This window comes from Streptomyces sp. NPDC006435 (genome assembly GCF_040612315.1).
GTDB lineage: Bacteria > Actinomycetota > Actinomycetes > Streptomycetales > Streptomycetaceae > Streptomyces.
Window position 1 is genome coordinate 54,777 of record NZ_JBEXPY010000002.1, and the last position, 221,018, is coordinate 275,794.

Consider the following 221,018-nt stretch of genomic DNA (forward strand, 5'->3'; position numbering starts at 1 on the left):
AGAGCAGGCCGGTCAGGATCATCGCGCCGCCGATCAGGAGCAGCGCGTCGTTGCCCATGGTGTCGGCGAGCGCCGGGTCGACCCGGGTGACCGAGCCGTCGATCACCTGGGCGATGCGCGCGTACGAGACGGAGCCCGCGTACCCGTAGAGCAGGGCGATCCCGAAGAGCAGGAACGCCGAGGAGAACGCGCCGAGCAGGAAGTACTTCACCGCGGCCTCCTGCGACATCAGCCGCTTGCGGCGGGCGACGGCGCACAGGAGGTAGAGCGGAAGGGAGAAGACCTCCAGGGCCACGAAGAGCGTCAGCAGGTCGTTGGCCGCCGGGAAGACCAGCATGCCGGCCACCGAGAACAGGACCAGCGGGAAGACCTCGGTGGTGGTGAATCCGGCCTTGACCGCGGCCTTCTCGCTGTCGCTGCCGGGGACCGAGGCGGCCTGGGCGGCGAAGGAGTCCACCCGGTTGCCGTGCGCGGCCGGGTCGAGGCGGCGCTCGGCGAAGGTGAAGACGGCGACCAGCGACGTCAGCAGGATGGTGCCCTGCAGGAACAGCGTCGGCCCGTCGATCGCGATGGCGCCCATCGCGGCGATGTGGGCCTTCGTCGTGGCGTATCCCCCGGCGGCCAGGCCGACGACCGCGGCGAACGCGGCGGCCAGGGCGACGACCGTCAGGAAGACCTGGGTGTAGTGGCGGGCCCGGCGCGGCACGAAGGCCTCGACGAGCACGCCCAGGACGGCCACACCGATCACGATGAGGACCGGCATCAGCTGGGTGTACTCGATGACCGGCGCCTCGAACTTCTCGCCCGGGGCCGCCGTCGTCACCCCTCCCGCCGTCGTCCACAGGTTGTGGACAGCTGTTGCGCTCACTTGGCGGCCTCCACCTCGGGCTGGGGGTCCTTCTTCTGGACGTCCGACATGGTGTGCTGCACCGCCGGGTTGACGATCTCGGTCAGCGGCTTCGGGTAGACGCCCAGGAAGAGCAGCAGCCCGATCAGCGGGACGACCACGGTCAGTTCCCTGACCTTGAGGTCCGCCATGCCCCGGACCTCTTCCTTCACCGGGCCCGTCATCGTCCGCTGGTAGAGGACGAGGACGTAGAGCGCGGCGAGGACGATGCCGGTCGTGGCGACGATGCCCGCCGCCGGGTAGGCGCTGAACGCGCCGACCAGGACCAGGAACTCACTGACGAACGGGGCGAGTCCGGGCAGCGACAGGGTGGCCAGACCGCCGATCAGGAAGGTGCCGGCCAGGATCGGCGCCACCTTCTGCACCCCGCCGTAGTCGGCGATGAGCCGCGACCCGCGCCGGGTGATCAGGAAGCCCGCCACCAGCATCAGCGCCGCGGTCGAGATGCCGTGGTTGACCATGTAGAGCGTGGCGCCGGACTGGCCCTGGCTGGTCATCGCGAAGATGCCCAGGATGATGAAGCCGAAGTGCGAGATCGACGCGTAGGCGATCAGGCGCTTGATGTCGCGCTGGCCGACGGCGAGCAGCGCTCCGTACACGATGCTGACCAGTGCCAGGACGACGATCACCGGGGTCGCCCACTTGCTGGCCTCCGGGAAGAGCTGGAGGCAGAAGCGGAGCATCGCGAACGTGCCGACCTTGTCGACGACCGCGGTGATCAGGACGGCGACCGGGGAGGTCGCCTCGCCCATGGCGTTGGGCAGCCAGGTGTGCAGCGGCCACAGCGGGGCCTTCACCGCGAAGGCGAAGAAGAACCCGAGGAACAGCCAGCGCTCGGTGCCGGTCGCCATGGACAGCGAGCCGTCGGCGCGGGCCGCGGCGATCTCGGAGAGCGAGAACGTCCCCGCGACCACGTACAGCCCGATCACGGCGGCCAGCATGATGAGCCCGCCGGCCAGGTTGTAGAGGAGGAACTTGACCGCGGCGTACGAGCGCTGGGCCGCCGCGTTCTCGTCGCTGCCGCTGTGCGCCCGGTCCCCGAAGCCGCCGATGAGGAAGTACATCGGGATGAGCATGGCTTCGAAGAGGATGTAGAAGAGGAAGACGTCGGTGGCCTCGAAGGAGAGGATCACCATCGCCTCGACCATCAGGATCAGGGCGAAGAAGCCCTGGGTCGGGCGCCATCGATACGGCTTGGTCTCGATGGGGCGTCCCCTGCTCGAACGGAGTTGAGAGCTCGGGGAAGGGTCGGCGTCGTGCCAGCCGGCCAGGATGACGAAGGGGATCAGCAGCGCGGTGAGCGCCATGAGCGCCACCCCGATGCCGTCCACGCCCAGCTCGTAGCGGACGCCGAAGTCCTTGATCCAGGCGTGCGATTCGGTGAGCTGGTAGCGGTCGCCGCCGGGCTCGAAGCGGGCGAGCGCGACGCCCGCCAGGACGAGCGTGGCCAGCGAGAACACCAGCGCCGTCCATTTGGCGGCGGTGCGCCTGGCGGCCGGGACGGCGGCGGTGGCGACCGCACCGATCGCCGGGAGTGCCGCCGTCGCTGTCAGGAGGGGAAAGGACATGGTGATCAGACCGCCCTCATCAGCAGGGTCGCGGCGATGACGATCGCCGTACCGCCGAACATCGAGACCGCGTAGGAGCGGGCGTAGCCGTTCTGCAGCTTGCGCAGCCGGCCGGAGAGCCCGCCCATCGAGGCGGCCGTGCCGTTGACGACACCGTCGACCAGGGTGTGGTCGACGTACACCAGGGAGCGGGTGAGGTGCTCGCCGCCGCGGACCAGGACCACGTGGTTGAAGTCGTCCTGGAGGAGATCGCGGCGGGCGGCCCGGGTGAGCAGCGAGCCGCGCGGGGCGACGACCGGCACGGGCTTGCGTCCGTACATCGCCCAGGCGATGGCGACGCCGACGACGAGCACCACCATCGTGGCGGCGGTGACCGTGGTGGCGCTGACCGGCGCGTGTCCGTGGCTGTGGCCGGTGACCGGCTCCAGCCAGTTCAGGAAGCGGTCGCCGATGGAGAAGAAGCCTCCGGCGAGGACCGAGCCGACCGCGAGGACGATCATGGGGATGGTCATCGACTTCGGGGACTCGTGCGGGTGGGGCTCGTTGCCCTCCGCGTCGGGCTGCCAGCGCTTCTCGCCGAAGAACGTCATCAGCATCACGCGCGTCATGTAGAACGCGGTGATCGCGGCGCCCAGCAGGGCCACCGAGCCGAGGATCCAGCCCTCGGTGCCGCCCTTGGCGAAGGCCGCCTCGATGATCTTGTCCTTGGAGAAGAAGCCGGACAGGCCGGGGAAGCCGATGATCGCCAGGTAGCCGAGACCGAAGGTGACGAAGGTGACCGGCATGTACTTGCGCAGGCCGCCGAACTTCCGCATGTCCACCTCGTCGTTCATGCCGTGCATGACCGAGCCGGCGCCGAGGAAGAGCCCGGCCTTGAAGAAGCCGTGCGTCACCAGGTGCATGATCGCGAAGACGTAGCCGATCGGGCCGAGCCCGGCGGCCAGGATCATGTAGCCGATCTGCGACATCGTCGACCCGGCGAGGGCCTTCTTGATGTCGTCCTTCGCGCAACCGACGATCGCACCGAAGAGCAGCGTGACGGCTCCGACGATCACGACGACCAGCTGTGCGTCCGGCGCGGCGTTGAAGATCGCGCCGGACCTGACGATCAGGTACACGCCCGCGGTCACCATCGTCGCGGCGTGGATGAGGGCCGAGACCGGGGTCGGGCCCTCCATCGCGTCACCGAGCCAGGACTGCAGCGGCACCTGGGCCGACTTGCCGCAGGCCGCGAGCAGCAGCATCAGGCCGATCGCCGTCAGCTTGCCCTCGCCCGTCTCCCCCGTCGCCTCCAGCACGGGGCCGAAGGCGAAGGTGCCGAAGGTGGTGAACATCAGCATGATCGCGATCGACAGGCCCATGTCGCCGACGCGGTTGACCAGGAACGCCTTCTTGGCGGCCGTGGCCGCGCTGGGCTTGTGCTGCCAGAAGCCGATCAGCAGGTACGACGCCAGACCGACGCCCTCCCATCCGGCGTACAGCAGCAGGTAGTTGTCGGCGAGGACCAGCAGCAGCATCGCCGCGAGGAACAGGTTCAGATAGCCGAAGAAGCGGCGACGGCGCTCGTCGTGCTCCATGTAGCCGATCGAGTAGATGTGGATCAGGGTGCCCACACCGGTGATCAGCAGCACGAAAGTCATCGACAGCTGGTCGAGCTGGAAGGCCACGTCGGCCTGGAAGCCCTCGACCGGAACCCAGCTGAACAGCTTCTGGTGCAGCGTCCGGTCCTCGGCGCCCTTCCCCAGCAGGTCGAGGAAGAGCACGACGCCGATGACGAACGAGGCGGCGGCGAGCAGGGTGCCGAGCCAGTGTCCGGCGCGGTCCAGCCGTCGGCCGCCGCAGAGCAGGACCGCCGCTCCGAGCAGAGGCGCCGCGACGAGCAGCGCAATCAGATTCTCCACGATTCAACGTCCCCTTACAGCTTCATCAGGCTGGCGTCGTCGACCGAGGCCGAGTGGCGGGAACGGAACACCGACACGATGATCGCGAGCCCCACCACGACCTCCGCGGCGGCGACGACCATCGTGAAGAAGGCGATGATCTGGCCGTCGAGGTTGCCGTGCATCCGGGAGAAGGTCACGAGTGCGAGGTTGCAGGCGTTGAGCATCAGCTCCACGCACATGAACAGCACGATCGCGTTCCGTCGGATCAGCACCCCGGACGCACCGATGGTGAACAGCAGGGCGGCGAGATAGAGGTAGTTGACCGGATTCACTTGGCGACCTCCTCTTCGTCGGCCCGGTCGGATTCACCGGTGCGGCCGGGCTCGGCGGCCCGGCCGAGCCGCTCGCCGGAGCGCTGCTCCAGCGCCTTGAGCCGGTCCAGCGACTCGTGCGACACATCGCGGATCTGACCGCGGTCGCGCAGCGTCCGCATGACGGTGAGATCGGACGGGGTGCCGTCCGGGAGCAGCCCCGGGATGTCCACGGCGTTGTGCCGGGCGTACACGCCGGGCGCGGGCAGCGGCGGCAGCTGCGTGCCGCGCACCCGCTCCTCGGACAGCTCCCGCTGGGTCCTGGCCCGCTCGGTGCGCTCCCGGTGGGTGAGCACCATCGCGCCGACCGTGGCCGTGATCAGCAGGGCGCCGGTGATCTCGAAGGCGAAGACGTACTTGGTGAAGATGAGGCTGGCCAGCCCCTCCACGTTCCCGCCGTGTGCGGTGTTGGCGGTGCCCAGCCCGTTGAAGCTGTTCAGCGAGGCGTTGCCGATGCCGGCGATCAGCAGGACGCCGAAGCCGAGGCCGCAGCCCGCGGCCAGCCAGCGCTGCCCCTTGAGGGTCTCCTTCAGCGAGTCGGCCGCGGTGACGCCGACGAGCATGACCACGAAGAGGAACAGCATCATGATCGCGCCGGTGTAGACGACGATCTGGACGATGCCCAGGAAGTACGCGCCGTTGGCCAGGTAGAACACCGCCAGGACGATCATGGTCCCGGCGAGGCTCAGCGCGCTGTGCACGGCCTTCTTCATCAGTACGGTGGACAGCGCCCCGATCACGGCGACGACGCCCAGCACCCAGAACTGGACGGCCTCGCCGGTCGAGGCCGCGGCGGCCAGGGCGGTCATGCGTCCACCCCCCGCGCCGAGCCGTTGCTCTCGTGGGCGTCGTCCGAGGGCTTCTCGCCCTTGGAGACCGCGGTCTGACGCTCCGTGCCGGGGGCGGCGCCGGAGACCAGGCCCCGGTAGTAGTCCTGCTCGTCCATCCCCGGGTAGATCGCGTGCGGGGTGTCGACCATGCCCTCCTCCAGGCCCGCGAGGAGCTCGTCCTTGGTGTAGATGAGGCTCTCGCGGGTGGTGTTGGCGAGCTCGAACTCGTTGGTCATCGTGAGCGCCCGGGTGGGGCACGCCTCGATGCACAGCCCGCAGAGAATGCAGCGCGCGTAGTTGATCTGGTAGACGCGTCCGTAGCGCTCGCCCGGGGAGTAGCGCTCCTCGTCGGTGTTGTCCGCGCCCTCCACGTAGATCGCGTCCGCCGGGCAGGCCCAGGCGCACAGCTCGCAGCCGACGCACTTCTCCAGGCCGTCCGGGTGGCGGTTGAGCTGGTGCCGGCCGTGGAAGCGCGGCGCCGTCACCTTCGGCGTCTCCGGGTACTGCTCGGTCAGCCGCTTCTTGAACATGGCCTTGAAGGTCACGCCGAAGCCGGCGACGGGGTTCTGGAACTTCTCCGAGGATTCCGAGGATTTCGAAGACCCCGAGGACTCTGACGAATCAGACACCGTCCGTCTCCTTTCCGTCACTCGCGTGCTCGTCACTCTGAGTATCCGACCCGCCACTGACAACGAGCTCCCGCTCGCCCCGCGGCCTGCGGCGCGGCACCGGCGGCAGGGTCTGGCCCGGCAGCGGCGGTACGGGGAATCCGCCCGCCATCGGATCGAACTCCGGCTCCGGGCCCGCCTTCTCGGCCTCCACCCGGACCTTCCTGTCGCGGAAGACGTCGACGACGAAGGAGATCAGCAGGATCGCGAGCACGGTGCCCGCCACGTACAGCACGATCCGGGAGAAGTCGTAGCCCTCGTTGCTCAGCGCCCGCACGGTGGCGACCATCATCAGCCAGAGCACTGAGACCGGGATCAGGACCTTCCAGCCGAGCTTCATCAGCTGGTCGTAGCGGACGCGGGGCAGCGTGCCGCGCAGCCAGATGAAGAAGAACAGCAGCAGCTGGACCTTGATGACGAACCAGAGCATCGGCCACCAGCCGTGGTTCGCGCCCTCCCAGAAGGTGCTGATCGGGTACGGGGCCCGCCAGCCGCCCAGGAAGAGGGTCACCGACACCGCGGAGACCGTCACCATGTTCACGTACTCGGCGAGCATGAACATCGCGAACTTGATCGACGAGTACTCGGTGTTGAAGCCGCCGACCAGGTCGCCCTCGGACTCCGGCATGTCGAACGGGGCCCGGTTGGTCTCGCCGACCATCGTGACGATGTAGATGATGAAGGAGACCGGCAGCAGCAGGATGAACCAGCGGTCCTCCTGCGCCTCCACGATCTTCGAGGTCGACATCGACCCGGAGTAGAGGAAGACCGAGGCGAACGCGGCCCCCATCGCGATCTCGTAGCTGATCATCTGCGCGCAGGAGCGCAGACCGCCCAGGAGCGGGTACGTCGATCCGGACGACCAGCCCGCCAGCACGATGCCGTAGATCCCGACCGAGGCGACCGCGAGGATGTAGAGCATCGCGATCGGCAGGTCGGTGAGCTGCATCGTCGTGCGGTGTCCGAAGATCGAGACCTCGTTGCCGGACGGGCCGAACGGGATCACGGCGATCGCCATGAACGCCGGGATGGCGGCGACGATCGGCGCGAGCACGTACACGACCTTGTCGGCGCGCTTGACGATGACGTCTTCCTTCAGCATCAGCTTCACGCCGTCGGCCAGCGACTGGAGCAGGCCCCAGGGCCCGTTCCGGTTGGGGCCGATGCGCAGCTGCATCCAGGCGACGACCTTGCGCTCCCACACGATGGAGAAGAGCACCGTCACCATCAGGAACGCGAAGCAGAACACGGCCTTGATGCCGACGAGCCACCACGGGTCGGTGCCGAACATCGACAGGTCCTCGGCGGCGAGCACGGCACCGTGCGGCGCCGCGGCCAGTTCAGCGAAGGCACTCACGCCCCCACCTCCGATGCGGTGTCGTGGGAGCCCGGTGCGGCGGGGCCGATCCGGACCAGGCCGCCGGGCCGGGCGCCGGTGTCGGCCGGGACGCCCCGCCCGACGGAGTTCAGCGGCACCCAGACCACCCGGTCCGGCATGTCGGTGACCTTCAGCGGGAGTTCGACGGCGCCCGCGGGGCCGGTGACGGCCAGCAGGTCGCCGTCCTTCACTCCCGTCTCGGCCGCGGTGGCGGCGGAGAGCCGGGCGACCGCGGCGTGCCGGGTGCCGGCCAGCGCCTCGTCGCCCTCCTGGAGGCGGCCCAGGTCGAGCAGCATCCGGTGGCCCGCGAGGACCGCCTCGCCGGTGCCGGGCCTGGGCAGCGGCCGCGCCGTCTCGTTCGGGTCGTCGGCGTGCGCACCGGTCCAGCCGCCGAGCCGGTCCAGCTCGCGGCGCACGGACCGCAGGTCCGGCAGCGCGAAGCGGGCCGGTCCCTCGGCGTCCGTGACCCCGGCCAGTGCGTCGGCCAGCATGTGCAGCACCCGGGCGTCGGTCGGCGCGAGGGTGCGCGTCATCTGCTCGGGCTTCAGCGCCGCCTCGAACATCCGCGCCCGGCCCTCCCAGTTGAGGAAGGTGCCGGACTTCTCGGCCACCGCGGCGACCGGGAGGACCACGTCGGCGCGTTCGGTGACCTCGCCCGGCCGCTGCTCCAGCGAGACCAGGAAGCCGACCTCGTCGAGCGCCTCCAGGGCGCGGGCCGGGTCCGGCAGGTCCCTCGGCTCGACCCCGGCGACGAGCAGCGCGCCCAGTTCGCCGGTGGCCGCGGCCTCCACGATCTGGTCGGTGTCGCGTCCGAAGCGGGACGGGAGTTCGCCCACGCCCCAGACGGCCGCCACCTCGTCCCTGGCCCGCGGGTCGGTCGCCGGCCGGCCGCCGGGCAGCAGCGACGGCAGCGCGCCCGCCTCCACGGCACCGCGTTCACCGGCCCGGCGCGGGATCCACACCAGCGCGGCCCCGGTCGCGGTGGCGGTCCGCACCGCGGCGGTCAGGGCGCCGGGCACCGCGGCGAGCCGCTCGCCGACCACGATCAGGGAGCCCTCGCCGCGCAGCGCCTCGGCCGCCACGGCTCCGTCGCCGTCGAGGCCGACGCCGCCCGCGATCGCGTCCAGCCACTCGGTCTCGGTGCCGGGGGCGGCGGGGAGCAGCGTGCCGCCCGCCTTCTCCAGGCCCCGGGTGGCGTGCGAGGCGATGGCGAAGGTGCGCTGTCCGTGCTTGCGCATCGCCTTGCGCAGCCGCAGGAAGACGCCGGGCGCCTCCTCCTCCGACTCGAACCCGGCCAGCAGCACCGTCGGGGCCTTCTCCAGCGAGGTGTACGTGACCCCCGTGCCGTCCAGGTCCCGGCCGCGTCCGGCGACGCGGGCGGCCAGGAAGTCGGCCTCCTCGTTGCTGTGCGCGCGGGCCCGGAAGTCGACGTCGTTGGTGTCCAGCACGACCCGGGCGAACTTGCCGTACGCGTAGGCGTCCTCGACGGTCAGTCGGCCGCCGGTGAGCACCCCCGTCCGGCCGCGCGCGGCGGCCAGTCCGGTGGCGGCGGCGGCCAGCGCCTCGGGCCAGCTCGCCGGTTCCAGGACCCCGTCCGCGTTGCGCACCAGCGGGGTGGTGAGCCGGTCGCGCTGCTGGGCGTAGCGGAAGGCGAAGCGGCCCTTGTCGCAGACCCACTCCTCGTTGACCTCGGGGTCGTCGGCGGCGAGCCGCCGCATGACCTTGCCGCGCCGGTGGTCGGTGCGGGTGGCGCAGCCGCCCGCGCAGTGCTCGCACACCGACGGCGAGGACACCAGGTCGAAGGGGCGGGAACGGAACCGGTACGCCGCCGAGGTCAGCGCCCCGACCGGGCAGATCTGGATGGTGTTCCCGGAGAAGTACGACTGGAACGGGTCGCCCTCGCCGGTGCCGACCTGCTGGAGCGCGCCGCGCTCGATCAGCTCGATCATCGGGTCGCCCGCCACCTGGTTGGAGAACCGGGTGCAGCGCGCGCAGAGCACGCAGCGCTCGCGGTCCAGCAGCACCTGGGTGGAGATCGGGACGGGCTTCTCGTAGGTGCGCTTCTTCCCCTCGAAGCGGGAGTCCGCGTCGCCGTGCGACATCGCCTGGTTCTGCAGCGGGCACTCGCCGCCCTTGTCGCAGACCGGGCAGTCCAGCGGGTGGTTGATGAGCAGCAGCTCCATCACACCCTTCTGCGCCTTCTCGGCGACGGGCGAGGTCAGCTGCGACCTCACCACCATGCCGTCGGTGCAGGTGATGGTGCAGGACGCCATCGGCTTGCGCTGGCCCTCGACCTCGACGATGCACTGGCGGCAGGCACCGGCCGGGTCGAGGAGCGGGTGGTCGCAGAAGCGCGGGATCTCGATGCCGAGGAGTTCGGCGGCCCGGATGACCAGGGTGCCCTTGGGCACGCTGATCTCGATGCCGTCGATGGTCAGCGTGACCAGGTCCTCGGGCGGGATGGCCGCCTCGCCGCCCCCGGAGGGCGCACTCGTGGTGACTGTCATGCGTTCACCCCCTGGTGAGCGTTCTTGTCGTCGGCCCACGCGGTGGACCTGGCGGGATCGAAGGGGCAGCCCTTGCCCGTGATGTGCTGCTCGTACTCCTCGCGGAAGTACTTCAGCGAGGAGAAGATCGGCGAGGCGGCACCGTCACCGAGGGCGCAGAAGGACTTGCCGTTGATGTTGTCGGCGATGTCGTTCAGCTTGTCGAGGTCGCCCATCCGGCCCTTGCCCGCCTCGATGTCGCGGAGCAGCTGGACGAGCCAGTACGTGCCCTCGCGGCAGGGTGTGCACTTGCCGCAGGACTCGTGGGCGTAGAACTCGGTCCAGCGGGTGACGGCGCGCACGACGCAGGTGGTCTCGTCGAAGCACTGGAGCGCCTTGGTGCCGAGCATGGAGCCGGCGGCGCCGACGCCCTCGTAGTCGAGGGGGACGTCGAGGTGTTCGTCGGTGAACATCGGGGTGGACGAGCCGCCCGGGGTCCAGAACTTCAGCCGGTGCCCGGGGCGCATGCCGCCGCTCATGTCGAGCAGCTGGCGCAGCGTGATGCCGAGCGGGGCCTCGTACTGGCCGGGGCTCGCGACGTGCCCGCTGAGCGAGTACAGCGTGAAGCCGGGGGACTTCTCGCTGCCCATCGACTTGAACCAGTCCTTGCCCTTGTTCAGGATCGCGGGAACCGAGGCGATGGATTCGACGTTGTTCACCACTGTGGGGCAGGCGTACAGACCGGCGACCGCGGGGAAGGGGGGTCGCAGCCGGGGCTGGCCGCGGCGCCCTTCGAGCGAGTCGAGCAGTGCGGTCTCCTCACCGCAGATGTACGCGCCGGCGCCCGCGTGCACGGTGAGTTCCAGGTCGAGCCCGGAGCCCAGGATGTCCTTCCCGAGGAAGCCCGCCTCGTACGCCTCGCGCACGGCCTCGTGCAGTCGTCGCAGTACGGGGACGACCTCGCCGCGCAGGTAGATGAAGGCGTGCGAGGAGCGGATCGCGTAGCAGGCGATCACGATGCCCTCGATGAGGCTGTGCGGGTTGGCGAACAGGAGGGGGATGTCCTTGCAGGTGCCCGGTTCCGACTCGTCGGCGTTGACCACCAGGTAGTGGGGCTTGCCGTCGCCCTGCGGGATGAACTGCCACTTCATCCCGGTGGGGAAGCCCGCGCCGCCGCGGCCGCGCAGGCCGGAGTCCTTGACGTAGGCGATGAGGTCGTCCGGTGCCATGGCGAGGGCCTTGCGCAGTCCCTCGTACCCCTCGTGGCGCCGGTAGGTCTCCAGGGTCCAGGACCCGGGTTCGTCCCAGAAGGCGGAGAGGACGGGGGCGAGGAGCTTCTCCGGGCTGCCCCCGTTGCCGCTTCCGTTGTCGTTGATCTCGGTCGCCAACGTCATCACTCCCCCTCCTCGGCGATCGGGCCGGCCGGGTGGTCCGGGTCGGAGGCCGAGGTCTGCTGCGGTGCGTCGTGCGAGCTGAGGTGCTCGGACGGCGACGGGTCGTGGGGCCGGGCGCCGGTGGGGCGTTCGCCGCGCGGGGCGACGACGCGCGGGTGCGGCTCCTCGCCCCTGGCGAGCCGGAGGCCGATCAGCGAGGCGGGACCCGCGCCGCCGGACGCCTCGACGGCGCCGGGGCGCTCGTCGGGGAAGCCGGCCAGGATGCGGGCGGTCTCCTTGTAGGAGCACAGCGGGGCGCCGCGGGTGGGTTCGACGGTGCGCCCGGCGATCAGGTCGTCGACCAGGCGGGTCGCGCTCTGGGGCGTCTGGTTGTCGAAGAACTCCCAGTTGACCATCACCACGGGGGCGAAGTCGCAGGCCGCGTTGCACTCGATGTGTTCAAGGGTAATCTTCCCGTCCTCGGTGGTCTCGTCGTTGCCGACGCCGAGGTGTTCCTTGAGCCGGTCGAAGATGGCGTCGCCGCCCATCACCGCGCACAGGGTGTTGGTGCAGACACCGACCTGGTAGTCGCCACTGGGCCTGCGCCGGTACATCGTGTAGAAGGTGGCGACGGCGGTGACCTCGGCGGTGGTGAGGCCGAGCACGTCCGCGCAGAACGCCATGCCGGTGCGGGACACGTAGCCCTCCTCGGACTGCACCAGGTGCAGCAGGGGCAGCAGGGCGGAGCGGCTGTCGGGGTAGCGGGCGATCACCTCCTCCGCGTCCGCTTCGAGCCTGGCGCGCACCTCGGCCGGGTAGGCGGGGGCGGGGAGCTGCGGCATCCCCAGACTGACTTCCTGACGTGCTTCGGTCACCGGTCGACGCCTCCCATCACGGGGTCGATGGACGCGACGGCGACGATGACGTCGGCGACCTGGCCGCCCTCGCACATCGCCGCCATGGCCTGGAGGTTGGTGAAGGACGGGTCGCGGAAGTGGACCCGGTAGGGGCGGGTGCCCCCGTCCGAGACGACGTGCACGCCGAGCTCGCCCTTGGGGGACTCGACGGCGGTGTACGCCTGCCCGGCCGGGACCCGGAAGCCCTCGGTCACCAGCTTGAAGTGGTGGATCAGGGCCTCCATGGAGGTGCCCATGATCTTCTTGATGTGGTCGAGCGAGTTGCCCAGGCCGTCCGGGCCGAGCGCGAGCTGCGCCGGCCAGGCGATCTTCTTGTCGGCGACCATCACCGGTCCGGGGGCGAGCCGGTCGATGCACTGCTCGACGATCCGCAGCGACTGGCGCATCTCCTCCAGGCGGATGAGGAAGCGGCCGTAGGCGTCGCAGCTGTCGGCGGTGGGGACGTCGAACTCGTAGTTCTCGTACCCGCAGTAGGGGTCGGTCTTGCGCAGGTCGTGCGGGAGTCCGGCGGAGCGCAGCATCGGGCCGGTGACGCCGAGCGCCATGCAGCCGGTCAGGTCGAGGTAGCCGACGTCCTGCATGCGGGCCTTGAAGATGGGGTTGCCGGTGGCGAGCTTGTCGTACTCCGGCAGGTTCTTCTTCATGGTCTTCACGAACTCGCGCAGCTGGTCGATCGCGCCGGGCGGCAGGTCCTGGGCGAGTCCGCCGGGCCGGATGAACGCGTGGTTCATGCGCAGGCCGGTGATCAGCTCGAAGAGGTCGAGAACGAGTTCACGATCGCGGAAGCCGTAGATCATGATCGTGGTGGCGCCGAGCTCCATGCCGCCGGTGGCGATGCACACCAGGTGCGAGGAGATCCGGTTGAGCTCCATCAGCAGCACGCGCAGGACGCTGGCCCGGTCGGGGATCTGGTCCTCGATGCCGAGGAGCTTCTCGACCCCCAGGCAGTACGCCGCCTCGTTGTAGAACGGCGTCAGGTAGTCCATGCGCGTGACGAAGGTGGTGCCCTGGGTCCAGTTCCGGAATTCGAGGTTCTTCTCGATGCCGGTGTGGAGGTAGCCGATGCCGCAGCGGGCCTCGGTGACGGTCTCGCCGTCGATCTCCAGGATCAGCCGCAGCACCCCGTGCGTGGACGGGTGCTGGGGACCCATGTTGACGATGATGCGCTCGTCGTCGGACTTGGCCGCGGACTGGACGACCTCGTCCCAGTCGCCGCCGGTGACTGTATATACAGTCCCCTCGGTCGTGTCGCGGGCATCCGAGAGGGGCGTCCCGGAGGGCTCCGACGCGGTGCGGTGGGGGTGTGGAGTAGACATCAGGAGTACGACCTCCGCTGGTCCGGAGCCGGGATCTGGGCGCCCTTGTACTCGACGGCGATGCCGCCGAGCGGGTAGTCCTTGCGCTGCGGGAAGCCCTGCCAGTCGTCCGGCATCATGATCCGGGTGAGGGCGGGATGCCCGTCGAAGACGAGCCCGAAGAAGTCGTAGGTCTCGCGCTCGTGCCAGTCGTTGGTCGGGTAGACCGGCACCAGGGACGGGACGTGCGGGTCGCTGTCCGGGGCCGACACCTCCAGCCGGATCAGCCGGCCGTGCGTGATCGAGCGCAGGTGGTAGACGACGTGCAGCTCCCGGCCCTTGTCGCCTGGGTAGTGGACACCGCTCACCCCCGTGCAGAGCTCGAAGCGCAGTGCCGGGTCGTCGCGCAGGGTGCGGGCGACCGGGACGAGGTGTTCGCGGGCGATGTGGAAGGTGAGCTCGCCGCGGTCGACGACGGCCTTCTCGATGGCGTTGGCGGGCAGCAGGTCCTGCTCCTCCAGGGCCCCTTCGAGCTCGTCCGCGACCTCGTCGAACCAGCCGCCGTACGGCCGGGAGGCGGCGCCCGGCAGGGCCACGGTGCGGACGAGGCCGCCGTAGCCGGAGGTGTCGCCGCCGTTGTTGGCGCCGAACATGCCCCTGCGTACGCCGATGACCTCGCCGCCCTCGTCGCGCGGGGCGGGCACGCCGTTGCCGTCGCGCTCCTCGTGGTTGTGGCTCTCGCTCATCGCAGCAGCCCCTTCATGTCGATCAGGGGCAGCGCCTTGAGTGCCGCTTCCTCCGCCTCGTGGGCGGCCTCCTGCGCGTTGACCCCGAGCTTGGAGCCCTGGATCTTCTGGTGGAGCTTGAGGATCGCGTCCATCAGCATCTCGGGTCGCGGCGGACAACCCGGCAAATAGATGTCAACCGGAACAATATGATCAACACCCTGAACAATGGCGTAATTGTTGAACATTCCGCCCGACGATGCGCAAACCCCCATGGAGATCACCCACTTGGGGTTGGGCATCTGGTCGTAGACCTGCCGCAGGACGGGAGCCATCTTCTGGCTGACCCGTCCTGCCACGATCATCAGATCCGCCTGACGCGGCGATCCGCGGAAGACCTCCATCCCGAAACGGGCCAGGTCGTAACGCCCGGCTCCGGTCGTCATCATCTCGATGGCGCAGCAGGCGAGGCCGAAGGTGGCGGGGAAGACGGAGGACTTCCGTACCCAGCCGGCGGCCTGCTCGACAGTGGTCAGCACGAAGCCGCTGGGCAGCTTCTCTTCGAGTCCCATGGTGTGCCCCTCAGCCCCTCAGTCCCATTCCAGGCCGCCGCGACGCCATACGTACGCGTAGGCGACGAAGACGGTGAGCACGAAGAGCAGCATCTCCACGAGCCCGAAGATCCCCAGGGCGTCGAAGGTGACCGCCCAGGGATAGAGGAAGACGATCTCGATGTCGAAGACGATGAAGAGCATCGCCGTCAGGTAGTACTTGATGGGGAAGCGGCCGCCTCCGGCCGGCGTGGGAGTGGGTTCGATGCCGCACTCGTACGCTTCGAGCTTCGCCCGGTTGTACCGCTTGGGGCCGATAAGCGTGGCCATGACCACGGAGAAGATCGCAAACCCTGCCCCGAGGGCGCCGAGCACGAGGATGGGCGCGTAGGCATTCACGCTCCTCGCTCCTTCCAGTCGTCCTTGACCGTTGGACCGCATCGGGCGACCGGCTCACCACCCCAGCAAGATCGTGCACATGTGAGGCAGTTCACAAGCCCGACTGCCCCGCATCCTATGCCCGTCATCCTGTGATCTGCGACACGGGGTACAGCAACGTCTTTGTGATCTCCACCACCTGACGAAGGATCATGAAGTCGGATGAGCGGTGATCTTCACACGTGAAGCGGTCGAGTGATCACGAGACGTGACATCCGGTGCTGTTACCGCTGGTCAAACAGGTGTCGCACTATCAAGAGATGGCCCTGCCAAGCAAATTGGAGATGGACGGCCAGGAGTGATAGAGGAGTCCGACGATCCACGACCCCGATCCGACCCCGCGGCCCCGATCCGGCACCCCGGAGCCACCGCCCTCCATCCGAGGAACCCGACCCCACCCGAGCGAGGGACCGGAAAGGCGCGAAGTGGACACATGCGAGCATGTGCGATTTTCGGAGCGAACAGGACATCACCCGCCACCCGGCGCCGCCCTGAGGGTCCGTCGCACGCGCGGGGGCCGCACCGCGACGGACATGTGACCTGCATCACACCGTCAGGGCCCCGACAAAAGCGGGCTTGGCCATCGGTACGAACGGATGGTAGGTGGCGGGCAATTCGGGCGTATTGCCGAAAGTCCGTGTTCACAGCCGTGATCACCCATGCCCGTTTTGACCGTTACGGCGTCAATAAGAGCCACCGGAAAGCGGATTCACAGATTCCGTACGTAACTGTGTCGCAACACACGTTTCTTGATGGGAGCCCCGTGGCCTGATAGCGCTAGTACTCATGTCCCACACCGCTCACATACCCAGCCACCGGAAGCCCCGCCGAAACGCCCCGAAGACGGCGCTGCGGGCCGGAGTTGCCGGTGGCGTCCTCAGCACCATCGCGGTCGCAGGCGCTGCCGGTCCGGCCCAGGCCGAGCCGGTGACCCAGACCATCGAGATGCCCACCATCACCTCCGGGCTCTCCACCGCCGTGGCCGCGTCCGCCCAGGCCACGCAGCAGGTCGCCCAGGACCTGCAGACGCAGGCCCAGCAGGACGCCGCGGCCGCCAGCGCGGCCAAGGACGCCAAGAAGGCCAAGGCCGAGGCGGTCCGCAAGGCGGAGGCGAAGAAGAAGGCCGAGGCCGCCGCCAAGGCCAAGGCGGAGGCCGCCGAGCGCGCCTCCCGCACCGCCGAGCGCACGACGCTCAGCGCGAGCTCCGGCTCCTCCTCCACCCCGTCCTACTCGTCGTCGAACGCGACCGGCTCCGCAGCGGCCGTCATCGCCTTCGCGAAGGCGCAGCTCGGTGACGCGTACGTGCTGGGCAGCACCGGCCCCAGCTCGTGGGACTGCTCCAGCCTCGTCCAGGCCGCGTTCCGTTCGGTCAACATCGACCTGCCGCGCGTCTCGCAGTCCCAGTCCGTCTCCGGCACCCAGGTCTCCCTGAGCAACCTCCAGCCCGGCGACATCCTGTACTGGGGCGGCGCGGGCAGCGCGTACCACGTCGGGATCTATGTGGGCGGCGGCGAGTTCGTCGGTGCGCAGAACTCCAGCACCGGTGTGGTGCAGCGCCCGCTGTCCTACGACCCGCCGTCGGGCGCGGTCCGCGTTCTCTGATTCACAAGCGCCCTCGCGGCGCGGTCGGAACGCGCGTGGAACAGCACGCACGAAGACGGTGAAGGGCCGTCGCTCCCCCGCTCGGGAGCGACGGCCCTCAGCCGTTCCCGACCCCCTTCGCCGTTCCCGACCCCCTCAGCCGTTCCCGACCTCCTTCGCCGTTCCCGACCCCCTCAGCCGTTCCCGGCTCTTCGGTCTCCTGTGGGTGCTCCGGCGGGTACGCGACATCACCCCCGCCGGCGGCGTCGACGTCGCGTACTCGCCGGACACCGTCCACCGCCGCTTGTGAACTGGGGCGAACAGCCCTCGCGTCACCGAGCACAGGACGGCACCGCCATGACCGGAACCACGGCCACCACCCCCGCCGAGCGCACCGCACCGTCTCCCGGCACTCCTTCCCGCACCCCTTTACGCGGTCGGCTCGCCGTCGTCTCCGTCATGCTGGGCATCTTCTCGATCGTCACCACCGAGATCCTGCCCATCGGCCTGCTCACCTCGATCGGGTCCGACTTCGCCGTCTCGGACGGCACGGCGGGTCTGATGATGACCATGCCCGGACTCCTCGCGGCCGTCTCCGCCCCCCTGGTCACGGTGGCCACGGCGCGGGTCGACCGGCGCGTGATGCTCTGCGCCTTCATGCTCCTGCTGGCCCTGGCCGACTTCCTCGTCGCCGCCGCGACCGACTACCGACTCGTCCTGGTCTCCCGGGTGATGGTCGGGATCACCATCGGCGGCTTCTGGTCCATCGGCGCCGGACTGGCGGGCCGGCTGGTCCGCCCGGCGTCGGTCGGCCGGGCGACGGCGGTGATCTTCTCGGCCGTCCCGCTGGGCTCCGTGCTCGGCGTCCCCGCCGGTACGTTCATCGGCGACCTGGCCGGCTGGCGGACGGCGTTCGTGGTCATGGGGGCGCTGAGCGTGGGCGTACTGGCCCTGATGCTCCTGGTGGTCCCGCCCCTGCCGCCCACACAGGTCACCCGCGCGCGACTGCTGGGCACGGTGCTGGCCCGGCCCGGCACCCGGTTCGCCCTCCTCCTCACCTTCCTCGTCGTCCTGGCCCACTTCGCGACGTACACCTACGTCACCCCCTTCCTGGAACAGGTCACGCACACCGGGCCGAAAGCGGTCACGGCGTTCCTGCTGATCTACGGAGCCGCCGGGATCGTCGGCAACTTCGTCGGCGGCGCGCTGGTGGCGCGCCGCCCGCGCCTCGCGGTCTCCCTCGCCGCGGGCCTGATCGCCGCCTCGACCGCCCTGCTCCCGGTCCTGGGCGGACGGGAGCCCGGAGCCGTCGCGTTGCTGGTCGTCTGGGGAGTGGCCTACGGTGCGGTGCCGGTCTGCTCGCAGACCTGGTTCGCCAGGGCCGCGCCCGAGGCGCCCGAGGCCGCGTCCGTCCTGTTCACCGCGTCCTTCCAGGCGACCCTCGCCCTCGGCGCCCTGGCGGGCGGGGCCGTGCTGGACCGCGTGTCCGTGTCCGCGGTCATGGCGCTCGGCGGCGCGACCGCGGCCCTCGCGGTGGTCGCGGCGGTCGCCGGGAACCCCGGTGTCCGGGGGCGGCGGGGGTGAACCGCACCGCCCCGGGCACGGGAGCAGGGCCCCGTACGTGGTGGGGAGAACCCCACCACGGCCCGCGGTGCTGGCACCCCGATGAATCCGGGGGACCGCTTTACTGCCCGATTCGTCTGCCGACAGCACGATGTTTCCATGCAGCGGAAGCAGGCTCATTCACCCGGTCGCGGTCGTGATCCATTCATAGATGTCATCAGGGCACTGTGCGTGCTGGCAGTGATTTCCCAGCACTGGCTCATGCCCGTACTCGCCTACGAGAACGGGCACTTGAGCACCGGAAATGCGCTCGCGAGCCCCGGCTGGTGGATCGTCACCTGGCTGACGCAGGTCATGCCGATGGTTTTCTTCGCCGGCGGCGCCGCCAATTTCTTCTCTTTCCGTCCGACGAAATCGACGCGTACCTGGCTCCGGAGCAGAATCGCGCGCCTCCTGGTGCCGGTCGTGCCCCTGGCAGCCGTGTGGCTGCTGCTGCCCCACGTGCTGATCGGCGCGGGAGTGCCGGAACAACCGGTGCTGCTGGCGGGCAGGATCGCCGGCCAACTGCTCTGGTTCCTCGCCGTCTACGTCCTCGTGGTCGCGCTCACCCCGGTGATGTACGGGTGGTACCGCCGGTACGGGTGGCGCGTGGTCGGCGTGCTCGCCGCCTGCGCCGTGGTCGTCGACGTGCTGCGCTTCGAGGCCGGCCCCGCGATCGGTTTCGTGAACGCCCTGTTCGTCTGGCTGGCAGTCCACCAGATCGGCTTCCACTACGCCGACGGCGGCCTGCGCGTACGGAGCGGATGGGCATCGGCGGGGCTGTCCGCGGCCGGTTTCGGGCTCACCGCGGCCGCCGTGTTCTTCGGGCCCTACCCGGCGTCGATGATCGGGATGCCCGGCGCCCCGGTCTCCAACATGAGCCCTCCGACCGCGCTGATGCTGTCGCTGACGGTCGGCCAGCTCGGACTCTGGCTGGCGTTCAGGCCCGTCATCACCCGGATCGCCGAACGCCCGTCGGCCACCGCCGTTCTGCGGTGGTGCGGAACCCGGTTCATGACCCTGTATCTCTGGCACATGCCCGCGCTCGTGATGACCGCGGGAATCGCGGTCGTCGGACTCGGATTCTCGACACCGGCCCCCGGCAGTCCGATGTGGTTCGCGGTGGCACCGTTGTGGGTCGGCGTCTCGGGAGTTTTCCTGGTGTGCTTCACCAGGGTGTTCGGCCGGTTCGAATTCCGCCGCGGCTCCGGTACGGCCTCGGAAATGGGCCTCGGGAAGATCGTTCTCGCCGCGGTCCTCTCCGCCGGTGGCCTTCTCGGGCTCGCCGCCCAGGGATTCGTCTCCCCCGGAAATCCGCTCGCTCCGGTGCTCTGGGTGGCACTGGTGCTGACGGGGCTGCTCGTCGTACGGGAGCGGACCGCGCCGAAGACCGCGGTCGTACGGGGCTCTCGCATCGTGCCCGTTCAACTGGACGTGCACCAGGAGGGCACCCGGGGCGAGAGCGCTACGAGCGAGAGCGCTACGAGCGAGGACGCCCGGGCCGAGGACGTCGGGACCGAGGACGCCCGGACCCAAGACGTCGGGACCGAGGACGCCCGGGTTCTCGCCCGGCACGGCAGCGGCTGAGCATCCCGTACCCCCGGTGCGGGGGCCTGGCGACGGGGAACCGCCGCCGGGCCCCTGCACTTCCGCGTCTCACGCCCCGTCGGCCGCGAGCTGCTGCCGGACCAGACCGACCAGGCCGTCGATGAGGGGACCGGGCTCGACGGACGGGTCGAGCGAGCGCTGGAGCAGGTAGCCGTCGATCGCCGCCGTGAGGGTGACCGCGACGGTGAGCGGGTGCGCGACACCCCGGGCCCCGAACCAGTCGCACAGCCGCTGCCGCAACTCGGCCAGCAGGGCGGCGATCTCGGCGCGCAGCTCGTCGTCCCGGCTCGCGGCGACGAGGGACTCGTACAGCAGCAGCAGTTCCGGATCGCGCGGATCGTTGGCGGACAGCGCCCGGAGCATGGTCTCCACGGCCTCGGCCGGATCCGCCAGCGACAGGGCCCCGTCGATCCGGTCGAGGAAGAACGTCCGGATCCTCCGCACCGCGGCGATGCGCCGGAGTTCGCCGATGCTCCCCACGTGGTAGTGGATCACCCCGGTGTTCACGCCCGCGCGCTCCGCCACCCGCCGGCTGCTCACGTCGCCCCAGCCCAGCTCGGGGATGAGGGAGGCGGCGGCTTCGATGATCTTCTCGCGCGTTTCCGTCCCGCGCGAGGGGTTCGTGGACCCGTTGCTCACAGCCGTACCCCCTGGATCGCGATCACGGCGAGCACCCCGGCCGAGGCCAGCGCGATCGCTTCGAGAACGAGCAGCTGCACCGGCAGGGGGTCGGGCACGACGGGGAAGACCGCGCCGAGGTCGGCCGCGAAGACCGCGATGTAGCCGAGGCTCAGCACCAGTGCCGCCACGAAGGCCCAGTGCTGCCCGGCCATGGCGAACCCGGCCACCACGAAGCTGGCGAGCCCGAGGGAGGTCAGGTACACGTTGAAGCTGTTGTACTGCCACCGGGGAAGCGGGGAGAAGTCCCTCGTGTCGATCAGCTTCCCCGGGACCATGGGAATCAGCAGCAGCGCCTCCCAGACCAGGAGTGCCGCGGTCACGGTCGCCAATGTGGATTGATTCATCACGCTCTCCGTTACGTGTGCGTGTGGAGTCGTCCGTCTTTTTGGACGATAGTCCTGGACGGTCGTCCAAATCAAGCGGAGGAGGAATCACGCCGCCCTCGGGTGCGGGGTGGCGGACCGCCGGAGCGGGGCCGCCGAACGGGCACGGATGCCCTCCGCCCCGTAACGGCGGGCCCGACCGGACCGGCTGTCCGCCCACTGACGTACGTATCGCCCGGCACCCACCCACCGGAGCCCCGCACCCCCTTGCCCCCAACCGCACGGAAATCCGTATGAGCTAGGCTCGCCGGGGTGCAGTGAGGGGCCTCGAACAGGGTCCGGGTCACCCGTGCCGCCGGATCGGAACCACCACCGGCCCCGTCCCGCCCTGAGCAGCAGCCCCGGAGAACCGGAAGAAACTGTTCAGGTATCGGCCCCGTGGGCCGGGATGTGAGGCCGCCCGTGCGGGACTACTTGCTCATGCTGCTCATCACGGCCGCGGTGACCCTTCTCCTGACCGGCCCCGTCCGGAAGTTCGCCATCTCGATCGGGGCGATGCCGGAGATCCGGGCCCGCGACGTCCACCGCGAACCCACCCCGCGCCTGGGTGGCGTGGCCATGTTCGGCGGGCTGCTCGCCGGATACCTCGTGGCCTCGCACCTGCCCCACCTCGAAGAGATCTTCGCCCAGAGCTCTACGCCACGGGCCCTGCTGTCCGGGGCGGCCCTGATCTGGCTCCTGGGGGTGCTCGACGACAAATGGGGCGTCGACTCGCTGATCAAGCTCGGCGGCCAGGTGATCGCCGCCGGGGTGATGGCGTTCCAGGGCCTGACCATCCTCTGGCTCCCCGTGCCGGGCACCGACGGGATCTACCTCTCCGACGGCCAGGGCACCCTGCTGACCGTGGCGCTGATCGTGGTCACCATCAACGCGGTCAACTTCGTCGACGGACTGGACGGACTGGCCGCCGGGACGGTGGGCATCGCGGCGACGGCGTTCTTCCTGTACGGCTACCGGCTCTGGTACGGCTACGGAATCGAGGCCGCGGCGTCCACCACGCTGTTCTCCGCGATCCTGGCCGGCATGTGCCTCGGCTTCCTGGTCCACAACTCGCACCCGGCCCGGATCTTCATGGGCGACTCCGGCTCGATGCTGCTGGGGCTGCTCATCGCCGGATGCGCGGTCTCCGTCACCGGCGAGGTGGACCCCAGCCTCCTCAAGCAGTCGGTCGACGGCACGTCCGGCTCGGCCGCGATGGTGCCGGTCTACATCCCGCTGCTGCTGCCGCTGTCCGTCATCGCGCTGCCGGTCGCGGACCTGGTGCTCGCCGTCGTCCGGCGCACCTGGAACGGGATGTCCCCCTTCGCCGCCGACAAGGGCCACCTCCACCACCGCCTGCTCCAGCTCGGCCACTCGCACCGCCGGGCCGTGCTGCTCATGTACTTCTGGTCGGCGCTGTTCTCGTTCGGGATCGTGGCCTTCTCGGCACGCGGCGCCAAGTCCTGGATCCTGTACGGCGTCGCGGCCGTCTGCGGAGTGGGCCTGCTCCTGCTGCTCCAGCCCCGCTACGGATCCGGCCTCGCCCTCCGCCGGAAGCGGCCCGAACCCCCGACGACGAAAACCCCCGAAACCCCCGACCGACGCATCCCCGCGAGCGCGGGCCACCGAAACGGCTGAGGGTCCGGCCCGCCCGGACGGCTCCCTCTCTCAGCCTCTGCTCGGCGAGCCCGTGGGAATCGGTTCGTTCGACGACCAGAAGGAATCGTTCACGTTGGGCCGCGGAACGGGGTAGTCGTAGTCGGGCCCGTTCGGAGAGGCGGAGGGCGCTGCCACTTCCGACTTCTCGACGCAGGGGGAGTCGGCGGAAAAGGTGAACTGCCCCTCCCCTCCCACGCTCACGGAGATCCCGAAGCCGTCATCCGTCGCCGCGAAGATCGCAGGAAATTCGCGGCTCCTGTTGACGGACTTGATTGCGTATCCACGCTTCTCCCACGAGCGCTGCACCATGCCGAGCAGGTTTCCGCGCCGTTCCTCGGAGACGACCGTCATCACCACCCGGCGTCTGGTCACATCGCACTTTCCCGTCGTGGTCGCACCATGTGTCCAGCGCAGGCCAGGCGTGATCGCGCTCATCGTCGCGTCCAGCATGCCGTCCTGGCGCTGCGCGGCTTCCTGCATGGTCATCCCCATGGCCTTCTCGTGCCCCCCTGTCGTGTCCCCGGAAGTGTCCCCATCCGCACTGCACGCCGAAGCCGCCAGACAGGCGGCAGCAGCTACCAGAGCGGCCCTGCGAATCCTCGTCACCGCGGCTGCTCCCTGCTGATTTCGCTCGAATTACCGGACACGATCAACGAAATATTTCTCTCCGACTCGGACGGCCGCCTGACGCCCGCTCCGTCATCGACGTCGAAGTAGTCGGAGTGGGCAGGAGTCGCGCCCTCGCCGCCGACGAATGGCACTGGACCGTCATCCACCGCAAAACGTGTCGCACCGAAGTTGCGGTGGGACGGATCGGTCCCGAACCACACCTGGCTACCGGAAGGGTCCGCAAGCGCGGCAGGAATGACCCCGCTCACGAGCCCTGCGGCCTGCGTCTTCGATGGAAGCTTGGTCACCAGGTCGTTGTCGGCCGCACCGACAAAAACATGGCTCTTGTCCACGTTCAGTTCCTGAGCATGACTGGCACCCGTGCCGGGGCTGCCCACCAGGACGATGTCGTCGGCGCCGGGAATCCCACCGTCCCGTTGTGCAGCCTGGCCGACAGTGAAGGATCCGTACGAATGACCAATTGCTGTGATGTGCGGGTCGGCATGGTCGTTCGTTGCGGAGATTCCTGCCATGAACTCGTTGTAGGACGTGGCTCCGGCGCTCGCCTTCTCCGTACCCATGACATCAAGGTTTCGAATGTTTTGCGGCAAGTTGCTGTCGAAGCCGATCTGCGGGGCGTCGTAGCCGAGCCAGGCGATCGAAGCACTCGATGTGTCGAACGACTGCGCGTCGATGGCGATGTCACTGGCCCGCTTGAGATCGCCCCCTGCAAAATCTGCATCGAGTGACGTACCCAGACCGGGAACGTAAGCAGAGACATTCCTCGCCGTGTCGGGGTTCCCGTAGGCGACGACGGCCCTGCCGTTCCCTTCTGCACCGATCCCCAGCAGGTACATGGGAGGAGCTTTCGGATCCTGGTGCAGCAGCTTGCGCTGGATCTCTTTCAGTCCCTCCGCCATGTTCTGGGACTTCGTGTCCTGCCGGCCCTCCAGTTGGGCGATGAGCAACTGAATGTTCTCGCGGTTCGCCTGGTCCCGTGCCAGTGCGGGGATACCGTCCAGGTTCCCGATCACACCGGGAAACGCGGCGATGTACTCCTCGCGCTTCTCTTCGGTGAGGTGGTCCCACCACTTCTTGCGGTCCGCAGGCGACTCGTCGAAGGGAATCTTCTTCCCCAGATACTCCCTCGCGGCCCCGCTCACCGCATCGGCGTCCGATGCCGTGTCCGCCCATGTCCGGCTGTCGACCGCGAGGCCCGGGGCGGCCCTGAGTCTGTTGAGTGCGGAGCTGTAACGCTCGTCGATCTCGTGCGCCTCACGCAGGGCGTGGGCGATGCGGTCGGCGATGTCCTGGGCCTTGGTGTGGTGCGGGTTGGGGTTCTTCAGGGCGGGGGTGCCCGGGCCCTTGGCCGGGTCGTACATCCCGTTGGCGTCGTAGTACAGGCCCGGGTTTCCGGCGCCGATGAGGCCGTTGTCGCCCATCACCGAGCCGCCGGGCAGCGTGTCGCCGGTCAGTTCGTTCCTGCCGCCGGCCGGGTAGTCGACGCCGCCGTTGTCGTCGACGGCGTACCCGAGGGAAGCGGCGTCGGCGAGGGCGGTGCGCAACTTGCGTTGCGGGGCGGCCAGTTCGTCGGCGAATCCGGCGAGGGTGCCTCGGATCAGGCCGGTCTCGGTGTGGATGTAGCGGTAGTTCTCGCTCAGTCGCCTCAGCCGTCGCACGGCCGACCGGGCGGACTCGCTGTCCTGGGTCCTGGTGAGCCTGCCGCTCATGTCGCCGTCGACGCGTTCGCGGGCGGCGTCGGCGAACGCGGAGGCGGCGCGCCAGCCGTCGGCCGCCTCGGTCAGTTCCGCCGGCTTGAGGTCGCGAAGGCGCTGCCAGGTCAGTCCGGGTGCCGCGCCCACGGTCTACTCACCCCGCCGGGTGCCGGGCACCGCGACCGACCTGGCGCTGTTCCCCACCTCGGCGTCCGCTTCGCCCAGAATCACGGCCGCCTGCCGCAACTTCGGCTCCAGGGAACCGCATTCGTCGCGGACCCTGCCGAGGCGTTCGTCCCACGAGGTGAGTACGGACCTGAGCGCTCCGAGGCCGGCCAGCCCGGTCAGCCCGTCGGCGGTGCCGTCGTGGGCCCTGCGCAGGTCGGTCCTCGCGGTGGCCGTACCGGTTTGGAGGTCGCCCGCGGTGCCGGCCGCCCGCGTCCACGGGCCGCCCTTGTGCCTGAGTGTTCCGGCGCCGCCCCCACCGGACGGAGCGACCGGACCGCTCTCCCCCGGCAGGCCGTCGAGCCGTAATCGCGTGGTGTGCTGCCCGGCGGCCTGCTCCTTGAGCCGTTCCCACTCGTCCCACGCCATGCGCGCGTCCTCCCGTGCCCGAGCACTCCGCCCGTAACGGCCGTGCTCGCCGTGACTGTCGTCACAGACGTTACGGACGGTGGCACGGAGGCTCGGCGTCGCGTCCGCACGCTCACTCGTACGAGGTATGAGCCCATCCGTACCTGCCCGCCGGGGCCGGGAACGTGCGCGGCCGGTCAGGCCTTCGGGGCCACCTTGGAGAGGCCGTTGATGATGCGGTCCATCGCGTCGCCGCCCGTCGGGTCGGTGAGGTTGGCGAGCATCTTCAGCGTGAACTTCATCAGCAGCGGGTGGGTCAGGCCGCGCTGGGTGGCGATCTTCATGACCTTCGGGTTGCCGATCAGCTTCACGAAGGCGCGGCCCATCGTGTAGTAGCCGCCGTAGGTCTCCTTGAGCACCTTCGGGTAGTTGTTCAGCGCCAGTTCGCGCTGCGCTGGGGTGGTACGGGCGTGGGCCTGGACGATGACGTCGGCGGCGATCTGGCCCGACTCCATGGCGTACGCGATGCCTTCGCCGTTGAACGGGTTGACCATGCCGCCCGCGTCGCCGACGAGCAGCAGGCCCTTGGTGTAGTGCGGCTGGCGGTTGAAGGCCATCGGGAGGGCGGCGCCGCGGATCGGCCCCGTCATGTTCTCCGGGGTGTAGCCCCAGTCCTCCGGCATCGAGGCGCACCACGCCTTGAGGACCTCGCGCCAGTCCAGTTCCTTGAAGGCGGAGGAGGAGTTGAGGATGCCGAGGCCGACGTTGGACGTGCCGTCGCCCATGCCGAAGATCCAGCCGTAGCCGGGCAGCAGCCGGTCCTGGGGGCCGCGGCGGTCCCACAGCTCCAGCCAGGACTCCAGGTAGTCGTCGTCGTGGCGGGGCGAGGTGAAGTACGTGCGCACGGCGACGCCCATCGGGCGGTCCTCGCGGCGGTGCAGGCCCATGGCGAGCGACAGCCGGGTGGAGTTGCCGTCGGCGGCGACGACCAGCGGGGCGTGGAAGGTGACCGGGGTCTTCTCCTCGCCGAGCTTGGCGGTGACGCCGGTGATGCGGCCGGTGCGGTCGTCGACGACCGGGGCGCCGACGTTGCAGCGCTCGTACAGCCTCGCGCCGGCCTTCTGCGCCTGGCGGGCCAGCTGCTCGTCGAAGTCGTCACGCTTGCGGACCAGTCCGTAGTTCGGGTACGCGGCGAGGTCCGGCCAGTCCAGCTGGAGGCGGACGCCGCCGCCGATGATCCGCAGGCCCTTGTTGCGCAGCCAGCCGGCCTCTTCGGAGATGTCGATGCCCATGGCGACGAGCTGCTTGGTGGCACGCGGGGTGAGACCGTCGCCGCAGACCTTCTCACGAGGGAAGGCCGTCTTCTCCAGGAGCAGGACGTCCAGTCCGGCCTTGGCGAGGTAGTACGCGGTCGTGGATCCGGCCGGGCCTGCCCCGACGACGATCACATCCGCGCTGTGCTCGGAGAGGAGCTGCTCGGTCACGGTCGGATCTCCCGAAGACTCGAAATCGCGTGCCGCGCGGCACCTGTCCCATGCAGTCTATGGGGGTCTGCTGATCAACTTCCGAAGGGCTCCCAGATGTCGACCGAGCATTCCGGCGTTCCCTCTGCTCCCTCCCTGCGGCTGCGCGTCCCGACCGACGAGGACGCGCTCTCCTGGCACCGCGCCTTCGACGACCCCGAGGTGATGGAGTTCTTCGGCGGGGTGTCGGAGGAGCTCTCCCTGTACGAGGAGTGGACCGCCCGTCAGCGCAAGCTCGACGCGGAACGCGGCTACTGCCTCTGGACGGTGCTCGACGAGGACGGCGAGGTGGTCGGCTTCACCGGCGCCCAGCCCTGGCCGCGGACCGAGTACGGCCCGGTGGGCGAGATCGAGATCGGCTGGCGGCTGGCCCGGACGGCCTGGGGCCGCGGATACGCCACCACCGCCGCGCGCATCACGCTGGAGCGGCTGCGCGCGGCCGGGGTGGAGCGGGTGGTCGCGCTGATCGACGCGGGCAACGAACGGTCGATCGCCGTGGCCCGGCGGCTGGGCATGGAACGGGCGGAGAGCTTCACCGACCCGGGGACGGGACGGCGGGTGGACTGTTTCCGGCCGACGTCGTGACCGGGTCGTCGGCAGTGTCGTGAAGGGGCCGCCGCCGGTGCCGACCCGGCGGCGGCCGTGACCGTGGCCCCGGCGGCGGCCGTGACCGTGGCCCCGGCGGCGGCCGTGCCGGTGGCCTCGGCGGCGGCCCTCAGCCGTCCATGAGGAACAGCACGCCCGCGGTGACGCCGCCGCCGACGAGCAGCGCCGCGAGGAGCGTGCCGGTCCAGACGAGCACGGTGCGCCTGCGGGAACCGGCCGCCGGGGCGGGCCGGGACGCGGTCGACGTCCCGGGCGCGGCGGACAGTTGCGCGGTCTGCGCGTCGTACGGGCCGGGGGCCTGGGCCTGGGCCGAGTACTCGGGAGCCTGGCCCGCCGGGGCCCGGGGCGGTGCGGGGTGTGCCGGGGTTCCCGGGGCCGTGCCCGGTTGCGCCGGTACGACCGGGGCCGCGCCCGGGTACGCCGGAGTCGCGCCCGGGGGCATCGGGGTGGGCGGGGCTGGCGGTGTGCCCCGGCCCGTCATGCGCAGCAGGTACGGCGCCACGAACACCGCACCGCCCACCCACAGCAGTCCGAACAGCAGCGCGTCCGGCACGCTCGGCGCGAACTCCGCCGTGCCCTGCCTGACCATCTCCGAGAAGCCGCCCGACAGTTCCGTGGACACCCCGGCGATCCCGCACAGCACCAGGAACATCGCGAGGAACAGGGCGCCCGCGGCGGCCTGTTCGCGCCGGTCCGCCGAGCGCCGCGCGGCCGTGATGCCCACCGCGAGCGCGCACACCACACCGGTCGCCACCGCGCAGATCACCGCCCAGCCGCCGACCTCGTCGCCCAGTTCGGAGAGCCCGAAGCCGCCGTGCTCCACCCCCGAGCCGAAGTAGCCGAGTTGGCCCCGCACGTCGTACTCGACCGGGGCGCCCCAGCTCACGCCGAGCACCGCGAGCCCGATGTTCGGCAGCAGCGGCAGCGCGATCAGCATCGCCTCGCCGTCCACGTCGTCGATGTTGGCGTAGGAGACGAACCCGATCAGGGAGCAGAGCAGGAGCACCGCGCCGAGCGCCCGTATCGCCGTCCCGGCCACCCGGAGCGCGGCGTGCGCGGCGGGCCGTTGCGTCCGCCACCGGCCCGACTCGTCGCGGTACAGCGCCCCTGCGGTGACGAGCAGCGACAGCACCAGCGCCCCGAGCGTGGCGAGCAGCGGCGCGGACGAGACCGAGACCCCTGCGATCTCGGGCTGGGAGAACAGCCCGAGCACCAGCACGACGGCCGAGGCGACGAGGCTGATCCGGACCGCGGACTCCATGCCGTCGCCCCGCTTGCGGGCCGCCCCGGCGGCCAGGAACAGCGCCCCCAGCCACAGCACGGTGACGGTCAGCGGGATGACGGAGAGCACGGCGCCCTGCGTCATGTCCCCGTCCATGCCGTAGCCGTCGGAGTCGTAACCGCCTCCGTAGTCGTTTCCGTAGTCGTCCCCGTAGCCCTCCCCGTAACGGCCGGCCGGGCCCACGGCCCGCAGTTCGAAGTTGCCGCCGAATGCCTGGAGCAGCATCGCCAGCGCGATCCGCAGCCGGTCGGTCCATCCGACGACGACCGTGTCGTCCTGCCCGTACGTGGGAATGGCGAGCGCCACCGCGAGGGCGATCAGCAGTCCGCTGGGCCAGGCCGCCGCCTTCGCCGCACCGGCCCAGCCGCCGCGGAGGACACGGCCGAAGAACTCCCCGACGGGCGACGGCCCGGCAGGGGCCGCCGGCGGCGGGGCCATCGGCGGGGCCGCCGGCATCGGCGCGTACCCGGGCGCGGGAACGCCGGACGCGGGGGCCCCGGGCGCGGGGCCGGCGGGTGCGGGGCCGGCGGGCGGTGGTTGGAGCGGCGGTGGCTGGAGCGGCGGTGGCTGGAGCGGCGGGGCCGGGGACACCGGAGGTCGGGACGGGGGCTGCGGGGGCGCCGCGTCCGGCGCCGTCGTCGGCGCGGCGGCCTCCGCCGGGGGTGTGTCCGGACGCTCGCGCCCGCACTTCATGCAGAAGCGGGCCTCGTCCGGGGCCGGAGTTCCGCAGAAGGGGCAGTACGACGACATGAGGGCTCCGACGGCAGATACGGAAACGGGAACAGGGCGTGGGAAGACGTGACCTGTCAGGGACACATCTTCACCGACGCCCGGTTCCCGTCGGCGAAAGTCATCGGAGCGTTACGTGGCGGGCCCGCGCCCACCGCCGTTCACCCGCGCCCACCGCGGTTCAGGGGCGCACGCCCCGGTGCAGCGCCACCACGCCGCCGGTGAGGTTGCGCCAGGCGACCTTCGACCAGCCGGCCCGCTGGAGCGCGGCCGCGAGGCCGGGCTGGTCGGGCCAGTCGCGGATGGACTCGGCGAGGTAGACGTACGCCTCGGGGTTGGACGAGACGGCACGCGCGACCGGCGGCAGCGCCCGCATCAGGTACTCGGTGTAGACCGTGCGGAACGGCTCCCAGGTCGGCTGGGAGAACTCGCAGATCACCACCCGTCCGCCGGGCCTCGTCACCCGGTACAGCTCGCGCAGCGCGGCGTCCGTGTCCTGGACGTTGCGCAGCCCGAAGGAGATCGTCACCGCGTCGAAGGTCTCGTCGCGGAACGGCAGCCGGGTGGCGTCGCCCGCGGTGAAGGGCAGCCAGGAGTGGCGCTTCTTGCCCTCCTCCAGCATGCCGAGGGAGAAGTCGCACGGCACGACGTACGCGCCCGTCGCGGCGAAGGGCAGCGACGACGTCGCCGTGCCCGCCGCCAGGTCGAGGATCTTCTCCGCGGGCCGGGCGTGCACCGCCTTCGCGACCTCCTTCCGCCACAGTCTGGCCTGGCCGAGGGACAGCACGTCGTTGGTGAGGTCGTAGTTCGCCGCCACCTTGTCGAACATCGTGGCGACTTCGTACGGCTGCTTGTCCAGGGAGGCTCGGGTCACCCGTCCATTCAAGCAGCCCGGCCCGCGGCGCCACGCGTCGGCCGGGAGTCACCGGCGAGTGGACTGAACCAACCGGGTCCGTCGGCGGTCAGTACAGAAGGGGGCACCGGGCCGCCCGGGGCCGGGGAGGCACGGATGTCGGTACGGAACACGCGTCGGCGGGGGCGGCCGGAGCGGGGCCGCGGCCGGCTGTGGGTCGCGGTCCTCGTACCGGCGGCGCTGGTCGGTGCCGTCGTCGTGGCGGGGCCGCCCCGGCTCGCCGGGGACGGGGAGAAGCCGGACGTGCCCGCCGCGTCCGGGACGTCGTCGGCCGGCACCGGCGCGTTCGCCGTCGCCCGCGCCGAGCCCGGGGACGGCGGGAAGCGGGGCGGCAAGCCGTACCGGGTCGAGGTGGAGAAGGGGACGGGCGTCGACCCGGACCGGGCCGCCGCCGAGATCGCCCGCGTCCTGGCCTCGCCGCGCGGCTGGTCGCACCGCGGCGAACACGTCTTCCGCCGGGTCTCCGAGGGACCGGCCGGCCTGGTGATCCGGATCGCCACGCCCGCGACCACCGACACCGTCTGCGGCCGGAGCGGCCTCGACACGCACGGCGAGGTCAACTGCCGGGTCGGCGCCGACGTCATGGTCAACCTCAAGCGCTGGCAGCAGGGGTCGCCCGAGTTCCGCGGCCCGCTCGCCGAGTACCGGGCCCTGATCATCAACCACGAGGTGGGCCACTGGCTGGGCCGGGGCCACGAGACCTGTCCGGGCAGGGGCCGCCCCGCCCCCGCGATGATGCAGCAGATATACGGGCTGAAGGGCTGCGTCTCCAACGCCTGGCCGTACGACGCCGAGGGGCGCTACCTGGGCGGCCCCGCGGTGCCGTGAGGAGCGTCCTCACAAACCGCCCGCCGGGCTCTCAGCGCCGCCGGAAGACCAGCCGTCCGTCGAGCACCGTCGCGGTGCAGCACCCGGCGCCCTCGGCGAGCAGCGCCGCCAGGTCCGGTACGTCGAACACCGCCAGGTCCGCCGGGCCGCCGATGTCGAGGGTCGTCGCGAACGCCCCGGCCGGTCCCGGACCGGCGGCCAGCGGGTCCAGGGAGGCCGGTCCCGCCGCCGGTCCGGCGGGGGCGTGGACCCGCAGGCCCGAGCGGGCGACGGCCGTGCGCACGGCGGGCCGGGCGAAGGGGCCCCGGACGGCGGTCGTGCCGTGCCGCAGCATCCGTTGCAGTCCGCGCCGGGCGCTGGCGCCCCAGCGGGCGTCGTCCATGCCGAGCGCGGCGAGCGCGTCGCCGGTGAGCGGCCGGTCGCCGAGCTCGTCCGCCTCGCGCGGGTCCGGGTGGTAGGCGGCCTCCAGCAGTTGTGGGGCGCCCGTGTTCAGCAGCCCCGGGGCGATCAGGCCGGACCACCGCCGGGTCCGGGCCGACGGCAGGGCGGCGGCCAGTTCCGCGCGCGGTCCGACGGCGACGACCACGGCACCGTCCACGGCCACGGCGTCGGCCCCGTCCGGTCCCCCGTGCACCGCGTCGGCGACGTGGATCGTCAGCAAGGCGGCCTCAGTTGGTGCTCAGGAGCTTCAGTTCGGGGTGTGCCGTGCCGCCCTCGATCGCCGTGGACGAGATGTGCGAGACCACGCGGTCGTCGACCGGGTCGTTCGCCGGGTCGTCGTGGACGACGAGGTGCTCGTACGTGGTGGCGCGCTGCGCCGGTACCCGGCCCGCCTTGCGGATCAGGTCGATGATCTCCATCCGGTTGGAGCGGTGCTTGGCACCGGCCGAGGAGACCACGTTCTCCTCCAGCATGATCGAGCCGAGGTCGTCGGCGCCGTAGTGCAGGGTCAGCTGGCCGACCTCCTTGCCGGTGGTCAGCCAGGAGCCCTGGATGTGCGCGACGTTGTCGAGGAAGAGCCGGGCGATGGCGATCATCCGCAGGTACTCGAAGAGCGTCGCCTGCGTCCGGCCCTTCAGGTGGTTGTTCTCCGGCTGGTACGTGTACGGGATGAACGCCCGGAAGCCGCCCGTCCGGTCCTGGACGTCGCGGATCATCCGCAGGTGCTCGATGCGCTCGGCGTTGGTCTCGCCGGTGCCCATGAGCATGGTGGAGGTGGACTCGACGCCGAGGCCGTGCGCGATCTCCATGATCTCCAGCCAGCGTTCGCCGGACTCCTTGAGCGGGGCGATCGCCTTGCGCGGCCTGGCCGGCAACAGCTCGGCACCGGCGCCCGCGAAGGAGTCGAGACCGGCGGCGTGGATGCGCCGGATGGCCTCCTCGACGGAGACCCCGGAGATCCGGGCCATGTGCTCGACCTCGGAGGCGCCCAGCGAGTGGATGACCAGCTGCGGGAACGCCTTCTTGATCGCGGAGAAGTGCTCCTCGTAGTACTCGACGCCGTAGTCCGGGTGGTGGCCGCCCTGGAACATGATCTGGGTGCCGCCGAGTTCGACGGTCTCCGCGCAGCGGCGCAGGATGTCGTCGAGGTCGCGGGTCCAGCCCTTGGCGGTGTCCTTCGGCGCGGCGTAGAAGGCGCAGAACTTGCAGGCCGTGACGCACACGTTCGTGTAGTTGATGTTGCGCTCGATGATGTACGTCGCGATGTGCTCCGTACCGGCGTAACGGCGTCGGCGAGCGGCGTCGGCCGCCGCGCCCAGTGCGTGCAGCGGTGCCGAGCGGTAGAGGTCGAGCGCCTCTTCCGCGGAGATCCGACCGCCTTCGGCGGCTCGGTCGAGGATGGGCTGAAGGTCGGCCTTCTCGGTCACCGGGCTGTCACCTTTCGGCGGTTTTTCAACGATCTACGGACCGGTTCAGCGTACGCCAGCCCCTGTCGGGGTCAGCCGCCGGACCGGGTCAGCGTGCCGTACGGAAGCCCCGCGCCCCGTTCCTCGGACCGGAACTCCAGGGTGCCGTCGGTGGTGCGGGTGAAGTGGACGACCGAGGTGGTGGAGGTGCACAGGCCGGGGGTGCTGGGGCGGTCCGGGTCGGTGCGTTCCTCCAGCGTCAGTTCCTTGCCCTCGACGGAGGTGAGGGCGGCGACGCTGTTGCAGCTGACGGTGATGCCGAGACGGGTCAGCTCGGTGTTCATGCGGACCACGTCCGCGCCCTTCTTCCCCGCGGTGAAGACGGCCGTGAGCGTTCCATGGGGTTCTCCGGTGGTCTTCTCGGTGACCGGACCCTGCCACGTACCGACGAACTCCTTCGGGAGCGCGGCGACCTCGCTCGATCCGCCCGTACCCGATTCGGTGGGCTTCGAAGGGCTGGACTGGGAGGCGCCCGGCTCGGGGCGCTCGTTGCCGTGCCCGGCGTCGGCATGGGTGTTGCCGCCCGGCATCAGGTCGAGGAGGAACGCGCCGCCCACGGTCACGGCGGCGAGCGCGCCCGCCACGGCGAGCGCGACGGTGCAGCTCAGCCTCCGGCCGCGGTTCGCGTCCGGCCGGGCCGGGGTGGCGTCCGCGCTGACGGTGACGGAGAAACGGGGGTCGGCGGTCCGCTGACCGGGCAGCCCGGACATGTCGGAGCGCCCGTACGGCCCGGACGTCCCCGACGCCCCGACCGGCTCGGCCGCACCGGACGCCGTGGGCCACGAAGGCAGTATGCCCGGATGGGACAGCCGGGTCGGGTCGTGCGTGGGGAAGGGCTCGACCGGCGGCCCGAACCCGCCGCCCACGCTGCCGAACCCGCCCGCGCTCCCGCCCCCGTTCGCCCCGTTGCCCCCGTGGGCGCCGCTGCCGCCGTTCCCGCCGTCGGCACCGCCCGCGCCCCACGCCGCACTGCTGAACGGCACCGGCCCCGACTGCACCGGCGCGTCCTGCGGCTCCAGGTCCAGCAGCGCGACCGCCGCCCGGCTGACCTCGCGCACCAGCGGTCCGGGCAGCCAGCCGGCCGCCACCAGCGCGGCGGCCCCGTCCGGCGCCAGCCGCCGGGCCAGCTCCAGGGGCGTGGGCCGGTCCCGGGGATCCTTCATCAGGCAACCGGCGACGATCTCCCGCAGGTCCCCCTCCAGCTCACCCAGCTCGGGCTCCTCGTGCACCACCTTGTAGAGGAGCACGGCCGAGGAGTCGCCGAGGAAGGGGGCGGTCCCGGTCGCCGCGTACGCGAGCACCGCGCCGAGCGAGAAGACGTCGGCCGCGCCCGAGACGTCGACGCCCCGGATCTGCTCGGGCGCCATGTAACCGGGCGAGCCGACCGACACCCCGCTGGAGGTGAGCGAGGCGGTGGCGCCGAGGGCACGGGCGATCCCGAAGTCGATCAGGCGGGGGCCGTCGAGGGCCAGCAGCACGTTGGACGGCTTCACGTCGCGGTGGATGAGGTCCTGCGCGTGCACGGCGGCCAGCGCCTCCCCGAGCCCGGCGCCCAGCGTCCGCACCGCGTTCTCGGGCAGCGGCCCGTGCTCGGCGACCGCGGCGGAGAGCGGCGGCCCGGCCACGTAGCCGGTGGCGACCCACGGGATGGGCGCGTCCGGGTCGGCGTCCAGCACCGGCGCCGTCCACTGCGCGCCGATCCGCCGCGCCGCGTCCACCTCGCGCCGGAAGCGGGCGCGGAACTGCTCGTCGAGGGCGAAGTGGGGGTGCACGACCTTGACCGCCACGGTGCGCCCTCCGGCGCTGCGCCCCAGATAGACCCGGCCCATGCCGCCCGCACCGAGCCTGCCGAGCAATCGGTAGGCGCCGATGCTCAACGGTTCGCCGGCTTCCAGCGGCTGCATATGGACTCCCCCTGTGTACCGGCCCGACCTCCGACCGAAGCCTAGGGGGCGAAGGTCATCGGGTCACAGAGGAAACCATCCGCCTATTTCGCCCCCTAGGGAACGAACAACAACTTTCGGCACAACAAAAGGCGTGAATGAGTCGTTCACCCGAGCGATTGCGGTGTGCGATCCGACTTGCCGCATCCCACCTTCGGACAATCGGTTATTCGACGCGTATTGCCCCGAATCGATGGCCGGACGGACCGGGAACGGAGCGAAGGGAACGGAAGGGGTGCGGGAAGAGGACGGGAAGAGAGGGCGGGAGCGGATAGGCACCCCGGAAAGTACAGGATTCACCTATGTCCGGCGCATTCCCCCACCGACCCGATCCGCGCATTCACCCGGCGGCCCGATCCGCGCATCCGCTTCCCGTGCCCGCGCCCCGTGCATCCGTATCCCGTGCCCCGTATCCCGTACCCCCTGCCCCTGCCCCTGCCCCCTCGCACGGTCAGCCGCCGAGCAGCTCGACCTTCACGTCCGCCGGGAAGCCGGTCGTCGGGCCGACCCGGCGCGCGAACTCCGCCACGCCCGCCAGCTGGTCCGGGCCGAAGCGGAAGTCCAGGGTCGTGAAGTACCGCTCCAGCACCTCCGAGTCGAAGGCCTCCCAGCGCGCCGCCTGTTCCGCGACCTTGGCGACCTCCTCCAGGGAGAGGTCCCGCGAGGCCAGGAACGCCTCGTGCACCTTGCCCACCCGGTCGGGCTCGGCCGCCAGGTAGTCCTTGCGGGCCGCCCAGACCGCGAAGACGAACGGCAGCCCGGTCCATTCCTTCCACATCCGCCCGAGGTCGTGGACCTGGAGGCCGAGCCGGGGCGCGTCGTGCAGGTTGGCGCGCAGCGCGGCGTCGCCGATCAGCACGGCCGCCTCCGCCTCCTGCATCATCAGACCCAGGTCCGGCGGGCAGGTGTAGTAGTCCGGGCTCACCCCGTACCGCTCGGCGAGCAGCAGCTGCGCCAGCCGCACGGAGGTGCGCGAGGTCGAGCCGAGCGCCACCCGGGCCCGGTCCAGCTGTTCCAGCGGGACCTGCGACACGATCACGCACGACATGACGGGGCCGTCGCAGCCCACCGCGATGTCGGGGAAGGCGACCAGGTCGTCGGCGTTGCGCAGGAACTCCACCAGCGTGACGGGGCCGATGTCCAGATCGCCCCCGATCAGCTGCTCGCTGAGCCTTTCCGGGGTGTCCTTCGAGAGCTCCAGGTCGAGCAGGGTCCCGGTGCGCGCCAGCCCCCAGTACAGCGGCAGGCAGTTGAGGAACTGGATGTGGCCGACGCGCGGCCGGTTGCGGCGGCCGTCGCCCGCGACGGTTGAAACGGTTGAATTGTCCACATCGCGAGGCTAGACCCGCGGCACCGTCCGTACGGCACCGGGGGCGCGGGGCGTTCCCGATGCCACTCCCCGGAGTACTCCCGCCCCACTTCCCGGGGTACTCCCACCCCCCACTTCCCGGAGTGCCCGCGTCCGGTTCCCGGCGGCATCCGCGCCGCGTTCCGGAAGTGCCGCGAGGACCCCTTCCGTACTCCCCGAAGACCCCTCCGCGACACCCTCCGGTGCATCCACTTCGTGTGGTCATCAGCACGGCAATCAAACATCCGAGTGAAGTGATCTTTCCCTCTACCCCTCGATACACGCTGCGTGCTAGGCTCGACGCAAGTTGCAGTTTGGTTTCCCTTGCAGTACAGAGCCTGCGGAGCATGTAACCCGCAGGCTTTTGTAGTTTTCAGACTTCTATGCAGGTTCTGGAGCAGGGCAACCCTTTGGCCCAAGGAGGGCTTATGGCTACCGGAACCGTCAAGTGGTTCAACGCTGAAAAGGGCTTCGGCTTCATCGCCCAGGACGGCGGCGGCCCGGATGTCTTCGTCCACTACTCCGCGATCAACGCGTCCGGGTTCCGCTCCCTCGAGGAGAACCAGGTCGTGAACTTCGACGTCACTCAGGGCCCCAAGGGTCCGCAGGCTGAGAACGTCACCCCGGCCTAGTTGCCCGGGTCGGCCGATCGCGGCCGGCTAGTAGTACCCAAGGAGCCCCGCTCCTCCGCCTCGGCGGGGAACGGGGCTCCTGCCTTTCCCGCCTCCCGCCCGCCCCCTCCGTTTCCCTCTCCCCCGCTCTCCTCCGCGGGGTTTTGCCGCCCGCGCGGGAGTACCGGCGACGGAACGCAATTCCTTCCCGTCGACCGTTCCCCGCCCTCTCCCCCGCCCCCTTCCCCGGCCCTTCCCCGGCCCGTTCCTTTTCCGCTTCCGCGGCTTTCCGTACGACGGCGCTTGACCTTGACACCGTGTGAAGCCGTGGAGTGAAGACATCATGTTCACCATCGGAGACTTCGCCAGGTACGGGCGGGTGTCGGCCCGGATGCTGCGCCACTACGACGCCATCGGGCTGCTGCACCCCGACCGCACCGACCCCGCCACCGGTTACCGCTTCTACGGTGCCGCCCAGCTCGCCCGGCTCAACCGCATCATCGCCCTCAAGGATCTCGGCTTCACGCTCCAGCAGGTGCAGGCCATCCTCGACGAGCAGGTGGGGCCGGAGGAGCTGCGCGGAATGCTGCGGCTGCGCCGGGCGGAACTGGAGGAGGCCATGCGGGCCGCCGCGGCGCGGCTGGCGCAGGTCGAGGCGAGGCTCCGGTCGATCGAGAGCGAGGGACACATGTCCACGAACGATGTCGTCGTCAAGAAGGTCGCGGCGGTACGGGTCGCCGAGCTGACCGGCACCGCGGCGAGCTACGGGCCGGAGCACATCTCCCCCGTGATCGGCCCGCTGTACGAACGGTTGTTCCCCCTGCTGGAGGCGTCGGGCACCGTGCCGAGCGGGCCGGGGATCGCGTACTACGAGGACGCCCCGGAGGGCGGTGCGGTCGTCGTCCACGCCGGGGTCACGGTCTCCGCCCCGGTGGGTCCGGTCGGCGACACCGGGATCACGGTGGTCGAGCTGCCGGCGTTCGAGGCCGCGACGATCGTGCACCGGGGGTCGATGGACGGCGTGCTGCCGACGTCCCAGACCCTGGCCCGCTGGATCGACGCCCACGGTTACCGGTCCGCGGGGTACGCCCGCGAGATCAGCCTGGAGTGCCCCGAGGACCGGGACCAGTGGGTGACGGAGCTCCAGGAGCCGATCGCCCGGGGCTGACCCCGGACCTGATCGCACCCTTCTGCGGCCGGGGCCCCGGCCGCAGAAGGGTGCGGCGTCCCCCTACCGTCCCGCCCCGCTTCCCGCCCACAGTCCGTCGTCCGTCAGTCCCAGCAGGTCGATCGCGTTGCGGCGCACGATCCGGTCCACCACGTCGGCGTCCAGATGCCCCATCTGCGCCTCGCCGACCTCGCGCGACTTGGGCCAGGTGGAGTCCGAGTGCGGGTAGTCCGTCTCGTACAGGACGTTCCCCACCCCGATCGCGTCCAGGTTCCTCAGACCGAAGGCGTCGTCGAAGAAGCAGCCGTACACGTGCTCGGCGAACAGCTCCGACGGCGGGCGGTGGACCTTGTCGGCGACGCCGCCCCAGGCCCGGTTCTCCTCCCAGACCACGTCGGCGCGTTCCAGGACGTACGGGATCCAGCCGATCTGGCCCTCCGCGTACATGATCCGCAGGTTCGGGAAGCGTTCGAACTTGCCGCTCATCAGCCAGTCGACCATGGAGAAGCAGCAGTTGGCGAAGGTGATGGTGGAACCGACGGCGGGCGGGGCGTCGGCCGAGGTGGACGGCATCCTCGAGGACGAGCCGATGTGCATCGCGATCACCGTCCCCGTCTCGTCGCAGGCCCGCAGGAACGGATCCCACTCGTCCGTGTGAATGGACGGCAGACCGAGATGCGGGGGTATCTCGGAGAACGCCACCGCGCGCACGCCGCGCGCCGCGTTGCGCCGGACCTCCTCGGCGGCCAGGTGCGCGTCCCAGAGCGGGATCAGGGTGAGCGGGATGAGCCGGCCCCGCGCCTCGGGGCCGCACCACTCCTCCACCATCCAGTCGTTGTAGGCGCGCACCCCGAGCAGCCCCAGCTCGCGGTCGTTCGCCTCGGTGAAGGTCTGGCCGCAGAAGCGGGGGAAGGTGGGGAAGCAGAGGGCGGACTGGACGTGGTTGGCGTCCATGTCGGCGAGCCGCTCGGGCACCGAGAACGAACCCGGACGCATCTGCTCGTACGTGATGATCTCCAGCTTGATCTCGTCCCGGTCGTAGCCGACCGCGGTGTCGAGCCGGGTGAGCGGCCGGTGCAGGTCCTCGTACACCCACCAGTCGCCGATCGGTCCGTCGTCGCCCCGCTCACCCATCACGGGTGCGAACCTGCCGCCCAGGAACGTCATCTCCTTGAGCGGTGCGCGGACGATCCGCGGGCCCCGGTCGAGGTACTTGGACGGGAGCCGGTCCCGCCAGACATGAGGGGGCTCCACCGTGTGGTCGTCCACCGAGATGATCTTCGGGAAGGTCTCCATGCCCACCACGGTAGCGCTGATCTGACGAACCGTCAGCTATCCGTGCGGCCACCCTTTCCGAAATCGTTGTCGAGGGCTTGTGCAGAGCGTCACCCACCGCTGTCGTGCCCGCCCAAGACAAGGCAGACTGTTGAGCGCGATACCAGCGGTACCGAGCAATCCGGATCCACCCGACCCGGACCGGTACAGGGACGGGTAATCCGGACGGGCGGCACCGGCACGACCGGCGGCACCGGCGGGGCGAGCAGGACAGGAGGCAGCAATGGACCGTGACCACGGGCCGCGCGCGCGTGTTCCGGAGCAGCGTGCTCCGCAGCAGAGGCCGGCACCCGGTGCCGATCTGCGCTTCTCCGTGCTCGGTCCGGTGCGGTCGTGGCGCAACGGCGAGGCGTTGCCGTCCGGTTCACCGCAGCAGCGCGCCCTGCTGACCGCGCTGCTGCTGCGCGACGGCCGCACGGCAACCGCCGCCGAACTCATCGACGCCATCTGGGGCGACGAGCCGCCCTCGCAGGCGCTCGCCGCCATACGTACGTACGCCTCCCGGCTCCGCAAGGTGCTGGGTCAGAAGACGCTGGTCAGCGATGCCGGCGGGTACGCGATCCGGGCCGACCGGGACGCCCTCGACGTGAACGTGGTCCGGGACCTGGCGGCCGAGGCGGAGAAGGCCCGGGCCGGTGGCGACCGCGCCCAGGCCCGCGCCCTCCTCGGCAAGGCGCTCGGACTGTGGGACGGCGAGGCGCTGGCCTCCGTGCCCGGCCCGTACGCCGAGAACCAGCGGACCCGGCTGGAGGAGTGGCGGCTCCAGCTCACCGAGACCCGGCTGGACCTGGACCTGGAGGTCGGCAGCCACGCGGAGGCGGTCTCCGAACTGACCGCGCTCACCGCCGCGCACCCGCTGCGCGAGCGGCTGCGCGAGCTGCTCATGATCGCCCTGTACCGCAGCGGCCGGCAGGCCGAGGCGCTCGCGGTGTACGCCGACACCCGCCGGCTGCTCGCCGACGAACTGGGCGTCGACCCGCGCCCCGAGCTGTCCCAGCTCCAGCAGCGCATCCTCCAGGCCGACGAGGAACTGGCCCGCCCGACGGACGAACCGGCCCCGGCCCCCGCGCCGGTGCGCCCCGCCCAGCTCCCGGCCACCGTGCCGGACTTCACCGGCCGCTCCTCCTTCGTGCGCGAGCTCGGCGACCGGCTGGCGACCGCCGAGGGGTCCGTCATGGCCGTCTCGGCCCTGGCCGGCATCGGCGGCGTCGGCAAGACCACCCTCGCCGTGCACGTCGCCCACCAGGCGCGCCAGCACTTCCCGGACGGCCAGCTGTACGTGGACCTCCAGGGCGCGGGGTCGCGGGCCGCCGAACCGGAGACGGTCCTCGGCGCGTTCCTGCGCGCCCTGGGCACGGCGGACTCGGCGATCCCCGACTCCCTGGACGAGCGCGCCGCGCTGTACCGGTCCACCCTGGACGGCCGCCGCATCCTGGTCCTCCTCGACAACGCCCACGACGCGGCCCAGATCCGTCCCCTCCTGCCCGGCACCGCGGGCTGCGCGGCCCTGGTCACCAGCCGCGTCCGCATGGTCGACCTGGCCGGGGCCCACCTCGTCGACCTGGACGTGATGTCGCCCGAGGAGGCGCTCCAGCTGTTCACCCGGATCGTGGGCGAGGAGCGGATCAACTCCGAGCGCGAGGCGGCCCTCGACGTGGTCGCCGCCTGCGGTTTCCTCCCCCTGGCCATCCGCATCGCCGCCTCCCGCCTGGCCGCCCGCCGCACCTGGACGGTCTCCGTCCTCGCCGCCAAGCTCGCGGACGAGCGCCGCCGCCTGGACGAGCTCCAGGCCGGCGACCTCGCGGTGAAGGCCACCTTCGAACTCGGCTACGGCCAGCTCGAACCCGCCCAGGCCCGCGCCTTCCGCCTGCTCGGCCTGGCCGACGGCCCCGACATCTCCCTCGCCGCGGCGGCCGCCCTGCTCGACCTGGACGCGCACGTGGCGGAGGACCTCCTGGAGGCCCTGGTCGACACCAGCCTCGTGGAGTCGGCGGCCCCGGGCCGGTACCGCTACCACGACCTGGTGCGCCTCTACGCCCGCTCCTGCGCGGAGCGGGGCGAGGAGCCCCCGGAGGAACGCGAGTCGGCCCTCTCCCGCCTGCTGGACTTCTATCTGGCGACGGCGGCGGGGGTGTACGCGCTGGAGCGGCCGGGGGACCGTGCCGTCGCCCATCTGGTGGGCACCGAGCACCCCGGGCTCGAATTCGCCAACGGGCACGAAGCGGTGGACTGGCTGTACAGCGAAGCCGATTCGCTGCTCGCCTGCGCCCATCAGAGCGCGTCGAACGGAATGCTGCAGCGTGCCGTCGACCTGCTCTGCGCGGCGAAGGACCTCGCCGAATCGGGGGCGAATTCCCGCCAGTACGAAATCACCGGTGCGGCCCTGCGCGATGCCGCGAGGGCTGCCGCCGACCCCCGTTCCGAGGCGCGGGCCCGCGCCTCGCTGTCCACCGTCTACCTCGTCTCCGGCCGTTTCGCGCTGGCCGACGAGGAGGCCGGGCACGCGATGGAGCTGGCCAGGAGCACCAAGGACCCGATCCCCGCGTGCTGGGCGCCCAACGACCGCGGCATCATCGCGTTCTACCAGGGGCGGCACGAGGAGGGCGAGGAGTTCCTGCAGGAGGCGATAGACCGCTACCGGGCGGACGGAAACCTGGTCGGCGAGGCCTCCGCGCTGTGCAACCTCTCCCGCATCCACGTGAACATGGACCGCACGGCCAGCGCGGTCGAGCTCGCCCGGCAGGGCACGGCCATCTTCGACGGGATGGGGCTCAGCCTCCGTACCGCCAACGGCCGCTTCGCGCTGGGCATCGCACTCACCCAGGCCGGAAGGCCGACCGAGGCGCTGGAGGAGCTCGACGAGGCCCTGCGCGTGTTCCAGAACAACCGCCAGCGGCTCTGGGAGGGGTCGACCCACTTCCGGATGGCGGAGGCGCACCTGGCCGACGCACGCCCCGCGCGGGCGGCCCAGCACGCGGAACAGGCACTGGCCCTGCGCGTCATCGGGGGCGAGTGGATGCGGGGCAATGTCCTGATCACTCTGGGACACGCCCTCGAACGCCTCGGTCAGATCGACCGGGCACATGCATGCTGGACCGAAGCCCTGGCCATCCACGAACAGTTCGGGGCCGCGGAGGCCGACAAGGTCCGGGCCCTGCTCACTCCGGTCGACACCGTCCGAGGCGCCTGAGCCGGAAGAGAACCGTCGGCGTTCATCGAACGTTTATCGCCACTCGGCAGTCTTAGGTCCATCGATCCGCCGTGTCGGGGGGCAGACGGATCGCAGGGGGGACCACACCGCTAGGGTGAACGGCCCTGACGTGCCCGTCCAGCAGTCCACGGGGGAACAGCTGGACGGGCATCGCCGACCGAGCAAGCAAGATCTCTGGGGAGTTGACAGGCATGAGCGACGCACTGAAGCCGAAGACCGGTGCCGCGATCACACAGGAGAACCACGCCGGCAGCCCGGGCAACGGGGGAACCGTCAAGCCGCTGGAGAACCACGCCGGCAGCGTCGGCGAAGACATCACCACCCTGGAGAACCACGCCGGCAGCACGCCGAAGGACCTCCTCAAGACGCAGGAGAACCACGCGGGTTCCGAGAAGGCCTGAAGCCTCACTCGACGGGGGAGCGGCCGCGGCGGCGCGGAGGGGGAGCCGTCGCGGCCGCCGCATGTCCGCGGACGCGGGCACACAGCGGTGAAGGGGCACGAGCCGGTCGGCTCGTGCCCCTTCTTCGTGTCCGCCCCTACAGCCCCCGGACCAGCACCTTCGGGTCGCACAGCTTCCCCGGGGCTCCGAGTGCGGCCCGCGAAAGCGCCTCGCGGGCCAGCACGTAGCAGACGGCCGCCATCAGGAAGCGTCCCTGTGCGCCTTCACGTCCGCCTCCCGGGCGTCGAACCAGCGCTCGATCTCACGACGTTCGGCCTCCGCCGCCGCCAGTTCCTCCTCCGTGGGCGGCCCGCCCTTCTCCTGCGTCCACGCCACCAGCTCCCCCAGCCGGTCGTGCTCGCGCCGGCGCTCCATGGCACGGGTGACCGTGTACTTCTTGGTTGCCATACCAGTCACCATGCCCTCGGGCGGATCCGGCCGACGACCCCGCTCGCTCCATGGCCCTGCGCTCGCATAGCTACGGCGAAGTGACAAGTAGCTCTCTGCAGCCGATGTGACGGCGTGTTGTCCCGGGTTTCGGTGTTCCCGTCCCGGCCCGGTCGGTCGTCGGCATCTTGATCACGTCGGATTGGTCGATGCAGAAGGGAAGGGCCCTGGTCGTGCGGCAGGAGTGGGAGCCGGAGGAGCTGATCTCCGTCTGGACGCTGCTTGAAGAGGACATGGGGCGGCTGCGGAACAAGTCCGGGGCGAACCGCCTCGGGTTCGCGCTGCTGCTGAAGTTCTTCGAGGTGGAGGCACGGTTCCCGGAGGGGCCCGGGGAGGTGCCGGACGCGGTGGTCGGGTACGTGGCCCAGCAGGTGAAGGTGCCGGCTGGGGAGTGGAACTCCTACGAGTGGGACGGCCGGTCGATCAAGCGGCACCGGGTGGAGATCCGGTCCGTCTACAGGTTCCGCGAGACCACCGAGGACGACCAGGCAAAGCCGGCCGGGTGGCTGGCCACGGAACTGTGCCCGGTGGAGCTGTCGCGCGATCGGCTGGCGGAGGCGGTGGTGGTGGCGCGTTGCCGCAACGAGCGGATCGAGCCGCCGGCGCCGGGGCAGGTGCGCCGGCTGGTGGCGAGCGCGGTGAAGGAGGCTGACGGTGGCGGGGTCCAGGCCGGTGGGGTCGGTGCAGGTGTTGGAATCCATGCCGAGGCCGTGGGCGGTCCGGTTCATCTCCGTGATGAAGGCTTCCGGGTGCCGGAGCACCAGCGGGCGACCTCGTCGGCGATGTTGTTCGCGGAGATCGCGAGCATGGCCTGAAGAGCCTGGCGTTCGGTGAAGCGCTGGCCCGCGGTGACGGGGGTCAGGCTCTCTCCGTTCGCGACCCGGGCAGGGTAGCGGGCCGCCTCCTCGGCCGAGACGGTGAAGGAGGGGCCCTGCTCGCCGGCCCGGAGCGGGTGGTGGCGCAGGAAGAGGAAGGCCGTCATGATCTTCGCGGTGCTGGCCGTGGGCACATGCCTCTGCCCCGGGGAGGACTCGGTGCCGTAGCCGTCGACCATCACCGACACCCGCCCCGTGCCCGGCCACGGCACGTCCGGCGCCGTACCAGGCAGGACCCGCTCCAGGGACAACGGACCGGTGACCGTAGGCACCGGCAGACCCCGCAGTGCCTGGAAGCCCGCGAGCGCTCCCAGGCAGAGCAGGACCGCGACGACCACCGACACACAGCGCAGCGCGCTGCGCCCGGACCTCTCTGCGCGTCGATGACGGGTCACGGCGCCCGGCCCGGCGGGTTGCGGCCGGTCGGTTGTGCGGTTCGGAAGGAGCGTCACGTGAGTGTTCCCGGGCAGGTCTGTGGTCTGTTGAGGAAGAACCGGTCCCGGTGTCGAAGGTCAGGTGGCTGTACCAGGAGAAGGCTTCTGGCCGGCCTTGTCGACGACGGCGCGTTCGGTCACGGCGGTGCTGACGAGGATGCGTCCGGCTTTGCCACCGGCGCTGTCGTCGTTGATGAGGACGGTCCGCTCGCCGAGGTAGGTGAGCTTGTCCTTGTCGAAGATCCATTCGGTGCGCTGGTTGCCGTGGTCCTGGCTGACGGCCACGCCGTGCCGGCCGGACGCGTCCACGGCGTCGTCCACGACGTTCACCCCGGGGATCTTGGCCGCGGCCTTGTAGAGTGCCGCCCCGATCTGCGGGGGCATCAGGGACTCGCGCAGCGCGTCGCCGATCGTCTGGAACGCTTCCTGGTCGGGGTTGAGGTTCTTGTCCACGCCGATGTTCTGGGCGTAGACGGCTGTCAGCAGGGCGTCGGGGTCGGTGGGCAGGGAGGCCAGGTACGTGTAGGTGGGCAGCTGGAGGGAGGGCTCGGTGTTCTTGCCGAGGTTGACGCCTTCCTCACCGGGCCGGAAGCCCGTGCTGAGGGGCTCGGTGAGGAGACCGTCGCGGCTGCCGTTGACGGAGAACCATGCCTGTCGGGGGTGGGTGGTCCCGGTGCCGTCGTCGTTGTACTGGGCCTTGGCGCCGTCGCCGTCGGCGCCGATCTTCTTGCTCGCGCCGTAGACCTGGCTGGCGATGTAGATGTACTGGTCGTCACGGACCTGGGGGGCAGAGGCGCTGGCGGCGACGGCGGCGATGCGGGTCAACAGCTGGACGGCCTGGGGTGACGCGCCGCCGGGCCCGCGCTCGCTGACCGAGCCGCCCGGAGTACTGGCCGCATGAGGGACCGTGGTCGGGGCATTGGAACCGACGGCGGTCACCGCGATGACCGCAGCCATCGCCCCCGCGGCCAGCGACGCCCCGAGGACCAGTCGGCGCCGGGGACGGCCGGGGGCGGCCGCGTCGACCAAGCGCCGGCGCAGTCCGCCTGGCTGGTGGGAGGTGTGGGTGGTGTCCTGGTCGATCTGTCGCATGAGGAGTTCCTTGTGGTGGAGGTGGCGGCCCGGCGGCAGGTCCCGTTCGGCCGGGGCCGGCAGCAGCCGGGCCGTCTCCTCGCGCTCGGCCTGTGCGGGCCGGTACGGGGTGGCGTTCACCGGGTTCCCTCCTGGACGGACAGGGCCGCGAACGCGGCCTCACTCTCTACCTCTCCGCGCCCCGGGCGCGGTTCCCGCTTTTCTTCGGCCAGTTGCCGGTCGGTCAGGTCCCGCAGCCTGACCCGGGCGCGCGACAGGCGTGAGCGCACAGTGCCCACCGGTACCCCCAGCGCGTCAGCGGCCTGCTGGTAGTCCAACCCCGACCACACGCACAGCGCCAGCACCTCCCTCTCCTGACGGCGCAGGCCCCGCACCGCCCGGTGAACCGCGTCCAGGCGACGGGCGTCGTCGATCCGCCCGGCCGCCTCGTCCGCGAAGTCCTCCACCGGCTCCGGGGCGGGCACCCGGGCCAGGAAGGCGAAACGCCGACGGACACCGCGTCTGGCGTTGTGCGCCTTGTTCGTCGCGATCCCCAGCAGCCACGGCCGCAGCGATCCCCCCTCCTCTCCGACCTTCTCCCTCGTCCGCCAGGCGTCCAGGAACGTCGCCGACATGACGTCCTCGGCCACCGACCAGTCGCCGGTCAGCCGGAAGGCATGGTTGTACACCGCCTTCGCATACTGCTCATAGAGCTCGCCGAACGCCTCGCGATCGCCCGCGCGTATCCGCTCCCGCATCCCATCTCCTCACTCACGCCCGCACCGGGCCGCATCACCTTCTCTCTCCGCACACCCAGCAAGGTTCCCGGAACGGCACCAAGAAGCTGAGAAGCTATAGAAAAAAGCCCATAGCGCAGCACGATCGGGCACCTGCCCGCAGCACCCCGCGCGGGGCTCCCGCCGTTCCCCACGCACGCGAGACGGACTGGGACACCAGAAGCGCGGGCATCGGTCTGATCATCTCGGCGGCGCCGGGAAGGGCCCATGCCGAAGAATCTTCAACAAAAAACCAACGTTTACCGAAGATCGCCTGATCAAGATCAAAAAAAAGACCCCCAGGACCTTCAAGAACCCATTCAACAACCGAGGGCATTCAACAACCTCGAACCACCGTTTCCTGACAGAATTCCGGGCATGAGCGTGCCGCTTGAACCCGACCCGTTCGAACTCCTGACCGCCGAGCCCGCGATGCGGACCGAGATCCTCATCGGCTACGCCCGGGTCTCCACCGGCGGACAGAAGCTCGACCGCCAGATCGACGCCCTCACCGCCACCGGCTGCCGGCGCATCTTCGCCGACAAGAAGTCCGGCAAGGACGACCTGCGCCCCGAGCTCAAGGCCTGCCACGCCTTCCTGCAGCGCGGCGACACCCTGGTGGTGCCCGCACTCGACCGCTACGGCCGCTCACTGAAGGACCTGGTCAACATGGTCGGCGAACTCCGCCGGCGCGAGATCGGCTTCTCCTCGCTCCACGAGCGCCTGGACACCACCACCCCGGGCGGCCGGCTCGTCTTCCACGTCTTCGCCGCCCTCGCCGAGTTCATCCGCGAGCTGATCGTCTCCGGCACCCGCGAAGGCCTGGACGCCGCCCGCGCCCGCGGCAACGTCGGCGGCCGGCCCACCGTCGCCACCCCCGAGATCATCCGGGCCGCCCGCACCCTGTTGCCCAATCCCGAGCAGTCGATCACCTCGATCGCCAAGCTCCTCAACGTCAGCCCCGGCACCCTCTACAACCACATCCCCGACCTTCAGGAGTTGCGGGCGGCCGGCCGCGCCGCCATCCCCGCCCAGGCCGAGACGGGGAGCGAGCGGTGATCCCCTCCGACTGACGGCGCAAGGGCGGCGCGCTGCTGCTCGGCGCCCAGCACGGCGAGCCGGGCCCCTTCGGCACCTTCGCCGAAGACGACGACCATGAGCACGGCGTCCATGAGGACGAGGACGGCGTCCCGTATTGCTGACCGGCCGGCCGACCCGCGCACTCAGCAGGTTGCAGAAGGTCACATCGGCCACAGAGAGCTACTTGTCACTTCGCCGTAGCCATGCGAGCTCAGGGCCTCCATGGGGTGAGCGCGCGGCCCCATGGGGTGACCGCCCTGTCAGCCTCCCGCCCGCCCCCGCAGCTCCCCCTTCAGCACCTTGCCGCTCGCGTTGCGCGGGAGGCCGGGGACGAACTCGACCGTGCGGGGGACCTTGTAGTTCGCCATCTCGCGTCTCGACCAGGCGATCAGGTCGTCGGCGGTCGTCGTCGCGCCCGGCCTGCGGACCACGTACGCCTTGCCGACCTCGCCGAGCCGGGGGTCCGGGACGCCGATCACCGCCACGTCGGCCACGTCCGGGTGCAGGCCGAGGAGCTGTTCTATCTCGGCCGGGTACGCGTTGAAGCCGCCGACGATGAACATGTCCTTGATCCGGTCGGTGATCCGGAGGTTGCCCGCCCCGTCGAGGACGCCCACGTCGCCGGTGCGGAGCCAGCCGTCCGGGGTGATCGCGCCGGCCGTGGTCCCGGGGTCCTCGAAGTAGCCCGCCATCACGTTGAAGCCGCGGACCAGGATCTCACCGGGCTCACCGGGCTCGGCCAGGACGCGGACCTCCGTGCCCGGGATCGCCCGGCCCGAGGTGGTGGCGATGGTCTCCGCCGGGTCGCCGCGGCGGCACATCGTGACGATGCCGCTCGCCTCGGAGAGGCCGTACGCGGTGAGGACCGTCGCGATGCCGAGCTCCGTGCGCAGGCGTTCCACCAGTTTCAGGGGGACGGCCGCCGCGCCCGTCACGACCAGGCGCAGGGCGGAGAGGTCGTGGGCGGAGCGTGCCGGGTGGTCCAGGAGGGACTGGTGGAGGGTGGGCGGTCCGGGCAGGACCGAGATGCGTTCGGCGGCGATGTTGGCCAGGGCCGTGTCCACGTCGAACACCGGCTGCGGGACCATCGTCGCGCCCCGCATCAGACACGCGATGACGCCCGCCTTGTAGCCGAAGGTGTGGAAGAAGGGGTTCACGATCAGATAGCGGTCGCCCTCGCGCAGACCGGCCAGTTCGCTCCAGATCGCGTAGCAGCGCAGGGTCTGGGCGTGGGTGATCACCGCGCCCTTGGGCCGGCCCGTGGTGCCCGAGGTGTAGATGATGTCGGAGGGGTCCGAGGGGGCGATCGCGTCGGCGCGGGCGCGCACCTCGGCCCCGGGCACCTCCTCCCCCGCCGCCAGGAAGTCCTTCCAGGTGACGTAGTCGTCGGGGGCGGAGTCGGCGAGCACCACCACCTGTTCCAGGTGCGGGAGCGGCACCCCGGCCCGGCGCAGGGACGCCACGTAGGAGGTGCCGAGGAAGGTGCCCGTCACGAACAGGAGCCTCGCCCGGCTGCGGTCCAGGACGTACGCCGCCTCCGCGCCCTTGAAGCGGGTGTTGAGGGGGACGAGGACCGCGCCCGCCGTGACGGCGCCGAGCGCGGAGACGATCCAGTCCAGGCTGTTCGGGGCCCAGATCGCGACCCGGTCCCCCGGTTCCACACCCGAGGCCAGGCACGCGGCGGCGGCCCGTTCGACCCGTTCGCCGAGTTCGGCGTACGAGATCCGGGTCCGGCCCTCGACGACCGCCTCCCGGTCCCCGTACCGCCGTGCCGCCGCCCGTACCAGCCCCGGGACGCTGCCCCACTCCTCGTCGCCGCGCATCGCTCGCCCTCCTGACGCAATAGCTGACTATCCGTCAGATTAGCTGTAGCCTCAGCCGCTGTCAGCAGTCATGACTGCCTGGGAGGTGGCGGTGACGGCGCTCAAGGACGCGACGGCGATAGCCGGCATAGGACAGACGGCCTTCGCGAAACGACTCCCCGAATCCGAGAAGACCCTGGCCTGCCGGGCCATCGTCGCGGCGCTCGACGACGCGGGCATCGCCGCGTCGGAGGTGGACGCGTTCGCCTCGTACACGATGGAGGAGACCGACGAGGTCGAGATCGCCAAGTCCATCGGGGCGGGCGATGTCACCTTCTTCAGCAAGGTGGGGTACGGGGGCGGCGGCTCCTGCGCGACGATCGCGCACCTCGCCGCCGCCGTGGCGACCGGACAGGCGGGCGTCGGCGTCGCCTGGCGGTCCCGGAAGCGGGGTTCGGGGCCCCGGCCCTGGAAGAACACGGCGGTGCAGCTGCCCACCCCCGGCCAGTGGACCCGCCCGTACGGGCTGCTGCGGCCGGCCGACGAGATCGGGATGCTGGCCCGGCGGTACATGCACGAGTACGGGGCGACCCGCGACCATCTCTTCAACGTCGCCCTCGCCTGCCGCAACCGCGCCAACCAGAACCCGGACGCGATGATGTACGAGCGGCCGCTGACCCGCGACATGTATATGACCTCGCGCTGGATCAGCGAACCGCTCTGTCTCTTCGACAACTGCCTGGAGACGGACGGGGCGCTGGCCTGCGTGATCGTGTCGGCGGAACGGGCCCGCGACTGCCGGCGCAAGCCCGTCTACATCCACTCCGTCGCCCAGGGCCTGCCCGCCCAGCACCACGGGATGGTCAACTACTGGAACGACGATCCGCTCTCCGGACCCGCGTGGACGGCCGCCCGGCAGCTGTGGAAGCAGGCCGACTTCGGCCCGGACGACGTCCATGTGGCGCAGATCTACGACGCGTTCACCCCGCTCATCCCGCTCTCCCTGGAGGGCTACGGCTTCTGCGGGCGCGGCGAGGGTGCCGCGTTCACCGAGGGCGGGGCGCTGGAGAGCGGCGGGCGGCTGCCCATCAACACCGGGGGCGGCGGGCTGAGCGAGGGCTACGTGCACGGCTTCAACCTGATCACCGAGGGCGTGAAGCAGCTGCGGGGCGATTCCACCGCCCAGGTCCCGGACGCCGCCACGTGCCTGGTCACCGCGGGCGAGGGCGTGCCCACATCCGCCGTACTGCTGAGGAGTTGACCGCAATGGACGGAATGTTGCTGCCCGTCGTGGACGAGGACGGCGCCCCGTTCTGGGAGTACGCGGCCCGGGGCGAGCTGCGGGTGCAGGCGTGCGCCGCCGAGGGGTGCGGGAAGCTGCGTTTCCCGCCGCGGCCGTGCTGCCCGCACTGCCGGTCCTTCGACAGCGAGTGGCGGCCGACGAGCGGGCGCGGGCGCATCTGGTCGTACGTGCTGCCGCACCCGCCGCTGCTGCCGGCGTACGCCGCGCAGGCCCCGTACAACGCCGTGGTGGTCGAACTGGCCGACGCGCCGGGCATCCGGCTGGTCGGGAACGTGGTGAGCGGGCCGGACGCCCCGCTGGACTCGGTCGATCCGGCGCGGCTGCGGATCGGCGCGCCGGTGCGGGCGGTGTTCTGCCCGGCCGGGTCCGGGGTGACGCTGGTGCGCTGGCTGCTGGAGAGGTGAGCGGCGGTGGCGCTGCGCACGGAGACGGACGAGGGGACCGGGGTCGCGCTCGTCACCCTCGACCGGCCCGGGAGGCTCAACGCGATCGACCTGGCGACGGCGGACGAACTGGCCGCCGTCTGGCGGGCGTTCCGCTTCGACGACGGGGTGCGGGCGGTCGTGGTCACGGGGGCGGGCGGCCGTGCCTTCTGCACCGGGATCGACCGGGGGGTGGAGGTGCCTCAGCCCTCGTCCCCGTACGCGATCGACGATCCGCTGATCGCGATCGGGCCGAAGGCGAACGACCTGTGGAAGCCGGTGGTCGCGGCCGTCGAGGGGATGGCCTGCGGCGGGGCGTTCTACCTGCTGGGCGAGGCGGAGTTCGTGATCGCCTCCGAGGGGGCGACGTTCTTCGACCCGCACACGACGTACGGCATGGTCAGCGCGTACGAGGCGATCTCCATGGCGCAGCGGATGCCGTTCGGCGAGGTGGCCCGGATGTCCCTGATGGGGACGGCCGAACGGGTCTCGGCCCGTCGCGCGTACGAGATCGGGCTGGTCAGCGAGGTGACGGAGGCCGGTGGCGCGGTCGCGGCGGCGCTGCGGGCCGCGGAGGTCATCGCCTCGTACCCGACGGCGGCGGTGCAGGGGACGGTACGGGCGGTGTGGTCCGCGAAGGAGGCGGCCAGGGCGCAGGCCATGGCCCACGCCCCGCACCTGATCGCACTGGGGAACCTGCCGCCGGAGCAGCAGGCCGAGCTGTTCAGGGGCCGGGGCGGCGGGGGCGGGAGCGGGGGCCGGGACGGGTTCCGGACCCGGTGAGGACGGGAGGCCGGCCCCGGCCCGGTGGGGGCGGAGGGACGGCCTCCCGGCCCGGTGGGGTCAGTAACTCAGCTCGGCCTCGCCCCGGCACCCCTTCACCTGGGAGACCTTGCGCGGGCTGTCCATCCGCACGTTGACGGTCTTGGTCTCGCCGTCCTCGGCGGTCACGGTGGCGTGCCCGAGGTCGATGGTGTTGCCGGCCGAGTTGAAGAACTCCACCTCGACCTCGTAGGTGTGCGATCCGGTGGCGTTGGCCGTGAGCCGGACGGTGGAGGTGGTGACGGCCTTGCGCTTGCCCTTGCGGGGCTGGGCGCAGCGGATGACCTGGACGCCGGGCTCGTCCGAGGCGGTGGGGGCCGGGGTGGCGTAGTCCGTGCCGCCCGAGGAGGAAGAGGAACTCGACGAGTCGCCGTAGTCGTAGTCGTCGTTGCTGTCGTAGTCGCTGCTGCTGCCGTTGCTCTTCTTGGAATTGGAGCAGCCCCCGCCGCTGCTGCTGCTCGACCCCTTGCTCTTGCCGCTGCGGCCGCCGGAGGAGGAGGTGGAGAAACCGGTGAGAGCGAGTACCACCACGACCAGTACCGCAGAAAGCTTGATGTGCTGCCGCATCATCGATGCAGCCCCCCTTGTGTTGTTGTCCGTTTCTTCTTGTTGTCGAACGACCGCGCGACACGCTAGCGCACGGTGGCGGGGGCGAGGAGGCGGGCGTAGCGTCGGGGCCGAGAGCGGTGCAGAAGCGGTGCAGAGCTGTGATGCCTGCCCGTACACCGCAGGAGGCCGGTGATGATCCGCAACGTCCTCGGTTCGGTTCTCGCTCTCGCCGGAGCGGCGGCCGCCGTGCTGAGCCCCTTCCGTGACTGGTACGACGGCCGCCCCGGGCCGGGGTGGGGTCTGGCCCAGGCCGCCGCTGGCGGGGTGCTGCTGCTGGCGGGCGTGGTGGTGTTGTCGGGGTGGCCCGGCCGCGGGGCGCGCGACCGGCCGTACACGGCGCCCGGTTCGGAACATCCGGACACCTGGCCGCCGACGCAGGAACCGGGGCCGTCCGTCCAGACGAGCACGCTTCCGGAGCCCGAACCGGAGCTGTACACGGGGCCGCCCCCGGAGCACCGCCCGGCACACCACGAGAAAGCGGACGAGGACGGGGACGAGGACGAGGACGAGGACGAGGGGCCGGGCACCGGTCGCCCGCCGCCGCGCCGCTGAGCCCCGCGGGCGCACGGGCCCCGGGGCGGGCGCGTCACGCCCGTGCCCGTCCTCCCGTGCCCGTGCCCTTCAGCGCGTCCAGCGCGTACACGCAGCGGTCCTTGCTGCACGCGTACACGACACCGCCCTGCGCCACGGGCGAGCCCGTGATCTCGCCGCCCGTCGCCAGCTTCCAGCGGAGCTGTCCGCCCGCCGCGTCCAGGGTGTACAGGACGTGGTCGGCGGAGCCGAAGTGGACCCGTCCGTCGGCCACCACCGGGGAGCCCACCACCTCGCCGCCGGCCGCGAACCGCCACTTCGGGGTGCCGGTGACCGCGTCGAGCGTGTACAGGGCGCTGCCGCTGCCGACGTGCACGTTCCCGGCCGTGACCAGGACCGGTTCGATCGACTGGCGGGCCTCCGTGGCGATGCGCCAGCGGTCCTTGCCGGTCGAGGCGTCGATCGCGTAGACCGTGCCGAGGTAGTCGGCGAGGTACACGCCGCCGCCGGTGACGGCCGGACCCGGGGCGAAGGCGGGCGGGGAGAGGAAGACCGAAGGCGACTCGAAGTGCCAGCGGACGTGGCCGGACATGGTCTCGACGGCCAGGACCCGGGCCCCCGCGCTGACGTAGACGTAGCCGTCCGGGGCGGCCGTCACCCGGACCGGCACGCCGCCGCAGGAGGCCGCGTCGCCGATGGGGTAGGACCAGCGCTCGATGCCGGTGCGGGCGTCCACGGCGCGCAGCCGGGCGTCCTGCCAGAGGTAGACCGTGCCGTCGTGGATCACCGGCCCGGCCTCGGCCGTCTCGAAGTCGGTCTGCAGGCCGCTGCTCTCCCACAGCTTCTCGCCCGAGGACGCCTCCCACGCCTGGACGCCGCCGCCGCGGGTGCCGGTGACGACGGTGCCGCGCCCGGCCTTGAGGGAGTACACCCAGGCGTCCGTCTGCAGCCGCCACTGCTCGGCGCCGGTCACCGCGTCCAGGGCGTACAGGGACGGGCCGTCGGAGGCGTGGATCCTGCCGCCCTCGACGGCCATCACCCAGGCCACGTCGCGGGTCTTGAACTGGCGCCGCCCGTTGCCGACGTCCAGGGCGTGCACCTCGAACGACGTGACGTAGAGCAGGTCCCCGGCGACGACGGGCGTCCCCCACACGTCGTTGGACATCCGGAACCGCCAGGGCCGCCAGCGGTCCGGCTCGGGCGGGGGGTCGGCGGGCTGCGCGGGGCCGGGCACGGGGGCGGGGGTGGTCCGGGTGGAGCCGTTCACCCCGGCGGGCGGGCGCACCCAGCCGGTCGCGGGGCCCGCGTCCGCGGCGGCCGGGCCCCCCGAGCGCACGTCCTGGGCCCTCGGGCCGGGGCCGATCGGCACCTTCGCCCCGGGCAGCCGCACCGGGCCGCCCGGGTCGGAGGCGTGCGCCGGCAGGGAGGCCGAGGAGCGCGGATCGGGGGCGGGGCGCCGTCCGCCGTCGGGGGCGCCGGGCGGCGGTCCGGGCGGCGGGGGCGGCGCGGTGACCGGAGGGGCGGGCGCGGGCCGCCGTCCGCCGCGGCGCTGCTCGATCATCGTGGTGGCGGAGGCCGGCAGCCAGGCCGAGGCCGTACCGCTGTCGTCGCCGCCGGAGGCGAACAGGTGCGGGGCGAGCTGGGCCTGGAGGTCGGCGGGGGTGGGCCGCAGCCCGGCGTCCATCTGCATGCAGGACTCGATCAGCGGACGCAGCTCGCCGGGCAGTCCCTCCAGGTCCGGTCCCTCGCGCAGCAGCATGAAGACGGTCTCGACGGGGTTGGCGCCGTGGAACGGGGCGTGACCGGTGGCGGCGAAGACCAGGGTGGAGCCGAGCGAGAAGATGTCGCTGGCACCGGTGACGCTGCGCGAGTCCCTGGCCTGCTCGGGCGACATGTAGGCGGGGGTGCCGACGGCGACGTTCGTCATGGTCAGCCGGGTGTTGGAGACCCCGGACGCGATGCCGAAGTCGATCACCCGGGGGCCGTCCTCGACGACGAGCACGTTCGACGGCTTCATGTCGCGGTGGACGAGCCCCGCGCCGTGGATGGACTGCAGAGCCTCGGCGATCCCGGCGGCCAGCCAGCGCACCGCCTGGACGGGCATGGGCCCGCACTCGGTCACTATCTCTTCCAGCGAGGGGGCCGGTACGTAGGCGGTGGCCAGCCACGGCACGGCGGCCCGCGGGTCGGCGTCCACCACCGCGGCCGTGTAGAAGCCGCTGACGGCTCTGGCCGCCTCCACCTCGCGCGTGAAGCGGACCCGGAACAGCTGATCCTCGGCGAGCTCCGTGCGCACGGTCTTGATCGCCACCCGTCGGCCCGAAGCCGAACGGGCGAGGTAGACGAGCCCCATGCCGCCGGCACCGAGCCGGCCCAGCACCTCGAACGGGCCGATCCGCCTCGGGTCGTGCTGCGTCAGCTGCTCCACCACTTGCCCTGCCACCTCCCCGTACGGGCCTCAGGAACAGAAGCCCGCGAAAACCCGCCCTGTACGGCGTCTCACCACTGGGCACCACCCGGCGGTGCGCACCCCCGATTCTTCCTGGCTGAGGCCCCGGTTGCGAACCCGGGGGCGGATCGGGGTGTCACAGCTCACTCCGCCCTCATCCCGGACACAGGGGGACGGAACGCACCGAACGTGACACCGCGACCACCTCGCCGGAGCGGCGCCCCGGCCGTCGCACCGCGGTTCGCAATAGCACTTTTGCCGCACTCCCGCCGCATCCCGGACACGAAACGATCGCGCCATGTCCGCACTCCGACCGCAATCGCCCACCACTGCACCGGAAACGGTGCACACCCCACCCGCACTGACCCCGCAGCCCATTTCGGTGACGCTCATCACAGTCGCGGCGGCAACAGGCGATGCGGGACGCTCACCGACCCGACAAAAGCGAACAAACTTTCGATAGAAAAGTTCCATACTCACGGCGTCACGGAAAGTTATCCACGGAAGTTATCCACAGGCTGTTGATACGACTTACCGCTGAGCGGTGCGCATCCGTCGAAATCCGGCCACTCCCCCCACCGTTCCTGCGGGGCTCCCCATTTGCACTCGGCCGAATCGCGCTCCGATCACCCCTCGGTAAGCTGACGGCATGACAGGACAAGTACGCACCGTCGACGGCCGCGTGGCCGGTCGACGCGGACAGGCGACGCGGCAGAAGCTGCTCGACTGCCTCAGCGAGATGCTCAGCTCCTCGCCGTACCGGGACGTCAAAGTCATCGACGTCGCCCGGAAGGCGGGGACTTCCCCCGCGACCTTCTACCAATACTTCCCCGACGTCGAGGGCGCCGTCCTCGAAATCGCCGAGGAAATGGCGAAGGAGGGCGCCGGGTTGACCGAACTGGTCGCCGGACGCTCCTGGGTCGGCAAGGCCGGCTGGCAGACGGCCGAGGAGCTCGTCGAGGGCTTCCTCGACTTCTGGCGGCACCACGACGCGATCCTGCGCGTGGTCGACCTCGGTGCGGCCGAGGGCGACAAGCGCTTCTACAAGATCCGCATGAAGATCCTGAACTCGGTCACCAACTCCCTCACCGAATCGGTGAAGGAGCTCCAGGCCAAGGGCAAGGTCGACAAGGAAGTCAGCGCCGCCGCGATGGCGGGCTCGCTGGTCGCGATGCTGGCCGCGGTCGCCTCGCACCAGAAGGGCTTCACGACCTGGGGCGTTAAGCAGGCCGAACTCAAGCCGAACCTCGCCCTGTTGGTACATCTGGGCATCACCGGCAGGAAACCGACGAAGTAGTACCGGCGCCAACGCCCCATCCCCCACTGGGCATCGCGCGGCAGTTCCGGGCGCCCCAGGTCCTGTCTCACCGACGGCGGACCACTCAGGTGGTCCGCCGTCGGTGTACCCGGACCGTTTTCACGCACACGGCGCACACTCCCGTACGCGTTCGCACGTCCCCGTATGCGCCCGCACATTCCTGCACGTGCCCGCACGCCCCCGTATGCGTCGATGCACCAGGACTCAGGGCTCCGAGTCGTCCCGCCGTTCCAGCCTGAACAGCCTGATCTCCCGCTCGACCCGCGCCTGGTAGGCCGCGTACGGCGGCCAGAACTCCAGCGCCCTGCGCCACACCGCCTCCCGTTCCGCGCCCTCCAGCAGCACGGCCCGTACCGGGACGTCCCGGCCCCTGCGGTTGACGACGGCCTTGTCGGGGCCGGCCAGCAGGTTCGCGGTCCAGGCCGGATGCCCCGGACGGCCGAAGTTGCTGCCGATCAGGATCCAGCCCGTCTCCGCCCCGCCCCCGCCCCCGCCCCCGCCCTCGCCGCCGTCCCCGTACTCCGGCATGCAGGCCAGCGGGGTGACCCTGGGCCGCCCGCTCCGCGCCCCCGGCACCGTCAGGACCAGCCCCGGCAGCATCCGCGCGCTGAGCAGCACCTTGCCGCGCGTGAGCCGGTGCACCGTACGGTCCATGGCGGGGACGACGTGCGGGGCGATCCGCGCGAACGTGCGGGTGGCGGAGACCTTGCGGACCAGCCGGACGCCGGGAGTCATCGGACCATCACCCGTTCGGCCGATCCCGCACCGGTGGCCGGGGAGCCGGTGGCCGGCAGCCCCGCGTCCGACGGGCCGGCGTCCGACGGACCGGCGTCCGACGGACCGGCGTCCGACGGGGCGAACAGTCCGGCCTGCCGGGCCGCGTGGTCGCGGAGCGCGTGCACCGGGCCGAGGAGCAGTTCGGCGGCCGCGGCCCGCTTGAAGTACAGGTGCGCCTCGTGTTCCCAGGTGAAGCCGATCCCGCCGTGCAGCTGGACGGCCTCGGCGGCGGTCAGCCGCAGCGCCTCCAGGGCCTGGGCGAGGGCGAGCCCGCCGGACGCCGGGTCCCAGGCCGCGTAGTACGCGGCGGAACGGGCCGCCCGCACCTGTACGTACAGGTCCGCCAGGCGGTGCTTCACGGCCTGGAACGAGCCGATCGGCCGGCCGAACTGTTCACGCGCCTTCACATGTTCGACGGTACGTTCCAGCGCGCCCGCCGCCGATCCCACCGCCTCCGCGGCGAGCAGCGCGGCGGCCGGTCCGCCCACCCCGGCGAGTGCGCCGGTGACGTCCCGCGTGTCGTCCGCTCCGAGGAGTTCGGCCTCGGTGTCGCGGAGTTCGACGCGGGCCGAGGGGCGGGTCCCGTCCAGGGTGGTGTGCCGGGTGCGGACGAGACCGGCCGCGGTGTCGGGGCGGACCAGGAAGAGGAGTGTGCGGCTGCGCGGGAAGCCGCCGGTGTGGGCCGCGACCAGGAGGAGGTCCGCGCTGTGCCCGTCGAGGACCTGGTCCACCTCCCCGTAAAGCCGCCGGGTCGTCGCACCGTCGGCGGCCTTCGTGCCGTCGTCGGCCTTCGTGTTGTCGGCGGCCGAGGTCGCCTGTACGCCGCCCGCCCGGCCGCCGCCCGCCCAGGTGCCGCCGGTGGGGTCGGCGGCGAGGCCGAGCGCGGCGGTGAGCGCGGCGCCGGGTACGGCCAGGGCGGCGGTCAGTTCACCGGCCGCGATGCGCGGCAGCAGGTCGGCGCGCTGGGCGGCGGTGCCGAGCGCGGCGATCAGGGGTGCGGCGAGGGCGGCGGTGGCGATCAGCGGGGAGGGCAGCAGGGCCCGGCCGGTCTCCTCGCAGGCGACGGCCAGCTCGGCGAGGCCGCAGCCGACGCCCCCGTACTCCTCCGGCAGGGCGAGTCCGGGCAGCCCGAGGTCGCGGGCGAGCCGTCGCCACAGGGTGGTGTCGTACCCGTCGTCGGTGAGCGCGGCGCCCCTGACTTCGTCGGGCGTGCCGTGCCTGGTCAGCAGTGTGCGCAGGGTGCGTCGGATCTCGTCCTGTTCCGCGCTGAAGGCGGCGTCCATCGGCGGGCTCCTTCCCCCGGGGCTTCCGTTTCCCCGCGGGGGCCTTCAGCCCCCGATCTGACGGGCCGTCATATTAGGGGTGAATCCACGAGATGCCCAGAGCCGCGCGCGGACACCTCCTCCACGCCCCCGCCCCATGAACGCCGCCCCGCCGGGGAGGTCCCCCCGACCCGTATCTGATGTACCGTCAGATCCATGCCTTCTTCCCACCGCAAGGTCGCTGTCGTCGGCATATCCCTCGCCGACTGCGGGCGCGTCGAGACGGCCACGCCGTACGCCCTGCACGCCCAGGCCGCCCGCCGGGCGCTGGCCGATTCGGGACTGGACCGGTCCGTGGTCGACGGTTTCGCCTCCGCCGGGCTCGGCACGCTCGCCCCGGTCGAGGTCGCCGAGTACCTGGGGCTGAAACCCACCTGGGTGGACTCCACCTCGGTCGGCGGCTCGACCTGGGAGGTGATGGCGGCCCACGCGGCGGACGCCATCGCGGCGGGGCACGCCGATGCCGTACTGCTGGTGTACGGGTCGACGGCCCGGTCGGACGTGAAGGCGGGCCGCCGCACCTCCAACCTCTCCTTCGGCGCGCGCGGCCCGCTCCAGTTCGAGGTGCCGTACGGGCACTCGCTGATCGCCAAGTACGCGATGGCCGCCCGCCGCCACATGCACGAGTACGGGACGACCCCGGAGCAGCTCGCCGAGGTGGCGGTCCGGGCGCGGGCGAACGCCGCGGCCAACCCGGACGCCATGTTCCGGGACCCGATCACCGTGGACGACGTGCTGTCGGGGCCGATGATCGCGGACCCGTTCACCAAGCTGCACTGCTGCATCCGCAGCGACGGCGGCTGCGCGGTGCTGCTGGCCGCCGAGGAGTACGTGGCGGACACCGCGAAGGCTCCGGTGTGGGTGCTCGGCACGGGGGAGCACGTCTCGCACTCCGCCATGTCCGAGTGGGAGGACTTCACGGTCTCCCCCGCGGCGGTCTCGGGCCGCCTGGCGTTCGAACGGGCCGGGGTGCGGCCCGCGGACGTCGACCTCGCCGAGATCTACGACGCGTTCACCTACATGACCCTGGTGACGCTGGAGGACCTGGGTTTCTGCGCGAAGGGCGAGGGCGGCCCGTTCGTGGAGAAGGGCCGGACGGGGCTGACCGGCGAGCTTCCGGTGAACACCGACGGCGGCGGCCTGTCCGCCTGCCACCCCGGGATGCGCGGGCTGTTCCTGCTGGTGGAGGCGGTACGGCAACTGCGCGGCGAGGCGGGCGACCGCCAGGTGCGCCGGGCCGGCGGCCGGCTCCCGGAACTGGCGGTGGCCTCGGGCACGGGCGGCTGGTTCTGCTCGTCGGGCACGGTGGTGCTGGGCCGGGGGTGAGGAACGGGCGGGACCCGCGACCGGCCGGTCACACCGGGACGACGGTGAGCGCCCCCTCCAGCCCCTTGAAGTCGTCCGCGTTGCGCGTGTAGAGCGGCAGGCCCCTGACCGATGCGATGGCCGCGATCATCAGGTCCATGCGGCGGGGCCGGGGATCGCTCCGGGCGACGATCGCCAGGGTCACCAGGGTCCCGTAACGGGTGGCGGCGCCCGCGTCGAAGGGAAGCGGCTCGAAGTCGGCCACGGCCGCGCCGAGCTTCTCCATCCGGGCTGCCCGCACGCCCGGGTCCCGGGCCATCGCCACGCCCTGTTGGAGCTCGGCCATCGTCACGGCGGTGAGTGCCGGGAGGGCGGGCAGATCCTCCGCGCGCAGCAGATCGAGATCGATGTACGTGCAGGTGTCGAGCACTCCCTCGGCATGCCGCTCAGCCACGCCCGCGCTCCCACGGGTCGTCGTCGCCGATCCGGTCCTCGGCCCCGAAGAGCGCATCGGCCTCGCCGCGCATCAGCGCCGCGTCCACACGAGGCAGTCGGCGGTGCCTGGCCACCAGCTCCTCCGAGCTCAACGGCCGCTTCCGGGCGAGCGGCCGCAGTTCGGCGACCTCTATGCCATTGCGGGTGATGCGAAAGACCTCGCCCGCCTCCACGGCGTTCATGACTTCGGCGGAGTTGTTCCGGAACTCGCGCTGGGTGATGGTCCTCATGCAGACGAGTGTGGCCAGCCGTGTCCCGTTGCGCTACAGACGTGCCCTGCCCGCCGCGCCGTGCGCTGCAATGGGGGCATGAGCGACGTACAGAAGAAGACCGGTGCGGCGGCCACCGGCGCGCACCGGGAGTTCCTGGAGCTGCTGCACGCCCAGCGGGTCTGGGACGTCGGACTTCCCGCCTTCGATCCGGCCGCCGCGCCCGCCGCCCCGCTGCCCCTGTTCCACGCCTGGTTCGCCGGGGCCGTGGCCGCCGGGCAGGTGGAGCCGCACACGATGTCGCTGGCCACCGCGGACGAGGCGGGGCGGCCCGACGTGCGGACGGTGATGCTGCACGACGCGGACGAGCGGGGCTGGCACTTCGCCACGCACCGCACCAGCGCGAAGGGCCGCCAGCTCACCGCCCGGCCGCACGCGGCCCTCGGCTTCTACTGGCCCGCGCAGGGCCGGCAGGTACGGGTACGGGGCCGGGTCACGGCCTGCACGCCCGCCGAGAGCAGCGCCGATCTGCACGCCCGCTCCACCGGGGCCCTGGCGTCGGCGCTGGTCGGACGGCAGAGCGAGGTGCTCGGCTCGTACGAGGAGCTGGGCCGCGCCTCGGACGCGGCCTGGCAACGGGCGCGGGCGGAACCGGACGCGGAGGTCGCGAGCTGGACCAGGTACGTGGTCGAGCCGCAGGAGGTCGAGTTCTTCCAGGGCGACGCCGGACGCCGGCACGTCCGGCTGCGCTACCTCAGACGGACGGACGGCACGGACGGCAAGGACAGCGCGGGCGGTACGGGCGGCTGGGAGCGGGAGCTGCTCTGGCCCTGACGTACGAGCGGGGCGGCGGCACCGGACCGTTGCCGTACCGGCGCCGCCGCCCCGCCCCCCGTCAGTCGAGAGTGATCGCCTGCACGGGGCAGGCGCGGACGGCCTCCTTGACGAGGGGGCCTTCGAGGGCCGCCTCGTGATCGGGCAGCAGCTCGCTGAATCCGTCGTCGTCCTGGGTGAACACCTCCGGCGCGGTGAGCACGCACTGCCCCGCGCCGATGCACCGGTCCCTGTCGATAGCGATACGCATCCCGGTAATCCTTTCCGGTCCGATTCCGGTCGCCGCGGTCATCGTTTCCACTGCTGCCGCCGCTTCCATCGGGTGACGGGAATTGTTCACCATGTCACGGGCATTTCGATCAGCCCCTGAATGGTGTCCCCGGGTTTGAACGGGACTTCCTCCGCGGGCACCGCGAGCCGCAGCCCCGGAAGGCGTCGGCAGAGCGTGCGCAGTGCGATCTCCATCTCGGCGCGGGCCAGGTTCTGGCCCAGGCACTGGTGGACCCCGAAGCCGAAGGCGACGTGGCTCCGGGCGTCCCGGCCGACGTCCAGCTCGTCCGGCGACTCGTACGCGGTCCCGTCCCGGTTGATCGCCGACGTGGACAGGACGACGCCGTCGCCCTTCCTGATGGTCACGCCGCCCGCCTCGATGTCCTCGACGGCCACCCGGGAGATCCCGTCGGCGATGGACAGGAAGCGCAACAGCTCCTCGACCGCGGAGGGCATCAGGTCGTCCGAGTCCCGCATCCGGGCCAGCTGGTCGGGGTGCTGGAGCAGCGTGAACGTGCCGAGCGAGATCATGTTCGCGGTCGTCTCGTGACCGGCCACGAGCAGGATCTCCGCCAGCCGCACGAGCTGCTCGCGGTCCACCGCCCCGGTCTCCAGCTGCTTCTCGACGAGCTCGTCGAGCAGCCCCTCGCCGGGGGCGGCCCGCTTCCGGTCGATCAGTACGCGGAAGTAGTCGTCCAGGGCCTCCCGCGCGGCCTCCACGTCGGCGGCGGCCGGGCCGCGGAGCAGCCTGCGCGACTGCGCCTCGAAGAACTCGTGGTCGGCGTAGGGCACCCCGAGGAGCGCGCAGATGACCATGGAGGGCACCGGCAGCGCGAAGGCACTGACCAGGTCGGCCGGCGGCCCCTGCTCGATCATCCGGTCCAGCAGCCCGTCCACGGTCCGCTGGATCTGCGGCCGCAGGGCCGCGGTCCGCCTCACGGTGAAGCTCGGGATCAGCATCCGGCGCTGGACGTTGTGCTCGGGGTCGTCGACGCCGAGCAGCTCCACGCGCCGCAGGTTCGACGAGGCCAGCCGCTCGGCGAACAGCGGGAAGTCCGGGTTCTCCCGGTCGGACGAGAGCCTGGGGTCCACCAGGAGGGAGCGCGCCTCGGCGTGTCCGGTGACCAGCCACACCACCCGGCCGTCGAAGAGCCGGGCGGACGACACCGGCTGCCGGTCGCCGGGGGTGCCGCGGTACTGCGCCGGCGGCTGGTAGGGGCAGGTGCGGTTCTGCGGGAACGGAATGGTGTCGGCGTCTGCCATGTCGGAGCCTCGCAATGGGGGAGGGAGTCCTACCGATCTCCGCCCACTAGATGCCTGGGGCACCTAACGGGTCCAGGTAATGTTCGGCCAAATATCCTCCGGTGCCCGATCGGGCACCCCCCTGATCTTTTTCACCTCTGTCCTGCCATATTCCCGCAGCTTCTCCGGGCATGCTTTCGAGCCAGCTCCAAAAATCCGATTCCCCCTGCGAAAGGGGCAATATGGAAAGCGTCGGGGGGACTGGAGGCGACAATGAGCCGAACCCGCTCCCGCTACGCCCCGGACCGCGGGCTGACCACGCGCATGGTCGGCACCATGTTCCTGATCGGCCTGCTGTACGTGGTCCTGGTCGGGGTGCTGCTCGCCGTGCTGCGCGGTGCCTGGCCGATCATCCTGCTCCTCGTCGGCGGCATGTTCGTCGCGCAGTTCTGGTTCAGCGACCGCATCGCGGCGTTCGGCTTGGGGGCCCGCGAGGTCACTCCGGAGGAGGCCCCCGAGCTGCATGGCGCCGTCGACCGGATCTGCGCTCTTGCCGATATGCCGAAACCGCGCGTGGCCATCGCGCGGAGCGATGTGCCGAACGCCTTCGCGACCGGCCGGAACGAACGGACCGCCCTCGTCTGCGCCACCACCGGGCTGCTGCGCAGACTGGATCCCCCGGAACTGGAGGGGGTGCTCGCGCACGAGATGTCGCACGTCGCCCACCGCGACGTGGCCGTCATGACGATCGCCTCGTTCCTCGGCGTGCTCGCCGGCATCATCACCCGGGTCGCCCTGTGGGGCGGACTCTCCCGCAACAGCCGCGGCAGCGACCCCATAGGCATCGCGATCCTGCTGATCCCGCTGGTCAGCGCGGTCGTGTACGCCTTGGGCTTCCTGCTGACCCGGCTGCTCTCGCGCTACCGCGAGCTCTCCGCCGACCGCACCGCCGCCCTGCTCACCGGACGCCCCTCCGCGCTCGCCTCCGCCCTCACGAAGGTGAGCGGCCAGATGGCCCGCATCCCGACGGAGGACCTGCGGAAGGCGGAGCCGTACAACGCCTTCTACTTCGTTCCCGCGTTCTCGTCCAAGGAGAGCCTGGGCCGGCTGCTCTCCTCGCACCCGACCCTCGAACAGCGCCTCGACCAGCTGGCCCGCATCTCCGCCGACCTCGCCCGCCCGTGAAACCCGCCCGTGAACCCCGCCCGTGAAACCCGCCTGTGAACCCCGCCCGCGGAGCCCATCCATGCGAAGCCCGCACGTGAGGCCCGCGTGAACCGCCACAGCCCGCTCCCCCGTCCGGAGGTACGTCCATGGGCCTTCTCGACACCATCCTCGGCCGCAGCAAGCCGGTCCGACCCGACCTCGACCAGCTCTTCGCCGTGCCGTCGGCGGCGCTCACCCTCCAGGCGGGTGCCGGGTTCGCCCCGACCGGCCTCGGGTCGGTCTGCTTCGCGGGCGTCGAGGGCGGCGCCTTCACCCGGCTCCAGCAGGACGTACGCGAACTGCTCGACGCCGACACCGGCCGCGGCGGCGTCCCGGTGCGGTTCAGCCAGGACGCTTACGGCTACACCTGGCTGCTGGCCGAGCACTCCCCCGACGACACGGCCGGCCTGGTCAACGACCTGCACGCGGTCAACACCCTGCTCCAGGACGGCGGGTTCGGCCCGCACCTGCTCTGCTCGCTGATCGGCTTCCGGGACGAGCGGGACCGTCCGCTGGCGCTGGTCTACCTCTACAAGCGCGGCACGTTCTACCCGTTCGCGCCCCTGCCCGGCGGTACGGAGCGGCGCGACAACCAGCTGGAGCTGGAGGTCAGAGCGGTGCTCGGGGACGACCTCCGCGTCGAGCGGGACCTGGCCCGGTGGTTCCCGGTGTGGGGCGCGCCGGGACTGTGACGCGAGGGGCCGTACCGGGGACGCCGTACCGAAGACCCCGGTACGGCCCATGCACATCTACGTATCATCGCCCCCATGACTGCCGATCCCTCGCCTTCCACCGGCCGTATGCGCGCTTCCGACGCCGATCGGGAGGCGGTGGTCGAGCAGTTGCGGGAGGCGGCTGCCGACGGCCGCATCGACATGGAGGAGCTGGACACCCGGCTCGGGCAGGCGCTGTCCGCCAGGACCCACGCGGAGCTGGCTCCCCTCACCGAGGATCTCGGGCCCGTCGTGACGGCCGAGCCGCTGGTGCTCAAGGGGGGCATGCACGGGGCGAGCCGTTCGGGCCGCTGGAAGGTGCCCCCGGTGATCCGCGCCCACGCGGGGATGGGGAGCGTCAAGCTCGACTTCACCCTCGCCGAGTGCCGGCCGCGCGAGGTCGAGCTGGAGGTGCACGGCGAGATGGGCGGGATCATGATCGTGGTCCCGCAGGGCTGGACCGTGCGGGCCGACGAGCTGGAACTCTCCATCGGCGGCCTGAAGGACCGGACCGAGGGCACGGGCGCACCCGGCTCCCCGGTGCTCCGGCTGACGGGCTCCTGCGACATGGGCGGCGTGACCGTCCGCCACCCCAACTTCCGCGAACGCCGCAAGCTGCGCGACGCCAAGTAGCGCCCCGGGGACCCGTGTCGCGCCCCGGGGACCCGCGCCGTGCACCGTCCACCGCCCGGGACCCGCCCCGGCCCCGCTCAGGGCCGGAAGACCGGTACGGCCTCCTGCCCCTCCTCCCGTCTGAAGGTCACCCGCAGCGCCATGCCGACGGCGAGGGCGGACTCCGGGCACTCCACGATCTCCGTCATCATCCGCGGCCCCTCGGCCAGGTCGACGACGGCGGCCACGTACGGGACCCGGACGCCGAACGGCGGCAGGTCGTTGCGGTGGACGACGGACCAGGTGTAGAGCGTGGCCCGCCCGCTCGCCGGCTGCCAGACGACGTCCTCGCTCCAGCAGTGCGGGCAGAACTCGCGGGGGTAGTGGTGGGTCCGCCCGCAGGTGCGGCAGCGGCGCAGCAGCAACTGCCCCCGGGCCGCGGCGTCCCAGTAGGGCCGGGTGAAGGCGTCGGGCTCGGGCAGGTCGAAACGTGCCGCCGCCCCGGTCACAGGAAGAGTCCGATCGCCGCGTCGAGGGACCAGGTCTGCCAGGCCATCGCGAACAGCGCGACGAGCGAGATCAGCGCCATCATCGCGTTCTGCCCCTGCTCCGCCCAGTCGTGGATCATCAGCACCAGGTAGAGCAGGTTGAGCAGCAGCCCGGCGACCAGGGCCACAGGGGTCAGGAACCCCGTCACCAGGCCCAGCCCCAGGGCGAGTTCCGCGTACACGACGACATGGGCCATGACCTTGGGGCGCGGCGCGACGATCCGGTCGAAGCCCTTCCGCACCACCGGCCACCGGTGCCTGCCCGCCACTTCGGCGGCCCAGGCAATGCCCGTACCGCGTTCGAACCAGCCCTTCCTGTCCTTGTGCCGCCAGCTCTCCAGCCACCACAGGCCGAGCCCCACCCGGAGGACGGCCAGCCATTCCGCTCCGCTGAGCCAGATCGTCTGCACGGTGCCTCCCAAAGAATCTGACGGTACGTCAGTTCACCTGATGACGGCCGCCGTACGCAAGGGTCGTGCCACAGGTGACCGGTGGACGGACCGGACCCGGGCGACAGGCGTGACCAATTCGCAATCGATTCCGGTCTTGACCGAGACCCATCAACCGGGTGCGCGATTACGCTCCGATTCATGTCCGACAGCGCACGTACCGCCGGTGGTTCCGTCCCGGCCCCCCTCGGTCTCACCGAGGACCGGCCCGTCTACGTCGTCGGCGGCGGTCCGGGCGGCCTCGCCGTCGCCGCGTCCCTGCGCGAGCGGGGCGTACGGGCGGTGGTGCTGGAGAAGTCCGGGGACGTGGGCGCCTCCTGGCGCCGCCACTACGACCGGCTGCACCTGCACACCACCCGCCGCTGGTCCGCGCTGCCGGGCCTGGCGCTGCCGCGCCGGTTCGGGCGCTGGGTGGCCAGGGACGACATGGTGCGCTACCTGGAGAAGTACGTCGAGCACCACGAGCTGGAGGTGGTGACGGGCGTCGAGGTGTCCCGGATCGACCGCGCCCCCGACAGCACCGGCTGGCAGCTGACCGCGAGCGGCGGCCGGGTGCTGACCGGCCGGGCCGTCGTCGTCGCCACCGGCTTCAACCACACCCCGCGGCTGCCCGACTGGTCCGGCCGCGACGGCTTCACCGGTGATCTGGTGCACGCCGCCGAGTACCGCGACGCCGCCCCCTACGCGGGCAGGGACGTCCTCGTCGTCGGCATCGGCAACACGGGGGCGGAGATCGCCGTCGACCTGGTGGAGGGCGGGGCGTCCCGGGTACGGATCGCGGTGCGCACCGCGCCCCACATCGTGCGCCGCTCGACGGCGGGCTGGCCCGCCCAGGCGAACGGCGTCCTGGCCCGCCGGCTGCCGGTCCGGCTGGTGGACCGGGCGGCGGGCGCCATGACCCGGTTCGCCGTGCCCGACCTCACCGGGCACGGGCTGCCGCGCCCGGACACCGGCCTGTACACCCGGGCCAGGCAGGGCGCCATCCCGGTGCAGGACGTGGGACTGATCGACGCGGTGAAGCGCGGCCGGGTGGTGCCGGTCGCGGCCGTCGAGTCGTTCGACGGGGACGCGGTGGTGCTGGCCGGCGGGGAGCGGATCACCCCGGACGCGGTGATCGCGGCGACCGGCTACCGGCAGGCCCTGGAGGGGCTGGTCGGCCACCTCGACGTGCTGGACGCCCGGGGCCGCCCGGTGGTGCACGGCGCCCGCACCCCCCGGCAGGCCCCCGGCCTGTACTTCACCGGCTTCACCAACCCGATCAGCGGCATGCTGCGCGAACTGGCCCTGGACGCCGGGAAGATAGCGAAGAAGCTGGCGCACGAGGGCTGAGGAGCCCCCCGAGCCCGAGCCCGAGCCCGACCGGAAGCCCTCGGGGGCCGTACCCGCCAGGGGCTCGTCAGGAGCTCGTGAGGACGACGAGCTGCCGGGTCGCCCGGGTCATCGCGACGTAGCGGTCGACCGCCCCCTCGACGCCCTCGCCGAACGACTCCGGGTCGACGAGGACGACCAGGTCGAATTCGAGCCCCTTGGACAGCTCCGGGGTCAGCGACCGGACCCGGGGCGTCGCCCGGAACGCGGGGTCGCCGATGACGCAGGCGGTGCCCTCGTCGTGGGCGGCGAGCCAGGCGTCGAGGACCGGGCGCAGCTCCGAGACCGGTCCGTGCACAACGGGTACGCCACCGGCCCGGATGGAGGTCGGCACATTGGCGTCCGGGAGCGCGGCCCGGATCACCGGCTCGGCCTCCGTCATGATCTCCTCCGGCGTCCGGTAGTTGATGCTCAGGGAGGCCAGGTCGATCCGGTCGATCCCGACCCGCTCCAGCCGCTCCTGCCACGACTCCGTGAACCCGTGCCGGGCCTGGGCCCGGTCCCCGACGACGGTGAAGCTCCGGGACGGGCAGCGCAGCAGCAGCATCTGCCACTCCGCGTCGGTCAGTTCCTGTGCCTCGTCCACGACGACGTGCGCGAACGGACCGGCGAGCAGGTCCGGTTCGGTGCCGGACACCTCGCTCCCGTCGACCAGGGTGTCCTTCATGTCCTGGCCGTGCAGCATCGTCATCACGCCCTCGCCGTCCGGGTCGGCCGCGATCAGGGAATCGACGACCTTCGCCATCTGCTCGCGCTCGGCGGCCACGGACGCCTTGTGCCGCCGCTTGCGCCGCGCCGCCTCCGGGTCGCCGATCCGTTGCCGCGCCGCGTCCAGGAACGGCAGGTCGGACACCGTCCAGGCCCGGACGTCCGCCCGCTGCAGCAGCCGGACCTCGTCGGGGCCGAGCCAGGGCGCGCACCTGCGCAGGTACGCGGGGACCGACCACAGGTCCCCGACGACGTCGGCCGCCTCCAGCAGCGGCCACGCGCGGTTGAAGGCCGCGAGCAGTTCCCGGTTCCGCGTCAGCGACCTGCGCAGCAGCACGTCCGGGGCGTCGCCGTCGTGCTTGTCCATCAGGATCGTGAGCAGCTCCTCCCAGACCTGCTCACGCGCCTCGTTGTGCGGGGTGCCGGGGTCCGCCGCCTCGAAGGCCACGGCCCAGTCCTCGGCGGTCAGCCCGATGTCGGACCAGTGGGTCGTGACCGTCATGCCCCGGGTGGGCGGCTCCTCGTAGAACCGGACGGCCGCCTCGACCGCCCGCACCAGCCGTGCGGACGACTTCAGCCGGGCCACGTCCGGGTCGGTCTCGGCCGTCGCCCCGGCCCCCTCGGCGACGAGGTCCCGCAGGGTGCAGGTCTGTACGCCCTCCTCGCCGAGACTGGGCAGGACGTCGGCGACGTACCCCAGGTAGGGCTCGTGCGGGCCGACGAACAGCACCCCGCCACGCCGGTGCCCGAGGCGGGGGTCGGCGTGCAGCAGGTAGGCGGAACGGTGCAGAGCGACGACGGTCTTGCCCGTGCCCGGCCCGCCGTCGACGACGAGGGCCCCGCGGGACCCCGCCCGGATGATGGCGTCCTGGTCGGCCTGGATGGTGCCGAGCACGTCCCGCATCCGCTCCGAACGGTTGCTGCCGAGACTGGCGATGAAGGCGGACTGGTCGTCGAGCGCGGCGTGCCCGGCGAACGCGTCCGGGGTGAACACCTCGTCCCAGTAGTCGCTGATCCTCCCCCGGGTCCAGCGGTACCTGCGGCGGCTCGCCAGGCCCATCGGGGTGGCGTGGGTGGCCCCGAAGAACGGCTCGGCGGCGGGGGAACGCCAGTCGATCAGCAGCCGGCGCCCCGTGCTGTCGGTGAGGCCGAGCCGCCCGACATACAGGGGCTCGGAACCGTCCGCGCCGACCATGTGCCCGAGGCACAGGTCCAGGCCGAAACGGCGCAGCGCGCGCAGCCGGGAGGACAGCCGGTGGATCTCCGTGTCCCGGTCCATCGCCTGCCGCCCCGCACCACCGGGCGCCCTGCGCTCGGCGTCGAGCCGGTCGGACAGCTCGGCGATCGTCTCGTCGAGACACCGCGCGATGGCCGCGAAGTGTTCCTCGTCGCGGGCGATCAGCGCCGGGTCGGCCTTGGCCGCGAGACGCTCGGGAAGGTCGAAAGCACTGGTGGCGAGGGGGTTCACAGCGTCTGCTCCGATTCCGGGTCCACTGCGGGACCACTTGAGAACGGAGATTCTGCGCCATCCCCGGGGCCTTGCCGCAAGCCCCCCGGTGCGCTATAGCTTAAGAGTGGCGGGGAGTGGATTGTCCTCCCGCCCTTCCCGTACGCCGGAACCGGCACCGGAGCCCGATCCCGTACACCCCCTCGTTCCCGGCCCCGTACGGCCGCCGGAGCCGCACCTACACTGACCCGCATGACACGGGGAACGCCGTGAAGCGGCGATGGGTGTGGATGCTGGTCCTCAGCATCCCTTCGTTCGTGGCCTCGGGACTCGCCGTCGCGGCGTTCGCACGGTTCGTCGCCGACGGCTCGGCGGCCGAGTTCTGGCTTCCCGGCCGGGGCACGGACAACATGGCGACGGCTTGGGGCGCGTCCATCGCCTACGGCCTCCTGGCGGCTCTCGGCTTCTCGATGGCATGGTCGCTGTCGCAGAACGCCGACCGCCCCGACGCGACGGACGACGAAGATCCCTCTCGGGAATCCGAAAATCCCTGAGCCGTCCGCCCCCGTACGCGACACCAGGGGTGTCCCGCCATGCGCTCGAACTCGCACGACGGGGCCCTCGGATCACACGCGCCGCACCTGCCGGTGTCAGACGCCGCCGAACCCTCCGGCCTTGACACCCGCCACGAAGGACGCGAACGAAGCGGCGGGAAAGTCCAGCACCGGACCGTTCAGATCCTTCGAGTCACGGACGGGAACGACACCGAGCGAGGCGACGAGATTGGCAGCGACCTCGATGCAGTCGCCGCCGTTGTTGCTGTACGAGGACTTGAACCAGCGGGGGGAATCGGTCGTGGCCATCACGGGGCTCCCTTTTCGAGGTCGTGTCGCGCTCCAGATGCCCTCCGGTCCGACCAGGCAAACCGGCGCCAGACCCCCGGCCCACGACAACAAGAAGCCCCGCCACGCGCTCGAACTCGCACGACGGGGCACTCTCGCATCACATGCGCTGAACCATCTGCCGACGTCAGACCGCGCCGAACTCTCCGGCCTTGACACCCGCCACGAAGGACGCGAACGAAGCGGCGGGAAAGTCCAGCACCGGACCGTTCAGATCCTTCGAGTCACGGACGGGAACGACACCGAGCGGAGCGACGAGATTGGCAGCGACCTCGACGCAGTCGCCGCCGTTGTTGCTGTACGAGGACTTGAACCAGCGGGGGGAATCGGTCGTCACGGGGTGCCCTTTCGCAACTGGCTGATCATGGCCATGGACGCTGCCGGAGACAGCGCTTCGCCCTGCAGTTGATGGTAGGCCGTCAACATGGGCAACACAGAAGCGCTCTCGCGGTCGAGATGCCCTTGGGCTTGGGACTCGGCGTAGCAGATCACAGACCGATCGGGCATTGTCAGGAGATTGACAGGCAGGTCGAACGTGCGCCGCTCACCTATCTCGTACGGTGCCACCTGGAGCAGGGTGTTCGGCAGCTCGGCGAACTCTTGCAGGTGCGCCAGCTGGGCGTCCATGACGGCATCCCCGCCGATGGGCCGACGGATGCAGCTCTCGTCCATGGTCACAAACAGCATGGGAGGCTGAGGTCGTTTCAGCGCCGCTTGTCGTTCGGCCAGGAACGCAACTCGTTCGGCAGCCTGTTCAGCCGTGATCGCCCCTCGCCGTACGGCGCTGTCCGCCAGCACCCTTGCGTACTCCGGCGTCTGGAGAAGCCCCGGAATGATCCCGACGTTGTAGAGGCGAATCTCCACCGCCCGGCCTTCGTAACCCACGTACTCGGGGAAGCCCTGCAGAAGCACCCCGTGCCGGATCTCGCGCCACTCACGCTCGAACGAATCGGCAGAACCGGCGGTGCCGAAGGCGACGTCGAGCTTGGACGAGAACGGAAGGGTTGGTGACTTCCGAGCAGTTTCAACGGCCGAAATATGCTGGCTGGAACAGCCCACCCGTCCGGACAGGCACTCCTGGCTCCAGCCACGGCCTTCCCTCAGCCTGCGCATACGAGCCCCATAGGCCGCTTCCGGGCTTGCTTCAGGGTCTAACTGCTTGCGATTGACCATGCCCCCACGCGTCCCTTCCTTCGATTTCGGTTACTTGAAGGGTTCCTGACTCCAGGCCACTCTGATTCCCCTTGGTAGCGAAACAGCTACGGAGAGGAGTCGATGATGCCTGAAGAGAATACTGCCGCGAGTCGTCAGGAACCCCCACAAGTCCCGCTTCTCGGCACGCTGTTGGTGGATACCGGCCACCGTGACCGGGTGGGTGAGTTCCGTGGGGTGTCCGGGCCGTACTGGTCGTTGCGGCCGGTGTGCGGCGGTACGGAGTGGGAGGCGGAGCCGGCGGAGGTGCGGGTTCCGGAGCCCATGGAGCGGCTGCGGGCCGAGACCGCCCGGTGCAATGCCCGTAGCGCGGGGCGGATTCTGTGAACGAGCAGTCGGCCACCGGGCATGCGGATGGACAGTCCGGCGCGAACGGGCCCCGGCAGCCCGGTGGTTACCTGTGCGAGGCAGTGGTCGAGGGGCCGGTGTACGGCACCGGGGACACCGCGCGGTACGTGCTGGGCACCTTCCGGACCATCTCGCCCGTACTCGCCCTGCGCTGGCTGGGCGGGCAGGCGTTGCGGATCGTGGACCGGCTCGACCCCGACCCCCGCCACTCCGCCTGGGTGACGCCCTCCATGCGCCTGCCCGGAGCACCCGGGCCGGACCACTCCGCCGAGCTGCGCGCCTGGTACCAGGACCGCAACGGCCAGCGCGCCGCCCACGCCCACCTCAAGAACGGCAACCCGCTCCTCGTCGTCGTCCCCGACGCAGGCTGCACATACACCCTCTCCGTACGGCCCGACCGGGGACGCGACGAACGGCTTTGGGGCGAAGGCCGGCCGCCCCGGTCACTTCCTACGGCTGCGACGGAGCTTCCTGCTCACGGGACTTGATCCATTCCCGCGCGAGGAGTCCGTGGATGACGTCGTCGTCGCGTTCCCCGTTGGGGAAGATCACCGCTTCGCGCAGCAGGCCCTCCTCGGTGAATCCCAGGCGGCGGGCCATACTGCGGCTGCGCACGTTGTCGGTACCGGTCCGCAGTTCGACACGGTCCAGACCCATGGGGCCGAACGCCTCGTCCAGGACCTTGGTGGCGGCCCTGGTGACCAGCCCCCGGCCTTCGAACGCGGCGTCGATCCAGTAGCCGATCTCACCGGTCTTCATGGCCATGTCGCAGTTCAAGGTGACCGCCCCGACCAGTTGCCAGTCCCGGCCCGCCCGCACTGCGATGTCGAAGGGCAGCTTCGTTCCCTCGACCCATGCGCGGCCCTGGCGCTCCAGGTTCGAGCGCGTCTCGTCGAGCGTCGGCGGGTTCTCGACGTCGTAGTCCGGGTCCCCCTGCGCGAGGCGCTCGTAGTTGGCCATCAACAGGGTCTGATGGGCCTCCGCGATCGCGGCCGTTCGCGGAATCAGCGCCGCGTCGTCGCCGAGCGGGCACGTGAACATGGCAGAGATAACCGTCGACACTCGTTCCCCCGGGCCGGTGGTGGTGGCACACCAGCCTCGGTGGCCACCATGGGCCGGTCAACCAGTTTTCTGCGCAGTGCGGTCACCCGCCTGCCGCTTGAGCCCGCCATCGCCCGGCGGAGGAGAACACCGCCGGATTCGTCCGTGCCGGGCACGGCCCCGGTCCGAGTGGACGCCGCCGCGCCCGAAGTTTCGAGAAGGTCCGCAACGTTCGCAGGAACGAAGCAGAGCGGCTGATCGGGAAGTTGAAGGTCAACCGGGCGGTTGCCACGAGGTTCGAAAAGCGAGCCCATGCCTTCTGTCGAAGTTGTCCAGCCGTGCCGGGGGGGGGGAGCGCTCGGTGTGCGACACGAAGCCGTACCAGGGGCCAGCCGCACACCGGTTTTTTGAGCGTGTTCAAATGGGTTGTGGGGTGGCAATCCCGCTGCCTGATCCGGGGGGAGAAGCGTGTGGACACGCAGGTTGGCACAAAGGCGGCACGAGGGATGGGGAGGGGCGGCTTCGTCGCTGTGCTGGTCGCGCTGATGACGGTCCTCGTGTCGGGGTGTATGGGTCTGGGCCCGGTCCATGTCGACCCGGGCGACCTGCCCGGGGTGTACCGGAATGACGACACGGGTGCGGAGATCCGCTTGGACGTGGGCGGTCGGTTCTCCGCCGTCGGCTTCTCCCAGGCCGATGTGGAGCTCGATGGGAGGGACGTCCCTCTCGGCGACTTCGGCGGCACCTGGGATCCCACCCCCTCGAACTTCGTGTATCTGGAACCCGACAAGATCGATGGTCGGCAGGTCATGAGCGACATCCAGCTCTGGACGGTGAGTTCGAAGGAGGTGTACCTGCACCCGGACGTGGACGGGCCAATCGCCCTGACACTGGTCAAGGTCGAGGGCTCCTGATTCCTGGAGAACGGTCGGCGGCAGGGTGCGGGCCGCACATGGACGCGGGCCGGTCAGATGTGAGGTGGACGGTTGAGTGCGCATGTGGAACGGAGAGCTGAGCCGTCCGGCGGACAGCACGGCCCCGGGCCGGTCGCGGTCGGTGTGCGCCTCACCGGTGCGCTGACCGCGCTGCTCGCCGCGCTCCCCTCCCTCGTGCGCGAGGAGGAGCGCTGGACGACCGATGAAACCGATCCGCGCTGCGTCCACGCGGTCGACCTCACCGCCTGGTGAGAAGAGGTGCCCGGCGGCGTGGCCCCGCCGCCGGCGGATCCGGCCCCGGGCGGTCCCTGGAGTGACCGGCATGCCGATACCCGTACACGCCCTCGCCCACAGCCCGTTGACCGCCGAGGCCCTCGACGAGTTCCTCGCGCTGCCGACCGCGCCGCACGTCCCCGACGGCTCCGACGCCCTCGATGCGGAGGTCCAAAGGCGTGGCTGGGCCTGGGAGGACCTGGTGCAGGACTCCTTCCGCACCGGGTACGGGCATGTGCTGTGCACCGACGGCCTCACTCCGTTCGGGGTCCCGGACGCCCGGAGCTTCCTGGTATTCGGCGAGGTGTATCCCGTCGACCCGGAGGACGAGGAGGTGACTCCACCCACGTGTAAACGCGCGGGCTTCCTGTTGTCGGTGGCTAGGCCACGTCGCAGAGGACCAGCCCGGCCCTGTTGAGGACGTTCGTCGCGCCGACGTGGTCCGCGTTCGCCGCGAACCCGCACGCCGTGCACTGGAACTTCGCTTGAGTGATGCGGTTCTCCTTCGCGACGTGCCCGCACTCCGGGCACGTGCGGGAAGTGCTGCGCGCGTCCACCGGGATCACGAGGCGACCGGCACTCCCAGCCTTGTTCGCCAGGATTCCGAGGAACTGCGCCCAGCCCGCGTCGAGGATGCTGCGGTTGAGCCCGGCCTTCGCGGCAGCGCCGTTGGGCAGGAAGCCGCCAGGCTGCTCGGGGTCGGGCCTGGGGGCGGGGCTCTTGGTCATGCCCGCCGTGTTCAGCCGTTCGTGCGCGATCACGTCGTGGTCGGTGATGAGCGCGCGGGCGGTCTTGTGGTGGAAGTCGGCGCGCTGACGGCGGATCCTGCCGTGCAGCTTGGCGACCCTCCGGGCCGCCGCGCGGTGGCGTTTGGTGCGCTGCCGGGTCCGTTTGGGGAACGTCGCGAGGTGCCGCTGCGCTTCGGCGAGTTCGTCGGACATCGCCTGGAGGAAGCGCGAGTTGGCGACGTGTTCGCCGTCCGAGGTGGTCAGGAAGTGGGCGACGCCCATGTCGATGCCGACGACTGCCCCGGTGGGCGGCAGCGGCTCGGCGGGGACCTCGTCGCAGGAGAGGACGACATACCAGCGGGTTCCCGCACGCTTCACGCTGATCGTCTTGACACGGCCCTGTACGGGGCGGTGCTGGTGCACACGGACGTGCCCGACGCCCTGGAGGCGGACGCGGGTCTGGCGGTCGTGAGGGGTGGAGTCCCAGCGGCAGCCGTCGCCGTCCTTCGGGAAGGTCACGGTGTCGAAGTGCCCGGCGCCCTTGAAGCGCGGGTAGCCCGGCGTCTGCCCGGTCCTGACCCGACGGAAGAACGCCTGGAAGGCCTTGTCGAGGCGGCGCAGGGTGGCCTGCTGCGAGCTGAACGACCAGCGGCCCTGGCGCTCCGGGTCGAACGCGCGGATCTCCTTGAGCTGCGCGGACTGGTCCCCGTACTTGATGTTCGTCTTCGTGCTGTGCCGGTAGGCGTCCCGGCGCTCCTGAAGCGCGCCGTTGTAGAGGGTGCAGTGGTCCCGCAGCATGTCGGTGAGTGCCGCCGCCTGCCCCTTGGTGGGACGAAGGAGGAACTTGTAGGCGCGGATCAAGAGCCGTCCCCCTTCTTCCACGGGCGTTCCCACTGGGTGTTGATGTACTTCTCGATCGTTGTCGCCGACACGGCACCGACCGATGCCGCGAAGTACGACGACGACCACAGCGTGGGCATCCGCGACTTCAGGTGCGGGAACTCCTCGCGCAGGACGCGGGAGGTGAAGCCCTTGAACTGATTGGCCACGTACGAGGCTGACGACTTCGGGTCGTGCTTCACGAAGAGGTGGACGTAGTCGGGCATCACCTCAAGGGCGATGATCCCCCAGCCGCGTTCGTCAGCCTTCTGCCGGATCAGTTCGTCCAGCCGTTCCGCGACCCTGCCGCCGAGAACCGGACGGCGGTACTTCGGGCACCACACGATGTGGAGTCCGAGGTCATACACGCCGCCGGAGAACCGACGAACCTTCCTGGTCACGGCCATACAATCACTATACACACGCCACAGGTCTAATGCGGCAGCGGAGTGGCACAGATGAACAGTGCAGATCCATGCACCCAGTTGACGTCAGAGCAGCCCAGAGAAGCCATTCCCCACCCCGCTAAAGCAGGGCGTCCCCTGGCTAGGTCGTGATGAACAACAGGACGTGGCTGTACGGCATCGTGGACGACTGGCGGAAACTGCCCGGCTGGAGCGGTCGCAGGCCGTGCACCGACCAGGACTGCGAGGCGGTCCTCGAACAGGCTGCGCGGACCATGACCGATCGCCTCGGCCGGGGGCCCGAGCGGACGGCGCCGTCGTCCGCGGCCATCGTCACCGGGCCCGCGCTGACCCACCGCGTCTGGCGCACCCCGACCCACGCCCTGGTCCTCGGCCCGGCGTCCGACAACGGCCCCTACGGCTACCTCACCCATCTGCAGCTGTCGTGCACGCCCCTGAGCTGCGCCCCCGACCTGCCGCCCGCGGACGACGCCGACGGCCTGGACCGGTGGATCGACGCCCACGTCGACTGGTGATCCGGGAGCGCGGACGGTGTGGCCGACGGTGCCGGGGCGTGGCCGGCGGTGTCCGGGTGCCCCGGGGCGACCGGAACGGCAGAGACACCTGGGAGCCGGAAAACCCGGTTGATCCGGAGCCCGGCATCGGAATACTGGCCGTCGTCCCAGTCGATCCGGACTGCCTCCTTCGTTTCGGACCGGACCAGTGGAAGGGCCTGCCAGATTGACCATGCACGATGACCAAGTGCACGTGACCACCGACGTCGTCGCGACCTTGATCAAGGAACAGTTCCCCCAGTGGAGCGGCAAGGCGGTCCGGCACCTGTCGTCGACCGGTACGGTCAACGCCGTCTTCCGCATCGGGGACGACCTCTCCGCGCGTTTCCCGCTGCGCCCGACCGATGCCGCGGAGGCGCTGGCGGTCCTGGAACGGGAAGCCCGGGCGAGCGCGGAACTGGCACGGGTGTCCCGGTTCCCCGTTCCGGAACCCGTCGCCCTGGGAAAGCCCGGAGCGGGTTACCCCATGCCGTGGTCGGTCCAGACATGGCTGTCGGGAACGGTCGCCCTCGATGCCGACCCGAGTGGGTCGGACGCTTTCGCCGAGGATCTCGCGGCCTTCATCGCGGCCCTGCGGGATGCCGGGACGCGGGGTCGGCGTTTCAGCGGCGAGAACCGTGGCGGCGTTCTCGCCCACCACGACGACTGGGTGGCGAAGTGCTTCGAGGAGAGCGAGGGGCTGCTCGACGTGCCCCGGCTGCGCGAACTGTGGAGCCACTTCCGGGAGTTGCCGCGCACGGCTGCCGACGTGATGAGCCATGGTGACCTGATTCCCGGCAACGTACTGGTCACGGGAGACCGGCTCAGCGGCGTGCTCGACACCGGCGGCTTCGGCCCGGCCGACCCCGCGCTGGATCTGGTCGGCGCCTGGCACCTGTTGGAGTCGGGGCCCCGGCAAGTGCTCCGGCAGGCACTGGCCTGCGACGATCTGGAGTGGGAGCGCGGCAGGGCATGGGCCTTCGAGCAGGCGATGGGGCTCGTCTGGTACTACGTCGAGAGCAATCCGACGATGAGCGGCATGGGGCGCCGGACACTCGACCGCATTCTGGAGTCGACGAAGTGATGCCGCCCCGTCCGTACGGGACGGGACGGGCGGTCGTCAACCACTGACGCAGGTCACCCGGGGCTGTCGGCGGCGCCCAGGAACTGTCAGTGGCGCCCCGGAACTGTCGGTGGCATCCCTGGAACTGTCAGTGCCACGGGCGAGGATGACCGTGCACGGCCCCGGCGGTCCGGGAGGCCCCTTCTCCCGTACCGCGCCCGGCCCCAGGACGGGCATCGGCCCGACGTCCCCGAAGGAAACCCGTGACGGCAACGCTTCCGGAGATCATCGCCCTGCTGGGCGAGCCCCGTTTCAACTGGACCGATCCGGCCCCGTGGACCGAGCTGGAGCAGGAACTCGGGGTCGGATTCCCCGCGGACTTCCGCGAGATCGTGGACGCCTACGGTTCGGTCCAGGTCAACAACCAGCTGTATCTGACACATCCCGCCGGTCATCTCCTGCACAGCCTGGGCAAGAACATCAGGGGCGATCTGGAACTCTGGCGCGACGAGGACATGGTGGAGTTCCTGCCGAGTCCGGTGGGGTCGGAGCCCGGGGAGCTGATACCGGTGGCGTCGGCCACGACGGGCGAGGCGGTCTTCCTGCGGATTCCCGACGGGCCCTCGGCGCCCTGGCGCGTGGTGGTCCAGGAGTTCGACAGCCCGGCCTGGACCCTCTACGAGATGACGTTCGGCGAGTGGCTGCTGGCCTACCTCAAGGGCCGGGACGTCACGCTGTGTTCCCGCAACTTCGCGCCCGACGGGCCGTTCCACGAGTTCCTGCCCTGAGCCGCGGGGCCCATCACGGGCACGGGGAAACAGTGCGGGGCGCGGCCGGAGCACCGGTCGCGCCCCGCACCGGGTCGGGGAGAGGGGATCAGGCGGTGGGCGTGGCGTTCACCACGAGCTGTGCGGTGTTGTTGCCGGTCTGCGGGTCGAACGGGAAGGTCGCGGGGCTGGAGCCGCCGGTGGTGAGCATGACCCGGCCGGTCGCGTCGGGGACCACCTGGTCGATGCGCAGCCCGAAGGGAAGGGACCGCGTGGTGTCGGGCAGCGCCCAGTACGGCATCTCGCAGCTGTAGCGCGGGGCGCCGGTCGCCTGCGGGTAGTAGCCGCCGCTCAGGGTCCGCGGTTCGCAGCCGGCGGGGGCGGAGGTGACGGTGACGCCGGCGGGGACGGTGAAGTCGACGGCCGCGACCGAGTCGCCGGAGCCGAGGTTGCCGATCCAGGCCGGACCGTTGTTGCGGAAGCCGAGTTCGGCGGTGACGGTCTCGCCGACGGCGCCGGTGACGTTCGCGCCCCGGGCCTCGAAGTCCGCCGTGTTGACCGCGGTGAAGCGGGCCATGCCGTAGTTGTCCTCGTCCGAGAGGTCGGTGGCGCCGTTGCCGGGCTCGACGGTGATGTCCAGCCGCTCGCCGTACGCGTGCGCGGAAAGGGCCACCTGGAGCGGTGCGGGCAGCGCGAAGGAGCCGCCGGGCTCGATCACCTGGTCGAAGGAGCAGGTGGCCTCGGTCATCGGGACGTAGTCGTCGCCGCCGCCGATCGTCGCGTACGTGCACTCGGCGTACCGGTTGAGGAACTCCAGGCCGTACGAGGCGGTGAACCTGGCGGTGAGGCCCTCGGAGCGCTCGCCGCCCTTGTTCGTCACCGCGAACGGAACGGTCCGGACGTCGCCCGGCAGGAGTCCGCTCACCGGGCTGATCGGCCCGAGGGACAGGTCGGGGCCCGAACCGACCGTGACCGTGGTGTCGAACGAGTCGAGCGGGGCCTCCAGCGTGCCGTCGGGGCCGCCGGTGGCCGTGGCGGCGTAGGTGATCCGGCCCTGGGCGCCGAGCGCGGCGCCGTCGGCGGCGCGGACCGTGAGGTGGACCTGCGGGCTGTAGGTGTCGCCCATGACGGGCACATCGGAGACGGTGCACACGGCCGTGGTCCCGGTCGGCGCGCAGTTGTCGGGCCAGGTCACCTCGGCGACTCCGGCGACACCGGAGATGTCGACCGTGAGACGGCCGTCGGTGACGGTGAAGTTGTCGTTGTCGTGGTACAGCCCGATGTCCAGCGGGCTGCCCTGGGACGGGTCGCCGACGGACGTCACCTTCTGCTCGCCGGGCGCCTGTATCCAGAGCTGGTCGGACTGCTTCTTCGCCGCGAACGCGGGAGTGGCGAGCCCTGCGGTCAGCAGTCCGGCGGCCGCGGCGGCGCAGAAGCCGAGACGCACGGTGCGTCGGGTGGAGACGGGTCTCATGTTTCTCCCCATGGGGATGCGCCAGGAGTGGCGGACGACGGCCGGTGAGTCCGGCCCGCACGTTGGACAACCAAGATCACCAGGAGGTTGTACGAATCCGGCCAACCGGCTCCGGCCACGCGACCCCGTCCCCGCCCCTGCCCCCGCCTCCTCCAGCCTTTGCCTGCACACCCATTCCTGACGAGGCGTCAGTTCAGTAACCTGACAGAGTGTCAGCTATGGGCCGACCGGACACGGTCACCCGACGGACCCCGAGCAGAAGTGGGCGGAACGATGCTTGGATCGACTCACGGCACCCTCACCACCGACTTCCGCGCCCGGGTGGTGGCCTGCGGCGAGGAACCGCACGCCGCCGTCCACAGCACGACGGCCGCCGCGGAGGGCGTCCTCGACGTCAGCGGCCGGCCGCTGCACGCGGCCGTGCCGGACCTGGACCGGTTCTTCCGGCCGGAGTCCGTGGCCGTCGTCGGCGCGTCCGACGCCGAGGGGCGGCCCAACACCGGAATCACCCGGCAGCTGATCGACTGGGCCGAGCGGGTCGGGGCGCGGCTGTATCCCGTGCACCCCACGCGGGAGTCCGTGTTCGGGCGGCCCTGCTCCCCCTCCGTCGCGAAGCTGCCGGAACGGGTCGACCTGGCGGTGCTGCTGGTCGGTGACCCGCTCCCGGTGATCGAGGAACTCGCGCAGGCCGAGGTGCGGTTCGCCGTCGCCTTCGCCTCCGGGTTCGCCGAGACCGGCGAGGAGGGCGCCGCCGCCCAGGAGCGGCTGGCCGAGGCGGTGGCCCGGTCCGGGCTGCGGCTGCTCGGGCCGAACACCAACCTCAACGCCTTCGAGCGGTTCCGGGACGACCTCGACGGACCGGCGATCGCGCTGATCACCCAGTCCGGCCACCAGGGCCGCCCCGTCTTCACCCTCCAGGAACTGGGCGTGCGGCTCTCGCACTGGGCGCCCACGGGCAACGAGGCGGACCTGGAGACCGCCGACTTCATCTCGTACTTCTCGCAGCGCCCGGAGGTCGGGGCCATCGCCTGTTACGTGGAGGGGCTCAAGGACGGGCGCTCCTTCCTGCTGGCCGCGGACCGGGCGGCACGGGCCGGGGTTCCGGTCGTGGCGGTCAAGGTGGGGCGTACGGAGGCGGGGGCCAGGACCGCCGCGTCGCACACCGGCAAGCTGACCGGCGCCGACCAGGTGGTGGACGCGGCGATGCGGCAGTTCGGCGTGATCCGGGTGGACGGGCTCGACGAGCTCCAGGACACCTCGGCCCTGCTCGCCCGCGCGCGCAGGCCGCAGGCCGAGGGGGTCGTGGTGTACTCGATCTCGGGCGGCACGGGCGCGCACTTCGCGGACCTGGCGACCGGGGCCGGGCTGAGCCTGCCCACCCTGTCCGAGGCCAAGCAGCGCGAACTGCACGAGTGGATCCCCGACTACCTGAACGTGGCGAACCCGGTCGACAACGGCGGCCATCCGGTGGGCGACTGGCGCGGCCGGAAGATCATCGACGCGATCCTCGCCGACCCCGGTGTCGGGGTGCTGATCTGTCCGATCACCGGCCCCTTCCCACCGATGAGCGACCGGCTCGCGCAGGACCTGGTGGACGCCGCGGAGAGCACGGACAAGCTGGTGTGCGTGGTGTGGGGGTCGCCCGTCGGCACGGAGGAGGCGTACCGCACGACGCTGCTCGGCTCCTCCCGCGTCGCCACCTTCCGCACCTTCGGCAACTGCATCACCGCCGTACGGGCCTATCTGGAGCACCACCGCTTCGCGGCCTCCTACCGCTCCCCCTTCGACGAGGCGCCCCGCACGCCCTCGCCCTCGTTCCGCAAGGCGCAGGCGCTGATGCGGCCGGGCCGCCAGCTGAGCGAGCACGCGGCGAAGCAGCTGCTGCGGGCGTACGGGATACGGGTGCCGCGCGAGCAGTTGGTGACCAGCGCCGCGGCGTCCGTCCGGGCCGCGGGGCTGGTCGGCTACCCGGTCGTCATGAAGGCGTCCGGCGCCCGGCTCGCCCACAAGACCGAGCTGGGCCTGGTCAAGGTCGGGCTCACCTCCGCGAGCCAGGTCCGCGACGCGTACCGCGAACTGACCGACATCGCGCGCTTCGAGAACATCGAGCTGGACGGGATCCTGGTCTGCCAGATGGTCGAACGGGGCGTCGAGATGATGGTCGGCGTCACGCACGACGCGCTGTTCGGGCCGACGGTGACGGTCGGGCTCGGCGGTGTACTGGTCGAGGTGCTGCACGACGCGGCGGTGCGGGTGCCGCCGTTCGGCGAGGACCAGGCGCGGTCGATGCTGGCCGAACTGCGCGGCCGGGCCCTGCTGGAGGGCGTGCGCGGCGGGCCCCCGGCGGACGTGGACGCACTCGTCGAGGTCGTGCTGCGGGTGCAGCGGATGGCGTTGGAGCTGGGCGACGACCTCGCCGAGCTGGACATCAACCCGCTGATGGTGCTGGGGCGCGGTCAGGGCGCGGTGGCGCTGGACGCGCTCGCCGTCTGCCGCTGACCGGCCCCACCGCCGCCACCGAACGCCCCGACCGAAACCGTCCCGTCCGTCCCGTCGTCCGTCCAGGAGCTGCCCCATGCCGTCCTCCCCCGAAGACACCACCGAGTCCGCCGGGTCCCCCGACCCGCTCGACCCATTGGTACTCCACGCCACTGACAACGGCGTCCTCCTGATCACGCTCAATCGCCCCGAAGCGATGAACGCCATAACCCCTGACCAGCGGGAACGCGTCATCTCGCTGCTTTTTGAGGCGTCCGCGGACCCGGCGGTCCGGGCCGTCGTCCTCACCGCCACCGGCCGCGGCTTCTGCGCGGGCGCCGACCTGCGCGGCGCCGCGACGACCGGGGAGCGGGTGCCGGGCGACGTGGCCCGTACGATCCGGCTCGGCGCGCAGCGGCTGATCGCGGCGGTGCTGGACTGCGAGAAGCCGGTCGTCGCGGCCGTCAACGGCACCGCGGCCGGGCTCGGCGCCCATCTCGCGTTCGCCTGCGACCTGGTGCTGGCCGCCGAGTCGGCGAAGTTCATCGAGGTGTTCGTGCGCCGCGGCCTGGTGCCGGACGCCGGCGGCGCGTATCTGCTGCCCCGGCTGATCGGCCCGCAGCGCGCCAAGGAGCTGATGTTCTTCGGCGATTCGCTGCCGGCGGCGGAGGCGGAACGGCTGGGCCTGGTCAACCGGGTCGTGCCGGACGGGGAGTTGGCGAAGACCGCCCAGGCGTGGGCCCGGCGGCTGGCCGACGGCCCGACCCGGGCCATCGCCCTCGCCAAGCAGCTCGTCAACGCCTCCCTGGACGCCGACCGCACGACGGCGTTCGCCGCCGAGGCCATGGCCCAGGAGATCAACATGACGACACGGGACGCCAACGAGGGCGTGGCGGCCTTCGTGGAACGCCGGGCCCCGGAGTACCGGGGGCTCTGAGACGTACGGGGCGTACGGGGCGTGCTCGCGGCGCCCCGCGGCTCACACGGGCGACAGCCCGCCGGTGTCCAGGTCCAGGTTGCCCGAGCCCTCGGCACAGCCGAGTTCGTCGACCCGGTCCTCGATCTGCCGGCGGACGACCCGGGCCGCCCGTTCGTGGTCCCGGGTCGGTGTCACGGGCTCGATGATCCCCTCGATGACCTGGACCCGGTCCCCGCGGATCCGCTGCACCGCGAACTTCGGAGCGCGTTCGGAATCGATGCCCCGGCTGCAGTCGGGCGCACTGGTCATCCGGTGTCTCCTCCCGTTCATTGGCTCGATCGACTCAGCGTAGCGGTCCGCGACGGGGCGTGTTCGCGGTGTGCGGGCTCAGCCCGAGGCCGTGCGGCTGAGGGTTTCCCAGGCGAGGTACTGCTCGGTGCGGGACCGGTCCATCTCCTGGACCATGTCGAAGGACCGGCTGCCGAGGATCAGGCGGAGCGGCGGGTCCGGCAGGGCGGCCAGTTCCAGGAGTGCGGGGGCCGCCTCCCTCGGGTCGGGTCCCGCGTCGTCGCCCCACATCTCCGCCAGGCGGGCGCGCAACTCCTCGTAGGCGGGGTCGGGTTCGGTCGTCGTGGTGCCCCTCGTGAAGAGCCCCGTGGCATAGCCGCCCATCTGGACGACGGTGACCTTGATGCCGAACTGCTCGACCTCCATAGCCAGCGCCTCGCTGACCGAGCCGAGCGCCGCCTTGCCGGCGCCGTAGAACCCGACCGAGGCCATGCCGCCGCCGCTGCCCATCGACGTGATCTGCAGGAGGCGGCCGGAGCCCCGTGCCCGCAGGTGCGGGACCACGGCCTGGGCGACCCAGACCGCGCCGAAGAAGTTGACGTCGAGGTGGTCCCGGATCTGCTGCTCGGTGGCCTCCTCCACCATGCCGTACAGCATTCCGCCGGCGTTGTTGACCACCACGTCGAGGCCGCCGAAGGCCGCCGCCGCGCGGTCCACGGTCTCGAACACGGCCCGGCGGTCGGAGACGTCGAGGGACAGCGCGAGGAAGTCGTCCGGGTGCTTCTCCGCGAGGTCGGCGAGCGGGCCGATGTCGCGCGCGGCGGCCACGACCCGGTCCCCGGCGGACAGGGCGGCCTCGGTGAAGGCGCGCCCCAGGCCGCGGGAGGCGCCGGTGATGAACCACGTCCTGGTGTTCGGCACGGGGCCGCTCCTTCGTCCGTGACCGGCACCGCGTTCCGTTTCCGGTGTTCCGCGGCGTCCGGCCCTGAGCATTAACGAGACGGAACGTTCCGTCTCGTTTAGGACCTTACCCCATCCCCGCACCCCGCGCCGGCCCGCTCCGGACCGGGCCCGGTCCGGGAACCGTGACTTTCGGCAGTGCCGGGACGCCCCCGGTCTGCGTACCGTCGTCCGGGTGGACAGAACGACGATCATCGGCGCGGCCGGGCGGGCCGCCACCCGGGGCGGTCTGCTGACCGTCGCGGCGGCGGCCTGTGTCGGGCTGAGCGCCGTCAGCCCGTGGTGGGCGCTGCCCGCCGCCGTGGCCGCCCTCCTCGCCGGGCGGGAGCCGGGCAGGACCGGGTCCGCGCTGCTCGCGCTGGTCGCGCTCCTCGCGGGCGGGGTGGTGGCGGTGGCCCTGGTGCCCTCCTGGCTGCTGATGGCGGGGCGGTTCGTCGCCGTGGTGGCGGTGGCCGCGGTGCTGCCGTGGTTCGTGGGGCGCTTCTGGCGCCAGTACCAGGAACTCGCCCGGGCGGGCTGGGAGCGGGCCGCCCGGCTGGAGCGCGAACAGCAGCTGGTCGCCGAGCAGGCGCGGTCCCGGGAGCGGGCCCGGATCGCCCGGGACATGCACGACGTCCTCGGGCACGACCTCAGCCTCATCGCGCTGTCGGCCGGGGCCCTCAAGCTGGCCCCCGGGCTCGACGACGCGCACCGGACGGCGGCCGGGGAGATCCGGTCCCGCGCCGCCTCGTCGGTGGAGCGGCTCGGCGAGGTGATCGGGCTGCTGCGCGAGGAGGCCGACGACGAACCGCCGGGCCCGCCCGGCACCGGCATCCCCCGGCTGGTCGAGGAGGCCGCGGCGGCAGGTCTCGCGGTGGACCTGCGGGTGGAGGGGGACGCGGACGCCGCGCCCCCGACCGCCGCGCGGGCCGCCCACCGGGTCGTCCAGGAGGCCCTGACCAACGCGGCCAAGCACGCGCCGGGGGCCCGGGTGGAGGTGCGGGTGGCGCACACCGCCGGGGGGACGACGGTCCGGGTGGAGAACGGGCCCCCGCCCGTCCCGGTCCGCGCCGGGGACGCCCCCGGCACCGGGCGGGGGCTGATCGGGCTCGACGAGCGGGTGCGGCTGGCGGGCGGCACGTTCGGGCACGGCCCGTACGGGGGCGGCTTCGCGGTCACCGCGCGGATTCCGCACACCCCGCCCGCCCACCGGCCGCCCGCCGCGTCCCCGGTCCCGTCGTCGGCCGCCGCCCCGGTCCTGTCGCCGGAGCACCGGTACGCCCGCAGCCGGGTCCGCCGGGCGCTGGTCCTCGCGGTCGTGCTGCCCCTGGTGGTGTGGGGGGTGCTGAGCGCCGCGCTGATGGCCTGGGACGTCCACTCGGCCCGGCAGTCCGTGCTGAACCCGGGGGACTACGCACGGCTGCGGGTGGGACAGGATCGGGAGGCGGTCCGGCGGCTGCTGCCCGACCGGGAGACCAGGCAGCGGCCGGTGGCCGGGGAACCGAAGGGAAAGGGCATCACATGCGCGTACTACGCGATGACGGCGGACCGTTTCGACGACCGGTCGGGGGACTCCTACCGGCTCTGTTTCCGGGACGGCCGGCTGATGTCCAAGGAGGCCCTGGCCCCATGAGCCCGACCCGCGTTCCGGGGAGCGGCCGGTGATCCGGGTGCTGATCGCCGACGACGAGCCGATGATCCGCGCCGGGGTGCGCGCCGTGCTGTCCACCGACCCCGGCATCGAGGTCGTCGCCGAGGCCGCCGACGGGCGGGAGGCCGTGGAACTGGTGCATGCGCACCACCCGGCCGTCGCCGTGCTCGACATCCGGATGCCCCGGACGAACGGCATCGAGGCCGCGGCCGAGATCCGGCGCACCGCCCCGGGGACGGGGGTCGTGATGCTCACGACGTTCGGCGAGGACGACTACATCCTCCGGGCCCTGGGGGGCGGCGCCGCCGGCTTCCTGATCAAGTCGGGCGAGCCCGAGGAACTGATCGCGGGGGTGCGCGCGGTGGCCGACGGCGCCGCCTATCTGTCACCGAAGGTCGCGGCGCGGGTCGTCGCCCACCTCTCGGCCACCGGCGCGGGCACCCTGGCCGACCGCCGCACCGCCGCCCGGGAACGGGTCGCCGCGCTCACCGCCCGGGAACGCGACGTACTGGCCTTCCTCGGCAGCGGGCTGTCCAACGGGCAGATCGCCCGGCGGCTCCACGTGGTGGAGGGGACGGTCAAGGCGCATGTGAGTTCCATCCTGGCCCGGCTGGGCGTGGACAACCGGGCCGCCGCTGCGGTCGTCGCCCACGAGGCCGGAATCGTCGCGCCCGCGCAGCCGCCGTCCGATCGCTGACGCCGCCGTCCGGGCGAGCGGCAGGAACGCGAGCAGCACGGCCGCGACCACCGACGCCCCGAGGACCGCTCCGGCCAGCACGTCGTGCGGGTAGTGCGCCCCGACCATGACCCGCAGCAGCGCCGCCGCCGCGCCCACCGGCAGGGTGACGGCGGCCAGGCGCGGCCGCAGCACGGCCAGGCCCACCGCGAGGCCGACGGCCAGGGTGGCGTGGTTGCTCGGGAAGGACCAGTCGCCGGGCGGCGGGCACTCGGCGGCCGTCTCCGCGATGCGGTCGAGGGCCCGGCAGGGGCGTTCCTCGTCCACCGCCAGTTTCACGGCCTCGCTGACGGCGTACGCCAGCACGGTGCCGATGCCGGTGAGGACCGTACCGGCGGACACCCGGTCGTCCCGCCGTCGCACGGCGCTCCACCACACCCACACCAGCAGCAGGCCGAGGACCACCAGGGTGCCCTCGGTGGCCGCCTCCAGCACCGGCCCCGTCCAGGACGGGGCGTCGGCCACCGCCCCGGTGACCGAGCGGTACGCGGACGCCGAGGCGCCGCCCGTCACCTCCACGGCGCGGTCCGTGCCCAGGCCCCCGGGGGCGAGGCCCACGACGGCCGCCGCGCCCGCGCCCAGGACGGCGCAGGCGAGCAGGGGCCGGCCGGCGCGGTCGCCGGTCCCGGTACTGGTCCTGCTTCCGGTTTCTCGTCTCACTCGTCTCATGGGACGCGAACCTAGGAGCGGCGGGCGCGGGGCACCCGGGCCGAACGGCAGGTCCGACCCCTGACGAACGTCGGGGGTCCGGCCGGGAACCGGCCGCCGACGGCCGCCGGGGTCCGGTCACCGCCGGGTGAGCGCGTACCAGTCCGGCGCGTCCAATTCGCCGTACTCGCTGCCGAGTTCGAGCCGGTCCGGCGTACCGCCGATCCGCCACCCGTCGGGATGGTCCAAGCCGGGGCAGCCCTCGATCCGGATGCGGACGCGCTGGTCCCACGTCGTCGAATCGCCTGCCCCGTAGCTCCAGGTGCCCCGCCCCGAGCAGCGGTACTTCGCGGCGGTGGGCTCCGCGTCGTCCGCATCGGCCGAGTGGTGGTCCGTCAGCCCGTCGGCGTGTGCCGTGCCGTCGGCGGCCAGCCGCAACATACCGCCCTCGCCGTCGGCCCAGCTCCCGGACAGCACCGCCGTGTCGACCCGCGGCGGCCGGTACTCCGTGGCCAGCCCGGTGGCGAACGCTCCCGCACCGATCGCGAACACGGCCACCGCGACCACCGTGCCCCAGCCGAGGACGTGCCGGATCCTGCCCCCGCGCAGTGCGGTGCGGCGGGCCACGAGAGCGGCGGCCGTGAGCAGCACCGCGGCCACCAGCCAGCCCAGGGCCGACGGGCCGGGGCCGAGGTGCCGGGACGCGCCGAGGGCAGCGGCGCCCGCCGCGGCCACGACCGACGCGATCACCGGCACCCACCACCACACGTCACGGCCGGTGAACCGGGCCCCCGCCCAACGCGCCGCCGAGAGGGTGGGAAGCACCAGGAGCAGGCTCGCCACCAGGGCGAACGGGCCCCCGAAGCAGATCAGGAACGGCATGATCAACAGCACCGCCCCGGGGCCGTCCGGCGGACCGAAGGCCGGGGCGGCGAGCTCCACGAACCCGTTGATCTCCACACCGAGCACGGCCGCCATGTACAGCGTGCACGCGGACGCCAGGATCGGCCGCGCGGCCCACACCGTCGGCGCGTCACCGGACCCGGACGCGGGCGGGGACGTGGGCGCAGGAGCGGACTCGGGCGCAGACGCGGGTACGGGCGCAGACGCGGGTACGGACTCGGACACGGGACCGGGCTCGGACACGGGCTCGGGCGCGGGTGCCGTGGCGCCTTTCACCGGCCCGGTGCTTCCCGTCGGATCGGCGTCCTCCGTCGGCCCCGTGGTACCTCTCGGCCCGGCGCCCTCCGCCTCTGACATCGACATGCGCCTTCCCCCGTCCCTATCCCCGGCACTGCCTCCGGGCCGAGGATAGCCAGGCCCCCGAGCCCGGCATCCACCACCACCCCCTTCCAATCTGATGACCCGTCAGCTCTAATCGAGGGATGATGGGACACGCAGGCATGGCCGCCACCGCCCTCCGGTATCTCAGGTCCGTCGGCGCCGCCACCGGTACGGGACCGGCACCCGTCGACCCGCTGCCGCGCCCGGAGCTGCGGGCGGTCGCCGACGACGAGCACCCTCCCGTCGACCCGGCCGAATTCCGCCGCGTACTGGGCCACTTCGCCAGCGGGGTCACCGTCGTCACCGCACCCGCCCCGGACCGCGAGGAGGACCCGACGGGTTACGCCGGCGGGGTCACCGTCGTCACCGCGCCCGCCCCGGACGGCGAGGAGGGGCCGGCGGGCTTCGCCTGCCAGTCCTTCGCCTCGCTCTCCCTCGATCCGCCACTGGTCGCCTTCATGGTCGCCCGCACCTCGACGACCTGGCCGCGCATCGCCCGCGCCGGGGTCTTCTGCGTCAACGTCCTCGGAGCGAACCAGGGCGAGTTGTGCCGGGGCTTCGCGGTGAGCGGGGCGGACAAGTTCGCGGGGGTGGCGTACGGGGCCGCGCCGGTGACCGGGTCGCCGCTGCTGGATTCCGTACCGGCCTGGATCGACTGCCGCATCCACGCCGTCCACACCGGGGGCGACCACCTGATCGTCGTCGGCCGGGTGGAGGCGCTGGGGACGGCGGACGGGACGGGGCCGGAGGGGGACGGGCCGCTGCTGTTCCACCGGGGGACGTTCGGACGGTTCGGACCGCTCGGCGACTGAGCGCCCCGCCCCGGCGGACGGCCGCCCGACCCGCCGTCGCGGCCCCGGCGGACGGTCGTTCACCCCGCGGCCCCGTGCAGCAGCTCCCGCAGTCCCAGTGCCGCCGGAAGCGGGGCGGCGGGCAGCGCGACGTGCACGGTGCGGCACGGCGCGAGGTCGCCGAGCCGGCAGACGGAGAGTTCGGCGGGGACCGCCCATACGGCCAGCGAGGGGACCAGCGCGACTCCCAGCCCGGCGGCCGCGAAGCCGAACTTTCCGGTCCACTCGGCGATCCTGATCGTCCTCCTCGGCCTGAAACCGGCTCGGGCACACACCTCGGCGAGCAATGTGTGCCGGTCGGCGGACACGTCCTGGAGCCAGGTCTCGTCGCGCAGTTCGCGCAGGTCGACCGTCCCGGCCCCGGCCAGGCGGTGCGTGCGGGAAAGCACGACGAACAGTTCGTCCTCCAGCAGGACCTCGGTCGTGACGCCGTCGAAGGACGGCAGGCCGGCCGGGTAGTCGCTCACCACGGCCAGGTCGAGCGCCCCCTCCGCGAGGCCCCTCATCAGCGCACCGCTCCGCCCCTCGGTCGCGATGACCTCGACGTCCGGCGCGGACCGCGAGAACGCCCGCAACGCACCGGGGACCAAGGAGACGTTGGCCGTGGCGAACGCCCCCACCCGCAGCGTCCCGCCCCGCCCCGCGTGGATCGCGGCCATCTCGTGTTCCGCCCTCGACAGGCGGTCGAGCACCTCCACCGCGTGCCGGTGAAGCGCGTGCCCGGCCGGGGTCAACCGCACGCCCCGGGCGAGCCGTTCGAAGAGCGGGCCGCCCGCGCGTTTCTCCAGCGAGGCGATGCGCCGGGACACCGCGGACTGTGTATAGGCGAGTCGGGACGCGGCCTTCGTGAAGGACCCGGTCCCGGCCACGGTCACCAGCAGACGCAGCGCGTCGATCTCGAACACATTCCATCCAAGCATGGCTCGTATGCGATCCAGTCGCTGGTGGGATGCCCGGGGTCGCCCTAGCGTCGGGGAACGGGATCGGACGCCGCCGCCGGCCCCGTTCCGCCGGCATCCGACACCCCCGCGCACCCGAGGAAGAAACCCATGGCAGCAGCACCGAAACCCTTGTCGCCCGAAACCGTCGAACTGGCCTCCGCCCACCGACTCGGCGCCCTTGAGGCCACGTTCGTCCCCAAGCGCCTGAACAGACTGCTCTTCGCCCTCTACGTCTTCACGACGCTCAACCTCCTGGTGATGTTCGTGATACCCGGACTGCTGTTCCTCTGGTGGCTGCGCCGGACACCGGACTTCAGCCGGAAGCAGGCCGCCAAGCGTCTCCACCTGTTCGAGAACGGGCTGATCGTGAACCCGCAGTCCGGCGACGGCACGGTCGTCATCCGCTGGGACTCCGTGCGGCTCTACCAGGACATCACCCAGAAGATCGTCAACGGCATCCCGGGCCCCACCGAGTACGTCTACTCCGCGGTGGGCCGGGGCCTCGACAACGCGAGCATCACACACTTCTACGAAGGCCCCGAGATCTGGGGACCCCACATGCAGCAGTGCGTCCTGCGCGCCCAGGGTCCGATGGCCCTGCAATCGGCCCTGGAGGGCGGGACGGTCGACTTCGGGTACTTCTCGCTCTCCCGTACCGGCATCACCGCCAGGACGACGGGGCGCCTCCCCTGGTCCGAGGTCCGGGAGATCCGGATCGCGTCGGGCAGGGTCCTCGTCACGAGGACCGGCGGACCCACCGGATCCGGTGTCTGGTGCAACGCCGCGGTCAGCGACGTCGTGAACCTCCACGTCTTCCTGGCCGTCGCCGGGGAACTCTCCGCCGACGGCCGGGCGGCCTGAGACGCGGACCGCCCCGCCCGCCGTTCAGCCCGCGGCCGCGACCGCGTCCTCCGGTTCGCGGGACCGCCGGATCACCAGGGCCATCAGCGCCGCCGTCGCGCACAGCGCCCCCGACGCGTACCAGACCACGTCGTACGAGCCGAACGCGTCCCGCGCGACCCCGCCCAGGAACGCCACCAGCGCCGCGCCCACCTGGTGGGAGGCGAGGACCCAGCCGAAGACGATGGCGCTGTCCTTGCCGTACTGCTCCCGGCACAGGGCCAGCGTCGGCGGGACGGTGGCGACCCAGTCCAGGCCGTAGAAGACGATGAAGAACACCATCGGCGGCTGCACCGTCGGCGCCATCAGCATCGGCAGGAAGAGCAGCGAGATCCCGCGCAGCGCGTAGTAGACGGCGAGCAACCTGCGGGCGTCGAAGCGGTCGGTGAGCCAGCCGGAGAAGATCGTGCCGATGACGTCGAAGATCCCGATGACGGCGAGCAGCGAGGCCGCGGCGGTGATCGGCATGCCGTGGTCGTGGGCCGAGGGCACGAAGTGCGTACGGATCAGGCCGTTGGTGGAGGCGCCGCAGATCGCGAACGTCCCGGCCAGCAGCCAGAACGGTCCGGTGCGCGCCGCGTCGACCAGGACGCGCACGGCCCGTCCCGCCGCGCCCCGTTCGGGCGCGGGCTTCTCCACGTACACACCGCCGTACGGGGCGAGGCCCACGTCGGCCGGGTGGTCGCGCAGCAGGAGCCAGACGAACGGGACGACGACCAGGGCCGCGAGCCCCACGGTCACCGAGGCCGGGCGCCAGCCGTGCTCGGAGACGATCCAGGCGCACAGCGGCAGGAAGACCAGCTGGCCGGAGGCACCCGCGGCGGTGAGGATGCCGGTGACCAGGCCGCGCCGGGCCACGAACCAGCGGTTGGTCACGGTGGCGGAGAACGCCAGCGCCATGGAGCCGGTGCCGAGGCCGACGAGCAGGCCCCAGTAGATCATCAGCTGCCAGGAGGCGGTCATCCAGACACTGGCCAGCGCCCCGGCCGCCACCGCGCCGAGCGCGACGACGACCACCCTGCGGATGCCGAAGCGGTCCATCAGCGCGGCGGCGAACGGCGCGGTCAGCCCGTACAGCGCCATGTCGATGGAGACGGCGAGCCCGATCTCCCCCCGCGACCAGCCGAATTCCGTGTGGAGCGGGTCGATGAGGAGGCCGGGCAGGGAGTTGAAGGCGGCGCCGCCGATGATCGTCACGAAGGTGACGACGGCGACGATCCAGGCGCGGTGGACACGCCGGCGGGCGGGGCGGCGGGGAGCGTCGAGGGCCGTCCGCCGGTCACCGTTCCGGTCGTCGTCCCGGTCGTCGTCCCGCCCGTGGTGCCGGGTGCCGTCCCTGGTGCCGTCCCGGTCGGCGGGGCTTTCCGTTGTCTGGGTCACGTCACCCAGCATCCGGTCGGGCGCGCACCGCCACGAGTGGCCGGAGGGACATGGTTCGCAGGAATCGGGCCACGAGATCGTCGCCTTCCCGGCCGACGGGGTGGGCCGGTGGGGCGGGGCCGTGTGCGCGTACGATCGCCAGTCGGCCGACGAGCCGGGCCCGCCGGCCTCGTCGCGCGCCGATCCGGGGGATTCCATGCAGTGGGCGGCACGTCAGCACTTCCATCACCGTTCCGCACTGATGCAGGCCTGGGGCTGTGCACTGCTGCTCGCCGCCTGTGTCCTGTGGGTCTGGCTGGGCTTCCTGCTGGCGGACTCGGAGGGCGCGTACTGCTACGGGGGCATGTCGGTGTGCAGGGTGGAGAGCGACGTACCGAAGCAGCTGACCCTGCTGGGGATCTCCGCGCCCCTGTCCGTCCTCGGTGCGGGGCTGCTGGTCGCCGGCAGTGTGCGCAGGCAGACCAGCGCCCATGTCTTCGAGGTCATCGAGATGCAGAAGTCCGAGGAGCGCAGCCGGGAGAAGGGGAAGTAGCCAGGGCCGTCACCGCCCAGGCGAACCCCGCCCCCACCGCGTACCAGAACAGGTCGGGCGCGTTGAAGGTCGAGCCGAGCACCAGCCGCGCCACCGCGCTGTGGCGGGCGAGGTCCGCCGGTGCCCCGGTCAGCTGCAGCAGCTCCACCGCCCAGCTGAACGCCAGGGCCGCCCCTGCCCGGACGACCGGCCGTGCGCCGGGCGCGATCACGGCGACCAGGGCGCAGATCAGCACGGTGTAGAGCGCGTCCCCGGCGTACTTGGCGAAGTCGCCGTCCGCGAACGCCCTGACCCCCAGCCCGGCGAGGACGGTCAGCCCCGCACCCCCGGCCGCGACCGCGCGGGCGCGTGCGCGCCGAGCCGTGCGGGGCTCCCCCGCCACCGTGTCCTCGTGCATCTTCCCGCTCCCCTTCCGTCCCACCGCGGCGTGCCCTCGGCAGACCTCGGCGCACATGCTTCCGGTTCCGTCCCCGGGAACGTGACGAGGGGGGTGCACGGGAACGTCGCGCCGGGAATGCACGGGTGCGCCGTCGGCCTTGTCTTCCCGTGAGTGACGCACAACGGCTTGTGGTCTATACCAAGTAGGTCTATACCAGCTAGGACGAGGTGAAGGGAGCCCGCCCATGCCGCCCATGCCACCCACGCCGCACCGGATCGCCGTCCTGGCCCTCGACGGGCTGCTCCCCTTCGAGCTGGGCATCCCGCAGCGGATCTTCGGCCGCTCGTTCGGCCTCGAAGCCCACGACAAGGGCCGCAGCCTGTACGAGGTCGTGACCTGCTCCGCACGCGCGCCGGGCCCGATCCGTACCGACGCGGACTTCACGATCACCGTCGAGCACGGCCCGGAGGCCCTGGCCACCGCCGACACGGTCGTGATCCCCGCCAGTTACGAACTCGGCCCCGTCTACACGGAGGGCCGGCTCACCGACGAGCTCGCCGCCGCGCTCGCGCACGTCCGGCCGGGCACCCGGATGGTCTCCATCTGCACGGGCGGCTACGTGCTGGCCGCCGCCGGGTACCTCGACGGGCGGCCCGCCACCACCCACTGGTGGCACGCCGACCACTTCCAGCAGCTCTTCCCGAAGGTGCGGGTCGATCCGGACGTCCTGTTCATCGACGACGGGGACGTCCTGACCTCCGCCGGGGTCGCCGCCGGGATCGACCTCTGCCTGCACATCGTGCGCCGCGACCACGGCACCGCCGTCGCCAACGACGTCGCCCGCCGCACGGTCGTGCCCCCGCACCGGGACGGCGGGCAGGCGCAGTACATCCGGCGCCCCGTGCCCGACGACCGGTTCGCGACCACGACCACCGCGCGCACCTGGGCGCTCGGGCGGCTGGAGCGGCCGATCATGCTGCGCGACATGGCGCAGCAGGAGTCGATGAGCGTGCGGACGTTCACCCGCCGGTTCCGGGAGGAGGTCGGGGTCAGCCCCGTCCAGTGGCTGACCCGGCAGCGGGTCGAACGGGCCCGGCAGCTGCTGGAGTCGACGGACCTGTCGATCGACCAGGTGGCGCGGGACGCGGGCTTCGGCACGTCCACGTCGCTGCGCCAGCACCTCCAGGCGGCGCTGGGGGTGTCCCCGACGGTGTACCGGCGCACGTTCCGGGCCGGACGGGTCTGAGGTCCGAAAGCTCCGGACCGTACGGGTCCGAGGACCGGACGCCCCGGACCGTACGGGTACGAGGACCGGCGGGGGCCTTCGACGAGTTCCGGGCCTTCGTTCCGGGCCTTCGTTCCAAGCCTTCGGAAGGTCCCCGCGAGCGGTCAGAACACCAGCACGCCCCGTGCCACCCGGCCGTTGCGCGCGTCGTCCGCCGCCCCGGCGAAGTCCTCCACCGGGTAGGTGCGGGTGACGAGTTCGTCCAGGAGCAGCCTGCCCTCCCGGTACAGGTCCGCGTAGAGCGCGATGTCCCGTTGCGGGCGCGAGGAGCCGTACCGGCAGCCCAGGATCGACTTGTCCAGGTACATCGACGAGACGAGGAACGAGGCCTCGGCCGTCGCGGCCGGGACGCCCAGCAGGACCGCCTGGCCGTGCCGGTCCAGCAGGTCGACGGCGGCCCGGATCAGTTCCGTGCGGCCGACGCACTCGAAGGCGTGGTCGGCGCCGTGGGGCAGGATCTCCCGCACCCCGTCGGCCGACGTCAGGAAGTGGGTGGCGCCGAACCGCCGGGCGGTCTCCTCCTTCTCCGGGTTGCTGTCGACGGCGACGATCGTCAGGGCGCCCGCGATCCGGGCGCCCTGGATCACGTTGAGCCCGATGCCGCCGGTGCCGATCACCACGACCGTGTCGCCCCGGTCCACCTTCGCCCGGTTGAGCACGGCGCCGACCCCCGTCAGCACCCCGCAGCCGATCAGGGCCGCGGAGGCGAGCGGCAGGTCCTTCGGGATCCTCACCGCCTGCACGGCCCTGACCAGGGTCCGTTCGGCGAAGGCCGAGTTGGAGGCGAACTGGTACAGCGGCTTCCCGTGCCGGGAGAAAGGCTGCCCCGGCATCCCGATCGCCTTGCGGCACATGGTCGGCCTGCCCCGGTCGCACTGGGCGCAGGCCCCGCAGTTGGCGAGCGTGGACAGCGACACGTGGTCGCCGGGCGCCACGTGGGAGACGCCCGCGCCGACCGCCTCGACCACGCCCGCGCCCTCGTGCCCGAGCACCACCGGCGCCGGGAACGGGATCGTCCCGTCGATCACGGACAGGTCGCTGTGGCACAGTCCGGCCGCGGCCACCGCCACCAGCACCTCGCCGGGGCCCGGCCCGCGTATCTCCAGGTCGTCGACGACCTCGGTCCGGATGCCGTCGAAGACGACGCCTCTCATCCCGTCTCCCTCGGTAGGCCGAGCACCCGCTCGGCGATGATGTTCCGCTGGATCTCGTCCGAGCCGCCGTAGATGGTGTCGGACCGGCTGAACAGGAACAGCCGCTGCGCCTCGTCGAGTTCGTACGGCGCCTTCGCCGACCAGTCGGCCGGACCGACGGCGCCCGCCGCACCCCTGACCGCCACGGCCAGTTCGCCCAGGCGCCTGTGCCAGCCGCCCCACAGCAGCTTCGCCACGCTGGGCGCGCCGGGGCCGTCCGCGGTGCCCAGGGTGCACAGGGCGTTCCAGCGCATGGCCCTGAGCTCCGCCCACTGGCGGACGAGGCGTTCGCGCAGCACCGGGTCGGTGACGGCGCCGTTGCCGACGGCGGCCCGGACCACCCGGTCGAGCTCGGCGGCGAACCCGATCTGCTGGACGAGCGTGGAGACGCCGCGTTCCAGGGCGAGCAGCCCCATGGCGACCCGCCAGCCGTTGCCCTCGCCGCCGACGCACTCCTCGGCGTGCGCCCCGTCGAAGAAGACCTCGTTGAACTCGCTGGTCCCGGACATCTGCCGGATCGGCCGCACCTCGATCCGGCCCGGCTGGTCCATCGGCACGAGCAGGAACGACAGTCCGTGGTGGCGCCGCGAGCCGGGGGTGGTGCGGGCCAGCACGAAGCACCAGTCGGCCTCCCGCGCCAGCGACGTCCAGATCTTCTGCCCGGTGACGCGGTGGCCGCCGGCGGCGGTGTCGGGCACCGCGACGGTCCGCACCGCGGCGAGGTCCGAGCCGGCGCCCGGTTCGCTGTATCCCTGGCACCAGAGCTGCTCGCCCCGGGCGACGGCGGGCAGGAAGCGGCTCCGCTGCTCCGGGCTGCCGTGCGCGATCAGGGTCGGGGCGAGGAGGTTCTCGCCGATGTGGCCGACCCGGGCGGGGGCGGCGGCGCGGGCGTACTCCTCGGCCCAGACGACCTGCTGGGTGAGGGTGGCGTGCCGGTTGCCGTGGCCGGTGGCGCGGTCGTCCCAGCCGAGGCCGATCCAGCCGGCCCGGCCCAGCTCGCGCTCCCAGGCCCGGCGGACCGCGAAGCCCTCGTGCTCGCTGCCGGGGCCGCCGGTGCCGGCCGCCGCCGCGTACTCGCCGACCAGGTGCGCCGCCAGCCAGCCGCGGGCCTCCTCGCGGAACGCGGTGTCCTCGGGGCCGAAGTCGAAGTCCACGGTGCCTCCCTGCCGTTGCCGCCGGTACCGCCGTTGTCACCGGTGCCGGTTCCGCTGCTGCCGCCGGTACTGCTTTTGCCGCCGTCACCGCGACCGTCGTTGCCGCCGATACCGCTGCCGCGAGCGTCGTTGTCGCCGGTTCCGCTGCCACGAACGCCGTTGTCGCCGGTACCACTGCCGCCTCCGTCGCTGTTCGGGGAGCGGGCCGTCAGGCGTTCGGCCTCGTCCCGGCCTTCGCCGCGGCGGCCATCTCCTCCAGTCGCGCCAGCATCGGCATCGGGTCCGTGCCCACCGTCCCCGGCAGGAAGTCCGCGATCCGTTCCGGGGTCCACGCCCCCTCCACGTAACCCGCCCGCAGCTCCCGCGGCTGGGCCCAGACCGCGATCTTCGGGCCCGCGACCGTGTACACCTGGCCGGTGATGCCCTCCTTGCGGGCCCGGTCGCCGAGCAGGTAGACGACGAACGCGGCCACGTCCTCCGGCTCGCCGATCTCCTTGAGCTCCATGGGCACGCCGGCGGACATCCGGGTCCGGGCGACCGGGGCGACGGCGTTGGCCGTGACGCCGTACTTGTGCAGGCCGAGCGCCGCGCTGCGCACCAGCGAGATGATCCCGCCCTTCGCGGCGCTGTAGTTCGCCTGGGCGACGCTGCCCTGGTGGTTGCCGCTGGTGAAGCCGATCAGCGTGCCGCCGCCCTCCTGCTTCCGCATCACCGCCGAGGCGGCCCGGAAGACGGTGAAGGTGCCCTTGAGGTGGGTGGCGACCACCGGGTCCCACTCCTCCTCGGACATGTTGAACAGCATCCGCTCCCGCAGGATGCCGGCCACGCACACGACCCCGTCGACGCGCCCGTACCGGGTGAGCGCCGTGTCCACGACCCGCTGCCCGCCCGCCATCGTGGAGATGTCGTCGGCCACGGCCACCGCCTCGCCGCCCGCCGCCACGATCTCCTCGACGACGGACTCGGCCACCTCGCTGCTCGGCTCGCCGCCCCCGACGGACACCCCGTAGTCGTTGACGACGACCCGCGCCCCGTCGGCCGCCGCCGCGAGCGCGACCGCCCGCCCGATGCCGCGCCCGGCCCCCGTCACGGCGACCACCTTGCCTGCCAAGAAGTTCCCCACGCCCGGCCCCTTCCCGCGGTTTCTGACGGACCGTTAGATTTTATGGGCCATCAGGTCCACGAGCACAAGCCCCGGGAGGCACCGTGTCACTGCCGGCCGAGTTCCACGAGATCGCCGGGCGGGTCAACAACTGGGGCCGCTGGGGCGCCGACGACGAGATCGGGACGCTCAACCTGATCACCGACGCCGTCGTGCGCGAGGCGGCCGCCACCGTCCGCAGCGGGCTGCGCGTCCCGCTCGCCCTCCCCCTCGGGCAGGACGGCGTGCAGAGCGGACTGGTCCCCGGGCGGATCAACCCGGTGCACACCATGGTCCAGATCAACCAGGAGCTCTTCGGCCCCGGCACCGTCGCCACCAGCGACGACATGGCGGTCCTGAGCCTGCAGACGGCCACCCACTGGGACGCCCTGACCCACGCCTCGCACTCGGGGAGGATCTACAACGGCCGCCCGGCCGACACGATCACCCCGCACGAGGGCGCCCGGTTCGGCGGGATCGACAAGGCGGCGCACGTCGTCTCGCGCGGGGTGCTGCTCGACGTGGCCCGCGCGCACGGCACGGACCGGCTGCCCGGCGACCACGCCGTCACCCCGGAGGACCTGGAGGCGGCGGAGGAACTGGCGGGCGTCCGGGTCCGGGCGGGCGACATCGTGCTCGTACGGACCGGGCAGATGCAGGTCCTCCTGACGGGCGACCGGGGCGCGTACGCCTACCCGTCGCCCGGCCTCTCGGTCCGTACGCCCGAGTGGTTCCACGCGCGCGACGTCGCGGCCGTCGCCAACGACACCCTGACCTTCGAGATCTTCCCCCCGGAGATCGACGACCTGTGGCTGGGGGTGCACGCGCTGGACCTGGTCGAGATGGGCATGATCCAGGGCCAGAACTGGAACCTGGAGGAGTTGTCCACAGCCTGTGCGCAGGAGCGGCGGTACGCCTTCCTGCTCTCCGCGATGCCGGAACCGTTCACGGGCGCGACCGGCACCCCGGTCGCGCCCGTCGCCGTCCTCTGAACGGCACGCCCCACGGGCGGCCACGCGCTCCGGGCCGCACCGGTCCGCACGGAGGGGCCGTCACCGCGCGGACTGCCCGCCCCCGGGGCCGCGCTCCTGGACGAGGATCGCGGCCTGCACCCGGGAGCGCAGCCCCAACTTGGCCAGGATGTGCGAGACATGGGACTTCACGGTCGTCTCGCCGATGTAGAGCCGTCGGGCGATCTGCTGGTTCGACAGCCCCTCGCCCAGGCACTCGAACACGTCCCGCTCGCGGTCGGTGAGCTGCTCCAGCCCTTCGGGCCGGGGCTGCACGGGAGCGGCGGAACCGGCGAACCTCGAAATCACCCGCCGGGTGATCTGCGGCGCCAGCACGCCGTCGCCCCGCGCCACCAGCCGCACCGCCTCCACCAGCCGCAGGGCCTCCACGGACTTGATCAGGAAGCCCGCGGCCCCGGCCCGCAGCGCGGCGTAGACGTACTCGTCGAGGTCGAAGGTGGTCAGGACGAGCACCTGGCAGACGCCCTCCGAGACCAGGACGCGGGTGGCCTCGATGCCGCCGCCGGGCATGCGGATGTCCATCAGCACCACGTCGGGCCGCAGCTCCCGCGCCATCCGCACCGCGCCGTTGCCGTCGGCGGCCTCGCCGACCACCTCGATGCCGTCGGCCCGGCCCAGTACGAGCACCAGACCCGACCGCACCGCCGCGTGGTCGTCGGCGACCAGAACCCTCACACTCATGTTCCCTCTCCTCCCAGCGGGAGTACGGCGTGGACCCGCCAGCGATCGCCGACCGGTTCCGCCGAGACCGTTCCCCCGATCGCCACCGCGCGCTCGTGCATGTTGAGCAGGCCGATGCCGGCACCGGGCAGGCCGGACATCCCCTCACCCGCCAGCTCGTTGACGATCTCCACGTACAGGTCGCCGCCCTCGGGGCGCACGGTGACCCAGGCACGGGCCCCCGCCGCGTGCTTGGCCGCGTTGGTCAGCGCCTCCTGCACGATCCGGTAGGCGGCCAGGTCCACGGAGGCGGGCAGCCCGTGCAGCGGGCCGTCCCCCGGGCCGCCCGCCGGACCGTCCTGCGCCCCGGCGGTCACGGTGACGTCCAGCCCGGCGGCACGCGCCGATTCGAGCAGGGCGTCCAGTTCGGCCAGGCGGGCGGGCGCGGTGCGGGAGGCCCGCTCCCCCTCGGTGTCCTGGCCCCGGAGCAGCTCGATCATGGCCCGCATCTCGCGCAGCGCGTCCACGCTGTTCTTCCGGATGGTGCGGAGCACCTCGTCGACGGCCGCCCGGTCCTCGCCCATCGTCCCCACCGCGTCCGACTGGATGGCGATGGCGGAGAGGTGACCGGCGATCACGTCGTGCAGCTCCCGCGCCATCCGGGCCCGCTCCTCCGCCACGGCAGTGCGCCGGTCGAGCTCGGCGATGGTGGCCTGCTGCTCCGCCCGGGACCGCTCCGCCTCCGCCACGTCCCGCTCCTGACGCACCGTCATCGCCCACCAGACCGGGACGAACACGATGGTGAGCATCAGCATGACCAGCAGCACGACGACCTGCCAGTCGCGCACCACCGACAGCAGGGCCGTCGTGAACGCCACCATCAGCGCGATGACGGTGCGCACGAGCATCCGGGAGGCGTACCGGGAGGCGTGCAGGGTGGCGCTGTAGAGCAGCTCCGACAGCACCAGCAGCATGGAGATGCTGAAGCCCATCAGCACGTCGATCGCGCCGAGGAACAGACCGGCGCCGAGCGCGGACATCGGCAGCCGCCTGCGGACCAGCACGGCGACGCAGGCACCGCCGAGCGGGATCAGCCGCCAGCCGACGGGCACGTCCCACGGGGCGAGGGTGTGCACGTCGCGGAAGAACGGATACCAGCCGACGGCGTAGAGGGCGGCGCCCACCACGAACAGTCCGACGGCGGGCAGGACGTCCTTCCGCCCGAAGCGGGAAATCCTGTTCCGCGAGACGCCGGGAGCTGTCATGCGGTCATGAAATCACAAGGACCGGTGGGGAGTTCGGGCCGGAAACGAGAGCCGTTCCACCATCGGCGCCGGGCGTGCAATGACAGGACGACCCTCATCTCCGGACAGCTCCCTTGTAAAGCCCGTACAGCACCTCCAGCACACCCAGCGCCATCAATACGACACCGAGCTTGGTCAGGGTGACGACGGGCGTCTCTATTTCTCCGGTGAACTGCCAGAGCACCAGTCCGACGACGAAGGTGACACCGCCGCCGACCAGCGCCTTCATGGTTGGATTCATCTCATACCCCTCTGCCCCTCGATGGCCGAATTCCCTTTTCGCGCCTCGTCCTCGAACGCGGCAGGAAATGGTTCCTCAACCGCTCCGGGACGCACGACCGCCCCCGCACCCGACAGGCGGGGAGTCTTCCCTTTCTTTCCTCGCTCCGATTTGCCCGGCGTGAATCCCTTCCAGCCCCTCCGCAGGACACCCGCATGGCGACGTCGCAGGAAATGGCCGGGCCGAGCGGTACCGGGGCGCGGGCCGGCACTGCGGCCACGACAACCGGTTCGGGATCACCCGGCAGGACGACGTGAACGCCTTCGCCGGCCGCACCCGTGACCGGCAGGAGATCCATGTGGGCCCCGTCCGCGCCACGGACGGGGCGTACGGGCCCCGCTGCCCCGCCGCCCCCGATCGACGGTTCGATCCTTCCATCGGCGGACGCGTACGGCACCCTACGAAAGGAGGAGACCCCCTCACCGGGCGGAACGCACGTCGGGACGGGGGTACGCGGACGTTCTCCGCAGGCCGGGGCCAGGACCGGGGCCGGGGCCAGGACCGGGGCCAGGGCCGCGGCCCGGCGCGGCCCCTCGCCGCAGCCGCCGCGGCCCCGTGGGCCGGGTTCCCGCAGCGGCGGCCGCCGTTCGACAACGGCACACGGCCCCGCCCCGGGACACTGCTTTAACCTTTATGCACCTCGGGTGACGGTGCGCGGGGGCTGATACGCCGAGCGGTCCGCGCCGCCCGCTTCCTGGGCCCCGTGCGCGCCCAGCGCGCCGTGGGCACCCGGCGCGTTCTGGAATCCCGCGTTCGCGGGCGCGCCCTGTGCGGTCCTCGTGGACGGGCCGCCCGGTCCGGCCCGGTGCACCGGCACGACCTGGATCACCGGAGCGCCGCGGTCCACCTCGCACCAGATGCGCTTGCCCGCGCCCTCCGGCTGCCAGCCCCAGCGGTCGGCGAGGCCGTCGACCAGCTCCAGGCCCCGGCCGTTGGTGTCCTCGCCCTCGGCGTGCCGCTGCTGCGGCGGACGGCAGCTGGCGTCGGCCACCTCGACCCGCACGGTCCCGGACCCGCCCGCCGAACCGAACAGCATGCGCAGCACGGCCGGGCACCCGGTGTGGACCACCGCGTTGGTGACCAGCTCCGAGATCAGCAGGATGAGCGTCTCCGCCAGCGGCTCGTCGTCCCGTATCCCGGACCCGATCAGCCTCGACCGCGCCCATCTACGGGCCCGCCCGACCTCCGCGGGATCCGGCCCGACTTCCAGCTGAACCTGAAGCACCTGCACCGCTCACACCATCCGAACCGGCGGACACATCGCCTCGCGCCTCCTCGGGGTCACGGAACGTGACTCCCCTACGAGACAGCATGGTTGACGTACAGTCACCGCAACAAGCGCTTCGGGCATATTCCAGCGCGAAGGAGTACGCGTGGTGCATACTGTGCGACGCACGTTGCGGGGAGTCGAACAAAAGCCTGAGCGGGGTGCCGGAATCGCCTTCCGGGCAGGCCCCGAGCCTCTGTGCGAAATACGAGCAGCGCACCGGAGGCGGACCGGGGCCGCCGCACGGGCCGCCCCCGGATCACCCGGTTCCAGTTGCTGTCGCATCCATCGGAGCGTACCCGAGCACGGCGCCGACTCCGTCCCGTGACGAATCATGGAGGGGGCACGCATCCGGGCCCGCGCCCGTCGACTGCGCTGCGTGACTCCGCAGCGTGAAGCTCGCACCCCGGCCTGCCGGGCCCGTGCGGCCCGCGGCCACCCGCGCCGGGACCGCGCGGGAACCGCCCGGCCTCAGCGCAGATCCGCCGCGAGAACCTCCTCGGCCGCCTCCGCCGTCATCCACTGCCCGGCCCGCAGCCAGGCCCGTTTGAGATGGAGATGGACGTCGGACTCCCAGGTGAAGCCCATGCCGCCGTGCACCTGGAGGCAGTCGCGGGCGTTGCGGACCGCGGCCTCGTCGGCGAGCAGCTTGGCTCCCGCGATCTCCACCGGGTCCGCCGTCACGGCCGCCGCGTACACGGCGGAACGGGCGAGCTCGGCGCGGACCAGCATCTCCGCGCACAGGTGTTTGACCGCCTGGAAGGACCCGATCGGCGAACCGAACTGCTCGCGCTCACCGGCGTGTTGAACGGCCATGTCGGTCGTGCGCGCGGCGCTTCCGAGCTGTTCGGCAGCAGCCAGGAGCGCCCCCTCCGCCCGTAACCGCCCCCCGTCCGACAACTGTTCCCCGGTCTCCGGAGGATTCGTCACCCGCCGCAGCGGTGTGAACGGATCGAGCGACCGTACGGGAACGGCGGACTCCCGCACCCGGCCGACGTCCCGCAGCACGCCCGCCCCCTCGCTCCCCAGTACGAGCAGCGCGTCGGCCCCGTCCAGGTGTGCCACCGGCAGGCCCGGTTCCCGCACCGTCACCACCGCCTCGCCCTCCGCCGCGCCCTTCACCGCGCCGGCCGCGAGCTGGGTGGCGATCAGGGGCCCCGGCAGCAGCGCGGCCCCCGCCTCCTCGAAGAGGAGGACCGATTCCGGCAGCCCGAGCCCGACGCCCCCCTCCGCCTCCGGCAGCCGCAGCGCGAAGAACCCCGCCCGCGCGAGCTCCCGCCACAGCGTCCGGTCGAGTCCCGCACCGGCGTCGAGGGCGGCCCGCATCCGGTCCCTGCCGAAGCGTCCGGCGAGCAGTTCCCGCACCCCCGCCCGCAGGGCCCGCTGGTCGTCCGAGAGCTGGAAGTCCATGCCGCGTCAGCGCCCCTTCGGCAGGCCGAGCAGCCGCTCGGCGACGATGTTCCGCTGGATCTGCGAGGTGCCCGCGGCGATGGTGTACGAGAGCGAGGACAGCCGGTCCAGGACCCATTCCCGGTCCAGGTCCGTGCCGTCCGCGCCGAGCACCTCGGCGGCCGCCTCGTACAGCTCCTGGCGGGCCTGCGAGTAGCGCAGTTTGAAGACCGAGCCGCCGGTGCCCACGGCGCCGCCCCGCCCGGCCTCGCTGACGTTCCACTGGGTGAGCCGCCACAGCGCCCGGAACTCGGCGTTCAGCCGGCCCAGCCGGCGGCGCAGCACCGGGTCGTCCCAGCGGCCGTTGGCCCGTGCCTCGCCGGCCAGGGCGTCCAGGGTGCGGCGGCAGGCGACGACCTCGCCGACGAACGCCGTGCCGCGCTCGAAGGAGAGCGTGACCATGGTGACCCGCCAGCCGTCGTTCTCCGCGCCGACCCGGTCGGCGACCGGCACCCGCACCTCGTCGAGGAACATCTCGGCGAACTCGGTGGAGCCGGCGAGGGTGCGCAGCGGGCGGACGGTGACCCCGGGGGCGTCCATCGGCATCGCGAGCCAGGTGATGCCCCGGTGCCGGGGGGCCGCCGGGTCGGTGCGGACCAGCAGCTCGCACCAGTCGGCGACCTCGGCGTGCGAGGTCCAGATCTTGCTGCCGCTCACCACGTAGTGGTCGCCGTCGCGCACCGCCCGGGTCCGCAGCGCGGCGAGGTCCGAACCGGCGTCGGGCTCGCTGAACCCCTGGCACCAGATCTCGTCGCCGCGCAGCACCGGGGGCAGCCAGCGGGCCCGTTGCTCCGCGGTGCCCTCGGCGGCGATCGTCGGGCCGGCGTGCAGCAGCCCGACGAAGTTCGCGCCGACGTACGGGGCCCCGGCCCGCTCCGTCTCCTCCAGGAAGATCAGGTGCTGGGTCGGGGTGGCGCCCCGGCCGCCCGCGTCGACGGGCCAGTGCAGACCGGCGTACCCGGCGTCGTACAGCATCCGCTGCCAGGCGGTGTCGTACGCGCGGCGCCCCGGCCAGTCGTCGGGGTGCGGCCTCGTCGGCAGCGAGGGGAGCATGGTGGCCAGCCACTCGCGCAGCCGCGCCCGGAACTCCTCCTCCTCCGGCGTGTACGAGAGGTCCATGCCCGCCTACTTGTCCAGGTCCAGGTCGAGCATCCGGATCGCGTTGCCGCGCATCAGCTTGTAGACGGTCTCGTCGTCCAGGCCCTCGACGTGGTCCAGGGCGACCTGCCTGGTGTGCGGGAAGGTCGAGTCGACGTGCGGGTAGTCGGTCTCGAAGGTGGCGTTGTCGCGTCCGACGACGTCGAGCGAGGCGATGCCGTGCTTGTCGCGGAAGAAGCAGCAGAAGATCTGCCGGTAGTAGTACGTGGACGGCGGCTCGGGGATCAGATCGCGCACCCCGCCCCACGCCCGGTGCTCCTCCCAGACGTCGTCGGCGCGTTCCAGGGCGTACGGGATCCAGCCCATCTGGCCCTCGCTGTAGGCGAGCTTCAGCCGGGGGAAGCGCACCAGGACCCCGCTGAACAGGAAGTCCATCATCGAGGCCATGGCGTTGTTGAAGGAGAGGCTGGCCTGCACGGCGGGCGGGGCGTCCGGCGAGGCGGCGGGCATCTGCGAGCTGGACCCGATGTGCATGTTGACGACCGTGCCGGTCTCCTCGCAGACGGCGAAGAACGGGTCCCAGTAGCCGGTGTGGATCGAGGGCAGCCCGAGGTGGGTGGGGATCTCGGAGAAGGTCACCGCCCGCACCCCTCGCGCCGCGTTGCGCCGGATCTCGGCGACGGCCAGGTCGATGTCCCAGAGCGGGATGATGCAGAGCGGGATGAGCCGGCCGCCGCTGTCGCCGCACCACTCCTCGACCATCCAGTCGTTGTAGGCGCGCACGCAGGCGAGCGCCACTTCTTTGTCCTGGGCCTCCGCGAAGGTCTGGCCGCAGAAGCGCGGGAAGGTCGGGAAGCAGAGGCTGGCCTCGACGTGGTTGAGGTCCATGTCCTTCAGCCGCTCGGCCGGGTCCCAGCAGCCGGGCCGCATCTCCGCCCGGGTGATCCCCTCCAGCGTCATGTCGTCGCGGTCGAAGCCGACGGCGGCGATGTTGCGCTTGTACGGGAACTTCAGGTCCTCGTAGATCCACCAGTCGGTGGGCGGCCCGTCCGGGTCCATCGTGATGACGTACTTGCCGCCGGTGTACGCCAGCTCGCCGATGCCCGCGGTGAGCGGCTGCGGACCGCGCTCGCGGTACTTGGCGGGCAGCCAGGTCGAGAAGAGGTGCGGCGGCTCGATCACATGGTCGTCGACGCTGACGATCCGAGGCAGTTCCGTCATGGTGTCCCCTTCGGCGAACGCATTTCTGATGACCCGTCAGATCGATGTCGCACTCAGGCTAGCCCCGCACCCCTGGACCGACAAGGCGCGGCGCTCTACGCTCTCCGCACGATCTGACTACCCGTCAGCATTTGAGAGGGGTCGGCCGTGACCGAGACCGCACACGCCCTGAGCACGTCGGGCACCTTCTGGGAACTCGTCGAACGCCGGGCCGCCCTGACCCCGGACCGCCCGTTCCTGATCCAGGGCGACCGCACGCTGACCTTCGGCGGGCTGCGCGAGCGCGGCGAACGGGTCGCGGCCGGACTGTGGGGGCTGGGCGTGCGCCCCGGCGGCGTGGTGGCCTGGCAGCTGCCGACCCGGATCGAGACGGTGCTGCTGTCCTTCGCGCTGACCCGGATCGGGGCGGTGCAGTCGCCGGTCATCCCCTTCTACCGGGACCGCGAGGTGGGGTTCGCGCTGCGCGAGTCCGAGGCGGAGTTCTTCGCCGTACCGGGCACCTGGCGCGGCTTCGACCACACGGCGATGGCCGACCGCCTGGCGGCGAAAGAGGGGCCGGTGGTGTTCGAGGCGTACGACTCGCTGCCGGACGGCGATCCGTCGGTGCTCCCGCCGCCGCCCGACGACGGCACGGCGGTGCGCTGGATCTACTGGACCTCGGGCACCACCTCCGACCCGAAGGGCGTGCTGCACACCGACCGCAGCCTGATCGCGGGCGGCTCCTGCCTGGCCCACGCGCTGCGGCCGGCGCCGGACGACGTCGGCTCGATGGCCTTCCCGTTCGCCCATGTCGCCGGGCCGGACTACTCGGTGATGCTGCTGCTGTACGGGTTCCCCGCGGTGCTGTTCGAGCACTTCGCCATGCCGGACGCCCTGCCGGAGTACCGGCGGCACGGGGTGACGGTCGCGGGCGGGTCCACCGCGTTCTACTCGATGTTCCTGACCGAGCAGCGCAAGGACCCGGGCGAAAGGCCCGTGCCAACCCTGCGGCTGCTGGCGGGCGGCGGCGCCCCCAAGCCGCCGGAGATCTACCACGCGGTGGTGCGCGAGATGGGCGTCCGGCTCACCCACGGCTACGGCATGACCGAGGTCCCCATGATCACGATGGGCGACCCGGAGGACACCGCGGAACACCTCGCCGAGACGGAGGGCCGCCCGCCGGCCGGCATGGAGATCCGGATCACCGACGAGCACGGCACCCCGCTGCCGCCCGGCACGGACGGCGAGGTGCGGCTGCGCGGGGAGGCCGTCTGCCGGGGCTACCTGGACCCGGGGGCGTCCGCCGCGGCGTTCGACGCGGAGGGCTTCCTGATCACCGGCGACGTCGGCCACCTCCGGGAGAGCGGCCACCTGGTGCTCACCGGCCGGCTGAAGGACATCATCATCCGCAAGGGCGAGAACATCTCCGCCAAGGAGATAGAGGACCTGCTGCACCGGCACCCCGCCGTCGGCGACGCCGCGGTGATCGGCCTGCCCGACCCGGCCCGCGGCGAACTCGTCTGCGCGGTGGTCGAACAGCCCCCCGGCACCCCGCCGCTGACCCTGCCCGAACTCACCGACCACCTGCGGACGGCCGGTCTCGCCGTGCACAAACTGCCCGAACGGCTGGAGGTGGTGACGGAGCTGCCCCGGAACGAGACCCTGCGCAAGGTACTGAAGTACCGCCTGCGGGAACGGTTCGCCTGAGAACCCGCGGCACGGGCGGGAACGGTGCCATCATCTGCGACGGACGACAGCGAAGGAGCCCGATCTCCGTGGCAGATCTCAGAGTCACCTACGACAGCACCGCGAACGCGGCGTACGTGTACTTCACCGAACCGCGGACCCCCGTGCGGTCGGCGCACATGTACGCCTGCGATCCGGTCGACGTCGACGGCATGATCAACCTCGACTTCGACGAACAGGGCCGCCTCCTCGGCATCGAGGTGCTGGCTGCCCGTTCGAAGCTGCCCGAGTACCTGCTCCGGTCCGCGGAACGGCTGGACCCCGGGAACGGGTGAGCGGGGCCGGGCGACGCGCCCGGCCCCGTACCCGAAAGGGCGAAGGCCCTACGCGTCCGGGGCGATCACCGTGAAGTACGCGGCGAAGGCCGCCACCGCGTCCTGCTCCGCGACCCGGCCGTCCCCGTCCGCGTCCAGGCCCCGGGCCGCGAGTTCCGCCGTGCCGTCGCCGGCGCCCAGCACCGCGAGCGCCCGTTCCACGGCGGGCACGGACGCGGAGCCCGTGCCGTCCCCGTCCGCCACGGCGATCGCGGCGCGCAGGAACGGGCGGGCGATCTCCGCGAAGCGCTCCGGGTTGTCGCGCAGCCGCTTCACGGCCCCGCCGACGAACTCCTCGCGGGTGACCCGCTGGTCCCCGTCCACGTCGGCGATGCCCGCCATGCCCTGCCAGAACGCCTCGGCCCCCGTGTAGAGCGCCTGGCCCTTGTCGCAGCGGGCCGTCGTGCCGAACTCGGCTAGCAGCCGGGCCGCGGCGGCGTTGAAATCGGCACGATCGATGTACCCGTTGCCGTCCTGGTCGAAGGCGGCGAAGCGGTGAGCGATCTTGCGCTCGTACTCTGCGCTGTCCATGCGTGGAGCGTACGGTGTCGGCGGGCTCCACGTGTCACCCGCGCGCCCCGTGGTCGTCACGACCCGGTCATCGAACACGGCCGCCCGGCCGGGGACCGCCCGGCGGGACTCAGGCCGAGAGCGGTCGGGCCCGGCCGTCGACGGCGGCGTCCCGGTCGGGGTAGACGTCGAAGAGCCGGCGCACGCCCAGCGCGGCGAGCACCCGGTTGAGGTGGGAACCCTCCTCCGCGCCCCGGTCCGGCAGGATCAGCCGCAGTCGGCCGCCGCAGGAACGCATCAGCCGGCGGGAGGCGATCAGCACGCCGACGCCGCTGGAGTCGCAGAACAGGACCTCGGAGAGGTCGAGCACCACGTCGTGGCGGCCGACGGCGACCGCGTCGTGGACGGACTGCCGCACGACGGGCGACGACACCAGGTCCAGTTCGCCGCGCACCCGCAGCACGGTCCACCCGCCCCGCTCGGTCCCGACGACCTCCAGCGGCTCCCGGGAGTGTTCCTGGGCGGGCCGGGCGGCGTGGGCCGCCACCGGCGCCGGGCGGTTTCCGGTGGGGCGGTGACTCCTCACGTGACGGGGCCTCTCGTTCCGGGGAATTCCGACGATCCGGAAGTTTCCGTTCCTTCTCGCGGGTGCCCCGGTCGTACGCCGATGAAACACCGGGGCGCATCACGGGGCGCAACCGCGTCCAAACAGAAATGATCGTTTCGGACCCGATTCCGGCACCGCAGGGCGACGCATTCCCTACCATCCCGGGCCGCTTCAGGGGCGTACTTGCCGCAAAAAGACGTGCCCGATCGGCGTGTCCGACTACATTCGGTGTGACGAGGGGAACAGGGCTGGGAGTTCGCATGGCGAAAAACGCACCACCCCGCTGGGACCGCAAGATGCAGCAGCGGCTGGCACGCGGTGAGGCGGCGGCCCTCGGCGAGCTCTACGACCGGTTCGCCTCGCTCGTGCACAGCCAGGCCCACCGGATGCTCGACGACGAGACCGCCGCCGACCTGGTGACCCGCGAGGTCTTCGGCTACGTCTGGGAGAACCCGGACGCGTACGACCCGAAGCAGGGCTCGATGCGCTCCTGGGTGGCCCGGCTCACGCACCGCCAGTCCGTGCGGCGGCTGCGCGAGGAGGCCGATCTCCAGGACGGCACGGACGAGGAGATCGAGAAGGACCTGGAGGAGCGGGTGCGCCTGGCCACGGCCGCGGCCCGCGCCGACTACATCGTCTCCTCCATGCCCGCCCCGCTGCGGGCCGCGCTGGAGCTCGCGTACATCCAGCGCAGGGACTACCGGCAGACCGCGTCCGACCTCGGGGTCAGCGAGGACGAGGCCCGCCGCCGGCTGCGGCTCGGGCTGCAGCTGCTCTCCACCGCCCGCGCCCGTCCGCTGGAGGGGATGTCGCCGCCCGGATACGGACAGCCCCTGTGAACGGTGACGAGGCCGACGGCCGTACGGGCGACGACGGCCGCGACGACGAGGTGCGGGGCGCCCGGCGCATACCGGCACCGCGGGGCGCCGCGGACGACCTCGCCCTCGGCACCGTTCCCCCGCCGCCGGTCCCCGGGGCCGTGCGGCCGACTTCCCAGCCGACGACACCGGAACCGGAAACCACCGTGGCACCACCGGACCGATCGGACCCGCCCGCCCCGGTGCCGACGCTTTCGCATCACGTCCTCAAGGCCCTCCTCGGCGCCTGGGCCCTGGCCGCCTGCTCGGCCGAGGAGTCCGATGCCGTCGAGGCGCACCTGACCGAGTGCGCGGCCTGCGCGGACGAGGCCCTGCGGCTGCGCGACGCGGTCGGCCTGCTGCACACCGACCGCAGCCTGGACCTCGATCCGACCCTGCGCAACCGGGTGATCGACTCCTGTCTGACCCGCCGCCCGCCCGGCATCCCGGTGCCGGACTGGGCCGCCCCGTACGACGCGGAGACCGCGCGGCTGGACGCGCTGCTCCGCGACATCGGCGACTCGGAGTGGCACGCCCCGGTGCGCCTGAAGTGGTTCGAGGACGAGCAGCAGGCCCGGCGCCGGACGACGGTCGCGGGCGTCATCGGCCACCTCATGACCGTCGACGGGCTGGTCGCCACCGCCCTCGGCCTCGACGTCCCCCTCGGCGACGGCACCACGGGCCGGGGCGACGACTGGCCGCTGTCGCCCGCCCCGCGCACGGAGAAGTACTGGTCCGCCGCCCGGCTGCCGCCCACCCGCGCCGTCCGCGAGCCGTGGCGCGCCCAGAGCCACGCCCTCATCCGCACGGTGTCCTTCGCCGGCCGCGGGGTCTCCGAACTGTCCGTCTCGTACGGGGACTTCGCCCTGCCGATGCACGACGCCCTGCTGGACCGGGCCTTCGAGTGCTGGGTGCACGGCGGCGACATCGCGGACGCGGTGGACTATCCGTACGAGGCGCCGTCCGCCGTCCATCTCAACCGGATGATCGACCTGGCGGCCCGGCTGATCCCGGCCGCGCTCGCCGGGCGGCGCAGGTCCGGGCTGGCCGGACCGGCCCGCCATCTGGTGACGGCCGGTTCGCCGGGCCGTTCGCTGCATCTGGAGATCGAGGGCTCGGGCGGTGGTGACTGGTACATCCCGCTGGACTCCCCGGCCGCGCTCGGCTCGCCCGAGCACACGGTGGCACAGGTCGCGCTGGACGGGGTGGAGTTCTGCCAGCTGGTCGCCGGGCACGTGCCGCCGGTGGACGCGGCGGCCGGGCAGCAGGGGGACCGCGAGGCAATCCGCGACGTACTGTTCGCCGCGGCCTCGCTGAGCCGGCTGTAGGACCGGCCACCGCGGGGCCGGGTGCCGTGTTTCGGCCGCCGCGGGCCGGGTGCCGCAGGGCCGTCGGGTGCTACGAGAAGATCACCGTGCGGCGGCCGTTGAGCAGGATGCGGCGCTCCGCGTGCCACTTCACCGCCCGCGCCAGCGCCTGGCACTCCACGTCGCGCCCGATGGCCACCAGCTGGTCCGGCGTGACGCCGTGGCCCACCCGCTCGACCTCCTGCTCGATGATCGGGCCCTCGTCGAGGTCGGCGGTCACGTAGTGCGCCGTGGCGCCGATCAGCTTCACCCCTCGGGCGTGCGCCTGGTGGTACGGCTTCGCGCCCTTGAAGCTCGGCAGGAAGGAGTGGTGGATGTTGATGATCCGGCCGCTCAGCTGCTTGCAGAGGTCGTCCGAGAGCACCTGCATGTAGCGGGCGAGGACGACCAGCTCGACGTTCTCCTCGCGGACCAGCTCCAGCAGCTGCGCCTCCGCGGCGGCCTTGGTCTCCCTGGTCACCGGGATGTGCCGGAAGGGGATGTCGTACGAGGCGACGAGCTCCGCGAAGTCCGTGTGGTTGGAGACGACGGCCGCGATGTCGATCGGCAGCGCGCCGATCCGGTACCGGAACAGCAGGTCGTTGAGGCAGTGCCCGAACTTGCTGACCATCAGCACGACCCGCATCCGCTCCGAGGCGCGGTGGATCTGCCACTCCATCCGGAAGGAGTCGCCGATCGCCGCGAAGCTCGCCCGCAGCTTCTCGACGGTCACCGGGCTCTCCGCCGAGAAGTGGACGCGCATGAAGAACAGGCCCGTGTCGTGGTCGCCGAACTGCTGGCTGTCCTCGATGTTGCAGCCGGTCATGAAGAGATAGCTCGACACGGCGTGCACGATGCCCTGCTTGTCGGGGCAGGAGAGGATGAGGACGTACTGGTCCGCAGCGGTGTCGGCAGGCTTGGGCTCGGTCATTCCCGTAGCGTGCCACATCGGCCCGGTGTCAGGCCGATCTGGTCAGAATGCGGAGCACGTCCAGGGAGCGCGGGGGCGTGTCGGGGTCCTCGCCGTCGTTGCCGGCGAGCAGCACATGGGCCTCGCGGGCGGCCCGTACCGCCTCCGGCCAGCCGTGGTGCTCCATGTACGCCGAGACCGGGGCGTCCGCTCCGACCTGGTGCATGATGCGCAGCACCCGGAGCACGGCGACGTCGACGAGGGCGGCCTCGCCGGCGTCGCGGAATATCGTCCCGACGTACTTCTCGGCGGACCAGTTGTCCAGCCAGGTGTCCTCGACCAGGCGGTACACGGCGTCGGTGACGTCGCCGTACCCCTCCCGGCCGGCCAGCCAGCACTCGTGGTGGAAGACGGGGTCGGAGAGCATGTGCAGCGCCGAGCGCACGTTGCTGCGCCAGCGCCACCAAGGCATGTCATTCAGCGGCATGCCGCCCATGGTGGAGGAGCGACGGCCACGACGTGAAGTGTTCTCCGAACCTTGCTGCACGGTCATCGATCGTACGTTCCCTTTTTCGCCTCCCGCACGGACCCCCGCAATTCACCCGGACGTCACCGAGCGTTGACCGGGGCACACTGCGGCGTTACCCGGGGGCGGGAATTGTACGTATCCATGACCGGACGGCGACGCCCCACCTCCCCCCGCCCCTACAAGTTCTTCACGAGTACGGCGGCGGTCGGGGCGTTGCTGGTCACCGGCTGCGGCGTACTCCCTGGGGCCACGGGGGGCTCCAGGGAGCCCGTCACCGTCATGACCTGGGCGCCGTCCGGGGGCGGGCCGGACACGCTCGACATGGCGGGCGTCACCGCCATGGCCCGTACCTACGCCGACTGGGCCAACGGGAACGGCGGGCTGGACGGCCACGAGCTGCGCGTCCTCACCTGCGACGAGAAGGACACCTCGATCGGCGCGGCCAACTGCGCCCGGAAGGCCATCGAGGAGAAGGTCGTGGCAGTCGTCGGCTCGTACAGTCGGCACGGGACGGCCTTCATGGCACCGCTGGAGACCGCCCAGATCCCCTACATCGGCGGATACGGCGCCTCCGACGAGGAGTTCAGCAGCTACAACTCGTACCCCGTCAACGGCGGCCAGGCCGCCCTGCTCGCGGGCAACGCCCGTCAGCTGGGCCGCGACTGCGAGCGGGTGGCCGTGGTGCGCCCCGACACCCTGGGCGGCGACGGCCAGGCCTGGCTGCTCAGGACCGGCCTCACCGAGACCGGCCGGTCCGTGCCCGCCGACGTCAAGGCGCTGGAGTCGGCCACCTCCTACGACGGGGCCGCCGAGTCGGCGCTCCGGGCGGCGGGGACGTCCGGCGGCTGCGTCACGGCCGTGCTCGGGAAGAGCACGGAGACCTTCTTCGACTCCTTCCGGCGGCTGGAACCGTCGTACGGGAAGGTCCGGACCTCCTCCGTGCTCGGCAGCGTCGACCAGCCGCTGATCGACAGCACCGGCGGCCGGAACAGCCCGTTCGAGGGCGCCTACGTCACCGGCTGGTACCCGGACTCGGGCGACGACCGCTGGGACGGGATGCGGAAGGTGATCCGCGAGCACGCCTTCGGCGACAACCGGATCGACCCGGACGACACGGGCGTCCAGACCACGTGGATCGCGTACACGGTGCTGAACGAGATCGTGAAGGCGGCCGACGCCTCGAAGATCACCTCCTGGAAGCTCGCCTCCACCCTCGACCGGGGCACCCCGGTCGGGACCGGCGGCCTCACCCCGGCACTGCGCTGGAACCTGGAGGACATGCTCGGCTCGTCCGCGTACCCGCGGATCGTCAACACCAAGGTGACGTTCCAGGTGGTGCGCGACGGGCGGCTCGTCGCGGACAAGCAGGGCTTCGTGGACGTCGCGAAGACGCTGTCGGACGCGAGCGCCAGGAACTGACTCCCGGGGCGGGCGGCCGTCCGCCGGACGGGCGGGGCGGGCGGGCCGTCCCGCTTCCGCGCCCGGACCGCCCGCCCCGCTCCCCGCCCCGTCGGGGCCGCGCCTCAGAGCTGCGTCGCCGCCCGCTTGGTCAGCCCGTACTTCGACGCGATCGAGTTCCACAGCCCGGCCGCCTCGCGCTTGGCCCGGCTCGCCTCGCCGCTCTGCACGGTGGCCTTCTGCGTCTCGGACGTCGTGCGCGCCTTCCCGTGCTTGCACACCTTCTTGCCGTTCTTGGCCTGCGCGGCCCACGCGGCGTAGTGGTCGTCGGCGGAGGCGGACGCCTGCCACGCCTTGGTGAGGGAGGCGGTCAGCCGGGCGTTGTTCGGCAGCTTGTCGACGCTCAGCTCCTGGAGCCGGGTCACCAGATCGCGGCGCTGCTGGGCGGCGTCCTTGAGATCGGCCACGGCCTGGTCCAGGTCCGTGCAGTTCTTGGTCTTCTCGACCGCCCCGATGACCGCGGCACGGCTGTTGTTGCTGTCGGCCAGCAGCTTGTCGAGCGCCTCGGCCTGCGGCTTCGCCGGATCGGCCTCGGCCTCGGGCGAGGAGGACTGCTGGACGGCGGGCGTGCTCGCCGAGCCGACCGGCTCCTTGCCCTCGTCGCCCTTGTCGTCGCCGCCGCTCAGCAGCGCGCCCGCGCCGAGACCGACGACGGCGCAGCCGGCCACGACCGCCGCGATGAGCGTGACGTGCGCCCGCCTCTTGCGCGGCTGCGGCTCGTACGGGTCCTCGTCCACGGGCCGGTACGGGGGCTGCCGGTCCCCCGCGTACTGGGGGGGCTGGGGCTGCTGGTGAGGCTGGGGCTGATGCTGCTGCGGGTGGTCGGGCAGGGGCATCTGCTGGGTGGAGCCGGCCGGTTCGTCGTTGCGGAACAGGCTGTCGAACTCGGCGGGCGGCTGCCGGTCGCCCGGGGCCCCGGGCCGGATGCCGTACGGGGTGCCCCCGGGAACCGGCGGGATGTACTGGGTCGCCTCGGCGTCGGCGCCCTGGCCGGGCTGCTGTTGCTGGTACTGCTGCTGCGGAGGCTGCTGCTGGGACTGCTGCGGCGGCACCCCGCGGCCGAGGAAGTGGGTGGACTCCGCGGGGCTCTCCGGCGGCAGCCCGCTCGGGGCGGGCCCTGCGGGAACCGGCGCGATGTACTGCGTGGCCGCCTCGTCCCCGCCCGGAACACCACCGGGCACGGCCTCCGGCGGCAGCGGCTGCGCGAACGGCTGCTGGGACTGCTGGGGCTGCTGCTGCATGGGCGGCAGCTGCTGGGAGTGCTGAGGCTGCGGGGGCTGCTGGGCCTGTACGTGCGGCGGCTGTACGTGCGGCGGCTGCGGAGCCTGGGGCTGCGCCTGGGGCATCTGCCCGTACTGCTGCGCGGGCGGCTGCGGCTGCTGTGCGGGCGGCTGCTGTCCGTACCCCGGGGCCGGCTGCTGCCCCGCTCCGTACTGCGCCTGCCCGTACGCCCCCTGCCCCTGCCCGTGCGCCTGCTGCTGAGGCTGCTGGTGGGGCTGGGGCTGGTAGGGCTGGGACTGCTGCTGAGGCTGCTGGGACGAGGCGTCCGGGTGCGCCGCCTGCGGCCCCCAGGGCTGCCCCCACGGCTGGCCGCCCGCCGGGGCCGCCTGGTCCGCCGGCCCCCCTGGTATCCAGGGCTCTCCGCCACCCGCGGGCAGCACGACACCTTCGTGCGCGGGCCGTACAGCAGGGAGCTGCTGCTCGTCACCCTGTCCGCTCTGCGTCACCGGGACTCCTACGTGTGAACCTACGGAATCGTCGGCTCACGCTATCGGGTGGCTGCCGCCGTTCGCCAAGCGCGTGATGTCACTCACCACCCCTTCACAGGATGTGTAACACCCGGCCCTCTTAAGACGCAGTTAAGAAAGCAGCCCCGTATTCCCTGGTCACGGCCCCGATCCCGGACTCCGTACCGGCTCCCCGCCCGGAGCCCGTACCGGAGGGACGCCCACCGGAGGAATACGTACCGGAACCCCGGCCGGCCCCGTCGCCCCCGGCCGGGTCCCCGTCACGCCGCCTGGAGTTCCAGCCGCGCCCCGAACTCCCGTACCGCCGACTCGTCCCCGTACGGGATCAGCCGCTGCTGGAGGTCGTCCAGGTACTCCGCCCCCCGGCTGGAGCGCAGCGAACCCAGCAGCTCCATCGCCCGGGTGCCCGTGTGGCACGCCTGCTCCACCTCGCGCATCTGGACCTGGGCCGTGGCCAGCAGCACCAGGCCGATGCCCCGGCGGCGGGCCCGGGACTCCGGGTGGCCGTCCAGGGACTCCTTCGCCCGGCGCGCCGCCGCCTCCGCCTGGCCGAGGTCGCGGTGGCAGTGCGCCAGCTCGTCCGCCAGATAGGCGTGGTCGAAGTGGGCGATCCAGGCGGGGTCGTCGCCCGAGTCCGGTTCGGCGTGCTCCAGGGCCGTCACCGCCCGGCCCATCACCGCCTGACAGGTGCGGACGTCGCCGAGCAGGGCGTGCCCGCGCGCCTCCGCCGCGTGGAACATCGCCTCCGCCCTCGGCGTCACCCGCCCGCGCGCGCCCTCCTGCGCGGCCCGCGCCAGCTGGGCGATCTCTCTCGGGTTGCCGAGCTGCGCGGCGAGGTGACTCATCGACGCGGCCAGTACATAGCCGCCGTACGCCCGGTCGCCCGCCGCCTGGGCCAGGCGCAGCGCCTGGATGTAGTAGCGCTGGGCGAGCCCCGGCTGGCCCGTGTCGACCGCCATGTACCCGGCGAGTTCGGTGAGCCGGGCGACGGCGGCGAACAGCTGCCGGCCGACCGATTCGCGGTACGCCCCGGAGAGCAGCCCGGACACGACGCTGTTCAGGTAGTGCACCAGGACCGGCCGCACGTGCCCGCTGCCGAACCGGTGGTCGAGGTCGACCAGCGCGGCCGTCATCGCCCGCACCGCCTCCACGTCCGGCATCCCGACCCGGGCACCGGCCGCCCGTGCCACCTGCGGGTCGGCGCCGGTGATCAGCCAGTCCCGGCTGGGTTCGACGAGCGCGGAGGAGGCGACCGCCGAACCGGACAGGAAGTCGCGGCGTCCGACGTCGCTGCGCCACAGCTCGCAGACCTGCTCGATCGCGCCGATCACGGTCGGGGCGAACTGCAGACCGACGCCGGACGCGAGGTTCTTGCCGTTGGCCATGCCGATCTCGTCGATCGTGACCGTCCGGCCGAGCTTGCGGCCGAGCGCCTCGGCGATGATTCCCGGCGCCCTGCCACGAGGTTGCTGCCCCCGCAGCCAACGGGCCACGGAGGTCTTGTCGTACCGCAGGTCGAGCCCGCGCTCCGCACCGACCATGTTGACGCGCCGGGCAAGACCGGCGTTGGAGCATCCGGCTTCCTGAATGAGCGCCTGGAGCCGTTCGTTCGGCTGGCGTGCGACGAGAGGCCTGGCTGCCATGTTTCCCCCTGAGGCCGCAGTGATCATGGGCGGATCACTGCCCGGCGGATACCCGGAAAATGCGCACATTCATCGTGATCGTCAGGTGTGTTGCGTTCCTTGCCATTCATGTCGGCATATGACAAAGGCCGACCGTTCCGGACGCGTTCGCCGGCTGTCCGGCGGTCGCCCGTATGTGGCTACCCACCCGGCCGGTCCCCGCCCGGCACGCGCCCCCGCCCATGCCTCCATGCGCCCCGCCCGGCGGGCCGGTACGCCGGGGACGCGCCGCCGCGCCCGTAACCCCGGGCGCTGGCCACAGTTGTGCTGTGCGTGGACGATCCCATCGCAGTCGAAGAACCCCCCGCCGCGGCCACGAAGGACGTGAAGTCCGCGGAAACCGTGAAAGTGCCCGGTCAGCGGGGCGAGCAACTGCTCGACGCCGCGGTGCGATACGCGGAGGAGCGGCACTGGGACGTGTGCCCGGGCACCTGGCTGGAGGCGGACGGGGGGACCGAGCGGTGCTCCTGCGGCGACGCCGACTGCGCCGCCCCCGGCGCGCACCCCGCCGGACCCGACTGGGCCGGCCAGGCGACCGGGAGCGGAGCCGCCGCCCGCCGGATGTGGTCCCGGCACCCGAAGGCGTCGATCCTGCTGCCCACCGGGCGCGCCTTCGACGCGATCGACGTACCGGAGTCCGCCGGCTTCCTCGCCCTGGCCCGGATGGAGCGGATGGGACTGCCGCTCGGCCCCGTCACCTGCACCCCCGACCGGCGGATGCACTTCTTCGTGCTGCCGGGCGCGGCGGCCAAGTCGGACGGGCTCGTACGGAAGTTGGGCTGGCGGGCCGCCGCCATCGACCTGGTCGGCCGCGGCGACGGCCACTACGTGACGGCGCCGCCGACCCGGGTCGGCGGGCGCGGCGCGGTGCAGTGGGCGCGTCGCCCCACCACCGCCAATCGATGGCTGCCGGAAGCGGAGGAACTCATCAGTCCGCTCGCCTACGCCTGCGCGCGGGAGGTGGCCGACGCCCGGACCCGCCGCCCGTAGGAAGCGTTTTTGCCGCTCTGCCCTCTTTTCCCTAGAACGCCCTTTCGTAGGCTGGTCCCGGAACACGGGGACATCGAAAGGGCAGGGCATCATGCGTGACCACGCGGAAACCGACAGAACGACGGAGGCCGGCGGGGCGGGCGGTACGGGCGGGGCCGGTGCGGCTCCGCCCGCCGTTCGTGTACGGGGGCTGTGGAAGCGGTTCGGGGAACAGACCGCGGTCGCCGGGATCGATCTGGAGCTGCCCGCGGGCAAGTTCATCGGTCTGGTCGGCCCCAACGGGGCGGGCAAGACGACCACGCTGTCGATGGTCACCGGGCTGCTCCGGCCCGACGAGGGGACCGTCGAGATCGGCGGCCACGACGTGTGGCGCGACCCGGTCGAGGTGAAGGCCAGGATCGGCGTCCTCCCGGAGGGGCTGCGGCTCTTCGAGCGCCTCTCGGGCCGCGAACTCCTCGCGTACACCGGACGGTTGCGCGGCCTGCCGGGCGCCGAGGTGGACAAGCGGGCCACCCAGCTGCTCGACGTGCTCGGCCTGGCGGGCGCCCAGCACAAGCTGGTCGTCGACTACTCGACCGGCATGCGCAAGAAGATCGGGCTCGCGGCGGCGCTGCTGCACAACCCCGAAGTGCTCTTCCTGGACGAGCCGTTCGAGGGCGTGGACCCGGTGTCGGCGCAGACCATCCGTGAAGTGCTGGTGCGCTACACCCGCTCGGGGGCGACCGTCGTCTTCTCCAGCCACGTGATGGAGCTCGTCGAGTCCCTCTGCGACTGGGTGGCCGTCATGGCGGCCGGCCGCATCCGGGCCCAGGGCACCCTGGCCGAGGTGCGCGGCGAGGCGTCCTCGCTGCAGAACGCCTTCCTCGAACTCGTCGGCGCCGGCTCCCGCGCCGCCGACGACTCCCTCGACTGGCTGGGCGGCGACCGATGAGCGTGCTCGACGCCCCCGCGGGCACCGCTCCCCGCCGGGCCGCGGGCGAGGGCCTGGTCCCCGTCTTCGTCCGGCTCAAGCTGGCCCTGCTGCGCAACGGGCTGCGGCAGTCGGCCGGCCGGCGGGCCGCGTACATCGCGTCCGTCGTCTTCGCCCTGCTGATCGCCGCGAGCCAGCTGATCGGGCTGATCATGCTGCGCGGGCACGACCACGTCGCCTCCGTCGTCGTCCTGACGGCCGGGCTGCTGGCGATCGGCTGGGCCGTGATGCCGCTGTTCTTCCTCAGCGGCGACGAGACCCTCGACCCGAGCCGTCTGGTGATGCTGCCGCTGCGCCCGCGCCCGCTGGTCTCGGCGCTGCTGGTGGCCTCGCTGGTCGGGATCGGCCCGCTGTTCACGCTCTGCCTGGTGGTCGGTTCGGTGTTCGCGGTGGCGTACGGCGCGGCCGGGGCCGTGTTCGCCGTGGTCGGTGCGCCGCTCGCGCTGCTGCTGTGCGTGACGCTGGCCCGGACGGTGGCCGCGGCCAACACCCGGCTGCTGACCTCGCGCAAGGGCCGCGACCTGGCGGTGCTCAGCGGTCTGGTGATCGCCGTGGGCTTCCAGGTCGTCAACTTCGGTGCGCAGCAGCTCGGCCGGGCCGGTGGCCTGGCCGCGCTCGACCCGGTCGCCGAAGTGGTGCGCTGGCTGCCGCCCGCCTCCGCGATCGGGGCGGTGGACTCGGCGTCGCGGGGCTCGTACGGGCAGGCCGTCGGGCAGCTGCTGCTGTCCGCGGCGGCCCTGCTCGTACTGCTGTGGCTGTGGCAGCGGAGCCTGACGAAGCTGATGACGGCCCCGGACGGTTCGACCCTGGCCGCTGCCGACACCTCCCGCGAGAAGGCCGGCAAGAAGGGCTCCCGGCTCTCCGCGCTGCTGCCCCCGGGACGCACGGGCCCGGTGATGGAGCGCAGCCTGCGGTACATCACGCGCGACCCGAAGACCAAGGCGGCCTGGGTCACGTCGCTGGCGGTCGGGCTGATCGTCCCGCTGTTCAACGCGCTCCAGGGCAATGGCTCGGTCTACTTCGCCTGCTTCGCCGCCGGGATGCTCGGCATCCAGATGTACAACCAGTTCGGGCAGGACACCTCCGCGTTCTGGATGGTCCTGCTGACGATCTCCTCCACCCGGGATGCCTACCTCGAACTGCGGGCGCGGGCACTGGCGTTGCTGCTGATCACCCTGCCGTACACGGTCCTGGTGATGGTGCTGACCGCGGCGGTGCTCGGCGACTGGGGCGCGCTGCCGGAGGCCCTGGGCCTGTCGCTCGCCCTGCTCGGCGGGATGCTGGCGACGGGCGCGGTGGCGTCGGCGGTCTTCCCGTACTCGATCCCGCAGGAGGGGTTCAAGAACGTGGCGCCGGGCCAGGGCGGCCTCGCCTGGATCTCCGTCTTCGGCGGCATGCTCTCGGCGGGACTGCTCTGCGCGCCCCTGATCGCGGCGCTGATCTGGCTGCACGTCGCAGACCACCAGCAGTGGCTGTGGGTGCTGCTGCCCGTGGGCGCCGCGTACGGGGCGCTGATCTCCTGGGCGGGACTGCGGGTCGCCGCCCCGCGCACGGCGGAACGGCTCCCGGAGATCCTGACGGCGGTCAGCAAGGGCTGACACGGCCCCGCCGACCCGTGACGGACCACCGCGGTCCCGTGGTGGTCCGTCACGACATGGCGCCCGCCACGGGACCGCCCGTCACGGGATGCCCCGCCACGGGACCGCCCGTCACGGAATGGCGGGCTCCAGGTCGCCCCGGGGGTCCTCGGCGAACTGCTCCAGGAAGGGCTCGACCGCCGCGCGCCATCCCTCGGGCTGGTCGTAGTGGACGAGATGACCGGCGTCGGCCACCTCCGCGTACTGCCCGCGCGGCAGCACGCGGACCATCTCCTGGGCCTCCGCCCGGCCCAGTTCGCCGTCGAGGCCGCGGAGCACCAGGGTCGGGCACCGCACCTGGGCCAGCTCCTCCCAGTGCGCGTCGAACACCCACGTCGCGCGGGACTGGAGCATCTGGCGGCGGGAGAAGACGGGCCGCCAGCCGTCCGCCCGCTCGGCCATCACCTCGGCGAAGAACTCGCCCCGGGCCGGATTGGGCCGCTCCACCCGGGGATCGTCCTCGCCGAACCACTTCCGCACGTCGGAGAGCGTCGCGAACGGCACCGGCCAGGACCGGAACCAGTCCTCCCACTCCCGCTGCGAGGCCGCACCGAGCGCGGAGGCCCGCATGTCGCAGATGACCAGGGCCTTGACCAGGTCGGGGCGCTTCGCGGCGAGCTGCCAGGCCGTCAGCGCCCCCATCGAGTGCCCGACGAGGGTCACCGGGGCGAGGTCGAGCTGTTCGATCGCCGCCTCCGCGTCGGCGACGTACGCGTCACGGGTGTACGGGCCGTCGGCCGGCTTCTCGCTGCGGCCGTGCCCGCGCTGGTCGAGGCCGACGGCCCGGTGCCGCTCGGCGAGCCAGCGGGCGGTCGAGGCCCAGTGCGCGGCCCGGCCCATCAAGCCGTGGAGCAATAAGACCCCGGGAACGCGCTCGCCCTCCGCGCGCTCCTTGGGCGGATCGGCGAACTCCCAGGCCGCGAGGCGTACGCCGTCGGTCCCGGTCACATCGATGCGCCGCACCATATGTCCTGGCACCTCCTTCAGGTCCTCGATCACCGCTTGATCACTGCTCGATCGCCACGTGGTCGCGCCACGCCAGACTATCGAACTTGTATTCGAAAACCGGGGCCCGGCACCCAACACCCCTCGTTCGAGTGACCGGTTCCAAGGATTGATGCCCTCGACGGAGGGGAGATCTTCTCCGGGAGGCGGGCCACTCGGGGATGAGGGCCCGTAGGGACCGACCTCGAGAGCTCGGGGCTCCAGGTCGAAGCAGGGGAGGACAGGCCCCGGCGCCGCGCGGCGCCGGGGCCCTCCGCTGTCGGGAGACCGCCCGCCGTCACGACGGGCCGGGAAGCGATGGGGCGGGAAGTGGCAGGGAGGGGCGCGCGGGCAGCGGCGCGCACGGCGCGCGTACCTGCGCACGAGCCCTGGAGACGAGCGCCCGACTCATGGACGGCCGACTCACGGACGGCCGGTTCCGGGGCGTCCGGCCCGGGAACGGCACGGAGCGGGACGACCACCTTGCGATGCGCGTGCCGGACATGCCGGACACGCCAGTACGACGGGCGCATGCACCTGCTCCCTCCCCGACCGCGCGGCCCATCGGCCGACACTCTCAGGTATGCCTCAGCCACAGCCTGGCACGCGATCCGTCCGGGCGCTGCTGTTCCGCACGGAAAAAAGAAAGCGGATACCGTCCCTCGGCGCCACGGCCGCGTTCCGGCCGCGGCGCCTCGTCGACGGGATGAACGGGAGATACGCGAAGTACGGGAGGTACCAGGAGGTACCGGAGGTACAGGAAGTACGGACCGGCCGTCAGCGCTTGGCCACGAACACGTGCGAGGCGATCTCGGCGTCCAGCTCCGCCGCCTCACCGCTGCTGCCGACCAGCACACCGCCCGGCGACTGGGTCACGCTGACCACGGAACCGGGCTGCACGCCCGCCCGCCGCAGCGTGTACATCAGCTGGGCGTCCGTCTGGATCGGCTCACCGATCCGGCGCACGACCACCGTCTTGCCGTCGGCGCCCGGGTCCAGCTCCGACAGGCTCACCATGCTCTCGTCGAGGAACGGGTCGGCCTCCGCCTTCTCGCCCAGCTCCTCCAGGCCCGGGATCGGGTTCCCGTACGGGGACTCCGTGGGGTGCCGCAGCAGCTCCAGCACCCGCCGCTCCACCGCCTCGCTCATCACGTGCTCCCAGCGGCACGCCTCGGCGTGGACCTGCTCCCACTCCAGGCCGATCACATCGACGAGCAGGCACTCGGCGAGCCGGTGCTTGCGCATGACACGGGTCGCGAGGCGTCGGCCCTCGCCGGTCAGCTCCAGGTGCCGGTCGCCCGCGACCTGCACCAGGCCGTCGCGCTCCATGCGCGCCACCGTCTGGCTGACCGTCGGACCGCTCTGGTCCAGCCGTTCCGCGATCCGGGCGCGCATGGGGACCACGCCTTCCTCTTCGAGTTCGAGGATGGTGCGGAGATACATCTCCGTGGTGTCGATCAGTCCGGACATACGTGCCCCTCGATGCTGTGACATGAAAACGTCATAAGCGCTGTGCGCTGGCCCTCCTCCAATTCTGACGCATACCGCCGACAACCGTGCCCGCCCGTCGAAGACCGCCGCCACGGGACCGGGCGGACGGTATTGACAGGCCACTGGTCCAGACCGCAACGTGATCCGCGACATGGACACCCCATGAACGTCTCCCTGCCGGAAAGGGCCTCCTCGATGAGCGACAGCAAGCTGGCCGGTCAGTTCTTCGACGCAGCGATCGGCCTGCTCGGGCGTGTGCGCGACGAGGAGTCCGGCAACATCGCGGCCGCCGGTGCCGCGATCGCCGACACCGTCGAGGCGGGCGGCCGGCTCTTCGCCTTCGGCGCCGGGCACTCCTCGCTCGCCGCGCAGGACGTCGTCTACCGGGCGGGCGGGCTCGCCCTGATGAACCTGCTGGCCGTGCCCGGAACGGTCGGCGTCGACGTCATGCCCGCCACCCTCGGCTCCGCGCTGGAGCGGGTCGACGGACTGGCGAGCGCCGTACTGGACTCCAGCCCCGCCAGGGCCGGCGACGTCCTCGTGATCATCTCGCTCTCCGGACGCAACGCGCTCCCGGTGGAGATGGCGCTGAACGCCCGCGCGCTCGGCCTCAAGGTCATCGGCGTCACGTCCGTGGCGTACGCGGACGGCACCCGCTCCCGGCACGGTTCGGGCGGCTTCCTGCGGGACCACTGCGACATCGTGCTCGACAGCAAGATCTCGATCGGCGACGCGGAGCTGACCCTCGACGGGATCGAGGCACCGTTCGCGCCCGCGTCGACGGTGGTCACCAGCGCGGTGATGCAGGCGATGATGGCCGCCGCCGCGGAGCAGCTCGCACAGCGGGGCGTCGAACCGCCGCTGCTGCGGTCCGGCAATGTGGACGGCGGCCACGAGTGGAACGGCCGCGTGATGACGGAGTACCGGGACCGCATCTTCTACCACCAGTAACCAGGCCCCGGGGCCACCGCCCGGCACCGGGTCCGCCGCCCGACGACGGCGGGCCCGCCGGGGCCCGCCGCTCCCTCATCCCCCCGGCTTCAGCACCTGCGCCAGGTCCACCGCCGCCGCGACCCGTACCGCCACGCTCTCCGCGTACGCCGCGTCGGGGCGTTCGAAGGCGGCACGGTGACCGGACCGCAGGAACGTCACCACCCCCAGGGTCCGCCCCCGGCTCCGCAGCACCGCGCACAGCGCGTGCGCGGCGTCCCCGGGCCACTGCCGCTCGGCCGCCCACTCCCCGGCCCCCGCCCCGCTCCCCGCGCTGGCCCGCACCGACCCCGTACGGTCCACCGCCCGGAGGGCCGGGTGCCCCGTCGCGTACCGCAGCGGAAGGGAACCGGCCGCCACCGGCAGGCACGGCCCCGGCTCACCGGACGGGGTCGCCGCCACCCGCACCAGCCGCTCCCCCACCACCAGGTCGACCAGCGCGTGGTCCGCGAAGCCCGCGAGCGCGTAGTCCAGGTAGGAGGTGGCCGCCTCCATCGGGTCCTCGCACTCGGACGCCGACCGCGAGGCCCGGTGCAACTGGTTCGACCGGAACCGCGTCCGGTCCGCCTCCTGCGCCGCCAGTCGCTCCGCCGTCACGTCCTGGAACAGCCAGCCGACCCCCAGCGGGACCGGCTCCTCGGCCAGCGGCGACGTCAGCCGGAGGAAACCGCTGCGCCAGCAGCGCCGCCGCTCCCCCTCCGCCGTCCGCAACGTCACCCACAACTCGGCGGGCGCCGGTGGCGCGCCCTCGGCCAGCACGTGCTGCAACGCGCCCTCCACCTCCTCGACGCCCCGCACGACGACCTCCCCCAGCGGACGCCCCAGCAGTGCCGCCCGGCCGACGCCCAGGGCCCGCGCCGCGTGCGCGTTGACGACCGCGGGACGCAGATCGGCGTCGACGAGGACCACACCCCAGGACGCGTCCTCCAGCAGCGCCTCGCTCAGCGCGATCGACCGCTCCAGATCGATCTGCGCGTGCACCTCGCTGAACGCGCAGTACACCCCGGCCGGCCGGCCGTCGGCGCCCCGCACCCCGGCCGACTGGGTCCGCACGAGCACCCGGCCGCCGTCCTTGCGCAGCAGCGCGAACTCGTGGACCCGGCGGCCCGGCCCGTCCATGGCCGCCATCAACCGCCCCTGAACCTCCCCCGCGTCCGCCCGCCGCACCGCCCACCCGGCGAACCCGGAACGCCCCACGGCCTCCGCGGCGGACCAGCCGAGAATCCGCTCGGCCTCGCGGTTCCAGTGGGTGATGGTGCCGCCCGCGTCGAACGCGCAGAGCGCGGCGTCCATCCCGTCCAGCAACGCCGCGAGCAACTCGGCCCCGGGCCCGCCCCCCGACCCCTCGTCAGGCACCGGCGCCTCGGCCGTTCCACTGCTCGTGGACGCACTCACCCCGTACCCCCCGCAGGACGCATTCGGCATTTCCGCACGTCAGACCATTGAACTCGAAGGGGAACCGGCGCACACCGACTTCCCGGAAAACGACCCCGTCATTAATTCGGTTGTGCGGTGCCGAAGGTGTTCCTAGGCTGCATGGCAGCGAAGAAAGGAGGTGTTCCGGAAGTGATTTCTTCTCGGACTCGTGAGGTGGCTGCGGGCTGACGCCCGTTGTCGCGCTCTTTGCAGTGCAGGCCGGACGTCGGCCAATCCCAAGCAGTCACCGACCCGCAGGCTCGCCGGTAAGTCCGGCCGGCTCCTCCGCAAGGAGGGACCAGAGCCTGCGGGTTTCTGCGTGTCCGGGGTCTTTCGTGGCCGAGGGTTTCCGGGGCCAGGGGTTTCCGGGGCCAGGGGTCCTCGGGGCCGGGGGCCCTACGGGCACAGGCGCTCGACGCGCCAGTCCTTGCCCTCGCGGACGTACCGCAGCCGGTCGTGGAGCCGGTTCGGGTGGCCCTGCCAGAACTCGATCGTGTCGGGGACGACGCGGTAGCCGCCCCAGTGCGGGGGCGCGGGAACGTGTTCGCCCTCCGGGTAGCGGGCGGCCAGTTCCTCGTAGCGGGCGATGAGCTCCTCGCGGGTGCCGATCACCGTCGACTGGGCGCTGGCCCAGGCGCCGAGCTGGGAGCCGTGCGGGCGGGTGCGGAAGTAGGCGACCGTCTCCTCGCGGCCGACACGTTCCGCCCTGCCGGTGACGATGACCTGGCGGGCCATCGGGTGCCAGGGGAAGAGCAGCGAGACGTACGGGTTGGCGGCCAGTTCGCGGCCCTTGCGGGATTCGTAGTTGGTGAAGAAGACGAAGCCGCGCTCGTCGTACTTCTTCAGCAGCACCGTGCGGGAGGACGGCCGGCCCTCGGGGGTGGCGGTGGAGACGATCATGGCGTTGGGCTCGTGGAGCACCCCGCCCACGGCCACCTGCCGGAACCAGTGGGCGAACTGCCGCATCGGGTCGTCGGCCAGCGTGTCCTCGGTGAAGGCCTCGGAGCGGTACTGCTCGCGCATCGCGGCCGGATCGGTGGTGGAATCGGAGGGAGAGTCTGCGGTGGGCACGGGGTCATCCTGCCGCAGCATCCGTTCCCGCCCGGCACCGGAGGGGTATGGAGGTGGACAGGAGCGAGGGGCCGCACCCGGTGGGGACGGGCTCCTCCTGTGCCGGATGTCACGCTTCCCCCGGGTCGGGGAAAGCCGCCAATATCTTGGGCAGGCCGCTGCAGGGCCTCCACAGAGCCGTCGACCGAGGGAGCCGCCATGTCCGACTTCGTACCGGGACTAGAGGGAGTCGTCGCGTTCGAGACGGAGATCGCCGAACCTGACAAGGAAGGCGGTTCGCTCCGTTACCGGGGTGTCGACATCGAGGATCTCGTCGGCCACGTGTCGTTCGGAAACGTCTGGGGCCTGCTGGTCGACGGGGCGTTCAACCCCGGGCTGCCGCCGGCCGAGCCGTTCCCGATCCCGGTGCACTCCGGTGACATCCGGGTCGACGTGCAGTCCGCGCTGGCGATGCTGGCCCCCGTGTGGGGTCTGCGGCCGCTGCTCGACATCGACGAGGAGACCGCGCGCAACGACCTGGCGCGGGCCGCCGTGATGGCGCTGTCGTACGTCGCCCAGTCGGCGCGCGGGCAGGGGCGGCCGATGGTTCCGCAGAGCGAGATCGACAAGGCCGGTTCCGTGGTCGAGCGGTTCATGATCCGCTGGCGCGGCGAGCCGGATCCCCGGCACGTGAAGGCCGTGGACGCGTACTGGACCTCGGCCGCCGAGCACGGCATGAACGCCTCCACGTTCACCGCCCGGGTCATCGCGTCGACCGGCGCCGACGTGGCGGCCGCGCTGTCGGGTGCGGTGGGCGCGATGTCGGGGCCGCTGCACGGCGGTGCGCCGTCCCGGGTGCTCGGCATGATCGAGGAGATCGAGCGGACCGGCGACGCCACCGCGTACGTGAAGAAGGCCCTGGACAGGGGCGAGCGGCTGATGGGCTTCGGGCACCGGGTGTACCGGGCGGAGGACCCGCGGGCGCGGGTGCTGCGGCGCACCGCCGAGGAGCTGGGCGCGCCGCGGTTCGAGGTGGCGCAGGCGCTGGAGAAGGCCGCGCTGGAGGAGTTGCACGCGCGGCGCCCGGACCGGGTGCTGGCGACGAACGTGGAGTTCTGGGCGGCGATCATGCTGGACTTCGCGGAGGTTCCGGCGCACATGTTCACGTCGATGTTCACGTGTGCGCGCACGGCGGGCTGGTCGGCGCACATCCTGGAGCAGAAGCGGACGGGGCGGCTGGTGCGGCCCTCGGCACGGTACGTCGGTCCGGGCTCGCGCGACCCCCGGGAGATCCCGGGGTACGACCAGCTCGCGGATCTGGGGAACTGAGGGGGACGGGCGTCCGGTCCCGGGGTTCCCCGGTGCCGGACGCCCGTCCGTTGCTGCTCACTTGACGCAGGTCAGGTCCTTGGTGGGCAGTTTGCCCGTGGCCAGGTAGCGGTTGACCCGGTTGTCGACGCAGTCGTTGCCGTACTCGCCGTACAGGCCGTGGCGGTTGGCCCCCTCCAGGGTGACGAGCCGGGAGCCGGGGAGCTTGCGGTGCAGTTCGAGGGTGCCGCGGTAGGTGGTGCGCGGGTCGCCGGTGGCGCCCACGATCAGTGCGGGGGCGTCCCGTTCCACCCGGGTCGGTTCCTCGCGGGGCCGGTCCCAGAAGGCGCACGGCAGGATGTTGTCGGTCATGGGGCCGAACAGCGGGTGGGCGGCGCGACCGCGTTCGATGTCCCGCCAGTACGTCCCGGGGTCGCGGGGCGCGGCCCGGTCGCCGCAGAGGATCGCGGTCTGCACGCTGCCCGCCTGCGACTGCTCGCCGGTCAGGATGAACCGGAACGCCCCGACGAGCCCCGGTGACAGGGTGGTCGGGCGCCCCTTCGCGGCCTCGGAGAGCACCGAGACGGTCCCGCCGAGTTCGGCCCGGGTCGCGTCGTGGTCGTCGGCGAGCGACATGAAGAGCAGCAGCGGTATGTGGGAGGCGTCGATCCGGAAGGTGTCGGCGCCGGTGCCGAGGACCAGCGGTTTGCGGGCTGCGGCCTTCGAGACGCGGTCGACGGTGGCGAGGACCTGTGCACGGGTGCGGCCGAGGTGGTAGGTGTCGTGGCGGGCGGCGGCCCAGTCTGCCCAGGCGGCGAGCGCCCGCTCGTTCTCGCGCACTCCGTCGCGCATCAGCCGGGGGCCGTATTCGTCCGGGTCTATCGCCCCGTCGAGCACCATCCGGTCGTAGCGGCCGGGGAACATCTGGCTGTAGACGGTGCCGAGGTAGGTGCCGTACGAGTAGCCGAGGTAGGAGATCCGCCGTTCGCCGAGGGCGCCGCGGATGACGTCCATGTCGCGGGCGGTGTTGCGGGTGGTGACGTGCGGGAGGACGTCGGCGTTGGTGGCCCGGCACTTGTCGGCGAGGCTCTTCTGGAAGGCGACCTGGCGGTCGAAGCCGGCCCGGTCGGGTCCGGCCGAGCGGAAGAACATGCCGGTGGGCCAGTTGCAGTCCAGCGGGGTGCTGCGGCCGACGAAGCGGGGGTCGAAGCCGATGATGTCGTAGCGCGCGCCGACGCCCTTCATGGCCTCGCGGATGTGCGGCGGGGAGTCGACGGCGGTGCCGCCGGGGCCGCCGTTGTTGAGCAGGATGGCGCCGATGCGGTGGCGGGTGTCGGTGGCCCCGAGCCGGGAGACGGCGACGGTGATGGTGCGGCCGGTGGGGTCGGAGTAGTCGAGCGGGACGGTCACGTCGGTGCACTGGACCCCTGCCCTGTCGAGGTCCTTGCCCACGGTGTCGTCGGGTCCGGTGGCGCAGCTGCCCCAGGTGAGGCGCTGGTCGTAGTAGCGGTCGAGGCCGGGGGCGGTGTGCTTCGGGCCGGTGTTCTTCGGCGTGGTGCTCTTCGGGCCGGTGTTCTTCGGCGTGGTGTGGGGCGCGGCGACGGCGACGGCGGGGATCGCGGTGAGGCAGGCGGCGAGGGCGAGGGCGGCGGCCGGGGCGCGGCGTGCGGTCCGGGCCGAGGGCCGGTGGGTGTGGGACCGGGGTGTCACTTCGTCTCCTTGTACGAGGGGCAGAGGGCGGTGTCGACGGCGGCGAGGAACTCCTCCTCGGCCCGGTCGGTGTCGGGCACCTTGGTGAGGGCGAGGGCGACGCCGCTGCCGTCGGGGCCGACCGCGCCGAGCGCGCGGTGTCCGCCCGGCACGGTTCCGCCGTGGCCCCACCACCGGCCGCCGCAGCTCAGCGGGGAGGAGATCAGGCCGAGCCCGTAGCGGGCGCCGGGCCAGAGCCGTTGCGGGTCCGCCGGTACGGTGCGCTTCATCTCGGCGAGCCAGCGGGCGGGGAGCAGCCGGCCGTCGAACAGGCCGTGGAAGAAGCGGTTGAGGTCGGCGGGGGTGGAGACCAGCGCCCCACCCGCGCCGCCGAAGGTCATGTTCCACTCGGTGCCGTCCGTCGGGGCCGGGTCCGCGGGGTCCTCGGCGGGGGTGTAGCTGCGCGAGTGCGGGCCCCGGATACGGGTGCGGTCACCGGGCCAGTACGTGTCGCGCAGGCCGAGCGGCTCGATGATCCGGCGGCGCACCTCGGCCTCGATGCCATGTCCGGTGACCTGTTCGACGACCAGTCCGGCGAGGACGTAGTTGGTGGTCGAGTAGGACCAGGTGGTGTCGGGGCGCGGCATCGCCAGCGCGGTCGCGACCAGTTCCCGGGGCTCGAAGTGGCGGAACCGCCACTCGTCGACGGGCCGCTCGACGATCGCCTCGACGTAGTCGGGGAGCCCGCTGGTGTGCTGGAGCAGCTGCCGTACGGTGATCCGGCGGCCGTCGTGGCCGTTGCCCCGGATCAGTCCGGGCAGGTAGCGCTCGACGGGGGCGTCCAGCCCGATCCGGCCCTCGGCCGCGAGTTGCACGACGACGGTGGCGGTGAACGTCTTGGTGACGCTGCCGATCCGCAGCCGGTCCCGGGCGCGCATCGGGCGGCCGGTGTCCAGGTCGGCGACGCCGCGCGCCACCGTCCACCGGCCGCAGTGCGGACCGGTGACCTCGGCGGCCGTGCCCGGGATGCCGTCCCGGGCGACCAGGGTGGCGAACCGGTCGGCCAGTGCGTCCCGCGCGGTGTCGCAGCCGTCGGGCAGGGCCGTGCGGGGCGGGGCGTGTGCGGCGTGCTCGGTGTGTGCGGCGTGCGTGGATGCGGATGCCGGTGCGGAAGCCGCGGCCAGCAGCGCCGTGACCGCGGCCAGGACGACCGCGCGGGCGGAGGGTCTGTTCGCTCTGTTCTGTCCGTGTCTCACACGGATCGACGCTAGCCGCGCGACACCCCGGTGATCACTGCGGCTTTCCCCCCAACCTCCCTGGGGCCAGCCCTACTTGCCGCGGCTCAGTCCAGTGCCCGTTCCAGCAGTACCGTCCACTGCGCGACGACTCCCCGGCGGCGGGCCGTGTCGTCGGTGAGGACGTTGGCCAGGCCCAGGCCGCGGGCCATGTCGAGGAGGCCCTGGACGGTCTCGCGCACACCGGGCTTCGTCTCGTCGGCGGCGAGGAGCTCGACGGCGATCCGGTGGGTCTCGCGGCCGACGCGGGCTTCGAGTTCGGTGACGCGGGGGCGGAGCTGCGGTTCGTTGGAGGCGGCGACCCAGAGCTGGAGCGCGGCGCGGAAGAGCGGCCCGGTGTACAGGTCGACGAGTGCGGCGACGACCTCCGTGCGCCCCTGGACGGGCAGGGCGCGCAGAGCGGCGGAGCGTTCCTCGGCGACGTACTCGACGGCCGCGGTGAACAGGTCCTCGCGGGTCGGGAAGTGGTGCTGGGCCGCGCCGCGCGAGACGCCCGCGCGTTCGGCGACGACGGAGACCGTGGAGCCCGCCCAGCCGTGTTCGGCCAGACAGGAGACGGCGGCTTCGAGGAGCCTGCGGCGGGTGGCGCGGCTGCGGTCCTGCTTGGGGGTCCGGTCGGTGGGGGGCATCACAACGCCCATGCGGGGTCCCGTCGTTCGAGGAAGGCCGTCATTCCTTCCCGGGCGTCGGCGGAGGCGAAGAGTGCCGCCGAGCGGGCGATGAGGTCTTCGGCGTGCTGGTCGAAGCTTTCCAGCACAGTAGCCGTGACCAGCTCCTTCGATGCCTTCAGCCCCTGCGGTGAGGCCTTGCGCAGGCCGTCCAGCACGGGGGCGAGCGCCTCGTCGATGTCCTCGCCGGGTCCGACGGCGAGCGTGATCAGGCCGATGCGGGCGGCCTCGTCGGCGTCGAAGCGTTCGCCGGTGAGGTAGTAGCGGGTGGCGGCGCGCGGGTCGGTGCGGGGCAGCAGCGGCAGGGAGATGACGGCGGGGGCGAGGCCGAGCCGGGACTCGGTGAGGGCGAACGAGGCGCCGGGGCCGGCCGCCGAGATGTCGCAGGCGCCGAGCAGCCCGAGGCCGCCCGCCCGGACGTGTCCGGTGACCCGGGCGACGACGGGCTTGGGCAGGGCGACGATCCGCCGCATCAGGGCGACGAGGGCGTACGGGTCGGGCGGTGCGGTGAGGTCGGCGCCGGCGCAGAAGGTGTTGCCGGTGTGGGTGAGGACGACGGCCCGTACGGTGTCGTCGGCCATGCACGCGTCCAGGGCGGTGGCGAGCTCGTCGACCATGGCCGCGGAGAGCGCGTTGCGGTTGGCCGGCGAGTCGAGGGCGAGGGTGGTGATGCCCCGGTCGTGGACGGGTGGGGCGAGCCGGCTCATCGGTCACTCTCCTTGCTGCGGGGACGTCGCGTCGAGCGTGGCAGCGGGAACAGGAACAATCAAGCACGCTTGCATGATTTCTGCCGCCCCGCTTTCACCGGCGCCGCGCTTCCTCCCGTGCCGCACTTCCGGCGCCATGCTTTCCACTGCCGTGCTCTCCGGCGCTTCCCGGCCGCGCCTCCCCCGGAATCCGATGGCGCGGAACGGCTTCGGCATCGAGGATCGTCGGATGCATGAGGTGAGACTGTCCGACGGGACCATCGCTCTGTCGCCGCTGCGCCCGGACGACGTGGAGGCGCATCTCGCGGGGGAGGACGAACTGCTGGTCCGTTGGCTCAACGGCGGCCCCGGCACGCGCGAGGGCGTCGAGGCGTACTTCCGGCACTGCCGGGAGCAGTGGGACACCGGCGGGCCGCTCCGCGCCTTCGGCATCCGGGTGGGCCCCGGCGAGGTGCTCGCGGGGACGGTCGACCTGCGGTTCGCGGGGGAGGGCCTGGCCCCCGGCCAGGTGAACGTCGCCTACGGCCTCTACCCATCCTGGCGGGGGCGGGGCCTGGCCACCCGCGCGGTCCTGCTGGCGTCGCACCACGCGGCCGCCGAGGGCGGCGAGGAGGCGGTGATCCAGGTCGACCCGGAGAATCTCGCGTCCGTCGCGGTCGCGCGGCGGGCGGGGTTCGGCCCCGGCGAGCAGCCGCCCGGCAACGGCGGCACGCGGTTCGACCGGTACGTACGGAACCTGCGCGACGCTCCGCGGTGACGACCGGCCGTCACGGGACGGCCCCGGCCGACGCCCCGAAGTCGGGTTCCACGGGCCTTCGTTAGAGTCGCCCGCATGCCCGACACCTCCCACCTCGCCGCCGTCCGGAAGTCGTACGACACCGTCGCCTCCGCCTACTTCGAACGGGTCAAGTCCCCGGCGGAGCTGGACCCGCTGTCGCGGGGGATGCTGGACGTCTTCGCGGAGACGGTACGGACGGCCGGGCTCGGGCCCGTCGCCGACCTGGGGTGCGGGCCGGGCAAGGTCACGGCCCACCTCGCCGAGCGGAACGTGCCCGTGTTCGGCATGGACCTGTCGCCCGCCATGATCGAGCTGGCCCGTGACACCCACCCCGGCCTGCCCTTCGCCGTCGGCTCGATGACCTCGCTCCCGATCGCGGACGACGCCCTCGGGGGCGTCCTCGCGTACTACTCCACCCACCACACGCCGCCGGAGCTGCTGCCGGTGGTGTTCGGCGAGTTCCACCGGACCCTCGCACCCGGGGGCTGTCTGATGCTGGCCGGGCACGTGGGGGCCGGCCAGCACCTGCGTCCCACGCAGGCGTACGGCGGCCTCCCGGTGTCCTACGAGTCCTACCTGCTGCCGCCCGACCGGCTCGCCGAGCTCCTGAAGCGGGCCGGACTCGTCCTCACCGCACGGCTGGTGGAGGAACCCGCCGAAGGGGCCGAAAGAACCTTCGCCACCTTCCTCGCCCGCAGGCCCGAACGATCCTGAGACCCGAACTGCGGTTCACGGCAACACCCCCGCACGGCCGTCCTCGGCTGCACGGAGGCGCGTTCACGTTTCGCGAAGCCGTTGCCCCGCCCGCGTCGCCACGGGCAGGTCCTACAACGCGCCCTCGGCCACACTTCCGATGAAGGTCTGCCACCCCTCGGAAGCACAGGTCGGGACCGGCCCCGCCTGCCGGGTCCGGTGCGCCCCTGGCAGGTGACGGCGCGTGCACGATGGCTCCTGGAGTGAATCGGACCCCAGGAGCCATCGTGCACGACCCTACCGATCCGTGAGCACCCGGGCTCCGCGCGCCCGTCAGGACGAATCGGGAAGTCCTCCCCGGCTCCCAGGGCCAGGGCATCGGAACCGAGCTGATGCGCCGCAGCGCCATCGCAAGGCCGCATACGCAGGTCGCTGGTGCGCCTGACGTACCGTCTCCGGCACCGCCAGCCGGTGAGTGCCGTGCGGGACGGGGCCCCCTCACCGCTGCCGCGCGTCGCGTCGGGCTCAGCCGCCCTGGAGCCGCAGCCGGAAAGTGGGGCAGACGTCCGGGTCGTCCTCCGCGTAGAGATGGATACGTCCGTCGCCCTCGGCGATCGAGAGGGAGTCGAGGGTGTCCCCGTCCAGAAAGCGCTTCGGCGCGGTGAAGGAGAGGGACAGGTGCGCGAACTCGGTGGCCGAGGTGCCGCCCTGCACCACGGACCAGGTGCCGGACCCGTCGAAGGACTCCCCGAGTTCGCTCCGGTACCAGTCACCAGTCGGCCAGTCGCGCACGGTGACCGTTCCGCTGCCCGGCTTGCTCTCCGACGCCTTCAGGACAAGCGTCACGCCCTCCGCGTCGCCCTCGCCCCGGTAGGTGCCGGCGAGTTCGGCGGAGGTCGCGCCGACCGCCTGCTTTCCCATGCAGCCCTCGACAGCGGTGGGCGCCGACGAACAGCCCGGCAGCCAGGTCAGCAGAGCCAGCACGACGGCGGCCGCCGGCAGACGTGCTCGGGACATCGACTCACTTCTCCTTCGCCGGAATGCGCTCGGTCCAGACGATCTTCTGGTCCACGGACGAGAAGACGCCCTCCTCACGGTTGAACTTCTCCAGCCAGTCGTAGTAGCCGATGTAGTGCAGGAATGACTCGTTACTGGTGTTGTTCTTCATGGTGTACTCGACCACCAGGGAGCCGTCGGGGTCCTGGCCCTTGACCGCGTAGTTCAGGTTGTACGAGCCGGTGAACGCCTCGCCCAGATGCTCCTCGTCGCCGGTGACGATCGCCGGCAGATCCGTGGTGATGAGCTTCTTGAGCGCGCCCAGCTTGCCGCTCTCCGAGATCGAGTACGCCACGCTGCCTTGCGGCTGGCCGGTGGACCGCCACTGCTCCAGCGTGTCCAGCCGTAGCTGCCCCATGCTCTCGCTGGACCGGATGAGCTCGGTCATCTCGTCGCCGTAGTAGTAGTCGCGGTGCCGGGAGCCGTCACCGGTCACCCAGTCCCAGCCCAGCGAGTAAGGATCATCCGAACTGAGCCCCGGACAGGGGGCCTTGCCCTGGAGGGCGAGGACCAGCGCGTTGTACGCGCCCTCGCTGATCTTCTTGGTGGAGTCGATGTCAGTGAGCCCCGGGTCGCTGTTGAACCACTGGCCCTGGCCGATGTCTGCCATCAGGCTGTAGGCGAGGTTGCGGTCGGCTGTGACCCCCCGTTTGAGGATCTGCGCGATCTCCCGATCCGCCGCCTCGATGGTCTTCTTCTCCTCGTCGGTCAGCTCGACCTTGCAGACGTTGTCGACGACGTCCGGGGAGAGCGTCCCGTCCGCGTTGATGTGCAGGCCCCTCTCCTTGGCCCGCCGCGTGGCGTCCTGGAGGTCCTTCTGGGCGGACTTCAGATCGCCCACGCCGTCCTCGACGACGCGCCGGGCCGCGTCCGCCACCTTCGCGGCGCTCTCCAGCCGGCGCTCGATGTCGTCGATCATCTTCCAGGCGTACGGGGCCGCCGCCCCTTCCCAGTAGCCCTTGTCGCGCAGCGGCGTGAGCGCCTCGTCGTGCATGCGCTTGCCGAGGCCCTTGATGTCTCGGTGGATGATCTCCCAGCGCTCTGCCAGGCCGCCCAGCGCCGACAGGTCCACGGCCAGCAGGGAGAGGTAGAAGGTCGCCGCCATCAGTAGTCCTCCAGCGCCGAGCGGACCTGCACCTGGCCGGCGGTCCGGCCCACCGCGATGTCGGTCCGGGTGTAGGTGCCGTCGCTGGCCCGCAGGCTCTCGGCGATGTGCGCGAGCCAGGCCGTGACCGTGCCGGCCTGCCGCTCCCACTGCCGGTGGGCGAGCCGGACCGCCCGCGCCGACTCCAGGCCCTCCAGCGCGCCCACCGCCTTCAGCGCGGGCTCCTCCAGCGACGCGGCCGGCTTGTAGAAGTGGTCGTGGATGTCGTCGATCTGACCGGCTGCCTTCTTGAGCACACCTGGTGCGATCTTCAGGTCGACCGACTGTCCGCCGGAGGGCGGCGGCTGGAGGCCGGGAGGATCCGGGCGTAATTGCGGCCGGACCAGCGGGTCGGCGGTGCTGCCTGCGGGCGGCGCGGTGTAGTGGCCCTCCCGGCCTGGGAGGACCTTGTGCCGCTCGATTTCTTCCGGGGACAGCGGAAGCTTCGCCCTGTCCGGCTCCGGAAGCCGGTCGTCCCCTGCGGCCTTGCCCTCGCTCATATGTGATCCCCCGTTCGGTGTCACCTCTCAGGCAATTATGGCGAGAGTCGAATGATCACATCGGGATGGAGACCCGACAGCGCTGGTCGAGGCATGTCGTGCGGCAGCTTCTTGCGCAGTCATCTGCGTCCCACGCAGGCGTACGGCGGCCTCCCGGTGTCCTACGAGTCCTACCTGCTGCCGCCCGACCGGCTCGCCGAGCTCCTGAAGCGGGCCGGACTCGTCCTCACCGCACGGCTGGTGGAGGAACCCGCCGAAGGGGCCGAAAGAACCTTCGCCACCTTCCTCGCCCACAGGCCCGAACGACCCTGAGAACCGAACTGCGTTGATTCCCGAGGGAGTTCGGGTACCGGTGGGTGCTGCTCCCTCATGCGCCGCCCGGCACCACGGCCCATGCGTCGATCTCGACCCGGAAGGCGGGGTTCACCAGCCCGACCACCTGGACGAGCGAGCAGGCGGGGGGACGGGCGGGGTCCTGGTGCTCGTCCCGTACCCGGCGGAACGCCGCCAGGTCCTGCAGGTCGGTCAGGTAGACGGTCAGCTTGACCACGTGTTCGAGGGCCGAACCCGCCGCCTCCAGGGCGGTGGCCAGGTTCGCGTACACCTGGCGCACCTGCGCCTCGGCGTCGCCCTCGCCCACCGGTCGGCCCTCGCCGTCCACCGGAACCTGGCCCGAGACCGCCACGACGGCTCCTGTGAACGCCACCGCGTGGCTGTAGCCGTTCACGGGTGGAGCTCCCTCGGGTCGCACGAAGTGCTGCATCATCACATCTCCATTTCAGCGAGCGCCAGGCCATCACGATCAAGGACCGTCCCGGCCGCGGTCAATCCTCGACGGGGCTCCCGCCGGTGGGCAGGCAGCCGTATGCGGACGACTGCGGGCCTGCGAGCGGCACTGTCACCGGTGATCGGAATGATTGTCGTGGCCGGCGGGCACACGTCGGCATCACGACTCCGAGGTGGCTCGAATGGATACGTGGCAGGAACTGTCGGCACGGGTGGAGGAGCGGCTGAAGTCGGTGTCGGCCGGTGAGCGTCGCGTCTTCGCCGCCGGGGTCGCGGAACGGCTCATGAGCCGGCACGAGGCATTGCCCGAGGAGGAGCAGGCGCCGTTCACCCTGAGCCTGCGCCCTCTGCTGAACTCCGTGTGGGAGGGCGTTCTCGGTGACTTGACGGCCTTCTCCGCGGTCAACCGCGGTGTCGCCGAGTACATGCTCGGCGAGTACTGCCACAACGACGGCCAGGACGGCCCGGACGATGCGGACGAGTCCGCCGCGGCGGCGACGTTGTACGCCGCGCACACCTACCTGTTCGGCTGCCACGATTTCGCTTTCTGGACCAGTGGCCGAGCGGTGGAGGCCGTCGAGCAGCATCTCGAGTACCTGGCCGAGACGGAAGAGGATGACATCCCGGTCGACCCGGACGAGGCACTGGCCTCCGAGCTGCGGCGTCAGCTTCGGGATCTCGATCTCATCGCGGACTTCTCGAAGGATCTCCGCCACTCCGGCCTGGGATTGCCCGTCGATACATCGGTCCGGCTCCGCGTGGAGCTACGGGCTCCTCTCTCCAGCCAGGAGTGAGTGTCCGGGGGAAGCGGCTGTCTGCCGGGACGCGGTCGAACCGGTGCCGGCCCGCATCGACCTCGAAAGCATCGCCGACCTGCGGTTCGAGTGGGCCGGCGATGCCGCGAGGTGGCCGTGGTCGGCCGACCGGGCCGGCCCGGTCAGTCAGTCAGTGCTTCCGTTCCCGGTCGCGCAGTTCGCGGCGGAGGATCTTGCCCGAGGTGGCGCGCGGTATCGCGTCGGTGAACTCGGCCTGCCGGACCTTCTTGTACGGGGCGACGCGCTCGGCGACGTACGCCATGACGTCGTCCGTCGTGAGGTCGGGGGCGGAGGGCTGGCGGACGACGTATGCCTTGGGGACCTCGTTGCCCTCGTCGTCGGTGACGCCGATGACGGCGGCGTCGGCGACGGAGGGGTGGGTCAGGAGGAGGGCTTCGAGTTCGGCGGGGGCTACCTGGTAGCCCTTGTACTTGATGAGTTCCTTCACCCGGTCGACGACGAACAGCCAGCCGTCGTCGTCGACGTGGCCGATGTCGCCGGTGTGCACCCAGCCGTCGGCGTCGATCATTTCGGCGGTGGCCTCGGGGCGGCCGAGGTAGCCCTTCATCACCTGCGGGCCGCGGATGAGGATCTCGCCCTGACCGGACGAGGAGTCGGAGAGCGGGACGATGCGCATCTCGGTGCTGGGCAGCAGCCTGCCGACCGTGCCGGGCGGCGGGTTCTCGGCGGCGAGCGGGACGACGTGGGTGCCCGGGGAGAGTTCCGTCATGCCGTACGCCTGGCGCACGGGCGGCAGGCCGAGCCGCTTCGAGCAGGCGGCGGCGAGTTCGGCGTCGAGCGGGGCTGCGGCGCTGACGACGTACTCCAGGGAGGAGAGGTCGTAGCGGTCGACCGCGGGGTGCTTGGCGAGGGCGAGGACGATCGGCGGGGCCACGTACAGGCCGGTGATGCGGTGCTTCTCGATCGCGGCGAGGAACTGGTCGAGGTCGAAGCGGGGCAGCACGACGACGGTGGCGCCCAGCCGCAGCGGGGCGTTCATCAGGGCGGTGAGGCCGTAGATGTGGAAGAAGGGCAGGACGGCCAGGATGCGGGCGCCGGGGCCCATGGGGACGAAGGGGCGGAGCTGCTCCAGGTTGGTGCCCATGGAGCGGTGGGTGAGCATGACGCCCTTGGGGGTTCCGGTGGTGCCGGAGGAGTACGGGAGGGCGGCGACGTCCTCTGCGGGGTCGATGGTGACGTGGGGTTCGGGGGCGGTGGTGGCGAGCAGGTCGAGCACGGAGGGGTGTCCCTCGGCCCGGTCGCAGACGAGGACCCGCTCGATGCCCCCGGCGAGTTCCGCGGCGGCGAGCGCGGTGGGCAGGAGCGGGGAGACGGTGACGATCCAGCGGGCGGCGGAGTCGCGGAGCTGTTTGGCGAACTCCTCCGCCGTGGCGAGGGGGTGGACGGTGGTGACGGTGGCGCCGGCCCGGGTCGCGCCGAAGAACACCGCCGGGTAGGCGATGGTGTTGGGGCTGTGCAGGGCCAGGACGTCGCCCTTGCGGAGTCCGGCCTCGGCGAGTCCGGCGGCGATGCGGCGGTGAAAGGTGTCGAGCTGCCGGTAGGTGAGGGCGGAGGTGTCGTCCGTGCCGTCGATCAGCGCGACCGTGTCGCCGTACGCGGCGGCATCGCCGAGCACCGCGTCGTGGATGGGTGTGTCGAGGGTCGGTACGGCGGGGTGGTCGCTGTGGAACACGTGCATCCTGGCGGGTCCCTTCGGAGCGGCGGGTGCGGCGAGCTGCGGAAGGGCGGTGGTGCGGTGGTGCGGCGGTGCCCCGGGAGCCGCGCCACCGCCGCGTCCGCGGTGTGGAGGGACAGGATGGGCCCTCTCAGTAGGACTTGGGGAGACCCAGGGACTGGTGGGACACGTAGTTGAGGATCATTTCCCGGCTGACGGGGGCGATCCGGGCGACGCGGGCCGCGGTGATCAGGGACGCGAGGCCGTACTCGCGGGTGAGGCCGTTGCCGCCGAGGGTGTGCACGGCCTGGTCGACGGCCCGGACGCAGGCCTCGCCGGCCGCGTACTTCGCCATGTTGGCGGCCTCGCCCGCGCCGATGTCGTCGCCGTCGTCGTAGAGCCTGGCGGCCTTCTGCATCATCAGCCGGGCCAGTTCCAGTTCGATGTGGGCCTGGGCGAGGGGGTGGGCGATGGCCTGGTGGGAGCCGATGGGTTCCTTCCAGACCTGGCGGGTTCGCGCGTAGTCGACGGCGCGGTCGATCGCGTAGCGGCCCATGCCGATGCCGAAGGCGGCGGTCATGATGCGTTCGGGGTTGAGTCCGGCGAAGAGCTGGAGGAGTCCGGCGTCCTCGTCGCCGACCAGTGCGTCGGCGGGGAGTCGTACGTCGTCCAGGACGAGTTCGAACTGCTTCTCCGGGGCCTGGAGTTCCATGTCGATCCGCGAGCGGCCGAAGCCGGGGGCGTCGCGCGGGACGATGAACAGGCAGGGCTTGAGCTTGCCGGACCTGGCGTCCTCGGTGCGGCCCACGATGAGGGTGGCGTCGGCGATGTCGACGCCGGAGACGAAGACCTTGCGGCCGGTGAGCAGCCAGTCGGCGTCCGGCCCGGAGCCGTCCCGGCGGGCGGTGGTGGTGATGCGGTGGGAGTTGGAGCCGGCGTCGGGCTCGGTGATGCCGAAGGCCATGGTGAGGCTGCCGTCGGCGAGACCGGGCAGCCACTTGCGCTTCTGGTCCTCGGTGCCGAAGCGGGCGATGACGGTGCCGCAGATCGCCGGGGAGACGACCATCATCAGCAGCGGGCTGCCGGCCGCCCCCAACTCTTCCAGGACGATGGAGAGTTCGGCCATCCCGCCGCCCCCGCCGCCGTGCTCCTCGGGGAGGTTCACGCCGAGGTAGCCGAGCTTGGCAGCCTCGGTCCACAGTTCGCGCGGGTGGGCCCCGTCGCGTACGACGGAGGTCATGTAGTCCCGCCCGTAGCGCTTTCCGAGTGCGGCGACGGCGGCGCGCAGGGCCTGGTGTTCTTCGGTTTCGAGGACGGTGCCGGCGGTGCTGACGGTGCTCATGCGTTCTCCTCGGCGTCTACATCTACGGATTCGGTGACCACGGCGAGCAGGGCGCCGACCTCCACCTGGAGGCCGGGTGCGGCGTGGAGTGCGGTGAGGGTGCCGGAGGCGGGGGCGAGGATGCGGTGCTCCATCTTCATCGCCTCCAGCCAGATCAGCGGCTGTCCGGCGGTGACCTCGGCCCCGGCGGCGAGGCCGTCCGCGACGCGGACGACGGTGCCGGGCATGGGGGCGAGCAGCGAGCCGGGTTCGGTGCGGTCGGTGGGGTCGGTGAAGCGGGGCAGGGCGGTGAGGGTGTGCGAGCCGGTGGCGGTGTCCACGTACGCCCTGTCGCCGTGGACGGCGATGTCGAAGCGGCGGGTGAGGCCGTCGCCGGTTTCGAGGGTGACGCGGTCGGGGGCGGCGGCGACGACGCGTTCGCCGGTCTCGGGGGCGGGGCCGGTGCGGGTGGTGCGGTAGGCGGCCTCGTGTTCGGTGCCGTCGGGTTCGGCGCGGTAGCGCTTGGTCCGGGGCTGCGAGGCGATGTTGCGCCAGGCGCCGAGGCGGGCCGGTGCGGGGCCGGGGGCCTGCTGCCGGGCGGCGGCGTCGGCGAGGGCGGCGGCCAGGGCGGCGAGGTGCCGGTCCGCCCCGTCCGGGGCGGGGGTGAGGGCGGCGAGGTGGCGGTCGTAGAAGCCGGTGTCGAGGCGGGCGGCGAGGAAGTCGGGGTGGCGCAGGGACCGTACGAGCAGGTCGCGGTTGGTGACCGGGCCGTGCACACGGGCGCGTTCCAGGGTGCGGGCGAGCAGGCGTACGGCTTCGGCGCGGGTGGGGGCGTGGGCGATGACCTTGGCGAGCATCGGGTCGTAGTGCACGCCGACGGTGTCGCCGTCGGTGTAGCCGGTGTCGAGGCGGATGCCGGGTTCGGCGGGCACGTCCAGGGTGTGCAGGGTGCCGGTCTGCGGCTGCCAGCCGTGGGCGGGGTCCTCGGCGTAGAGGCGGGCCTCGACGGCGTGGCCGTGCGGCTCGGGGGGTGCGGGGGCGGGCAGCGGTTCGCCCTCGGCGACGCGCAGTTGCAGGGCGACGAGGTCGAGCCCGAAGACCGCTTCGGTGACGGGGTGCTCGACCTGGAGGCGGGTGTTCATCTCCAGGAAGTACGGCCGCCCGTCGGCGGAGAGGAGGAACTCGACGGTGCCCGCGCCTTGGTAGCCGACCGCGTGCGCGGCGGCCGTGGCGGCGTCGTGCAGCCTGGTGCGCAGCGCCTCGTCGAGGCCGGGTGCCGGGGCCTCCTCGACGACCTTCTGGTGGCGGCGCTGGAGGGAGCAGTCGCGGGTGCCGAGCGCCCAGACCCCGCCGTGCGCGTCGGCCATGACCTGGACCTCGACGTGCCGGCCGCGTTCCACGTAGGGCTCGGCGAAGACCTCGCCGTCCCCGAACGCGGCGGCGGCCTCGGCACTCGCCTCCGTCAACTCGGATTCCAGGGAAGCGAGTTCGCGCACGACGCGCATGCCGCGTCCGCCGCCGCCCGCAGCGGCCTTGAGGAGCAGCGGCAGGTCGTCGGCGGTGACCCCGGCCGGGTCGACGGGGGCGAGCAGCGGCACCCCGGCGGCGGCCATCAGTTCCTTGGCGCGGGTCTTGGACGCCATCAGCTCGATGGCCTTGACCGGTGGCCCCACCCAGACGAGTCCGGCGTCCTGGACGGCGCGGGCGAAGCCGGCGTTCTCGGAGAGGAAGCCGTAGCCGGGGTGGACGGCGTCGGCACCGGCCGCGAGCGCGGCGGCGACGACGAGGTCGCCGCGCAGGTAGGTGTCGGCGGGGGCGGCCCCCGGCAGTCGTACGGCGGTGTCGGCCTCCCGCACGTGGAGGGCGTCGGCGTCCGCGTCGGAGTACACGGCGACGGTGGCGATGCCGAGCGCCCGGCAGGTCCGGAAGATCCGGCAGGCGATCTCGCCCCGGTTGGCGACGAGCAGCGTGGAGATCATCTGGGCCTCACATCCGGAAGACGCCGAAGCCGCCGCGGGCGCCTTCGACCGGGGCGGTGTGGATCGCGGACAGGCACATCCCGAGGACGGTCCTGGTGTCGCGCGGGTCGATGACCCCGTCGTCGTACAGCCGCCCGGACAGGAACATGGGCAGGGACTCGGACTCGATCTGCTGCTCGACCATGGCGCGCAGTCCGGCGTCGGCCTCGTCGTCGTAGGGCCGGCCCTTGGCGGCGGCGGAGGCGCGGGCGACGATGGACAGCACCCCGGCGAGCTGCTGCGGTCCCATGACGGCGGACTTGCTGCTCGGCCAGGCGAAGAGGAAGCGCGGGTCGTACGCCCGGCCGCACATGCCGTAGTGCCCGGCCCCGTACGAGGCGCCCATCAGGACGGACAGGTGGGGGACCTTCGAGTTCGACACCGCGTTGATCATCATGGCGCCGTGCTTGATGATGCCGCCCTGCTCGTACTCCTTGCCGACCATGTAGCCGGTGGTGTTGTGCAGGAAGACCAGGGGGATGTCGCGCTGGTTGGCGAGCTGGATGAACTGCGCGGCCTTCTGCGACTCCTCGCTGAACAGCACGCCCTGCGCGTTGGCGAGGATGCCGACGGGGTGGCCGTGCAGAGCGGCCCAGCCGGTGACCAGGCTGGTCCCGTACAGCGGTTTGAACGCGTCGAAGTCGGAGCCGTCGACGAGCCGGGCGATGACCTCGCGCGGGTCGAAGGGCACCTTGAGGTCGCCGGGCACGATACCGATCAGCTCGTCCTCGTCGTACTTCGGCGGCTCGGCGGGGCCCGGATCGGCGTGCGCCTTGCGCCAGTTGAGGCGGGCGACGATCCGGCGGGCCTGGCGCAGCGCGTCCTGCTCGTCCACGGCGAAGTGGTCGGCGAGGCCGGAGGTGCGGGCGTGCATCTCGGCGCCGCCGAGCGATTCGTCGTCGCTCTCCTCGCCGGTCGCCATCTTCACCAGGGGCGGTCCGCCGAGGAAGACCTTGGACCGTTCCTTGATCATGACGGTGTGGTCGGACATGCCGGGGACGTACGCCCCGCCGGCGGTGGAGTTGCCGAAGACGACGGCCACGGTCGGGATGCCGGCCGCGGAGAGGCGGGTGAGGTCGCGGAACAGCGCCCCGCCCGGGATGAAGATCTCCTTCTGGGACGGCAGGTCGGCGCCGCCGGACTCGACGAGACTGACGCAGGGCAGCCGGTTGGCGAAGGCGATCTCGTTGGCCCGCAGGGCCTTCTTCAGCGTCCAGGGGTTGGAGGCACCGCCGCGCACGGTCGGGTCGTTGGCGGTGATCAGGCACTCCACGCCCTCGATCACCCCGATGCCGGTGACGAGCGAGGCGCCGACGGTGTACTCGCTGCCCCAGGCGGCGAGCGGCGACAGTTCGAGGAACGGGGTGTCCTCGTCGATCAGCAGCTCGATGCGTTCCCGGGCCAGGAGCTTGCCGCGGGCGCGGTGCCGTGCGACGTACTTCTCGCCGCCGCCGGCCTGCGCCCTGGTGTGTTCGGCGGCCAGTTCGTCGAGTTTCACGAGCATGGCCGCGCGGTTCGCGGCGTACTCGGGCCCCGCGGTGTCGAGCGCGGTGGGCAGGACGGTCATGCGGTCGCCTCCGGCGGTACGTGGGCGGTCATACGTGCGTCTCCGGTACATGGGCGGTCATGCGCGCGTCTCCGGTACGTGGGCGGTTTCCAGCAGGGACACGGGAACGGGCAGGTGGCGGGAGCGCAGCCACTCCCCCACCGCCTTGGCCTGCGGGTCGAACCGGTGCTGGGCGGCGACGCCCTCGCCCAGCAGTCCGTGGACGGTGAAGTTCAGGGCGCGCAGGTTCGGCAGGACGTGGCGTACGACGGTGAGGCCGACGGTCTCCGGGAGGAGTTCCCGGAACCGCTCGACGGTCAGCTCGTGGGCCAGCCACCGCCAGGCCTCGTCGTCGCGGACCCAGACCCCGACGTTGGCGTCCCCGCCCTTGTCGCCGCTGCGGGCTCCGGCGACGAGCCCGAGGGGGGCGCTGCGGGTGGGCCCGGGGTCCAACGGCTCCGGCAGGGGCGGCGGTTCGGCGTCCTCCAGGGCCCGCGTCCGGGCGGGCGGCCCCAGCACCTCGCGCCGCCCGTCGGGCAGCACGGCGACGTGCTCGACCTCGTCGGCCGGTACGTACCGGGCCTCGAACACCCCGTACGGGGCACCCTTCCCGGGCGGGGCGGTGACGTGGAAGCCGGGGTAGCTGCCGAGCGCCAGCTCGATCGCGGCGCCGGAGACCGCGCGCCCGACGGTCTCCTGGTCCCGGTCGCGCACGACGAGCCGCAGCAGCGCGCTCGCGGTCTCCTCGGTCGCGGCGTCGGCCCGGTCGGTCCGGGCCAGCTCCCACCGCACCTCGTCCGGTGCGGTGCCGGAGCGGGCGAGGGCGTCGGCGAACTGCTCCCGCACCAGTTCCGCCTTGGCGTCGATGTCGAGGCCGGTGAGCACGAAGACGACCTCGTTGCGCCAGCCGCCGAGCCGGTTCAGTCCGACCTTGAGGGCGGGCGGCGGGGCCTCGCCGCGCACCCCGGAGATCCGGACCCGGTCGGGGCCGTCCCGGTTCAGTCGTACGGTGTCGAGCCGGGCGGTGACGTCCGGTCCGGCGTACCGGGCGCCGCCCGTCTCGTACAGCAGCTGGGCGGTGACGGTGCCGAGGTCGACGACGCCGCCGGTGCCGTCGTGCTTGGTGATGACGGACGAGCCGTCGGCGTGGATCTCGGCGACGGGGAAGCCGGGGCGGCGCAGGTCGTGGCCGCGGAAGAAGGCGTAGTTGCCGCCGGTGGCCTGGGTGCCGCACTCCAGGACGTGCCCGGCGACGACGGCCCCGGCGAGGGCGTCCAGGTCGTCGGGCCCCCAGCCGAAGCGGGCGGCGGCGGGGCCGGTGACGAGGGCGGCGTCGGTGACCCGCCCGGTGACGACGACGTCCGCGCCGGCGGTGAGGCAGGCGGCGATCCCGGCGCCGCCGAGGTAGGCGTTGGCGGTGAGGAACCCCTCGGGCACGGGCAGACCGTCGCCCTCCACGTGGGCGACCCGCACCGGGACGCCGACCTTCTCCGCCAACTCCCGTACGGCGTCGGCCAGTCCGGCCGGGTTGAGGCCGCCCGCGTTGGCGACGATCCGCACCCCGCGCTCGTGGGCGAGCCCGAGGCCCTCCTCCAGCTGGCGCAGGAAGGTGGTGGCGTAGCCGCGCGCGGGGTCCTTGAGCATGCTCCGGCCGAGGATGAGCATGGTCAGCTCGGCCAGGTAGTCGCCGGTGAGGACGTCGAGGGGGCCGCCGGTGAGCATCTCGCGCAGGGCGTCGAAGCGGTCGCCGTAGAACCCGGAGGCGTTGCCGATCCGCAGCACGTCGGTGGTGCTCCGTCCCCGTACGTCGATCCCGTGCTGTCCCCGTACGTCGGTCACTTGGCGTCCCCTCCCCCGGCGGCTCCTCGTTTCGGCGCGCGGCCCGGTCCCGCGGGGCCGGCGAACGCCTGGGCGATGTCGAGCCAGCGGTCGGCGTCGGGGCCGACCGCCCGGACGGCGAGGTCGTCGCGGTGCGCGCGCTGCGTGACGAGCAGGCAGAAGTCGAGGAGCGGCCCGGTGACGCGCTGCGGCGCGGCCTCGGGGCCGAAGGCGACCGTTCCGCCGTCGGGGGTGTCGAGCTCGACCCGGAACTCCTCCTCGGGCGCCTGCATCCCCCGTACCAGGTGGGCGTAGCCGCGGGCCCGCACCCCGATCCGGGCGACGTGCCGCAGCCGGGCGGTGGGGGTCCTGGTGACGCCGAGGGCGTCGGCGACGTCCTGGCCGTGCGCCCAGGTCTCCATGAGCCGTGCGGTCGCCATCGACGCGACGCTCATCGGCGGCCCGTACCAGGGGAACTTCACGCCCGGCGGAGCCTCGCCCAGGGCCGCGCGCAGCCGGTCCCGGCCCTCGCGCCACCGGGTGAGCAGTTCCCCGGGCGGCAGCAGCGCGACGAGTTCCCCGGCGGCCTCGTCGACGAACGTCCCGGGATGCGCGAGCGCCTTCTCGACCTCGGCGGCGAAGGCGTCCGGCTCGGTGACGGCGATCAGGGCGACCCGGTCGGTCCAGTGCAGGTGCGCGATCTGGTGGGCGACGGTCCAGCCCTCGGCCGGGGTCGGCCCCGCCCAGCGGGCCGCGTCCGCCCCGGCGACCAGCAGGTCGAGTTCCTCGCTCTCCTGGCGCAGGTCGTCGAGTACGGCGACGGTCACGGCCGATGCGTCGGACACGGTGCACTCCCTCGGGGCGTGGCGGTGTGCCCAGGAGCATGGCAGCGGACCAATAAACAATCAAGCATGCTTGCATTATTTTCCGCCGGACCGGTTCTCCCTCCGATGGTTCGGCCCTCCCTCCGGGCCCCGGTTCTCCCTCCGGGCCCCGGTCCTCCCTCCGGGGTTACGCTCGCGGCCGACTACGGAACCGGCAGCACATCGCACGGCGGGGGGACACGAACATGGAGCGTTCGAGGGGGCCGAGCCGTCGCGCCTGGCTGGCGCTGGGAATCGGCGTCGCGGCGGCGGCCGCGGTCGGGGGGACGGTGTACGCGTCGGCCGACGACGAACCCGTGCCGGACCGCGAGCGGATACGGACCGATCTCGCCCCGCTGCAACGCAGGTTCGGCGAGGCGGGGCGGCTGCGCGGGGCGCACTGGCTGGCGTACGACCAGGACGCCGAGGGCCGTTCGTACCTGCCGAGCCCGGACCCGCGGTACCGGGTGGTGGGCGTGGCCCGGCTGCCCGCCGGGGCCGCGGCCCGGACCGCGGCGGACCCGGCCCACGCCTTCGGGCCTGCCGGGCCGACCGGGGTTCCGGAAGTGCTGGCCGCGTTCCTGCCCGCGCACGCACGGTGGCTGACCAGCGCCTCCTACGACGCGCTGCTTCTGGGCCCCGGCCCGGTGGACGGTCTGACACGGGGGCGGTTCTTCCTCGACACGGCGACCGACACCCTCTACTTCGACACCGTCAACCCGGAGTGAGAACGACCGGGGCCGGGACCAGGACCGGGGTTTCCGGCGTCGGATCAGGGGCTCCGGGAGGTCAGAGGACCAGGGCCAGGACGGCCGCCGTGATCAGGGCGAAGACACTGCCCACCCCGGTGATCACGGCCCTGGCGTGCAGCACGAGGAAGGACGGGGTCCGGGTGGTTCACGTCCCTCTCCGGGTCCGCGGCGCCGTAGTGGACGGTCACGAAGTCGCCCACGGCCGGTTCGGGACGCGACTGGTGGTCCTCGAAGACGACGGTGCGCCCGTCGTCCGTGCGGAACTCCAGAGTGGGGCGCCTGTGCACGATGAAACCGCCCTCGGCGTCCTGGGCCTCCTCGGCGCGCACGGCGGTGCAGCGGGCCTCGGCGGTGAGCCCCTCGGCCCAGAGGGCCCGGAGCCGGGGGCCCTGGAGGTTGCGGTCCATGCCCTTCCCGAACATCACGGCCGCGCCCACGGCGAGGACGAAGTAGACGGCGGCGACGGCGACGGCCATGGGTTCCCCCGGTGTGATCCCTGCTCGGCTCCGGTCGCCGTGGTCCCCGGCGGCCGAACTCCCGTATGTCCGCACGTCCATGCGCCCGGATGCGTACGGGCCGCCATGATCCCCCCGCGCGCGGCCGGTCGACAAGGGCCGGTGCCGGCCACGGGCCCGATCCCCCGCCGAGGGGGAACGGGCCTCGGGGATCACCCGTTCCCGCGCGGGGCGACGCCGCCGACCAGGCCCTCCTCGTAGGCGAGGATGACCAGTTGCACGCGATCGCGCACGCCCAGCTTGGTGATCGCCCGGGAGATGTGGGTCTTCGCGGTCAGCGGGCTGATCACCAGCGCGGCGGCGATCTCGTCGTTGGACAGGCCCTCCGCCACCAGCCGGACCACATCGCTCTCGCGCGGTGTCAGCGCGGCCAGGGTCGCGGCGGCGCGGGGGCGGTGTGCGAAGCGTTCGACGACGCGGCGGGTGACGCCCGGCGACAGCAGGGAGTCGCCCGCCGCGACGACCTCGACAGCCCGCCGCAGCTCGGCCGGCTCGACCTCCTTGGTGAGGAACCCGCTCGCGCCCGCCCGCAACGCCTCGAAGACGTGCTCGTCGGTGTCGAACGTCGTCAGGATGATCACCCGGGTCGCCGGAAGCTCGGCCAGGATGCGGCGGGTGGCCTCGATGCCGTCCGTTCCCGGCATCCGGATGTCCATCAGCACGACGTCCGGCCGGTGCAGGACCGCCTGCCGCACGGCCTCCTCCCCCGAGGCGGCCTCCGCCACGACGGCCAGCGTCCTGGCCCGGCCGAGCAGGCTGCGGAATCCCGCCCGTACCAGCGCCTGGTCGTCGACGAGCAGCACTTTTATGGTCATGGGGGTCACCCTGTCATGCAGTCGTCAGGGGCAGAACGGCCTTCACGACGAAGCCCGCGCCGGTACCGGCTTCCGCATCGGTGCCGGTGCCGGTACCAGTGCCGGTGCCGCCATCCGTACCGGCGCCGACGCGCAGCGTTCCCCCCAGCACCGTGACGCGCTCGCGCATCCCGGTCAGGCCGTGCCCCTCGGAGAACGTCACCGCCCGCCCGTCGTCGGTGACCGTCACCTCCAACTCCCGCGAACCGGCCCGTACTCGGATGTCGAGGCGCCCCGCGTCGGAGTGGCGCAGGGTGTTGACCACGGCCTCCTGGACGACGCGGTAGGCGGTGAGCGCCTGGGCCGCGGGGACCGCGCCGCTGTCGCCCTCCAGGTCGTAGCGCACCTCCAGCCCGGCGGTCCGGGCCTGCTCGACCAGATCGGCGACGGATTCCAGGCCCTGCTGCGGCGCCTCCCGGAGCTCGCCGACGAACGCCTTCAGCTCGCTCATGGCCTGCGTGCGCGCGGCGATCGCGGTGCGCAGCGCGGCACGTGCCTCCTCCGGCGAATCGTCCAGGGCCTCGACGGCGACGTTCAGATGGACACCGACGACGGCCAGGGTGTGGGCGACCACGTCGTGGACCTCCCGGGAGATGCGCAGGCGCTGCTCGGCCAGCCGGGTCTGTTCCAGTTGCACGAGGCGGGCCCGGTGCTCGGCGCGCCAACGACCGTACTGGCGCCAGGCGTTCGCTGCGGCCAGCACCAGGGCCAGCCAGAGCAGTTCGACACCGCCCCGGGCAAGGCTCTCGGGGCCGTCCGGCCCCTGCGGGGTGAGGCCGTACAGCAGGACGAGGGCCCCGACGCCGGCGGACTTGCCGGGGTGGCCGAGCGCGGCGGTGAACAGGGCGACGGTCAGCGGCCAGATCCACCCGCCCTCGAACAGACCGGCGCTCTGCCAGCCGATGAGCACGGCAGCGGACAGGACGAGCACGAGCAGGGGGTGGCGCCTGCGGACCAGCAGCAGTCCGCCGAGGGCCGCACCGAGATCGAACGTGCCGTTCCATGACAGCGGCGCGCCCATCGCGGCGGGGCCCGCGCCGATGGCCACGGCGGTCAGCAGCGCCAGCGTCACGTCCGCCAGCCGCGCCCGCCGGCCGCTCCACGGAAGCGAAGCCATGCGCGTACTCATCCACGCACCCACGCGCGCGCCCACTCGTTCCCCCATGCCCGAGGCCGTCCGCTCGCCCGTCCGTGCACTCGCCCGTGCACGCATCCACGCACTCATTCGTGAACTCACTTGGTGAGGCCCGTCGTCATGCGGCTCATGGTGCCCGACGCGGCGGACCGGGGAGCGGCCGAGGTGGCGGCGGCCAGCGCGAGCCAGGCCAGGTCCACGGCGATGACGACGCGCTCGGCCAGCCCCAGCGGGGCGGTGTGGGTGAGGGCGGCCCGGTCCACCATCGCCACGGCGAACAGTACGAACGCCACCGACGACGCCCACGCGAGCACGGTCAGCCCCCGCGCCCCGGACGCCCGCGCCGGTTCGCGCCGCCACAGCACGGTCAACCGTACGATCGCCACCGCCAGCGCGAGGAACCCCGCCCAGGCCGCGACCCCGTGCACGGTGTCGGAGGTCGAGGGACGGTCCCAGCCGCCCGGCGGGTCGGCCGGGAAGACCGCGGCGACCAGTACGCACACCGCCCAGAAGCCCAGCAGCCACCCGCCCCGTCCGCCGCCCCCGGTCCGTCCGCCGCCCCCGGTCCGGACGGTCCGAGCGGTCCGTACGGCCAGGGCCGCCGACCCGAGGGCGATCCCCAGCAGGCCGACGGTCACCAGCCAGCCGTGCGGCAGGTTGACGTATCTGCTGACCGTCTCGGCCAACGGGTCGTACCCCTGGTTGACCACGTCGGACGCGGTGAGGGCGAGGGCTGCGACCGCGAAACCGGCCAGAGAACCTGTCCTCGTGGAAATCTTCTTCGTCGTGGAAATCGTCTTCGTCATGGGACTCGACGGTAGATTTCCGCCCCCTGCCGGGGCATCGTCCCCACCGCGTCACCCGGGCCTGCGTCATCGGAGCAGTCATGTACTCCGATCGATGTATGCCGGCTCGGTACGCGTCAGCCGCGTCCGCGGGCCTTCACGCGGCGTGCCTGGCTTCGCACCGCGCCCATGCTCGCCCCGATGACGAGGGCGATCGCCAGCGCGTCGGTGGTCGACAGGGCCTGGTCGAGGACCAGGAAGCCGGCCGTGGCCGCGATCGCCGGTTCCAGGCTCATCAGGATCGCGAAGGTGGGGGCGGGCAGACGGCGCAACGCCATGAGTTCGAGGGTGTACGGGAGCACCGAGCTCAGCAGCGCCACCAGCACGCCCAGCCCCAGCGTGGACGGGACCAGCAGTTTCGAGCCCGCCTCCATGACGCCCAGGGGCAGCGAGAGGACCGCGGCGACGACCATGGCCAGGGCCAGTCCGTCCGCCTGGGGGAAGCGGCGGCCGGTGCGGGCGCTGAAGACGATGTACGCCGCCCACATGGCGCCCGCGCCGAGCGCGTAGGCGGCGCCGGCCGGGTCGAGGCGGTCGAAGCCGCCCCCGCTCAGCAGCGCGACCCCGCCCAGCGCGAGGCCCGCCCACACCAGGTTGGCCAGTCGGCGGGAGGCCACCACCGAGAGGACGAGCGGCCCCAGCACCTCCAGGGTGACCGCCGCGCCCAGCGGAATGCGGTCGACGGCCTGGTAGAAGAGCGTGTTCATGCCGCCCATGGCCGCGCCGAAGGCGAGGACCGTGCCCCAGTCGGCGCGCGAGTGGCCGCGCAGCTTCGGGCGGCAGACGATCAGCAGCACGAGTGCGGCCACGGCCAGGCGCAGGGTGACGACGCCGAGCGCGCCGGCCCGGGGCATCAGCAGGACCGCGACGGCGGAGCCGAACTGGACGGAGAGGCCGCCCGCGACGACCAGCGCGACCGGGCCGAGCGCCGCCGCCCGGCCACCGGGGCGGCCCGGCCCCGGCCCCGACCCCGGCCGCCCGCCCGGGGCGGCGGCCGCCCCGGGTATGACCGCGGCGGCGGCCCGCTCGGCGGTCGCCACTCCTGTTGCACTGCTTCGGTCGTTCACCTGCGGTGTTCCTTCTGATCCGGAAGCCGGTCCGGGAGCGGGTTCGGGGTGCGGTCCGACGCGTCCTCCGACGTGCCGTCCGATGCTCACGCGCCGGGCTCCCGTCACGTATGTCCCTCTTACGGTAGGTGTCTCCGCGTGCCACGTGAAATGCCTGCTGGACTCCCGTTATGCTCCCCGCGCATGAGCCCGGGACAGGACGACGACCACCGCGGCGGGGGACGGCCCGGCCGCGACCCCGGCCGGGGCGTGGAGATCCGTCATCTGCGCGCCTTCCTCGCCGTCGCCGACGAGGGCAACATCACCCACGCCGCCGCCCGCCTCCGCCTCACCCAGCCCGCGGTGTCCCGTACGCTCGCCGCCCTGGAGCAGCAGCTCGGCATCCGGCTCGTCGACCGGTCCACCCACCATCTCGCCCTCACCCCCGAGGGCATCGCCTTCCGGGACAAGGCCGCCGTCGCGGTCGCCGCGTTCGACGAGGCGCTCGCCCCCGGCGGTCCGGACCGCTGGCCGCTGCGGCTCGGGCACGCCTGGTCGGCGTTCGGCCCGTACACCACACCGTTGCTGCGCCGCTGGCAGGAGCGGTACCCGCAGACCCCGCTCGAACTGCTGCGGATCGACGACCGCACCGCCGGGCTGACCCGCGGCGAGGTCGACGCCGCGCTGCTGCGGGGGCCCGTGGAGGCTCCGGGGCTCGTCACCGAGGTGCTGTTCGACGAGGGCCGGATGGCGGCGGTCGCCGCGGACGGCCCGCTCGCCGCCCGCGCCACGCTCCGTCTCACCGACCTGGCGGACGACACCGTCGTCCTCAACACCGTGTCCGGCACCACCACCATGGACCTGTGGCCGCCGCACGCCAGACCCGCCGCGACCCTCACCGTCGCCAACACCGACGACTGGCTGGCCGCCATCGCTGCGGGCCGCGGCGTCGGGATCTCGGCCGCGTCCACCGCCGGCATGCACCCGCACCCCGGGGTCGCCTACCGCCCCCTGGTCGACGCCCCGCCCGTCCCCGTGCTCCTAGCCCGCCGCGACGCCCCGGGCCACCCGGCCCTGCCGGCACTCGCCGCCCTCGCCCACGAGATCGTGCGCCGGGACACCCCCGACGACTGAACGACCCGCGCCGGGGCTACGGGGGGCGACACCACGCGCCCGCCCCGGCACACGGGGCCCACGTCGCGTCCACCTTGCCGAGCTCCAGGGCCGGCGGGGCGTCGTGACCGGAGTCGGACGAGGGCGGGTGCCGCCGTGTCGAGGGGCGGCAGCAGGACGTCAGTGAGGCGTCAGCCAAACGTGAGCGGCGGGCGGGAAGCTTTGAATGTCAGCAGGTCAAGCGGGGTAGCGGCACGCCGCGCGTTCCGGGCCGCGACTGCACCTCCGTACTTGACCGCCATACATTCGGGGAATTCACATGCGTACGACGTTCCACTCCCGCAAGCGCACCGCCACCATCGGCGCGGCACTCACCGCCGTCCTCACCCTCGCCCTCACCGCCTGCAACGGCGACGACAACATGTTGGGCGGCGGGCAGACCGGCCCCACCGCGTCGGCGGACGCGGCGGGCGGTACCGGCGGGGCGGGCCAGAGCGCCGGTACCGGCACCAGCACCAGCGGGGGCAGCCAGGGCGCCGGCACCGGCAACGGCGGGAGCGACCAGGGCGCCGACACCGGCAACGGTGACACCGGCGCCGGCATGGCCGACGTGTGCCGCACCCACGTGCTCGACGCCACCGCCACCAACAACACCACGGACGAGACGAACGGCGTCGTCACCGTCTCCTTCAAGAACATCGGCAGCGCCGGCTGCCGCATCAACGGCTTCCCTGGTGTCGACATCAAGACGTCCCTGGGCGACACCATCTCCGTGGACCGCAACGGCGAGCAGGCCGTGCCGCAGGTCCTCCAGGAGGGCGACACCGCCGCCTTCAACATCACGTACCCGGTCAACAACAGCGGCGGCTCCGGCGTGAAGCTGACCGACATGGTGGTGACGCCCCCGAACGAGGTCGAACCCTTCGACCTGAAGTGGCCGGCGGGCACGCTCGCCGTCACCGACGGCCAGGACGGCGGGAAGATGGAGATCAGCCCGGTGGGCAAGGTCGGCGGCTGACCGGCCGGCCGACCCCGCCCCCGCACCGCCGGCCACGCTCAGGAACTGCTGCGGGGGCCGGCGTGATGTTGAACGCGTGCGCCCTCACCCGCTCCGCCACCCCGCCTGGGCGTCCGGCCCGGCCCGCAACGGCTCGATCCGTTGCGCAGCGGAGTCATCCGGCGCAGCCCCCACGGAACCCGTACCCACCGTCCCGGTGGCTGAGGTGTGTGCCTGCAAGTTTCCTCCTCGGTCGCTTCGTACGTTCTCGACGTTCTTGCACTTCACGCGCTGTCGGCAGCGATCGGGCCTCGGCCGCGGGCCTGCCGCCACACCCGGGTGAGTCCGGCCGCGACCGGACACGGCGCGCATCGGCAGGCGGCGCACGCGCAGGTGTGGCCGAGGAGTGCCCGGTACGCCTCGTCGCCGGGCGAGCGGACGGGTTTCGTCAGGGAGATCACGTCGACGCGTCCTTCCGGCAGGAGCGGGGGAACCAGCGAACGGTGGACCCGAACACATCGATCACCCGGGACCCCAGGTCGACGGCGTTGTCGGCGGACAGGGTGATGCCGCAGAACGCGCAGCACGCGCCGCGCTGCTGAGCATCCGACAGCGATGCGACCGGGGGCAGCTCCCGAGGAGCGTCCACGGCGGTCAGCGGAACACCTCTGCCAGGATTCCGGGGCCGCTTCCGGCGGGGGCGTACGTGAGTATGTCGGCTGCCCGTGTGCGGTGGATCAGCACCGGGTCCGAGGCACAGGGGGATGGCTGGTTCGTGCCCGAATTACGTGTCCATAAAGCCATGACCAGCAGGTTAGGAGCGAAGGAGAATCAGGACACACTGCGATTCGCGAATATTCTCCGGCTGCCAGGTGTGATTCGCGATGATGCTCACGAGAGGTTCAGTTGGGCCCGCGCCCGGGCGATCAGCCGGTGCGCGCCTGTCCCGTACACGGCTGATTCCGTGAGGCTGTCCCACACCCGTCGGTACACGCCGGTGCTCTCGGGGTCGTCGATCCAGAGTTCGGCGTGCCAGTCCTCGACGATGGCCAGCCTGTCGTCGTACAGCCAGAACCCCGGCCCTGGCGGGATGGCCACCCGTGCACCGAGCGGAACGATGCCGAGCCGGACGGTGTCCAGCCCGATCGCGCCGACGAGTCGGTCGAGCTGGACGGAGAGCACGTCGGGAGGACACACCCTGGCGTGGAGAGCGGCCTCCCACATGACGATGTCGAACGTCCGGCCCGACCGGTAAAGCAGGTCCTGGCGGCGCATGCGGGCCCGTACCGCTTCCTCGATGTCACGGGGCGCCCGGTGGAGCGCGGCAAACCCGGTGAAGATGTGCCGGGCGTAGTCCGGGGTCTGAAGCATGCCGACGACCATGGCCCCCTGCCATGCCCGCAACTCGGTCGACCGCTCGTACTCGACGGTGAGGGTGTCCTGCACGGGTCGGTGGCCGGCACTCAGCCGGCGGCGCCACGACCGGGTACGGGTCTCCAGACCTTGGACATGGGCGCGGAGTTCATCAACAACCTCGGGGTGCCCGGTGCCCGTGGCCCATTCCGTGAGGTCGTCCGGGGTAGCCGTCTGCCGTCCGGTCTCCAGTTTGGAAACCTTCGCCTGCGGCCACCCCAGCTTCGCCGCCAGCGCCCGTTGGGTGGTTGCGCCCCGCAGCTCACGGAGCCGACGGCCGAGCGCCTCACGGGCCTGCTGGAAGTCAGTGCTCACACGGCGAAGTTACCTCTGCGCCCGGTCGTGGGGCACGGCGTGATGCCAGGCGGCCTCGCGGACCTGCGCGTATCGCAGGACATCCACAGGGTTCGTGATCAGCTCGACTCCGGTCATCTCGTCGGCGTCGTCGTGGTGGAGCAGAGCTACGACCCGGCTGTCGAAGATCCAGAAGTCCTCTCGTGGCAACTGGAGTTCGTCGGCCTTGCTGCGGGCCAGCACGCGGATGGTCTCGCCGACCGCGGTGTTTCGGCGGGCGTTGTCGAGGAGGTAGCGCTGCCCTGGAGTGGGCGGCTCGTCGAGGATACGAACGCGCTCGAACCGTTTGCCGAGCGCGGACTGGTCGCGCCGTCCGGTGCACCAGGGGTCGTCGAGGTCCCAGTCGACACGCCCCTCGGCGAGGAACTGCCGATAGGTGTCGGTCTCTTCGTCCGAGGCGTAGCGACGGCGTGTCTCCAGCCTCCAGGCCGAGTGCTTCAGCTTGGCGAACATACCTCCGAACGCGTCGAAGGTGATGAACTGCGGTACGTGCGCAGGCTCCTTGGGGCCGAAGTTGGCGAGCAGTTCACGCGGGACGACGACTGCGCTCTCCTCGGGGGTGAGGTTGTCGAGCTGGTGGAGTTCGGCCGGATCGGTGACACGATCGCCCTGGACGACATATCGATCGGTGCCGGGAATCTCATACAGGGTCGGGCATCCGTCGTTGCCCGAGTTGGTGCCGACCTTGCGCAGTTTCCGGACCATGGTGTCCTCCTGTGGTTGGCGATCTGTTGCGGACCGTAGCCGGGCGGGCCGACAGCGCGACAGAGTGCACTCTTCACAGGTAGAGCTGTCGCTCGCAGGCCCGGCAGAAGGTCTTGCCGGCGCGGTTCTCGGTTCGTCGGTGCTCGCACGCCATCGCCCCGGGCCCGCCCCCAGGTGGCGTGTGGGCGGGCAGGGCGAGCCTCGCGGGCTGCGCGGGCCGTGCGGTGCGGCTGTCGGCTGTGTCCCGGTCGTGGGCCTGGGCCTGGGCCCGCACTATGCGGTCGATCTCCACCAGGCACGGGCCGCACGCGTACACGTCGCCCGTCGCGCCGGGGGTGTGCACGGAACCGATCCACAACACGCGCACGCCCTCGCGTCGGCAGTACAGCCAACAGGCCCCCATCACCCACGCGTTGCCGTCATCGGTCCGCGCGACCGGCGGCCACGCATCGCGCCACGGCCGTCCGGCGGCAGGGGCGAACATCACGGCGCGCCCCCGTACGTCCGCGCGAGCCGGGCCGGTTCGATCAACGGCCGCAGCACCGCGTAGTCGCCGAAGTTCCGGCGGTAGCGCCGGTGTCCCGTCTCCTGCGTGTGCCTGCGCTGCCACTCCTCCACCGGCCCGGGACCGCCGTACGTACCGGACTCCGCGCCGCACTCGGTTTCGTCGCCGGACACACAACGGGCCTCGTACTCCGGTTCCGCCGTCGCGTCCTGCTCGACCGAGAACGGAACGTAGCGGAACACCCGCCGGGTCATCGCACCGTCTCCCGCCGGAGCGCGGCGGCGAGCGCGCGGGCCGTCGCCGTGTTGCAGCGCCCCAGGTCGATCAGCACGCGCGGGGCGGTCCCGGCGCAGGAGGCGGCGTCGAGGGACAGCGACGGCAGTTTCACCCCCGCCGCCCTGAGCGCGTCGCCCAGTTCAGCGCGTACCCGCTCGGCGTCCCCGAGGCTCTCCCCCGTCGGCTGTCGCTTGCCGCCTGTTGCCGCCATGCCCACCGCTCCGTGTGCCATTGACCGTTCACTCCCGCTGCTCTGCGTGACCTGCTGCTCACACCATGGCTTCGGGGCGCGTACGCTCGATAGATCTGGAGCCATTCCAACGCAAGCGGAATACCAGGGAGTTGAACAGGTGAGCGAAGGGGCCGACCAGGCACAGGAGCCTGCGAACGGTGCCGTGTACTTCGGCGAGGAGACCAAGGCGCTGCGTGAAGCCCTGCGGCTGTCGCAGGAACAGTTCGCGGACCAGCTGCACTACCGGCAGGCGCAGGTCAGCAAGGTCGAGAACGGCACCGTGCTCGCTTCGGAAGCCTTCGCGGAGGCCATGGACCGCGTGGCCGGCACGCCCGGCGTGTACGCCCGTCTGCGCGCCAAGCTGAGCAAGCAGGGACATCCCAGATGGTTCGTGCCGTACATCACCCTTGAGGAGTCCGCGAGCGGGATCACCGACTACTCGTGCACGTTCCTCATGGGCCTGTTGCAGACTCCGGAGTACGCGACAGCCGTCTTCCGCGCCGCTCGCCCGCGCGAGACGGAGGAACAGATCAAAGAGCGCGTGGAGCTGCGCATCAGGCGGCAGGCCGTCATGGAGCGTGCCGAACCACCGCTCCTGTGGGTCGTGATCCATGAAGCCGTCCTGCGCGCATGCGTCGGCGGCCGGGACGTCATGATCGGGCAGCTTGAACACCTGATCGCGCAGATGGCATCGCCCCACATCACGGTCCAAGTGCTGCCCTACAGGGCAGGTGCCGCGCCCAGCCACCTGCCGTTTACGCTGCTCTCGTCGAACGACGCCCCCAACGCGGTCTACACCGAGACTCCCACCCATGGCGGTCAGGTGGACGACACCCCTAGCGTGGTAGCGGCAGCCGTCAGCATGTTCGACCGGCTTCGCATGGCGGCACTGTCCGAAGAAGACTCACTGACCTTGATTCGCAAGATCATGGAGGATCACGCCACATGAGCAGCACGCCCGGCCCTCGGCCCATACGGTGGGTCAAGAGCACCTACAGCGGCGGCGACGGGGGGCAGTGCATCGAGTGGGCGCCCGACCACGCGCGCGCAACCGGTGAGTTCCTGATCCGCGACAGCAAGAACCCCAACGGTCCGCACCTGGCGCTGACGCGTGAAGGATTCACCGGCCTCGTGGAGCTCGCCAAGCACCACGGGTGACCCGCCGAGACCCGACCGGACGGCCCTCGCTGTGCAGCGGGGGCCGTTTGTCAGGTTCGGCCGACCATCATCAGTTCCCGTAGTCCTCCGCCAAGTTGGCGACGAGCGCGAGCAGCGCGTCGGCCCGGTGCCGGTCCTCGCGCTGATCTTGTAGGGCCTGGTGAACTGCTCGGAGTCGGGCCAGCGCATCCGACTCACGGTCCTGCACCTCTTCGAGCAGCGGCTCGGTGATCAGGTCCAGGCACGCGCTGAGCAGCCGACGAGTGGCCGAGGAGGGTGGAACGGGGTCGGGGGCCGCGTAACCGGTGGTCAGGTAGCGTGCGGGATCGGTCAGGCTCCAGCCGACGGCGGAGCCGTGCTGGACCAGGAGCGCCACGTCCGGGGCGATGCCGATGCGGGCCTCCAGCGGTTCGTCGAGGACGTCGAGGTCGCGCAGACAGGTCAGAACGGCGTCCCCGGGCGCACGGCACAGCACCGAGGTCACCTCAAGACGGCAGCTCCGCTCTTCGTCCGCGCGCAGCCCGCCCGGGAGAACGGGAGGCGCGGAAGAGAGGCGGGCGCAGTCCTCGGCGGAGGCGGATTCGCAGGGCAGCTCGAACTCGGCGCCGATCAGCTCACGGCTGTCCCGGTCGAACCCGAGCGTGTCCGGGGTGTCCCACAGCCACTCCTGGCTGCCGAAGGTGTCCCGGAGGAAGCGCTCACGCTCCTCCCGGTTCGTGTAGTGCACGATGTCCACGGAGTTGCCCGAAAAGCGGGGGACGACGGGCAGCGGGTCGGATGTCACCGTCGCGTGCCAGTCGTTGTCGAAGACCAGTCTCACGGCCGGCGCCGCCTCACTCGATTCGAGGGCTCACAACCCGGCGCCGCCGCACCGGACTCACCTCCGCTGCCCGACGAACCGTACGTTGTGATGCCCTGACCGGCCTGGAGACCCGGCTCATGGGTCATGACGTTTCCTTCGCCCTGCTGGAAGATGAGACACACCCCAAGAAGCCAACAATCCGATCGAAATCGCGCAGGGCCGCAACGCAAAACTCTTGATCTTCGTCTTTTATTTCGCACACGATCTCCTGGAAAGCGGAGTCACCACGCTCCTCCAATCCCCGGACGACGCGAGAGGGGGCCATGAACCAGTTTCTGCCGGATGAATCAAATACCCAATCAAGCTGTAGCGAGTCGCGATTCACCGAACGCTCGAATACCTCCACGATCCCCTCTCCCGGCGCGTCGTACCGCCACGCCAGGTACGGAACCTGCTGGTAGCCGCGAAGGGGGTCCGGACCCGAGATGAGCTTGAACCACGCCAACTCACCAGATGCGGACAGAATCTCCATGCACCGAGCGGCCCGTGAGGTCATTTGCAGTCCGTTTCGCTTTCTGCGACGGTTGTGAATCCCGGTCAGAAGTACTCTTCCGCAAGGTAATCGAAGTGGTCCACTTCTGCCCTTTCCAGCGCATCGCGCCGGATCTGTTTCAGCGGAGCCAGGTCCTCGGCCTCGACGAACCCCGTCTCGGTGAGGCCACCCAAAGCGTTCAGTTCGCTTTCCCGGCAGTCCGACTCGCTTTCCAGTACCACGAGGGAGGACAGCAGCGCAGAGAGCAACCTCACCTCCCGACGGTCGAAGGAGTTCAGCCAGTCGCAGATCGTTTCGGAGGCTTCCTCCCTGGCATCGGGGTGCGAGGAGGTCAGCCCACGAACAATCGAGACAAGGTTTTCATCGCCCACCGCCACGGATTTGCCTTTCTCCGTATGGGCCGACCAGCCGCAGAGGCTCCCCGGAGGTCGTCGAATCCGTCCGACCGGAGGAGGCTAGCCGACAACGACCGTGTACTGAACGGGAATTACCCCACGCCTACTCCATGGATCCCCGGTCATGGGGAACCCGATGGGCGGTCGTTTCCAGGGGTGGGGCGGAATGTCCGTGGCAGTCGGCGGGTTCTTCGGCCCACCTGCGGGAACAGGTGTGGCCCCTCGGCAGGCCGGCTGTCACGTATGGTCTGCGGCATGGCAGCAGAGGATTCGAAGGCCCCCGAACCCCGGGTGCAGTTGGTCATCGGCATCGTCCGCCGGGGCGACGAGATCCTGCTCGTACGGGAGAGCCTCGGCGCCGGCGGCGAGATCCTCTGGTCGCTGCCCGGCGGCGGGGTCGAGGACGGCGAACTCATGCACGAGGCTCTCCGGCGCGAGCTGCGGGAGGAGACCGGGCTGCTGGTGGGCGACCCGGTACGGACCGCGTTCCTCATGCACATCGACTCCGAGCGGCACCCTTCGGCGCTGGCCGCCGCCTTCGAGATCGACGAGTGGTCGGGGAACCTCACGCCGCAGGACGACGACATCGAACAGGCCGCCTTCTTCCCCTTGCCCGAGGCCCTGGAACTGCTCGGCGAGTTGGACAGCGCAACGCAGCGGGAACCCATCGTCGGCTATCTGACCGGGGCCGTCGCGCCGGGAACCACCTGGCTGTACCGCAACCGGGGAACGGAGGAGACGCTCGTCGCCCGCTGGTGACGCCGGACAGCGGTCATCGCATGCGGATCACGGCCCCAACGGCTCCGGCGGCACCCTCGTGGTCGTCCGGTCCGGCACCGTCTGCCGACACCGACACCGACACCGACACCGGCACCGGCACCGGCACCGGCACCGGCACCGGCAGACGGTCCCCATCGGGTCCGGGGCGCCCGTTCGCCCGCATCCGTCCGATAATCGGTTGCCTTGTCGGGGCCCTTCCCGAAGGTGAGGCGCGCACGCCCTGGCCCTCGCCCGGTCGGCGGGCTGACCCGGTACGGCAGTGCTCGAAGCGCTGCTCGAAGTGGCGTTCGTCGGACCGATGAGTTTTCGAGGCGGGGCAGGTCTGTACGGGTATGGAGACCTACACACTCGAAACGGCCGGTGCGGACCTCGTGTACGACGTTCGCGGGCCGTTGCCGACCGCGGACGGGCGCCCGCCGTTGCTCATGATCGGGCAGCCCATGGACGCCGCCGGCTTCGCCGCGCTCGCCGCGCGCTTCCCCGAGCGGACTGTTGCCACCTACGACCCGCGCGGGCTGGGTCGCAGCACCCGTAAGGACGGCCGGACCGACCACACTCCGCAGACCCAGGCCGACGACGTGCACGCCGTCATCGAGGCGCTCGGGGCCGGGCCGGTCGAGATGTTCGCCAGCAGCGGCGGAGCGGTCACCGCGCTCGCGGTCGTGGCGCGGTACCCCGCGGACGTGACCACCCTGGTCGCGCACGAGCCGCCGCTCATCACCCTCACGCCGGACGGCCCGGCGGCCGTGCGGGCGCGGGCCGGGGTCCGGGACGCCTACGAGAAGCGCGGCTGGGGAGCCGGGATGGCCGCGTTCGTGGCCATGACCTCGTGGGAGGGGGAGTTCACCGACGCGTACTTCGCACAGCCGGAGGCCGACCCCGCCGCGTTCGGGATGCCCACGGAGGACGACGGCTCACGCGACGATCCGCTGCTGTCCGACCGGTCGTGGGCGGTCAGCGGCTACCGGCCGGACGCCGACGCGATCGCCGCCGCGCCGACCCGCGTCGTGATCGCCGTGGGCGAGGAGTCCGCGGACGTGCAGACCGGGCGCACCTCCGTCGCGACCGCCGAACTGCTCGGGCAGCGGGTGACCGTGTTCCCGAGCCACCACGGCGGCTTCTGCGACGGCGAGTTCGGGTACCCGGGGAAGCCGGACGAGTTCGCGCACCGGCTGCGCGAGGTCCTCGACGGCGCCTCGTAGGCCGACCGTCGGCCGGGGTGTTCTCCCGCCCCGGGTGCTCCGGTCCCGGACGCCCGGCCCCAGTTCTAGACTCCGTTCGTATGACAGGGGAGACGCTTCACGTTCGGACCTTCGGCGATGACACGGGCGCACCGGTGGTCGCCGTGCACGGTGTGTACGGGTACGGGGGCCGCTGGCGGGGACTGGCCGCGGAGCACCTGGCCGGTTTCTGTGTGCACGCGCCCGATCTCCGGGGGCAGGGCCTGTCCTCGTGGTCCCCGCCGTGGACCCTGGAGCAGCACGTCGCCGACCTCGTGGCCACGATGGACGGGCTCGGCCTCCGGCAGGTCGACCTGCTCGGTTTCTCCTTCGGCGCCGCGCTGTCGCTGCACCTGGCCCGTCACGCGCCCGAGCGGGTACGCCGGCTGGTCCTGCTCGACCCCGCGATCGGGCTCGGAACCGAGGCCGCGGCCAGGAGCGCCGAGAAAGCACTGGCGGCACCGTCGTTCCTCGATCCGGCCGAGGCGCGGGCCGCGTACGCCAAGTCCTGGCCGAGCGTCCCGCCGAGCGGCCTCGACGAGGAGGTCGCCGACCACCTCGTGCGGGGCGGGGACGGCCGGTGGCGGTGGCGCTTCGAACCGGAGTCGATCGCGACGGCGTACACCGAGATGGCCCGCCCACCGGTTCTCCCGCCCTCCGGTGTTCCCACCCTGCTCGTCCGTGCCACCCGCTCCGACGTCGTGAACCCGAAGTACCTGGCGGCCTGCCGCGCGGCGGGCGTCGAGGTGGCCGACGTCGACTCCGGCCACCAACTCCTGCTGGAATGCCCCGCGGAGACCGGTGCGCTCATACGCAAGTTCCTCGATGCCCAGGCCGGGGAACGGACCTGGAGGACAGAGGCATGACGGAAGTGCGCCAGGAGTACGGGTGGGCCGAGCGGATGACGGAAGGGGTCATCGTCGCCGTCGCGCTGGGCCTCTCGTTCTTCCTGCTGGCCGGGCCCGCCATGCTCTTCGGCACGGCGGTCTGGCAGTCGTCCACCGACACCGGCACCACCACGGCCGGGCAGTTCCTGGTGCCGGTGGTCTTCCTCGCCCTCATGGTGCTGCCGCTCGTCCTGGCCTGCCTGGTGTTCCGCTCGGGCCTGCGCAAGGGCAAGAAGCCACTGACGACGGCGGTCCCGGCAGCCCTGACGCTGTTCGGCGGTTCCCTGGTGTTCTTCGTCGTTCTGTGTCTGGTCTTCGTGCTCACGGGCTGACCACCGACAACCGCCGCAGTCCGCGGTCAGTCCGCCGGTCCTGTGCCGGGGGCGGATTCGCGGCAGGGCCTGCACAGGCCGTCGCGGAAGGCTTCGGGGCGGCCGGGTGTGCGGCATTCGGTGCACTCGACCATCATCCGGCGCAACGGGACCTCCGACGCGGGCCGGGGCGTGGGGGCGGGCATGCGGGGCGGGAGCTTGTCGCGCAGGCGGCGGCGCACGAAGCCGAAGGGCGAGCCGACGGCATCGGGGAGCCCGGCGGTCAGAGCGCCCGTCAGGTACTCGGCGCCCACACCCCGTTCGAACCACTCGGCCGCCAACTGCTCCAGCTCCGCACAGTCCGCCGCCGAGAGCGCCAGCCGGGAGTCCGCACGGCCCAGGCGCGCCAACGCCATGAACGCCCGCGAAGGCCGCCGCTCCTCGCCCGCTTCCGGCTCCGGCTGCGGTTCCGACTGCGATTCCGGTTCCGGCTCTTCGGTGCGTTGCTGCGGAACCGACGCCGGTACGGGGACGGGCGCTGCTACGGGCGTGGCCTCGGCGGTGAGGAAGGTGCCCCACCATTCGTTGTCGTGGGCGACGCGGGACCAGTAGGTGCGGGTGACCCAGCGGACCTGGTCGCCCTCGCCGTTCAGCTCCCGGGCGCGTCGCAGGTGACCGGCCACGCTCAGGGCCTTCAGCGCGCTGCTGACGGCCGCCTGGCCGTACAGGGGCAGGACCTTGGCCAGTGACTTGATGTCCATCACCGCGCCGTCCGGCAAGGCTTCGATGTAGCCCGCGATGTGGCGTTCCCGCTCGGGCAGGAATGCGAAATCGCCTTCGAGCGGCGGACGTTGCTCCGGCACGGAACGCTTCCCGTAACCCGGTCGGGCCTTCGGATGGGCGCGCGAGGATGCGGACGCGCACAGGGCAGAGCTATGGTCTGAAGCAGCCACTGGATCGACTCTTTCTCGATCTTGAGGTCAGACCCCGGCCGGTGCGCTAACACCGCGTCCGGGGTCATTACGTTCGGCACCGTAGACAGCCGTGACTCCTCGCCGCAACTCGGTCACGATTAGTCATACTTGCTGGCCGTTACGGGTCTGGGAGGGGTGGGGGGTTTCCCGACCCCAACCGGTAAACCAACCGCTTGAACTACACAGCTCGAATCCCGGCCCTCGAATCCCGAAGCTCAAGTCCCGGGCCCGCACCTCCACTTCGTACACACGGAAGAGTGAACGAGCCTTCCCGGAGCTCGGAGCCCGAGGCTCGGAGCCCGAGGCTCGGAGCCCGAGGCTCGAATCCCAGGACTCGGGATCAGGGGGCGTCCGGTTCCGGGGGCAGGCCCTCCGCCAGCAGTTCCGCCAGGTGTCGTGCCCGTACGCCGCCCAGTTGGTCCAGCTGCGTGCGGCAGGAGAAGCCGTCGGCGAGGAAGGCCGTGCCCGGGTCCGCCGCCCGTACCGACGGCAGCAGGGTCTCCTCCGCGCAGGCCACCGACACGTCCCAGTGGCCGCGTTCGAAGCCGAAGTTTCCGGCGAGGCCGCAGCAGCCGCCGCTCAGTTCGCCCGTCAGCCCGGCCCGTTCACGTAGTCGGCGTTCCGCCGCGTCGCCCAGGACCGCGTGCTGGTGGCAGTGGGTCTGCCCGGCGACCGGGCGGTCCAGGCGGGGTGGCCGCCAGTCGGGGGCGTACTCCTCCAGGTACTGGGCCAGGGTCCTTACGGAGGCGGCGAGTTCGGCGGCGCGCGGGTCGTCGGGGAGGAGTTCGGGCAGGTCGGTGCGGAGGGTGGCGGCGCAGCTCGGTTCGAGGACGACCAGCGGGTCGCCGAGGCCGGTCCCCATCCGGTCCAGGGTGCGGCGCATGACCTTGCGGGCCTTGTCCAGCCGGCCTGTCGATACATAGGTGAGGCCGCAGCACAGGCCCCGGCCCCGGCCCGGCAGGATCACGGTGCGGCCCGCCGACTCCAGGACACGGACCGCCGCCCGGCCCGCCCCGGGCGAGAGGCGGTCGGTGAAGGTGTCGGGCCAGAGGGTGACCACCTGCTCATCGGAGAGGATCACCGTCCCCTTGCCCGGACGCCGTGCGAGCCACCGGGTGAACGACCGTCGGGGCAGGACCGGCAGCGTGCGTTCCGGGGCGATCCCGGCCAGCCGTTTGGCCAGGGCCGCCAGGGGGCGGACCCGGGCCAGGGCGTTCAGGACGGGGGCGAACGGGGATGCCAGGCGCAGCCACACCGGCAGCCCGCCCATCGAGTAGTGCGAGGCCGGGCGCAGCCGCCCCCGGTAGTGGTGGTGCAGGAACTCCGCCTTGTACGTGGCCATGTCGACGCCCACCGGGCAGTCCCCGCGGCAGCCCTTGCAGGACAGGCAGAGGTCGAGGGCCTCGCGCACCTCGTCCGACCGCCAGCCGTCCGTGATCACCTCGCCCGCGAGCATCTCGTGCAGCAGCCGGGCCCGGCCCCGGGTGGAGTGGGCCTCCTCGCCGGTCGCCCGGTACGACGGGCACATCACGTCCGTGCCGGTGGTGCGGGGCGTGCGGCACTTGGCGACGCCCACGCACCGGCGCACCGCCGCGGAGAAGTCGCCGCCGTCGTGCGGGTAGCCGAACGCGACGTCCACGGGGCGTTTCGGCAGCACCTCGAAGCGGAGGTTCTCGTCGAGCCGGGCGGGGCGGGCGAGGATGCCGGGGTTCATGCCGCCGTCCGGGTCCCAGACGTCCTTGTAGCGGGCGAAGAGGGCGACCAGCTCGTCCCCGTACATGCGGGGCAGCAGCTCGGCACGGGCCTGGCCGTCGCCGTGCTCGCCGCTCAGCGATCCGCCGTGGGCGACGACCAGGTCGGCGAGGTCCTCGGAGAAGCGGCGGAAGCGGGCCACGCCCGCCGTGCTCAGCAGGTCGAAGTCGATCCGGACGTGGATGCAGCCGTCGCCGAAGTGCCCGTACGGGGTGCCGCGCAGCCCGTGCCCGGCGAGCAGGGCGCGGAACTCGCGGAGGTAGGGGCCCAGGCGGGCGGGCGGTACGGCGCAGTCCTCCCAGCCGGGCCAGGCCTCGGTGCCGTCCGGCATGCGGGTCGCGGTGCCGGCCGCGTCCTCGCGGATGCGCCACAGGGCCCGCTGCCCGGCCGGGTCGGTGACGACGGTGCCGTCCAGGGCGTCGGCGGCGCGCAGGACGCGTTCGGCGTGCGCGCGGGCCTCGGCCGGGGTGGCGCCGCCCGTCTCGACGAAGAGCCAGGCGCGGCCGCGCGGCAGCCCGGCCGGTTCGCGGACGAGGTCGGCGGCCATGCCCTCGACGGTGAGCGGGTGGTGCGGGAGCAGGCCGGGGGCGGCCTCGGCCGCCGCGGACTCGTCGGCGTAGCCGAGTACGGCCAGTGCGCGGGCCACCGGCGCCTCGACCAGTCGTACGGTCGCCTCCGTCACCACGCCGAGCGTTCCCTCGCTGCCGCAGAAGGCGCGGGCGAGGTCGGTGCCGCGCTCCGGCAGCAGCGCGTCCAGGGCGTATCCGGAGATGCGGCGCGGGAGGTCGGGGAAGCCGGTGCGCAGGAGGGCCAGGTTCGCTCCGGCGAACGCCGGGAGTTCGCGCAACGCGTCGGGGAGGCCGGTCGTCGCGGTACGGCCCAGGCGCAGGGTGTCGCCGCCGTAGCGGGCCACGGTCAGGGCGTGCACGTTGTCGGCCGTGGTGCCCCAGGCGACCGAGTGCGCGCCGCAGGAGTTGTTGCCGATCATGCCCCCGAGGGTGCAGCGGCCGTGCGTGGAGGGGTCGGGTCCGAAGGTGAGGCCGTGCGGGGCGGCGGCGGTGCGCAGGTCGTCCAGGATCACGCCGGGCTGGACGACCGCGGTGCGGGACGGGGCGTCCAGCGCGACGATCCGGTCGAGGTGGCGGGTGAGGTCGAGGACGACGCCGGTGCCGGTGGCCTGGCCCGCGATGGAGGTTCCGCCGCCGCGCGGCACCACGGGAACCCCGTGCTCGCGGCAGACGGCGAGGGCGGCGGAGACGTCGTCGGCGTCGCGCGGGGCGACGGTGCCGAGCGGTACGCGGCGGTAGTTGGAGGCGTCCATCGTCGTCAACGCCCTTGCGGTGGCGTCGAATTCGACCTCCCCGCGGACCTCGGCGCGCAGGGCCCGTTCGAGTTCGGGGTGTTCCGTCGGATTCCGGTGTGCGGCCATGGCCCCAGGATGCCGTCGGCCGGGCCGTCCGGCCGTCCCGGGCCGCGTGTTTCCCGCGAATACGCCGCTACGTCGGAATACATCGGACGCGCGATCAGATGCGCAACAGAAAACACCACAAGCGCTTCCCAAAGAGAGCACCAATTCTCATATAGTGACCCCGACTTACCTTGGAATTACCAGCTCCAGTTGTCGCTTTTGCTCCTGCTGTGACGAACCGTCCGGAACCGTCCACAACCATCCGGATCCGAGCGGTTCACCCCGATCGAACTCGGTCGGATCCGGTCGAAGTCGACCGAGTCCGGCAGAGGCCGGTCCAGATCGGTAATCGGTCGCTCAGCCTGCTCCACCCGCACCACCCGCTCGACCTGCAAGACCGCACCACCTGCACCACCTGCACCACCCGTAAGACTGCTCGACCCGCATCACCCGCAAGACCCGCACCACCCGTAAGACCGCCCGCCCGCCCGTCCGCACCCGTCCGCCCCCAAGGACTCCCAAGGACTCCCATTGAGCCCCTCATCCCGGCCGACCGCAGCGGCCCTGCTGATATCGCTGGCCGTCACCGGCGCCCTGTGCCTGTGGGCGGTCACCGCTGCCCCCGACTCGGTGCGGACCACGCTGGCCTGGGGTGCGGGCGCCGCCGCCGTGCTGCTGTCCGCCGCCGTGGCCACCGCCGTTCACGCCCGCGGCACCGCGAACCGCCTGCGGGCCCGTATCGCCTCGGAGAACCAGCGGTTCACCGGCGAGATCAGCCGCCTCGTGTCCGCCTCCGCGGCCGAGGGGCAGCGGTTCACCGCCGAGACCGCCCGGATCAAGTCCGCGGCAGCGGCCGAGACCGCCCGGATCAGGTCGGCCGCCGAGGCCGAGACCACCCGCGCCGCGGCCCAGGCCACCGCCGACACCCAGCGGTTCACCGCCGAGATCGAGCGGCTCACCGCCCGCGCCACCCGCAGCGAGACCGAGCGCTCCGCCGCCCTCGCCGCCTGCGCCAACGCCGCGGGCCGGATGCAGGCCCTGTCCACCAGCATGCTCGCCGACCTGCGCGAGATGGAGCACCGGCACGCGGCCGAGGAGGTCCTGGAGGACCTGCTCCACCTGGACCACCGCACCGCCCAGGCGGGCCGGCTCGCCGACTCCATCGCCGTGCTGACCGGCGCCCGCTCCGGCCGGCGCTGGGCGAAGCCGATCGTGATGGAGTCGATCCTGCGCGGCGCGATGGGCCGGATCAGCGGCTACCAGCGGGTGCGGCTCCACTCGACCAGCGACGTCGCCGTCGCCGGTCACGCGGCCGAGGGCGTCATGCACGCGCTCGCCGAACTCCTCGACAACGCCGCCAACTTCTCGCCGCCCACGGCGGAGGTCCACGTGTACGTCGAGGAGGTCCCGGCCGGCATCGTGCTGACCGTCGAGGACAGCGGCCTGGTCATGAGCGAGGTGCAGCTGCGCCGCGCCGAACGCGCGGTGTCCGCCGACGTCCGGGACCTGACCGGGCTGTCCGGCACCCGGCTCGGCCTCGCCGTCGTCGGCCGGCTGGCCCGCAAGCACGGGCTGACCGTGTCGTTCCGCCCGTCCGCGCGCGGTGGCACCGGCGCCCTGATGATGCTGCCCCAGGAGCTCCTCACCCGCGCCCCCGCGCAGGTCCCGGCACCCGCCGCCCCCGCACCCGCCACGACCGGGAACCCGGCCGCGGCCCGGATCCCGGAGCAGGCCACCGCACCCGCCGCTCCCGTACCGGCCGCCGCGCCCGCCCCCGTACCCGCGTCCGAGGACGCCCACGCGGACACCCGCACGGACGCTCCCGAGGACACCTCAGCGGACACCTCCGAGACCACCGGCAGCCTGCCCCGGTTCGGCGAGAGCGGACTGCCCAAGCGCCGCCGCGGCCGTACCCTCGCCGCCGCCGAGGCCCGCGCCAACGCCAGCACGGACGGGGCGAGGACCTCCCGCCCCCGCACCTCCGACCCCAAGGAACAGGCAGCCCGCTTCAGCAGCTTCCGTCAGGCTGTTCGGGCCAATTCCCCGCACCCGGAAGAAGGCAACACCCGATGACCGCGACCACCGACGAGAAGCTCAACTGGCTGCTGGAGGGGCTGCTGGAGCGCACTCCCGGCGCCCGTCACGCCCTCGTCCTGTCCAGGGACGGCCTCAAGCTGTGCCGCACCCCCGAGCTCTCCGTCGACCAGGCCGATCAGCTGGCCGCGATCTCCGCCGGCATCCAGAGCCTGTCGCACGGCGCCTCCATCGAGTTCGGTGACGGCACCGGCGGCGTACGGTCCGCGATGGCCGAGTTCTACGGCGGGGTGCTGTTCATCGTCGAGGCGGGCGACGGCGCCCACCTCGCGGTCGTCGCCTCCGAGGACTCCGACGTCGGCCTCATCGGGCACAACATGAGCGAACTCGTCGAGCAGCTCGGCGAGCACCTCAGCGCCCCGCCGCGCTCCCCCGCCGCCGACGCGACCGCGGCCGTATGACCACCCGCCCCCGTCCCCGGCCCGGCCGGGACGACGACCCGGACCGGCTGTACACCCTCACCGGGGGCCGCAGCCGGTCCGACTCGGACGCGTTCGACCTGGTGACGCTGGTGGTGTCCGAGTGCGAGCCGACCCCCGGCATGCAGTCGGAGCACGTCACGATCCTGCGGATGTGCCAACGGCCCACCGCGGTCGTGGAGATCGCGGCGGGCCTCGGCCTGCCCGTCGGCATCGTCCGGATCATGCTGTCCGATCTGCTGGACACCGGCCGCATCAGCGCCCGCCACCCCCGTACCGCCCGTGTCGCGGACCGGCTCCCCGACCCCGACATCCTGGAACAGGTGCTCGTTGGACTCCGCAACCTCTGACCGTGCCGCCCTGCAGGCGACGGCCGACAACGGACTGAAGATCGTCGTCGTCGGCGGCTTCGGGGTCGGCAAGACCACCATGGTCCGCTCCGTCAGCGAGATCCGTCCGCTGAACACGGAAGAGACCATGACCCGCGCGGGCGAGGCCGTCGACCACCTCGACGGCGTGCAGTCGAAGACGTCCACGACCGTCGCCTTCGACTTCGGCCGGATCTCGCTCGACGCCCGCTCGGTGCTGTACCTCTTCGGCGCCCCCGGCCAGGAGCGCTTCTGGTTCCTGTGGGACCGGCTGTTCTCCGGCACCCTCGGCGCCGTCGTGCTCGTCGACACCCGCAGGCTCGCCGACTCCTGGTACGCCATCGACCGTCTGGAGCACCACGGCACGCCGTTCATCGTGGCGTGCAACGACTTCGGCGGGCCGCTCCACAGCGAGCAGCAGATACGGGAGGCGCTCGACCTCCCGGACGACGTGCCCCTGGTGGAGTGCGACGCCCGGGACCGCTCGTCCAGCAAGTACGTACTGATCACGCTGGTCGAGTACCTGCGCACCCTCTCCCAGAAGAGGATCGCCGACCGGTCCGGCACCCCGGACCCCGCCCCGCGCCCGGAGACCACCCCGGCGATGACCCCGGAGCCCACCCCGTGACCCAGCCCCCGGCGCCGGTCTCCGGCTGCCCCGTTTCCCAGGGCCGCGTACCGCTCTCCGGCCCCCGGTTCCAGACCGAACCGGCCCGGCTGTACCGGGAGATGCGCCGCGACCACGGTGCGGTGGCGCCCGTCGTGCTCGACGGCGACGTCCCCGCCTGGCTGGTGCTCGGCTACCGCGAACTGCACCAGGTCACCGCCGACCCGGTGCTGTTCAGCCGCGACTCCGACCTGTGGAACCAGTGGGACCGCATCCCGGCCGACTGGCCGCTGCGGCCGATGATCGGCCAGAAGCAGCCGTCGATCCTGTACACGGTCGGTCCCCGGCACACCGAACGCGCCGCGATGATCAGCAACGCGCTGGAGGCCGTCGACCCGTTCTCCCTCAAGCGGTACGCGGAGGAGTTCGCCGACGGCCTCATCGACCGGTTCTGCTCCACCGGCGGCACGGAGATCATCGCCGAGTACGCGATGCTGCTCCCCGCCCTCGTCCTGGCGAAGCTCTACGGCTTCAGCGACACCGTCGGCGCCGCGCTCGTCGGCTCGCTCAACGACATGATCGACGGCCGGGAACGGGCGCTGGCCGGACAGCAGCACCTCGTCACGTCCATGGTGCAGCTGCTGGCCGACAAGCACGCCGCGCCCGGCGACGACGTCACCTCGCGGATGATCGCCGACCGCGGCGGCTTCACCGACGAGGAGGTCGCCCAGGACCTCATGGTCATGATGGCCGCGGGCCACCAGCCGACCGCCGACTGGATCGGCAACTCGCTGCGGCTCATGCTCACCGACGACCGGTTCGCCGCCTCCCTGTCGGGCGGCCGGCACAGCGTCGCCGAGGCCATGAACGAGGTGCTGTGGGAGGACACCCCGACCCAGAACGTCGCGGGCCGCTGGGCCTCCCGCGACACCCACCTCGGCGGGCGCCACATCCAGGCGGGCGACCTGCTGCTGCTGGGGATCGCCGCCGCCAACGCCGACCCGCAGGTCCGCACCGACGGTTCCGCGCTGACCGGCGGCAACAACGCCTTCCTCTCCTTCGGCCACGGCGAGCACCGCTGCCCGTTCCCGGCCCAGGAGACCGCCGAGGTCATCGCCCGTACCGGTATCGAGGTACTGCTCGACCGGCTCCCGGACATCGACCTCGCCGTCCCGGCCGGGCAGCTCACCCGGCGGCCGTCCCCGTGGCTGCGAGGTCTGACCGACCTGCCGGTGACGTTCACGCCCACCCCTGCCCTGGGCCCCACCACGGCAACCGACACCGGAGACCACAGATGACCCGGATCGCCCTCGACCCCTTCGTCACCGACCTCGACGGCGAGAGCGCCCGGCTGCGGGCCGCCGGTCCGCTCGCCGAGGTGGAGCTGCCGGGCGGGGTGAACTGCTACGCGGTCACCCACCACGCCGAGGCGCGGCAACTGCTCACCGACAGCCGGATCGTGAAGGACATCAACGTCTGGAACGCCTGGCGGCGCGGCGAGATACCGATGGACTGGCCGCTGATCGGCCTCGCCAACCCGGGCCGTTCCATGCTCACGGTCGACGGCGCGGACCACCGCCGGCTGCGCACCCTGGTCGCGCAGGCGCTCACCGTGAAGCGGGTGGAGCGGCTGCGCGCCGGCATCGAGGCGCTGACCACGGCGAGCCTGGACCGGCTGGCCGCCCTGCCGAAGGACGAACCGGTCGACCTGAAGGCCGAGTTCGCCTACCCGCTGCCGATGAACGTGATCAGCGAGCTGATGGGTGTCGACAGGGCCGACCACCCCCGGCTGAAGGAGCTGTTCGAGAAGTTCTTCTCGACGCAGACCCCGCCGGAGGAGGTCCCGCAGATGATGGCGGACCTCGGCGCGCACTTCACGAAGATCGTCGCGGGCAAGCGGGAGAACCCGGGCGACGACCTCACCAGCGCCCTGATCGCCGCCTCCGAGGACGGCGACCGGCTCACCGACGAGGAGATCGTCAACACCCTCCAGCTGATCATCGCCGCCGGTCACGAGACCACGATCAGCCTGATCGTGAACGCCGTCGTCGCCCTCCAGACCCACCCCGAGCAGCGCAGGCGGGTGCTGGACGGCGAGGTGCCGTGGGAGAACGTGGTCGAGGAGACCCTGCGCTGGTCCTCCCCCACCTCGCACGTCCTGATCCGGTTCGCCACCGAGGACGTCCAGGTCGGCGACAAGGTGCTGCCGAAGGGCGAGGCGCTGATCGTCTCCTTCGGCGCGCTCGGCCGCGACGAGACGCAGCACGGTCCGTCGGCCGGTGAGTTCGACGTCACCCGCTCCCCCAACCGCCACATCGCCTTCGGTCACGGCCCGCACGTGTGTCCGGGTGCGGCGCTGTCCCGGCTGGAGGCGGGGGTGGCCCTGCCCGCGCTGTACGAGCGGTTCCCGGAGCTGGAGCTCGCCGTGCCCGCCTCCGAGCTGCGGAACAAGCCGATCGTCACCCAGAACGACCTGTACGACCTGCCGGTACGACTGGGCTGACCGGCGCCCTCCTGCCACCCCGCTCACCCCGCCCACCTGCCCTTCCGGTGCCGTCCGCGGACCGAGGCACATATCTCACCTCACGGACACGGTGTCCGGCCGTGTCCGTGAGGTACTACGCTCCGGTTCGTGGCCGATATCCAGATTCCCGCTGACATCAAGCCCGCCGACGGACGCTTCGGCGCCGGTCCTTCCAAGGTGCGGACGGAGGCGCTCGACGCCCTGGCCGCCACCGGCACGTCCCTTCTCGGTACGTCCCACCGCCAGGCCCCGGTCAAGAACCTGGTCGGCTCGGTGCGTCAGGGCGTGCGCGACCTCTTCTCCCTCCCCGAGGGCTACGAGGTGATCCTGGGCAACGGCGGCTCCACCGCCTTCTGGGACATCGCGACGCACGGACTGATCGAGACGAAGTCCCAGCACCTGAACTTCGGCGAGTTCTCCTCGAAGTTCGCGAAGGCCGCCGAGCTCGCCCCGTGGCTGGCCGACCCGACCGTGATCGCCTCCGAGCCGGGCACCCACCCGGACCCGCGGGCCGAGGCGGGCGTCGACGTCTACGCCTTCACGCACAACGAGACCTCGACGGGTGTCGCCGCGCCGATCGAGCGCGTCGCGGGCGCCGACGAGGGCGCCCTCGTCCTGGTGGACGCCACCTCCGGCGCGGGCGGTCTGCCGGTCGACATCGCCCAGACGGACGTCTACTACTTCGCCCCGCAGAAGTCCTTCGCCTCGGACGGCGGCCTCTGGATCGGCGTCTTCTCCCCGGCGGCCCTGGAGCGCGCCGCGCGCGTCCACGCCTCGGGCCGACACGTACCGGAGTTCTTCTCGCTCCCGACGGCGATCGACAACTCCCTCAAGAACCAGACGTACAACACCCCGGCCCTGGCCACGCTCTTCCTCCTGAACGAGCAGCTGACCTGGATGAACACCCAGGGCGGCCTGGACTTCACCACCGGCCGCACGGCCGCCTCGGCGCGGAACCTGTACGGCTGGGCCGAGGAGTCGAAGTACGCGACCCCGTTCGTCACCGACCCGGCCAAGCGCTCGCAGGTCATCGGCACGATCGACTTCGCGGACGAGATCGACGCCGCGGCCGTCGCCAAGGCCCTGCGCGCCAACGGCATCGTCGACACCGAGCCGTACCGCAAGCTGGGCCGCAACCAGCTGCGCGTGGCGATGTTCCCGGCGATCGACCCGGCGGACGTCGAGGCGCTGACGGCCTGCATCGACTACGTGATCGAGAAGCTGTGACGGCGTAGCACTCGTACGCAGTACCCGTACGCAGCACTTTTGCGAGGAAGGGCCCCGCCGTCAGCGCGGGGCCCTTCTCGTTCATCCGGTCGGGTGGCGGAACGGCTTTCGGGTGATTCCCCTCGAACCGTCCTACGATGATGACCTCGACATCACCCCTTCAGGAGGCCCGCAATGTCTGCAGCAGCAGTCGAGCACCCCTGTGACGGTGACCCGGAATCGCTGCTCGCAATGGCCGACAGGCTCGCGGAGCAGAACCCGGGTTGCCGCGTCGAGATCATCGGAGGCGTCATCACCGTGGCCCCACCCCCGGACGGACCGCACGGCCGAGCGCTGACCAAGATCATGCGCCCCTTCATCGCAGCCGGTCTGGACGACGGCGAGACGGAGGTCATTCAGGGAATCGGCCTGTGGCTCCCCGGCGGCCCAGAGGACTACGCCATTCCCGACCTGGCAATCGTCGACGCCGATCTCGACGAGCACCTGATCGAGAACAACTGCTACGACCCCGCCGTCTTCCGCCTCGTGCTGGAGGTCACCTCCAGCAACTACAACAACGACCTGCGCAACAAGGTCGTCGCATACGCCGAGGCCAAGATCCCGGTGTACGTGATCGTCGACCGCAGGCACGGCCGGGTGCACGTCCTGACGGAGCCCGTCAGCGGCGGTTACGACAGCCACCAGGTGTACGCCCCCGGGCAGATGGTCACGCTGCCCGAGTCGATCGGCGCCCCGGTGACCCTCGACGTCGACGAGCTCGTCCGGGCCGGCCGCCCCCGCGACCGATCGGCCGACCCGGCCGACCCGGCCGACGCCTGATCAGCCGGAGGCCGCCACCAGCACCTCCCGGAGCCGGGCGATGCCCGCGGCCCATTCCTCGTCTCCCCCCTCGTCCCACAGCTCGCGCAGCTCCGAGTCCTCGCCCAGCACCGCGTCGAGGGCCTTCACCGCGAGGGGGCGCAGGTCCGTCGCCAGGGTCGGCAGCGGCTTGTCGGGGCCGTACGCGGTGGTCACCGGTTCGCCTCCCGGGCACTGGGCGGCGACCAGCGCCGCCGCCGCGACCGCGACCGCCCCGTCGTCGCTGTCCAGGTAGTCCGAGGGGGCGAGCACCGCCTCCAGGGCCTCGCGGATCACCGCTTCCCGCTCGTTCTCCGGCGTGTCGTCGACCGTCCCGGAGAAGTCCGCCGCGGTGTCGTTGTCGAAGTGGCCGGTGTCCCAGGTGCCCATGAGGTCCTCCGTAAGCGCTGTTCCTGTGCTTCTGCTTCCCGTGCTTTCTTACGGAGCGCATGCTCGCACGGGCCACTGACAACGACGGCCCGGCAACCCGGCAACTCTTCGACTGAACAGCCCTGTGGCTCAGCGGCTCAGTCGCTGGAACCGCCGCACCGCCAGCGGCAGGAACACCGCGGTCAGCGCCAGCGGCCACACCACCGCCATCAGCAGGGCGTGTTCCTCCACCCAGGTCCCGCCGCCCGCCACCGGATTGCCGAAGAGTTCACGGGCCGCCGTGACCGCCGACGAGATCGGGTTCCAGGCGGCGACGGTGCCCAGCCAGCCCGGCATCAGGGAGGGGGCGACCAGGGCGCTGGAGATCATCGTGACCGGGAAGGCGACGGCGTACAGACCGCCCGCCGACTCCGGGTCCGGGAGCAGGAGCCCCAGCCAGACGCCGACCCAGATCAGGCTGAACCGGAGCAGCAGCAACAGTCCGAACGCGCCGACGGCGGCGGCCGGTCCGCCGTCCGCGCGCCAGCCGATCACGAGGGCCGTCACCGCGAGGATCGCCAGTTCGGCGGCGGCGACCACCAGGTCGGCGAGGCCGCGTCCGGCGGAGACCGCGGACGGCGCCATCGGCATGGAGCGGAAACGGTCCACGACACCCTTGTTGATGTCGGTCGCCACGGCCATCGCGGTGTTCATGAACCCCATCGCCATGGTCGTGGCGAACATGCCCGGCATCAGGAACTCCCGGTAGTCGCCGCCTCCGGGCACCTTCATGGCGCTGCCGAAGACGTACCCGTACAGCAGCACGGAGAGGATCGGGAAGCCCAACTGCCAGATGATGGCGGTCGGTTGGCGCTGGTAGTGGGTGAGGCTGCGCCGGGTGACGTTCCAGCTGTCGGCGAGCGCCCAGCCGAGTCGGCCGCGGGCGGGGCCGGTCGGGTGCGATGCGGGGCCGGCCGGGTGCGGGGCGAGGGCGGTCACGCCGCCACCTCCTTCTCGATCTCGATCTCTTCGGGCGTCCTCGTGCGGTGTCCGGTCAGGTTCAGGAACACGTCGTCGAGGCTCGGTCTGCGCAGCCCGATGTCCTCGATCCCGACACCCTCGTCCTGGAGGGTGCGCGCGACCTCGGTGAGCGCGGCGACCCGGTCGGTGGCGATCTGGGTGTGGACGCGGCGGGCCTCCTCGTCCCGGACGACGGGACCGGTCCCGGCGACGCGCTCCACGGCCCTCGCGACCGCGGGCAGGTCGGCGGACTCGGCCGCGACGACCTCGATCCGGTCGCCGCCCACCCGGTTCTTCAACCCGTCGGGGGTGTCGTCGGCGATGGACCGGCCCCGGTCGATGACGGTGATGCGCGAGGCGAGCCGGTCGGCCTCCTCCAGGTACTGGGTGGTGAGCAGCACCGTCGTACCGCCCGCGACCAACGCCCGTACGCTGTCCCAGACCTCGCCCCGGCCCCGCGGGTCGAGCCCCGTCGTCGGCTCGTCCAGGAACAGCACCCGGGGCGCGAGGATCACCGAGGCCGCGAGGTCGAGGCGGCGGCGCATGCCGCCGCTGTACTCCCCGACCCCCTGGTCGGCGGCGTCGCACAGGTCGAACCGCTCCAGCAGTTCCGCGGCCCGCAGCCGGGCCCGCGCGCCGCCCAGGCGGAAGAGCCGCCCGAACATCTCCAGGTTCTGCCGCCCGGTCAGGACCTCGTCGACCGCGGCGTACTGCCCGGTGAGCCCGATCCTCTCGCGTACGCTCCGGGGGTCGCGCGCCACGTCCGCCCCGGCGACCTCGGCCCGCCCCTCGTCGAACCGCAGCAGCGTCGACAGGGCGCGCACCGCGGTGGTCTTGCCGGCCCCGTTGGGCCCGAGCAGCCCGTGGACGGTGCCGGGCCGGACAGCCAGGTCGAATCCGTCGAGCGCCCTCTTCTCCTCGGCGCCCCGCTTCCCGCGGCGCCTTCCCCCGTACCGCTTCACCAATCCTTCGGCACGTACGGCACATTCGCTCACAGCCATGCCGGGAACCCCCTCCGTCAATGAATTGGGTACACCGTACCCGAATTAGAGTACAGCGTACTCACTTTTTACTCATGGCTTCGGGGCGTCCGGCAGCGGGCCCCGCGGCACCGTGGGGCCCACTGCCGGACGCTCTTACGCTGAACCCATGACGAAAAGCGCTTCAACGGGTGGGACGGACGGGACGACGACCGGCAGCGGCGACATCGCGCGCAGCCTGGAACTCCTCTGGGGCACCGGCGACCGACCCAGCCGCGGCCCCAAACCGGCTCTCACCCTCGGCCGGATCGTCACCGCCGCCGTGGCGATCGCCGACGCGGAGGGACTGGCCGCCCTCTCGATGCGCCGTCTCTCCACCGACCTGGGCACCGGCACGATGTCGCTCTACCGCTACATCCCCGGCAAGGCCGAACTGCTCGACCTGATGCTCGACCACGTACTGGGCGAGTCCCTGGACACCGCCCCGGCCGACGTACCGGCCGACTGGCGCGTCGCCCTCGCCACCATGGCCCGCACCTACCTGGAGCAGCTCGAACGCCACCCCTGGCTCCTCAAGGTCAACCAGGCACGCACGGTCCTCGGCCCCAGCGCCCTGCGGGGCCTCGAACAGGCCCTCGCCGGCCTCGGGGGCATGGGACTGCCCGGCCGGGAGCTGATCTCGACGATCATCACGGTCAACAGCTTCGTGGAGGGCATCGCCCGCACCCGGCTCCAGGCCGTCGAGGCCGCGCGGCAGACCGGGCTGAGCGACGACGCCTTCTGGGAGAACCAGACCCCCTATCTGGAACGGGCCATGGCGAGCGGCGACTATCCGCTGATGGCGGCGCTCGACGAGGACGCCTTCAGCTACGACGTCGACCACTTCGCGTTCGGCCTGCAACGGCTGATCGACGGCTTCGAGGTGCTCGTCGCGCGGCACGCCGGGGAGTGAACGGGGCAGTGGGCGAGCGCCCCCGGACGCTCAGCCCTTCCGCGCCCCCGGACGCTCAGCCCTTCCGCGCCCCGGACGCTCAGCCCTTCTTCCTCCGCAGCCCCAGGAACACCAGGAAGCCCACCCCCACGAGCACCAGCGTGCCGGTCAGACCGATGCTCCCCCCACTGTCCGCACCGCCGTCGGACGAGGTGCCGTCCCCGGACGCCCGCTTCCCGTCCTCACCGGCCCTGCCGATCACCTCCACCCGTTCCACGTCGCTCTGTTCCCCCTCCGAGCCGAACATCAGCGCCGACCCGTCCGCCGTGTACGTCACCGATTCGGCCTGTCGCTGGATCGGGGCCCGCACGGCGTGGTCGGCGCCGAGCCCACCGTTCTCGAAGGCGTAGGCGCGGGCGCTGAAGTAGGAGCGCAGCAGCAGTTCCTTGCCGTCCGGCGAGAACGCCCCGTCCGTCACCCACGGCACCTCCCCCACCCGCTTGAAGACGTTGGCGCCGCCGGTGGTCAGCTTCTCCGGGCCCTCGTACAGTCCGCCGCCGTCCTCGTTCTTCGACGCGATGTAGACCCGCCCCGTTCGGGGGTGGACCATCAGCGCCTCCGCGTTGCGCGGGCCGTCGGCGTACTTCACGTCGAACTGGGTGGCCCGGACCGTCGCGTCCTTCAGCTCCTTCGGCTCCGGGAAGCGGTAGATCCAGACGTGGTCCCAGCTGCCGTTCAGGTTGTCGCCGATGTCGCCGACGTACAGGTTGCCGTCGGGGCCGAGCGAGATGGCCTCCACGTCGCGCGGCTGCCCCACCCCGCGCAGGGTGATCGTCGCGACGGTCTTCCCGGTGCGGGAGTCGACGGCGTAGACGTACGGCCCGTCGTCGCTGTCGTTGTGCGTCCAGTAGACGCCGGGGTGGGCGCGGCTGGCGGCGAGGCCGCTGGACTCGGTGATCCGGGGGTCCTCGATCGTGAAGCTCCGGTCGGCCCCGTCGTCGGCCACGGCCGGGGCCGACCCGGCGAGGAGGAGCAGCGCGGCGGCCGCGGACACAGTCAGGTACGAACGCATGGCCCAAGTGTCCATCGTCACGTCGCAGGCCGGAGCGGTGATCCGCGATGATGACGCCATGCGGTTCACGTTTGTCGGCGATTCCATGACCATCGGCCGCGCCGGCGACTTCACCTGGCGCTACCGGATGTGGCAGCACCTCACCGCCACGCTCGGTGCGCCGTTCGCGATCGTCGGACCGCGCAGTGCGTTGTACGACACGTCGGCGGACGCCCCGGGCGGTCACGGGTACGGCGCGCCGGACTTCCCCGCCTCGGCCCGCGCCCATCTGGCCGGCTGGGGCGAGGGCTGGCTGCACATGGCCCCGGTGATAGCCGACACGGTGGCCGGGCACCGCACCGACGTGCTGCTCGTCTCGCTCGGCCTGATAGACCTCGGGTTCTACACGAACAGCGACCAGACCGCGCTGAACGCCAGGGCGTTCGTCGCGGCGGCCCGCACCGCGAACCCGCACGTCAAAATGGTGTTCATGCCCGTGATACCGAACATCCGGGCCGAGTCGGACGCCCCGTTCGCCGCCGAGTGCGACCGCTTCAACGAACTCCTCGCGAAGCTCGTCGCCGACCTCGACGAGCCGATGTCCCCGATCCTGCTGGCCTCCCGCCCGCCCGGGTACGACATCCACCGGGACACGTACGACGGGACGCACCCCGGCCCCACCGGCGAACACCTGCTGGCGGGCGCGTTCGCCGACGCGATGCACCAGGCGTGGGGGGTGGGCGGCCCGTACACGGCCCGCCCGTGACCCGTTCCCCGTTGCTCGTGGCCCGTTGCTCGTGACCCGTTCTCCCCGCCCCGTTCCGGGCACGTGCCCGGTGCGGCTCACCGCTGGGTGGGCCGGGCCCTCACGTGCATCCGCTCCCCCTGCTGACCGAACAGGCTGAGGAACTCCACCGGCTCCGGCCCGGCGCTGGCCCACGCGTGCGGGGTGCGCGTGTCGAACTCGGCGGCCTCACCCGCCGTGAGCACCAGATCGTGCTCCCCCAGCAGCAGCCGCAACCGCCCCGCCAGCACGTACAGCCACTCGTACCCCTCGTGCACCCGCTGCTCCAGCGGCCCCGTCGTTCCCCGCCCACCGGGCAGGACCTGCTTGTACGCGTGCAGCCCGCCGAGGTGCCGGGTGAGCGGTACGAACGTCATGCCGTCGCGGACGAAGGGGCGGAAGTGGACGCGCGGGTCGCCGGTGGCCGGGGCGCCGACGAGTTCGTCCAGTTGCACCCCGTACGCCTTGGCCAGGGGCAGGAGCAGTTCGAGCGTGGGTTTGCGGCCGCCGGACTCCAGGCGGGAGAGGGTGCTGAGGGAGATCCCGGTCGTCTCGCTGAGCTGGGCCAGGGTCGTGCCGCGGTCCCGGCGCAGAGCCCGCAGCCGGGGCCCGACGCCGGTCAGGACGGTCGTGATCTCGTCGTCCGGTCGTTCCGTGTGATCCGCGCCGTTCGCCATTCCCCCATTATTCGGTTCGCGACGCTGCGGTTCACGGCACGACAGGACATCCGGTCCGCAGCGGGGCGGATCGGGTCAGGTCGGGTCGGGTCGGGTCGTCCGGTCCGCGGCGGTCCGCGGCGGGCCGGGCCGAGTCAGGTCAGGTCAGGTCAGGTCAGGTCAGGTCAGGACGACAGGATCATGGCGAGCGAGAGCCGGGTCAGCTCGTCGGTCAGCCACTCGGCGTCGACCTGCCGGGGCCGCCGGCCGTGGTGGGCCATGAGCTCGTCCACCGAGTGGTTCAGCACCGTGACGGTGACCAAGTGGTCCCGCTCCACCGCCTCGCCCCGGCGCACGGCGCGCTCGGCCTCGGACGTGAGGAACTCGATCCACATCGCCCGCCAGGTCGCCAGGTGCTTGTCCACCTCCCGGCTCACCCCCAGCACCTCGACGAAGGCCACCCTGGCGGCGCACGGGTCCACGGTGACCGCCTTGACGTAGGCCTCGAAGAGCAGCCGGACCCGTTCCGTCGTGGTGCAGTCCTCCATGCCCTCCGCCATCAGGGCGTTCTCGGCCGCCCGGATCCCGTGGGTCGCCACCTCGTCGTACAGCGCCATCAGCAGCACCTCACGGGAGAGGAACTCCTGCTGGAAGACGTGCGTGGGCACCTTCGCCCGAACGCACAGATCCTCGACGCTCGTGTGCGCGTACCCGTACAGGGCGAACAACTCGCGCCCCGCCCGCAGGAGTCGCTCCCGCGCCTCCAGAACCTCCATGGACTGCCCGACCGCACCGTTCCGCTGGTTCGCCACGACACCCACCACGGTCCTCCTTCGTCTTCCGTACCGCTGCACCCACTCTCCTCGCTCCGCCCCACCGTTGGTGACTCCGCCACGCAATCGGACCCGCGCAGGGTGGTACCTGGGCCAAGTCCGATTACCCATCGAACCGTTGCTGGTATGGGGTTCCGGGCGGGTGGCGGGGTCCGGCGGACCTACGATCGCCGTCCGTCGGAAAGACCTGAAAGGGGGTCCCCCGTGGACCGCGACATACGCACGGTGGATGACGTACTGCGGCTGATGGACGGCCTGTTCGCACCCGGTGCCGACCGCTGGACGGCCGGTGCGGGCGCCTGGTGGGACGGTTTCTACGCGGACCGGGACCGGCCCGTGCCGTTCTTCGTGGCGAAGCCGGACGAGAACCTCGTCTCGTACACCGAACGCGGGACGGTCGTACCGGGCCGTGCCCTCGACCTGGGCTGCGGGCCGGGCCGCAACGCCCTCCACCTGGCATCGCTGGGCTTCGAGGTGGACGCCGTCGACCTGTCCGGCTCGGCCATCGCCTGGGCCGAGGAGCGCGCCCGCGAGGCCGGGGCCGGGGACGCCGTACGGTTCCATCACGGCAACGTCTTCGACCTCGCGGCGACGGAGCTGACCGGGCCGTACGACCTGGTCCACGACTCGGGCTGCTTCCACCACCTGCCGCCCCACCGCCGCGTCAGTTACCTCGCCCTCCTCGACAACTGCCTGGCCCCCGGCGGCCACTTCTCCCTCAGCTGCTTCGCGGCGGGCGAGGCCGGTGAGGCGGGCATGGGCTCCGAACTCCCCGACGCCGCCTTCTACGAGCGCGGCGGCCTGCAGGGCGGTCTCGCCTACACGGCGGATTCGCTGCGCCGGATCTTCTCCGGCCTGACCGAGGTCGAACTCCGCCGGATGCGCGACGAGCCGTCCGACTCCCCGCTCTTCGGCGAACCCTTCCTCTGGACCGCCCTGTTCCGCCGGGACACCGGTAACGACGGCTGACGCACGGGTCGTCGGGGCTCTCGGACCGCCCTGGCCGCCCGCTCTGCCGAACCGCCCGGACCGTCCGGACCGCCTGAACCGTCCGGGCCGTTCGGGACGTTCGGGACGTTCGGGACGCCCGGACTTCCGGACCGTTCAGGCTTCCGGCGTCGGTGACCGGAGCGCGCGGGCCAGGTCGTCGACGGCCGCGGGGTCCACCGGCGCCGCCCCGGTGAGGGTGCCGACCAGGGCCTGGGCCAGGACGGTCGCGGTGCCGACCCGCGCGTCCTCCCGCTCGTCGCCGGTGACCTTCCCGATCACGGCGTCCCGTACCGACTGCGAGATGTCGAGGCCCCCGAACGACCCGGGGAAGGACAGCGCCATCAGGCACACGCCCACATTGGCGGAGAGGATCGACCGGCCGGCCAGCTCGGGGGTCGTACGCAGCCTTCCGGCGTCGCGACAGCGCTCCACGGCCGCCAGGAGCAGCGCCTGCGCGTCCTCGATCGCCCGCGGTCCGGGCTCCGCGGCGGGCGTGAACATCAGCCGGTAGAGGTGCGGGTTGCGCAGCGCGAACGCGACGTGGCTGTCCCAGGCCGCCCGCAGGTCCGCCACCGGGTCGTCGGTGAGCGGGTTCCGCCTCTTGTTGGCGAGGAAGCGCTCGAAGCCGACATCGGCCACCGCCGTGAGCAGCCCCTGCTTGTCGCCGAACTGGCGGTAGATCTCGGGCATGCCGACTCCGGCCCGGTCGCAGATGGCCCGGGTCGAGATCGCCGGGGCGGCCTTGGTGGCGAGCAGTTCCGCGGTGGCTTCCAGGATGCGCTCTCGTGCCGTCGACATGGCTTCCACGATAACAGCGCTAACACCTCTGACCTGGGCTTGTCCGCAACAGAGACCAGTGATCACGGACCACCGTTATCAATGCTTACGAAATGTGTTAGCGTCGAATACACCGTGGGGCGGACCCGCCCCTCCCCGACCGGAAAGGGCCCTCCCATGACGGCGTCCACCACCCTGCGCGACGTGATCGGCCTGCCCGACGAGCTGCCCCGCCTGAGCGGGTCGACCCTGCTCATGATCGATTTCCAGAACACCTACCGTTCCGGCGTGATGCGGCTCGACGACGCCGAGCGGGCCCTCGCCGCCGGTGCCCGGCTGCTCGCCGCCGCCCGCGCCGCGGGCACCCCGGTCGTCCACGTCGTGAACGACGGCGGCGAGGGCACTCCGTACGACATCCGGGCCGAGATCGGCTCGATCAGTGACGAGGTCGCCCCGGTCGAGGGCGAGAAGGTGGTCGTCAAGCAGGTCCCCGACGCCTTCCACGGCACGGACCTCGACGAGGTCCTGCGGGACCTCGGGGCCGGGGGCGGCGACCTGGTCATCGCCGGGTTCATGACGCACATGTGCGTCCTGTTCACCGCGCAGGGCGCCTTCAACCTCGGTTACCGTCCGGCCGTCGTCGCCGAGGCCACCGCGACCCGTTCGCTGCGGGCGCCGGACGGCACCGTCCTCACGTCGGACGCGTTGCAGGCCGCGAGCCTGACCACGGTCCGCGACCTGTTCGGCACGGTCGCCCGCACCGTCGACGACCTCACCGCCCCGGTTCCGACCTCGACCTCGGCTTCGGCCTCGGCTCCGGCTTCAGTCGGCTGATCCGTACGCACCGGAAACGCGGCGCGGCCGGTGGAGCGTGTGCTCCACCGGCCGCGCGGCGTCCATCCGTGGCGTCCGTTCACAAAGCCCCGAAGGACTCGAAGAACCTGAAGGGCTCGAAGGACCCGATCGAACCCGAACCGATCGGACCCGAACCGACCCGTCCGGTCAGATCTTGCTCGTGCAGATCGCGTTGTACGGACGGCCCGGGCTCGGGAACAGCTCCATCGGGTCGGACCCGGACGGGCACTGCTCGGCCTTCTCCTTCAGGTCGACCACCTTGGTCACACCGCTGCCCGCACCGGCGCAGGCGACCTCCTTGGCCTGGTCGGTGACGCAGTCGCCCTTCACCAGCTGCCCGCCGCCCGCACCGGCGTCACCGGGGTGGTCGCCGGACAGGTTGCGGCCGCAGATGGTCTTGCTCGGGAGCCCGGACTTGGCGTCGCCGGAGCCGAAGGACACCTTCACCGAGATGATCTGGTCCGTCCCGGCCGGGCACTGAATGGAGCCGGCGAACATGGAACCGCCCTTGATCTCCAGGGCCTTGATCGTCGCCCCGGACTCGTCGCAGTCCATCGGCTGGTAGCTGTCCTTCACCTCTTTGTCGGGTCCGGCGCAGTCGCCGACCTTCCACTCCTTGGCGGCATGGGTCCCGTCCTTCTCGGACGAGTCGCTGCACGCGGTGGCCGCACCCACGAGGAGCCCGACGGCCAGCACCGCCTTCGAACAGTCCAGGAGAGCCTTGCGGGTGCTGCGCCGGGCCGGAAGACCGGTGCTGCTGCGGCTGCCGCTCCGGGATCGCGTGCTGCCGTTAACGCTCATGCTGCTCCTCAAGATCTGTGTGTGACGTGCCCCGCACGGCTTTCGGCGCGGGCCCGTATGGGTGGCGCGCGCGTGAGGACGCCGGGAGCGGGCCCCGCGGTTCCCGATCGCCCGACCTCCCCGGCCGGACCCCGCAAGCATGAACCGCATGGCCGGATTTGTAGAGTTCTTTTCTAGAAAAATCATCCAATCCCGGTACGATAGGGTGTCGTCATGGCGGAAAACCGGGCGGCGGACAACCGGGTGGCGGGCACGACGACACCGATGGGGCGGGGTCGCCGTGGCTAAGCAACAACGCGGTGAGGTCACCGTCGACCGGCTCCTGACCGCGGCGTTGGAGGTGTACGCGACGTCCGGTCGGCCGGGGTTCACCGTCACCGCGGTCACCGAGGCCAGCGGTGTCAGCCTCGGCAGCCTCTACCACCACTTCGGCAGCTTCGACGGCCTCGCCGCCGCCCTGTACACCCGCTGCATGGAGCAGCTCTTCGACGAGATGATCGCCGCGCTGCACCGCGCGCGCACCGCCCGTACCGGGGTCCGGGCCCTGATCGTCGCCTATCTGCGTTTCACCGAGGAGCGCCCGGACGCCGCGCTCTTCCTGCACGCGTCCGCCCACTCCGGCTACCTCGCGGCGCACGCCGACGAGATCCGTACCGCCAAGGCGGCCAAACTGGCGGTCGTCTCGGAGTGGATGACGCCGCGGGTCCTGGCGGGCGAGATCGCCCCCGTGCCGGTGCCCATCCTGGAGGCCCTGGTCATGGGGCCGGTCGCCGAGACCGCGCACCGCTGGCTGGCCCGTACGCACGACATGGACCTCGGGCAGGCCGCACGCATCCTGCCCGACCGGATCTGGCGCTCCCTCAGTCCCGACTGACCGCCCGGGTCCGGCCGCCCTGTCCGTCCGTCGCCTTCCCCGGCCCTCGGCCGGTACGCGGGGGCAGGGCGGTGAACACGACGTCCTCGGCACGGGCGACGACCTCCAGGTCGCTGCCCAGGGCCCATTCGGCGACCCGTGAGACCGCGGCGGCCGGAACCATGTCGCTGATCCCGGGCGCGGCCGGTATGTCGTGCGTCGCATGGGCGTCGTGCGGCATGACGACCCGGTACCCCAGCGCCAGTGCCGTACGGGCCGTGGCCTGTACGCACATCTCCGACATCACGCCGCAGACGACGAGCGACCGGACCCCGTGACCGGTCAGCAGGCTTCCCAGCGACGTCTCCTCGAAGCCGTCGTCCCAGGTCTTACGGACCACGCTCTCCACGGGGGACGGTTCGACGGGGTGGTGCAACTCCCAGCCGGGCGTGCCCGGTTCGTCGCCGGAGCCGGGTGCCCCGTCGTTCTGCACATGGACGACGAGCGCCCCGTCCCGCCGCGCCCGTGCGATCAGGTCCGCCGTACGGTCCACGAGCCGCACGGCGTCGGGCACCGCCCGGTCACCGGTCACGGCATCGGCCTGGACGTCCACGACGAGCAGGGCTTCCACGGGGGCTGCGGGCACACGATCGCTCATGGCCTCATCATGACCGCCGACGCCGGGCGCCTCCACGGATTTTGGGCGCCCGGCGGCCGGTCGGGGACGCCGACGCCACGGGTCCGCGTCGTGAGAGGGTCGCCCCATGGAGTCATGGACCTTGACGGACGGCGCCGCCCCGATGTCCGCGGACACGGTGACGGAGGCGCTCCGGGGCAGGATCGCCGCGGGAAGGCTCGACACCTGGCTGGAAAGCACGTCCGGGCGGTCCCTGGCCGTCGTGAGCAACACCGAGCGGGCGATGGTGATGCTCCTCGAACACCCCGGTGACCCGGGCGAGCACGCCACGGACCCCGGGGCCGACGCCGACGGCTGGAGCGACGGCTTCGAGCTCTCGAACGGCCAGTCCGACGAGTACCCGGACACCGACACCGTGCCCCTCGACGAGGCGTTCCGGATCGTCCGCCACATCCTCGCCACCGGCCGGCCCCCGGCCGACGCCGCGTGGGTCGTCGACCGCTGAGCAAACCCACCGACCTGCCGCCCCGTCGACCTGTCGATCCATCGCCCCGTCGATCCGTCGGCCCGTCGGCCCGTCGGCCCGTCACATCAGGACCGGCACTCCGCCATCTTCGGCTTCTTCGGCGGGTTCTTCCTGTTCAGCAGCGGGGAGAGGTGGTCGGCGTACAGCTTCTCCCAGGACCCGTCGGTCATGATCCTCTCCAGTGCCGAGCACACCTCCTTCTTCAGCCCCTTCTCGTCCGGGTTCATCGCGACCCCGTACCCCTCCGCGCCCGCGCTGCTGTCCAGCCGCTTCAGCTTGGCGGAGTCGTCCTTGACGAACCCGGCGAGGATGACGTCGTCCGTGCTCACCGCGTAGACCGGCGACCTCGGGTCCAACAGGTCCTGCACGCACCGGTCGTAGCCGTTCGGGAGCGACTCCGTCATGGCGTAACCGGCCTTGGGCAGCCACTCCTCGTACGTCGACCCCCGCGCCGTGCACACCTCCAGATCCCTCTCCTTCAGCACCCTGGAGTCGTCGATCGACACGGCCTTCGCCTTCCTGAGAACCATGAAGCTGCGGCTCGCCACGTAGTACGGACCGGCGAACGCGACGCTGTAGTCCGGCTCCTTCGCGTGCTTGCGCTTCTCCGTGATGCTGTAGGTGGCGATGACCAGGTCCACCTCGCCCATCTTCAGCTTCGTGCTCCGGTTCTCACTGCTCACGGGCACGAAGGAGACGCGATCACGGCTGTACCCCATGTCGTGCGCGATCGCGTAGGCCAGGTCGACCTCGTACCCCCGGTACGTGTCGCCCTTGATCCTCTCGCTCAGACCGGGCTGGTCCTTCTTGACGCCCACGGTCAGGGTCGGCTGCTTCTTGATGTACGGCTCCGGCGCGGCCTGCGACCCCGACCGGCCGCCCGGGTCCGTCCCGCCGTCCTTTCCCAGCAACTCCGCGCCGCCCCACACGAGACCGGCCAGCAACGCCGCGCACACCACACCCACCGCGGCCTTCTGCCGCCCCCGGCCCCATCCCCGGCCTCCACCGCCGCCCCGCCCCTCCGGCTCCCGGACGGCGCGCATGGGCGGTACGGGTGGTACGGGCGGCGGTGCCTGCGGTGTCACGGGCGCGAACGCCGCGTTCCCCTTCTTCTCCTCCGCCGCTTCTTCCCCCGCCCCTGCCTCTGCCCCTGCCCCTGCGCCTTCCGACGGTGCTTCCTCCGCCTTCACCGGAGTGGGCTCGGGAGCCGGGTCGGGGGCGGGCGCGGGCGCGGGCGCGGGAGTGGGGGCAGGGGTGGACGCCTGGGACACAGAGGTCCTGCGGAGAACGTTCCGCAGCATCTCCTCCGCGGTCTCCGCGCTCAGCCGCTGCTGCGGGTCCTTGTGCATCAGCCGTCCCACGACATCGGCCAGCGCCCTGCCGTGCTCCATCGGCAGCGGGTCCGACTGACAGACCGCGACCAGGACCTCGTACTCGTTGGGCCGGTCGAACGGGTGCCTGCCCTCGACCATCTCGTACAGCGTGACGCCCAGCGACCACAGGTCGGACGCCGGCGTCGCGGCACTCTGCTGCGACGTCTGGCCGAGGAGTTCGGGCGCCAGGTACTTGAACGTTCCGATGAGTTCACCGGCCCTGGTGAGCGGCACGGCACCGTCGAAGGTCGCGATCCCGAAGTCCGCCAGGATCGCGAAGTCGTCCCTGGCGAAGAGGATGTTGGACGGTTTCACGTCGCGGTGGACCACCCGCGCCTCGTGAACGGCCCGCAGCCCGCCCAGCACCTGGAGGCCGATCGCGGCCGTCCGCCGCACCGGGAGCCGCTGTTCCGCACGCATCAGGTCCGCGAGCGAACGCGCGTCGAGCAGGTCCATCACGATCCAGACCTGGTTGCCGGACTCGACCCTGTCGTGCACGGCCACCACGTTCTGGTGCCTGATCTTGGCGATGGCCGCGGCCTCGCGCCGCGCCCGGTGCATCATCTGCTCCTGCGTGGCCGCCCCCACGGCGTCCCGGCCGAGCAGGCCCTTCACCGCGACGTGCCGGTCGAGACGGGTGTCCAGGGCTTCCCAGACCTCGCCCATGCCACCGCGCCCGAGGCTGTGCAGGAGTTCGTAACGGCCGTCGATCACATGGTGCGGTGCGGGGGTCGCCGTCGCACGGCCCGATGCCCCGGGGGCCGGCTGCGTGTCCGGCCACGGCTGTGCGTGCTCGGTCGAGTCGCTCCGGAGGCAGTCGTCCGTCCAGCCGTCATCGGACCTGCGAGGGGATTCATCGCCCTGCCCGCTGCCCGAATCGCGGCCGTCCGTACCCTCGCTGTGCATGCGACCCCCTGTGGACTACATGGAGGCAACAGATTAGACGCTCGGCCATATCCGGGCCGATCAACAGGACTTGTGATTCGGTCACGTCACGGGGCCTCTCGCACCGGCTCACGCCCGGCGCGTCGACCGGCGTTCCGCCGACCACCCGACCACCCGACTGTCCGGCTACTCGACTGCCCGCCGCGCCGGTTCACCAATTCACCGCGTGCACCGGTTCACCGTGTCCGCAGACCCCGTTAATCTCCCCGAGTGACCGATGAAGCCGCCGTGTGGCGCCGACTCTCCGCGCTCCTGCCGGCCGAGGATGCCCAGGACGTCATGGACTGCTGGAACATCGGCGAGCAGGAGGGAGGCCTCCAACTGCTCGTATCCGCCCTCCAGAAGCATCAGGTGGCCATCGACGAGACCACCCGGGTAGAAATCGCCGTGGTCTGCGAGACCTGGGGAATGTGGCCCGTGCCCCTCGAATCGCTCCCCCGTCCGGACTCCGGCGACGGAAGCCACTCGACCCTGCGGTTGGTGGAGGACGACGCCACGGCGCCCCTGCCCGGAACAACGGTCGGGCTTCACGACCGGCTCCTGGTGGTCCCATGGATCGGCTGCACGGCATGCGGCCGAACGCTGGCCCGCGCGCACACCCGGGAGCCCTGGGGCGACCTGTCCTACGTCCCGGAGCACTACGTCGTCCTGGGCGCCGATCCGGGTGCCACCGCCCCGCACGTCTTCGCCCCGGAAGGCATCCGGGACGCGCTGGCAGCGCTCCGCACCTCGTGCGAACGGCCGGAACACGGACAGGTGCGAGAACCGACTCCCTGACCTGCTGGTTCAACGCTCCTGCCGAACCGTTGCCCTGAAGGGCACACCACTCTGCCCCATCACTTGTCCCACTGCCCTGCGCGGGTACTGCGCCCCGCACGCACTCTGAGGCGGCAGAAGCGGGCTGCGTGTCGGTGGGCCGGGAGGGTGGATGAGGGCGGTTCCGGAGAAGGACCCCGCCCCTGCCCGTACCGGTGACGCCGCCCCCGCGCGTACGGATGTCTCGCGTACGCAGGCCCCCGCGCCGGACCGTCCGCCCGGTGACCGTCCCGCTCCCGCCTCCGATGCCCGTCACTTGCAGCGTCTGCAACGCGCGGCGGGCAACCGGGCCGTCTCCCGCCTGGTCGCCCAGCGCCACACCGCCCCCATCAAGCCCTCCCCCGCCCAGGCCCCCGGCTTCCGCCGGGTGAAGGCGGACATGGCCGCGAAGAAGACGAAGCTGGCCGCACACGCCCCGGCCGCCACCGAGTCGAAGTCCGCGCAGGACGCAGCCGTCGCCCCGCCCGACGACAAGGAGGCGCAGGGCAAGGCCGCGAACGCGGAGAAGATGAACGCGGCGAAGCCCGGGGAGTTCGACAAGCGGGCGTTCATCGACGCGGTGAACAAGGCCATCGATGCCCAGGCACCGAAGAACCTCGACCAGGCGGACAAGTTCTCCAAGTCGGGCAAGGCCGACAAGATCAAGGACGAGGTCGACGGGAAGGTCAAGGACGGCAAGGACTCCTCGGCCAAGGACATCGACACCGCCACCAAGGCCCCGCCCGACACGGCGGCGGCCAAGGACAAACCCGTCACCCCGATGTCCCCCGACCAGCCCCCCGCCAACCCCGGCGCCCCCTCCCCCGCCGACGCGACCCCGGACAAACAGCCCGCCGCCGTCACCGACTTCTCCGAGGGCCCGGCCGCCAACAACCAGGCGATGGCCGACGCGGAGGTCACCGAGGACCAGCTCGCCAGGGGCAACGAACCCGAATTCGACCAGGCCCTGACGGCGAAGAAGACCGCCGAGACCGACTCCGCGAAGGCCCCCGCCAAGGGAAAGGCGGCCGAGAACCAGCAACTGAATGCAGCCAAGGCCAACGCCGCCGCGTCCGGCACCCAGGCCCTGAATGCGTTGACCGCGACCCGTGCCACGGCCGGGAAACAGGTCGACGGCGGCAAGGGCGAAACGAAGTCCAAGGACGAGAAGAAGCGCGCCGAGGTCACCGCCAAGCTCCAGAAGGTCTACGACACCACGAAGAAGGACGTCGAGACCACCCTGTCCGGCCTCGACACCAAGGTCGATTCGGCGTTCACGCAGGGCGAGAAGGCGGCCCGGGACGCGTTCACCGCGGACCACAAGCGCCGGATGAAGAAGTACAAGGACAAGCGGTACTCGGGCATGTTCGGCGGTGCGAAGTGGGCCAAGGACAAGCTCCTGGGCATGCCCGAGGAGGCCAACACCCTCTTCCAGGAAGCCCGCAAGCTCTACGTCGCGAAGATGCAGACCGTCATCTCGTCGGTCGCCGACCTCATCGGCACCGAACTCGGCCGCGCGAAGGCCCGCATAGCCAAGGGCCGCACCGAGCTGAAGGCCGAGGTCGACAGACTCCCCGCCGACCTGCGCGAGTTCGGCCAGGAAGCCGCCACCGACTTCGCAGGCAAGTTCGACGACCTCGAAGCCACCGTCGACGAGAAGTCCGAACAGCTCGTCCAGGACCTCGCCCAGAAATACACCGCCGCGCTGAACAAGGTCGACGAGGAGATCAAGAAACTCCAGGAAGCCAACAAGGGCCTCGTCGACAAGGCCAAGGACGCCATCGTCGGCGTCCTCAAGACCATCAACGAACTCAAGAACCTCCTCCTGGGCATCCTCGCCAAGGCCGCCTCCGCCATCATGAAGATCATCAAGGACCCCATCGGGTTCCTCGGCAACCTCGTGCGCGCGGTCGGCGCCGGACTCAACCTCTTCATCACCAACATCACCACCCACCTCAAAACCGGCGTCGTCTCCTGGCTCCTGGGCACCGCCGTCAAAGCAGGACTCGAACTCCCCCAGAAGTTCGACCTCAAGGGCATCATCCAGCTCATCGCCTCCCTCCTCGGCCTGACCTGGGACAACATCCGCGCCCGCATCACCCGCAAGGGCGTCCCCGACCAGGCCATGAACACCGTCGAGTCCTCCGTCCCCGTCGCCAAAACCCTCGCCACCGAAGGCCCCGCCGGAGCCGTCAAGGAAATCCAGGCCGAGACCGGCGACCTCAAGGCCACCATCCTCGAAAAACTCACCAGCTACCTCATCCCCACCGTCATCATCGCCGGCATCACCTGGATCATCTCCCTCCTCAACCCCGCCTCCGCCTTCGTCCGCGCCGTCAAAGGCATCATCGACATCGTCACCTTCATCGTGAACCAGGGCGCCCAGATCATCGACTTCGTCAACGCCGTCCTGGACGCCGTCATCGCCATCGCCAACGGCGGCTCCGCAGGCGTCCCCAAAATGGTCGAAACAGCCCTCGCCACCAGCATCCCGTTATTGATCGGCTTCCTCGCCTCCCTCCTCGGCATCGGCAACCTCGCCAACAAAGTCAAATCCGTCTTCCACGCCGTCGCCAAACCCGTCAACCGCGCCATCGACAAAATCGTCGACCTCATCGCCAGAAAGGGCAAAATCCTCTGGAACAAACTCAAGGGCAAGAACAAGAACGGCAAGGACGGAAAAGGCGGAATGGGAAACGACAAGAAGCCCGGTTCGGACAAGGGCAACGAAAGCAAGGACCTCGGGCCGGTCGGCAAGAACCTCTCATGGACCGTGCACACCGAATCACACCGCCTGTGGATCAACCTCGCCGGTCGAAAATACGTGCCGATGATCGCCAGCAAGCCGCATCCGGTCGGGGCTGCGATCAGCAGTTACCGGGTACAGGTGAACGAGCTCGATGCCGCAGAAGCCGCGACCATCACCCCGAAGATCGACAAAGCAGCGGGCGACCTGAATTCTCTGCAATCCGCTCTCACCGAGTACGAGACCAAGTCGAAGTCCGGAGCGGCACGCGCAGCGCTCGACCGACTGCAGGACAGCATCGCGACTGCCCAGGAAGAGCTGCGCGGATCGGTTGCAGAAGTCCAGAAGCTCCTCGGACACGACTCGGACGAACGGCTCAAGAAGGCCAAGGACAACTTCAAGTCGAGCCCGTTCACCACCCGCGCCCTGGGGGAGGTCCTGGCCGTATCAAAACGCACGGCGGAAAGATCGGTGAATGCCTGGATCGAGAAGGGGGCCGTCTTCCGTGTGCAGTCCCACGAGGTCGACCCGCTGGGCAAGAACACCTTCGATCCGGCAGTCGCCGCGTGGCGTGAGACCAGTCCGAACAACCGGCACAAGTACGGGTATGTCAACCCGAGCAAGACCTCTGCCGCAGGGCTGGAGGTTCTGACCAAAGGCCTTCTCGGAAAGCTCGGCCCGAACAACTCGCACATAAAAGCGACACCGAGCGAGGAGAAGGACCCCTCATACCACCAGCAACACGCCCGCTACGAGAGCGCCGTAAACCCTTCGAAGTACCCGGACTTCCCGTTTCCTGAAGCCATACTCGGGCATGCCCCACCAGGAGCTTCCGGCCACTGGAACCGGATAGGCCACACGAAGACCCGGGAGGAGAACCGCGCCTGGAACCAAATGCCTTCCAGCTATCACGGCCCCGAACACGAGGACGAATCTGCGGCAAGCGGATCTTCGGCGGAGCGGTACGAACTTCCGACGAAGGAACGCGGCAGTCACGAATCATGGTGGGAGAGCGGTTGAAAATGGATAATGAATTCGTTTCTTCGGTCCTCGCCGCATACACGGAGCTGTACGATCCCCCGACCCGCACGCTGCGCTTCTCCCGCACGGGGCCACCATCCGGCGAATCCGCCGTCGTGGTCTATCTTCCGGACGAAATCGAGCAGTTGGAGCCGGAGGACAATCTGACGCTTCTGGGAACTGCCGGATTCGGCTCGGAAGTACTCTGCGCCGACTTTCCCTGTGAACTGAGCATGGAGGTCAGGGGGAAACTCGATGAAGCCACCTTCGGCGCCCTGGCCAAAGCATTGGTCGAACTGGCTTCGGTGCCACTGGAAAGCGGCCGCCCCTTCCACGACGGACAGATCCTGGCGAACTTCTCGTTCCCCCTGTTTCCCCGGTTCCCAAACGCCATGCTCATCGACTGGGATTCGGTCTACGGCTTCCGTTTTCCCCCACCCGCCACCGAGATCGGGGTACTGCGCGTGGTGCCGTTGTTCGCGACGGAGGCGGACTTCGTGGAACGCTCCCCCGACCGGCACAGCGGCTACCGCGCCCTCATCAATCGCGGGATGGCCCCTGTCGATCCCGACCGGGAACCGGTCGTATGACGTTGTGCCTCAGCGCTTGCGGTCGGGGCTCCACTCGTAGGTCATCGGGGACGTCTCGACGACTTCGACGGGCCAGGTCCGTCTGACCCGGTCCGCGCTCTCCCGGAGTCGTGCGAGCCAGTCCCCTTCCGGGCGGATGCCCAGGAGCGTGGTGAGGCGGTCCGGGTCCACGATCGAGACCGACAACAGGCCGCCCTCGTGGGCACGGAGGACGAGGCGCAGGCCGCGGTCCCCGCCGAGGCCGATCTGCCGCCCCGGGACGAGGCCGGGCAGGCCCTCCCGCCAGGCGTCGAGGTCCTGCGGGAAGAGGTACACGTCCAGCCGGGCGTCCAGGAAGCTCGCGGACACGAGCACGTCGGCGTGCAGAACGTCGTGGCCGGTCAGCACCCCGGGGCGGGAGCGCCCGGTGACGCGCACGACACAACTGTTGCCCTCGCCGTCCTCCAGGTGGACCAGATCCACCGGGGCGGACTCCGTCATCACCGGGTTCGCTCTCCTTCGGTCGATGGGGTGGGGCCGTCCTTCTCCTGCCCCGCCTGCTGTGCGAGGGGCGACGGCGCGGCTACGCGAACCGCTCCCCGCACCGGCTGCAGAACACCGGTTCCGGGTCGTGCGAGAGGCGGCCGCACTCGGGGCAGACGCGGTCCAGCATGCAGGGCGCCTCGCCGCCGTCCCCCTCGTACGGCGTCGGCGTCGGCGACGCGACCGGGGGCACGGCCGGCCGCTCGACCCCGGACGAGGCCCCGGACGAGGCCGGGGGCGCGGTCGGGGGCTTGATGGTCAGGCCGGGGCGGCGGCGGTGGACGGTCAGGTAGGCGAGACCTTCCGGGCCGGCGGCGAGGGCGCGGCGGGAGGTGCGGGGCAGCCAGACGGCCGTGGTCGGGGCCAGGTCCAGTACGCCGTCCGGCGCGGTGATCCGGCCGCTGCCCTCGACGACGACGAGGAGCACGTCCAGGACGTCCTCCTGGTGCTCGCCCACCTCGGCTCCCGGCGGGAGGCGCACCAGGTTGGCGTCCAGCTCCCGTCCCTGCTCGGCCAGTTGCCACAACGCGCCACGCTCTTCGTGGGTCGCGGCACGGAGCAGATCGTCGAGTACGGCCAGAACGCGCGGTGCGGAAGTCACGCCCCTCAGATTACGCCCCGGCAGTAGGCTGGCCCCTTTGCCCGCGGGAGCCGTCCACGGGCCGGAACAACGAAGAACCGACAGGTCGAAGAGCCGAAGAATCGAAGAGCCGAGGGAGTTCGCCGTGGACCGCAGACCCGACGAGAAGTACCCGCCGATCGAACCGTACGAGCACGGCATGCTCGACGTGGGCGAGGGCAACCTCGTGTACTGGGAGGTGTGCGGCAACCCGGAGGGCAAGCCCGCGGTCGTCGTGCACGGCGGTCCGGGGTCGGGGTGCGGCGAGCGGTCCCGGCAGTACTTCGACCCGGACCTGTACCGCGTCGTCCTCTTCGACCAGCGGGGTTGCGGGCGTTCCACCCCGCACGCGAGCGACCCGGCCACCGACATGCGGTTCAACACGACCGACCGGCTGATCGCCGACATGGAGCGGCTGCGGGTCCGGCTCGGGATCGAGAAGTGGCTGCTGTACGGCGGTTCCTGGGGCTCGACGCTGATCCTCGCGTACGCCGAACAGCACCCGGAGCGGGTCTCGGAGATCGTGATCCCGGCCGTCACCACCACCCGCCGCTCCGAGATCGACTGGCTGTACCGGGGCGCGGGGCAGATCTTCCCCGAGGCGTGGGACCTGTTCCGGGCCGGGGTTCCGGAGGTCGAGGGGAACGCGACGCCGGACGTGCTGGCCGCGTACGCCCGGCGGATGGAGAGCTCCGACGCCGATGTGCGGGAGCGGGCGACGGCCGGCTGGTGCGCGTGGGAGGACGCGGTGCTCTCCCAGGAGGCGTACAGCGGACCGCCCCCGTACAGCGGGCGGCCCGGCCGGGCGCGGCAGGCGCTGGTGCGGATCTGCTCGCACTACTTCTCGCAGGGCGCCTGGCTGGAGGAGGGGCAGTTGATCCGGGACGCGGGGCGGCTGGCGGGGATTCCGGGCGTGCTGGTGCACGGCCGGTTCGACCTGGGCGGGCCGCTCACCACCGCGTGGGAGCTGGCGAAGGCGTGGCCGGACGCCGAGCTGACCGTGATCGACGGCGCCGGGCATCTGGGCGGCGCGGCGACGAGCAGGGCGGTGCTGGCGGCCCTGGACCGGTTCGCGCTCCGGGACGCTTCGTGACGTCATGTGATGGGAAAATGAAGGGAGTTGAGGGCAAGGGCGGGTAGGGCCCGGGGTGTACGGCGTACTTCCGCGGAGGTACGTTCCGCCGTTCCGTGCACCACCGTGGGCCGACGTGCCGGGCGGCTGCCCGGACCTGGCGAGCCGCGGGTACGTCGTCGCCGCCGTCGACCACGCGTACGAGTCGATCGGCACCTCCTTCCCCGGCGGCCGGGTGCTCACCTGCACCGCGTGCGAACGGGTCGACTCGACCGAGGACCACGCGGATGTGGCCGCGGGGCGGGCGCGCGACCTCTCGTTCGTGATCGACCGGCTGACCGGGCGGGGGACGGCGGCACTGACCGGGCAGGGGACGGCCGGACCGACCGGGCGGGGGACGGTCGCGCGGACCGTTCAGGGGCGTCCGGCCCTCCCGTACGCCCGAATGGTCGATCCGCGGCGGATCGGTGCGGCGGGTCACTCCGTCGGGGGCGCAAGCGCCGCCGCGCTCATGGCGCGGGACCAGCGGGTGCGGGCCGGGCTGAACCTGGACGGCGGCTTCTTCTCGCCGCTGCCCGAGGACGGACCGTCGGCCGATCACCCGGAGGTCTCCTTCCGGCGGCCGTGACCGACGGCGGCCGTGACCGACGGCAGCCGTGACCGACGGCGGCCGTGACCGGACCGGACGCCCTTGCTTCGAGCGGACTCGAAGGCGTTGGCTGGACGACCATGGAGTACACACAGCTCGGACGCACCGGACTCAAGGTCAGCCGACTCGTGCTCGGCACGATGAACTTCGGCCCGCACACCAACGAGGTGGACAGCCACGCCATCATGGACGCGGCGCTGGACACGGGCCTGAACTTCTTCGACACGGCGAACGTGTACGGCTGGGGCGAGAACAAGGGCCGCACCGAGGAGATCATCGGCACCTGGTTCGCCAAGGGCGGTGAACGCCGCGACAAGGTGGTCCTGGCCACCAAGATGTACGGGAACATGGGCCCCGACGGCGCGGCGTGGCCCAACCACGACAAGCTCTCCGCCGTGAACATCCGGCGCTCCGTCGAGGCGTCGCTGAAGCGGCTCCAGACGGACCGCATCGACCTGTACCAGTTCCACCACGTCGACCGGAACACGCCCTTCGACGAGATCTGGCAGGCGATCGACGTCCTGGTCCAGCAGGGCAAGATCCTCTACGCGGGTTCGTCGAACTTCGCCGGGTACAAGATCGCCCAGGCCAATGAACTGGCCGCCCGGCGCGGCTCGTTGGGCCTGGTCAGCGAGCAGTGCATCTACAACCTGATGGAGCGCCGCGCCGAGATGGAGGTCATCCCGGCGGCGCGGGAGTACGGGCTCGGCATCATCCCGTGGTCCCCGCTGCACGGCGGCCTGCTGGGCGGTGCGATCCGCAAGGAGCGCGAGGGCGCGACCGGCCGTTCGTCCTCCGGCCGCGGCGCGGAGGCCCTGCGCGACCCGGAGCAGCGCAAGCAGATCCAGGCGTACGAGGACCTGCTCGACAAGCACGGCCTGGAGCCCGGCGAGGTCGGCCTGGCGTGGCTCCTGGCCCAGCCGGGGGTGACGGGGCCGATCATCGGGCCGCGCAACCAGGAGCAGCTGGACTCGGCGCTGCGGGCGCTGGAGCTCGACCTGTCCCCGGAGCTGCTGGCGTCGCTGGACGAGATCTTCCCGGGGCCGGGCCCCTCCCCGGAGGCCTTCGCCTGGTGAGCCCCGGCCCGCACGGGCACACGGCATCACGGAAGCACCGGCAGGCCGTCGTCGTACCGTTCTCCATCGGGAGCGGTACGACGACGGCCTCCCGTACGCCCCCGTGCGGGAGGCCGCCACAACCCTTCGGGGGCCTCGCCCGTCTCACGGGGCACAGAACTACGTACGGAGAGTGCCACCGTGAGACCCGTTCGCATCCTTCTCGCCGCCGCCGCGCTGCTCGCGCTGACCGCCTGCTCGGCCGAGGAGGACGTCACGAAGCCCGCGCCGAAGGAGACCGCCGCCGAACGGGCCGCCGGCATCCCGTCCGCCCCGACCGGCGACGCCCGCGACGCGTACCTGGACGCGATCGCGGCCGTCGACCCGCAGCTCGTCGTGGACGAGCAGCGGGCGATCGACGCCGGGCGGAACCAGTGCTCCTCGATCACCGACCCGAAGGCCGACTCGCTGGCGGCCAAGCGGTTCGGAACCGATGCCCGGCCGCTCACGGACGAGCAGGGCGAGCGGCTGAACGCCGCACTGCGCGAGACCCTCTGCCCCTGATCCGGTCGTGACCCGAACGAAAGGCCCTACGTCCGGGGAAAGGCCCTACGTCCGGGGAAAGGCCCGGCGGTAGCCGCTCGGCGACACCCCGATCCGCTTGAGGAAGTGGTGGCGGAAGTTGTTCGCCGTGCCGAGGCCGCTCAGTTCGCCGACCCTGGCGACCGGCAGGTCCGTCGCCTCCAACAGGCTCTGGGCCTGTCGCAGCCGCTGGTCGAGGAGCCACTGCAACGGGGTCGCCCCCGTGGCCGCCCGGAACCGTCGGTAGAGGTTGCGCGGGCTCATCGCGGCCCGTCGCGCCAGGTCCTCGACCGTCAGCGGCTGGTCGAGGCGCTCCCTGGCCCAGTCCATCACGGGTGCCAGGCCCTTGTCGTCGTCGGCGGGCAGGGGCAGTTCGATGAACTGTGCCTGCCCGCCGGGGCGGTGGGCGGGCACGACCATCCGGCGGGCCAGCTGGTTGGCGACGTGCGGGCCGAGGTCGCGGCGCACGAGGTGGAGGCAGAGATCGAGGCCGGCGGTCAGGCCGGCGCTGGTGAGCACGGAGCCGTCGTCCACGTACAGCACCGCGTCGTCGACCCGCACCTTCGGGTAGCGCGCGGCGAGTTGGGCGGTGTGCATCCAGTGCGCGGTGGCGCGGCGGCCGTCGAGCAGCCCCGCCTCGGCGAGCGCGAAGGCGCCGGTGCACAGCGAGACCATGCGGGCGCCCGCGTCGTGCGCGTCGCGCAGGGCCGTGATCAGCTCGCGGGGCAGGGGTTCGCCCTCGTCGACGCAGGAGTCGGGCACGGAGGTCACGACGACCGTGTCGGCGCGGGCGAGTTCGTCGAGTCCGTGGCGGGTCCGCAGCGTCATTCCCACGCCGTCCCCGGGGCCGCCTCCGACGGACTCCCCCTCCCCCGTACTGCACAGCCGCAGTTCGTACCAGGGGTCGGCCAGGTCGGGCTGCGGCTTGCCGAAGACGGTGCAGGGGATGCTCAGCTCGTACAGGTCCCACGAGGGGACCTCGATCTCCTGGGTCACGACCACGGCGACGGAACCAGCGCTCATGCCCGGAAGCGTATGGCAGGAATCCGGTGGTCACCGTCACCGGTGTCACTGTCCCCGATCACCTCCCGCTGCGACCGTGGTGTGCACGTGATCAGGCACCGTCCGGGTGCCGCAAGGGAGTTGAAGCATGAATGTCGATCGTTCGGCCGTGACCGTCATCGGACTGGGTTCGATGGGCTCGGCGCTCGCCGGCGCGCTGCTGGAGCGCGGGCACACGACCACGGTGTGGAACCGTACGGCGCACCGGGCGCGTCCGCTGGTCGACCGGGGTGCCCGGCCGGCCGCGACGGCCGCGGAGGCGGTCGCGGCGAGCCCGCTGGTCCTCGCCTGCGTACTGGACCACGACGCACTGCGCTCGGCCCTCGGCCCCGCCGAGGGCGCCCTGGCGGGCAGGACCCTGGTCGACCTCGGTTCCGGTTCCCCGGAGCAGGCCCGCGAGGTCGCCGCATGGGCCCGCTCGCACGGTGCCGACCACCTCGACGGCGCGATCATGACCACCCCGCCGGGAGTCGGCGGCCCCGGGGTGATGTTCCTCTACAGCGGTGCGCGGGCCGTCTTCGACACCCATCGTCCGACGCTGGCGGCGCTGGGCGACCCGCTGTACCTGGGCACCGACCCGGGGCTGGCCTCCCTGCACGACGCCGCGCTGCTCGGCCTGATGTGGTCCACCATGACCGGTTGGCTGCACGGCACCGCACTGGTCGGCGCCGAGGGGACGGGGGCCACGGCGTTCACCCCCCTCGCGATCCGCTGGCTGAGCACCGTGACCGGGTTCCTCAGCACCTACGCGGACCAGGTCGACGCCGGCCGCTACCCGGGCGACGACGCCACCGTCGACGTGCAGATCGCGGCCATCGACCACCTTCTGCACGCCGCCGAGGCGCGCGGCGTCGACAACACGCTGCCCGCGCTGCTCAAGGCCACCATGGAACGGGCCCGGTCCGCAGGCCACGGCTCCGACAGCTACGCGAGCGTGATCGAGGTCCTGAAGGACGCGGCGGACCGCGCGTGACCACTCCCACGGAAACCGCCCCGGCCCGTCCGGCCGCCGCGCCGCGCTGGACGGAGCTGCTCGCCGCCACCGCCGACGACTGCCTGGCCGTCCTCCGCGAGGAAGCCGGACGGGACTGGTCGCGCCCCGCCCACGGCCTCGACTGGACCTGCCGCCGGACCCTGGACCACCTCGCGCTCGGCCTGGTCGGCTACGCGGGCCTGCTGATCGCCCGCCCCGTCGACCGCTACGTCACGCTCTTCGCCTCGCTCGACCCGCACGCCGCCGTCCCCGACTGCCTGGACGGCCTGCGCATCGCCTCGTCGCTGCTCGTCTCCACCGTCCGGGACACGGCCGCGGACGTACGGGCCTGGCACCCCTGGGGCCACTCGGACGCGGTCGGCTTCGCCGCCATGGGGATCACCGAACTGGCCGTCCACACCTACGACGTCACCCGGGCCCTCGGCGTCCCCCGGACCCCGCCCGACCGTACGAGCACCGCCGTCCTGGCCCGCCTGTTCCCCGAAGCCCCCACCGGGCACCGGCCGTCCGACACCCTGCTGTGGTGCACGGGCCGCGCCCCGCTCCCCGGGCTGCCCCGGCGCACGGACTGGCAGTGGGACGGCACCGTACGCACCACTCAGGGCCCCGCCCGGAGGCGGGGCCCTGAGACGGAGCCGCAGGCGGGGTCCGCCTAGCGCATGTGCTTGCGGCGGGCCTTCGTCACGAGGACGAACAGACCGGCCAGTACGCAGCCGAGTCCGGCCAGGCCGACCATGGGCAGGGCTTCACCGGCACCGGTCTCGGGGAGCTGACCGCCGTGACCGTGACCGCCGCCGTGGCCGCCACCGTTGCCGCCACCGTTGCCGTGGCCGTTGCCGCCGCCGTTGCCGCCGCCGTGGTCGGGGTCGGGCCACGGGTGACCGCTCGATGACGGGTGGCCGGTCGGACGCGGGTGGTCCGTCGGGCGCGGGTGATCGGTGGGACGCGGATGGTCCGTCGGGTGCGGGTGGTGCGTCGGGTGCGGGCCGGGGCTCGTGCTGGTGGACGGCGAGGGCGACGGGCTCGGGGCGGTGACGGTGACCGTCGCGTCGCAGGCGCTGTCCGTGCTGCCCTCGGCGCAGTTGTTGCGGTAGGTCGACGAGGTGACGGTGTTGGTGAGTTCGGCGTCGTCGGTGAGCGAGGGGTCGACGGTCACCGAGTACGTGATGGTCGCGGTGGCGCCGACCGGCAGGTCGCCGGTCCAGTGCAGGCCGGTGCCGGTGACGGTCGCGTTGCCGAGGTCGGCGTCGACGTCCCCGTTGTAGGTGGCGTCGGCCAGCACGTCGGCGAGGCTGTCGTCGAGGGTGACGCCGGTCGCGGGGACCCTGCCGGTGTTGGTGACGGTGACCCGGTAGGAGACGGTGTCGCCGGGGGCCACGTCGGCCGGGGTGGCGGTCTTCTCGATCCGGTAGGCGGGCAGGTCGGTGACCGTGTTGCGGACCGTGTTGCTGGTCCGGTTCTGCTCGCGCAGGGTCTGGCTGCCCTTGAAGTCGAGCGTCGCGGTGTCGTCCAGCGTGGTGCCGCCGACGACGTCCTGATCGACCGTCACCTCGAAGGAGACGTTCGTGGTGGCGCCGGGGGCGAGGTCGTCGACCCGACAGGTGACGGTCTGTCCGCTCGCGGTGCAGTCCGGGTTGGAGCCCTCCTTGTAGGTGGTACCGGCGGGCAACTGGTCGGTGACGGTGACGTCGGTGGCGGTGTCGAGGTTGTCGGTGCTGCCGTCGGCGTGCCGGTTGGTGACGTCGAAGGAGTACGTGATGGTGTCGCCGGGTCCGACGTTGCCGGGCGGGTTGCCGTCGGTCTCGCCTGCCGGGTCGTTGGCCTTGGTGATCCGGAGGTCGGGTTCGAAGGCGTCGACGGACAGCCAGACCGCCTGCGGGTGCAGGGCGTCGCCGGAGCCGTTGATCTGCAGGACGGCCCGGGTGCTGCCGGCCGGGAGCTTGCCGGTGACGTCGATCATCCGGGCGTCGTAGCCGTAGTTGTTGACCAGGTTCGGGTCCCGGCTGGTGATGTTGGTGCCGGAGCCGTCGGCGGCGACCCGGTCGATCCGGCTGGAGAAGGCGTTGTCGGTGGTGACGCCGGCCGGGCCGGGCATCGGCAGCAGGGTGAGGTTCCCGGTGTCCGGGCCGACCGAGAGCTCGTCACCGGCGATCGGGGCGTCGCCGTCGCCGATCGTCACGCCCATGGTGGCGTTCGGGGCGGTGGTGGCGGGGGTGCGGATGCCGGCGAGCGTGAGGGTGGCCAGGTTGTCGGGGGAACGCAGCAGCTGGAAGCCGTCCCAGACGTTGAGGTAGCGCAGCGGCTCGTCCTGGTCCTCGTACGCCACGACCAGCGACCAGCCGCCCCAGCAGCCGACGTTGTTGCCGCCGTAGTTCTGCGCCGAGGAGCGGCCTGCGCAGGCCTGGATGTCGGCGACGGTGTAGCTGCCCGAGCCCGCGGCCCGCACCTCGGCGGTGACGTCCTTGACGCCCGCCCCGGCCAGCAGCGGCTCGGGCGGGGTGCCGCCGACCTCCTGGTTGAACCAGTCGTAGGTGTCGGCGTTCAGCTGCTCGTACGAGGAGCCGCCGGGGACCTTCCAGGAGACCTGGTCCCCCCTGTTGATGTCACCCGAAGTTCCGCCCGAGACACTGGTGTTGGTCGGGTTGAACTGCCAGTACAGGCGCGCCGAGAGCACCGTCGCACCGGCCGGGATCTCCAGCTGCGCGGAGGACGCGTTGTTGCCGGGCGCGTCCGGGTCGATCTTCACGTACTTGGTGCGGTTGTTGTTGCTGCCCTCGGTGTCGTTGCAGGGCGAGCCGTCGCTGTCGTCACAGGTCAGAACCGAGTTGGAGGCCATCGTCAGGTCGCCGTGCGCCAGCAGGTTCACCGCCGGGTCGGGCCCGATCGGCCGCTGGGTGCCCGCCCCTCGCGGGGCGGGCGTCGCGGGGGTCGCGGTGAGCGGGAGGAGCAGCCCCGCGAGAGGCAGGACCACGCACAGGGCACGCAGCATTCTCGGCAGTGGTGGATGGTGCTGAACCACGAGTGACCTCGCAACCGGTATGACGAGTGGGGGAGACGCCCAGCGTCACCGGTCCGAACGGGGTTACGCGGCCAACACGCAGAAACGCTCACTCATCCGGCCGAGAAACGAACACATGCCCAAAGGCCCGCGACACCCGGTTCCGGATTCGGTTCCGGACTTGGTGCCGGACTCGGTTCCCGCCCTGCTCACGGCTCCGGTTTCAGCTCTGGCACCGGCCCTGGTTCCGGCTCCGTTTCCCGCCCTGGCCCCATCCCGCCCCAGGCGGCTTCCAGTCGCTCCAGGGTCGTCGCCAGCCACTCCAGCTCCGCCTCGCTCGTCGCGCGGGCGATCGTGAGCAGGCCCCGCCGGAACGGGTCGTCGAAGGACTCGGCGCCGAGCGGCCGGTCGCCCTCGTAGAAGAAGCTGCTCGGCTCCTCCAGGAACGCGAGCCTGCGCCGCAGCACCCCCGCCTGCTCGGCCAGGGAGGGCAGGTGACGCAGGAAGGCGAGGACGGTGAACCAGCGGTTCTCGTCGCTGATGTCCACCTCGTCGGCCTCGCGCAGCCGCCGCAGCAGCTCCTCGCGGCCCGGCCCGGTCAGGGTCAGGGTGTGGCGGGGGGCGGCCCTGGTGCCCGGTTCGGTCCGGCGCTCCAGCCATCCGGCGCGCTCCAGCCGCTTGATCGCCGGGTACAGCGTGCCGTCCGCGATGGGGCGGACGTGACCGGTGAGGTGGGCTACCCGGCGCTTCAGCTCGTAGCCGTGCAGGGGTTGCTCGTACAGAAATCCAAGGATGGCCAGTTCCAGCATGCGCGTATCCTCTCCCGGGAGCCTTATACATCGGCATCTATGTATAGTCTCCCCGATGCTTTGAGGGTCTCGGCGAGGAGGAAAGTCATGCACGACGCACGGGTGACGGGCGACGGCGCGCGCATCAGGTGGGTGGAGCTCCCCGGGGCCGTCGCGGCCACCGGGACCTCCGGGGCTGCCGGTGATCGCGAGGTCGCCGAAGACCCCGGCAGCCGCTCCGACCGGGTCTATCTGCACGGGCTCGGTGCCTCCTCCGGCCCGTACTTCGCCGCGAGCGCGACGCACCCCCTGCTGGCCGGAGGCCGGTCGCTCCTCGTCGACCTGCTCGGCTTCGGCATCAGCGACCGCCCCACGGACTTCGGCTACACCCTGGAGGAGCACGCCGACGCGGTGGCGAGGGCCATGGAGGCGGCCGGAGCGCACGGCGCGGACGTGATCGGGCACAGCATGGGCGGCGCGGTGGCCGTCCTGCTCGCGGCGCGCCATCCGAGGCTGGTGGGACGACTGGTCCTGGTCGACGCCAATCTGGACCCGGTCGCCCCCGCCCCCGGCCGGCCGGGCAGCAGCGGCATCGCGGCGTACACGGAGGAGGAGTTCCTGGCCGGCGGCCTGGCCGAGACGCGCGAGCGGGTGGGGCCGCTCTGGTGGGCGACCATGCGGCTGGCGGGCCCCGAGGCGCTGTACCGCAGCGCGGTGAACCTCGCCCGCGGGACGACGCCGACCATGCGGGAGCTCCTGCTGGACCTGCGGATCCCGCGCACGTTCCTGCGTCCGTCGGCCGACGGGCCGCTGTCCGGGGAGGCCGCGCTCGTCGAGCGCGGGGTACGCGTCGTGGCGGTCCCGGACTGCGGGCACAACATCATGCTGGACAACCCGGAGGCGTTCGCCCGGGAGACCGCGGCGGCCCTCGCCCCCTGAGCCGACGGGTCCCCCGCCGGGCCCGGCGGGCCTGCGCTCGTCGCACGGGAGGAACGGAGAGGGCAGGGGGAACGGGCGGGGCGGGGCACGCGCGGAGGGCATGAGCCGTCGGCGGGCGGGCGCGCGCCGACCGCTGCGGGGGCCACGGCGCCGGTTCGGCCGCCTGCGGCGCCCCCGCTGCAACCGGGTGTCAGCACCCGGGCCGGCGGGCCCGCCGCGTCACGCCCCGGCCGCGGCCGCCACGGCGACGACGACGAACATCAGCACGAGCGCGGCCGCCATGATGCGGTTTCTGGTCTTCGGATCCACCCTCCGAGCGTAACCGCAGCCGTCAGCTCCCCAGCGACCAGGATGCGACCACCTCGTACCGGGGCTGCTCCCCCCGCACCCCGGCGACCGGCAGGTTGCTGCGTACGAGGGACAGCTCGCCGACCTCCCACGGGGTGCCCTCGAAGCCCCCGAGCGCGTCGGTCCAGGGGTGCAGGTCGATCTCGGCCCGGCGGCTGCGGGCGAGGGTGAGGTGCGGGGTGTAGCGGCGGTGCTCCTCCATGGGGATGCCGGTGCGGCGGGCGGCGGCGTCGGCGCGTTCGGCGAGGAGCCGCAGCGTGTCGAGGGAGCCCGCGGCCCCCGCCCAGAGCGCCCGCCCGCCGAACCGCCCGGCGCCGTGGACGCGCAGCGGGAAGGGGTCGGTGCGGTGGGCGGCCCGCGCGAGGCGCGCCTCCAGTTCGGGCAGCAGTTCCTCGTCCACGGGCCCGAAGAAGGCGAGCGTGAAGTGCCAGCCGGGCACCCCCGTCCAGCGAAGGCCCTCGGCACCGGGCAGCGTGTGCAACGGGGCGACGGCACTGCGCAGTTCCTCGACTGCGGGAGCGGGCGGCAGCACGGCGGCGAAGAGTCTCAGACGGCTCATGCGCCGAGTGTCGCACCGCCCCGGCGCGCCCCGGCCCACGACGGCGAAGGCCCCCGGTACGCGGAACGGCCCCGGCCGGGGAAACCGGTCGGGGCCGTGTCACGCGCCGCACGGGCCGCGCTTCCTGAGCGGCGCCGCGCGGGCGGTGTTCCGCTCACGCCGCCGTCGCCAGCTCCTCCCGGGGGACGAACCGGACGTGCGGGCGGCCCGGACGCAGGTCGACGCGGAGGCGGAGGCCGCCGACGCGGGCCAGCACGATGCCGACGCCGATCGCGGCCACCAGCGAGAACGCGCCGCCGACGGCCATGCCCGTACGGACCCCGTAGGCGTCGCTGATCCAGCCGACGATCGGGGCGCCCACCGGCGTACCACCGGCGAAGACCATCATGTACAGGCTCATGACCCGGCCGCGCATGGCCGGGTCGGCGGCCATCTGGACGCTCGTGTTCGCGCTGATGTTGGTCGTCAGGCCGATCATGCCGATCGGGACCAGCAGGAGCGAGAAGAGCCAGACGGACGGCGACAGGGACGCGATGATCTCCAGCAGACCGAACGCGGTGCCCGCGGCCACCAGCATCCGCAGCCGCGAGGAGCGGCGGCGGGCGGCGAGCAGGGCACCGGCGAGGGAGCCGGCCGCCATGAGGATGTTGAAGAACGAGTACATCCCGGCACCGCCGTGGAAGATCTCGTCCGCGAAGGCCGTGAGCCAGATCGGGAAGTTGAAGCCGAACGTGCCGACGAAGCCGACCAGGACGATCGGCCAGATCAGCTCGGGGCGCCCGGAGACGTACCGCAGCCCCTCGCGCAGCTGGCCCTTGGCGCGCGGCACGACGGCCACCTGGTGCAGCTCGTTCGTGCGCATCATCAGCAGGCCGACCAGCGGGGCGAGGAACGACAGGCCGTTGAACATGAAGGCCCAGCCGCTGCCGACCGTGGTGATCAGGACACCCGCGACGGCGGGGCCGATGAGCCGGGCGGACTGGAAGTTGGCCGAGTTGAGGCTGACCGCGTTCCGCAGCTGCGCAGGGCCGACCATCTCGGACACGAAGGACTGGCGGGCCGGGTTGTCGACCACCGTCACCATGCCGAGCAGGAACGCGATGAGGTAGACGTGCCACACCTGGACGACGCCGGAGAGCGTGAGGACCGCCAGGGCGATCCCGCAGAGGCCGAGCGCCGCCTGGCTGAACAGAAGGAGCTTCCGCTTCGGGAAGCGGTCCGCGATGACACCGCCGTACAGACCGAAGAGGAGCATCGGGAGGAACTGGAGGGCCGTGGTGATGCCGACGGCGGCGGCGGACCCGGTGAGGCTCAGGACGAGCCAGTCCTGCGTGATGCGGGACATCCAGGTACCGGTGTTGGAGATCACGGCGCCCGTGGCGAACAGGCGGTAGTTGCGTATCTTCAGCGACGAGAAGGTCCCGCCGGGCTTGCTCTCGTGGGTGGAGGTCGGTGCGGGGGCGGAGTCTGCTCCGGATCCCGTACTCAAAGGGGTTCGCCTCCTCGGGCGTATACGTTTCGCTGACTGACGAGGTGCGGCGGTGCGGGCGGCGCGCCGGCCGGGGCCGGCGCGGTCCGCCCCGCTACAGGTGGGCGAGCTTCTCCAGCACGGGCGCCGCCTTGCGCAGCGTCTCCCACTCGTCCTCGTCCAGGCCCTCGGCGAGGGCGGTCAGCCAGGCGTTCCGCTTGGAGCGGCTCTCCTCGAGCATGGCTTCCGCCTGCTCGGTCTGGCTGACCACCTTCTGGCGACGGTCATCGGGGTGCGGTTCCAGTCTGACCAGTCCCTTCGCCTCCAGCAGCGCGACGATTCGGGTCATCGACGGGGGCTGCACGTGCTCCTTGCGGGCCAGCTCGCCGGGTGTGGCGGAGCCGCACCGCGCGAGTGTGCCGAGCACCGACATCTCGGTGGGGCTCAGCGACTCGTCGACGCGCTGGTGCTTGAGGCGCCGGCTGAGCAGCATCACGGCGGAGCGGAGGGAGCTCACGGCGGCGGCACTGTCGCCGTCGTGGATCAGGTCAGGCATGTTTATTAGCGTAACTCATTACCCAATCTAAAGACCATTCGTGTTACACGCGCGAGCGGCACTTCGCCCAATTGCTCACCCGAACGAGTGAGTCGAATCCGGAAAGTGACATGAAACGACGCCCGGGGCCGTAACCCTGCTTGCCATGGGATCGACTGTGCTCAGCCTGCGGATAGACGGTGAGCTGCTCGACCGGCTCCGGCAGCATGCCGCGAAACGCGGAATGAGCGTCCAGGACTATGTCGTCCGGACGCTCATTCGCGATGACTTCGACGAGCGCTTCAAGGCGGCCGTCGACGAGACGGAGAAGTTCTACGGGGCACAGGAGGCCCCGGGGATCAGGACCGGGGAGGTCACGTGAGGCCGAGGGCCGGCATCGCGTAGTAGAAGACGAAGACCGCCGACACCACGTACATGGGCACCGGCACCTCGCGCCAACGCCCGGCCGCGACCCGCAGCACGCAGAAGGCGATGAAGCCGATGCCGATGCCGTTGGTGATCGAGTACGTGAACGGCATCATCAGCATGGCGAGGAAGGCCGGGATGGCGAGCGTGTAGTCGCTCCAGTCGATGTCCCGCACCGAGCCCGAGATGATCAGGAAGCCCACCGCCAGCAGCGCGGGGGTGGCCGCCTGCGACGGGACCATGGTCGCCAGGGGCGTCAGGAACAGCGCGCCGGTGAACAGCGCACCCGTCACGATGCTCGCGAAGCCGGTGCGGGCGCCCTCGCCGACCCCCGCCGTGGACTCCACGAAGCAGGTCGTGGCGGAGGAGGAGCTCGCGCCGCCCGCGGCGACCGCGATGCCGTCCACGAACAGCACCTTGTTGATGCCGGGGAAGTTGCCCTCCGGGTCGGTCAGCTTCGCCTCGTCGCCGACGCCGAGGATGGTGCCCATCGCGTCGAAGAAGCAGGACAGCAGCACGGTGAAGACGAACAGGATGCCGGTGAGGAGCCCGACCTTGCCGAAGCCGCCGAACAGACTGACCTGACCGACCAGCCCGAAGTCCGGGGTGGCGACCGGGTTGCCCGGCCACTCCGGGACGGTCAGGCCCCACGCCCCGGCCGGCAGGTCGGCGACGGCGTTGATGATCAGCGCGACGACCGTCATCGCGACGATGGAGATCAGGATCGCGCCCGGCACCTTGCGGACGAGCAGCGCGAGGGTGAGCAGCGTGCCGAGGACGAAGACGAGGACCGGCCAGCCGTTGAGGTGGCCGTCGCCGCCGAGCTGGAGCGGCACGGTGGTGTGCGCGGCGTCCGGCATGCGGGAGACGAAGCCCGAGTCGACCAGACCGATCAGCAGGATGAACAGACCGATGCCGATCGCGATGCCCTTGCGGAGCGAGGTCGGCACGGCGTGCATGACGCGTTCCCGCAGACCGGTCGCGACCAGCAGCATCACCACGAAGCCCGCGAGGACGACCATGCCCATCGCGTCCGGCCAGCTCATCCGGGGGGCGAGCTGGAGCGCCACGACGGTGTTGACCCCGAGGCCCGCGGCCAGCGCGATCGGCACGTTGCCGATGACGCCCATCAGGAGCGTGGAGAACGCGGCGGTCAGCACGGTGGCGGTGACCAGCTGGCCGCCGTCGAGCTGGTGGCCGTACATGTCCTTCGCGCTGCCGAGGATGATCGGGTTCAGCACGATGATGTAGGCCATCGCGAAGAACGTGGCGAATCCGCCGCGGATCTCGCGCGCGACCGACGACCCCCGCTCGGAGATCTTGAAGAAACGATCCAGCGCGCCATGTGGCTGTTGGGCCGAGGGCTGCTTGGAGTCGACCGGAGCGGTGGCCGAGGGGGACATGTATGACCTCAGACGTGCAGAGAGGGGGGTTAAATATGGTCAGCTTTGGACTTTCACACGAATAAATCGAGACAGTCTTAAGCAGATTCAGTATGAATACATAAAGCAAAGATCGCTATCTCCGCGCGTAGACCCTTGGGCCACCGGGGGTGCGGGGACGGGACGGAGGGCTCGGGAGGGGGTCCTGGACGGCCCCATACACTGAGCCCATGGCGAAGTGGACACCGAAGCACGAGGCACCCGAGCCCCTGGAGGGGCCCGTCGTCGCCACCATCACCGGCGGCACGATCCTCTGGTTCGTCCTCTTCTTGGTCCAGCTCCCGTTCTACGGCTGGTTCGACGACCACGGCCACCTGTGGTGGCTGTGGACCTGCCTGGCCGGTGCGGGGCTCGGGCTGATCGGCATCTGGTACGTGCGGGGGCGCGACGCCGCGATCAAGCGGGCCGCCGCGGCGGCCGCCGCCGACCCGGGCGACACCGCCGAAGGCTCCGCTTCCTGACACCGGCACGCCCCTGACACCCGCGCGCGCCCTCACCGCGCCGGGCCGCGCACCCACCGTCCGGGGCCCGCGCACACCCGTCGTCCAGGACCACCGCACACCCGCCACCCCGGCCCCGCGCACGCCCGCGCCCGGACCGGCGCACGCCCGTCCCGCATCCGCCGTCGGGGTCCTCGTCCACCCACGGGACCATTCGTCTCCTCCCCCGGTCTGATCTTCGTACCACCCGGTGGGTGAACCGGACCATCCACCCGTACCGTCGGAACCATGACGCACCGGGCACCCCACTCCTTCGGCGAGCAGCCTCCCGAGACGACCGGCTCGGCCGGCTCCGCCGGACCCCCCGGCCCCGCCGGTTCCACCGGTTCCATCAGTCCGGCGATGATCGACGCCGGGGCCGAGCTGGACCCGGTCCACCCGGTGGACCTTCCCGGACCGGCCGTGAACACCCGCGGTCTGACGGCCGCCGAGGTGGCCGAGCGGATCGCCCGCGGCGAGGTCAACGACGTACCGGTCCGCTCGTCCCGCTCGCTGCGCGAGATCGTCCGGGCCAACGTCTTCACCCGGTTCAACCTGATCATCGGCGTGCTCTGGGCGATCATGCTGTTCGTCGCGCCGATCCAGGACAGCCTCTTCGGCTTCGTGATCGTCGCCAACACCGGCATCGGCATCATCCAGGAGTGGCGGGCCAAGAAGACCCTGGACAGCCTCGCGGTCATCGGCGAGGCCAAACCCACGGTGCGGCGCGACGGGGTCGCCGCCGAGATCTCCACCTCCGAGATCGTCCTCGGCGACCTCGTGGAGCTGGGCCCCGGCGACAAGGTCGTGGTGGACGGCACGGTCGCCGAGGCCGACGGCCTGGAGGTCGACGAGTCGCTGCTGACCGGCGAGGCCGACCCGGTGCTGAAGCACCCCGGCGACCCGGTGATGTCCGGCAGCTTCGTCGTCGCGGGCGGCGGCGCCTTCACCGCCACCAAGGTCGGCCGCGAGGCCTACGCCGCGCAGCTCGCCGAGGAGGCGTCCCGCTTCACCCTCGTCCAGTCCGAGCTGCGCAGCGGCATCTCCACGATCCTGAAGTACGTCACCTGGATGATGGTGCCGACCGCGATCGGTCTGGTGATCAGCCAGCTCGTCGTCAAGGACAACGACTTCAAGGGGTCGATCGCCCGGACCGTCGGCGGCATCGTGCCGATGATCCCGGAGGGGCTCGTGCTGCTCACCTCGGTCGCCTTCGCGATCGGGGTCGTACGGCTCGGCCGCAAGCAGTGCCTGGTGCAGGAGCTGCCCGCCATCGAGGGGCTGGCCCGGGTCGACGTCGTCTGCCTGGACAAGACCGGCACCCTCACCGAGGGCGGCATGGACGTCAGCGAGGTCCGCACCCTCGGCGACACGGACCGGGCCTACCTGGAACGCGTCCTGGGCGCCCTCGGCTCGTCCGACCCCCGGCCCAACGCCAGCCTGCAGGCCATCGCCGACGCCTACCCGGACGGCGAGCGGTGGCGGTGCACGCAGACGCTGCCGTTCTCCTCGGCCCGCAAGTACAGCGGCGCCGCGTTCGACGAGGGCGGCGGCCGGGAGTCCTCCTGGCTGCTCGGCGCCCCCGACGTGCTGCTGCCCGAACAGCACCCGGCGCTCGCCGAGATCGAGCAGCTCAACGAGCAGGGCCTGCGGGTGCTGCTGCTGTCCCGCGCGCGGGACGGGGTCGAGGGGAGCGACACCACCGAGGGGGCCGTGCCGAGCGCGCTGGTCGTCCTGGAGCAGCGGCTGCGGCCCGACGCCGAGGAGACCCTGGCCTACTTCGCGCAGCAGGGGGTCGCCACGAAGGTCATCTCGGGCGACAACGCGGTCTCGGTCGGCGCGGTCGCCGGGAAGCTCGGCCTGCCGGGCGCCGAGCACACCCTGGACGCGCGCCGGCTGCCCACCGACCCCGACGAGATGGCCACGGCCATGGAGGAGAACGCGGTCTTCGGCCGGGTCACCCCGCAGCAGAAGCGGGACATGGTCGCCGCCCTCCAGTCCCGCGGCCACACCGTCGCCATGACCGGCGACGGCGTCAACGACGTCCTGGCGCTGAAGGACGCCGACATCGGCGTCTCCATGGGTTCGGGCTCCGAGGCGACCCGGGCCGTCGCCCAGATCGTGCTGCTGAACAACAGTTTCGCGACGCTGCCGTCCGTCGTCGCCGAGGGCCGCCGGGTGATCGGCAACATCACCCGGGTCGCCACCCTGTTCCTCACCAAGACCGTCTACTCGGTGCTGCTGGCGGTCCTGGTGGTCTGCACCCAGGTCGACTACCCGTTCCTGCCGCGCCACCTGACCCTGCTGTCGACGCTGACGATCGGCGTCCCCGCGTTCTTCCTGGCCCTCGCCCCGAACAAGGAACGGGCGCATCCGCACTTCGTGCGCCGGGTCATGCGGTACGCGATCCCCTCGGGCGTCATCGCGGCGGCCGCCACCTTCACGACGTACCTGATCGCCCGGCATCACTACACCGGTCCGGGCGCCCTGGACGCGGAGACCAGCGTGGCCACGCTCACGCTGTTCCTGGTCTCGATGTGGGTCCTGGCGATCATCGCCCGCCCGTACACCTGGTGGCGGATCTGCCTGGTCGCGGCGATGGGGCTGGCGTTCCTGATCGTGCTGGTGGTGCCGTGGCTGCAGGAGTTCTTCGCGCTGAAGCTGGTGGGGACGACGATGCCGTGGGCCGCGGTGGGCATCTCGGTGGTGGCCGCGGTCGTCCTGGAGTACACCTGGCGACTGGTCGGCAGGCGCTTCCCGGCGTGACGCCGGTGCGGTGAGGGGGCGGCGCCCGGGGTGCCGCCCCCCTCACCGTCACTTCACGTCGACGAAGTCACCCGCGGTGGTGACGGCCGGAGTCGTGGACGTACCGGCGAAGCCGTAGCGCCAGTAACCGTCGACCGAGGCCTTGACCGTGGTCCTCAGGTTGCCGGTGCTGTTCGTCCTGATCGTCTTGATCGTGGTGTACGTCGAGCCGGTCTTCTTGCGGAACTGCAGCTTCACCGCCTGACCGGCGTAGCCGTGGTACTTGTGGTCCTCCCAGTTGGCCCGCGAGAGCTTTCCGGTGACCGTGATCGTCCCGCCCTTCTTCACCGGCTCCGGCGCGGCGTCGACCGTCAGCTTCGACAGCCGCTGCACCCGCGCCGTGGTGAAGAAGTCGCTGGAGGTCAGGGAGCCGTCCTTCGCCCGTGCGCCCGCGAGGACGTGCCAGGTGCCCGCCAGGGAGTTCTTGTACAGGTCGGCCCGGGGATCGACCGTGATCGTGAGGGAGCAGGTGCTGGTGGTGACGCTCGCGGCCCGGCAGGTCGCCGCGTCCTCGTTCGGCAGCAGTACGGCCTCCAGCCCCTCCTCCTGGTCCTTCCCGTGCCACAGCATCAGCCAGCCGGTCTCGATGCCGGAGGGGTGCGAGGCGGTGACCGAGACGGTGACGGTCCTCGGCGCCGTCGTCCCCAGGACGATGTCCTTGCCGCCGTTGACGAGGGCCTCGGAGACCACGGGGCCGGGCGCGCCGGGGTCGAGGGATCCGGGGCCGGCCGTCGCCGCCGGGGCGGCGGGGGCGGACAGGATCAGGGCGCCGGAGGCCACGACGGCGGTGGCTGCGGCGGTCGCGGTGGTACGTATGCGCATGGGCTTCTCCGTGAGGAGGGCCCCGGGACGGGGCCGGACGGGAACGCACGGGAACGTACGGGAGCACGCGGGAGTGCACGGGAGTGCACGGGCCGATGCGCGAACAGCGGGATCCCCGGCAGGGATCCCGCTGTTCACATGTGGCCGTGGAGGCGGCCGGTCGGCCCCGCTCCGGGACCGTGGGACTACCTCACGTCGACGAAGTCGCCCGCGGTGGTGACGGTCGGGGTGGTGGACGTACCGGCGAAGCTGTAGCGCCAGTAACCGTCGACCGAGGCCTTGACCGTGGTCTTCAGGTTGCCGGTGCTGTTCGTCTTGATCGTCTTGATCGTGGTGTACGTCGAGCTGGTCTTCTTGCGGAACTGCAGCTTCACCGCCTGACCGGCGTAGCCGTGGTACTTGTAGTCCTCCCAGTTGGCCCGCGAGAGCTTTCCGGTGACCGTGATCGTCCCGCCCTTCTTCACCGGCTCCGGCGCGGCGTTGACCGTCAGCTTCGACAGCCGCTGCACCCGCGCCTTGCCGTAGAAGTCGGTGTAGGCGACGTCGGTCTGGTTACCGGCGAGCGCGCCCGCGGAGACGTGCCAGGTGCCGGCCAGGGAGTTCTTGTACAGGTCGTAGCGCGGGTCGATCGTGAACGTCAGCTTGCAGGTCGAGGTCGTCGCGTTGACCTTGGTGCACGTCGACACGTCCTCGTTCGGCAGGATGGCGCCGTCGATGGTGTCCGGGGACGTCGGGTCCGTGCCGTGCCACAGGTCGGCGTAGGCGTCGACGACACCGGTCGCGTGCGAGGCCGTGACCGAGATGGAGATCGTCTTCGTGGCGGTGGTGCCCAGGACGATGTCCTTGCCGCCGTTGACGACGACCTTGGAGATGACGGGTTCCGCGGCGTCGGCGGCGGTGGCCGCGGCGGCCTTGGCGGCGCCCCGGGCGGTGATGCCGAAGGCCTCGGCACCCGAGGTCGGCTTGTTCGGGACCGACGCGGAGTGGTCGCCCGCCTGGGCAACCGGAACAGCCAGAGCAGACAGGGCCAGCGCGCCGGTAACGGCAGCGACAGTGGCGCGAATACGCATGTATTTCCCCAGTGGAGAAAGAGCTCCGCGGGCACGTGATGTGCTCCGGGCGGAGCTGGTTCGGTCTGTTGAGTCTGCTGACTCGACAGACCAGACCAGTGACACGTGTGAAGGGTTGTACACCAAGTTGAATTTCTTGCGAAGATCCGACTGACGGCGCCCGTACCCGTGTTCCGGCGGCCTCGACCGCCCGCCCCGCCGCCCCGGCCGGCGGCGGGGTGACCGGTCGTCAGTCGAACCAGCGGTCCCTGGCCAGTTCCTCCGTGCGGGACGGGTCCTCCAGCAGCGCCGCCACCTCGAAGCGGCGCGGCCACTGCCCCGCCGCCCAGGCCAGCCCCGCCGCGACGCCCTCCAGCGTGGCGGCGTGCACGGTCCCGTCGGGGGTGCGGCGCCAGTCGAGTTCGACGCCGCCCGCGCGCAGCTCGCCGTGCTCGACGTACACGTCCGGCGTGCCCGCCCCGAGCAGGACCCGCACCGATTCCGGTACGCGGTGCTCCTCGCCCTCCGTCGTCACCTCCGCCTCGACGCTGTCGCCGAGCCGCCGCACCTGGAACAGCTCGGCGAGTTCGGCCGCGCGCGTCGGGGCGACCGGCAGCAGCGGGAGCCCGGCGGCGAGCGGCAGCAGGTCGGGGGCGTCCGCGAT

At 71.7% G+C, this 221,018-nt stretch carries 219 protein-coding genes and 2 pseudogenes (2 of these 221 cut by a window edge); 91 read left to right on the top strand and 130 right to left on the bottom strand.

Going from position 1 to position 221,018, the window contains the following annotated elements; genetic code table 11:
• The 14 genes in view from nuoN to ABZZ04_RS02465 are tightly spaced (at most 29 nt apart) and all read right to left on the bottom strand, a layout consistent with a single transcriptional unit that may run on beyond the window.
• On the bottom strand, nt 1-868 hold the 5' portion of the coding sequence (gene nuoN / locus ABZZ04_RS02400; protein ID WP_356930315.1) for an NADH-quinone oxidoreductase subunit NuoN. The gene continues 797 nt to the left of window position 1, outside the view; only the first 868 of its 1,665 coding nucleotides appear in the window; it begins with the start codon at nt 866-868; the stop codon falls past the left edge of the window.
• Nucleotides 865-2,475, bottom strand: coding sequence for an NADH-quinone oxidoreductase subunit M (locus ABZZ04_RS02405; protein WP_356930316.1), 1,611 nt, complete (start codon nt 2,473-2,475; stop codon nt 865-867). The genes nuoN and ABZZ04_RS02405 overlap by 4 nt, the downstream gene beginning before the upstream one ends.
• Nucleotides 2,476-2,480: 5 nt before the next feature.
• The gene (gene nuoL, locus ABZZ04_RS02410; protein ID WP_356930317.1) at nt 2,481-4,376 is read right to left on the bottom strand and encodes an NADH-quinone oxidoreductase subunit L; all 1,896 of its coding nucleotides are present in this window, start codon (nt 4,374-4,376) and stop codon (nt 2,481-2,483) included.
• A 14-nt stretch (nt 4,377-4,390) separates the two neighbouring features.
• Complete coding sequence (nuoK, locus tag ABZZ04_RS02415) at nt 4,391-4,690, bottom strand: NADH-quinone oxidoreductase subunit NuoK (RefSeq protein ID WP_356930318.1); 300 nt, start codon at nt 4,688-4,690, stop codon at nt 4,391-4,393.
• On the bottom strand, nt 4,687-5,538 hold the full coding sequence (locus ABZZ04_RS02420) for an NADH-quinone oxidoreductase subunit J (RefSeq protein ID WP_356930319.1): 852 nt from the start codon (nt 5,536-5,538) through the stop codon (nt 4,687-4,689). Before ABZZ04_RS02420 ends, nuoK begins: the two co-directional genes overlap by 4 nt.
• Nucleotides 5,535-6,188: an NADH-quinone oxidoreductase subunit NuoI gene (gene nuoI / locus ABZZ04_RS02425; RefSeq protein WP_356930320.1), complete on the bottom strand. Its 654-nt coding sequence runs from the start codon at nt 6,186-6,188 to the stop codon at nt 5,535-5,537. Before nuoI ends, ABZZ04_RS02420 begins: the two co-directional genes overlap by 4 nt.
• Nucleotides 6,181-7,584: an NADH-quinone oxidoreductase subunit NuoH gene (nuoH, locus tag ABZZ04_RS02430; protein WP_356930321.1), complete on the bottom strand. Its 1,404-nt coding sequence runs from the start codon at nt 7,582-7,584 to the stop codon at nt 6,181-6,183. Before nuoH ends, nuoI begins: the two co-directional genes overlap by 8 nt.
• Nucleotides 7,581-10,112 (bottom strand): NADH-quinone oxidoreductase subunit G, encoded by a 2,532-nt coding sequence (locus ABZZ04_RS02435; protein ID WP_356930322.1) that lies wholly within the window; start codon nt 10,110-10,112, stop codon nt 7,581-7,583. The genes nuoH and ABZZ04_RS02435 overlap by 4 nt, the downstream gene beginning before the upstream one ends.
• Nucleotides 10,109-11,485 carry an NADH-quinone oxidoreductase subunit NuoF gene (nuoF, locus tag ABZZ04_RS02440; RefSeq protein WP_356930323.1) on the bottom strand — a complete coding sequence of 459 codons (1,377 nt, stop codon included), beginning with the start codon at nt 11,483-11,485 and terminating at the stop codon, nt 10,109-10,111. The genes ABZZ04_RS02435 and nuoF overlap by 4 nt, the downstream gene beginning before the upstream one ends.
• Nucleotides 11,485-12,306 carry an NADH-quinone oxidoreductase subunit NuoE gene (nuoE, locus tag ABZZ04_RS02445; RefSeq protein ID WP_356930646.1) on the bottom strand — a complete coding sequence of 274 codons (822 nt, stop codon included), beginning with the start codon at nt 12,304-12,306 and terminating at the stop codon, nt 11,485-11,487. The genes nuoF and nuoE overlap by 1 nt, the downstream gene beginning before the upstream one ends.
• A 29-nt stretch (nt 12,307-12,335) precedes the next feature.
• Nucleotides 12,336-13,697: an NADH-quinone oxidoreductase subunit D gene (locus tag ABZZ04_RS02450; RefSeq protein WP_148838610.1), complete on the bottom strand. Its 1,362-nt coding sequence runs from the start codon at nt 13,695-13,697 to the stop codon at nt 12,336-12,338.
• Nucleotides 13,697-14,422: an NADH-quinone oxidoreductase subunit C gene (locus tag ABZZ04_RS02455; protein WP_356930324.1), complete on the bottom strand. Its 726-nt coding sequence runs from the start codon at nt 14,420-14,422 to the stop codon at nt 13,697-13,699. The genes ABZZ04_RS02450 and ABZZ04_RS02455 overlap by 1 nt, the downstream gene beginning before the upstream one ends.
• Nucleotides 14,419-14,973: an NADH-quinone oxidoreductase subunit B gene (locus ABZZ04_RS02460; RefSeq protein WP_148838608.1), complete on the bottom strand. Its 555-nt coding sequence runs from the start codon at nt 14,971-14,973 to the stop codon at nt 14,419-14,421. The genes ABZZ04_RS02455 and ABZZ04_RS02460 overlap by 4 nt, the downstream gene beginning before the upstream one ends.
• An 18-nt stretch (nt 14,974-14,991) precedes the next feature.
• A complete protein-coding gene (locus ABZZ04_RS02465; RefSeq protein WP_003992243.1) occupies nt 14,992-15,351 on the bottom strand; it encodes an NADH-quinone oxidoreductase subunit A in 360 nt (119 codons plus the stop codon).
• An 825-nt stretch (nt 15,352-16,176) separates the two neighbouring features.
• Here ABZZ04_RS02465 and ABZZ04_RS02470 point away from each other — a divergent pair.
• From ABZZ04_RS02470 to ABZZ04_RS02480, 3 genes are all read left to right on the top strand, one after another.
• A complete protein-coding gene (locus tag ABZZ04_RS02470; protein ID WP_356930325.1) occupies nt 16,177-16,992 on the top strand; it encodes a C40 family peptidase in 816 nt (271 codons plus the stop codon).
• Nucleotides 16,993-17,328: 336 nt separating this feature from the next.
• Entirely contained in the window at nt 17,329-18,555 is a 1,227-nt protein-coding gene (locus ABZZ04_RS02475; protein ID WP_356930326.1) for an MFS transporter, read from the top strand.
• A gap of 138 nt (nt 18,556-18,693) precedes the next feature.
• Entirely contained in the window at nt 18,694-20,160 is a 1,467-nt protein-coding gene (locus ABZZ04_RS02480; RefSeq protein ID WP_356930327.1) for an acyltransferase, read from the top strand.
• A 69-nt stretch (nt 20,161-20,229) separates the two neighbouring features.
• Here the strand turns inward: ABZZ04_RS02480 and ABZZ04_RS02485 are convergent, their stop codons facing one another.
• On the bottom strand, nt 20,230-20,820 hold the full coding sequence (locus tag ABZZ04_RS02485; RefSeq protein ID WP_356930328.1) for a TetR family transcriptional regulator: 591 nt from the start codon (nt 20,818-20,820) through the stop codon (nt 20,230-20,232).
• The gene (locus ABZZ04_RS02490) at nt 20,817-21,182 is read right to left on the bottom strand and encodes a hypothetical protein (protein WP_356930329.1); all 366 of its coding nucleotides are present in this window, start codon (nt 21,180-21,182) and stop codon (nt 20,817-20,819) included. Before ABZZ04_RS02490 ends, ABZZ04_RS02485 begins: the two co-directional genes overlap by 4 nt.
• Nucleotides 21,183-21,647: 465 nt before the next feature.
• On the opposite strand from ABZZ04_RS02490, the gene ABZZ04_RS02495 reads away from it, so the two are divergent.
• Nucleotides 21,648-22,862, top strand: a complete 1,215-nt coding sequence (locus tag ABZZ04_RS02495; RefSeq protein WP_356930330.1) for an MraY family glycosyltransferase — start codon at nt 21,648-21,650, stop codon at nt 22,860-22,862.
• Between the two features lie 30 nt (nt 22,863-22,892).
• Here ABZZ04_RS02495 and ABZZ04_RS02500 read toward each other — a convergent pair whose 3' ends face one another.
• The 4 genes from ABZZ04_RS02500 to ABZZ04_RS02515 all read right to left on the bottom strand — a co-directional run bounded on the left by ABZZ04_RS02500 (nt 22,893) and on the right by ABZZ04_RS02515 (nt 27,264).
• On the bottom strand, nt 22,893-23,369 hold the full coding sequence (locus ABZZ04_RS02500) for a hypothetical protein (RefSeq protein WP_356930331.1): 477 nt from the start codon (nt 23,367-23,369) through the stop codon (nt 22,893-22,895).
• 116 nt (nt 23,370-23,485) lie between these two features.
• The gene (locus ABZZ04_RS02505) at nt 23,486-25,354 is read right to left on the bottom strand and encodes an alpha/beta hydrolase (RefSeq protein WP_356930332.1); all 1,869 of its coding nucleotides are present in this window, start codon (nt 25,352-25,354) and stop codon (nt 23,486-23,488) included.
• A 3-nt stretch (nt 25,355-25,357) separates the two neighbouring features.
• Nucleotides 25,358-25,801 (bottom strand): amino acid ABC transporter permease, encoded by a 444-nt coding sequence (locus ABZZ04_RS02510; RefSeq protein ID WP_356930333.1) that lies wholly within the window; start codon nt 25,799-25,801, stop codon nt 25,358-25,360.
• Between the two features lie 176 nt (nt 25,802-25,977).
• Nucleotides 25,978-27,264, bottom strand: coding sequence for a geranylgeranyl reductase family protein (locus ABZZ04_RS02515; protein WP_356930334.1), 1,287 nt, complete (start codon nt 27,262-27,264; stop codon nt 25,978-25,980).
• Between the two features lie 96 nt (nt 27,265-27,360).
• Between ABZZ04_RS02515 and ABZZ04_RS02520 the strand changes: the two genes are divergently transcribed.
• Nucleotides 27,361-27,888: a GNAT family N-acetyltransferase gene (locus ABZZ04_RS02520; protein ID WP_356930335.1), complete on the top strand. Its 528-nt coding sequence runs from the start codon at nt 27,361-27,363 to the stop codon at nt 27,886-27,888.
• Between the two features lie 130 nt (nt 27,889-28,018).
• On the opposite strand, the gene ABZZ04_RS02525 is transcribed toward ABZZ04_RS02520, so the two are convergent.
• Together ABZZ04_RS02525 and ABZZ04_RS02530 are read right to left on the bottom strand one after the other, a co-directional pair.
• Nucleotides 28,019-29,941: a zinc ribbon domain-containing protein gene (locus ABZZ04_RS02525; protein WP_356930336.1), complete on the bottom strand. Its 1,923-nt coding sequence runs from the start codon at nt 29,939-29,941 to the stop codon at nt 28,019-28,021.
• A 160-nt stretch (nt 29,942-30,101) separates the two neighbouring features.
• On the bottom strand, nt 30,102-30,794 hold the full coding sequence (locus ABZZ04_RS02530; RefSeq protein WP_356930337.1) for a demethylmenaquinone methyltransferase: 693 nt from the start codon (nt 30,792-30,794) through the stop codon (nt 30,102-30,104).
• 135 nt (nt 30,795-30,929) lie between these two features.
• Here ABZZ04_RS02530 and ABZZ04_RS02535 point away from each other — a divergent pair, with 135 nt between their 5' ends.
• Nucleotides 30,930-31,661, top strand: coding sequence for a DUF3152 domain-containing protein (locus ABZZ04_RS02535; protein WP_356930338.1), 732 nt, complete (start codon nt 30,930-30,932; stop codon nt 31,659-31,661).
• Nucleotides 31,662-31,692: 31 nt separating this feature from the next.
• Here the strand turns inward: ABZZ04_RS02535 and ABZZ04_RS02540 are convergent, their stop codons facing one another.
• The 4 genes from ABZZ04_RS02540 to ABZZ04_RS02555 all read right to left on the bottom strand — a co-directional run bounded on the left by ABZZ04_RS02540 (nt 31,693) and on the right by ABZZ04_RS02555 (nt 36,841).
• Nucleotides 31,693-32,322, bottom strand: a complete 630-nt coding sequence (locus ABZZ04_RS02540; RefSeq protein ID WP_356930339.1) for a hypothetical protein — start codon at nt 32,320-32,322, stop codon at nt 31,693-31,695.
• 7 nt (nt 32,323-32,329) lie between these two features.
• Nucleotides 32,330-33,529 (bottom strand): cyclic dehypoxanthinyl futalosine synthase, encoded by a 1,200-nt coding sequence (gene mqnC / locus ABZZ04_RS02545; protein ID WP_356930340.1) that lies wholly within the window; start codon nt 33,527-33,529, stop codon nt 32,330-32,332.
• Nucleotides 33,530-33,600: 71 nt separating this feature from the next.
• The gene (locus ABZZ04_RS02550; RefSeq protein ID WP_356930341.1) at nt 33,601-35,472 is read right to left on the bottom strand and encodes a serine/threonine-protein kinase; all 1,872 of its coding nucleotides are present in this window, start codon (nt 35,470-35,472) and stop codon (nt 33,601-33,603) included.
• Between the two features lie 490 nt (nt 35,473-35,962).
• Nucleotides 35,963-36,841 carry a menaquinone biosynthesis protein gene (locus ABZZ04_RS02555; protein ID WP_356930342.1) on the bottom strand — a complete coding sequence of 293 codons (879 nt, stop codon included), beginning with the start codon at nt 36,839-36,841 and terminating at the stop codon, nt 35,963-35,965.
• Nucleotides 36,842-37,287: 446 nt separating this feature from the next.
• Here ABZZ04_RS02555 and ABZZ04_RS02560 point away from each other — a divergent pair, with 446 nt between their 5' ends.
• Together ABZZ04_RS02560 and ABZZ04_RS02565 are read left to right on the top strand one after the other, a co-directional pair.
• On the top strand, nt 37,288-37,491 hold the full coding sequence (locus ABZZ04_RS02560) for a cold-shock protein (protein ID WP_003967102.1): 204 nt from the start codon (nt 37,288-37,290) through the stop codon (nt 37,489-37,491).
• Between the two features lie 322 nt (nt 37,492-37,813).
• Nucleotides 37,814-38,638 carry a MerR family transcriptional regulator gene (locus ABZZ04_RS02565; RefSeq protein ID WP_356930343.1) on the top strand — a complete coding sequence of 275 codons (825 nt, stop codon included), beginning with the start codon at nt 37,814-37,816 and terminating at the stop codon, nt 38,636-38,638.
• Between the two features lie 63 nt (nt 38,639-38,701).
• Here the strand turns inward: ABZZ04_RS02565 and ABZZ04_RS02570 are convergent, their stop codons facing one another.
• A complete protein-coding gene (locus tag ABZZ04_RS02570) occupies nt 38,702-39,934 on the bottom strand; it encodes an amidohydrolase family protein (protein WP_356930344.1) in 1,233 nt (410 codons plus the stop codon).
• A 262-nt stretch (nt 39,935-40,196) separates the two neighbouring features.
• Between ABZZ04_RS02570 and ABZZ04_RS02575 the strand changes: the two genes are divergently transcribed.
• Nucleotides 40,197-43,163, top strand: coding sequence for a BTAD domain-containing putative transcriptional regulator (locus ABZZ04_RS02575; RefSeq protein WP_356930345.1), 2,967 nt, complete (start codon nt 40,197-40,199; stop codon nt 43,161-43,163).
• A 212-nt stretch (nt 43,164-43,375) separates the two neighbouring features.
• Nucleotides 43,376-43,585, top strand: a complete 210-nt coding sequence (locus ABZZ04_RS02580; protein WP_148837361.1) for a hypothetical protein — start codon at nt 43,376-43,378, stop codon at nt 43,583-43,585.
• Between the two features lie 240 nt (nt 43,586-43,825).
• Here ABZZ04_RS02580 and ABZZ04_RS02585 read toward each other — a convergent pair whose 3' ends face one another.
• A complete protein-coding gene (locus tag ABZZ04_RS02585) occupies nt 43,826-44,032 on the bottom strand; it encodes a hypothetical protein (protein WP_356930346.1) in 207 nt (68 codons plus the stop codon).
• A 188-nt stretch (nt 44,033-44,220) separates the two neighbouring features.
• Here ABZZ04_RS02585 and ABZZ04_RS02590 point away from each other — a divergent pair, with 188 nt between their 5' ends.
• Nucleotides 44,221-44,886, top strand: a complete 666-nt coding sequence (locus ABZZ04_RS02590; RefSeq protein WP_356930347.1) for a DUF4158 domain-containing protein — start codon at nt 44,221-44,223, stop codon at nt 44,884-44,886.
• Here ABZZ04_RS02590 and ABZZ04_RS02595 read toward each other — a convergent pair.
• The 3 genes from ABZZ04_RS02595 to ABZZ04_RS02605 form a co-directional block, all read right to left on the bottom strand.
• The gene (locus ABZZ04_RS02595) at nt 44,796-45,341 is read right to left on the bottom strand and encodes a hypothetical protein (protein WP_356930348.1); all 546 of its coding nucleotides are present in this window, start codon (nt 45,339-45,341) and stop codon (nt 44,796-44,798) included. The two genes, ABZZ04_RS02590 and ABZZ04_RS02595, sit on opposite strands and share 91 nt — an antisense overlap.
• A 117-nt stretch (nt 45,342-45,458) precedes the next feature.
• The gene (locus ABZZ04_RS02600; protein ID WP_356930349.1) at nt 45,459-46,592 is read right to left on the bottom strand and encodes a CU044_5270 family protein; all 1,134 of its coding nucleotides are present in this window, start codon (nt 46,590-46,592) and stop codon (nt 45,459-45,461) included.
• Nucleotides 46,589-47,209 (bottom strand): RNA polymerase sigma factor, encoded by a 621-nt coding sequence (locus ABZZ04_RS02605; protein ID WP_356930350.1) that lies wholly within the window; start codon nt 47,207-47,209, stop codon nt 46,589-46,591. Before ABZZ04_RS02605 ends, ABZZ04_RS02600 begins: the two co-directional genes overlap by 4 nt.
• A gap of 396 nt (nt 47,210-47,605) precedes the next feature.
• Here ABZZ04_RS02605 and ABZZ04_RS02610 point away from each other — a divergent pair, with 396 nt between their 5' ends.
• Nucleotides 47,606-48,286, top strand: coding sequence for a recombinase family protein (locus ABZZ04_RS02610; protein WP_356930351.1), 681 nt, complete (start codon nt 47,606-47,608; stop codon nt 48,284-48,286).
• A 281-nt stretch (nt 48,287-48,567) separates the two neighbouring features.
• On the opposite strand, the gene ABZZ04_RS02615 is transcribed toward ABZZ04_RS02610, so the two are convergent.
• Nucleotides 48,568-50,130: a FadD3 family acyl-CoA ligase gene (locus tag ABZZ04_RS02615; protein ID WP_356930352.1), complete on the bottom strand. Its 1,563-nt coding sequence runs from the start codon at nt 50,128-50,130 to the stop codon at nt 48,568-48,570.
• Nucleotides 50,131-50,221: 91 nt separating this feature from the next.
• On the opposite strand from ABZZ04_RS02615, the gene ABZZ04_RS02620 reads away from it, so the two are divergent.
• The 3 genes from ABZZ04_RS02620 to ABZZ04_RS02630 are packed head-to-tail and all read left to right on the top strand — an operon-like array spanning nt 50,222 to nt 52,617.
• Nucleotides 50,222-51,370: a lipid-transfer protein gene (locus ABZZ04_RS02620; RefSeq protein ID WP_356930647.1), complete on the top strand. Its 1,149-nt coding sequence runs from the start codon at nt 50,222-50,224 to the stop codon at nt 51,368-51,370.
• A 5-nt stretch (nt 51,371-51,375) separates the two neighbouring features.
• Nucleotides 51,376-51,816 (top strand): OB-fold domain-containing protein, encoded by a 441-nt coding sequence (locus ABZZ04_RS02625; RefSeq protein WP_356930353.1) that lies wholly within the window; start codon nt 51,376-51,378, stop codon nt 51,814-51,816.
• A gap of 6 nt (nt 51,817-51,822) precedes the next feature.
• The gene (locus tag ABZZ04_RS02630; protein WP_356930354.1) at nt 51,823-52,617 is read left to right on the top strand and encodes an enoyl-CoA hydratase/isomerase family protein; all 795 of its coding nucleotides are present in this window, start codon (nt 51,823-51,825) and stop codon (nt 52,615-52,617) included.
• A 60-nt stretch (nt 52,618-52,677) separates the two neighbouring features.
• On the opposite strand, the gene ABZZ04_RS02635 is transcribed toward ABZZ04_RS02630, so the two are convergent.
• Nucleotides 52,678-53,226 carry a hypothetical protein gene (locus ABZZ04_RS02635; RefSeq protein ID WP_356930355.1) on the bottom strand — a complete coding sequence of 183 codons (549 nt, stop codon included), beginning with the start codon at nt 53,224-53,226 and terminating at the stop codon, nt 52,678-52,680.
• Between the two features lie 171 nt (nt 53,227-53,397).
• Between ABZZ04_RS02635 and ABZZ04_RS02640 the strand changes: the two genes are divergently transcribed.
• On the top strand, nt 53,398-53,817 hold the full coding sequence (locus tag ABZZ04_RS02640) for a hypothetical protein (protein ID WP_356930356.1): 420 nt from the start codon (nt 53,398-53,400) through the stop codon (nt 53,815-53,817).
• A 34-nt stretch (nt 53,818-53,851) separates the two neighbouring features.
• On the opposite strand, the gene ABZZ04_RS02645 is transcribed toward ABZZ04_RS02640, so the two are convergent.
• Nucleotides 53,852-56,227: a PQQ-binding-like beta-propeller repeat protein gene (locus ABZZ04_RS02645; RefSeq protein ID WP_356930357.1), complete on the bottom strand. Its 2,376-nt coding sequence runs from the start codon at nt 56,225-56,227 to the stop codon at nt 53,852-53,854.
• A 667-nt stretch (nt 56,228-56,894) separates the two neighbouring features.
• Here ABZZ04_RS02645 and ABZZ04_RS02650 point away from each other — a divergent pair.
• Nucleotides 56,895-57,542 carry a TetR family transcriptional regulator gene (locus tag ABZZ04_RS02650; protein WP_356930358.1) on the top strand — a complete coding sequence of 216 codons (648 nt, stop codon included), beginning with the start codon at nt 56,895-56,897 and terminating at the stop codon, nt 57,540-57,542.
• Between the two features lie 225 nt (nt 57,543-57,767).
• Here ABZZ04_RS02650 and ABZZ04_RS02655 read toward each other — a convergent pair whose 3' ends face one another.
• The gene (locus ABZZ04_RS02655) at nt 57,768-58,298 is read right to left on the bottom strand and encodes a nitroreductase family deazaflavin-dependent oxidoreductase (protein WP_356930359.1); all 531 of its coding nucleotides are present in this window, start codon (nt 58,296-58,298) and stop codon (nt 57,768-57,770) included.
• Nucleotides 58,295-59,623, bottom strand: coding sequence for an acyl-CoA dehydrogenase family protein (locus ABZZ04_RS02660; protein WP_356930360.1), 1,329 nt, complete (start codon nt 59,621-59,623; stop codon nt 58,295-58,297). Before ABZZ04_RS02660 ends, ABZZ04_RS02655 begins: the two co-directional genes overlap by 4 nt.
• A 195-nt stretch (nt 59,624-59,818) precedes the next feature.
• Between ABZZ04_RS02660 and ABZZ04_RS02665 the strand changes: the two genes are divergently transcribed.
• Nucleotides 59,819-60,988, top strand: coding sequence for an acetyl-CoA acetyltransferase (locus ABZZ04_RS02665; RefSeq protein WP_356930361.1), 1,170 nt, complete (start codon nt 59,819-59,821; stop codon nt 60,986-60,988).
• A 28-nt stretch (nt 60,989-61,016) separates the two neighbouring features.
• On the opposite strand, the gene ABZZ04_RS02670 is transcribed toward ABZZ04_RS02665, so the two are convergent.
• Nucleotides 61,017-61,421: a type II toxin-antitoxin system VapC family toxin gene (locus ABZZ04_RS02670; RefSeq protein WP_356930362.1), complete on the bottom strand. Its 405-nt coding sequence runs from the start codon at nt 61,419-61,421 to the stop codon at nt 61,017-61,019.
• Nucleotides 61,414-61,692: a type II toxin-antitoxin system prevent-host-death family antitoxin gene (locus ABZZ04_RS02675; protein WP_356930363.1), complete on the bottom strand. Its 279-nt coding sequence runs from the start codon at nt 61,690-61,692 to the stop codon at nt 61,414-61,416. The genes ABZZ04_RS02670 and ABZZ04_RS02675 overlap by 8 nt, the downstream gene beginning before the upstream one ends.
• A 78-nt stretch (nt 61,693-61,770) precedes the next feature.
• On the opposite strand from ABZZ04_RS02675, the gene ABZZ04_RS02680 reads away from it, so the two are divergent.
• On the top strand, nt 61,771-62,505 hold the full coding sequence (locus ABZZ04_RS02680; RefSeq protein WP_356930364.1) for a pyridoxal 5'-phosphate synthase: 735 nt from the start codon (nt 61,771-61,773) through the stop codon (nt 62,503-62,505).
• Between the two features lie 61 nt (nt 62,506-62,566).
• Here the strand turns inward: ABZZ04_RS02680 and ABZZ04_RS02685 are convergent, their stop codons facing one another.
• Nucleotides 62,567-62,755 carry a ferredoxin gene (locus ABZZ04_RS02685; protein WP_356930365.1) on the bottom strand — a complete coding sequence of 63 codons (189 nt, stop codon included), beginning with the start codon at nt 62,753-62,755 and terminating at the stop codon, nt 62,567-62,569.
• 86 nt (nt 62,756-62,841) lie between these two features.
• Nucleotides 62,842-64,038 (bottom strand): cytochrome P450, encoded by a 1,197-nt coding sequence (locus tag ABZZ04_RS02690; protein ID WP_356930366.1) that lies wholly within the window; start codon nt 64,036-64,038, stop codon nt 62,842-62,844.
• A gap of 252 nt (nt 64,039-64,290) precedes the next feature.
• On the opposite strand from ABZZ04_RS02690, the gene htpX reads away from it, so the two are divergent.
• The 3 genes from htpX (at nt 64,291) to ABZZ04_RS02705 (ending at nt 66,569) form a co-directional block, all read left to right on the top strand.
• Nucleotides 64,291-65,202 (top strand): zinc metalloprotease HtpX, encoded by a 912-nt coding sequence (htpX, locus tag ABZZ04_RS02695; RefSeq protein WP_356930367.1) that lies wholly within the window; start codon nt 64,291-64,293, stop codon nt 65,200-65,202.
• A 128-nt stretch (nt 65,203-65,330) separates the two neighbouring features.
• Complete coding sequence (locus tag ABZZ04_RS02700) at nt 65,331-65,915, top strand: hypothetical protein (protein ID WP_356930368.1); 585 nt, start codon at nt 65,331-65,333, stop codon at nt 65,913-65,915.
• A 75-nt stretch (nt 65,916-65,990) separates the two neighbouring features.
• Nucleotides 65,991-66,569 carry a DUF1707 domain-containing protein gene (locus ABZZ04_RS02705; RefSeq protein WP_356930369.1) on the top strand — a complete coding sequence of 193 codons (579 nt, stop codon included), beginning with the start codon at nt 65,991-65,993 and terminating at the stop codon, nt 66,567-66,569.
• 77 nt (nt 66,570-66,646) lie between these two features.
• On the opposite strand, the gene ABZZ04_RS02710 is transcribed toward ABZZ04_RS02705, so the two are convergent.
• Both ABZZ04_RS02710 and ABZZ04_RS02715 read right to left on the bottom strand, forming a co-directional pair.
• Nucleotides 66,647-67,057: a Zn-ribbon domain-containing OB-fold protein gene (locus tag ABZZ04_RS02710; protein ID WP_356930370.1), complete on the bottom strand. Its 411-nt coding sequence runs from the start codon at nt 67,055-67,057 to the stop codon at nt 66,647-66,649.
• Nucleotides 67,054-67,506 carry a DoxX family protein gene (locus ABZZ04_RS02715; protein ID WP_356930371.1) on the bottom strand — a complete coding sequence of 151 codons (453 nt, stop codon included), beginning with the start codon at nt 67,504-67,506 and terminating at the stop codon, nt 67,054-67,056. Before ABZZ04_RS02715 ends, ABZZ04_RS02710 begins: the two co-directional genes overlap by 4 nt.
• A gap of 180 nt (nt 67,507-67,686) precedes the next feature.
• On the opposite strand from ABZZ04_RS02715, the gene ABZZ04_RS02720 reads away from it, so the two are divergent.
• Nucleotides 67,687-68,874, top strand: a complete 1,188-nt coding sequence (locus ABZZ04_RS02720) for an NAD(P)/FAD-dependent oxidoreductase (protein WP_356930372.1) — start codon at nt 67,687-67,689, stop codon at nt 68,872-68,874.
• A gap of 67 nt (nt 68,875-68,941) precedes the next feature.
• On the opposite strand, the gene helR is transcribed toward ABZZ04_RS02720, so the two are convergent.
• Nucleotides 68,942-71,089 carry an RNA polymerase recycling motor ATPase HelR gene (helR, locus tag ABZZ04_RS02725; protein WP_356930373.1) on the bottom strand — a complete coding sequence of 716 codons (2,148 nt, stop codon included), beginning with the start codon at nt 71,087-71,089 and terminating at the stop codon, nt 68,942-68,944.
• A gap of 248 nt (nt 71,090-71,337) precedes the next feature.
• On the opposite strand from helR, the gene ABZZ04_RS02730 reads away from it, so the two are divergent.
• Nucleotides 71,338-71,622 carry a hypothetical protein gene (locus ABZZ04_RS02730; protein ID WP_356930374.1) on the top strand — a complete coding sequence of 95 codons (285 nt, stop codon included), beginning with the start codon at nt 71,338-71,340 and terminating at the stop codon, nt 71,620-71,622.
• Between the two features lie 96 nt (nt 71,623-71,718).
• Here ABZZ04_RS02730 and ABZZ04_RS02735 read toward each other — a convergent pair whose 3' ends face one another.
• The 3 genes from ABZZ04_RS02735 to ABZZ04_RS02745 all read right to left on the bottom strand — a co-directional run bounded on the left by ABZZ04_RS02735 (nt 71,719) and on the right by ABZZ04_RS02745 (nt 73,143).
• Nucleotides 71,719-71,931, bottom strand: a complete 213-nt coding sequence (locus ABZZ04_RS02735) for a DUF397 domain-containing protein (protein ID WP_356930375.1) — start codon at nt 71,929-71,931, stop codon at nt 71,719-71,721.
• A gap of 166 nt (nt 71,932-72,097) precedes the next feature.
• A complete protein-coding gene (locus ABZZ04_RS02740) occupies nt 72,098-72,307 on the bottom strand; it encodes a DUF397 domain-containing protein (RefSeq protein WP_356930376.1) in 210 nt (69 codons plus the stop codon).
• The gene (locus tag ABZZ04_RS02745; protein ID WP_356930377.1) at nt 72,304-73,143 is read right to left on the bottom strand and encodes a helix-turn-helix transcriptional regulator; all 840 of its coding nucleotides are present in this window, start codon (nt 73,141-73,143) and stop codon (nt 72,304-72,306) included. Before ABZZ04_RS02745 ends, ABZZ04_RS02740 begins: the two co-directional genes overlap by 4 nt.
• A gap of 105 nt (nt 73,144-73,248) precedes the next feature.
• On the opposite strand from ABZZ04_RS02745, the gene ABZZ04_RS02750 reads away from it, so the two are divergent.
• A complete protein-coding gene (locus ABZZ04_RS02750; RefSeq protein WP_356930648.1) occupies nt 73,249-73,509 on the top strand; it encodes a hypothetical protein in 261 nt (86 codons plus the stop codon).
• Complete coding sequence (locus ABZZ04_RS02755; protein WP_356930378.1) at nt 73,506-74,018, top strand: hypothetical protein; 513 nt, start codon at nt 73,506-73,508, stop codon at nt 74,016-74,018. The genes ABZZ04_RS02750 and ABZZ04_RS02755 overlap by 4 nt, the downstream gene beginning before the upstream one ends.
• Here the strand turns inward: ABZZ04_RS02755 and ABZZ04_RS02760 are convergent.
• Nucleotides 73,981-74,571: a GNAT family protein gene (locus ABZZ04_RS02760; RefSeq protein ID WP_356930379.1), complete on the bottom strand. Its 591-nt coding sequence runs from the start codon at nt 74,569-74,571 to the stop codon at nt 73,981-73,983. The genes ABZZ04_RS02755 and ABZZ04_RS02760 overlap by 38 nt on opposite strands.
• A 470-nt stretch (nt 74,572-75,041) precedes the next feature.
• On the opposite strand from ABZZ04_RS02760, the gene ABZZ04_RS02765 reads away from it, so the two are divergent.
• The 3 genes from ABZZ04_RS02765 to ABZZ04_RS02775 all read left to right on the top strand — a co-directional run bounded on the left by ABZZ04_RS02765 (nt 75,042) and on the right by ABZZ04_RS02775 (nt 76,197).
• Nucleotides 75,042-75,485, top strand: a complete 444-nt coding sequence (locus ABZZ04_RS02765; RefSeq protein ID WP_356930380.1) for a hypothetical protein — start codon at nt 75,042-75,044, stop codon at nt 75,483-75,485.
• 84 nt (nt 75,486-75,569) lie between these two features.
• Nucleotides 75,570-75,758 carry a hypothetical protein gene (locus ABZZ04_RS02770; RefSeq protein ID WP_356930381.1) on the top strand — a complete coding sequence of 63 codons (189 nt, stop codon included), beginning with the start codon at nt 75,570-75,572 and terminating at the stop codon, nt 75,756-75,758.
• A gap of 70 nt (nt 75,759-75,828) precedes the next feature.
• A complete protein-coding gene (locus ABZZ04_RS02775; protein WP_356930382.1) occupies nt 75,829-76,197 on the top strand; it encodes a hypothetical protein in 369 nt (122 codons plus the stop codon).
• Here the strand turns inward: ABZZ04_RS02775 and ABZZ04_RS02780 are convergent.
• Both ABZZ04_RS02780 and tnpA read right to left on the bottom strand, forming a co-directional pair.
• Nucleotides 76,160-77,368, bottom strand: coding sequence for a transposase (locus ABZZ04_RS02780; protein WP_356930383.1), 1,209 nt, complete (start codon nt 77,366-77,368; stop codon nt 76,160-76,162). The genes ABZZ04_RS02775 and ABZZ04_RS02780 overlap by 38 nt on opposite strands.
• Nucleotides 77,365-77,793, bottom strand: a complete 429-nt coding sequence (gene tnpA, locus ABZZ04_RS02785) for an IS200/IS605 family transposase (protein ID WP_356930384.1) — start codon at nt 77,791-77,793, stop codon at nt 77,365-77,367. Before tnpA ends, ABZZ04_RS02780 begins: the two co-directional genes overlap by 4 nt.
• 149 nt (nt 77,794-77,942) lie before the next feature.
• Here tnpA and ABZZ04_RS02790 point away from each other — a divergent pair, with 149 nt between their 5' ends.
• The 3 genes from ABZZ04_RS02790 (at nt 77,943) to ABZZ04_RS02800 (ending at nt 80,195) form a co-directional block, all read left to right on the top strand.
• Nucleotides 77,943-78,326, top strand: a complete 384-nt coding sequence (locus ABZZ04_RS02790; protein WP_356930385.1) for a hypothetical protein — start codon at nt 77,943-77,945, stop codon at nt 78,324-78,326.
• 211 nt (nt 78,327-78,537) lie between these two features.
• A complete protein-coding gene (locus ABZZ04_RS02795; protein WP_356930386.1) occupies nt 78,538-79,428 on the top strand; it encodes an aminoglycoside phosphotransferase family protein in 891 nt (296 codons plus the stop codon).
• 242 nt (nt 79,429-79,670) lie between these two features.
• Nucleotides 79,671-80,195, top strand: coding sequence for an SMI1/KNR4 family protein (locus ABZZ04_RS02800; protein ID WP_356930387.1), 525 nt, complete (start codon nt 79,671-79,673; stop codon nt 80,193-80,195).
• Nucleotides 80,196-80,283: 88 nt separating this feature from the next.
• Here the strand turns inward: ABZZ04_RS02800 and ABZZ04_RS02805 are convergent, their stop codons facing one another.
• Entirely contained in the window at nt 80,284-81,648 is a 1,365-nt protein-coding gene (locus ABZZ04_RS02805; RefSeq protein WP_356930388.1) for a hypothetical protein, read from the bottom strand.
• Nucleotides 81,649-81,921: 273 nt separating this feature from the next.
• Here ABZZ04_RS02805 and ABZZ04_RS02810 point away from each other — a divergent pair, with 273 nt between their 5' ends.
• Both ABZZ04_RS02810 and ABZZ04_RS02815 read left to right on the top strand, forming a co-directional pair.
• Nucleotides 81,922-84,147, top strand: a complete 2,226-nt coding sequence (locus ABZZ04_RS02810) for an acetate--CoA ligase family protein (RefSeq protein ID WP_356930389.1) — start codon at nt 81,922-81,924, stop codon at nt 84,145-84,147.
• Between the two features lie 76 nt (nt 84,148-84,223).
• Entirely contained in the window at nt 84,224-85,063 is an 840-nt protein-coding gene (locus ABZZ04_RS02815; RefSeq protein ID WP_356930390.1) for an enoyl-CoA hydratase-related protein, read from the top strand.
• A gap of 42 nt (nt 85,064-85,105) precedes the next feature.
• Here the strand turns inward: ABZZ04_RS02815 and ABZZ04_RS02820 are convergent, their stop codons facing one another.
• On the bottom strand, nt 85,106-85,354 hold the full coding sequence (locus ABZZ04_RS02820) for a hypothetical protein (protein WP_356930391.1): 249 nt from the start codon (nt 85,352-85,354) through the stop codon (nt 85,106-85,108).
• Between the two features lie 78 nt (nt 85,355-85,432).
• Nucleotides 85,433-86,254, bottom strand: a complete 822-nt coding sequence (locus ABZZ04_RS02825) for an SDR family NAD(P)-dependent oxidoreductase (RefSeq protein WP_356930392.1) — start codon at nt 86,252-86,254, stop codon at nt 85,433-85,435.
• A 214-nt stretch (nt 86,255-86,468) separates the two neighbouring features.
• Between ABZZ04_RS02825 and ABZZ04_RS02830 the strand changes: the two genes are divergently transcribed.
• Nucleotides 86,469-87,905: a histidine kinase gene (locus tag ABZZ04_RS02830; RefSeq protein ID WP_356930393.1), complete on the top strand. Its 1,437-nt coding sequence runs from the start codon at nt 86,469-86,471 to the stop codon at nt 87,903-87,905.
• A gap of 28 nt (nt 87,906-87,933) precedes the next feature.
• On the top strand, nt 87,934-88,620 hold the full coding sequence (locus ABZZ04_RS02835) for a response regulator transcription factor (RefSeq protein WP_356930394.1): 687 nt from the start codon (nt 87,934-87,936) through the stop codon (nt 88,618-88,620).
• Between the two features lie 42 nt (nt 88,621-88,662).
• On the opposite strand, the pseudogene ABZZ04_RS02840 reads toward ABZZ04_RS02835, so the two are convergent.
• Nucleotides 88,663-89,328, bottom strand: a pseudogene (locus ABZZ04_RS02840) (phosphatase PAP2 family protein); the annotation flags it as partial.
• Nucleotides 89,329-89,445: 117 nt separating this feature from the next.
• Entirely contained in the window at nt 89,446-90,285 is an 840-nt protein-coding gene (locus ABZZ04_RS02845) for a hypothetical protein (RefSeq protein WP_356930395.1), read from the bottom strand.
• Nucleotides 90,286-90,710: 425 nt separating this feature from the next.
• Between ABZZ04_RS02845 and ABZZ04_RS02850 the strand changes: the two genes are divergently transcribed.
• Nucleotides 90,711-91,403, top strand: coding sequence for a flavin reductase family protein (locus tag ABZZ04_RS02850; protein WP_356930649.1), 693 nt, complete (start codon nt 90,711-90,713; stop codon nt 91,401-91,403).
• 59 nt (nt 91,404-91,462) lie between these two features.
• Here ABZZ04_RS02850 and ABZZ04_RS02855 read toward each other — a convergent pair whose 3' ends face one another.
• Nucleotides 91,463-92,347, bottom strand: coding sequence for a LysR family transcriptional regulator (locus tag ABZZ04_RS02855; protein ID WP_356930650.1), 885 nt, complete (start codon nt 92,345-92,347; stop codon nt 91,463-91,465).
• A gap of 144 nt (nt 92,348-92,491) precedes the next feature.
• Here ABZZ04_RS02855 and ABZZ04_RS02860 point away from each other — a divergent pair, with 144 nt between their 5' ends.
• Complete coding sequence (locus ABZZ04_RS02860; protein WP_356930396.1) at nt 92,492-93,244, top strand: DUF6585 family protein; 753 nt, start codon at nt 92,492-92,494, stop codon at nt 93,242-93,244.
• A 24-nt stretch (nt 93,245-93,268) separates the two neighbouring features.
• Here the strand turns inward: ABZZ04_RS02860 and ABZZ04_RS02865 are convergent, their stop codons facing one another.
• Nucleotides 93,269-94,663, bottom strand: a complete 1,395-nt coding sequence (locus ABZZ04_RS02865; RefSeq protein ID WP_356930397.1) for an MFS transporter — start codon at nt 94,661-94,663, stop codon at nt 93,269-93,271.
• A 121-nt stretch (nt 94,664-94,784) separates the two neighbouring features.
• Here ABZZ04_RS02865 and ABZZ04_RS02870 point away from each other — a divergent pair, with 121 nt between their 5' ends.
• Nucleotides 94,785-95,195 carry a hypothetical protein gene (locus ABZZ04_RS02870; protein WP_356930398.1) on the top strand — a complete coding sequence of 137 codons (411 nt, stop codon included), beginning with the start codon at nt 94,785-94,787 and terminating at the stop codon, nt 95,193-95,195.
• Here ABZZ04_RS02870 and ABZZ04_RS02875 read toward each other — a convergent pair.
• On the bottom strand, nt 95,146-95,592 hold the full coding sequence (locus ABZZ04_RS02875; protein ID WP_356930399.1) for a DUF2809 domain-containing protein: 447 nt from the start codon (nt 95,590-95,592) through the stop codon (nt 95,146-95,148). The genes ABZZ04_RS02870 and ABZZ04_RS02875 overlap by 50 nt on opposite strands.
• 226 nt (nt 95,593-95,818) lie before the next feature.
• On the opposite strand from ABZZ04_RS02875, the gene ABZZ04_RS02880 reads away from it, so the two are divergent.
• Nucleotides 95,819-96,820, top strand: coding sequence for a helix-turn-helix domain-containing protein (locus tag ABZZ04_RS02880; RefSeq protein ID WP_356930400.1), 1,002 nt, complete (start codon nt 95,819-95,821; stop codon nt 96,818-96,820).
• Nucleotides 96,821-96,963: 143 nt separating this feature from the next.
• Here ABZZ04_RS02880 and ABZZ04_RS02885 read toward each other — a convergent pair whose 3' ends face one another.
• The 3 genes from ABZZ04_RS02885 to ABZZ04_RS02895 form a co-directional block, all read right to left on the bottom strand.
• Nucleotides 96,964-98,013, bottom strand: coding sequence for a Zn-dependent alcohol dehydrogenase (locus tag ABZZ04_RS02885; RefSeq protein WP_356930401.1), 1,050 nt, complete (start codon nt 98,011-98,013; stop codon nt 96,964-96,966).
• Complete coding sequence (locus tag ABZZ04_RS02890; RefSeq protein ID WP_356930402.1) at nt 98,010-99,206, bottom strand: acyl-CoA dehydrogenase family protein; 1,197 nt, start codon at nt 99,204-99,206, stop codon at nt 98,010-98,012. The genes ABZZ04_RS02885 and ABZZ04_RS02890 overlap by 4 nt, the downstream gene beginning before the upstream one ends.
• Nucleotides 99,207-99,414: 208 nt before the next feature.
• Complete coding sequence (locus ABZZ04_RS02895) at nt 99,415-100,329, bottom strand: SDR family oxidoreductase (RefSeq protein WP_356930403.1); 915 nt, start codon at nt 100,327-100,329, stop codon at nt 99,415-99,417.
• An 83-nt stretch (nt 100,330-100,412) separates the two neighbouring features.
• Here ABZZ04_RS02895 and ABZZ04_RS02900 point away from each other — a divergent pair, with 83 nt between their 5' ends.
• A complete protein-coding gene (locus ABZZ04_RS02900; RefSeq protein ID WP_356930404.1) occupies nt 100,413-101,339 on the top strand; it encodes a cyclase family protein in 927 nt (308 codons plus the stop codon).
• 60 nt (nt 101,340-101,399) lie between these two features.
• Here ABZZ04_RS02900 and ABZZ04_RS02905 read toward each other — a convergent pair whose 3' ends face one another.
• From ABZZ04_RS02905 to ABZZ04_RS02935, 7 genes are all read right to left on the bottom strand, one after another.
• On the bottom strand, nt 101,400-102,059 hold the full coding sequence (locus ABZZ04_RS02905) for a response regulator transcription factor (protein WP_356930405.1): 660 nt from the start codon (nt 102,057-102,059) through the stop codon (nt 101,400-101,402).
• On the bottom strand, nt 102,056-103,303 hold the full coding sequence (locus ABZZ04_RS02910; protein ID WP_356930406.1) for a histidine kinase: 1,248 nt from the start codon (nt 103,301-103,303) through the stop codon (nt 102,056-102,058). The genes ABZZ04_RS02905 and ABZZ04_RS02910 overlap by 4 nt, the downstream gene beginning before the upstream one ends.
• A 94-nt stretch (nt 103,304-103,397) precedes the next feature.
• Nucleotides 103,398-103,583 carry a DUF5708 family protein gene (locus ABZZ04_RS02915; protein WP_356930407.1) on the bottom strand — a complete coding sequence of 62 codons (186 nt, stop codon included), beginning with the start codon at nt 103,581-103,583 and terminating at the stop codon, nt 103,398-103,400.
• A 670-nt stretch (nt 103,584-104,253) separates the two neighbouring features.
• Nucleotides 104,254-104,853: an ATP-binding protein gene (locus ABZZ04_RS02920; protein WP_356930408.1), complete on the bottom strand. Its 600-nt coding sequence runs from the start codon at nt 104,851-104,853 to the stop codon at nt 104,254-104,256.
• A 507-nt stretch (nt 104,854-105,360) separates the two neighbouring features.
• Entirely contained in the window at nt 105,361-106,299 is a 939-nt protein-coding gene (locus ABZZ04_RS02925) for an acyl-CoA dehydrogenase family protein (RefSeq protein ID WP_356930409.1), read from the bottom strand.
• Between the two features lie 6 nt (nt 106,300-106,305).
• The gene (locus ABZZ04_RS02930) at nt 106,306-107,457 is read right to left on the bottom strand and encodes an acyl-CoA dehydrogenase (RefSeq protein ID WP_356930410.1); all 1,152 of its coding nucleotides are present in this window, start codon (nt 107,455-107,457) and stop codon (nt 106,306-106,308) included.
• Between the two features lie 6 nt (nt 107,458-107,463).
• Complete coding sequence (locus tag ABZZ04_RS02935; protein WP_356930411.1) at nt 107,464-108,657, bottom strand: amidohydrolase family protein; 1,194 nt, start codon at nt 108,655-108,657, stop codon at nt 107,464-107,466.
• 147 nt (nt 108,658-108,804) lie between these two features.
• Here ABZZ04_RS02935 and ABZZ04_RS02940 point away from each other — a divergent pair, with 147 nt between their 5' ends.
• Together ABZZ04_RS02940 and ABZZ04_RS02945 are read left to right on the top strand one after the other, a co-directional pair.
• The gene (locus ABZZ04_RS02940) at nt 108,805-110,343 is read left to right on the top strand and encodes an AMP-binding protein (RefSeq protein WP_356930412.1); all 1,539 of its coding nucleotides are present in this window, start codon (nt 108,805-108,807) and stop codon (nt 110,341-110,343) included.
• 68 nt (nt 110,344-110,411) lie between these two features.
• The gene (locus ABZZ04_RS02945) at nt 110,412-110,657 is read left to right on the top strand and encodes a DUF2283 domain-containing protein (protein ID WP_356930413.1); all 246 of its coding nucleotides are present in this window, start codon (nt 110,412-110,414) and stop codon (nt 110,655-110,657) included.
• A gap of 48 nt (nt 110,658-110,705) precedes the next feature.
• Here the strand turns inward: ABZZ04_RS02945 and ABZZ04_RS02950 are convergent, their stop codons facing one another.
• Complete coding sequence (locus tag ABZZ04_RS02950) at nt 110,706-111,227, bottom strand: EF-hand domain-containing protein (protein WP_356930414.1); 522 nt, start codon at nt 111,225-111,227, stop codon at nt 110,706-110,708.
• A 109-nt stretch (nt 111,228-111,336) separates the two neighbouring features.
• A complete protein-coding gene (locus ABZZ04_RS02955; protein ID WP_356930651.1) occupies nt 111,337-111,705 on the bottom strand; it encodes an STAS domain-containing protein in 369 nt (122 codons plus the stop codon).
• A 368-nt stretch (nt 111,706-112,073) separates the two neighbouring features.
• Between ABZZ04_RS02955 and ABZZ04_RS02960 the strand changes: the two genes are divergently transcribed.
• Together ABZZ04_RS02960 and ABZZ04_RS02965 are read left to right on the top strand one after the other, a co-directional pair.
• Entirely contained in the window at nt 112,074-112,652 is a 579-nt protein-coding gene (locus ABZZ04_RS02960) for a sigma-70 family RNA polymerase sigma factor (RefSeq protein ID WP_356930415.1), read from the top strand.
• Nucleotides 112,649-113,998 (top strand): zf-HC2 domain-containing protein, encoded by a 1,350-nt coding sequence (locus ABZZ04_RS02965; RefSeq protein WP_356930416.1) that lies wholly within the window; start codon nt 112,649-112,651, stop codon nt 113,996-113,998. Before ABZZ04_RS02960 ends, ABZZ04_RS02965 begins: the two co-directional genes overlap by 4 nt.
• A 70-nt stretch (nt 113,999-114,068) precedes the next feature.
• Here the strand turns inward: ABZZ04_RS02965 and purU are convergent, their stop codons facing one another.
• Both purU and ABZZ04_RS02975 read right to left on the bottom strand, forming a co-directional pair.
• The gene (gene purU, locus ABZZ04_RS02970; protein WP_356930417.1) at nt 114,069-114,947 is read right to left on the bottom strand and encodes a formyltetrahydrofolate deformylase; all 879 of its coding nucleotides are present in this window, start codon (nt 114,945-114,947) and stop codon (nt 114,069-114,071) included.
• Between the two features lie 28 nt (nt 114,948-114,975).
• Entirely contained in the window at nt 114,976-115,422 is a 447-nt protein-coding gene (locus tag ABZZ04_RS02975) for a hypothetical protein (RefSeq protein ID WP_148837315.1), read from the bottom strand.
• A gap of 174 nt (nt 115,423-115,596) precedes the next feature.
• Between ABZZ04_RS02975 and ABZZ04_RS02980 the strand changes: the two genes are divergently transcribed.
• Nucleotides 115,597-116,874 carry an ABC transporter substrate-binding protein gene (locus ABZZ04_RS02980; RefSeq protein ID WP_356930418.1) on the top strand — a complete coding sequence of 426 codons (1,278 nt, stop codon included), beginning with the start codon at nt 115,597-115,599 and terminating at the stop codon, nt 116,872-116,874.
• Between the two features lie 104 nt (nt 116,875-116,978).
• On the opposite strand, the gene ABZZ04_RS02985 is transcribed toward ABZZ04_RS02980, so the two are convergent.
• The gene (locus tag ABZZ04_RS02985; RefSeq protein WP_356930419.1) at nt 116,979-118,640 is read right to left on the bottom strand and encodes a hypothetical protein; all 1,662 of its coding nucleotides are present in this window, start codon (nt 118,638-118,640) and stop codon (nt 116,979-116,981) included.
• A 281-nt stretch (nt 118,641-118,921) separates the two neighbouring features.
• A complete protein-coding gene (locus tag ABZZ04_RS02990) occupies nt 118,922-120,304 on the bottom strand; it encodes a transcriptional regulator (RefSeq protein WP_356930420.1) in 1,383 nt (460 codons plus the stop codon).
• A 363-nt stretch (nt 120,305-120,667) separates the two neighbouring features.
• Here ABZZ04_RS02990 and ABZZ04_RS02995 point away from each other — a divergent pair, with 363 nt between their 5' ends.
• The 3 genes from ABZZ04_RS02995 (at nt 120,668) to ABZZ04_RS03005 (ending at nt 123,901) form a co-directional block, all read left to right on the top strand.
• The gene (locus ABZZ04_RS02995) at nt 120,668-121,333 is read left to right on the top strand and encodes a bifunctional DNA primase/polymerase (RefSeq protein WP_356930652.1); all 666 of its coding nucleotides are present in this window, start codon (nt 120,668-120,670) and stop codon (nt 121,331-121,333) included.
• 91 nt (nt 121,334-121,424) lie between these two features.
• Nucleotides 121,425-122,264, top strand: a complete 840-nt coding sequence (locus ABZZ04_RS03000; RefSeq protein ID WP_356930421.1) for an ABC transporter ATP-binding protein — start codon at nt 121,425-121,427, stop codon at nt 122,262-122,264.
• Nucleotides 122,261-123,901 carry a transporter gene (locus ABZZ04_RS03005; RefSeq protein WP_356930422.1) on the top strand — a complete coding sequence of 547 codons (1,641 nt, stop codon included), beginning with the start codon at nt 122,261-122,263 and terminating at the stop codon, nt 123,899-123,901. The genes ABZZ04_RS03000 and ABZZ04_RS03005 overlap by 4 nt, the downstream gene beginning before the upstream one ends.
• Nucleotides 123,902-124,012: 111 nt before the next feature.
• Here the strand turns inward: ABZZ04_RS03005 and ABZZ04_RS03010 are convergent, their stop codons facing one another.
• Both ABZZ04_RS03010 and ABZZ04_RS03015 read right to left on the bottom strand, forming a co-directional pair.
• Nucleotides 124,013-124,906, bottom strand: coding sequence for an alpha/beta hydrolase (locus ABZZ04_RS03010; protein ID WP_356930423.1), 894 nt, complete (start codon nt 124,904-124,906; stop codon nt 124,013-124,015).
• Between the two features lie 795 nt (nt 124,907-125,701).
• Nucleotides 125,702-126,394 carry a metal-dependent transcriptional regulator gene (locus ABZZ04_RS03015; RefSeq protein WP_356930424.1) on the bottom strand — a complete coding sequence of 231 codons (693 nt, stop codon included), beginning with the start codon at nt 126,392-126,394 and terminating at the stop codon, nt 125,702-125,704.
• Nucleotides 126,395-126,610: 216 nt separating this feature from the next.
• On the opposite strand from ABZZ04_RS03015, the gene ABZZ04_RS03020 reads away from it, so the two are divergent.
• Complete coding sequence (locus tag ABZZ04_RS03020; protein ID WP_356930653.1) at nt 126,611-127,366, top strand: SIS domain-containing protein; 756 nt, start codon at nt 126,611-126,613, stop codon at nt 127,364-127,366.
• Between the two features lie 75 nt (nt 127,367-127,441).
• Here ABZZ04_RS03020 and ABZZ04_RS03025 read toward each other — a convergent pair whose 3' ends face one another.
• Together ABZZ04_RS03025 and pdxH are read right to left on the bottom strand one after the other, a co-directional pair.
• Entirely contained in the window at nt 127,442-128,800 is a 1,359-nt protein-coding gene (locus tag ABZZ04_RS03025) for a PAS domain-containing protein (RefSeq protein WP_356930425.1), read from the bottom strand.
• A 417-nt stretch (nt 128,801-129,217) separates the two neighbouring features.
• On the bottom strand, nt 129,218-129,844 hold the full coding sequence (pdxH, locus tag ABZZ04_RS03030) for a pyridoxamine 5'-phosphate oxidase (protein ID WP_356930654.1): 627 nt from the start codon (nt 129,842-129,844) through the stop codon (nt 129,218-129,220).
• Nucleotides 129,845-130,090: 246 nt separating this feature from the next.
• Between pdxH and ABZZ04_RS03035 the strand changes: the two genes are divergently transcribed.
• Complete coding sequence (locus ABZZ04_RS03035; RefSeq protein WP_356930426.1) at nt 130,091-131,200, top strand: citrate synthase 2; 1,110 nt, start codon at nt 130,091-130,093, stop codon at nt 131,198-131,200.
• A 57-nt stretch (nt 131,201-131,257) separates the two neighbouring features.
• Here ABZZ04_RS03035 and ABZZ04_RS03040 read toward each other — a convergent pair whose 3' ends face one another.
• From ABZZ04_RS03040 to ABZZ04_RS03055, 4 genes are all read right to left on the bottom strand, one after another.
• Nucleotides 131,258-132,889: an alpha/beta hydrolase gene (locus ABZZ04_RS03040; protein WP_356930427.1), complete on the bottom strand. Its 1,632-nt coding sequence runs from the start codon at nt 132,887-132,889 to the stop codon at nt 131,258-131,260.
• Nucleotides 132,886-134,124 (bottom strand): serine hydrolase domain-containing protein, encoded by a 1,239-nt coding sequence (locus ABZZ04_RS03045; RefSeq protein WP_356930428.1) that lies wholly within the window; start codon nt 134,122-134,124, stop codon nt 132,886-132,888. The genes ABZZ04_RS03040 and ABZZ04_RS03045 overlap by 4 nt, the downstream gene beginning before the upstream one ends.
• 86 nt (nt 134,125-134,210) lie before the next feature.
• Complete coding sequence (locus tag ABZZ04_RS03050) at nt 134,211-134,804, bottom strand: TetR/AcrR family transcriptional regulator (protein ID WP_356930429.1); 594 nt, start codon at nt 134,802-134,804, stop codon at nt 134,211-134,213.
• Nucleotides 134,792-135,538 (bottom strand): enoyl-CoA hydratase family protein, encoded by a 747-nt coding sequence (locus tag ABZZ04_RS03055; RefSeq protein WP_356930430.1) that lies wholly within the window; start codon nt 135,536-135,538, stop codon nt 134,792-134,794. Before ABZZ04_RS03055 ends, ABZZ04_RS03050 begins: the two co-directional genes overlap by 13 nt.
• A 229-nt stretch (nt 135,539-135,767) precedes the next feature.
• On the opposite strand from ABZZ04_RS03055, the gene ABZZ04_RS03060 reads away from it, so the two are divergent.
• Together ABZZ04_RS03060 and ABZZ04_RS03065 are read left to right on the top strand one after the other, a co-directional pair.
• Nucleotides 135,768-136,295 carry a GNAT family N-acetyltransferase gene (locus tag ABZZ04_RS03060; RefSeq protein WP_356930431.1) on the top strand — a complete coding sequence of 176 codons (528 nt, stop codon included), beginning with the start codon at nt 135,768-135,770 and terminating at the stop codon, nt 136,293-136,295.
• Nucleotides 136,296-136,370: 75 nt separating this feature from the next.
• The gene (locus ABZZ04_RS03065) at nt 136,371-137,030 is read left to right on the top strand and encodes a methyltransferase domain-containing protein (RefSeq protein WP_356930432.1); all 660 of its coding nucleotides are present in this window, start codon (nt 136,371-136,373) and stop codon (nt 137,028-137,030) included.
• 504 nt (nt 137,031-137,534) lie between these two features.
• On the opposite strand, the gene ABZZ04_RS03070 is transcribed toward ABZZ04_RS03065, so the two are convergent.
• Genes ABZZ04_RS03070 through ABZZ04_RS03080 form a run of 3 tightly spaced genes read right to left on the bottom strand, consistent with a single transcriptional unit; the run spans nt 137,535 to nt 139,709 of the window.
• Nucleotides 137,535-138,026 carry a hypothetical protein gene (locus ABZZ04_RS03070; RefSeq protein WP_356930433.1) on the bottom strand — a complete coding sequence of 164 codons (492 nt, stop codon included), beginning with the start codon at nt 138,024-138,026 and terminating at the stop codon, nt 137,535-137,537.
• A gap of 4 nt (nt 138,027-138,030) precedes the next feature.
• Nucleotides 138,031-139,170, bottom strand: coding sequence for a hypothetical protein (locus tag ABZZ04_RS03075; protein WP_356930434.1), 1,140 nt, complete (start codon nt 139,168-139,170; stop codon nt 138,031-138,033).
• Nucleotides 139,170-139,709 (bottom strand): hypothetical protein, encoded by a 540-nt coding sequence (locus ABZZ04_RS03080; protein WP_356930435.1) that lies wholly within the window; start codon nt 139,707-139,709, stop codon nt 139,170-139,172. Before ABZZ04_RS03080 ends, ABZZ04_RS03075 begins: the two co-directional genes overlap by 1 nt.
• Before the next feature lie 93 nt (nt 139,710-139,802).
• Here ABZZ04_RS03080 and ABZZ04_RS03085 point away from each other — a divergent pair, with 93 nt between their 5' ends.
• Entirely contained in the window at nt 139,803-140,021 is a 219-nt protein-coding gene (locus tag ABZZ04_RS03085; RefSeq protein WP_356930436.1) for a hypothetical protein, read from the top strand.
• 55 nt (nt 140,022-140,076) lie between these two features.
• Here the strand turns inward: ABZZ04_RS03085 and ABZZ04_RS03090 are convergent, their stop codons facing one another.
• The gene (locus ABZZ04_RS03090) at nt 140,077-140,475 is read right to left on the bottom strand and encodes a RidA family protein (RefSeq protein WP_356930437.1); all 399 of its coding nucleotides are present in this window, start codon (nt 140,473-140,475) and stop codon (nt 140,077-140,079) included.
• 202 nt (nt 140,476-140,677) lie between these two features.
• Between ABZZ04_RS03090 and ABZZ04_RS03095 the strand changes: the two genes are divergently transcribed.
• Entirely contained in the window at nt 140,678-141,289 is a 612-nt protein-coding gene (locus ABZZ04_RS03095; protein WP_356930438.1) for a hypothetical protein, read from the top strand.
• A 151-nt stretch (nt 141,290-141,440) separates the two neighbouring features.
• Here the strand turns inward: ABZZ04_RS03095 and ABZZ04_RS03100 are convergent, their stop codons facing one another.
• From ABZZ04_RS03100 to ABZZ04_RS03125, 6 genes are all read right to left on the bottom strand, one after another.
• Nucleotides 141,441-143,009 carry a 4-coumarate--CoA ligase family protein gene (locus ABZZ04_RS03100; RefSeq protein ID WP_356930439.1) on the bottom strand — a complete coding sequence of 523 codons (1,569 nt, stop codon included), beginning with the start codon at nt 143,007-143,009 and terminating at the stop codon, nt 141,441-141,443.
• Between the two features lie 127 nt (nt 143,010-143,136).
• On the bottom strand, nt 143,137-144,327 hold the full coding sequence (locus tag ABZZ04_RS03105; RefSeq protein WP_356930440.1) for an acyl-CoA dehydrogenase: 1,191 nt from the start codon (nt 144,325-144,327) through the stop codon (nt 143,137-143,139).
• The gene (locus tag ABZZ04_RS03110) at nt 144,324-146,285 is read right to left on the bottom strand and encodes a biotin carboxylase N-terminal domain-containing protein (protein WP_356930441.1); all 1,962 of its coding nucleotides are present in this window, start codon (nt 146,283-146,285) and stop codon (nt 144,324-144,326) included. The genes ABZZ04_RS03105 and ABZZ04_RS03110 overlap by 4 nt, the downstream gene beginning before the upstream one ends.
• Nucleotides 146,286-146,292: 7 nt before the next feature.
• Entirely contained in the window at nt 146,293-147,891 is a 1,599-nt protein-coding gene (locus ABZZ04_RS03115) for a carboxyl transferase domain-containing protein (RefSeq protein ID WP_356930442.1), read from the bottom strand.
• Between the two features lie 57 nt (nt 147,892-147,948).
• Nucleotides 147,949-149,709 (bottom strand): acyclic terpene utilization AtuA family protein, encoded by a 1,761-nt coding sequence (locus ABZZ04_RS03120; protein WP_356930443.1) that lies wholly within the window; start codon nt 149,707-149,709, stop codon nt 147,949-147,951.
• Complete coding sequence (locus ABZZ04_RS03125) at nt 149,706-150,533, bottom strand: TIGR03084 family metal-binding protein (protein WP_356930444.1); 828 nt, start codon at nt 150,531-150,533, stop codon at nt 149,706-149,708. The genes ABZZ04_RS03120 and ABZZ04_RS03125 overlap by 4 nt, the downstream gene beginning before the upstream one ends.
• 224 nt (nt 150,534-150,757) lie before the next feature.
• On the opposite strand from ABZZ04_RS03125, the gene ABZZ04_RS03130 reads away from it, so the two are divergent.
• Entirely contained in the window at nt 150,758-151,279 is a 522-nt protein-coding gene (locus tag ABZZ04_RS03130; RefSeq protein WP_356930445.1) for a hypothetical protein, read from the top strand.
• Nucleotides 151,280-151,323: 44 nt separating this feature from the next.
• Here the strand turns inward: ABZZ04_RS03130 and ABZZ04_RS03135 are convergent, their stop codons facing one another.
• From ABZZ04_RS03135 to ABZZ04_RS03155, 5 genes are all read right to left on the bottom strand, one after another.
• Nucleotides 151,324-151,860, bottom strand: a complete 537-nt coding sequence (locus ABZZ04_RS03135) for a DUF3592 domain-containing protein (protein WP_356930446.1) — start codon at nt 151,858-151,860, stop codon at nt 151,324-151,326.
• A gap of 110 nt (nt 151,861-151,970) precedes the next feature.
• Nucleotides 151,971-152,633: a response regulator transcription factor gene (locus ABZZ04_RS03140; RefSeq protein ID WP_356930447.1), complete on the bottom strand. Its 663-nt coding sequence runs from the start codon at nt 152,631-152,633 to the stop codon at nt 151,971-151,973.
• 13 nt (nt 152,634-152,646) lie between these two features.
• Nucleotides 152,647-153,789 (bottom strand): histidine kinase, encoded by a 1,143-nt coding sequence (locus tag ABZZ04_RS03145; RefSeq protein WP_356930448.1) that lies wholly within the window; start codon nt 153,787-153,789, stop codon nt 152,647-152,649.
• Between the two features lie 116 nt (nt 153,790-153,905).
• Nucleotides 153,906-154,613 carry a DUF998 domain-containing protein gene (locus ABZZ04_RS03150; RefSeq protein ID WP_356930449.1) on the bottom strand — a complete coding sequence of 236 codons (708 nt, stop codon included), beginning with the start codon at nt 154,611-154,613 and terminating at the stop codon, nt 153,906-153,908.
• Nucleotides 154,614-154,729: 116 nt separating this feature from the next.
• Nucleotides 154,730-155,719: an EamA family transporter gene (locus tag ABZZ04_RS03155; protein WP_356930450.1), complete on the bottom strand. Its 990-nt coding sequence runs from the start codon at nt 155,717-155,719 to the stop codon at nt 154,730-154,732.
• Nucleotides 155,720-155,902: 183 nt separating this feature from the next.
• On the opposite strand from ABZZ04_RS03155, the gene ABZZ04_RS03160 reads away from it, so the two are divergent.
• Nucleotides 155,903-156,832: a LysR family transcriptional regulator gene (locus ABZZ04_RS03160; protein ID WP_356930451.1), complete on the top strand. Its 930-nt coding sequence runs from the start codon at nt 155,903-155,905 to the stop codon at nt 156,830-156,832.
• 298 nt (nt 156,833-157,130) lie between these two features.
• Entirely contained in the window at nt 157,131-157,829 is a 699-nt protein-coding gene (locus tag ABZZ04_RS03165; RefSeq protein ID WP_356930452.1) for a DUF4232 domain-containing protein, read from the top strand.
• 263 nt (nt 157,830-158,092) lie between these two features.
• Here the strand turns inward: ABZZ04_RS03165 and ABZZ04_RS03170 are convergent, their stop codons facing one another.
• The 7 genes from ABZZ04_RS03170 to ABZZ04_RS03200 form a co-directional block, all read right to left on the bottom strand.
• Entirely contained in the window at nt 158,093-158,269 is a 177-nt protein-coding gene (locus ABZZ04_RS03170; protein WP_356930453.1) for a hypothetical protein, read from the bottom strand.
• Nucleotides 158,266-158,457, bottom strand: coding sequence for a hypothetical protein (locus ABZZ04_RS03175; RefSeq protein WP_356930454.1), 192 nt, complete (start codon nt 158,455-158,457; stop codon nt 158,266-158,268). The genes ABZZ04_RS03170 and ABZZ04_RS03175 overlap by 4 nt, the downstream gene beginning before the upstream one ends.
• 242 nt (nt 158,458-158,699) lie before the next feature.
• Nucleotides 158,700-159,536, bottom strand: a complete 837-nt coding sequence (locus tag ABZZ04_RS03180; protein WP_356930455.1) for a helix-turn-helix transcriptional regulator — start codon at nt 159,534-159,536, stop codon at nt 158,700-158,702.
• A 9-nt stretch (nt 159,537-159,545) separates the two neighbouring features.
• Nucleotides 159,546-160,280 carry a DUF6879 family protein gene (locus tag ABZZ04_RS03185; RefSeq protein ID WP_356930456.1) on the bottom strand — a complete coding sequence of 245 codons (735 nt, stop codon included), beginning with the start codon at nt 160,278-160,280 and terminating at the stop codon, nt 159,546-159,548.
• 73 nt (nt 160,281-160,353) lie between these two features.
• Nucleotides 160,354-160,764, bottom strand: a complete 411-nt coding sequence (locus tag ABZZ04_RS03190; protein WP_356930655.1) for a hypothetical protein — start codon at nt 160,762-160,764, stop codon at nt 160,354-160,356.
• Complete coding sequence (locus ABZZ04_RS03195) at nt 160,764-161,039, bottom strand: hypothetical protein (RefSeq protein WP_356930457.1); 276 nt, start codon at nt 161,037-161,039, stop codon at nt 160,764-160,766. The genes ABZZ04_RS03190 and ABZZ04_RS03195 overlap by 1 nt, the downstream gene beginning before the upstream one ends.
• Nucleotides 161,036-161,272 (bottom strand): hypothetical protein, encoded by a 237-nt coding sequence (locus ABZZ04_RS03200; RefSeq protein ID WP_356930458.1) that lies wholly within the window; start codon nt 161,270-161,272, stop codon nt 161,036-161,038. Before ABZZ04_RS03200 ends, ABZZ04_RS03195 begins: the two co-directional genes overlap by 4 nt.
• Before the next feature lie 139 nt (nt 161,273-161,411).
• Between ABZZ04_RS03200 and ABZZ04_RS03205 the strand changes: the two genes are divergently transcribed.
• On the top strand, nt 161,412-162,242 hold the full coding sequence (locus ABZZ04_RS03205; protein WP_356930459.1) for a helix-turn-helix transcriptional regulator: 831 nt from the start codon (nt 161,412-161,414) through the stop codon (nt 162,240-162,242).
• Complete coding sequence (locus ABZZ04_RS03210; RefSeq protein WP_356930460.1) at nt 162,239-162,451, top strand: DUF397 domain-containing protein; 213 nt, start codon at nt 162,239-162,241, stop codon at nt 162,449-162,451. The genes ABZZ04_RS03205 and ABZZ04_RS03210 overlap by 4 nt, the downstream gene beginning before the upstream one ends.
• A 70-nt stretch (nt 162,452-162,521) precedes the next feature.
• Here ABZZ04_RS03210 and ABZZ04_RS03215 read toward each other — a convergent pair whose 3' ends face one another.
• The 3 genes from ABZZ04_RS03215 to ABZZ04_RS03225 form a co-directional block, all read right to left on the bottom strand.
• Entirely contained in the window at nt 162,522-163,271 is a 750-nt protein-coding gene (locus ABZZ04_RS03215) for a hypothetical protein (protein ID WP_356930461.1), read from the bottom strand.
• A 124-nt stretch (nt 163,272-163,395) separates the two neighbouring features.
• Nucleotides 163,396-163,785 (bottom strand): hypothetical protein, encoded by a 390-nt coding sequence (locus tag ABZZ04_RS03220; RefSeq protein WP_356930462.1) that lies wholly within the window; start codon nt 163,783-163,785, stop codon nt 163,396-163,398.
• A gap of 65 nt (nt 163,786-163,850) precedes the next feature.
• Complete coding sequence (locus tag ABZZ04_RS03225; protein ID WP_356930463.1) at nt 163,851-164,183, bottom strand: hypothetical protein; 333 nt, start codon at nt 164,181-164,183, stop codon at nt 163,851-163,853.
• 273 nt (nt 164,184-164,456) lie between these two features.
• Here ABZZ04_RS03225 and ABZZ04_RS03230 point away from each other — a divergent pair, with 273 nt between their 5' ends.
• The 4 genes from ABZZ04_RS03230 to ABZZ04_RS03245 all read left to right on the top strand — a co-directional run bounded on the left by ABZZ04_RS03230 (nt 164,457) and on the right by ABZZ04_RS03245 (nt 167,420).
• Complete coding sequence (locus tag ABZZ04_RS03230) at nt 164,457-164,960, top strand: NUDIX hydrolase (RefSeq protein ID WP_356930464.1); 504 nt, start codon at nt 164,457-164,459, stop codon at nt 164,958-164,960.
• Nucleotides 164,961-165,313: 353 nt separating this feature from the next.
• Nucleotides 165,314-166,183 (top strand): alpha/beta hydrolase, encoded by an 870-nt coding sequence (locus ABZZ04_RS03235; RefSeq protein ID WP_356930465.1) that lies wholly within the window; start codon nt 165,314-165,316, stop codon nt 166,181-166,183.
• 80 nt (nt 166,184-166,263) lie between these two features.
• Nucleotides 166,264-167,067, top strand: a complete 804-nt coding sequence (locus ABZZ04_RS03240; protein ID WP_356930466.1) for an alpha/beta hydrolase — start codon at nt 166,264-166,266, stop codon at nt 167,065-167,067.
• Nucleotides 167,064-167,420: a hypothetical protein gene (locus ABZZ04_RS03245; protein WP_356930467.1), complete on the top strand. Its 357-nt coding sequence runs from the start codon at nt 167,064-167,066 to the stop codon at nt 167,418-167,420. The genes ABZZ04_RS03240 and ABZZ04_RS03245 overlap by 4 nt, the downstream gene beginning before the upstream one ends.
• Nucleotides 167,421-167,446: 26 nt before the next feature.
• On the opposite strand, the gene ABZZ04_RS03250 is transcribed toward ABZZ04_RS03245, so the two are convergent.
• Nucleotides 167,447-168,262 carry a MarR family transcriptional regulator gene (locus ABZZ04_RS03250; protein WP_356930468.1) on the bottom strand — a complete coding sequence of 272 codons (816 nt, stop codon included), beginning with the start codon at nt 168,260-168,262 and terminating at the stop codon, nt 167,447-167,449.
• A 451-nt stretch (nt 168,263-168,713) separates the two neighbouring features.
• A complete protein-coding gene (locus ABZZ04_RS03255; RefSeq protein ID WP_356930469.1) occupies nt 168,714-171,554 on the bottom strand; it encodes an FAD-binding and (Fe-S)-binding domain-containing protein in 2,841 nt (946 codons plus the stop codon).
• A gap of 510 nt (nt 171,555-172,064) precedes the next feature.
• Between ABZZ04_RS03255 and ABZZ04_RS03260 the strand changes: the two genes are divergently transcribed.
• The 8 genes from ABZZ04_RS03260 (at nt 172,065) to ABZZ04_RS03295 (ending at nt 179,591) form a co-directional block, all read left to right on the top strand.
• Nucleotides 172,065-173,606, top strand: coding sequence for an ATP-binding protein (locus tag ABZZ04_RS03260; RefSeq protein WP_356930470.1), 1,542 nt, complete (start codon nt 172,065-172,067; stop codon nt 173,604-173,606).
• Nucleotides 173,603-174,028, top strand: a complete 426-nt coding sequence (locus ABZZ04_RS03265; protein ID WP_148837268.1) for a roadblock/LC7 domain-containing protein — start codon at nt 173,603-173,605, stop codon at nt 174,026-174,028. Before ABZZ04_RS03260 ends, ABZZ04_RS03265 begins: the two co-directional genes overlap by 4 nt.
• Nucleotides 174,025-174,396 carry a DUF742 domain-containing protein gene (locus tag ABZZ04_RS03270; RefSeq protein ID WP_148837267.1) on the top strand — a complete coding sequence of 124 codons (372 nt, stop codon included), beginning with the start codon at nt 174,025-174,027 and terminating at the stop codon, nt 174,394-174,396. Before ABZZ04_RS03265 ends, ABZZ04_RS03270 begins: the two co-directional genes overlap by 4 nt.
• A complete protein-coding gene (locus tag ABZZ04_RS03275; RefSeq protein WP_356930471.1) occupies nt 174,377-175,042 on the top strand; it encodes an ATP/GTP-binding protein in 666 nt (221 codons plus the stop codon). Before ABZZ04_RS03270 ends, ABZZ04_RS03275 begins: the two co-directional genes overlap by 20 nt.
• Nucleotides 175,039-176,319, top strand: a complete 1,281-nt coding sequence (locus ABZZ04_RS03280) for a cytochrome P450 (protein WP_356930472.1) — start codon at nt 175,039-175,041, stop codon at nt 176,317-176,319. The genes ABZZ04_RS03275 and ABZZ04_RS03280 overlap by 4 nt, the downstream gene beginning before the upstream one ends.
• Nucleotides 176,316-177,524: a cytochrome P450 gene (locus ABZZ04_RS03285; RefSeq protein ID WP_356930473.1), complete on the top strand. Its 1,209-nt coding sequence runs from the start codon at nt 176,316-176,318 to the stop codon at nt 177,522-177,524. Before ABZZ04_RS03280 ends, ABZZ04_RS03285 begins: the two co-directional genes overlap by 4 nt.
• A 129-nt stretch (nt 177,525-177,653) precedes the next feature.
• Nucleotides 177,654-178,772, top strand: coding sequence for a phosphoserine transaminase (gene serC, locus ABZZ04_RS03290; RefSeq protein ID WP_356930474.1), 1,119 nt, complete (start codon nt 177,654-177,656; stop codon nt 178,770-178,772).
• Between the two features lie 174 nt (nt 178,773-178,946).
• Nucleotides 178,947-179,591 (top strand): Uma2 family endonuclease, encoded by a 645-nt coding sequence (locus ABZZ04_RS03295; protein WP_356930475.1) that lies wholly within the window; start codon nt 178,947-178,949, stop codon nt 179,589-179,591.
• On the opposite strand, the gene ABZZ04_RS03300 is transcribed toward ABZZ04_RS03295, so the two are convergent.
• The 3 genes from ABZZ04_RS03300 to ABZZ04_RS03310 all read right to left on the bottom strand — a co-directional run bounded on the left by ABZZ04_RS03300 (nt 179,592) and on the right by ABZZ04_RS03310 (nt 181,999).
• Nucleotides 179,592-179,999 (bottom strand): DUF4259 domain-containing protein, encoded by a 408-nt coding sequence (locus ABZZ04_RS03300; protein WP_356930476.1) that lies wholly within the window; start codon nt 179,997-179,999, stop codon nt 179,592-179,594.
• A gap of 129 nt (nt 180,000-180,128) precedes the next feature.
• Nucleotides 180,129-180,977: an ABC transporter permease gene (locus tag ABZZ04_RS03305; RefSeq protein WP_356930477.1), complete on the bottom strand. Its 849-nt coding sequence runs from the start codon at nt 180,975-180,977 to the stop codon at nt 180,129-180,131.
• Nucleotides 180,974-181,999 (bottom strand): ATP-binding cassette domain-containing protein, encoded by a 1,026-nt coding sequence (locus tag ABZZ04_RS03310; protein ID WP_356930478.1) that lies wholly within the window; start codon nt 181,997-181,999, stop codon nt 180,974-180,976. Before ABZZ04_RS03310 ends, ABZZ04_RS03305 begins: the two co-directional genes overlap by 4 nt.
• 148 nt (nt 182,000-182,147) lie before the next feature.
• Here ABZZ04_RS03310 and ABZZ04_RS03315 point away from each other — a divergent pair, with 148 nt between their 5' ends.
• Nucleotides 182,148-182,930, top strand: a complete 783-nt coding sequence (locus ABZZ04_RS03315; RefSeq protein WP_356930479.1) for a TetR/AcrR family transcriptional regulator C-terminal domain-containing protein — start codon at nt 182,148-182,150, stop codon at nt 182,928-182,930.
• A 79-nt stretch (nt 182,931-183,009) separates the two neighbouring features.
• On the opposite strand, the gene ABZZ04_RS03320 is transcribed toward ABZZ04_RS03315, so the two are convergent.
• Nucleotides 183,010-183,981 carry a WD40 repeat domain-containing protein gene (locus ABZZ04_RS03320; RefSeq protein WP_356930480.1) on the bottom strand — a complete coding sequence of 324 codons (972 nt, stop codon included), beginning with the start codon at nt 183,979-183,981 and terminating at the stop codon, nt 183,010-183,012.
• On the opposite strand from ABZZ04_RS03320, the gene ABZZ04_RS03325 reads away from it, so the two are divergent.
• Nucleotides 183,980-184,726 carry a GDSL-type esterase/lipase family protein gene (locus ABZZ04_RS03325; protein WP_356930481.1) on the top strand — a complete coding sequence of 249 codons (747 nt, stop codon included), beginning with the start codon at nt 183,980-183,982 and terminating at the stop codon, nt 184,724-184,726. The two genes, ABZZ04_RS03320 and ABZZ04_RS03325, sit on opposite strands and share 2 nt — an antisense overlap.
• 77 nt (nt 184,727-184,803) lie before the next feature.
• Here the strand turns inward: ABZZ04_RS03325 and ABZZ04_RS03330 are convergent, their stop codons facing one another.
• Both ABZZ04_RS03330 and ABZZ04_RS03335 read right to left on the bottom strand, forming a co-directional pair.
• Entirely contained in the window at nt 184,804-185,421 is a 618-nt protein-coding gene (locus ABZZ04_RS03330) for a helix-turn-helix domain-containing protein (protein ID WP_356930482.1), read from the bottom strand.
• 164 nt (nt 185,422-185,585) lie between these two features.
• Nucleotides 185,586-186,176: a TetR/AcrR family transcriptional regulator gene (locus ABZZ04_RS03335; protein ID WP_356930656.1), complete on the bottom strand. Its 591-nt coding sequence runs from the start codon at nt 186,174-186,176 to the stop codon at nt 185,586-185,588.
• Between the two features lie 261 nt (nt 186,177-186,437).
• On the opposite strand from ABZZ04_RS03335, the gene ABZZ04_RS03340 reads away from it, so the two are divergent.
• Nucleotides 186,438-187,202, top strand: a complete 765-nt coding sequence (locus ABZZ04_RS03340) for a class I SAM-dependent methyltransferase (protein WP_356930483.1) — start codon at nt 186,438-186,440, stop codon at nt 187,200-187,202.
• Nucleotides 187,203-187,337: 135 nt separating this feature from the next.
• On the opposite strand, the gene ABZZ04_RS03345 is transcribed toward ABZZ04_RS03340, so the two are convergent.
• Nucleotides 187,338-188,021 carry a TetR/AcrR family transcriptional regulator gene (locus ABZZ04_RS03345; RefSeq protein ID WP_356930484.1) on the bottom strand — a complete coding sequence of 228 codons (684 nt, stop codon included), beginning with the start codon at nt 188,019-188,021 and terminating at the stop codon, nt 187,338-187,340.
• A 156-nt stretch (nt 188,022-188,177) separates the two neighbouring features.
• On the opposite strand from ABZZ04_RS03345, the gene ABZZ04_RS03350 reads away from it, so the two are divergent.
• Nucleotides 188,178-188,834, top strand: a complete 657-nt coding sequence (locus ABZZ04_RS03350) for an isochorismatase family protein (protein WP_356930485.1) — start codon at nt 188,178-188,180, stop codon at nt 188,832-188,834.
• Nucleotides 188,835-189,002: 168 nt separating this feature from the next.
• Here the strand turns inward: ABZZ04_RS03350 and ABZZ04_RS03355 are convergent, their stop codons facing one another.
• Nucleotides 189,003-189,656: a hypothetical protein gene (locus tag ABZZ04_RS03355; RefSeq protein WP_356930486.1), complete on the bottom strand. Its 654-nt coding sequence runs from the start codon at nt 189,654-189,656 to the stop codon at nt 189,003-189,005.
• 280 nt (nt 189,657-189,936) lie between these two features.
• On the opposite strand from ABZZ04_RS03355, the gene ABZZ04_RS03360 reads away from it, so the two are divergent.
• On the top strand, nt 189,937-190,530 hold the full coding sequence (locus ABZZ04_RS03360; protein ID WP_356930487.1) for a TetR/AcrR family transcriptional regulator: 594 nt from the start codon (nt 189,937-189,939) through the stop codon (nt 190,528-190,530).
• Here ABZZ04_RS03360 and ABZZ04_RS03365 read toward each other — a convergent pair.
• On the bottom strand, nt 190,517-191,167 hold the full coding sequence (locus ABZZ04_RS03365) for a cysteine hydrolase family protein (RefSeq protein WP_356930488.1): 651 nt from the start codon (nt 191,165-191,167) through the stop codon (nt 190,517-190,519). The genes ABZZ04_RS03360 and ABZZ04_RS03365 overlap by 14 nt on opposite strands.
• A gap of 106 nt (nt 191,168-191,273) precedes the next feature.
• Here ABZZ04_RS03365 and ABZZ04_RS03370 point away from each other — a divergent pair, with 106 nt between their 5' ends.
• A complete protein-coding gene (locus tag ABZZ04_RS03370) occupies nt 191,274-191,651 on the top strand; it encodes a hypothetical protein (protein ID WP_356930489.1) in 378 nt (125 codons plus the stop codon).
• 86 nt (nt 191,652-191,737) lie between these two features.
• Here ABZZ04_RS03370 and ABZZ04_RS03375 read toward each other — a convergent pair whose 3' ends face one another.
• Nucleotides 191,738-193,951, bottom strand: coding sequence for a serine/threonine-protein kinase (locus tag ABZZ04_RS03375; protein ID WP_356930490.1), 2,214 nt, complete (start codon nt 193,949-193,951; stop codon nt 191,738-191,740).
• Between the two features lie 249 nt (nt 193,952-194,200).
• Between ABZZ04_RS03375 and ABZZ04_RS03380 the strand changes: the two genes are divergently transcribed.
• The 3 genes from ABZZ04_RS03380 (at nt 194,201) to ABZZ04_RS03390 (ending at nt 199,141) form a co-directional block, all read left to right on the top strand.
• Entirely contained in the window at nt 194,201-194,767 is a 567-nt protein-coding gene (locus ABZZ04_RS03380; RefSeq protein WP_356930491.1) for a hypothetical protein, read from the top strand.
• A 295-nt stretch (nt 194,768-195,062) separates the two neighbouring features.
• The gene (locus ABZZ04_RS03385) at nt 195,063-198,551 is read left to right on the top strand and encodes a hypothetical protein (protein WP_356930492.1); all 3,489 of its coding nucleotides are present in this window, start codon (nt 195,063-195,065) and stop codon (nt 198,549-198,551) included.
• Between the two features lie 2 nt (nt 198,552-198,553).
• A complete protein-coding gene (locus ABZZ04_RS03390) occupies nt 198,554-199,141 on the top strand; it encodes a hypothetical protein (RefSeq protein WP_356930493.1) in 588 nt (195 codons plus the stop codon).
• 9 nt (nt 199,142-199,150) lie between these two features.
• Here ABZZ04_RS03390 and ABZZ04_RS03395 read toward each other — a convergent pair whose 3' ends face one another.
• Both ABZZ04_RS03395 and ABZZ04_RS03400 read right to left on the bottom strand, forming a co-directional pair.
• Nucleotides 199,151-199,621: a DUF5959 family protein gene (locus ABZZ04_RS03395; RefSeq protein WP_356930494.1), complete on the bottom strand. Its 471-nt coding sequence runs from the start codon at nt 199,619-199,621 to the stop codon at nt 199,151-199,153.
• A gap of 82 nt (nt 199,622-199,703) precedes the next feature.
• Nucleotides 199,704-200,264: a hypothetical protein gene (locus ABZZ04_RS03400; protein ID WP_356930495.1), complete on the bottom strand. Its 561-nt coding sequence runs from the start codon at nt 200,262-200,264 to the stop codon at nt 199,704-199,706.
• 124 nt (nt 200,265-200,388) lie between these two features.
• Here ABZZ04_RS03400 and pip point away from each other — a divergent pair, with 124 nt between their 5' ends.
• From pip to ABZZ04_RS03420, 4 genes and pseudogenes are all read left to right on the top strand, one after another.
• Nucleotides 200,389-201,375: a prolyl aminopeptidase gene (gene pip, locus ABZZ04_RS03405; protein ID WP_356930496.1), complete on the top strand. Its 987-nt coding sequence runs from the start codon at nt 200,389-200,391 to the stop codon at nt 201,373-201,375.
• Between the two features lie 133 nt (nt 201,376-201,508).
• Nucleotides 201,509-201,931, top strand: a pseudogene (locus ABZZ04_RS03410) (hypothetical protein); the annotation flags it as partial.
• 152 nt (nt 201,932-202,083) lie between these two features.
• Entirely contained in the window at nt 202,084-203,079 is a 996-nt protein-coding gene (locus ABZZ04_RS03415; RefSeq protein WP_356930497.1) for an aldo/keto reductase, read from the top strand.
• 180 nt (nt 203,080-203,259) lie between these two features.
• A complete protein-coding gene (locus tag ABZZ04_RS03420; protein ID WP_356930498.1) occupies nt 203,260-203,622 on the top strand; it encodes a hypothetical protein in 363 nt (120 codons plus the stop codon).
• 45 nt (nt 203,623-203,667) lie between these two features.
• Here the strand turns inward: ABZZ04_RS03420 and ABZZ04_RS03425 are convergent, their stop codons facing one another.
• The gene (locus ABZZ04_RS03425; RefSeq protein WP_356930499.1) at nt 203,668-204,663 is read right to left on the bottom strand and encodes a helix-turn-helix domain-containing protein; all 996 of its coding nucleotides are present in this window, start codon (nt 204,661-204,663) and stop codon (nt 203,668-203,670) included.
• Nucleotides 204,664-204,790: 127 nt separating this feature from the next.
• Here ABZZ04_RS03425 and ABZZ04_RS03430 point away from each other — a divergent pair, with 127 nt between their 5' ends.
• On the top strand, nt 204,791-205,675 hold the full coding sequence (locus ABZZ04_RS03430; RefSeq protein ID WP_356930500.1) for an NAD(P)-binding domain-containing protein: 885 nt from the start codon (nt 204,791-204,793) through the stop codon (nt 205,673-205,675).
• Entirely contained in the window at nt 205,672-206,352 is a 681-nt protein-coding gene (locus ABZZ04_RS03435) for a hypothetical protein (protein WP_356930501.1), read from the top strand. Before ABZZ04_RS03430 ends, ABZZ04_RS03435 begins: the two co-directional genes overlap by 4 nt.
• Here ABZZ04_RS03435 and ABZZ04_RS03440 read toward each other — a convergent pair.
• On the bottom strand, nt 206,349-208,685 hold the full coding sequence (locus ABZZ04_RS03440; protein WP_356930502.1) for an LPXTG cell wall anchor domain-containing protein: 2,337 nt from the start codon (nt 208,683-208,685) through the stop codon (nt 206,349-206,351). The genes ABZZ04_RS03435 and ABZZ04_RS03440 overlap by 4 nt on opposite strands.
• 218 nt (nt 208,686-208,903) lie before the next feature.
• Nucleotides 208,904-209,503 (bottom strand): PadR family transcriptional regulator, encoded by a 600-nt coding sequence (locus ABZZ04_RS03445; RefSeq protein WP_356930503.1) that lies wholly within the window; start codon nt 209,501-209,503, stop codon nt 208,904-208,906.
• A gap of 87 nt (nt 209,504-209,590) precedes the next feature.
• Between ABZZ04_RS03445 and ABZZ04_RS03450 the strand changes: the two genes are divergently transcribed.
• Nucleotides 209,591-210,421, top strand: a complete 831-nt coding sequence (locus tag ABZZ04_RS03450) for an alpha/beta hydrolase (RefSeq protein WP_356930504.1) — start codon at nt 209,591-209,593, stop codon at nt 210,419-210,421.
• Between the two features lie 331 nt (nt 210,422-210,752).
• Here ABZZ04_RS03450 and thpR read toward each other — a convergent pair whose 3' ends face one another.
• The 3 genes from thpR to ABZZ04_RS03465 all read right to left on the bottom strand — a co-directional run bounded on the left by thpR (nt 210,753) and on the right by ABZZ04_RS03465 (nt 213,352).
• Nucleotides 210,753-211,328 carry an RNA 2',3'-cyclic phosphodiesterase gene (gene thpR / locus ABZZ04_RS03455; protein ID WP_356930505.1) on the bottom strand — a complete coding sequence of 192 codons (576 nt, stop codon included), beginning with the start codon at nt 211,326-211,328 and terminating at the stop codon, nt 210,753-210,755.
• A 154-nt stretch (nt 211,329-211,482) separates the two neighbouring features.
• On the bottom strand, nt 211,483-212,817 hold the full coding sequence (locus ABZZ04_RS03460) for an MFS transporter (protein ID WP_356930506.1): 1,335 nt from the start codon (nt 212,815-212,817) through the stop codon (nt 211,483-211,485).
• Nucleotides 212,818-212,911: 94 nt separating this feature from the next.
• On the bottom strand, nt 212,912-213,352 hold the full coding sequence (locus tag ABZZ04_RS03465) for a MarR family transcriptional regulator (RefSeq protein ID WP_072485764.1): 441 nt from the start codon (nt 213,350-213,352) through the stop codon (nt 212,912-212,914).
• A gap of 145 nt (nt 213,353-213,497) precedes the next feature.
• On the opposite strand from ABZZ04_RS03465, the gene ABZZ04_RS03470 reads away from it, so the two are divergent.
• Complete coding sequence (locus tag ABZZ04_RS03470; RefSeq protein WP_356930507.1) at nt 213,498-213,713, top strand: ribbon-helix-helix protein, CopG family; 216 nt, start codon at nt 213,498-213,500, stop codon at nt 213,711-213,713.
• On the opposite strand, the gene ABZZ04_RS03475 is transcribed toward ABZZ04_RS03470, so the two are convergent.
• Nucleotides 213,706-215,160, bottom strand: coding sequence for an NCS2 family permease (locus tag ABZZ04_RS03475; protein ID WP_356930508.1), 1,455 nt, complete (start codon nt 215,158-215,160; stop codon nt 213,706-213,708). The two genes, ABZZ04_RS03470 and ABZZ04_RS03475, sit on opposite strands and share 8 nt — an antisense overlap.
• A gap of 209 nt (nt 215,161-215,369) precedes the next feature.
• Between ABZZ04_RS03475 and ABZZ04_RS03480 the strand changes: the two genes are divergently transcribed.
• Both ABZZ04_RS03480 and ABZZ04_RS03485 read left to right on the top strand, forming a co-directional pair.
• The gene (locus tag ABZZ04_RS03480; protein ID WP_356930509.1) at nt 215,370-215,660 is read left to right on the top strand and encodes a DUF2530 domain-containing protein; all 291 of its coding nucleotides are present in this window, start codon (nt 215,370-215,372) and stop codon (nt 215,658-215,660) included.
• Nucleotides 215,661-215,927: 267 nt separating this feature from the next.
• Entirely contained in the window at nt 215,928-218,444 is a 2,517-nt protein-coding gene (locus ABZZ04_RS03485) for a cation-translocating P-type ATPase (protein WP_356930510.1), read from the top strand.
• 48 nt (nt 218,445-218,492) lie between these two features.
• On the opposite strand, the gene ABZZ04_RS03490 is transcribed toward ABZZ04_RS03485, so the two are convergent.
• From ABZZ04_RS03490 to ABZZ04_RS03500, 3 genes are all read right to left on the bottom strand, one after another.
• Nucleotides 218,493-219,305 carry a DUF5707 domain-containing protein gene (locus ABZZ04_RS03490; RefSeq protein ID WP_356930511.1) on the bottom strand — a complete coding sequence of 271 codons (813 nt, stop codon included), beginning with the start codon at nt 219,303-219,305 and terminating at the stop codon, nt 218,493-218,495.
• 185 nt (nt 219,306-219,490) lie between these two features.
• A complete protein-coding gene (locus tag ABZZ04_RS03495) occupies nt 219,491-220,375 on the bottom strand; it encodes a calcium-binding protein (RefSeq protein WP_356930512.1) in 885 nt (294 codons plus the stop codon).
• A gap of 229 nt (nt 220,376-220,604) precedes the next feature.
• Nucleotides 220,605-221,018, bottom strand: the 3' end of a protein-coding gene (locus ABZZ04_RS03500) for a molecular chaperone Hsp90 (protein ID WP_356930657.1). Its footprint extends 2,832 nt past the window's final position; 414 of the gene's 3,246 nt are visible here — the last part of the coding sequence; its start codon lies off the right edge, out of view; the stop codon is at nt 220,605-220,607.

Bases quoted from the DNA above. Each gene is read 5' to 3' on its own strand.
- ABZZ04_RS02700 (WP_356930368.1), top strand. From the start codon at position 65,331: ATGGGCCTTCTCGACACCATCCTCGGCCGCAGCAAGCCGGTCCGACCC.
- ABZZ04_RS02575 (WP_356930345.1), top strand. From the start codon at position 40,197: ATGGACCGTGACCACGGGCCGCGCGCGCGTGTTCCGGAGCAGCGTGCT.
- ABZZ04_RS02925 (WP_356930409.1), bottom strand. From the start codon at position 106,299: ATGGACTTCCAGCTCTCGGACGACCAGCGGGCCCTGCGGGCGGGGGTG.
- ABZZ04_RS02585 (WP_356930346.1), bottom strand. From the start codon at position 44,032: ATGGCAACCAAGAAGTACACGGTCACCCGTGCCATGGAGCGCCGGCGC.
- ABZZ04_RS03475 (WP_356930508.1), bottom strand. From the start codon at position 215,160: ATGTCCCCCTCGGCCACCGCTCCGGTCGACTCCAAGCAGCCCTCGGCC.
- ABZZ04_RS02705 (WP_356930369.1), top strand. From the start codon at position 65,991: ATGACTGCCGATCCCTCGCCTTCCACCGGCCGTATGCGCGCTTCCGAC.
- ABZZ04_RS02915 (WP_356930407.1), bottom strand. From the start codon at position 103,583: ATGAATCCAACCATGAAGGCGCTGGTCGGCGGCGGTGTCACCTTCGTC.
- ABZZ04_RS02675 (WP_356930363.1), bottom strand. From the start codon at position 61,692: ATGAGGACCATCACCCAGCGCGAGTTCCGGAACAACTCCGCCGAAGTC.
- ABZZ04_RS03425 (WP_356930499.1), bottom strand. From the start codon at position 204,663: ATGAGCGCTGGTTCCGTCGCCGTGGTCGTGACCCAGGAGATCGAGGTC.
- ABZZ04_RS03330 (WP_356930482.1), bottom strand. From the start codon at position 185,421: ATGGCGAACGGCGCGGATCACACGGAACGACCGGACGACGAGATCACG.
- ABZZ04_RS03270 (WP_148837267.1), top strand. From the start codon at position 174,025: ATGACCACCCGCCCCCGTCCCCGGCCCGGCCGGGACGACGACCCGGAC.
- ABZZ04_RS03450 (WP_356930504.1), top strand. From the start codon at position 209,591: ATGCACGACGCACGGGTGACGGGCGACGGCGCGCGCATCAGGTGGGTG.
- ABZZ04_RS03075 (WP_356930434.1), bottom strand. From the start codon at position 139,170: ATGGCGGCGACCTTCTACCTCTCCCTGCTGGCCGTGGACCTGTCGGCG.
- ABZZ04_RS02875 (WP_356930399.1), bottom strand. From the start codon at position 95,592: ATGCACGAGGACACGGTGGCGGGGGAGCCCCGCACGGCTCGGCGCGCA.
- ABZZ04_RS02760 (WP_356930379.1), bottom strand. From the start codon at position 74,571: ATGTTCACGTGCCCGCTCGGCGACGACGCGGCGCTGATTCCGCGAACG.
- ABZZ04_RS03100 (WP_356930439.1), bottom strand. From the start codon at position 143,009: ATGCACGTGTTCCACAGCGACCACCCCGCCGTACCGACCCTCGACACA.
- ABZZ04_RS02935 (WP_356930411.1), bottom strand. From the start codon at position 108,657: ATGACGGAACTGCCTCGGATCGTCAGCGTCGACGACCATGTGATCGAG.
- ABZZ04_RS02810 (WP_356930389.1), top strand. From the start codon at position 81,922: ATGCTTGGATCGACTCACGGCACCCTCACCACCGACTTCCGCGCCCGG.
- ABZZ04_RS03060 (WP_356930431.1), top strand. From the start codon at position 135,768: ATGCATGAGGTGAGACTGTCCGACGGGACCATCGCTCTGTCGCCGCTG.
- ABZZ04_RS03395 (WP_356930494.1), bottom strand. From the start codon at position 199,621: ATGACGGAGTCCGCCCCGGTGGATCTGGTCCACCTGGAGGACGGCGAG.
- nuoE (WP_356930646.1), bottom strand. From the start codon at position 12,306: ATGCCGCAGCTCCCCGCCCCCGCCTACCCGGCCGAGGTGCGCGCCAGG.
- ABZZ04_RS02590 (WP_356930347.1), top strand. From the start codon at position 44,221: ATGCAGAAGGGAAGGGCCCTGGTCGTGCGGCAGGAGTGGGAGCCGGAG.
- ABZZ04_RS03430 (WP_356930500.1), top strand. From the start codon at position 204,791: ATGAATGTCGATCGTTCGGCCGTGACCGTCATCGGACTGGGTTCGATG.
- ABZZ04_RS03285 (WP_356930473.1), top strand. From the start codon at position 176,316: ATGACCCGGATCGCCCTCGACCCCTTCGTCACCGACCTCGACGGCGAG.
- ABZZ04_RS02805 (WP_356930388.1), bottom strand. From the start codon at position 81,648: ATGAGACCCGTCTCCACCCGACGCACCGTGCGTCTCGGCTTCTGCGCC.
- ABZZ04_RS02850 (WP_356930649.1), top strand. From the start codon at position 90,711: ATGGCCGCCACCGCCCTCCGGTATCTCAGGTCCGTCGGCGCCGCCACC.
- ABZZ04_RS02550 (WP_356930341.1), bottom strand. From the start codon at position 35,472: ATGCAGCCGCTGGAAGCCGGCGAACCGTTGAGCATCGGCGCCTACCGA.
- ABZZ04_RS03150 (WP_356930449.1), bottom strand. From the start codon at position 154,613: ATGACGAAGACGATTTCCACGACGAAGAAGATTTCCACGAGGACAGGT.
- ABZZ04_RS02520 (WP_356930335.1), top strand. From the start codon at position 27,361: ATGTCGACCGAGCATTCCGGCGTTCCCTCTGCTCCCTCCCTGCGGCTG.
- ABZZ04_RS03110 (WP_356930441.1), bottom strand. From the start codon at position 146,285: ATGATCTCCACGCTGCTCGTCGCCAACCGGGGCGAGATCGCCTGCCGG.
- ABZZ04_RS03235 (WP_356930465.1), top strand. From the start codon at position 165,314: ATGGAGACCTACACACTCGAAACGGCCGGTGCGGACCTCGTGTACGAC.
- htpX (WP_356930367.1), top strand. From the start codon at position 64,291: ATGAGCCGAACCCGCTCCCGCTACGCCCCGGACCGCGGGCTGACCACG.
- ABZZ04_RS03415 (WP_356930497.1), top strand. From the start codon at position 202,084: ATGGAGTACACACAGCTCGGACGCACCGGACTCAAGGTCAGCCGACTC.
- ABZZ04_RS02735 (WP_356930375.1), bottom strand. From the start codon at position 71,931: ATGGCCACGACCGATTCCCCCCGCTGGTTCAAGTCCTCGTACAGCAAC.
- ABZZ04_RS03165 (WP_356930452.1), top strand. From the start codon at position 157,131: ATGCGTACGACGTTCCACTCCCGCAAGCGCACCGCCACCATCGGCGCG.
- ABZZ04_RS03390 (WP_356930493.1), top strand. From the start codon at position 198,554: ATGGATAATGAATTCGTTTCTTCGGTCCTCGCCGCATACACGGAGCTG.
- ABZZ04_RS02690 (WP_356930366.1), bottom strand. From the start codon at position 64,038: ATGGCAGACGCCGACACCATTCCGTTCCCGCAGAACCGCACCTGCCCC.
- ABZZ04_RS02905 (WP_356930405.1), bottom strand. From the start codon at position 102,059: ATGAGTGTGAGGGTTCTGGTCGCCGACGACCACGCGGCGGTGCGGTCG.
- ABZZ04_RS02775 (WP_356930382.1), top strand. From the start codon at position 75,829: ATGCCGATACCCGTACACGCCCTCGCCCACAGCCCGTTGACCGCCGAG.
- ABZZ04_RS02795 (WP_356930386.1), top strand. From the start codon at position 78,538: ATGCACGATGACCAAGTGCACGTGACCACCGACGTCGTCGCGACCTTG.
- ABZZ04_RS03310 (WP_356930478.1), bottom strand. From the start codon at position 181,999: ATGGCTGTGAGCGAATGTGCCGTACGTGCCGAAGGATTGGTGAAGCGG.
- ABZZ04_RS03105 (WP_356930440.1), bottom strand. From the start codon at position 144,327: ATGAGCACCGTCAGCACCGCCGGCACCGTCCTCGAAACCGAAGAACAC.
- ABZZ04_RS02885 (WP_356930401.1), bottom strand. From the start codon at position 98,013: ATGAGAGGCGTCGTCTTCGACGGCATCCGGACCGAGGTCGTCGACGAC.
- ABZZ04_RS03145 (WP_356930448.1), bottom strand. From the start codon at position 153,789: ATGGCTTCGCTTCCGTGGAGCGGCCGGCGGGCGCGGCTGGCGGACGTG.
- ABZZ04_RS02500 (WP_356930331.1), bottom strand. From the start codon at position 23,369: ATGACCATGCAGGAAGCCGCGCAGCGCCAGGACGGCATGCTGGACGCG.
- ABZZ04_RS02655 (WP_356930359.1), bottom strand. From the start codon at position 58,298: ATGACTCCCGGCGTCCGGCTGGTCCGCAAGGTCTCCGCCACCCGCACG.
- ABZZ04_RS03255 (WP_356930469.1), bottom strand. From the start codon at position 171,554: ATGGCCGCACACCGGAATCCGACGGAACACCCCGAACTCGAACGGGCC.
- ABZZ04_RS03195 (WP_356930457.1), bottom strand. From the start codon at position 161,039: ATGACCCGGCGGGTGTTCCGCTACGTTCCGTTCTCGGTCGAGCAGGAC.
- ABZZ04_RS03300 (WP_356930476.1), bottom strand. From the start codon at position 179,999: ATGGGCACCTGGGACACCGGCCACTTCGACAACGACACCGCGGCGGAC.
- ABZZ04_RS03050 (WP_356930429.1), bottom strand. From the start codon at position 134,804: ATGGGCGTTGTGATGCCCCCCACCGACCGGACCCCCAAGCAGGACCGC.
- ABZZ04_RS03485 (WP_356930510.1), top strand. From the start codon at position 215,928: ATGACGCACCGGGCACCCCACTCCTTCGGCGAGCAGCCTCCCGAGACG.
- ABZZ04_RS03020 (WP_356930653.1), top strand. From the start codon at position 126,611: ATGAGCGACAGCAAGCTGGCCGGTCAGTTCTTCGACGCAGCGATCGGC.
- ABZZ04_RS03185 (WP_356930456.1), bottom strand. From the start codon at position 160,280: ATGGTCCGGAAACTGCGCAAGGTCGGCACCAACTCGGGCAACGACGGA.
- ABZZ04_RS02510 (WP_356930333.1), bottom strand. From the start codon at position 25,801: ATGGCGTGGGACGAGTGGGAACGGCTCAAGGAGCAGGCCGCCGGGCAG.
- ABZZ04_RS03320 (WP_356930480.1), bottom strand. From the start codon at position 183,981: ATGCGTTCGTACCTGACTGTGTCCGCGGCCGCCGCGCTGCTCCTCCTC.
- ABZZ04_RS03325 (WP_356930481.1), top strand. From the start codon at position 183,980: ATGGCCCAAGTGTCCATCGTCACGTCGCAGGCCGGAGCGGTGATCCGC.
- ABZZ04_RS03345 (WP_356930484.1), bottom strand. From the start codon at position 188,021: ATGTCGACGGCACGAGAGCGCATCCTGGAAGCCACCGCGGAACTGCTC.
- ABZZ04_RS03090 (WP_356930437.1), bottom strand. From the start codon at position 140,475: ATGATGCAGCACTTCGTGCGACCCGAGGGAGCTCCACCCGTGAACGGC.
- ABZZ04_RS03295 (WP_356930475.1), top strand. From the start codon at position 178,947: ATGTCTGCAGCAGCAGTCGAGCACCCCTGTGACGGTGACCCGGAATCG.
- ABZZ04_RS02685 (WP_356930365.1), bottom strand. From the start codon at position 62,755: ATGCGTATCGCTATCGACAGGGACCGGTGCATCGGCGCGGGGCAGTGC.
- ABZZ04_RS02665 (WP_356930361.1), top strand. From the start codon at position 59,819: ATGCCTTCTTCCCACCGCAAGGTCGCTGTCGTCGGCATATCCCTCGCC.
- ABZZ04_RS03465 (WP_072485764.1), bottom strand. From the start codon at position 213,352: ATGCCTGACCTGATCCACGACGGCGACAGTGCCGCCGCCGTGAGCTCC.
- ABZZ04_RS03065 (WP_356930432.1), top strand. From the start codon at position 136,371: ATGCCCGACACCTCCCACCTCGCCGCCGTCCGGAAGTCGTACGACACC.
- ABZZ04_RS02650 (WP_356930358.1), top strand. From the start codon at position 56,895: ATGACAGGACAAGTACGCACCGTCGACGGCCGCGTGGCCGGTCGACGC.
- ABZZ04_RS02460 (WP_148838608.1), bottom strand. From the start codon at position 14,973: ATGGGACTCGAAGAGAAGCTGCCCAGCGGCTTCGTGCTGACCACTGTC.
- ABZZ04_RS03005 (WP_356930422.1), top strand. From the start codon at position 122,261: ATGAGCGTGCTCGACGCCCCCGCGGGCACCGCTCCCCGCCGGGCCGCG.
- ABZZ04_RS02470 (WP_356930325.1), top strand. From the start codon at position 16,177: ATGTCCCACACCGCTCACATACCCAGCCACCGGAAGCCCCGCCGAAAC.
- ABZZ04_RS02910 (WP_356930406.1), bottom strand. From the start codon at position 103,303: ATGACAGCTCCCGGCGTCTCGCGGAACAGGATTTCCCGCTTCGGGCGG.
- ABZZ04_RS03190 (WP_356930655.1), bottom strand. From the start codon at position 160,764: ATGTTCGCCCCTGCCGCCGGACGGCCGTGGCGCGATGCGTGGCCGCCG.
- ABZZ04_RS02475 (WP_356930326.1), top strand. From the start codon at position 17,329: ATGACCGGAACCACGGCCACCACCCCCGCCGAGCGCACCGCACCGTCT.
- ABZZ04_RS03245 (WP_356930467.1), top strand. From the start codon at position 167,064: ATGACGGAAGTGCGCCAGGAGTACGGGTGGGCCGAGCGGATGACGGAA.
- ABZZ04_RS03335 (WP_356930656.1), bottom strand. From the start codon at position 186,176: ATGGAGGTTCTGGAGGCGCGGGAGCGACTCCTGCGGGCGGGGCGCGAG.
- ABZZ04_RS03220 (WP_356930462.1), bottom strand. From the start codon at position 163,785: ATGGAGATTCTGTCCGCATCTGGTGAGTTGGCGTGGTTCAAGCTCATC.
- ABZZ04_RS02790 (WP_356930385.1), top strand. From the start codon at position 77,943: ATGAACAACAGGACGTGGCTGTACGGCATCGTGGACGACTGGCGGAAA.
- ABZZ04_RS03015 (WP_356930424.1), bottom strand. From the start codon at position 126,394: ATGTCCGGACTGATCGACACCACGGAGATGTATCTCCGCACCATCCTC.
- ABZZ04_RS02745 (WP_356930377.1), bottom strand. From the start codon at position 73,143: ATGGTCAATCGCAAGCAGTTAGACCCTGAAGCAAGCCCGGAAGCGGCC.
- ABZZ04_RS03440 (WP_356930502.1), bottom strand. From the start codon at position 208,685: ATGCTGCGTGCCCTGTGCGTGGTCCTGCCTCTCGCGGGGCTGCTCCTC.
- ABZZ04_RS02680 (WP_356930364.1), top strand. From the start codon at position 61,771: ATGAGCGACGTACAGAAGAAGACCGGTGCGGCGGCCACCGGCGCGCAC.
- ABZZ04_RS02815 (WP_356930390.1), top strand. From the start codon at position 84,224: ATGCCGTCCTCCCCCGAAGACACCACCGAGTCCGCCGGGTCCCCCGAC.
- ABZZ04_RS03095 (WP_356930438.1), top strand. From the start codon at position 140,678: ATGGATACGTGGCAGGAACTGTCGGCACGGGTGGAGGAGCGGCTGAAG.
- ABZZ04_RS02535 (WP_356930338.1), top strand. From the start codon at position 30,930: ATGTCGGTACGGAACACGCGTCGGCGGGGGCGGCCGGAGCGGGGCCGC.
- ABZZ04_RS02560 (WP_003967102.1), top strand. From the start codon at position 37,288: ATGGCTACCGGAACCGTCAAGTGGTTCAACGCTGAAAAGGGCTTCGGC.
- ABZZ04_RS02450 (WP_148838610.1), bottom strand. From the start codon at position 13,697: ATGTCTACTCCACACCCCCACCGCACCGCGTCGGAGCCCTCCGGGACG.
- ABZZ04_RS03130 (WP_356930445.1), top strand. From the start codon at position 150,758: ATGGAGCGTTCGAGGGGGCCGAGCCGTCGCGCCTGGCTGGCGCTGGGA.
- ABZZ04_RS02625 (WP_356930353.1), top strand. From the start codon at position 51,376: ATGGACGGAATGTTGCTGCCCGTCGTGGACGAGGACGGCGCCCCGTTC.
- ABZZ04_RS03355 (WP_356930486.1), bottom strand. From the start codon at position 189,656: ATGAGCGTTAACGGCAGCACGCGATCCCGGAGCGGCAGCCGCAGCAGC.
- thpR (WP_356930505.1), bottom strand. From the start codon at position 211,328: ATGAGCCGTCTGAGACTCTTCGCCGCCGTGCTGCCGCCCGCTCCCGCA.
- ABZZ04_RS02570 (WP_356930344.1), bottom strand. From the start codon at position 39,934: ATGGAGACCTTCCCGAAGATCATCTCGGTGGACGACCACACGGTGGAG.
- ABZZ04_RS03480 (WP_356930509.1), top strand. From the start codon at position 215,370: ATGGCGAAGTGGACACCGAAGCACGAGGCACCCGAGCCCCTGGAGGGG.
- ABZZ04_RS03115 (WP_356930442.1), bottom strand. From the start codon at position 147,891: ATGACCGTCCTGCCCACCGCGCTCGACACCGCGGGGCCCGAGTACGCC.
- ABZZ04_RS02990 (WP_356930420.1), bottom strand. From the start codon at position 120,304: ATGGCAGCCAGGCCTCTCGTCGCACGCCAGCCGAACGAACGGCTCCAG.
- ABZZ04_RS02880 (WP_356930400.1), top strand. From the start codon at position 95,819: ATGCCGCCCATGCCACCCACGCCGCACCGGATCGCCGTCCTGGCCCTC.
- ABZZ04_RS03010 (WP_356930423.1), bottom strand. From the start codon at position 124,906: ATGGTGCGGCGCATCGATGTGACCGGGACCGACGGCGTACGCCTCGCG.
- ABZZ04_RS02455 (WP_356930324.1), bottom strand. From the start codon at position 14,422: ATGAGCGAGAGCCACAACCACGAGGAGCGCGACGGCAACGGCGTGCCC.
- ABZZ04_RS03445 (WP_356930503.1), bottom strand. From the start codon at position 209,503: ATGCTGGAACTGGCCATCCTTGGATTTCTGTACGAGCAACCCCTGCAC.
- ABZZ04_RS03200 (WP_356930458.1), bottom strand. From the start codon at position 161,272: ATGGCGGCAACAGGCGGCAAGCGACAGCCGACGGGGGAGAGCCTCGGG.
- ABZZ04_RS02420 (WP_356930319.1), bottom strand. From the start codon at position 5,538: ATGACCGCCCTGGCCGCCGCGGCCTCGACCGGCGAGGCCGTCCAGTTC.
- ABZZ04_RS03055 (WP_356930430.1), bottom strand. From the start codon at position 135,538: ATGAGCCGGCTCGCCCCACCCGTCCACGACCGGGGCATCACCACCCTC.
- ABZZ04_RS02480 (WP_356930327.1), top strand. From the start codon at position 18,694: ATGCAGCGGAAGCAGGCTCATTCACCCGGTCGCGGTCGTGATCCATTC.
- ABZZ04_RS02950 (WP_356930414.1), bottom strand. From the start codon at position 111,227: ATGGACAGCGCAGAGTACGAGCGCAAGATCGCTCACCGCTTCGCCGCC.
- tnpA (WP_356930384.1), bottom strand. From the start codon at position 77,793: ATGGCCGTGACCAGGAAGGTTCGTCGGTTCTCCGGCGGCGTGTATGAC.
- ABZZ04_RS03080 (WP_356930435.1), bottom strand. From the start codon at position 139,709: ATGAGCGAGGGCAAGGCCGCAGGGGACGACCGGCTTCCGGAGCCGGAC.
- ABZZ04_RS03000 (WP_356930421.1), top strand. From the start codon at position 121,425: ATGCGTGACCACGCGGAAACCGACAGAACGACGGAGGCCGGCGGGGCG.
- ABZZ04_RS02980 (WP_356930418.1), top strand. From the start codon at position 115,597: ATGACCGGACGGCGACGCCCCACCTCCCCCCGCCCCTACAAGTTCTTC.
- purU (WP_356930417.1), bottom strand. From the start codon at position 114,947: ATGACCGAGCCCAAGCCTGCCGACACCGCTGCGGACCAGTACGTCCTC.
- ABZZ04_RS03370 (WP_356930489.1), top strand. From the start codon at position 191,274: ATGGAGTCATGGACCTTGACGGACGGCGCCGCCCCGATGTCCGCGGAC.
- ABZZ04_RS02640 (WP_356930356.1), top strand. From the start codon at position 53,398: ATGATCCGCAACGTCCTCGGTTCGGTTCTCGCTCTCGCCGGAGCGGCG.
- ABZZ04_RS03140 (WP_356930447.1), bottom strand. From the start codon at position 152,633: ATGACCATAAAAGTGCTGCTCGTCGACGACCAGGCGCTGGTACGGGCG.
- ABZZ04_RS03315 (WP_356930479.1), top strand. From the start codon at position 182,148: ATGACGAAAAGCGCTTCAACGGGTGGGACGGACGGGACGACGACCGGC.
- pdxH (WP_356930654.1), bottom strand. From the start codon at position 129,844: ATGCGCGAGCAGTACCGCTCCGAGGCCTTCACCGAGGACACGCTGGCC.
- ABZZ04_RS02660 (WP_356930360.1), bottom strand. From the start codon at position 59,623: ATGGACGCCGCCTTCAGCGCGGAACAGGACGAGATCCGACGCACCCTG.
- ABZZ04_RS02605 (WP_356930350.1), bottom strand. From the start codon at position 47,209: ATGCGGGAGCGGATACGCGCGGGCGATCGCGAGGCGTTCGGCGAGCTC.
- ABZZ04_RS03495 (WP_356930512.1), bottom strand. From the start codon at position 220,375: ATGCGTATTCGCGCCACTGTCGCTGCCGTTACCGGCGCGCTGGCCCTG.
- ABZZ04_RS02405 (WP_356930316.1), bottom strand. From the start codon at position 2,475: ATGTCCTTTCCCCTCCTGACAGCGACGGCGGCACTCCCGGCGATCGGT.
- ABZZ04_RS03070 (WP_356930433.1), bottom strand. From the start codon at position 138,026: ATGTCCCGAGCACGTCTGCCGGCGGCCGCCGTCGTGCTGGCTCTGCTG.
- ABZZ04_RS02435 (WP_356930322.1), bottom strand. From the start codon at position 10,112: ATGACAGTCACCACGAGTGCGCCCTCCGGGGGCGGCGAGGCGGCCATC.
- ABZZ04_RS02820 (WP_356930391.1), bottom strand. From the start codon at position 85,354: ATGACCAGTGCGCCCGACTGCAGCCGGGGCATCGATTCCGAACGCGCT.
- ABZZ04_RS03085 (WP_356930436.1), top strand. From the start codon at position 139,803: ATGTCGTGCGGCAGCTTCTTGCGCAGTCATCTGCGTCCCACGCAGGCG.
- ABZZ04_RS03375 (WP_356930490.1), bottom strand. From the start codon at position 193,951: ATGCACAGCGAGGGTACGGACGGCCGCGATTCGGGCAGCGGGCAGGGC.
- ABZZ04_RS02845 (WP_356930395.1), bottom strand. From the start codon at position 90,285: ATGGCGGCCGTGCTCGGTGTGGAGATCAACGGGTTCGTGGAGCTCGCC.
- ABZZ04_RS02565 (WP_356930343.1), top strand. From the start codon at position 37,814: ATGTTCACCATCGGAGACTTCGCCAGGTACGGGCGGGTGTCGGCCCGG.
- ABZZ04_RS02635 (WP_356930355.1), bottom strand. From the start codon at position 53,226: ATGATGCGGCAGCACATCAAGCTTTCTGCGGTACTGGTCGTGGTGGTA.
- ABZZ04_RS03035 (WP_356930426.1), top strand. From the start codon at position 130,091: ATGTCCGACTTCGTACCGGGACTAGAGGGAGTCGTCGCGTTCGAGACG.
- ABZZ04_RS03265 (WP_148837268.1), top strand. From the start codon at position 173,603: ATGACCGCGACCACCGACGAGAAGCTCAACTGGCTGCTGGAGGGGCTG.
- ABZZ04_RS03240 (WP_356930466.1), top strand. From the start codon at position 166,264: ATGACAGGGGAGACGCTTCACGTTCGGACCTTCGGCGATGACACGGGC.
- ABZZ04_RS02610 (WP_356930351.1), top strand. From the start codon at position 47,606: ATGAGCGTGCCGCTTGAACCCGACCCGTTCGAACTCCTGACCGCCGAG.
- ABZZ04_RS03160 (WP_356930451.1), top strand. From the start codon at position 155,903: ATGAGCCCGGGACAGGACGACGACCACCGCGGCGGGGGACGGCCCGGC.
- ABZZ04_RS02580 (WP_148837361.1), top strand. From the start codon at position 43,376: ATGAGCGACGCACTGAAGCCGAAGACCGGTGCCGCGATCACACAGGAG.
- ABZZ04_RS02930 (WP_356930410.1), bottom strand. From the start codon at position 107,457: ATGGACCTCTCGTACACGCCGGAGGAGGAGGAGTTCCGGGCGCGGCTG.
- ABZZ04_RS03470 (WP_356930507.1), top strand. From the start codon at position 213,498: ATGGGATCGACTGTGCTCAGCCTGCGGATAGACGGTGAGCTGCTCGAC.
- ABZZ04_RS02960 (WP_356930415.1), top strand. From the start codon at position 112,074: ATGGCGAAAAACGCACCACCCCGCTGGGACCGCAAGATGCAGCAGCGG.
- ABZZ04_RS02615 (WP_356930352.1), bottom strand. From the start codon at position 50,130: ATGCGCGGCGACGAGGAGTGGGGCAGCGTCCCGGGGCTGGTACGGGCG.
- ABZZ04_RS02860 (WP_356930396.1), top strand. From the start codon at position 92,492: ATGGCAGCAGCACCGAAACCCTTGTCGCCCGAAACCGTCGAACTGGCC.
- ABZZ04_RS03230 (WP_356930464.1), top strand. From the start codon at position 164,457: ATGGCAGCAGAGGATTCGAAGGCCCCCGAACCCCGGGTGCAGTTGGTC.
- ABZZ04_RS03135 (WP_356930446.1), bottom strand. From the start codon at position 151,860: ATGGACGTGCGGACATACGGGAGTTCGGCCGCCGGGGACCACGGCGAC.
- ABZZ04_RS02525 (WP_356930336.1), bottom strand. From the start codon at position 29,941: ATGTCGTCGTACTGCCCCTTCTGCGGAACTCCGGCCCCGGACGAGGCC.
- ABZZ04_RS03365 (WP_356930488.1), bottom strand. From the start codon at position 191,167: ATGAGCGATCGTGTGCCCGCAGCCCCCGTGGAAGCCCTGCTCGTCGTG.
- ABZZ04_RS02975 (WP_148837315.1), bottom strand. From the start codon at position 115,422: ATGGGCGGCATGCCGCTGAATGACATGCCTTGGTGGCGCTGGCGCAGC.
- ABZZ04_RS03210 (WP_356930460.1), top strand. From the start codon at position 162,239: ATGAGCAGCACGCCCGGCCCTCGGCCCATACGGTGGGTCAAGAGCACC.
- nuoF (WP_356930323.1), bottom strand. From the start codon at position 11,485: ATGACGTTGGCGACCGAGATCAACGACAACGGAAGCGGCAACGGGGGC.
- ABZZ04_RS03350 (WP_356930485.1), top strand. From the start codon at position 188,178: ATGACGGCGTCCACCACCCTGCGCGACGTGATCGGCCTGCCCGACGAG.
- ABZZ04_RS02750 (WP_356930648.1), top strand. From the start codon at position 73,249: ATGCCTGAAGAGAATACTGCCGCGAGTCGTCAGGAACCCCCACAAGTC.
- ABZZ04_RS02720 (WP_356930372.1), top strand. From the start codon at position 67,687: ATGTCCGACAGCGCACGTACCGCCGGTGGTTCCGTCCCGGCCCCCCTC.
- ABZZ04_RS03490 (WP_356930511.1), bottom strand. From the start codon at position 219,305: ATGCGCATACGTACCACCGCGACCGCCGCAGCCACCGCCGTCGTGGCC.